This window comes from Streptomyces fungicidicus (assembly GCF_003665435.1).
Taxonomy (GTDB): Bacteria; Actinomycetota; Actinomycetes; order Streptomycetales; family Streptomycetaceae; genus Streptomyces; species Streptomyces fungicidicus.
Window position 1 is genome coordinate 4891349 of record NZ_CP023407.1, and the last position, 230686, is coordinate 5122034.

Annotated in this window: 209 protein-coding genes and 2 pseudogenes (1 of these 211 only partly in view); 125 read left to right on the plus strand and 86 right to left on the minus strand. The window is 71.6% G+C overall.

All coding sequences use genetic code 11. The features are described from left to right. Positions 1-391 precede the first annotated feature (391 nt). Positions 392-958: a Uma2 family endonuclease gene (locus tag CNQ36_RS22495; protein WP_121547312.1), complete on the minus strand. Its 567-nt coding sequence runs from the start codon at positions 956-958 to the stop codon at positions 392-394. 229 nt (positions 959-1187) lie between these two features. Between CNQ36_RS22495 and CNQ36_RS22500 the strand changes: the two genes are divergently transcribed. Then, positions 1188-3218 (plus strand): thioredoxin domain-containing protein, encoded by a 2031-nt coding sequence (locus tag CNQ36_RS22500; RefSeq protein ID WP_121547313.1) that lies wholly within the window; start codon positions 1188-1190, stop codon positions 3216-3218. An 83-nt stretch (positions 3219-3301) separates the two neighbouring features. On the opposite strand, the gene CNQ36_RS22505 is transcribed toward CNQ36_RS22500, so the two are convergent. Next, complete coding sequence (locus CNQ36_RS22505; RefSeq protein WP_121547314.1) at positions 3302-4033, minus strand: Mut7-C RNAse domain-containing protein; 732 nt, start codon at positions 4031-4033, stop codon at positions 3302-3304. Positions 4034-4074: 41 nt separating this feature from the next. Further along, complete coding sequence (trhA, locus tag CNQ36_RS22510; RefSeq protein ID WP_004926469.1) at positions 4075-4788, minus strand: PAQR family membrane homeostasis protein TrhA; 714 nt, start codon at positions 4786-4788, stop codon at positions 4075-4077. A 327-nt stretch (positions 4789-5115) separates the two neighbouring features. On the opposite strand from trhA, the gene CNQ36_RS22515 reads away from it, so the two are divergent. The 6 genes from CNQ36_RS22515 (at position 5116) to CNQ36_RS22540 (ending at position 12691) form a co-directional block, all read left to right on the plus strand. Further along, positions 5116-6936 (plus strand): phosphoenolpyruvate carboxykinase (GTP), encoded by a 1821-nt coding sequence (locus CNQ36_RS22515; protein WP_121547315.1) that lies wholly within the window; start codon positions 5116-5118, stop codon positions 6934-6936. A 474-nt stretch (positions 6937-7410) separates the two neighbouring features. Further along, complete coding sequence (locus CNQ36_RS22520; protein WP_121547316.1) at positions 7411-10104, plus strand: nitrate- and nitrite sensing domain-containing protein; 2694 nt, start codon at positions 7411-7413, stop codon at positions 10102-10104. Next, positions 10101-10538, plus strand: a complete 438-nt coding sequence (locus CNQ36_RS22525; RefSeq protein WP_004926464.1) for a roadblock/LC7 domain-containing protein — start codon at positions 10101-10103, stop codon at positions 10536-10538. Before CNQ36_RS22520 ends, CNQ36_RS22525 begins: the two co-directional genes overlap by 4 nt. Next, positions 10535-10942 carry a DUF742 domain-containing protein gene (locus CNQ36_RS22530; protein ID WP_387913221.1) on the plus strand — a complete coding sequence of 136 codons (408 nt, stop codon included), beginning with the start codon at positions 10535-10537 and terminating at the stop codon, positions 10940-10942. Before CNQ36_RS22525 ends, CNQ36_RS22530 begins: the two co-directional genes overlap by 4 nt. 5 nt (positions 10943-10947) lie before the next feature. Then, complete coding sequence (locus tag CNQ36_RS22535; RefSeq protein WP_004926462.1) at positions 10948-11517, plus strand: GTP-binding protein; 570 nt, start codon at positions 10948-10950, stop codon at positions 11515-11517. 40 nt (positions 11518-11557) lie between these two features. Continuing rightward, on the plus strand, positions 11558-12691 hold the full coding sequence (locus CNQ36_RS22540) for an FAD-dependent monooxygenase (RefSeq protein WP_121547317.1): 1134 nt from the start codon (positions 11558-11560) through the stop codon (positions 12689-12691). 119 nt (positions 12692-12810) lie between these two features. On the opposite strand, the gene CNQ36_RS22545 is transcribed toward CNQ36_RS22540, so the two are convergent. The 4 genes from CNQ36_RS22545 to CNQ36_RS22560 are packed head-to-tail and all read right to left on the minus strand — an operon-like array spanning position 12811 to position 17237. After that, complete coding sequence (locus CNQ36_RS22545; protein WP_176118111.1) at positions 12811-13437, minus strand: hypothetical protein; 627 nt, start codon at positions 13435-13437, stop codon at positions 12811-12813. Next, on the minus strand, positions 13424-14971 hold the full coding sequence (locus CNQ36_RS22550) for a substrate-binding and vWA domain-containing protein (protein ID WP_121547319.1): 1548 nt from the start codon (positions 14969-14971) through the stop codon (positions 13424-13426). The genes CNQ36_RS22545 and CNQ36_RS22550 overlap by 14 nt, the downstream gene beginning before the upstream one ends. Then, positions 14968-16143, minus strand: a complete 1176-nt coding sequence (locus CNQ36_RS22555; RefSeq protein WP_121548552.1) for a toxic anion resistance protein — start codon at positions 16141-16143, stop codon at positions 14968-14970. Before CNQ36_RS22555 ends, CNQ36_RS22550 begins: the two co-directional genes overlap by 4 nt. 17 nt (positions 16144-16160) lie before the next feature. Next, positions 16161-17237 (minus strand): substrate-binding domain-containing protein, encoded by a 1077-nt coding sequence (locus tag CNQ36_RS22560; protein ID WP_121548553.1) that lies wholly within the window; start codon positions 17235-17237, stop codon positions 16161-16163. A gap of 205 nt (positions 17238-17442) precedes the next feature. On the opposite strand from CNQ36_RS22560, the gene CNQ36_RS22565 reads away from it, so the two are divergent. From CNQ36_RS22565 to CNQ36_RS22590, 6 genes are all read left to right on the plus strand, one after another. Continuing rightward, positions 17443-17658: a hypothetical protein gene (locus tag CNQ36_RS22565; RefSeq protein ID WP_004926459.1), complete on the plus strand. Its 216-nt coding sequence runs from the start codon at positions 17443-17445 to the stop codon at positions 17656-17658. A gap of 25 nt (positions 17659-17683) precedes the next feature. After that, complete coding sequence (locus CNQ36_RS22570; RefSeq protein ID WP_121548554.1) at positions 17684-18073, plus strand: effector-associated constant component EACC1; 390 nt, start codon at positions 17684-17686, stop codon at positions 18071-18073. Then, positions 18066-19598, plus strand: a complete 1533-nt coding sequence (locus tag CNQ36_RS22575; RefSeq protein WP_121547320.1) for a caspase, EACC1-associated type — start codon at positions 18066-18068, stop codon at positions 19596-19598. The genes CNQ36_RS22570 and CNQ36_RS22575 overlap by 8 nt, the downstream gene beginning before the upstream one ends. Positions 19599-19632: 34 nt before the next feature. After that, a complete protein-coding gene (locus CNQ36_RS22580; protein WP_121547321.1) occupies positions 19633-19920 on the plus strand; it encodes a hypothetical protein in 288 nt (95 codons plus the stop codon). 11 nt (positions 19921-19931) lie between these two features. Next, positions 19932-20375 carry a hypothetical protein gene (locus CNQ36_RS22585; RefSeq protein WP_121547322.1) on the plus strand — a complete coding sequence of 148 codons (444 nt, stop codon included), beginning with the start codon at positions 19932-19934 and terminating at the stop codon, positions 20373-20375. Between the two features lie 143 nt (positions 20376-20518). Then, on the plus strand, positions 20519-22009 hold the full coding sequence (locus CNQ36_RS22590) for an AAA family ATPase (protein ID WP_228313042.1): 1491 nt from the start codon (positions 20519-20521) through the stop codon (positions 22007-22009). 58 nt (positions 22010-22067) lie between these two features. On the opposite strand, the gene CNQ36_RS22595 is transcribed toward CNQ36_RS22590, so the two are convergent. Together CNQ36_RS22595 and CNQ36_RS22600 are read right to left on the minus strand one after the other, a co-directional pair. Continuing rightward, the gene (locus CNQ36_RS22595) at positions 22068-22985 is read right to left on the minus strand and encodes a hypothetical protein (protein ID WP_228313043.1); all 918 of its coding nucleotides are present in this window, start codon (positions 22983-22985) and stop codon (positions 22068-22070) included. A gap of 58 nt (positions 22986-23043) precedes the next feature. Beyond that, the gene (locus tag CNQ36_RS22600; RefSeq protein ID WP_163013334.1) at positions 23044-23592 is read right to left on the minus strand and encodes a hypothetical protein; all 549 of its coding nucleotides are present in this window, start codon (positions 23590-23592) and stop codon (positions 23044-23046) included. Between the two features lie 181 nt (positions 23593-23773). On the opposite strand from CNQ36_RS22600, the gene CNQ36_RS22605 reads away from it, so the two are divergent. After that, positions 23774-25255: a VCBS repeat-containing protein gene (locus CNQ36_RS22605; protein ID WP_163013335.1), complete on the plus strand. Its 1482-nt coding sequence runs from the start codon at positions 23774-23776 to the stop codon at positions 25253-25255. A 27-nt stretch (positions 25256-25282) separates the two neighbouring features. Here CNQ36_RS22605 and CNQ36_RS22610 read toward each other — a convergent pair whose 3' ends face one another. After that, positions 25283-25723 (minus strand): ATP-binding protein, encoded by a 441-nt coding sequence (locus tag CNQ36_RS22610; RefSeq protein ID WP_121547326.1) that lies wholly within the window; start codon positions 25721-25723, stop codon positions 25283-25285. Next, the gene (locus tag CNQ36_RS22615; protein WP_121547327.1) at positions 25723-25926 is read right to left on the minus strand and encodes a hypothetical protein; all 204 of its coding nucleotides are present in this window, start codon (positions 25924-25926) and stop codon (positions 25723-25725) included. Before CNQ36_RS22615 ends, CNQ36_RS22610 begins: the two co-directional genes overlap by 1 nt. Before the next feature lie 158 nt (positions 25927-26084). Between CNQ36_RS22615 and CNQ36_RS22620 the strand changes: the two genes are divergently transcribed. Next, the gene (locus tag CNQ36_RS22620) at positions 26085-26939 is read left to right on the plus strand and encodes a helix-turn-helix domain-containing protein (RefSeq protein ID WP_121547328.1); all 855 of its coding nucleotides are present in this window, start codon (positions 26085-26087) and stop codon (positions 26937-26939) included. Beyond that, positions 26920-27195 carry a DUF397 domain-containing protein gene (locus CNQ36_RS22625; protein WP_121547329.1) on the plus strand — a complete coding sequence of 92 codons (276 nt, stop codon included), beginning with the start codon at positions 26920-26922 and terminating at the stop codon, positions 27193-27195. The genes CNQ36_RS22620 and CNQ36_RS22625 overlap by 20 nt, the downstream gene beginning before the upstream one ends. 7 nt (positions 27196-27202) lie before the next feature. Here the strand turns inward: CNQ36_RS22625 and CNQ36_RS22630 are convergent, their stop codons facing one another. Both CNQ36_RS22630 and CNQ36_RS22635 read right to left on the minus strand, forming a co-directional pair. Then, positions 27203-27886 (minus strand): hypothetical protein, encoded by a 684-nt coding sequence (locus CNQ36_RS22630; protein ID WP_228313044.1) that lies wholly within the window; start codon positions 27884-27886, stop codon positions 27203-27205. Then, the gene (locus tag CNQ36_RS22635) at positions 27883-29253 is read right to left on the minus strand and encodes an SMI1/KNR4 family protein (RefSeq protein WP_121547330.1); all 1371 of its coding nucleotides are present in this window, start codon (positions 29251-29253) and stop codon (positions 27883-27885) included. Before CNQ36_RS22635 ends, CNQ36_RS22630 begins: the two co-directional genes overlap by 4 nt. A 172-nt stretch (positions 29254-29425) precedes the next feature. Between CNQ36_RS22635 and CNQ36_RS22640 the strand changes: the two genes are divergently transcribed. Then, on the plus strand, positions 29426-30298 hold the full coding sequence (locus CNQ36_RS22640) for an alpha/beta fold hydrolase (protein ID WP_206278488.1): 873 nt from the start codon (positions 29426-29428) through the stop codon (positions 30296-30298). A gap of 2 nt (positions 30299-30300) precedes the next feature. Here the strand turns inward: CNQ36_RS22640 and lepB are convergent, their stop codons facing one another. The 4 genes from lepB to CNQ36_RS22660 form a co-directional block, all read right to left on the minus strand. Continuing rightward, entirely contained in the window at positions 30301-30957 is a 657-nt protein-coding gene (gene lepB / locus CNQ36_RS22645) for a signal peptidase I (protein ID WP_228313045.1), read from the minus strand. A gap of 26 nt (positions 30958-30983) precedes the next feature. After that, the gene (locus CNQ36_RS22650) at positions 30984-31496 is read right to left on the minus strand and encodes an SMI1/KNR4 family protein (RefSeq protein WP_121547332.1); all 513 of its coding nucleotides are present in this window, start codon (positions 31494-31496) and stop codon (positions 30984-30986) included. Positions 31497-31859: 363 nt separating this feature from the next. Beyond that, positions 31860-32462, minus strand: a complete 603-nt coding sequence (locus CNQ36_RS22655; RefSeq protein ID WP_121547333.1) for an Imm21 family immunity protein — start codon at positions 32460-32462, stop codon at positions 31860-31862. 279 nt (positions 32463-32741) lie between these two features. After that, positions 32742-33356, minus strand: a complete 615-nt coding sequence (locus CNQ36_RS22660; protein ID WP_121547334.1) for an SMI1/KNR4 family protein — start codon at positions 33354-33356, stop codon at positions 32742-32744. A 223-nt stretch (positions 33357-33579) separates the two neighbouring features. On the opposite strand from CNQ36_RS22660, the gene CNQ36_RS22665 reads away from it, so the two are divergent. Continuing rightward, positions 33580-33681 carry a helicase associated domain-containing protein gene (locus tag CNQ36_RS22665; protein ID WP_163013337.1) on the plus strand — a complete coding sequence of 34 codons (102 nt, stop codon included), beginning with the start codon at positions 33580-33582 and terminating at the stop codon, positions 33679-33681. A 369-nt stretch (positions 33682-34050) separates the two neighbouring features. Here the strand turns inward: CNQ36_RS22665 and CNQ36_RS22670 are convergent, their stop codons facing one another. The 4 genes and pseudogenes from CNQ36_RS22670 to CNQ36_RS22685 all read right to left on the minus strand — a co-directional run. Next, a complete protein-coding gene (locus CNQ36_RS22670) occupies positions 34051-34905 on the minus strand; it encodes a hypothetical protein (RefSeq protein ID WP_121547336.1) in 855 nt (284 codons plus the stop codon). 166 nt (positions 34906-35071) lie between these two features. Next, a pseudogene (locus tag CNQ36_RS35860) lies at positions 35072-35209 on the minus strand (IS5/IS1182 family transposase); the annotation flags it as partial. Positions 35210-35215: 6 nt separating this feature from the next. Next, on the minus strand, positions 35216-35509 hold the full coding sequence (locus CNQ36_RS22680; protein ID WP_163013338.1) for a hypothetical protein: 294 nt from the start codon (positions 35507-35509) through the stop codon (positions 35216-35218). Between the two features lie 5 nt (positions 35510-35514). Then, a pseudogene (locus tag CNQ36_RS22685) lies at positions 35515-38071 on the minus strand (golvesin C-terminal-like domain-containing protein); the annotation flags it as partial. Between CNQ36_RS22685 and CNQ36_RS34820 the strand changes: the two are divergent. Further along, a complete protein-coding gene (locus CNQ36_RS34820; protein ID WP_163013152.1) occupies positions 38016-38174 on the plus strand; it encodes a hypothetical protein in 159 nt (52 codons plus the stop codon). The pseudogene CNQ36_RS22685 and the gene CNQ36_RS34820 overlap by 56 nt on opposite strands. 162 nt (positions 38175-38336) lie before the next feature. On the opposite strand, the gene CNQ36_RS22690 is transcribed toward CNQ36_RS34820, so the two are convergent. Together CNQ36_RS22690 and CNQ36_RS22695 are read right to left on the minus strand one after the other, a co-directional pair. Continuing rightward, positions 38337-38954 (minus strand): SMI1/KNR4 family protein, encoded by a 618-nt coding sequence (locus CNQ36_RS22690; RefSeq protein WP_121547338.1) that lies wholly within the window; start codon positions 38952-38954, stop codon positions 38337-38339. Between the two features lie 22 nt (positions 38955-38976). Then, a complete protein-coding gene (locus CNQ36_RS22695; RefSeq protein ID WP_206278489.1) occupies positions 38977-47724 on the minus strand; it encodes a golvesin C-terminal-like domain-containing protein in 8748 nt (2915 codons plus the stop codon). A gap of 473 nt (positions 47725-48197) precedes the next feature. Between CNQ36_RS22695 and CNQ36_RS22700 the strand changes: the two genes are divergently transcribed. The 4 genes from CNQ36_RS22700 to CNQ36_RS22715 all read left to right on the plus strand — a co-directional run bounded on the left by CNQ36_RS22700 (position 48198) and on the right by CNQ36_RS22715 (position 52877). Then, on the plus strand, positions 48198-48581 hold the full coding sequence (locus tag CNQ36_RS22700; protein WP_228313046.1) for an MmpS family transport accessory protein: 384 nt from the start codon (positions 48198-48200) through the stop codon (positions 48579-48581). A gap of 150 nt (positions 48582-48731) precedes the next feature. Further along, a complete protein-coding gene (locus CNQ36_RS22705; RefSeq protein WP_121547341.1) occupies positions 48732-50465 on the plus strand; it encodes a TolB-like translocation protein in 1734 nt (577 codons plus the stop codon). Positions 50466-50605: 140 nt separating this feature from the next. After that, complete coding sequence (locus tag CNQ36_RS22710; protein WP_163013340.1) at positions 50606-52645, plus strand: NACHT domain-containing protein; 2040 nt, start codon at positions 50606-50608, stop codon at positions 52643-52645. A gap of 52 nt (positions 52646-52697) precedes the next feature. Further along, a complete protein-coding gene (locus CNQ36_RS22715) occupies positions 52698-52877 on the plus strand; it encodes a hypothetical protein (protein WP_121547343.1) in 180 nt (59 codons plus the stop codon). 104 nt (positions 52878-52981) lie between these two features. Here CNQ36_RS22715 and CNQ36_RS22720 read toward each other — a convergent pair whose 3' ends face one another. Continuing rightward, positions 52982-53404 carry an SCO4983 family protein gene (locus CNQ36_RS22720; protein ID WP_121547344.1) on the minus strand — a complete coding sequence of 141 codons (423 nt, stop codon included), beginning with the start codon at positions 53402-53404 and terminating at the stop codon, positions 52982-52984. Between the two features lie 78 nt (positions 53405-53482). Then, positions 53483-54694 carry a pyridoxal phosphate-dependent aminotransferase gene (locus CNQ36_RS22725; RefSeq protein WP_121547345.1) on the minus strand — a complete coding sequence of 404 codons (1212 nt, stop codon included), beginning with the start codon at positions 54692-54694 and terminating at the stop codon, positions 53483-53485. 124 nt (positions 54695-54818) lie between these two features. Between CNQ36_RS22725 and CNQ36_RS22730 the strand changes: the two genes are divergently transcribed. Together CNQ36_RS22730 and CNQ36_RS22735 are read left to right on the plus strand one after the other, a co-directional pair. Beyond that, entirely contained in the window at positions 54819-55598 is a 780-nt protein-coding gene (locus CNQ36_RS22730; protein WP_163013341.1) for a hypothetical protein, read from the plus strand. A 244-nt stretch (positions 55599-55842) separates the two neighbouring features. Next, complete coding sequence (locus tag CNQ36_RS22735) at positions 55843-56775, plus strand: S1 family peptidase (protein WP_004926408.1); 933 nt, start codon at positions 55843-55845, stop codon at positions 56773-56775. 18 nt (positions 56776-56793) lie between these two features. Here the strand turns inward: CNQ36_RS22735 and CNQ36_RS22740 are convergent, their stop codons facing one another. Both CNQ36_RS22740 and CNQ36_RS22745 read right to left on the minus strand, forming a co-directional pair. Next, complete coding sequence (locus CNQ36_RS22740; RefSeq protein ID WP_121547347.1) at positions 56794-58404, minus strand: N-acyl-D-amino-acid deacylase family protein; 1611 nt, start codon at positions 58402-58404, stop codon at positions 56794-56796. A 9-nt stretch (positions 58405-58413) separates the two neighbouring features. Continuing rightward, on the minus strand, positions 58414-59679 hold the full coding sequence (locus tag CNQ36_RS22745) for an amino acid deaminase (RefSeq protein ID WP_121547348.1): 1266 nt from the start codon (positions 59677-59679) through the stop codon (positions 58414-58416). A 131-nt stretch (positions 59680-59810) separates the two neighbouring features. Between CNQ36_RS22745 and CNQ36_RS22750 the strand changes: the two genes are divergently transcribed. From CNQ36_RS22750 to CNQ36_RS22770, 5 genes are all read left to right on the plus strand, one after another. Further along, positions 59811-60956, plus strand: a complete 1146-nt coding sequence (locus CNQ36_RS22750; protein ID WP_121547349.1) for a sugar kinase — start codon at positions 59811-59813, stop codon at positions 60954-60956. Continuing rightward, positions 60953-61717, plus strand: coding sequence for an IclR family transcriptional regulator (locus tag CNQ36_RS22755; protein WP_004926403.1), 765 nt, complete (start codon positions 60953-60955; stop codon positions 61715-61717). The genes CNQ36_RS22750 and CNQ36_RS22755 overlap by 4 nt, the downstream gene beginning before the upstream one ends. Beyond that, positions 61714-62124: a RidA family protein gene (locus tag CNQ36_RS22760; protein ID WP_121547350.1), complete on the plus strand. Its 411-nt coding sequence runs from the start codon at positions 61714-61716 to the stop codon at positions 62122-62124. Before CNQ36_RS22755 ends, CNQ36_RS22760 begins: the two co-directional genes overlap by 4 nt. 124 nt (positions 62125-62248) lie before the next feature. After that, entirely contained in the window at positions 62249-63736 is a 1488-nt protein-coding gene (locus CNQ36_RS22765) for a GntP family permease (RefSeq protein WP_121547351.1), read from the plus strand. A gap of 84 nt (positions 63737-63820) precedes the next feature. Next, positions 63821-64417 carry a hypothetical protein gene (locus tag CNQ36_RS22770; RefSeq protein WP_163013342.1) on the plus strand — a complete coding sequence of 199 codons (597 nt, stop codon included), beginning with the start codon at positions 63821-63823 and terminating at the stop codon, positions 64415-64417. A gap of 14 nt (positions 64418-64431) precedes the next feature. Here CNQ36_RS22770 and CNQ36_RS22775 read toward each other — a convergent pair whose 3' ends face one another. Beyond that, positions 64432-65772, minus strand: a complete 1341-nt coding sequence (locus CNQ36_RS22775) for a M14 family metallopeptidase (protein WP_004926399.1) — start codon at positions 65770-65772, stop codon at positions 64432-64434. Between the two features lie 186 nt (positions 65773-65958). On the opposite strand from CNQ36_RS22775, the gene CNQ36_RS22780 reads away from it, so the two are divergent. Continuing rightward, positions 65959-67281, plus strand: a complete 1323-nt coding sequence (locus tag CNQ36_RS22780; RefSeq protein WP_040906241.1) for an Nramp family divalent metal transporter — start codon at positions 65959-65961, stop codon at positions 67279-67281. Positions 67282-67348: 67 nt separating this feature from the next. Here CNQ36_RS22780 and CNQ36_RS22785 read toward each other — a convergent pair whose 3' ends face one another. Further along, the gene (locus CNQ36_RS22785; protein WP_121547353.1) at positions 67349-69058 is read right to left on the minus strand and encodes a chitinase; all 1710 of its coding nucleotides are present in this window, start codon (positions 69056-69058) and stop codon (positions 67349-67351) included. Positions 69059-69466: 408 nt separating this feature from the next. Between CNQ36_RS22785 and CNQ36_RS22795 the strand changes: the two genes are divergently transcribed. The 14 genes from CNQ36_RS22795 to CNQ36_RS22860 all read left to right on the plus strand — a co-directional run bounded on the left by CNQ36_RS22795 (position 69467) and on the right by CNQ36_RS22860 (position 81146). Continuing rightward, positions 69467-70300 (plus strand): hypothetical protein, encoded by an 834-nt coding sequence (locus tag CNQ36_RS22795; RefSeq protein WP_121547354.1) that lies wholly within the window; start codon positions 69467-69469, stop codon positions 70298-70300. 83 nt (positions 70301-70383) lie between these two features. Next, positions 70384-71091: a Flp pilus assembly protein CpaB gene (gene cpaB, locus CNQ36_RS22800; protein ID WP_004926393.1), complete on the plus strand. Its 708-nt coding sequence runs from the start codon at positions 70384-70386 to the stop codon at positions 71089-71091. 6 nt (positions 71092-71097) lie between these two features. Beyond that, positions 71098-72357 (plus strand): CpaE/TadZ family protein, encoded by a 1260-nt coding sequence (locus CNQ36_RS22805; protein ID WP_121547355.1) that lies wholly within the window; start codon positions 71098-71100, stop codon positions 72355-72357. Then, positions 72354-72746 carry a pilus assembly protein gene (locus tag CNQ36_RS22810; RefSeq protein ID WP_121547356.1) on the plus strand — a complete coding sequence of 131 codons (393 nt, stop codon included), beginning with the start codon at positions 72354-72356 and terminating at the stop codon, positions 72744-72746. Before CNQ36_RS22805 ends, CNQ36_RS22810 begins: the two co-directional genes overlap by 4 nt. 1 nt (position 72747) lies before the next feature. Beyond that, a complete protein-coding gene (locus tag CNQ36_RS22815; RefSeq protein ID WP_121547357.1) occupies positions 72748-73113 on the plus strand; it encodes a TadE/TadG family type IV pilus assembly protein in 366 nt (121 codons plus the stop codon). 76 nt (positions 73114-73189) lie between these two features. After that, entirely contained in the window at positions 73190-74527 is a 1338-nt protein-coding gene (locus CNQ36_RS22820; protein WP_004926389.1) for a TadA family conjugal transfer-associated ATPase, read from the plus strand. A gap of 11 nt (positions 74528-74538) precedes the next feature. Beyond that, positions 74539-75483 (plus strand): type II secretion system F family protein, encoded by a 945-nt coding sequence (locus tag CNQ36_RS22825; protein ID WP_004926388.1) that lies wholly within the window; start codon positions 74539-74541, stop codon positions 75481-75483. Positions 75484-75505: 22 nt separating this feature from the next. Then, a complete protein-coding gene (locus tag CNQ36_RS22830; RefSeq protein ID WP_121547358.1) occupies positions 75506-76393 on the plus strand; it encodes a DUF5936 domain-containing protein in 888 nt (295 codons plus the stop codon). A gap of 17 nt (positions 76394-76410) precedes the next feature. Next, a complete protein-coding gene (locus tag CNQ36_RS22835; RefSeq protein ID WP_121547359.1) occupies positions 76411-77988 on the plus strand; it encodes a sensor histidine kinase in 1578 nt (525 codons plus the stop codon). After that, entirely contained in the window at positions 77985-78848 is an 864-nt protein-coding gene (locus CNQ36_RS22840) for a response regulator transcription factor (protein WP_121547360.1), read from the plus strand. Before CNQ36_RS22835 ends, CNQ36_RS22840 begins: the two co-directional genes overlap by 4 nt. Positions 78849-79032: 184 nt before the next feature. Then, a complete protein-coding gene (locus tag CNQ36_RS22845) occupies positions 79033-79266 on the plus strand; it encodes a hypothetical protein (RefSeq protein WP_121548558.1) in 234 nt (77 codons plus the stop codon). Then, positions 79263-79877, plus strand: coding sequence for a pilus assembly protein TadG-related protein (locus CNQ36_RS22850; RefSeq protein WP_121547361.1), 615 nt, complete (start codon positions 79263-79265; stop codon positions 79875-79877). The genes CNQ36_RS22845 and CNQ36_RS22850 overlap by 4 nt, the downstream gene beginning before the upstream one ends. A gap of 34 nt (positions 79878-79911) precedes the next feature. Further along, positions 79912-80490, plus strand: a complete 579-nt coding sequence (locus CNQ36_RS22855; RefSeq protein WP_121547362.1) for a hypothetical protein — start codon at positions 79912-79914, stop codon at positions 80488-80490. An 8-nt stretch (positions 80491-80498) separates the two neighbouring features. Beyond that, entirely contained in the window at positions 80499-81146 is a 648-nt protein-coding gene (locus CNQ36_RS22860; RefSeq protein WP_121547363.1) for an OmpA family protein, read from the plus strand. Between the two features lie 22 nt (positions 81147-81168). Here CNQ36_RS22860 and CNQ36_RS22865 read toward each other — a convergent pair whose 3' ends face one another. Continuing rightward, on the minus strand, positions 81169-81549 hold the full coding sequence (locus CNQ36_RS22865) for a DUF192 domain-containing protein (protein WP_121547364.1): 381 nt from the start codon (positions 81547-81549) through the stop codon (positions 81169-81171). Positions 81550-81623: 74 nt separating this feature from the next. Further along, the gene (locus tag CNQ36_RS22870; protein ID WP_121547365.1) at positions 81624-83147 is read right to left on the minus strand and encodes an alpha-1,2-mannosidase; all 1524 of its coding nucleotides are present in this window, start codon (positions 83145-83147) and stop codon (positions 81624-81626) included. 295 nt (positions 83148-83442) lie between these two features. Between CNQ36_RS22870 and CNQ36_RS22875 the strand changes: the two genes are divergently transcribed. From CNQ36_RS22875 to CNQ36_RS22925, 11 genes are all read left to right on the plus strand, one after another. After that, positions 83443-85656, plus strand: a complete 2214-nt coding sequence (locus CNQ36_RS22875; RefSeq protein WP_228313047.1) for a Tox-REase-5 domain-containing protein — start codon at positions 83443-83445, stop codon at positions 85654-85656. Positions 85657-85733: 77 nt separating this feature from the next. Beyond that, positions 85734-86435, plus strand: a complete 702-nt coding sequence (locus CNQ36_RS22880; protein WP_121547367.1) for an Imm52 family immunity protein — start codon at positions 85734-85736, stop codon at positions 86433-86435. Beyond that, positions 86432-86965, plus strand: coding sequence for a hypothetical protein (locus tag CNQ36_RS22885; protein WP_121547368.1), 534 nt, complete (start codon positions 86432-86434; stop codon positions 86963-86965). The genes CNQ36_RS22880 and CNQ36_RS22885 overlap by 4 nt, the downstream gene beginning before the upstream one ends. Before the next feature lie 85 nt (positions 86966-87050). Beyond that, positions 87051-87710 (plus strand): hypothetical protein, encoded by a 660-nt coding sequence (locus tag CNQ36_RS22890; RefSeq protein WP_121547369.1) that lies wholly within the window; start codon positions 87051-87053, stop codon positions 87708-87710. Next, positions 87698-88726 carry a hypothetical protein gene (locus CNQ36_RS22895; protein WP_163013343.1) on the plus strand — a complete coding sequence of 343 codons (1029 nt, stop codon included), beginning with the start codon at positions 87698-87700 and terminating at the stop codon, positions 88724-88726. Before CNQ36_RS22890 ends, CNQ36_RS22895 begins: the two co-directional genes overlap by 13 nt. Positions 88727-88748: 22 nt before the next feature. After that, entirely contained in the window at positions 88749-89624 is an 876-nt protein-coding gene (locus CNQ36_RS22900) for an LLM class flavin-dependent oxidoreductase (protein WP_121547370.1), read from the plus strand. Positions 89625-89667: 43 nt separating this feature from the next. Next, positions 89668-90477 (plus strand): class I SAM-dependent methyltransferase, encoded by an 810-nt coding sequence (locus tag CNQ36_RS22905; protein WP_121547371.1) that lies wholly within the window; start codon positions 89668-89670, stop codon positions 90475-90477. Positions 90478-91125: 648 nt separating this feature from the next. Next, complete coding sequence (locus CNQ36_RS22910; RefSeq protein ID WP_121547372.1) at positions 91126-91899, plus strand: isoprenyl transferase; 774 nt, start codon at positions 91126-91128, stop codon at positions 91897-91899. 305 nt (positions 91900-92204) lie between these two features. Then, a complete protein-coding gene (locus CNQ36_RS22915) occupies positions 92205-93530 on the plus strand; it encodes a PhoH family protein (RefSeq protein WP_004926351.1) in 1326 nt (441 codons plus the stop codon). Positions 93531-93939: 409 nt separating this feature from the next. After that, positions 93940-94647, plus strand: coding sequence for an aggregation-promoting factor C-terminal-like domain-containing protein (locus CNQ36_RS22920; protein ID WP_040906228.1), 708 nt, complete (start codon positions 93940-93942; stop codon positions 94645-94647). A gap of 145 nt (positions 94648-94792) precedes the next feature. After that, entirely contained in the window at positions 94793-96205 is a 1413-nt protein-coding gene (locus CNQ36_RS22925; protein ID WP_121547373.1) for an AI-2E family transporter, read from the plus strand. A 294-nt stretch (positions 96206-96499) separates the two neighbouring features. On the opposite strand, the gene CNQ36_RS22930 is transcribed toward CNQ36_RS22925, so the two are convergent. Both CNQ36_RS22930 and CNQ36_RS22935 read right to left on the minus strand, forming a co-directional pair. After that, complete coding sequence (locus tag CNQ36_RS22930; protein ID WP_004926346.1) at positions 96500-97033, minus strand: alkyl hydroperoxide reductase; 534 nt, start codon at positions 97031-97033, stop codon at positions 96500-96502. Positions 97034-97039: 6 nt separating this feature from the next. Then, the gene (locus CNQ36_RS22935; protein WP_004926345.1) at positions 97040-97594 is read right to left on the minus strand and encodes a peroxiredoxin; all 555 of its coding nucleotides are present in this window, start codon (positions 97592-97594) and stop codon (positions 97040-97042) included. Between the two features lie 133 nt (positions 97595-97727). Between CNQ36_RS22935 and CNQ36_RS22940 the strand changes: the two genes are divergently transcribed. Continuing rightward, positions 97728-98669: a LysR substrate-binding domain-containing protein gene (locus CNQ36_RS22940; protein ID WP_004926344.1), complete on the plus strand. Its 942-nt coding sequence runs from the start codon at positions 97728-97730 to the stop codon at positions 98667-98669. 22 nt (positions 98670-98691) lie between these two features. Here the strand turns inward: CNQ36_RS22940 and CNQ36_RS22945 are convergent, their stop codons facing one another. The 5 genes from CNQ36_RS22945 to CNQ36_RS22965 all read right to left on the minus strand — a co-directional run bounded on the left by CNQ36_RS22945 (position 98692) and on the right by CNQ36_RS22965 (position 103577). Then, positions 98692-101028 carry an ABC transporter permease gene (locus tag CNQ36_RS22945; RefSeq protein ID WP_121547374.1) on the minus strand — a complete coding sequence of 779 codons (2337 nt, stop codon included), beginning with the start codon at positions 101026-101028 and terminating at the stop codon, positions 98692-98694. Further along, complete coding sequence (locus CNQ36_RS22950; RefSeq protein ID WP_121547375.1) at positions 101025-101720, minus strand: ABC transporter ATP-binding protein; 696 nt, start codon at positions 101718-101720, stop codon at positions 101025-101027. The genes CNQ36_RS22945 and CNQ36_RS22950 overlap by 4 nt, the downstream gene beginning before the upstream one ends. Then, positions 101717-102241: a PadR family transcriptional regulator gene (locus CNQ36_RS22955; RefSeq protein ID WP_004926339.1), complete on the minus strand. Its 525-nt coding sequence runs from the start codon at positions 102239-102241 to the stop codon at positions 101717-101719. Before CNQ36_RS22955 ends, CNQ36_RS22950 begins: the two co-directional genes overlap by 4 nt. Positions 102242-102390: 149 nt before the next feature. Continuing rightward, a complete protein-coding gene (locus CNQ36_RS22960; RefSeq protein ID WP_228313048.1) occupies positions 102391-102645 on the minus strand; it encodes a type II toxin-antitoxin system antitoxin in 255 nt (84 codons plus the stop codon). Next, entirely contained in the window at positions 102642-103577 is a 936-nt protein-coding gene (locus tag CNQ36_RS22965; RefSeq protein ID WP_004926336.1) for an SPFH domain-containing protein, read from the minus strand. Before CNQ36_RS22965 ends, CNQ36_RS22960 begins: the two co-directional genes overlap by 4 nt. A gap of 258 nt (positions 103578-103835) precedes the next feature. On the opposite strand from CNQ36_RS22965, the gene CNQ36_RS22970 reads away from it, so the two are divergent. Further along, the gene (locus CNQ36_RS22970) at positions 103836-106124 is read left to right on the plus strand and encodes a transglycosylase domain-containing protein (protein ID WP_121547377.1); all 2289 of its coding nucleotides are present in this window, start codon (positions 103836-103838) and stop codon (positions 106122-106124) included. Between the two features lie 55 nt (positions 106125-106179). Here the strand turns inward: CNQ36_RS22970 and CNQ36_RS22975 are convergent, their stop codons facing one another. The 12 genes from CNQ36_RS22975 to CNQ36_RS23030 form a co-directional block, all read right to left on the minus strand. Next, positions 106180-108279, minus strand: coding sequence for an ATP-binding SpoIIE family protein phosphatase (locus CNQ36_RS22975; RefSeq protein WP_163013344.1), 2100 nt, complete (start codon positions 108277-108279; stop codon positions 106180-106182). A gap of 274 nt (positions 108280-108553) precedes the next feature. Next, the gene (gene fomD, locus CNQ36_RS22980; RefSeq protein WP_121547378.1) at positions 108554-109249 is read right to left on the minus strand and encodes a cytidylyl-2-hydroxypropylphosphonate hydrolase; all 696 of its coding nucleotides are present in this window, start codon (positions 109247-109249) and stop codon (positions 108554-108556) included. Positions 109250-109332: 83 nt separating this feature from the next. Continuing rightward, complete coding sequence (locus CNQ36_RS22985; protein ID WP_004926328.1) at positions 109333-110736, minus strand: class II fumarate hydratase; 1404 nt, start codon at positions 110734-110736, stop codon at positions 109333-109335. Between the two features lie 114 nt (positions 110737-110850). After that, a complete protein-coding gene (locus CNQ36_RS22990) occupies positions 110851-112272 on the minus strand; it encodes a M28 family peptidase (RefSeq protein ID WP_121547379.1) in 1422 nt (473 codons plus the stop codon). A 234-nt stretch (positions 112273-112506) separates the two neighbouring features. Next, entirely contained in the window at positions 112507-113646 is a 1140-nt protein-coding gene (locus CNQ36_RS22995) for a DUF711 family protein (RefSeq protein ID WP_163013345.1), read from the minus strand. Between the two features lie 32 nt (positions 113647-113678). Then, positions 113679-114857, minus strand: coding sequence for a cytochrome P450 (locus CNQ36_RS23000; protein ID WP_121547381.1), 1179 nt, complete (start codon positions 114855-114857; stop codon positions 113679-113681). Further along, positions 114854-115591, minus strand: a complete 738-nt coding sequence (locus CNQ36_RS23005) for a thioesterase II family protein (RefSeq protein ID WP_121547382.1) — start codon at positions 115589-115591, stop codon at positions 114854-114856. The genes CNQ36_RS23000 and CNQ36_RS23005 overlap by 4 nt, the downstream gene beginning before the upstream one ends. Continuing rightward, positions 115588-117348, minus strand: a complete 1761-nt coding sequence (locus CNQ36_RS23010) for a non-ribosomal peptide synthetase (protein ID WP_121547383.1) — start codon at positions 117346-117348, stop codon at positions 115588-115590. Before CNQ36_RS23010 ends, CNQ36_RS23005 begins: the two co-directional genes overlap by 4 nt. 84 nt (positions 117349-117432) lie before the next feature. After that, positions 117433-118140, minus strand: coding sequence for a ubiquinone/menaquinone biosynthesis methyltransferase (locus tag CNQ36_RS23015; RefSeq protein WP_121547384.1), 708 nt, complete (start codon positions 118138-118140; stop codon positions 117433-117435). Beyond that, the gene (locus CNQ36_RS23020; RefSeq protein WP_163013346.1) at positions 118130-119146 is read right to left on the minus strand and encodes a UbiA family prenyltransferase; all 1017 of its coding nucleotides are present in this window, start codon (positions 119144-119146) and stop codon (positions 118130-118132) included. The genes CNQ36_RS23015 and CNQ36_RS23020 overlap by 11 nt, the downstream gene beginning before the upstream one ends. A 66-nt stretch (positions 119147-119212) precedes the next feature. Then, the gene (locus CNQ36_RS23025) at positions 119213-120586 is read right to left on the minus strand and encodes a cytochrome P450 (protein WP_121547386.1); all 1374 of its coding nucleotides are present in this window, start codon (positions 120584-120586) and stop codon (positions 119213-119215) included. Between the two features lie 255 nt (positions 120587-120841). Beyond that, positions 120842-122512, minus strand: coding sequence for a fumarate hydratase (locus CNQ36_RS23030; RefSeq protein WP_163013348.1), 1671 nt, complete (start codon positions 122510-122512; stop codon positions 120842-120844). 155 nt (positions 122513-122667) lie between these two features. Between CNQ36_RS23030 and CNQ36_RS23035 the strand changes: the two genes are divergently transcribed. Together CNQ36_RS23035 and CNQ36_RS23040 are read left to right on the plus strand one after the other, a co-directional pair. Continuing rightward, entirely contained in the window at positions 122668-123363 is a 696-nt protein-coding gene (locus tag CNQ36_RS23035; protein WP_121547388.1) for a DUF1707 SHOCT-like domain-containing protein, read from the plus strand. A 109-nt stretch (positions 123364-123472) separates the two neighbouring features. Then, entirely contained in the window at positions 123473-123841 is a 369-nt protein-coding gene (locus tag CNQ36_RS23040; protein WP_004926306.1) for a WhiB family transcriptional regulator, read from the plus strand. 206 nt (positions 123842-124047) lie between these two features. Here CNQ36_RS23040 and glpX read toward each other — a convergent pair whose 3' ends face one another. Then, a complete protein-coding gene (gene glpX / locus CNQ36_RS23045) occupies positions 124048-125082 on the minus strand; it encodes a class II fructose-bisphosphatase (protein ID WP_004926304.1) in 1035 nt (344 codons plus the stop codon). A 142-nt stretch (positions 125083-125224) separates the two neighbouring features. Between glpX and CNQ36_RS23050 the strand changes: the two genes are divergently transcribed. Then, positions 125225-125731 carry a DUF4245 domain-containing protein gene (locus CNQ36_RS23050; protein ID WP_121547389.1) on the plus strand — a complete coding sequence of 169 codons (507 nt, stop codon included), beginning with the start codon at positions 125225-125227 and terminating at the stop codon, positions 125729-125731. Between the two features lie 82 nt (positions 125732-125813). Here CNQ36_RS23050 and CNQ36_RS23055 read toward each other — a convergent pair whose 3' ends face one another. The 3 genes from CNQ36_RS23055 to xseA all read right to left on the minus strand — a co-directional run bounded on the left by CNQ36_RS23055 (position 125814) and on the right by xseA (position 128025). After that, positions 125814-126404 carry a malonic semialdehyde reductase gene (locus CNQ36_RS23055; RefSeq protein ID WP_004926300.1) on the minus strand — a complete coding sequence of 197 codons (591 nt, stop codon included), beginning with the start codon at positions 126402-126404 and terminating at the stop codon, positions 125814-125816. A 153-nt stretch (positions 126405-126557) separates the two neighbouring features. After that, a complete protein-coding gene (locus tag CNQ36_RS23060) occupies positions 126558-126806 on the minus strand; it encodes an exodeoxyribonuclease VII small subunit (protein ID WP_040906217.1) in 249 nt (82 codons plus the stop codon). A gap of 10 nt (positions 126807-126816) precedes the next feature. Beyond that, positions 126817-128025 carry an exodeoxyribonuclease VII large subunit gene (xseA, locus tag CNQ36_RS23065; protein WP_121547390.1) on the minus strand — a complete coding sequence of 403 codons (1209 nt, stop codon included), beginning with the start codon at positions 128023-128025 and terminating at the stop codon, positions 126817-126819. A 64-nt stretch (positions 128026-128089) separates the two neighbouring features. On the opposite strand from xseA, the gene CNQ36_RS23070 reads away from it, so the two are divergent. Both CNQ36_RS23070 and ppgK read left to right on the plus strand, forming a co-directional pair. Continuing rightward, positions 128090-129109, plus strand: coding sequence for a 4-hydroxy-3-methylbut-2-enyl diphosphate reductase (locus tag CNQ36_RS23070; RefSeq protein WP_004926296.1), 1020 nt, complete (start codon positions 128090-128092; stop codon positions 129107-129109). A gap of 29 nt (positions 129110-129138) precedes the next feature. Beyond that, positions 129139-129885 (plus strand): polyphosphate--glucose phosphotransferase, encoded by a 747-nt coding sequence (gene ppgK / locus CNQ36_RS23075; RefSeq protein WP_121547391.1) that lies wholly within the window; start codon positions 129139-129141, stop codon positions 129883-129885. A 12-nt stretch (positions 129886-129897) separates the two neighbouring features. Here ppgK and CNQ36_RS23080 read toward each other — a convergent pair whose 3' ends face one another. Beyond that, the gene (locus CNQ36_RS23080; RefSeq protein WP_206278490.1) at positions 129898-130491 is read right to left on the minus strand and encodes a DUF6542 domain-containing protein; all 594 of its coding nucleotides are present in this window, start codon (positions 130489-130491) and stop codon (positions 129898-129900) included. A 183-nt stretch (positions 130492-130674) separates the two neighbouring features. Here CNQ36_RS23080 and ychF point away from each other — a divergent pair, with 183 nt between their 5' ends. The 4 genes from ychF to CNQ36_RS23100 all read left to right on the plus strand — a co-directional run bounded on the left by ychF (position 130675) and on the right by CNQ36_RS23100 (position 134625). Further along, complete coding sequence (ychF, locus tag CNQ36_RS23085) at positions 130675-131763, plus strand: redox-regulated ATPase YchF (protein ID WP_004926289.1); 1089 nt, start codon at positions 130675-130677, stop codon at positions 131761-131763. A 137-nt stretch (positions 131764-131900) separates the two neighbouring features. Further along, positions 131901-133319, plus strand: a complete 1419-nt coding sequence (locus tag CNQ36_RS23090) for an ATP-binding protein (RefSeq protein ID WP_121547392.1) — start codon at positions 131901-131903, stop codon at positions 133317-133319. Positions 133320-133392: 73 nt separating this feature from the next. After that, on the plus strand, positions 133393-133635 hold the full coding sequence (locus CNQ36_RS23095; RefSeq protein WP_040906214.1) for a DUF6411 family protein: 243 nt from the start codon (positions 133393-133395) through the stop codon (positions 133633-133635). Positions 133636-133776: 141 nt separating this feature from the next. Continuing rightward, positions 133777-134625, plus strand: coding sequence for an SCO4651 family lipoprotein (locus CNQ36_RS23100; RefSeq protein WP_163013349.1), 849 nt, complete (start codon positions 133777-133779; stop codon positions 134623-134625). 104 nt (positions 134626-134729) lie between these two features. On the opposite strand, the gene CNQ36_RS23105 is transcribed toward CNQ36_RS23100, so the two are convergent. Next, positions 134730-135224: a MarR family winged helix-turn-helix transcriptional regulator gene (locus tag CNQ36_RS23105; protein WP_186363120.1), complete on the minus strand. Its 495-nt coding sequence runs from the start codon at positions 135222-135224 to the stop codon at positions 134730-134732. Between the two features lie 159 nt (positions 135225-135383). Between CNQ36_RS23105 and CNQ36_RS23110 the strand changes: the two genes are divergently transcribed. From CNQ36_RS23110 to CNQ36_RS23135, 6 genes are all read left to right on the plus strand, one after another. Further along, positions 135384-136532, plus strand: a complete 1149-nt coding sequence (locus CNQ36_RS23110) for a PP2C family protein-serine/threonine phosphatase (protein WP_084828338.1) — start codon at positions 135384-135386, stop codon at positions 136530-136532. A gap of 144 nt (positions 136533-136676) precedes the next feature. Further along, on the plus strand, positions 136677-137561 hold the full coding sequence (locus CNQ36_RS23115) for an STAS domain-containing protein (RefSeq protein WP_121547395.1): 885 nt from the start codon (positions 136677-136679) through the stop codon (positions 137559-137561). Beyond that, a complete protein-coding gene (locus tag CNQ36_RS23120; RefSeq protein WP_121547396.1) occupies positions 137558-137968 on the plus strand; it encodes an STAS domain-containing protein in 411 nt (136 codons plus the stop codon). Before CNQ36_RS23115 ends, CNQ36_RS23120 begins: the two co-directional genes overlap by 4 nt. After that, complete coding sequence (locus CNQ36_RS23125) at positions 137968-138414, plus strand: ATP-binding protein (protein WP_121547397.1); 447 nt, start codon at positions 137968-137970, stop codon at positions 138412-138414. Before CNQ36_RS23120 ends, CNQ36_RS23125 begins: the two co-directional genes overlap by 1 nt. 190 nt (positions 138415-138604) lie before the next feature. After that, a complete protein-coding gene (locus CNQ36_RS23130; protein WP_121547398.1) occupies positions 138605-140425 on the plus strand; it encodes a PP2C family protein-serine/threonine phosphatase in 1821 nt (606 codons plus the stop codon). A gap of 32 nt (positions 140426-140457) precedes the next feature. Beyond that, positions 140458-141666 (plus strand): PP2C family protein-serine/threonine phosphatase, encoded by a 1209-nt coding sequence (locus tag CNQ36_RS23135; RefSeq protein ID WP_228313049.1) that lies wholly within the window; start codon positions 140458-140460, stop codon positions 141664-141666. Between the two features lie 10 nt (positions 141667-141676). On the opposite strand, the gene CNQ36_RS23140 is transcribed toward CNQ36_RS23135, so the two are convergent. After that, positions 141677-142174 carry a MarR family winged helix-turn-helix transcriptional regulator gene (locus CNQ36_RS23140; protein WP_121547399.1) on the minus strand — a complete coding sequence of 166 codons (498 nt, stop codon included), beginning with the start codon at positions 142172-142174 and terminating at the stop codon, positions 141677-141679. Between the two features lie 135 nt (positions 142175-142309). Continuing rightward, entirely contained in the window at positions 142310-143596 is a 1287-nt protein-coding gene (locus tag CNQ36_RS23145) for a phosphatase PAP2 family protein (protein WP_121547400.1), read from the minus strand. Between the two features lie 344 nt (positions 143597-143940). Here CNQ36_RS23145 and CNQ36_RS23150 point away from each other — a divergent pair, with 344 nt between their 5' ends. The 10 genes from CNQ36_RS23150 to CNQ36_RS23195 all read left to right on the plus strand — a co-directional run bounded on the left by CNQ36_RS23150 (position 143941) and on the right by CNQ36_RS23195 (position 155175). Continuing rightward, positions 143941-145521: a S8 family peptidase gene (locus tag CNQ36_RS23150; protein ID WP_121547401.1), complete on the plus strand. Its 1581-nt coding sequence runs from the start codon at positions 143941-143943 to the stop codon at positions 145519-145521. Positions 145522-145723: 202 nt separating this feature from the next. Beyond that, complete coding sequence (locus CNQ36_RS23155) at positions 145724-146695, plus strand: peptidoglycan-binding protein (RefSeq protein WP_121547402.1); 972 nt, start codon at positions 145724-145726, stop codon at positions 146693-146695. A gap of 65 nt (positions 146696-146760) precedes the next feature. Then, positions 146761-147975 (plus strand): DUF4190 domain-containing protein, encoded by a 1215-nt coding sequence (locus CNQ36_RS23160; protein ID WP_121548563.1) that lies wholly within the window; start codon positions 146761-146763, stop codon positions 147973-147975. Positions 147976-148121: 146 nt separating this feature from the next. Beyond that, on the plus strand, positions 148122-148874 hold the full coding sequence (locus CNQ36_RS23165) for a GntR family transcriptional regulator (protein ID WP_121547403.1): 753 nt from the start codon (positions 148122-148124) through the stop codon (positions 148872-148874). 420 nt (positions 148875-149294) lie between these two features. Continuing rightward, on the plus strand, positions 149295-149483 hold the full coding sequence (locus CNQ36_RS23170) for an SPOR domain-containing protein (protein ID WP_121547404.1): 189 nt from the start codon (positions 149295-149297) through the stop codon (positions 149481-149483). Positions 149484-149506: 23 nt separating this feature from the next. Further along, on the plus strand, positions 149507-149920 hold the full coding sequence (locus tag CNQ36_RS23175) for a (deoxy)nucleoside triphosphate pyrophosphohydrolase (RefSeq protein WP_040906203.1): 414 nt from the start codon (positions 149507-149509) through the stop codon (positions 149918-149920). A 175-nt stretch (positions 149921-150095) separates the two neighbouring features. Continuing rightward, positions 150096-150491, plus strand: coding sequence for an ATP-binding protein (locus CNQ36_RS23180; RefSeq protein ID WP_206278575.1), 396 nt, complete (start codon positions 150096-150098; stop codon positions 150489-150491). A 265-nt stretch (positions 150492-150756) separates the two neighbouring features. Continuing rightward, on the plus strand, positions 150757-153372 hold the full coding sequence (locus CNQ36_RS23185; protein ID WP_121547406.1) for a SpoIIE family protein phosphatase: 2616 nt from the start codon (positions 150757-150759) through the stop codon (positions 153370-153372). A 32-nt stretch (positions 153373-153404) separates the two neighbouring features. Then, positions 153405-153965 (plus strand): GNAT family N-acetyltransferase, encoded by a 561-nt coding sequence (locus CNQ36_RS23190; RefSeq protein ID WP_121547407.1) that lies wholly within the window; start codon positions 153405-153407, stop codon positions 153963-153965. An 88-nt stretch (positions 153966-154053) separates the two neighbouring features. Next, on the plus strand, positions 154054-155175 hold the full coding sequence (locus CNQ36_RS23195) for a glycoside hydrolase family 18 protein (RefSeq protein ID WP_121547408.1): 1122 nt from the start codon (positions 154054-154056) through the stop codon (positions 155173-155175). Here the strand turns inward: CNQ36_RS23195 and CNQ36_RS23200 are convergent. From CNQ36_RS23200 to CNQ36_RS23215, 4 genes are read right to left on the minus strand one after another with little or no spacing between them, the layout of a single operon-like run. Continuing rightward, the gene (locus tag CNQ36_RS23200) at positions 155172-155936 is read right to left on the minus strand and encodes a succinate dehydrogenase/fumarate reductase iron-sulfur subunit (protein WP_121547409.1); all 765 of its coding nucleotides are present in this window, start codon (positions 155934-155936) and stop codon (positions 155172-155174) included. The genes CNQ36_RS23195 and CNQ36_RS23200 overlap by 4 nt on opposite strands. Further along, positions 155933-157867, minus strand: coding sequence for a fumarate reductase/succinate dehydrogenase flavoprotein subunit (locus tag CNQ36_RS23205; protein WP_121547410.1), 1935 nt, complete (start codon positions 157865-157867; stop codon positions 155933-155935). The genes CNQ36_RS23200 and CNQ36_RS23205 overlap by 4 nt, the downstream gene beginning before the upstream one ends. Before the next feature lie 15 nt (positions 157868-157882). Then, the gene (locus CNQ36_RS23210) at positions 157883-158719 is read right to left on the minus strand and encodes a hypothetical protein (RefSeq protein ID WP_004926205.1); all 837 of its coding nucleotides are present in this window, start codon (positions 158717-158719) and stop codon (positions 157883-157885) included. A 46-nt stretch (positions 158720-158765) separates the two neighbouring features. Next, positions 158766-159059, minus strand: coding sequence for a hypothetical protein (locus tag CNQ36_RS23215; protein ID WP_004926201.1), 294 nt, complete (start codon positions 159057-159059; stop codon positions 158766-158768). Positions 159060-159347: 288 nt separating this feature from the next. Between CNQ36_RS23215 and CNQ36_RS23220 the strand changes: the two genes are divergently transcribed. Then, positions 159348-161555 (plus strand): ABC transporter family substrate-binding protein, encoded by a 2208-nt coding sequence (locus CNQ36_RS23220; RefSeq protein ID WP_121547411.1) that lies wholly within the window; start codon positions 159348-159350, stop codon positions 161553-161555. A gap of 76 nt (positions 161556-161631) precedes the next feature. On the opposite strand, the gene typA is transcribed toward CNQ36_RS23220, so the two are convergent. Beyond that, on the minus strand, positions 161632-163548 hold the full coding sequence (gene typA, locus CNQ36_RS23225) for a translational GTPase TypA (protein WP_121547412.1): 1917 nt from the start codon (positions 163546-163548) through the stop codon (positions 161632-161634). Between the two features lie 442 nt (positions 163549-163990). On the opposite strand from typA, the gene CNQ36_RS23230 reads away from it, so the two are divergent. The 10 genes from CNQ36_RS23230 (at position 163991) to CNQ36_RS23275 (ending at position 175970) form a co-directional block, all read left to right on the plus strand. Beyond that, positions 163991-165037, plus strand: coding sequence for an ABC transporter permease (locus CNQ36_RS23230; RefSeq protein ID WP_004926191.1), 1047 nt, complete (start codon positions 163991-163993; stop codon positions 165035-165037). Between the two features lie 100 nt (positions 165038-165137). After that, positions 165138-166940, plus strand: a complete 1803-nt coding sequence (locus tag CNQ36_RS23235) for an ABC transporter substrate-binding protein (RefSeq protein WP_121547413.1) — start codon at positions 165138-165140, stop codon at positions 166938-166940. A gap of 104 nt (positions 166941-167044) precedes the next feature. Then, positions 167045-168022 carry an ABC transporter permease gene (locus tag CNQ36_RS23240; protein WP_004926182.1) on the plus strand — a complete coding sequence of 326 codons (978 nt, stop codon included), beginning with the start codon at positions 167045-167047 and terminating at the stop codon, positions 168020-168022. A 10-nt stretch (positions 168023-168032) separates the two neighbouring features. Beyond that, a complete protein-coding gene (locus CNQ36_RS23245; protein ID WP_040906198.1) occupies positions 168033-169094 on the plus strand; it encodes an ABC transporter ATP-binding protein in 1062 nt (353 codons plus the stop codon). 15 nt (positions 169095-169109) lie between these two features. Further along, positions 169110-170228 carry an ABC transporter ATP-binding protein gene (locus CNQ36_RS23250; protein ID WP_004926179.1) on the plus strand — a complete coding sequence of 373 codons (1119 nt, stop codon included), beginning with the start codon at positions 169110-169112 and terminating at the stop codon, positions 170226-170228. Positions 170229-170418: 190 nt separating this feature from the next. Beyond that, positions 170419-172047 carry a peptide ABC transporter substrate-binding protein gene (locus CNQ36_RS23255; protein ID WP_121547414.1) on the plus strand — a complete coding sequence of 543 codons (1629 nt, stop codon included), beginning with the start codon at positions 170419-170421 and terminating at the stop codon, positions 172045-172047. A gap of 6 nt (positions 172048-172053) precedes the next feature. Continuing rightward, positions 172054-172977, plus strand: a complete 924-nt coding sequence (locus tag CNQ36_RS23260) for an ABC transporter permease (RefSeq protein ID WP_004926172.1) — start codon at positions 172054-172056, stop codon at positions 172975-172977. Beyond that, entirely contained in the window at positions 172970-173947 is a 978-nt protein-coding gene (locus CNQ36_RS23265) for an ABC transporter permease (RefSeq protein WP_004926170.1), read from the plus strand. The genes CNQ36_RS23260 and CNQ36_RS23265 overlap by 8 nt, the downstream gene beginning before the upstream one ends. Positions 173948-173953: 6 nt before the next feature. After that, the gene (locus CNQ36_RS23270) at positions 173954-174928 is read left to right on the plus strand and encodes an ABC transporter ATP-binding protein (protein ID WP_121547415.1); all 975 of its coding nucleotides are present in this window, start codon (positions 173954-173956) and stop codon (positions 174926-174928) included. Beyond that, a complete protein-coding gene (locus CNQ36_RS23275; protein WP_121547416.1) occupies positions 174921-175970 on the plus strand; it encodes an ABC transporter ATP-binding protein in 1050 nt (349 codons plus the stop codon). Before CNQ36_RS23270 ends, CNQ36_RS23275 begins: the two co-directional genes overlap by 8 nt. A gap of 101 nt (positions 175971-176071) precedes the next feature. Here CNQ36_RS23275 and CNQ36_RS23280 read toward each other — a convergent pair whose 3' ends face one another. Further along, positions 176072-178210 (minus strand): S9 family peptidase, encoded by a 2139-nt coding sequence (locus tag CNQ36_RS23280; protein ID WP_121547417.1) that lies wholly within the window; start codon positions 178208-178210, stop codon positions 176072-176074. A 187-nt stretch (positions 178211-178397) separates the two neighbouring features. Between CNQ36_RS23280 and CNQ36_RS23285 the strand changes: the two genes are divergently transcribed. The 5 genes from CNQ36_RS23285 to CNQ36_RS23305 all read left to right on the plus strand — a co-directional run bounded on the left by CNQ36_RS23285 (position 178398) and on the right by CNQ36_RS23305 (position 183900). Beyond that, positions 178398-178592 carry a hypothetical protein gene (locus tag CNQ36_RS23285; RefSeq protein WP_004926162.1) on the plus strand — a complete coding sequence of 65 codons (195 nt, stop codon included), beginning with the start codon at positions 178398-178400 and terminating at the stop codon, positions 178590-178592. Positions 178593-178815: 223 nt separating this feature from the next. Next, positions 178816-180228 (plus strand): amidase, encoded by a 1413-nt coding sequence (locus tag CNQ36_RS23290; RefSeq protein WP_121547418.1) that lies wholly within the window; start codon positions 178816-178818, stop codon positions 180226-180228. A gap of 59 nt (positions 180229-180287) precedes the next feature. Continuing rightward, positions 180288-181145 carry an N-acetyl-1-D-myo-inositol-2-amino-2-deoxy-alpha-D-glucopyranoside deacetylase gene (gene mshB, locus CNQ36_RS23295; protein ID WP_121547419.1) on the plus strand — a complete coding sequence of 286 codons (858 nt, stop codon included), beginning with the start codon at positions 180288-180290 and terminating at the stop codon, positions 181143-181145. Continuing rightward, positions 181142-181555: a DUF6113 family protein gene (locus CNQ36_RS23300; RefSeq protein ID WP_040906196.1), complete on the plus strand. Its 414-nt coding sequence runs from the start codon at positions 181142-181144 to the stop codon at positions 181553-181555. The genes mshB and CNQ36_RS23300 overlap by 4 nt, the downstream gene beginning before the upstream one ends. Positions 181556-181749: 194 nt before the next feature. Next, a complete protein-coding gene (locus CNQ36_RS23305) occupies positions 181750-183900 on the plus strand; it encodes a hypothetical protein (RefSeq protein WP_121547420.1) in 2151 nt (716 codons plus the stop codon). 88 nt (positions 183901-183988) lie between these two features. On the opposite strand, the gene CNQ36_RS23310 is transcribed toward CNQ36_RS23305, so the two are convergent. The 4 genes from CNQ36_RS23310 to CNQ36_RS23325 all read right to left on the minus strand — a co-directional run bounded on the left by CNQ36_RS23310 (position 183989) and on the right by CNQ36_RS23325 (position 188219). Beyond that, entirely contained in the window at positions 183989-185578 is a 1590-nt protein-coding gene (locus CNQ36_RS23310) for an MFS transporter (protein ID WP_121547421.1), read from the minus strand. Positions 185579-185681: 103 nt separating this feature from the next. After that, a complete protein-coding gene (locus CNQ36_RS23315) occupies positions 185682-186155 on the minus strand; it encodes a MarR family winged helix-turn-helix transcriptional regulator (protein WP_121548564.1) in 474 nt (157 codons plus the stop codon). A 145-nt stretch (positions 186156-186300) separates the two neighbouring features. Further along, positions 186301-187173: a transglutaminase-like and tetratricopeptide repeat-containing protein gene (locus tag CNQ36_RS23320; protein ID WP_121547422.1), complete on the minus strand. Its 873-nt coding sequence runs from the start codon at positions 187171-187173 to the stop codon at positions 186301-186303. A 17-nt stretch (positions 187174-187190) separates the two neighbouring features. Continuing rightward, on the minus strand, positions 187191-188219 hold the full coding sequence (locus CNQ36_RS23325) for a GNAT family N-acetyltransferase (protein ID WP_121547423.1): 1029 nt from the start codon (positions 188217-188219) through the stop codon (positions 187191-187193). Positions 188220-188360: 141 nt separating this feature from the next. Between CNQ36_RS23325 and fdxA the strand changes: the two genes are divergently transcribed. Next, complete coding sequence (gene fdxA / locus CNQ36_RS23330; protein WP_004926152.1) at positions 188361-188678, plus strand: ferredoxin; 318 nt, start codon at positions 188361-188363, stop codon at positions 188676-188678. Positions 188679-188791: 113 nt separating this feature from the next. Then, a complete protein-coding gene (locus CNQ36_RS23335) occupies positions 188792-189889 on the plus strand; it encodes a bifunctional succinyldiaminopimelate transaminase/glutamate-prephenate aminotransferase (protein ID WP_121547424.1) in 1098 nt (365 codons plus the stop codon). Between the two features lie 242 nt (positions 189890-190131). Here the strand turns inward: CNQ36_RS23335 and CNQ36_RS23340 are convergent, their stop codons facing one another. Both CNQ36_RS23340 and CNQ36_RS23345 read right to left on the minus strand, forming a co-directional pair. Further along, positions 190132-190422: a hypothetical protein gene (locus CNQ36_RS23340; RefSeq protein ID WP_050782418.1), complete on the minus strand. Its 291-nt coding sequence runs from the start codon at positions 190420-190422 to the stop codon at positions 190132-190134. Between the two features lie 163 nt (positions 190423-190585). Continuing rightward, positions 190586-191605: a VldE C-terminal domain-containing protein gene (locus tag CNQ36_RS23345; protein ID WP_121547425.1), complete on the minus strand. Its 1020-nt coding sequence runs from the start codon at positions 191603-191605 to the stop codon at positions 190586-190588. A gap of 84 nt (positions 191606-191689) precedes the next feature. Here CNQ36_RS23345 and dapE point away from each other — a divergent pair, with 84 nt between their 5' ends. Then, the gene (gene dapE / locus CNQ36_RS23350; RefSeq protein WP_121547426.1) at positions 191690-192769 is read left to right on the plus strand and encodes a succinyl-diaminopimelate desuccinylase; all 1080 of its coding nucleotides are present in this window, start codon (positions 191690-191692) and stop codon (positions 192767-192769) included. Positions 192770-192879: 110 nt separating this feature from the next. Then, the gene (locus CNQ36_RS23355; RefSeq protein ID WP_004926137.1) at positions 192880-193638 is read left to right on the plus strand and encodes an LOG family protein; all 759 of its coding nucleotides are present in this window, start codon (positions 192880-192882) and stop codon (positions 193636-193638) included. Between the two features lie 76 nt (positions 193639-193714). Here CNQ36_RS23355 and folP read toward each other — a convergent pair whose 3' ends face one another. Next, entirely contained in the window at positions 193715-194575 is an 861-nt protein-coding gene (gene folP, locus CNQ36_RS23360; protein WP_004926135.1) for a dihydropteroate synthase, read from the minus strand. Positions 194576-194709: 134 nt separating this feature from the next. Between folP and CNQ36_RS23365 the strand changes: the two genes are divergently transcribed. Beyond that, entirely contained in the window at positions 194710-195072 is a 363-nt protein-coding gene (locus tag CNQ36_RS23365) for a DivIVA domain protein (RefSeq protein ID WP_121548565.1), read from the plus strand. After that, positions 195069-195671 carry a DNA-3-methyladenine glycosylase I gene (locus CNQ36_RS23370; protein ID WP_121547427.1) on the plus strand — a complete coding sequence of 201 codons (603 nt, stop codon included), beginning with the start codon at positions 195069-195071 and terminating at the stop codon, positions 195669-195671. The genes CNQ36_RS23365 and CNQ36_RS23370 overlap by 4 nt, the downstream gene beginning before the upstream one ends. A gap of 19 nt (positions 195672-195690) precedes the next feature. Here the strand turns inward: CNQ36_RS23370 and chcB are convergent, their stop codons facing one another. Continuing rightward, the gene (gene chcB, locus CNQ36_RS23375) at positions 195691-196494 is read right to left on the minus strand and encodes a 2-cyclohexenylcarbonyl CoA isomerase (protein ID WP_004926129.1); all 804 of its coding nucleotides are present in this window, start codon (positions 196492-196494) and stop codon (positions 195691-195693) included. Positions 196495-196873: 379 nt separating this feature from the next. Between chcB and CNQ36_RS34825 the strand changes: the two genes are divergently transcribed. Next, positions 196874-197041 (plus strand): DUF3117 domain-containing protein, encoded by a 168-nt coding sequence (locus tag CNQ36_RS34825; protein WP_003966491.1) that lies wholly within the window; start codon positions 196874-196876, stop codon positions 197039-197041. A gap of 99 nt (positions 197042-197140) precedes the next feature. On the opposite strand, the gene CNQ36_RS23385 is transcribed toward CNQ36_RS34825, so the two are convergent. Continuing rightward, positions 197141-197839: an O-methyltransferase gene (locus CNQ36_RS23385; protein ID WP_084828337.1), complete on the minus strand. Its 699-nt coding sequence runs from the start codon at positions 197837-197839 to the stop codon at positions 197141-197143. Between the two features lie 276 nt (positions 197840-198115). On the opposite strand from CNQ36_RS23385, the gene sigE reads away from it, so the two are divergent. From sigE to CNQ36_RS23410, 5 genes are all read left to right on the plus strand, one after another. Further along, entirely contained in the window at positions 198116-198775 is a 660-nt protein-coding gene (gene sigE / locus CNQ36_RS23390; protein ID WP_004926122.1) for an RNA polymerase sigma factor SigE, read from the plus strand. Beyond that, a complete protein-coding gene (locus CNQ36_RS23395; protein WP_121547428.1) occupies positions 198772-199725 on the plus strand; it encodes an anti-sigma factor family protein in 954 nt (317 codons plus the stop codon). Before sigE ends, CNQ36_RS23395 begins: the two co-directional genes overlap by 4 nt. Positions 199726-200236: 511 nt before the next feature. Further along, complete coding sequence (locus tag CNQ36_RS35360) at positions 200237-202039, plus strand: trypsin-like peptidase domain-containing protein (RefSeq protein WP_410177136.1); 1803 nt, start codon at positions 200237-200239, stop codon at positions 202037-202039. Between the two features lie 136 nt (positions 202040-202175). Next, positions 202176-202625 carry a sec-independent translocase gene (locus tag CNQ36_RS23405; protein WP_121547429.1) on the plus strand — a complete coding sequence of 150 codons (450 nt, stop codon included), beginning with the start codon at positions 202176-202178 and terminating at the stop codon, positions 202623-202625. Positions 202626-202862: 237 nt separating this feature from the next. Beyond that, positions 202863-203534, plus strand: a complete 672-nt coding sequence (locus CNQ36_RS23410; RefSeq protein ID WP_004926109.1) for a hypothetical protein — start codon at positions 202863-202865, stop codon at positions 203532-203534. A 58-nt stretch (positions 203535-203592) separates the two neighbouring features. On the opposite strand, the gene CNQ36_RS23415 is transcribed toward CNQ36_RS23410, so the two are convergent. The 3 genes from CNQ36_RS23415 to CNQ36_RS23425 are packed head-to-tail and all read right to left on the minus strand — an operon-like array spanning position 203593 to position 206651. Beyond that, on the minus strand, positions 203593-204726 hold the full coding sequence (locus CNQ36_RS23415; protein ID WP_004926107.1) for an Mrp/NBP35 family ATP-binding protein: 1134 nt from the start codon (positions 204724-204726) through the stop codon (positions 203593-203595). A gap of 43 nt (positions 204727-204769) precedes the next feature. Further along, positions 204770-205378 (minus strand): DUF1003 domain-containing protein, encoded by a 609-nt coding sequence (locus CNQ36_RS23420; RefSeq protein WP_004926105.1) that lies wholly within the window; start codon positions 205376-205378, stop codon positions 204770-204772. Further along, a complete protein-coding gene (locus tag CNQ36_RS23425) occupies positions 205368-206651 on the minus strand; it encodes a magnesium transporter MgtE N-terminal domain-containing protein (protein ID WP_040906191.1) in 1284 nt (427 codons plus the stop codon). Before CNQ36_RS23425 ends, CNQ36_RS23420 begins: the two co-directional genes overlap by 11 nt. Positions 206652-206865: 214 nt before the next feature. Between CNQ36_RS23425 and CNQ36_RS23430 the strand changes: the two genes are divergently transcribed. Beyond that, a complete protein-coding gene (locus CNQ36_RS23430) occupies positions 206866-207618 on the plus strand; it encodes a hypothetical protein (RefSeq protein WP_121547430.1) in 753 nt (250 codons plus the stop codon). A 4-nt stretch (positions 207619-207622) separates the two neighbouring features. Here the strand turns inward: CNQ36_RS23430 and CNQ36_RS23435 are convergent, their stop codons facing one another. Together CNQ36_RS23435 and CNQ36_RS23440 are read right to left on the minus strand one after the other, a co-directional pair. After that, the gene (locus tag CNQ36_RS23435) at positions 207623-208141 is read right to left on the minus strand and encodes a hypothetical protein (RefSeq protein WP_121547431.1); all 519 of its coding nucleotides are present in this window, start codon (positions 208139-208141) and stop codon (positions 207623-207625) included. Positions 208142-208164: 23 nt separating this feature from the next. Further along, a complete protein-coding gene (locus CNQ36_RS23440) occupies positions 208165-209286 on the minus strand; it encodes a magnesium and cobalt transport protein CorA (protein WP_121547432.1) in 1122 nt (373 codons plus the stop codon). A gap of 494 nt (positions 209287-209780) precedes the next feature. Here CNQ36_RS23440 and CNQ36_RS23445 point away from each other — a divergent pair, with 494 nt between their 5' ends. Then, a complete protein-coding gene (locus tag CNQ36_RS23445) occupies positions 209781-210365 on the plus strand; it encodes a suppressor of fused domain protein (RefSeq protein ID WP_121547433.1) in 585 nt (194 codons plus the stop codon). 30 nt (positions 210366-210395) lie between these two features. Here CNQ36_RS23445 and CNQ36_RS23450 read toward each other — a convergent pair whose 3' ends face one another. Beyond that, positions 210396-211649, minus strand: coding sequence for an MFS transporter (locus CNQ36_RS23450; RefSeq protein WP_121547434.1), 1254 nt, complete (start codon positions 211647-211649; stop codon positions 210396-210398). Between the two features lie 168 nt (positions 211650-211817). Between CNQ36_RS23450 and CNQ36_RS23455 the strand changes: the two genes are divergently transcribed. The 3 genes from CNQ36_RS23455 (at position 211818) to CNQ36_RS23465 (ending at position 214103) form a co-directional block, all read left to right on the plus strand. Beyond that, positions 211818-212459, plus strand: a complete 642-nt coding sequence (locus CNQ36_RS23455; RefSeq protein ID WP_121547435.1) for a DUF6758 family protein — start codon at positions 211818-211820, stop codon at positions 212457-212459. 119 nt (positions 212460-212578) lie between these two features. Further along, a complete protein-coding gene (locus tag CNQ36_RS23460; RefSeq protein WP_121547436.1) occupies positions 212579-213436 on the plus strand; it encodes a PHP domain-containing protein in 858 nt (285 codons plus the stop codon). A gap of 61 nt (positions 213437-213497) precedes the next feature. Then, positions 213498-214103, plus strand: a complete 606-nt coding sequence (locus tag CNQ36_RS23465; RefSeq protein WP_004926072.1) for a MarC family protein — start codon at positions 213498-213500, stop codon at positions 214101-214103. Between the two features lie 121 nt (positions 214104-214224). On the opposite strand, the gene CNQ36_RS23470 is transcribed toward CNQ36_RS23465, so the two are convergent. Beyond that, a complete protein-coding gene (locus tag CNQ36_RS23470) occupies positions 214225-214377 on the minus strand; it encodes a hypothetical protein (RefSeq protein WP_086014673.1) in 153 nt (50 codons plus the stop codon). A gap of 229 nt (positions 214378-214606) precedes the next feature. Here CNQ36_RS23470 and CNQ36_RS23475 point away from each other — a divergent pair, with 229 nt between their 5' ends. Continuing rightward, the gene (locus CNQ36_RS23475; protein WP_163013351.1) at positions 214607-215500 is read left to right on the plus strand and encodes an NYN domain-containing protein; all 894 of its coding nucleotides are present in this window, start codon (positions 214607-214609) and stop codon (positions 215498-215500) included. On the opposite strand, the gene CNQ36_RS23480 is transcribed toward CNQ36_RS23475, so the two are convergent. Then, positions 215497-216369: an alpha/beta fold hydrolase gene (locus CNQ36_RS23480; protein WP_121548567.1), complete on the minus strand. Its 873-nt coding sequence runs from the start codon at positions 216367-216369 to the stop codon at positions 215497-215499. The two genes, CNQ36_RS23475 and CNQ36_RS23480, sit on opposite strands and share 4 nt — an antisense overlap. Before the next feature lie 75 nt (positions 216370-216444). Further along, positions 216445-218832, minus strand: coding sequence for a DEAD/DEAH box helicase (locus tag CNQ36_RS23485; protein WP_228313051.1), 2388 nt, complete (start codon positions 218830-218832; stop codon positions 216445-216447). A gap of 482 nt (positions 218833-219314) precedes the next feature. On the opposite strand from CNQ36_RS23485, the gene CNQ36_RS23490 reads away from it, so the two are divergent. Next, positions 219315-220070 carry a ferritin-like domain-containing protein gene (locus CNQ36_RS23490; protein ID WP_121548568.1) on the plus strand — a complete coding sequence of 252 codons (756 nt, stop codon included), beginning with the start codon at positions 219315-219317 and terminating at the stop codon, positions 220068-220070. Positions 220071-220117: 47 nt separating this feature from the next. Here the strand turns inward: CNQ36_RS23490 and CNQ36_RS23495 are convergent, their stop codons facing one another. The 4 genes from CNQ36_RS23495 to CNQ36_RS23510 form a co-directional block, all read right to left on the minus strand. Continuing rightward, the gene (locus CNQ36_RS23495; protein ID WP_040906185.1) at positions 220118-220387 is read right to left on the minus strand and encodes a hypothetical protein; all 270 of its coding nucleotides are present in this window, start codon (positions 220385-220387) and stop codon (positions 220118-220120) included. Between the two features lie 186 nt (positions 220388-220573). Beyond that, positions 220574-220801 carry a DUF3107 domain-containing protein gene (locus CNQ36_RS23500; RefSeq protein ID WP_030220063.1) on the minus strand — a complete coding sequence of 76 codons (228 nt, stop codon included), beginning with the start codon at positions 220799-220801 and terminating at the stop codon, positions 220574-220576. A gap of 155 nt (positions 220802-220956) precedes the next feature. Beyond that, positions 220957-221601: a TetR/AcrR family transcriptional regulator gene (locus tag CNQ36_RS23505; protein WP_004926056.1), complete on the minus strand. Its 645-nt coding sequence runs from the start codon at positions 221599-221601 to the stop codon at positions 220957-220959. Between the two features lie 199 nt (positions 221602-221800). Continuing rightward, positions 221801-222028, minus strand: coding sequence for a hypothetical protein (locus CNQ36_RS23510; protein WP_121547439.1), 228 nt, complete (start codon positions 222026-222028; stop codon positions 221801-221803). Between the two features lie 206 nt (positions 222029-222234). Here CNQ36_RS23510 and CNQ36_RS23515 point away from each other — a divergent pair, with 206 nt between their 5' ends. The 7 genes from CNQ36_RS23515 to moeZ all read left to right on the plus strand — a co-directional run. Continuing rightward, positions 222235-223290 (plus strand): alpha/beta fold hydrolase, encoded by a 1056-nt coding sequence (locus CNQ36_RS23515; protein WP_121547440.1) that lies wholly within the window; start codon positions 222235-222237, stop codon positions 223288-223290. A gap of 8 nt (positions 223291-223298) precedes the next feature. Next, on the plus strand, positions 223299-224813 hold the full coding sequence (locus CNQ36_RS23520; protein ID WP_121547441.1) for a DUF3152 domain-containing protein: 1515 nt from the start codon (positions 223299-223301) through the stop codon (positions 224811-224813). 171 nt (positions 224814-224984) lie between these two features. Further along, positions 224985-226628, plus strand: coding sequence for a DUF3492 domain-containing protein (locus tag CNQ36_RS23525; protein WP_121547442.1), 1644 nt, complete (start codon positions 224985-224987; stop codon positions 226626-226628). Then, entirely contained in the window at positions 226625-227743 is a 1119-nt protein-coding gene (locus tag CNQ36_RS23530; RefSeq protein ID WP_121547443.1) for a hypothetical protein, read from the plus strand. Before CNQ36_RS23525 ends, CNQ36_RS23530 begins: the two co-directional genes overlap by 4 nt. A 376-nt stretch (positions 227744-228119) precedes the next feature. Continuing rightward, the gene (locus CNQ36_RS23535) at positions 228120-229196 is read left to right on the plus strand and encodes an SDR family oxidoreductase (protein WP_121547444.1); all 1077 of its coding nucleotides are present in this window, start codon (positions 228120-228122) and stop codon (positions 229194-229196) included. Further along, positions 229184-229969: a spherulation-specific family 4 protein gene (locus tag CNQ36_RS23540; protein ID WP_121547445.1), complete on the plus strand. Its 786-nt coding sequence runs from the start codon at positions 229184-229186 to the stop codon at positions 229967-229969. Before CNQ36_RS23535 ends, CNQ36_RS23540 begins: the two co-directional genes overlap by 13 nt. A 63-nt stretch (positions 229970-230032) precedes the next feature. Continuing rightward, a protein-coding gene (gene moeZ, locus CNQ36_RS23545) for an adenylyltransferase/sulfurtransferase MoeZ (RefSeq protein WP_004926030.1) crosses the window boundary here: on the plus strand, positions 230033-230686 show its 5' portion. Its footprint extends 525 nt past the window's final position; 654 of the gene's 1179 nt are visible here — the first part of the coding sequence; it begins with the start codon at positions 230033-230035; the stop codon falls past the right edge of the window.

Below are 230686 nucleotides of genomic sequence, written 5' to 3' on the forward strand. Positions count from 1 at the left end.
TGTCCGAACCGGCATGGCCGTGCGGGATGCCTCTCCCGCACGGCCATACTCATCACACGAGTTTCTGCACTCGACTCGTGAGGATCGGCCTAGTTTCCCGTGTCCTCTTGTATCGCCGCCGACGGTGACGTCAGCCCGTTAACGTTGATGAACCGCAACTGGATACCAAGACTTGGCTCGCTTCTTGGACGGCTGCCTTGTGGGGCGTACGTCCGCGTGCCCTTGAGTAGTTCTTGACCGGAAATTGCTGAACGATCGCGTACGAGCTGGAGTGGCATCCGCACGTGGTGCAATGTAGTCCACAGTTAAACAATGTCCCGATTGATCCTCGAAGCACCGTGATGTGGGCGCTGACGGTCAAGCGTCGATAGCGGGGCGACTTCTCGGTGCCTTACAAGAGCCCAAGATCGACCGTGATGGAGAAAGGTGTATTGGTCTTCACCGTGCCGGTGAACATCTCGCCGTCCCTGTATGCCTTGGTGGCGGGATCGAGAACGTACGTGTAGATGATTGGGACGCCGGTGGCGGCCTGTTCGACCCGCCAGTAGAAGGGGATGCCGGCCTTGGCGTACTGGTCGACCTTCACGATCCGGTCCGTGGTCTCCGAACCGGGCGACACGACCTCGACGACCAGGAGTACGTGCTCGGGGCGGGTGGGAGTGAGGTCGATGGTCTCTGCCCGGTAGACGATGACGTCCGGACGGCGGTTGGTGAGCGGAACGTCCTGTAGGCGGACGTCGAAGTCCGTGTCTGCGTTCCAGTCCGGTCCCGCAGCGGCGTCCATGGCATTGGCCAGGATGCGGGCCAGCCGGTTGTGCCTTTTCGAGGCGCTCGGGCTCACGACGACCATCCCGTCCACGATCTCGATGCCGGCGCACTGCTCCTCGGACCAGGAGTCGTACTGCTCCGCGCTGATCTGCGTATGCATCCACGCAGGCGCCACCATCTCGGCGGACATGGTGTACCTCCTTCGAGGGGCCTCGGCAGGTCCGGCGCTGTTGCGCCCAGCCTACTGTTCCGAGGTGCCGGGCTGCCCGATTCGAAGGAACGCCGGGAGGAGTTCCACCCGAATCTGAGGTTAAGGAGCCGCCCCCCCACGTGATGGCCCATAAGTGCAATTCGGCCGAGCGGGACGGGCTCGTCAGGGTTTCACGGGCCACGTCAGGCACTGTGAGAGGCTGGGTCGCATGAACCGGTTGGCTGGTATGACCTCGCCTTATCTGCTTCAGCACGCCGACAACCCCGTCGACTGGTGGTCCTGGTCCGAGGAGGCCTTCGCCGAGGCGCGCCGGCGCGATGTGCCGGTGCTGCTGAGCGTCGGCTACTCGAGCTGCCACTGGTGCCACGTCATGGCGCACGAGTCCTTCGAGGACCAGGCCACCGCCGACGACATGAACGCGCACTTCGTCAGCGTCAAGGTGGACCGCGAGGAGCGCCCCGACGTCGACGCCGTCTACATGGAGGCCGTGCAGGCGGCGACCGGGCAGGGCGGCTGGCCGATGACCGTGTTCCTCACGCCGGACGCCGAGCCGTTCTACTTCGGCACGTACTTCCCGCCCGACCCGCGGCACGGCATGCCGTCCTTCCGGCAGGTCCTCCAGGGCGTCCACCAGGCGTGGGCGGAGCGGCGCGGCGAGGTCGACGAGGTCGCCGGGAAGATCACCCGGGACCTGGCCGGCCGGGAGCTGTCCTACGGCGACGACCGGGTGCCGGGCGAGCAGGAACTCGCGCAGGCGCTGCTGGGGCTGACCAGGGAGTACGACCCGCAGCGCGGCGGGTTCGGCGGGGCGCCGAAGTTCCCTCCGTCGATGGTGCTGGAGTTCCTGCTGCGCCACCACGCCCGCACCGGCGCCGAGGGCGCGCTGCAGATGGCGGTGGACACCTGCGAGCGCATGGCGCGCGGCGGGCTCTACGACCAGCTCGGCGGCGGCTTCGCGCGGTACTCGGTGGACCGTGACTGGACCGTGCCGCACTTCGAGAAGATGCTCTACGACAACGCGCTGCTGTGCCGGGTCTACGCGCACCTGTGGCGGGCCACGGGCAGTGAGCTCGCGCGCCGGGTGGCGCTGGAGACCGCCGACTTCATGGTCCGCGAACTGCGCACTCCCGAGGGCGGGTTCGCGTCCGCGCTGGATGCCGACAGCGACGACGGCACGGGCCGCACCGTCGAGGGCGCGTACTACGTGTGGACGCCCGCGCAGCTGCGTGAGGTCCTCGGGGACGACGACGCGGAACTCGCCGCGCGGTACTTCGGGGTGACCGAGGAGGGCACCTTCGAGGAGGGCGCCTCGGTGCTGCAACTGCCGCAGCTGGACGAGGTGTTCGACGCCGGGCGGATCGACGGCGTCCGGGAGCGGCTGCTCGCGGCGCGCTCCGCGCGGCCCGCGCCCGGCCGGGACGACAAGGTGGTCGCCGCCTGGAACGGCCTCGCGATCGCGGCGCTCGCCGAGACCGGGGCCTATTTCGACCGGCCGGACCTGACGGAGGCCGCCGTCGCCGCCGGTGACCTGCTGGTCCGGCTGCACCTGGACGAGCAGGCCCGTATCGCCCGCACCAGCAGGGACGGCCGGGCCGGCGCCAACGCGGGGGTGCTGGAGGACTACGCCGATGTCGCCGAGGGCTTCCTGGCGCTGGCGTCGGTGACGGGCGAGGGCGTGTGGCTGGAGTTCGCCGGGCTGCTGCTCGACCATGTGCGGGCCCGCTTCGCCGATCCGGAGTCGGGCGCCCTGTACGACACGGCGTCCGACGCGGAGCGGCTCATCCGGCGTCCGCAGGACCCGACCGACAACGCGGCCCCGTCCGGCTGGTCGGCCGCCGCGGGCGCCCTGCTGAGCTACTCCGCGCACACCGGCAGCGCGGCGCACCGCACCGCCGCCGAACGGGCGCTGGGTGTGGTGAAGGCGCTCGGCCCGCGTGTCCCGCGGTTCATCGGGTGGGGGCTCGCGGTCGCGGAGGCGCTGATGGACGGGCCGCGGGAGATCGCGGTGGTCGGTCCGGCGCTCGACGACCCGGCCACGGCGGCCCTGCACCGGACGGCGCTGCTCGGCACCGCGCCCGGCGCGGTGGTCGCCGTCGGAACACCGGAGAGCGACGAGTTCCCGCTGCTCGCCGGCCGTCCGCTGGTCCAGGGCGAAGCGGCCGCCTACGTCTGCCGCGACTTCACGTGCGACGCCCCGACCACCGACCCCGCCCACCTCCGGACAACCCTCAGCGACTGACCCCGCGCTCGGGTGGGTACCCCTTGGGGGTACCCGTTCCGGCGGGTGGCCGTGATTCCGTCAGGGGAGTCGAGTCGTTGGTTTCAGTGGGGGGCGGGGCGGGAGGCCACCGCTCGTTCCACGATCGCGACGAGCTGGTCGTGGTGGGCGCCCTTCCAGTAGGCGCGCCCGCACTCCGCGCACTGCGCGAAGACGTCGTACGTGCGGTGCGTGCCGCCCTTCAGCTGGTCGGCGACGTCCTCCTTGCTGGCCTTGCGCAGCAGCCCGTTGCAGGCCGTGCAACGGCTCCACGGCCGCAGCTCGGGCTGGAACCGGTCCAGCACGTACGTGAGTTGCTCCTCCGGCCGTGTGCTGTAGACGAACGCCCCCGCCCACAGCTCCCGCCGCCGCAGCAGCCCCCGGTCCCGGCTGAGCATGACCCGCTGCTCCGCCGCCGACCGCGCGGCCAGCGCCGGATCGCCGATGTCCGTCGACTCGTACGCCGTGTCCACGCCCAGCAGCCTCAGCCGGCGGGCCAGCGTCCCGAGGTGCACGTCGAGCAGGAACCGCAGCGGCGCGCCCGGCACCCGCTGCGGATGCGCGACGGCCCGCACGGTCACCGACTCGCCCGCCTCCGGGACGTGCGCCGCCGGCACCTCGCGCCCGTCCACGAGCAGCGCGCCGACCTCGGTCAGCGGGACGCCGAGGGACTCGACGACATGACCCAGGCTGGAGACTCCGTCGGTGGCGGCCTTCGTGGCGCCGGTGGGGCGTGCCCGCGGGACGAAGAGCAGCAGCTCGGGGGCGAACTCGACGTGGATCTCGGGACCGTTCACCCGGCCAGGATGCCATGCCGGGTGAAGGGCGCTCCGGTCATTTATCCGTGCTGGTAGGCCACCAGGGAGATGCCCACGTAGTGGGCGATGAAGGCGGCCAGCGTGAACAAGTGGAAGACCTCGTGGAAGCCGAACCAGCGCGGTGACGGGTTGGGCTTCTTGATGCCGTAGATCACTCCGCCCGCGCTGTAGAGCAGTCCGCCCACGACCACCAGGACGAGGACGGCGATGCCGCCCGTGCGCATGAAGTCGGGCAGGAAGAAGACGGCCGCCCAGCCCATCGCGATGTAGCAGGGCGTGTACAGCCAGCGAGGGGCGCCGACCCAGAAGACCCGGAACACTATCCCGGCGGCGGCCGCCGCCCAGATGCCCCACAGCAGCCAGCGGCCCTTGGAGTGCGGCAGCAGCAGGATCGTCAGCGGGGTGTAGGTGCCCGCGATGATCAGGAAGATGTTCGCGTGGTCGAGGCGGCGCAGCACCCCGTCCATGCGGGGACTCCAGTCTCCCCGGTGGTAGAGCGCGCTCACGCCGAACAGCAGGCACGCGGTCAGCGCGTAGACCGCGCAGGCGAGGCGTCCCCGGGTGGAGTCGGCGAAGGCGGTCAGTACCAGCCCGGCGACCAGGGCGGCGGGGAACATGCCGAGGTGCAGCCAGCCGCGGAGCTTGGGTTTGACCGGATGGGGCAGGGAGGTCGCCACCGGTCCGGGGCCGTCGGCCGGCGGATTCGCGGAGGCGTCGGGGGCGAACGCAGTCATGCCTCGCATCGTACCTACGGAGCCGTAAGTTACGGATCCCCGGGAGGTATTGGGTCCCCGGAGTGGCCATCCTCTCACGCCACGCCGCCGGAAGGTCACGCAAAGAAATCGTCAGGTCTGCTCAACGTGCGCGTAAAGCCGCACGGAATGCCGTGGTCAGCGTCACGTTGCTCACCTGTGCGGCCCTCTGGACAGATGGGCGCTCACGTCGGATGATCAAATGAGTGCGGTCGACACCGGATGAGCGCCAACGATCACACCGAGAAGCATCCGGGTCGCAGCCCCCACGGGGCCTCCCAACACAAAACCCCTCATTTAGGAGCAAACGTGGCGCGCGACATCGCGGAACCCGGCGTCCTCACCACCCACCAGGGACTGATCTCCTGGGTCAACGAGATCGCAGAGCTGACACAGCCGGACAACGTGGTCTGGTGCGACGGTTCGGAGGCCGAGTACGAGCGCCTGTGCGAGGAGCTCGTCGCCAAGGGCACCTTCCGGAAACTCGACCCGGTCAAGCGCCCGCACTCCTACTACGCGGCCTCCGACCCCACCGACGTCGCCCGCGTCGAGGACCGGACCTTCATCTGCTCCGAGAAGGAGGAGGACGCCGGCCCGACCAACCACTGGAAGGCCCCCGCCGAGATGCGGGAGATCTTCAGCGGCGGCAAGGGCGTCTTCCGCGGCTCGATGAGGGGCCGCACCATGTACGTCGTGCCCTTCTGCATGGGCCCGCTCGGCTCGCCGCTGTCCGCCATCGGCGTCGAGATCACCGACTCCGCGTACGTCGCCGTCTCCATGCGCACCATGACCCGCATGGGCCGCCCGGTCCTGGACGAGCTCGGCTCCGACGGCTTCTTCGTCAAGGCCGTGCACTCGGTCGGCGCCCCGCTGGAGGCCGGTCAGGAGGACGTCCCCTGGCCCTGCAACCAGACCAAGTACATCTCCCACTTCCCCGAGGACCGCGAGATCTGGTCCTTCGGTTCCGGCTACGGCGGCAACGCCCTGCTCGGCAAGAAGTGCTACGCCCTGCGCATCGCCTCCGTCATGGCCCGCGACGAGGGCTGGCTCGCCGAGCACATGCTCATCCTGAAGCTCACCCCGCCCACCGGTGAGTCGAAGTACGTCGCCGCGGCCTTCCCGTCGGCCTGCGGCAAGACCAACCTCGCCATGCTGGAGCCCACCATCTCCGGCTGGACGGTCGAGACGATCGGCGACGACATCGCCTGGATGCGCTTCGGCGAGGACGGCCGCCTCTACGCCATCAACCCCGAGGCCGGCTTCTTCGGCGTCGCCCCCGGCACCGGCGAGCACACCAACGCCAACGCCATGAAGACCCTCTGGGGCAACTCCGTCTTCACCAACGTCGCCCTCACCGACGACGGCGACGTCTGGTGGGAGGGCATGACCGAGGAGACCCCGGCCCACCTCACCGACTGGAAGGGCAACGACTGGACCCCCGAGTCCGGCACGCCCGCCGCCCACCCCAACGCCCGCTTCACCACCCCCGCCGCGCAGTGCCCGATCATCGCGCCGGAGTGGGAGGACCCCAAGGGTGTGCCGATCTCCGCGATCCTCTTCGGCGGCCGCCGCGCCAGCGCCGTACCGCTGGTCACCGAGTCCTTCGACTGGAACCACGGCGTCTTCCTCGGCGCCAACGTGGCCTCCGAGAAGACCGCCGCCGCCGAGGGCAAGGTCGGCGAGCTGCGCCGCGACCCGTTCGCCATGCTGCCGTTCTGCGGCTACAACATGGGCGACTACATGGCCCACTGGATCGACGTCGCCAAGGACAAGGACCAGTCCAAGCTGCCGAAGATCTACTACGTCAACTGGTTCCGCAAGAACGACGAGGGCAAGTTCGTCTGGCCCGGCTTCGGCGAGAACTCCCGCGTCCTGAAGTGGATCGTGGAGCGCCTGGACGGCAAGGCGGAGGGCGTCGAGACCCCGATCGGCGTGCTCCCGGCCAAGGCCGCGCTCGACACCGACGGCCTGGACCTCTCCGACGCCGACCTGGACTTCCTGCTCACCGTCGACAAGGACGTGTGGCGCGAGGAGGCCTCCCTGGTCCCCGGCCACCTCAACACCTTCGGCGACCACACGCCCAAGGAGCTGTGGGACCAGTACGACGCGCTGGTGCAGCGCCTGGGCTGACGCCCGCACAGACCCCGCGGCCGGTCGGGATGGGGATGCCCTGACCAGCGATCGTCACGCCACGACCGGCCGCGGAACACACCGGTGGGACCCCGCACAACGGCGTGCGGGTTGGGGGCCCGTCACCGCCGTCCGTCCGCCCCGACGGACGCCGAGGTGACCGCGCCCCGGCCCGCCTCCCCCTGGCTCGGCCCGCCCCGGCGGGCTTTCACGAACGGGCCGACGGGTGACCGAGCGCTCCAGCAGGCCGACCACGGCCGGCTGGAGCGCTCGGCCGTTGCCGCCCCCTCCGGGAGGGCGGCGGCGAGGTGAAGGAGCGGTGTCCGACGTCATCCCCACGTGGGTGACCGAACGCGCATTGTGATTAATATGCGCGCGGCATCTACATCTGATACCGACAGCCCGGTCGTGCAGCCGGTTCGCCCTGAGGAGTTCGCCCTGCCCTCGCGTGCAAGACAGCCCATCTCGACGAGAGTGTCGCTGCGGACGGCGCTCCTCGTCCTGGCCTTCGTCCCCGGCATCGCGCTGATCGTGCTGTGGGCAGTCACCAGCGGTCAGACCTACCTCGACTTCCAGCGGCAGGCGGACCAGGGCCTGCTGGCCGAGAAGGCCGGAAACCCGTCGAACATCGTCTACTACAACCTCCAGGAGGAACGCCGCCTCAGCGCCGAGGTGCTCGCCGGGCAGGACGGGGCGGCCGAGGAGCTGGCACGGCAACGGGCGTCGACCGACAAGGCGGTGGACGTCTTCAGGACGCTGTCGGACGACCTGTCCTCGGCCGGGGGAGCGCCCCGGCAGATCAGGGAGGCGGTCGGCGAGGCGCGTACGGCGATCGACCGGCTGCCCGCGCAGCGCACCCTGGTCGACAGCGGCGACGAGGACCAGCAGACCGCGGTCTACCGGTACTACACCGACCTGATCGCCGTGGACCTGGAGCTGTTCACCTCCCTCAGCCAGGTCGACAACGGCCGGATCACCGTGCTCGCCCAGCCGCTCGTCGACCTGTTCTGGACCAAGGAGATGATCTCCCGCTCGGACGCGCTGCTGGCCCGCGGCTGGGGCGCGGGCACGCTGACCACAGGAGAGTTCCGGCAGGTCCGGGAGGCGGTCGAGGCGCAGTCGTTCCTGGGCACGGTGAAGGTCGCGCCCAGGCTGTCCGCCGACGAACGCGCCATGTGGCAGCGGATCACCGGCAGCGCGGCGTGGAAGGACAAGACCGCGGTGGAGGAGCGGGTGCTGGGCGCGGGCGAGCCCGGCGCGGGCGGCCGGATCACCCTGGACGACGACCGGGAGACCTGGCGCGGCGCGGTGGATGCGCTCACCCCGGGCCTCGAGGAACTCCTCGAGCACCGCACGGCGCTGGTGGACGAGCAGGGCAAGGACAGCGTGATGGCGCTGCTGTTCAGGATGGTGCTCGTCACCCTCGTCGGCCTCGCCGCCGTCCTCGCCGTCATCTGGATGACATGGCGCTTCACCCGCGGTCTGCGTCTGCGCATCGGCGCTCTGCAGGAGCAGGCCGAGATGCTGGAGGCGGCGCTGCCCGAGGTCGTCGAGCGGCTCGCGCGGGGCGAGCGGATCGACGTGGAGGCCGAGGCGAAGGCCATCCCGCAGCACGGGGCCGACCGCCCCGGCGACGAACTGTCCCGGCTCGGCTCCGCGCTCAACCTCGCCCGCACCAGCGCCCTGCGGGCCGCGGTCCAACAGGCCGACCAGCACCGCGGGTTCGAGCGGCTGCTGCAGCGCATCGCCCGCCGCACCCAGCAGCTGATCGGCCAGCAGCTGAAGAAGCTCGACGAGATGGAGCGCCGCCACGAGGACCCAGAGGTCCTCGACGGCCTCTTCGACCTCGACCACCTCACCGCCCGGCTGCGGCGGTACGAGGAGAACCTGGTCATCCTCGCCGGCGGCACCCCGCACCGGCGGTGGCGCGAGCCGGTCGCCCTGCTGGACGTGATGCGTGCGGCGCAGGGCGAGGTGCAGGACTACCGGCGGGTGGTGCTGGAGGAGGAGGGCGGGCACTGGCTCGCGGCGCGGGCCGTCGGGCCGGTCGCCCATGTGCTGGCCGAACTCGTCGAGAACGCGCTCACGTTCTCCCGCCCGCCGAGCCCGGTCGAGGTCAGGGCGGCCGAGGTGAGCCGTGGATTGGCCGTCGAGATCGAGGACCGGGGCCTGGGCATGGAGGAGGAGGCGCTGGCCGCGGCCAACGCGCTGATGTCCGGCCCGCAGCGGCTCGACGTGCTGGCCCACTCCGACGACATCCGCCTGGGCCTGCACGTGGTCGCGCGTCTGACGCACCAGTACGGGCTGCGGGTGGAGTTCCGCGCCTCCGCGTTCGGCGGTACGCGGGTGGTCGTCCTCGTCCCGGCGGAACTCATCGTCCCCGCCCCGCAGCGCGGCCCGGTCGCGGTGCCCGCCCCCGAGCCCGCGCGGGACGCCGGGGAGCCGCTGCCCGTACGGGTGCAGGGTCGGGCGATGGCCGACGTCACGGCACTGATCCCGGCCGCCTCCCGCGAGCCGCACCCCGCACCTTCGCCGGCACCGGACGCCCGCGACGACTCCCGGCCCACCGGCCCGCACGTCCCCGGCACCGGCGGCGCGTCCGCGCCGGGAGACGACTGGCCGTCGCACGGCGGGGCGTTCGGCGGGTCCGCTCCGGCCCACGGCCGCGACGACGCCCCGACACCCCCGGACGACCGACCGTCGCACACCACCGCACCCCACGGGTCCGCTCCGGCGCACGGCACCGGCGGCGCGTCCGCGCCGGGGGACGACTGGCCGTCGCACGGCGGGTCCGGTGCGGCGCACGGTGCCGGCCTTGGGGCGGAGGTGGTCCGGCCGGGTGGGGCCGACGTTCCCGGCGGGGGCCGGGAGCGGGCCGGTGCGGACGGGGGTGAGTCCGGGCTGACCGAGGACGATGCCCCGCTTCCGCGGCGGGTCCGTCAGGCCAGCCTGGTCGACGAGCTGCGGGTCGACCCCGCGGCCGGGACCCCGCTGCCCCGGCGGCCTCCCCGCTGGCAGGACGATCCGATGCTGCGCCCCGTACCGCGCCGTGCCGGGGCGACGATCGGCGCGTTCCAGCGCCGGTCGCGCGCCGCCCGTGAGGGGCGGACCCCGACACCGCCCGAATCCAGCGCCCCCGGCCACCCGACGAGAGAAGAAGAGTCATGACACGTACCACCGCGACCCACCAGGACCTGGACTGGCTGCTCGACGGCCTCGTGGACTCGGTCGCCGGGACCAGGAGCGCGGTCCTGCTGTCCGACGACGGCCTGGTCGTCAGCCACTCGCAGAGCATCCCGCGCGCGGACGCCGAGCGGCTGGCCGCCATCAGCACCGGCCAGCAGAGCCTCGCCCGCGGCGTGGGGCAGCTCTTCGACGGCGGTGTCGTCCACCAGGTCATCGTCGAACTCGCCGACCTGTGGCTCTTCGTCATCACCGCCGGCCAGGGCACCCACCTCGCCGTGGTGGCCTCCCAGGAGGTCGACGCGGAGGTGATGTCGCTCGCCATGCACAACCTCGTGCAGCAGGTCGGGCAGAAGCTCGGCACGGCGGCCCGCTCCGGGTTCGACGCCTTCGGCACGGGGCAGGGAACCGACGCGTGAACCCGGGATGGGAGCCCGAGGACGCGGGTGAGGACGGCGCGGAGAGCATGGTGCGCCCGTACACCATCACCCGCGGCCGCACGGCTCCCGCACGCGACGACCTCACCCTCATCACCGTGCTCACGACCGTGGAGGACCCACGCGACGAGCACGGGGCGCCCGTGCGGCCGGGCAGGCTCCAGCCGGAACACCGCAGGATCCTGGAACGCTGCCGCCGGCCCGCGGCCGTCGCCGAGGTCGCCGCCGATCTCGACCTCGCCGTGTCGGTGACCAAGATCCTGCTGGCCGACCTCGTCGGCCAGGGCCTGCTCGCCGCGCGGGCGCCGATCACGGTGGCCTGGGCGGCGGGCGGCATCGACCCGAGCCTGCTGGCCGCCGTACGTGACGGACTCCGGAGACTGTAGAAACCATGATCACCAGTCAGGCGGCGCCCGCCGCCCTCAAGATCCTCGTCGCGGGCGGATTCGGCGTCGGCAAGACCACCCTGGTGGGCGCGGTCAGCGAGGTCCCGCCGCTGCACACCGAGGAGTACATGACGAAGGCCGGCATCGGCGTCGACGACCTCGCCGGGGTCGGGGACAAGGAGACCACCACCGTCGCGCTGGACTTCGGACGCATCACGATCAACGACGACCTGGTCGTGTACCTCTTCGGCACTCCGGGCCAGGAACGCTTCTGGTTCATGTGGAACGACCTGGTCCATGGCGCGCTCGGCGGTGTGGTCATCGCCGACACCCGGCGTCTGGACAGCAGTTTCGCCTCCATCGACTTCTTCGAGAGCCGGCGCATCCCGTTCGTGGTGGCCATCAACTGCTTCCACGGCCGCAACACCCGTACGCCCGACGAGATCAGGGCCGCCCTCGACCTCGACCCGCATGTGCCGCTGCTGATCGGCGACGTCAGGGAGCGCGCGTACGGCAAGGAGACGCTGCTCGCCCTGGTCGACCACCTGGCCCGGCTGAACGCCCCGGCCGCCTGACCCGCGCCCCCTTCACCGACCTACTCCCGGAGACCCTGACATGGCCTCACAGCTGCGCGTCCTCGTCCACGGCGGCGGCATCGGCGGGCTGACCCTCGCCATCGCGCTGGCCCGGCGCGGCCACACCGTGGAGATCGCCGAACTCCGCGGCGAGCTGGAGGCGCTCGGCGTGGGCATCATCCAGCCCTCCAACGCGCTGCACGTCATGCGCGAGATAAGCGTGCTCGACGACTGCCTCGCGGCCGGGTTCCCGTGGGAGGTCCTCACCATCGCCGACCCGGCCGGCAACGCCCTGGCCCGCATCCCGCAGCCCCGCATGGGCGACGCTCCCGCCGGCAACGGCATCCCCCGCCCGGCGCTCGCGCGGGTGCTCGGCGCCGCAGCGACGGCGGCCGGCGCGAAGATCCGGTTCTCCGCCACCGTCACCGAACTCACCGACGACGGCGCGGGCGTCGACGTCACCCTCTCGGACGGCTCGTCGGGCCGCTGGGACCTGGTGGTCGGCTTCGACGGCATCGGCTCCCCGCTGCGCACCCGCCTGTACGGCGACCGCTACACCCCGGAGTACACCGGCTTCGCCAACTGGCGGGTCACGGTGCCGCGCCTGCCCCAGGTGCGGGGCGTGGTGATGGCCACCGCCGGAAAGGAGGCGAAGGCGCTGCTCACCCCGATCACGGACGACTCGATGTACCTCGGCGCGGTGTTCGCGGAGGCCGAGGACTTCCGGCCGGACCCGGAGCGTGCGCACGAGCAGCTCGCCGAGCGGCTGACGATGTTCTCCGGGCCCGTCGCCGAGGCGCTGACCACGGCCACCGACCCGGCGGCCGTGGTGTACTCCAGGATCTCCCAGGTGACGGTGGAAGCGCCGTGGCACGTGGGCCGGGTGGCGCTGGCCGGTGACGCGGCCCACGCGAGCGCCCCGCAGCTGGCGCAGGGCGCGGCGATGGCCGTCGAGGACGCGGTCGTCCTCGCCGAGTCGCTGGACGCGCACGACGGCGTACCGGCGGCCCTCGCCGCGTGGGAGGAGCGGCGCCGGCCCCGTGCCCTGTGGGTGCAGGCCCTGTCGCGCGCGGTGCTCAAGCAGGAGACGGGCGGGGAGACCACCCCGGAGGAGGACGACCTCCTGAAGATCGGCGTGCCGGGCGCCGCCCACGTCCTGGTCGAGCCGTACTGAGCGTCGGCGGCCCCGCTCCGCACCGGGCCCCCGGAGGACCGGCCGGTGGGGCCGCGGGGCGGTGACCCGGAGTCGTCCGGGGTCCCGTCCGACGGTGGTCACCGCCCCGGTGGCCGGAGTCAGGTGCCGATGCCGCCGTCCGGGGCCGGGCCCCGGTCCTCCAGGTAGCGGGTGTGGGACTCCTGGCGGCGGGACTCCGTCTCGCGCAGGACCTCCGCGAGACGCTCGGCCTCCGTGCGCAGGAGGCCGAGCTGACGCACGAGATGGCCCTCGGGGGAGGTGCCGCCGGGCGCCATCCGGGTCCACCACCGGGTCCGTACGTAGCTGTCGACGGCCTCCGGCAGGTCCCGGCGGACCGTACGGGACAGCACGTGCACGCCCTCCGGGTCCTGCGCGAGCAGTTCGCCGCTCCAGCCGGGGTCGAGCAGCGCGGCCAGCAGCTCCGTCAGGGAGCCGAGTTCGGCGGCGGCGTCCGGCGGCAGGTCGACGTCGTCCAGATAGGCCCGCAAGGCGGCGAGGTCGGCGCGCACCTCGTCGAGCTGGGCGGACGGGCCGGGGAAGGCGGGCGGCGCGGGACGCTCCGGCGGGGCGATCAGCGCGCCCGCCCCGTACAGCCCGGCCACCACGACCGGCCAGTACGGCCCCGCCACGCCCGTGAACGTCAGCACCAGCCCCGCGACGCCGCCCGCGCTCCCGGCGAGGTTCTTGCGGGACTCCAGGTACGCCATCGCCCTACTGGTAGCCACGGATCTCCTCGAACGCGCCGTCCAGCGAGCCCTGCCCGTCGAAGAGCCGGCCGCCGGTCAGGCCGGCAATGTGCTCCAGTTCCGCCCGGTCGGAGTCGCCGAAGAGGATCGGGAAGACGGGGATCGCCCGCCGGTCCCCGGAAAGCCCCCGGTAGAAGGAGTCGAAGTCGCCGGCGCCGTCGCCCGTGGTGTTCTCGCCGTCCGTCATCAGCACGATCGAGGTGAACGTGGACCGGTCGCCGCCGAGATGGTCGTACGCCTTCCGCAGCGACGTGTAGATCGCGGTCTCGCCCTCGGCCCGCAGCTCCCCGGTGTCCCGGCGGATCGCGGACAGCCCCCGTTCGGGGTCGGCGGGGCTGACGACATGGGTGCGCACCCTCTTCACCGCCGAGCCGAACGGCATCAGGGTGACCTCCTCGCGGTCGCGGAAGTCGCCGGTGAGGTCGGTGAGGGCCTTCTTCAGCCGGTCGAGGCGCTCACCCTCCATCGAGCCGGAGGTGTCGAGGACGTACACCGTCCGGGAGGGGCGGCGCAGCTCGTTCTCGTAGGCGTCGAGCAGGCCGTCGGCGACGGAACGGCTGCCCGGGAAAGGCAGTTCGCGCCGCCGGTCCCTGTCGAGGCCGGCGGCGGGCGGCACCGAGGCGACGACCGGGCGGCGGTGCGTGCGGTCGGTGATCAGCCGCTGGACGGCCTCCGAGCGCAGCGACTCGGTCACCCGGCGCACGTCGTCGCGGGTCGTCCGGTCCGTCGAGGCGAGGGAGGACAGCGGATAGTCGGCGGTGACCACGCCGTCCTTCGGGCGGATCACCGTCAGTCCCTCGATGCCCTCGAGGACGGACTCGTAGTTGAGGAGCGCGTCCACGTCCCCCCGGCGCCGGTAGGCGCCGGCCAGCCAGCCCGAGGAACCCGAGGTCAGCCGCTGCCCCTCGAAGAACTCCTTCAGCCGGGGCGACGCCTTCGCCACGTCCGCGTCGGTGAGCGCGGACTGCGCGCCGGAGAGCGCCGAGGCGACGGAGATCAGCGTGGAGAAACCGGAGTTGGAGCGGGTCGGGTCGGTCATGCCGTAGGTGAGTCGCCCGTCCCGTACGGCCCGCTCGATCGCGGACCAGGTGACGTCAGCCGGCTTCCAGCCCAGCTCCTCGACGACCGTGTCCCGGACGCCCACGGCCACCGGGCTGGACATGACGGGCGTCTCCGAGACCACCTTCCCGGCCGCCCGGGGGCGCAGCCGCAGATAGTCGTTGGAGGACAGCCACACGGCGTCGTACCGGCCGTCCGTCTTCCCTGTGGCCAGCATGTCCACGGCGTCGAGGGTGCCGATCCAGGTCGGCCGGATCGTGACACCGGTGTCCTTCTCGACCCGGTCCAGCACCGGCGTCATGTCGCTCAGCTCGCTGGAGGCCAGCACCCGGAGCGTGCCCGGAGCGGCGGCGTACGGGTCGTCGTCCTTCTCCGGCGGGGCGGTGCAGGCGGTGCACGCGGTCAGCAGGGCCGCGGCGGCGGCGAGCAGCGCGGTCAGGTGCCGTCGCCTCATCCGAGGCCCCCGTCCAGCGCGCCCCGCGACCGGCTGCGCTCCAGACAGGTGCTCGCGTGCCGCAGTTCCGAGGTCAGGCTCTCCACCGTCGCGGCCATCGCCTCGGTCGCCTGCACCTTGTAGGTGTCGATGGTGTCGAGGGTGCGGTAGATCTGCTGGAACGCGGAGCGCAGGGCCTCCGCCCCGACGGCGGGGTCGGCGGCGATCCGCTGGATCTCCCCGCTCTGCGTCGCCAGCATCTCCGCGTTGCCCCGGATCAGGTCCTCCGTGGTGCCGCGCAGGGCGTTGACCTGCTCGACCACCTTCTTCTGGTGGTCGAGGGCGGACGCCAGCATCACGGAGATCCGCAGCGCCGACACGGTCGTGGTGGCCGCCCGGTCCACCCCCTTGATCAGCTCGTCGTTGTTGCGGCGTACGACGTCCATGGCGAGGTAGCCCTGCGCGCACACCGCCAGCTGGGTGAGCAGGTCCTGGTGCTTCTGCCGGACGGCGAAGAGGACGTCGGCGCGCAGCGAGTCCGCCCGGGCGGGATCGGCGGCCTCCGTGTCCGCGATGTGCCGCTCCACCGCCGCGTCCAGGGCCTCGGTCAGCACCACGTACTCCTGGAGCTTGCCCATGGTCTCCCAGAGCCGGACCCGCTCCGTCTGCAACGCGGCGTTGTCGCGCCGCAGTTCGTCCTGCCCGCCGCGCAGCGCGCCGACGACGGCGTTCAGGGTGCCCTGTGCGGAGGCGTACTTGGCGACGTGATCGCGCAGCTTGTTGCCGCCGGGCAGCCGGGAGAGGAACCTGCGGCCCTTGGCCGCGGGCAGGTCCCGCGGGTCCAGGTCCTCGACCACACGCCGCAGTTCGACCAGTGACCCGGCGACCCTGCCCGGTGCGTCCCCGCCCTTGCCGGGCAGGCCCCGGACCGTGCGCTCCAGCATGCGGTTGGACTGCGCGGTCGCGGTGCGCATCTCGCCGGAGCCCAGCGCCGTGATCTCGCCGACCTTCCCGGCGAACTCGGGCGAGCGGGCGTCCAGCGCGGCCAGGCCCCCGACGTACGAGGCGGCCTTGGCGGCCATGTCGGCACGGACCTTCTCGTCGACCGGCACCAGCCCCCCGGCCTTCTCCCGCGGCACGGGAGTCACGGCCTCGGGCGGTGTGAGGACGAAATCACCGTCGGTGCTGCTCATCTGCTGCTGGTCCCCCTTCATCCGCGCGCCCGTCGCGCCAGTTCGTGCAGCACCGCGGAGGTGGGCACGGGCGCCTGGCGGACGCCGGTCAGTCGCTGCTTGAGATAGGCGGTGCGGCCCACCGCGGCGGCCGCGAACTCGGCGACGTCACCCTGCGGACGGAAGCCGTGCCGCACGGCCAGCTTGCGCAACGTTCGTTCCGTGCCGAGGAGTTCGGCCAGCTCCCGGCCGTTCTCGGTGAGCGGCACCACGGTGTGGTCGCTGTTGACCGTGGTGTCCGGGTAGAGGACGACGAGGTCGTCCGCGTTCTGCTGCTCGTCGAGGAGCGCGGCCACCTGGGACTCGTAGACGAGGACGAGCGGGTTGCCGGCCCCGCTGACGAAGTCCCGGAACGCCGCGTCCGTGCTCGACTGCTGGGCGCCCTGGACGCTGACCAGCTTGCGCAGCAGGGGAGCGGTGCGCCCGACGTCGGCGTCGCTCGCCACCACCTTGCCCCCGTTGGCGACGTACGAGGCGGCGGCGAGGTACAGCGCGCCGGAGTTGGAGGTCTCCGGGTCGGTGCTGGAGATGTACAGCGTGCCGGTCAGTTCCCCGTGCCCGCCCGCCCCCTTGAGCTGCTGCCAGGTGCGGTCGCGCCCGGCCGCCTCGAGGTAGGCGTCCATCTTCAGCGTGCCCGGGTCCTTCTCGTCGAGCACGGCCAGCCCGTTCCCGGCCAGCACCTCGGCGGCCGCGCGGCGGGACACGACGACGAGGGGCGAGTAGAACGGGCGCGGCAGCATCCCCCGCACCCCGTACTTCTCGGCCAGTTCGGCGGCGGGCGCCCGGCTGGACGGGAACGCGAGGTCGTACCCCTCAAGGTCCAGCCCCTCCATGGCCCAGGATCCGGAGGTCTCCGCCTCGACGGTGTAGCCCTTGGCGGCGAGGGCCTTCACCACGTCCGGATCGGCGAAGAACTCGGCCTTCTCCGACCCGATCACCATGCGCACGGTCTTCGTTGCCGTGCCCGTCTCCCCGCTGTCCCGGCCCGCGACGACGGCGGCCACCACGCCACCGACCAGCAGCACCGCGAGGACGATGCCCATAATCCTTCTCACGCCGTGGAGCATCCCGCCGGAACCCAACGTTCCTCGGCGGCCCCGGTGAACACCCGGTGTCCGGGTGATACCGGTACGCAACGGGAACCAGCCATTCCACCAGCCCGAGCCGCGGCCGGCGTGTTCTCCCCGGAGGCGTGCCTCTTGTACGTCGAGATCCTGTGAAGGTGCCGCAAGGCGGCATAAGCGCTGATACGACTGCTGCATGACGTCGAGCTATCGCACGAAGGACGGCCACACCGTCGGTCTCGGCAGCACCGTGTGGGCGATCAACGGGCAGGGTCCCTTCACCCTCACACAACCCGATTTCGGTCCGCCCGGGTGGGTCTCGATGGTGAGCCCCGACGGCGAGGACGTGCGCCTGCACGCTCCGGAGGACGTCGGGATCTACTACAACCGCATCCGGCGGGTGGAGATCTGAGCGGACCGTCGACATGGAGACGCCGATGCCCGAACCGATCGCTCCACAGGATCCCGAGACCGTGGCGGAGGCCGCCGTGGCACCGTTCGAAGTGGTCCTGACGGTCTCCGAACCGGACGCCGTCGGCCCGTTGTTCCGCCGGCTGCGTACCGTCCCCGAAACGACCGTCACCCGAAGACGCTCCGGCCCGGACGAGGGCGAGCTCGGAGTCGTCGAGACGCTGCAGTTGCTCGTGCCCTCCGCCGCGGTGCTCACCGTCGCGATCCGGACGCTGCCGGCCTTCATCAGGTCCCGGCGGTCGTCGGTGACCGTGGAGCTCACCCGGGGGGACCGGTCCGTGACCGTCACCGGTGAGAACCTCGACGACCCCCAGAAGGTCATCGAGGCCGCCGACCGCCTGCTCGGCCGTGACTGACCCCGCGGGCCGGGACTACTCCCGGTCGCGTGCGGTCCTCATGGGCACCTGGGACTACACGGACTTCGAGCCGGCCCCCGCGGTCGAGCGGAGCTTCCACCGGATGCGGGACCTGCTGCGGGACCCGGTGTGCGGCCCGTGGCCCGAAGAGTCCATCAGCGAGTTCGCCAACCGCCCCACGCTCGGCACCACCCACGTCGAGCTCGTCGACGCGCTCCTCGCGGCCACGGACGTCGCGCTCTTCTACTACGTCGGACACGGGATCTACGACCACCGCGAGCGGCTGTGCCTCACCGTGGGCGACACCAGGACCGACGCGAACTACACGGCCGCCACCGGCCTGCTGTTCGAGTCCGTGCGGGACGCGTTCCGCGCCAGCCGGGCCACCGTCAAGATCGCTGTCCTCGACTGCTGCTACGCGGGGCTCGCCACGGAGGAGCACGGCCGCCTCTCCGCCGACCGCCTGCCCCCGGTGTCCGGCACGTACGTGCTGATGAGCAGCAGCGCGTACGAGACCTCCTGGTACGAGAAGGACGAGGTCCCCGACGCGCAGACGTACTTCACCAAGACCCTCGTGGACACCGTGCGCGAGGGCATCCGCGGCGCCCCGGCCGGCCTCACCTTCGACCACATCTTCGGCGTGGTCGCCGACCGGCTCGTCGAGGACGGCAGACCCGAGCCGGGCCGTCGCATCGAGGACCACGCCGCCGGCTGGGTCTTCGCCCGCAACAACGCCCCCGACGCCCCGCCCGAGCCCGGCGCCGATCCGGACGCCGTCTACCGCGAGGCGTACCGGCGGGAGACCAAGGAGGGCGTCGAGCGACTGCCCGCGATCACCGCGATGTACCGCGCGGCGGCCGAAGCCGGACACGCGCCCTCGATGAACCGGCTCGGGCAGATCGCCGAAGGCCGGGTCCAGGCGAGGATGCAGGGAATCGAGCCGGGCCCCGTGGACGGTTCGAGGCTCCAGGAAGCGGCGCAGTGGTACACGAGAGCCTCCGAAGCCGGCGACCCGGTCGGCCCGCTCCACCTCGGACAGCTCCACGAGGAGCGGTACGGGGACCAGAACCAGGCGTTGTACTGGTACTCCCTCGCCGCGCGCCGGGGCAACAGTGCGGCACGGGAACGGCTGACCGGGCTGGAGCAGCGCATCCGTCTCGGGATCGACGCGTCCCGGCAGCCCGGGGGCGAGGAGGAGGAACCGGTGCGCCCGGCGCCCGCGCGGGACGCCACCGTCGCGGACCTCGCCACCGAGGCGCTGCGCCGGCAATGGCTGGCCGACTGGGACGGCAGGGAGCCGCTGGCGCTGGCCCAGTGCCTCGACGTCCTCACCCAGGCCTGCGGCGGGCCCCACGGAGAGTGGGCGGCCCTCGACGAGGGGGAACAGGGACTGGTCCTCACCGACTTCGCCGCCTCGCGGCCCCCCAGGGCGAGGCTCGCCGGCGAGGCACGCCGGTACTACGAGGCCGTCGGCCCCGGAAACCTCCGCGCCCACGCGGACGGACTCCGCCGCCGGGGCAAGTGATCCGTCCCGCACCACAGGACCAGGGAGGCACGACATGACGATCCCCGAAGTCGGCACGGCGCTCCGGCAGTCCCTCGAACGCCACAGGTTCTCGCTCCGGCCGGGGCCCGACGCGCGCCCCGGCGAGGAGACCGTCCACGTCGTCCTCGACCACGACGGGGAGACGTTCCACGCCGGCCACGTCGACCACCACCTGGGCCTGTGGTGCGCCTTCGCCGTCGTGCGGGCCCACGGAGTCTTCCGTTCCGACGAGTTCGGTCAGTACGAGTCGTTCGAGGACGCCGTGCTGGCCGTCCTCATGAGTTTCACCCACGTCGAGTAGGAGGCGCCGGCATGCGTGCAGAACCACGGTTCCGCGACCAGATCAGATGCCTCGTCCTCAAGGACCGCAGGGCCAGGGCGCTCGACGAGGCCCTCTCACCGGCCGACAGGATCGCCTTCAACGACTTCCTCGTCTCGGTGGTCGCCGTGCTCCTCGCGCCGCGACTGGGCGACCGGTGCGACGCCGAGGACCTCGCGGCGTTCAGCGACGAGGTCGCGGCCAGGCACCGGGGCGAGCGGCGGCCGGTCAACGAGTTCGTCGTGGAGGAGGTCCTCCGCCACGTCTACGGAGTGCCGCCGCTCTTCCGGACCGTCCCGGTTCCTCCCCCCGCCATGTCGGCGGCGGGCGCGGCGATCGTGCGGTACCTGAACACCACGGACGCGGGCATCGCCACCGACATCGACCGCATCCTCGACACGGCCGAAGACCTCCACCGGCGCCGCACCCGGCGGTAGCCGACCTGACCCGCCTCACCGGTCCGCTGGTGCCCTACCTGAAGCCGGTCCTCCACCGCCACGATCAGGACGTGACCGGAATGACCCTCCGTCGTTCTTAGAGGTATATCTCTAAGAGGTACGTCTCTAAGAACGGAGCTGCCATGGCCCGGTCCGCTGCGCGCAGTCTGCCCAGACCGCCGGACATGTTCGACCGGGAGTGGGAATGGAGCGAGCTGACCGCCTTCGCCACAGCTGAGGGGGCGGGGCCCCGGCTCGGGGTGGTGTCCGGCCGTCGCCGGCAGGGGAAGAGCTTCCTGCTGCAGGCCCTGGCGGATGCCACCGAGGGCTTCTACTACTCCGCCGTCGAAGCGTCGGCGGCGGAGTCCCTGCGGCTGCTGGGCGAGGCGGTCGCGCGCTTCACCGGAGCCGGCGTCGCTCTCCGGCCCGCGAACTGGGACGAGGCGCTGGAGCTGCTTTTCGGGCTGGCGAGGGACCGGCCGCTGCCCGTGGTGATCGACGAGTTCCCCTACCTGGTGCGCAACGCCCCCGCCCTCCCGTCCCAGCTGCAGGCCGCCATCGGTGTGCGTTCCGAGCGGCACCGCAAGGAGCGGCCCCGCATCCTGCTGTGCGGCAGTGCGATGTCGTTCATGGGCGGGCTGCTCTCCGGGGCCTCCCCGCTCTACGGCCGCGCCGGTCTCGACCTCGTGGTCCACTCCCTCAGCTTCCGGGAGGCCGCCGAGTTCTGGGGCATCCGGGATCCGCGGCTGGCGGTCCTCGTCCACGCGATCGTCGGCGGAACCCCCGCCTACCGCCGGGAGTTCGTCGACGACGACGTACCGGACGGCCCCGACGACTTCGACGCCTGGGTCTGCCGGACCGTGCTCAATCCGGCCCGGCCGATCCACGGCGAGGCCCCGTACCTGCTCGCCGCGGAGCCGGACCTGCGCGACCGGTCGCTGTACCACTCGGTCCTGGCCGCGGTGGCGAGCGGCAACCGCACCAGTGGTGGCATCGCGAGTGCGGTGGGCCGCAAGGCCACGGACATCTCCCTGCCGCTGACCGTTCTGAGGAACTGCGGTCTGCTGACCGCCGAGCCCGACGCCTTCCGGGGCAACCGCACCACGTACCACGTCGCCGAGCCGCTGATCAGCTTCCACCACGCCGTCCTGCGGCCCCAGACGGCACTTCTCAGCCGCCGCCGGGGCGCCGCCACGGTCTGGGAGCACAGCCGTCCCACGTTCCTCAGCAAGGTCGTCGGGCCGCACTTCGAGCGGCTGTGCCGGGAGTGGGCCGAGTGGCACGCGGACCCCGCCACGTTTGGGGGCATGCCGATCCAGGTCTCCTCGGGAACGGTCGCCGACCCCGTGAGCCGCACCGGCATCGAGGCGGATGTCGTGGTGCACGGCGCGATCGGCCAGGACCAGGGCATCCTGCTGTCCGTGGGCGAGGCGAAGTGGAACAAGGTGATGAACCTCGGGCACCTGCGACGCCTGCGCCGCATGCTGGAACTGCTCGCCGCAAGAGGTGTGGACACCAGCCACGCCACACCCGCCTGCTACAGCGGCGCGGGCTTCGACCCTGAGCTGCGCGCGGCAGCGGAACGGGGCGAGGCCGTCCTCGTCGACCTGCGGCGGCTCTACGGCGGCTCATGAACCCGCCCGCTGCCCGCCACCCACCGTGGCGGACGAGGGCCGGGGCGGGCGCGCCGTCTCAGGTGCCGTAGCTCTGGAACCAGTGGAGGTCGAACCAGCGGGCGCTCGAGAACGGGTGGTCCGGGTCCGTGAGCAGGCGGTGGACGAACTCCCCGGTGGCGCCGTCGAACCGTTGCCACGAGTCGGGGACGTCCTCCTTCGCCAGCACGGGCCACTTGTCGGGGTCGGGGTCCCCGGTGAGCCAGTAGAAGCCGTCGGCCTGCTCGGTGCCCGCCCATTGCAGCAGCCCGCCGGGAGCCGGGTACACCGGGTACGGCTCCCACAGGTCGCTGCCCCGCGTACGGGCCCACTCGCCCAGCCACTCGGTGTGCCGGACGATGTCCGAGCTGTCGAAGGGCGCGTCGGGGACGTGGAGTTGCAGATAGCCGTCGAAGGCGCCCGCTCCGCCGAAGATCTCCGCCAGCCGCTTGTAGTCGGCCGGCAGTCCGGTCCCGAGGCGGGTCTCGACCGCCGCCCAGTCGACGGTGCGGGCCCGGTCCGTGTCCCACCCGGTGACCGCGACGACCCCGTCCACCCAGGACGCCGGCTCGGGCAGCCCCGCCGCCGGGTCCTCCCGCTCCGCGACGAGCACCACGAGCCGCACGTCGCCGTCCCCGGTCCGTGTCGTGCCGCAGCCGATCCACCGGTCCCCGTACGCCCATGCCCGCATCTCGACGACCCGCTCGCCGAACGGCGCGAGCAGCGGCAGCCCGGTCCGCGCGCTCGCGGCCGGGTCGGCGGTGCCGCCGGTGGCGAGGCGGCGCGGTTCCCCGAACCGCGAGCCGATCGCTTCCTGCAACTCCTCGAGACCGGTCTCCGCGGGCGGTACCAGGCACAGATGCCCCGCCGAATGCCCGCGCCTCCCGCACACCGGCGGGCCGGCGCCCTGGGCGGTCAGTCGGTGCACATCCGCCAGAAACTCCTCCACCGCGTCCATGGCCGCCATTCAAACGGACGCCACTGACACACCGGGAGCGCGGTGCGCGGCGGGAACCTCACGGGTTCTTCTTCGTGGGGTTCATCGCGTCGAACACGAGGGTCTTCCTCTGAAGGTCGAGGTGGAAGTCGCCGGGGTACCGGCCCCCGGTGACCGTGGCGGTGAACCCCTCACTGGTCAGCCAGTCCGCCTCGCCGGGGACGTGCGGACGGATGCCGGGAAGCACGTCCGGGCTCCCCGGCGCGGGCCGCCACTCGTACGCGCCGCGCAGCCGCCGCGCGTCGGACTCGGCGAGCCGGACCACTCCGGAGACCCGGACGTCCGAGGGCCCGGGCACCGAGCCCCTGGAATCGTCCCCCAGGGTCTCACCGGCCCACACGACCTCCTCGAAGTCACCGAACTCGGGGAAGTACTGCCGGATCACCTTCTCGTCCCGCCGGACCTCGGGCTCCGACGCCGCCCCGGCCCCCGCACCGCACCCGGCGACCAGCACACCGGCCAGGGCCAGGCCGCCCGAGGCCACCCCACGGAGCAGACGCGTACGACGACGCCGGGCGCCGGGGACGGACCGCAGGACCATGTACGCACCCTCACTGCTCGTCGCCACAGGGGAATTCTGCCCCGCCGACCGCCACCGCGCTCCACCCGTGAACCGCCGGTGAACGAGCCGTGATTGTTTGCCGGGGGCGGCCGGTTTCCCGCCGCTCCGGGCACAACCCCCACCGCGCCGCGACCGTCATGCATGCGGCCCCCCACGCCTCACTTCTGTCCTTGAGACTGGAGCAATCTTGCGCACACGCACCCTGGCCGCCGCCCTGGCCGTCGCCACGGCGGCCGCGGGCCTCTCGCTGACCCTCGCCCCCACGGCGAGCGCGGCCACCTCCGTGCCCGACGACTTCAACGGCGACGGCGTCGCCGACCTCGTCGTGGCCACACCCCACGCGCCCGTCGACGGTCACGTCAGCGCCGGTTCGGTCACCGTCCTGTACGGCTCCGCGGACGGCGTCTCGCCCGGCCGTTCGACCACCTTCACCCAGAACTCCCCGGGCGTCCCCGGTGACGTCCGCTCCCACCACCTGTTCGGCGCCGCGCACGCGAGCGGCGACCTGGACGCCGACGGTTACGCCGACCTCGTCATCGGCGCGCCGGGCGACTCGGTGCCGTACAGCAGCAGTTACGGCACGCTCACCGTGCTGTGGGGCGGCCCGGACGGCCTGACCGGCGACGGCATCTCGCTCGCGAGCCCGTACGCCACCAGCGAGTGGTCCTCCGAGAAGGACTACGGCAAGAAGGTCGTCGTCGCCGACCTGGACGGCGACGGCGTCCCGCAGATCGCCACGCTCAGCCGCACCAACCTGTGGGCGTACGACGACCTGGCGGGCCGCACGGCGCCCACCGACGTGGCGCGCTTCCACAACTACAACGCCTACATACAGCCGCGCACCCTCACCGCCGCCGACTTCACCGGCGCCGGACGCGCCCAACTCGTCGTCACCGGGGGCGAGAACTGCGAGGGGACGACGGGCGGCTGCCAGCACACCGCCGTCCACACGTGGAGCGACAGCGGGTTGCAGGAGGTCTGGCTGCCGGACCCCGGCGGCGACGTCTCCGGTACGAATGAGGCGCCCACCGTCTCGACGGCCGCCGGCGACGTCGACGGCGACGGTTACGCCGACCTCGTCACCGGCCATGTCCCCGCGTCGGCGACCACCACGGGCGAGTACTCGGACGCCGCGGGCTTCGTCCACGTCCGCTACGGCAGCGCGGACGGCCTCGGCGCCCACCGCACCGCCACGCTCGACGCCCCGGGCGGCGGCCGGGCCGGTGACAACGCCGGCGCGTCCGTCGCGATCGGCGACGTCACGGGCGACGGCTACGCCGACGTGGTGGCCGGGGCGCCGGGCGCGACGGTCCGCGGCGTGCCAGGGACCGGCGCGGCGGTCCTGCTGCGGGGCTCGGCCACCGGCCTGACCGAAACCGACGCCCAGGTGGTCCACCAGGCCACCGACGGCGTGCCCGGCACGGCGGAGGCGGACGACTGGTTCGGCTCCGCCGTGGACCTCACCGACCTCGACGGCGACGGCATGGCGGACGTCACGATCGCGGCGAAGGGCGAGGACGTCCTCGCCGGATCGGTGCGCGACGGCGCCGACTGGGTGCTGCGCGGGTCGGCCACCGGCCTGACCACGACCGGCGCGACATTGTTCAGCGCGCAGGACGTCGGCCTCACCCACCCGGACGCCGAGTTCGGCTCGGTCCTGGGCGGCTGACGCCCCGCAGCACGGCATGACGTACGGCTACCGCGGGTCCCGGCCCGCGGTAGCCGTACGTCCGGGCCCTCCGGCGGACACCACGGGCACCGCGCCGCCGCCCGGACCCGCCTCCAGCTCGCACCACACGGTCTTGCCGCGGCCGGGCCCGTGTGTCACGCCCCACCTGGCCGCCAGCGCGTCCAGCAGCGCCAGCCCCCGCCCCGACTCCTCGTCGGCGCCCACCGACGCCCGCGGGACGGGCAGCGCACGCGGGTCGGGATCGGTCACCTCCAGGCGGGTGCGCCCGCCGTCGTCGCACCACACCCGGACGGTGACGGGGACGCCCTCACCGAGGTGCTGGACCACGTTCGTGACGAGCTCGCTCGCGCAGAGCTGGACGTCGGCGCCGTACGCGCGCAGGGCACGCCGTACGCCGGACACCTCGGCGGGTGTCGCGAGCAGTTCCAGCGTCGTGGCCGGTCGCATCACGCGGCCCCCTTGCGGAGGGCGGCGGTGAGGGCCTGGGCGGTCAGGAGGTTGCAGTTGCCGAGCGCGATCAGCGGCCGGACGGGGCAACGGGAGGCGAACGCGGGGAGGTCGACGCCGAGGGACGGCAGCGTGATGCCGTGCGCGGCGAGCGCCGCCCGCAACTCCTCGGCGCAGGCGTCGGCTTCGGTGGGGCTGTGCATGGGGGTTCACACCTTCCAGTGCGCTGTGTGACGAACCGCTCACACTGTGCCGCCGGTCGGCGTAGCGTGACAGCCCTTCGGCATCCCGGCCCTGAACTGCACGTATGCGGTGCGGGAAGGGGGAGCGGGCGGTAACGGCAACCCATGGACGGTGAACGATGGGGCAGCGCAAGGACATCGACGGTTCGACGGGCGTCCCGACCTTCTACGGCAGCGAACTGCGCTGGAAGCGGGAGGAAGCGGGGCTCACGCTCCAGCAGTTGGTGGAGGGCAGCTTCTACGGCCCGAGCCACCTCAGCGAGATCGAGCGGGGGACGCGCCGGATGCCGGCGGAACTGGCCGAGCACGTGGACAAGGTGCTCGGCACGGACGGCTTCTTCCGACGCCGGTGCGAGGACGTGCGGCGGGCTAAGCGGCGGGGGCACGCGAGCTACTTCGAGCGGGTGCTGGAGGCGGAGAAGCACGCGGAGACCATCGAGGAGTGGTGTCCGACGCTCATTCCGGGGTTGTTGCAGACGGATGCGTATGCGCGGGCGGTGGTGAGGGCGACCCACCCGCTGGCACCAGACGAGGAGGTGGAGGAGAAGGCCACCGCCCGACTGGCACGAGCCCGCCTCTTCGAGGAGAACCACAAGACCCCGGTGTACTGGGCCATCCTGTCCGAGTCCCTGCTCCGCCAGTCGATCGTTCCGCCGGACCAGGCAGCCGAACAGTGGGAGCACATTGCAGGTTTGGCACGGCGGCATCGCATCGTTCCCCAGATCCTTCCGTGGAACTGCGGCGCGCACCCCTTCATGCTGGGCACTGCCAAGATCATGACGTTTCCCGACGCTCCACCGCTGGTCTACACAGAGGCACTCCACAGCGGGGACACCATCGACGATCCGGGCCTCGTGAAGGAGTACCGCAGGTCGTACGATCTGCTCAGGGCCGCCGCGCTACCTCCGGAGGCGTCCCTCGCCCTGATTGAGCAAGCGGCTGAGGATGGCAGAAATGGCGAGCAACGGGTTTGATTTGAGCACAGCCGTCTGGCGCAAGAGCACTTACAGCAATGGCAGCGGCGGCGACTGCGTGGAGGTAGCCGAAGCCTTCCCCGGCGCCGCCCGCTGGCGCAAGAGCACCTACAGCAACGGCGACGGCGGCAACTGCCTCGAAGTCTGCGACGCCCACACCGCCGTCGTCCCCGTCCGTGACTCCAAGGTCCCCCACGGCCCGGTCCTCACCGTCACGGCCCCGGCCTGGACGTCGTTCGTCGCCTCCCTCAAGTGATTCAAAGTCAGTTCTGGTTCACCGGGAAGACGGCCGCCGGGTCGCAACGCTGCGGGCAGGCCAGCAGGTAGACCTCGTTCCCGAGGAAGAGGAGGTAGGCGTCGTCCCGGATGCTGTAGGGCTGCACCGGGGCCCCGGGGCGGACGCCGAACTCCCAGTTCTCCGGTACCTGGCAGACGAAGGCCAACTCCGAGCCGCACGCGCACCGGTAGTACTCGGGATACTGCACCCAGGACGCCGTACCACCCACCTTGAAATACGTGTCCCTGGCGGGCCGCAAGGTCAGGGGCAGGGCCCGTACGGCCGGCTCGGGCTCCGCCTCCGGTATCCCCGGGTCACGCTGGAGCAGCACCCGCCAGAACGAGCCCGGGAACGGCGGCTGCGGAGCCTCCCAGAACCGGGGCACGAGGCGGCCGTCGGCCGTGACCGGGTCGGACGCCTCGTTGTGGTGCGCGCAGTGGAAGACCGACAGGTGTTCTCCGCCGAAGAACTCGATGTCCTCGGGCACATCCAGTTGGAAGAACAGCGCCATCCGCTCGCCGCAGAAGCACCGCGGCCACTCCTGGCCGTCGTCGAAGTAGGGCCACCCGCCGACCGAGTTCCGGGCTGGCCGGTCCAGCGGCTCGGTACCGATCTCGATCTTGTACTCGGAGGGCGGCGCCCATTCCACCTCCAGCCCGTCCTGGCTCACCGGCCGGCGTCCAGTACGGTCCGGCCGATGAGGGGGCGGTCCCACAGGGCGAGGAGTTCGTTGGCGAGGTCGAGGATCGGCAGCGGGGGCTGTTCGCCCTGCACCTCGATACCGGCCGCCGACAGGCTCCGGGGGACGGTACCGGCGTCGAGCAGGACGCGCCAGTCCGCGGGGCCGAGGCTCAGGTACTCCAGACCCTTGAGCCCGGCGATCTCCAGGGGATCGGCGAGCGCACCCGGAATGGCGGTGAGGGTCCGCAGGCGGGGAAGCCCGGCGACCGGGGCGAGGCTGACCGGCTCGCCGTTTCGCCAGCCGATGCCGAGCACCTCCAGCTCGGGATGGGCGGCGGCCTCCACACTGGCCAGGTAGTGCGTGTTCACCCGGGCCACCGCCGGCGGGCCGTCCGCTTCACGGTCCCGGCGCCAGCCGTTGGGGCGGTCGAGCACCATGGCGGTGAGGGAGTCGGCGCGCAGCCCGGCGCCGATGGTCTGCTCGTGGTCGATGACGATGACCTGGCCGACGTGTCCGCCGGGGCCAGGTGTCAGGTCGAGGGCCAGCCGGTCGCCGCCGCCGTTGTCGCCGAAGACGATCCAGCCGGGCGAGCCGACGAGGCCTTGCACGGCGGCGTCCGGCGAGGTGACGACCGCGTCGTCGGCGGCGAACTGCCAAGGACAGGGACGGGAGGCCGCGTCCGCGACGTAGAGCCCGTCCAGGGAGAAGAGCTCACAGCCGACCGCTTCGCTGACGCGTTCCTGCGCCGCGTAGTCGCCGCTCCAGTCCTGCCACCGCGCCCGGCAGACGCGGTAGAGCGCCTTGAGCTCGTCGGGCAGCGCGACACCGAGACGCGCTTCCGCTTCCGCGATCTCCGCCTCGCTGGCACCGATGGCGTCGGGCAGCCGCTCGCGAAGGGTCCGCTCCAGCAGCGCCGGGTCCGCAGACGGCGCAGGTGTGACCCCCGGCACCTCCTCGGGCAGACGCCGCCAGGGCTCGGGGACGGCACTCTCGACCAGGAGCAGGGCACCCACGAAGGGGCTGACGACGCCGTGCTCCACGGCGGGGCCCAAGTCGACGACGTGAAGCAGCGTCCTCCCGTCCGGCGCAGTCTCGACCATGTACGAAACGCTGCTCGCCCCGTCGGCCCTGAGGGCGTCCTGCACCCGTTCCACGGCGGTGAACTGGTCCTGCATGTCCGCCACCTGAAGGCCTCGCCCCGGCATCGGGTGCGGCTGTGGCGCGGGCAGGGTCCAACTGCCGAGACCGATCTGGCCCGAGAAGTAGCCACCCAGCGCGGCGAGTTGCTCCGCGTGGGAATCCCGCACCAGCCGCAGCAACGGCTCCCAGGTCGCGAAGTCATGTATCGAGGACACGGTGCTCTCCGGTCGGTCGGTTGTCGAGGACGGTGGGCGGTCGCCCCCTCCGTCCGGATCCGCCGTGATCCTAAGGTCGCCCACTGACAGGGGCGGCGCAGCCTCCGGGCGGTGCTCCAATCGTCCGGCGCGTGAGCGATGAGTTCGGGCGGCGGAGGGAGTCTGCCGTGGCATGACTCGAATCATCACCACTGTCGACGCCAATGAGGTCACCTTGGGCGTCGAGACGTTCGGCGACGACGACGCGCCGCTCGTCCTGCTCGTGGGCGGGACGACGATGCTCTCCTGGCCCGACGCGCTGTGCGAGCGCCTCGCCGCCGGCGGGCGCCGCGTCGTGCGCTACGACCTGCGCGACAGCGGGGAGTCGACGACCACGGATCCGGAGGCGCCCGCCTACACCCTGCGCGACCTCGCCGCCGACGCGGCGGCCCTCGCCGACGCGCTCGGCGGCCGGCCCGCGCACCTCGCCGGGATCGGCGTCGGCGGGATGGTCGCCCAGGTCGCCGCGCTCGACCACCCGGACGCGTTCTCGGCGCTCACGCTGGTCGGCACCCGCGCGGTCGCGCCCGGCCCGTCCGACGACGACCTCCCCGACCACGACCGGGAGACGATGGGCCGGCTGTTCGCGCACCCGATGCCCGACTGGAGCGACCGCGAGGCGGTCGCGGACTTCGCCGCTGCCGGTGGGGAGATCCTCGGCGACGACCCGGTCGCCGCACGTGCGGTCGCCGCGCGCATCTGGGACCGCACGCCGAGCACGGCACCGGCGGTCCAGATGGCCAACCAGCTGGGGATGGTGTTCTCCAGGCTGGACTGCGCACCCCGCTGGCGCGAGCGCCTGCCCGAGATCAAGCTCCCCACGCTCGTCGTCCACGGCCGCCGTGACCCGTTCTTCCCCGTCGGCAACGCCGAGGCGCTCGCGCGCGAGATCCCCGGGGCACGGCTGCTCGTCCTCGAGGAGGCCGCCACCGCGATCCCCGATGCGGCGGCCGGCGAGATCGCCGAGGCGATGCTCACGCCAGGACAGCGGACGGCCCAGCAGTAGTACTACCGCAGCCACGCCCCGGGGCGCCGCCCGGCCACGAACCCCCCGATCCCCAGCCCGGCCCCGACCAGCGTCAGCAGGGCGCCGAAGGCCCCCAGGACCAGCGGCGCCACGGGGGCGGCCCGCTCCTCCTGTACGCGGCCGCGTACCCCGGAGACCGCGACGCTGCCCGACTGCTCGTCGAGGAAGTAGCGCGAGTCATTCGCATTGGGCCGGTTGTCGCCCAGCAGGAACAAGCGCCCCTCCGGCACGGTCACGTCGTACGGTGAGCCTGTCGAACCGAGCGGGTCACGCATCACGTACGGCTCGTCGATCCGCTTGCCGTTCACCGCGACCCGCACACCGTCACGGGACTCCACGTGGTCCCCGCCCAGTCCGATCACCCGCTGCAGGACCGGTGCGTTCCCGTACCGACCGGGCACACCGACGAGGACGACGTCGCCCCGGCGTATCTCACCTTCGCCGACCTGCATGACGGTCAGCCGCTCGCCAGGACTGTACGTGGGCCGCATCGCTTCGCCCCTGACGGTGACCCGCTCGCCGTCCAGACCACCGCCGAGCGCGATTCCTCCCACGGCGCCCAGCACCAGGACCAGCCCCAGCGGCACCGATACCCATGCGGCGATTCTCAGTCCGCGGCCCGCACGTTGCGATTGCACGAACGCCCCTCCCTCCCTGTCCCTGCTCAACCGCGGTGGACCGAGCGGCCCGGCTGGAACGTCGGATCGAGGTTGTACTCCGCGATACCGAAAGGCTTGAATTCCTTTTCCGCAAGGACCCGGTACAGGAATTCGGAGGTCGACATTTCATACCTGCACCACTCGTCCGAATCGCCTCGCGCAAGAATACAGTACTCATCCGGACGCTCTGCGTCGAAAAGCCAGCAGTACTGATCCGCCCATTCCGTCGAAGCCCAGGTAATAAAGCCATTGCCGCCCGGCGTATAAGCTGGGTACGGCTCACTGTCTCTGTTTACCGAAATGCTTGCTTGCCACCGCACGAGAAGATTGAACATGGGGCCCTCTAGGTTGCCGAGAAAGGAGACGGAATCACAGAAGGTACCTCCGCCAAAAGCTTCGCACAGCTCTTTGTAGTCCGCCGGCAGCGGAATCTGCAGCTCCCTCTCGACTGCGTCCCAGTCGACAGAGTGCGCCGACGGCTCCCAGCCAGTGAAGTCGATTACACGTTGCACCCACATGGGGAATCCTTTCGCAGCTGGTGAAGAAGCGCCGACGGCATCTGGGAGGACTGAACGGGATGGTCCATGGTCGGTCAGGTGGGAAACAAGGACAGTGTCCCTCAGTTCATCGGCTCCCAGGCTGGGCCGTCAGGTGCCGAGTTGCGGGAACATACCTTCACGTCCTGTGCCTTGAGACAACTGGGCAGCCATTCGCTGAACGTCGTCTCGTGGAGGGCCCAGGCCGGGCCCACCTGGTCCTCCCGCTTCCCGATTCCGTTTCCGTGCTGGCCGAATGCCCGTGGACCCTACGACGCGAGGAAGGTTCAACGCTCAGGCGCGTCCCACCACATGCACAAACCTAGATTGCGGCGGAAATTTCGGTTACGGGATCCAGCCTATGGACTCGCGCGCAGGTGCCGGTGTGTCAGACTCGATCTCCACGAGCAAAAGCTCGTCGGCACCAGCCTCGGTCCCAGGAAGAGCCGCATCGAAAATCGCGAGCGGGCCGTTCACGCGCACGATTGGCCCCTCGTCCCACATGCTGACGGAAGCGATGCCTTCGCGGACCATCTCGACGAAGCGAGCGTCACTGGAGGAAGAGATCCACTGAACAATGGATCGGTATTCCTCCATGAATGCGGTCGGAGCGGGGATTTCGTTGATCACCAGTCCCGTTACCGTAGCGGTTGGCTCTCCGAATGTAACCAGCCCGGCGTAGCCGTCGACCTCACACGCGTTCTCGTAGTCGGAGTTGACGTATCCACCCCAGAGGTTTCTGAGGGACTCCTCCTTGACAATCACTGGGGCACCTGCTGACTCGACCCATGTGAGGTCCACGGCATCCCCATTTTCCAGTATCTGAGTTCCTTGGCTACTCGCCCATGGACCGGTCGCATGGCGGGCGCGGGCGCCACACCGATCAAATGGGGGCACGCATCCGGCGAGTGGGTTGAGGGCGCCCGGTAAGACTACCGCAACGGGCATCGGACCAAAACGGTGATAACCGAGTCTGGTCCGGCCGAGATCTCGGTGCCGCGTAATGGGGTCGGGCGTTTGATTTGCAGCTGGTGAAGAAGCGTCAGCGGGATCTTGGCGGACAGGGCGAGATGGTCCATAGTCGGTTCGGTCGGAGACTTCGATGAGGCAGCAGGCGGGCCCGCCGATGGATTCGGCGGGCCCACGAAAGAGACCGGGGACAGATTGTTCACCAGGAGGCAGACACCTGCCGTTTCACTTGCGTGGTGAGCAGGTGTCATTCATGGGTCAGTCTCCGAACATTCCGGCGTACGGATCCGGCTCGCCTGTCCAGGGGTCCAGTCCGGCTTTCCACATGCGGTCTTCCTCGTGCCGGTTCAGGAAAACCGCTGGCTCCCGTCCCCAGAGTGAGAGATCACCGAGAGGGCACTCGTCGAAGTCTCCCCGCAGAACGCGCACGAGGAACTGCACCATCCCGCAGTCGTAACGACGCCACTGACCGTCGTCCCTGTTGTACACCAGGACGGGCCACTTGCCCGGGTCCTCGTCCGAGGCATCCCAGCAGAGAAGGTCGGCGCTCGCGTCTCCACCCCAGGCGATCAGCTCAGGGCGGGCCTCCGCGAGCTCGGGGGCCTTCCGCACCCACGACCAAGCCTCTCGGGCCACCTCGGTCTCGTTGGCCATGTCGGAGTTCTCCGTCACCGTCCCTTTGGGCTCCGGTTTCAGGACCGCCAGGTACCTCTCGATCCCGCCGTACCCGTAGACGTCGATGAACTGACGGTAGTCGGAGGGGAACTCCTTGCCCCAGGACCGGGCGAGCTGATCCCAGTCGACCGATGCGTTGCTCGAGGCCGTGGGCGGCATCGCCTGCCGCAGCGTCACCAGTTCGTCTTCCCTGCTCACCTATTTCTCCTCCTCGGAGTGGGCATCATGGCATCTCTCCCCGGCTGGTACCTGACGGCCTGTGTTGTGGTTCACGAACGAACCACAGGCTCGAAGAGCGGATGGGGCATGTGTTGTGTCACGGAATAGGGGTGAAATTCTGGCTCTGTAAGAATCCGATACAGGAATTCAGTGGCAGTCATCTCATACGATCGCGCTCGACGGCGACACCGAGCCGGTGGCCGTGAAACTGGGCGTATGGATCTCCAACACCAAAACCCGACGCGACAAACTCACCGGGGAGCAGCGCACCGCACTCGCCGAGCTGGGCATGCAGTGGGCGTAGCTCCGCGGGCCCCGCTGGGACGCGGTCGAACTCGTGTAGCCGTCGGGGCCGGACAGGAACGAGGTCGCGCGAATACTCGGGGTCAGCTCGGAGTCGCTGCGGGGCTGGGTGAAGGAAGCCCCGCGCCGCCCAGGACACCGGAGCGGAACCCGATGCCTGGCGGCGGGGCAGACCGCCGATCGATTCCCCTAGCGAATCCGAAGCGGTTAGCCCAGGCCCATGGCACCGTCGACGGCGAGCGCGGCTGCTGGCGCCCCCCGGTCAGAACAGTGAGTTGTCGCCCCGTAGCCGACGTCGCAGGAACGAGGCGAAGGTCTGATCCTCCAGGTGGGTGAGCGAGGTGCCCCCTGGCTCGATGTAGGCGACGCGTCACTCTTGCGGGTCGCTCGTCAGGGCGAGCCAGCCGAAAGCCTTGCCCTCCAGTTCGCCCCACTGCAGGAACACCGGGTCCTCGGTCAGCCAGGCGGCCTCGGTGACGGGGAACACGCGCATTCCGGCGATCACCCCGCCGGGGAACTCCCGCATGACTGTCAGGTAGTCCTCCGGGAACACGAGGTCCGGCTTCTTCGTGTTCTCCGCGGCCTTGTCGACGAGCTCCCGCGCGTACTGCCGGATGCCCGGAACACCGATGTTCCGAATCCGGGCGACGAGCTCCTCCACTGCGCCGATGTCCGGGTTCGACAGCACCGTGGCCGTCGCCCGCATGTCGTCGGCGACCTTCCAGAAGGAACCCGCTTCGTATTCCTCGATGGTCTCGAACGCGGGAAGCCCCTCGGGACGTTCGAGCAGCGCCCGCCCCACGAACTCCGGGGTAGAGAAGGGAAGGTCGAGCCACAGCTGGAAATCATCGTCCGTGACGACGGTCGTCCAGTCTGCGGTGTCGTCAGCGGTGGTGTCCCACAGCAGCACGCCGTCGGTTGCGCTGCGGCCCCACGGCACCATGCCGCCGGGCTCCGGGTGGAGCGGCAGCCACAGCCGCTGGTCACGGCTGCGAAGCGACAGCTCCATATCTCCGATGCGCATGGAGGTGGGCCGGGTGAACTCCTCGAGGGAGCGCACGGGGAGAGCGCCGGGTCGTTCGAGCAGCACGGAGCCTGCGAAGACCCCGGCTGGTGTGGCCTGGACCAGGAGTTCGAAGTCCGCAGGAACGACCCGGCCGTACTCGTCCTCCGGTCGTGCTGGGGCGTCGAAGCCGAGTAGTCGGACGACGTCGAGATGATTCATGTGTTCCTCTCTGCTACTCGCTCCCATACCGCCGAACATACCGAGGACCTGCGATCACCGCGCTTGCCCAGTTCATAAAGCCCCGTGGAAGTGCCGGTCCACCCCGAGCACCGGGTCCCGTCGGTCCAGCAGGTCACGACGCCGGTCAACTGCACCAGCGACAGGCACGGGCAGCCCGAACGTCGCGGACGGCACGCGGCAGAGCCGGCGAGGCACACAGCAGCCGGCCGGACGGATCGGCAGGGATCTGCCACGCACGAGCGGTCGTGCCGAGAAACCCGGCACGACCGCTCTCAGTTGGGCGCGGGTGTCAGAGCTGTCCGGCGACGCCGACCACTCGATAGACGCACACGAGGATGATCGCCGCGCAGACGACCTTGGACAGCAGGCGTCGCGAGAGCGATGTCACGGCCACCGCCGCCGAAAGGGCGGCAATACCGACGCACAGCAGTGCTCCGAAAGCCCCGTCGTTGTCCCGCCGTCCCGGGAACGCAGCCGGGTTGTCCGCTTCGACCGTCATGGCGAAGCTGAACAGCACCAGGGCCGCCGCCACCGCGTACAGCACGACGGCACCGCAGGACTTGGCGATGGAAGACGCTCGCATCGTAGTCATCCGATCAGCCCCTCTAGCATTCCCTGTCTATCGACGATGAGCTGCCCGTACTCCTGCGGAGCGGGATCCGTCAGATAGTAGTCCGGGCCGCCGTTGTAGTACGCGCCGATGTTCTTCACATCGGTACTGGTCAGTTCGTTCCCGCTTCTCATGCCCGCGATCTTGTCCCGCGCCACGGAGAGATAGCGGGCGGCGATGAAGATGTTCTGCGCCGGGTCCTTGAGCGACTCGATGACCTTGCTCTTCTGGAACTGGGTCATGTTGCCCGAGTCGTAGCCCAGCAGATCCCCTGCGGTGTCCACCTGCATGCTCACCTCGCCGAACGACGTGTTGGGGTCGCCGGTGAGGATGTTCTTGGCGTCGTCCGCGCTCGGCGGATCACCCCCTACCTCGTTGTATACGACGCCCGCAAGCAGGTAGGCGGGCAGGTCATACCTCTTCGCGGCGGCGTTGATCACGTCACCGTACTGGCCCACGAAGTTCGCCTTGTAGGCGAAGACGTCGGTCTGCTTGATCAGGTAGAGGAACGCGTCCCAGTCCGACCAGGAGGCCCGTCCCGCCGTGTCGAACCCCGCGGCACCCTTGATGAGGTTGAGGTGCTCCTGGGACATCTGCATCACACCGGCCGCCGTGCAGGCGTCCTTGACGTGGTAGCCGTAGCTCGAGCAGTCCGGTGTCTTGTCCACCATCGTGCTGTCGGGTCCCGTGGAGGTCGGGGACGAACTCACGTCCCAGCCGCCCGCGTCGTTCATCCTGCAGGTGTAGCCGGACTCGTTGCATTCCGCGGGCCGGTGACCGTCGTACTCGACGAAACTGGTCGGGTTGCCGCCGGTGAACGCGTACCGGTTGCCGGTGAACGGGTCGGTTCCCAGACCCATGTCCGCGAGGGCGCCGTTGTACATGTCCCGGGTGGTGAAGCGGTTGAGGCCCGGGTTGTAGTCGCGGAAGCCCATGTCGTAGGTGCCGGACTGGGCGTCCCAGCGCTTGGAGTTGTAGCGGTAGGGGTTGTAGTCCTCCTTGGTGGGGTCGGTGGTGTCGGGCTTGTCGATGCCGGTGAACTCGGACTCGTCGTTGGAGCCGTAGGCGGTGTAGCCGTAGGTGGCCTTGGTGTCGCCGTTGTCGTCCGTCAGGGTTTCGACGTCGGTGTGGCTGTTGTAGCCGTAGTAGCCGTCCTCGGTCGTCCCGTCGGTGTTGTGCTTGATCTGCGACAGGCGCTGGCCCCACGGGCTGTACTGGTAGGACTTGGTCAGCTCGCCGGCGACCTTCTCGTCGAGGACCTCGCTGGACAGGCCGAGGTACTCGAAGTCGGTGGTCTTGCCGTCCGCCGTCTCCGAGGCGGTGCGGTCCAGCGGGTCGAAGGTGTACGTGGTGGACTTCATTGCGCCGGTGTCGTCCATCTTCTGGGACTCCACGACGTGGTCGAAGCCGTCGTACACGCTCCGGGAGATGATCTGCCCCTGCGACGTCACCGACTGCTGGCGGCCGAAGGGGTCGTAAGTGTAGTCGGCCGCGACGCCGGAGGTCGTCGCGGTCAGGAGGCGGTTGCGGTCGTAGTGGTAGGCGGTCGTCGTGCCCTTGACCGTCTGGCTGACGACGTTGTCGTCGTGGACGTAGGTTTCCGTACCCGCGCCGTTGCCCGTCTTGACGGACTTGGTGAGCCGGCCCGCCGGGTCGTAGGTGTAGTCGGTAGTGGAGTCGAGTACGCCGTGTGGTTGTCGGCGTTCATCTTCTTGGCGACGTCCTGCGCCTTGTTGCCGTTGGGGTCGTATGCGTAGGTGTGGGAGGCGACCAGCGTGGTGCCGTCCGCCTTCTTCTCCGTGGTCGACTTCAGGGCGCCGTCGAGGTAGTAGGTGTAGTCGACGGTGTTGTCGTTGGCCTTGGTCTCCTTCAGCTTCTGGCCGCGGTCGGTGTACGTGTACGACGTCACCTTCGGGTCGGTGTCCGTCGCCGTCTTGCCGACCGAGACGGTCTTGACCAGTTCGCGCAGGTCGTAGGTGTACTGGGAGAACTGGCTGGGGTGGGTGACCGTCTCCGGCTGCCCGTTTGCGTCGTACGTGTACGACGTCGCCTTCTTCTCCGTGCCGGACAGGGACTCCGTGACCTTTTGGACCTGGTTGAGGCCGGTGTAGGCGACGGTGTAGGCGTCGGTCCGCGCCCCGGACGACGTGTCGTCGATCGAGGTCAGGTTGCCGTTGACGTCGTAGCCGTAGGTGAACGTCTTCTGTTCGGTGTCCGTGTCGGCGGAGTTGTCACGGACCAGCTTGACCGCGTCGGCCACCGCGATGCCGGTGCTGCTCTGCTCCAGCTTCAGCTCGGTGTCCTCGCCCTGCTTGAGGGCGTACTCGCCGAGGCTGACCCAAGTCCCGGGGCCGGCCGTCTGGTCCTTGGTGACCGCCGGTTCGGTGGCCGTGCCGTGGGCGAGCGTGTACTTGCCGTTGTGGCCGCGCCGGTCACCTCCGGGTACTTCACGTACGCGGTGTACGTGCCGTCCTCGGGGATGTTCAGCGTCCACGTGAAGGCGTCCGTGCCCGTGCCGGCGGCGTGGTTGCGGTGGCTCGCCGTCCGCTGGGAGCGCCCCATCGAACTCCACGACGCCTTTGTCTCCCTCGCCTGCAGCCTCATCTGCTGGAGACGCCTCAAGAAGGCCAACTCGTGATCGCGTCCCGAGCTTATAGTCGGTCTGATCGGAAGGTTCGAAGACGTAGCAAGCGGGCCCGCCGATGGATTCGGCGGGCCCGCGAGAGAGACTGGGACTGGCTGTTCACCAGGAGACAGACACCTGCCATGTTCCGTGTGGTGCGCAGGCGTCATTCATGAGTCAGTCCCCGAACATTCCGGCGTACGGATCCGGTTCTCCCGTCCAGGGGTCCAGTCCGGCTTTCCACATGCGGTCTTCCTCGTGCCGGTTCAGGAAGACCGCTGGCTCCCTTCCCCAGAGTGAGAGATCGCCGAGGGGGCACTCGTCGAATTCTTGCCCACGCAGGACACGCACCAGAAATTGCACCATCCCGCAGTCGTAACGACGCCACAGACCGTCGTCCCTGTTGTACACCAGGACGGGCCACTTGCCCGGGTTCTCGTCCGAGGCATCCCAGCAGAGGAGGTCGGCGCTCGCGTCTCCACCCCAGGCGATCAGCTCAGGGCGGGCCTCCGCGAGCTCGGGCGCCTTCCGCACCCACGACCAAGCCTCCCGGGCCACCTCGGTCTCGTTGACCATGTCGGAGTTCTCCGACACCGTTCCTTCGGGCTCCGGTTTCAGGACCTCCAGGTAGTTCCCGATCGAGCCGTACCCGTAGACGTCGATGAACTGACAGTAGTCGGAGGGGAACTCCTTGCCCCATGACCGGCCGAACTGATTCCAGTCGAGCGACGCGTTGCTCGGGGCCGTGGGCGGCATCGCCTGCCGCAGCGCCTCCAGCTCGTCTTCCCCGGTCACGTCTTCCTCCTCAGGGTGCGCATCACGGCATCCCCCCGACAGGTACCTGACGACCTGTGTTGTGGTCCACGAACGAACCGAGGTTTCGTCCCCTGAGATCGTTGGACACGAATGTGGGCGCGACCACGGTCTGCAGAGCCCCGGTTTCGGGGTCGATGCCGTAAGCACTCATGTGGAACCCGGTGGGTACCGTCCTGCGGCCACTGTAGCTCGGCCGCACCGTGTAGTAGACGTCCAGGTTCGCGTTGACGGCGTTCATGACCTTCTCCTCGTAATAGGCCATGTTCTTGTCACCCTGCCGGGACCCAATCTGCTTGGCATTGGCCCCACGTGCACATGTGGCGAGGTTGTGCGGGTCGGTACCGGACCCGCCCAACTGATTGGCGAGGAGGTGGCACGCGTTGATGTTCTCTCGCACCGGTTTGGCCCCCAGGTGGGCGGCGGTCCTCTGCGCCCACCGGTATCCCGGCGGCGCGAAGACGCTGGGGTCCGTCTTCGTGCCCTTCTTCAGCGTCGCCTTGTTGAGGCAGGACGTCATGTAGGTGGCACGGTTGCCGTTCTTCTTGTCCAGGGCCCCGTGTTCGACCCAGCCGCAGCTGCTGGAGCTGTTGTCCGTCGACCGCGGCTTGGGATTGGGCTTGGGATTGGGCTTGGGTGCCGGCTCCGGCTCGTCGGACCCGGACGAGTCGTCGTCGGCCCTGTCTGCCACTTCCGAGGCCACCGTCACCACACCTGCCGTGACGACGGTTGCGCCCACCAGGGCAACGGTCGCCTCGGCCACCGGTATCGCGGCGAGCAGGAAGAAGAAGTGGCCGTCGACCTCCACGCTGCTGGTGGGGTTACCACCGGTGAAGGCGTAACGGTTGCCGGTGAAGGGGTCGGTGCCGAGCCCCATGTCGGCGAGGGCGCCGTTGTACATGTCCCGGGTGGTGAAGCGGTTGAGGCCCGGGTCGTAGTCGCGGAATCCCATGTCGTAGGTTCCCGATTGGGCGTCCCAGCGCTTGGAGTTGTAGCGGTAGGGGTTGTACTCCTCCTTGGTGGGATCGGCGGCGTCGGGCTTGTCGATGCCGGTGAACTCGGATGTGTCGTCCGAACCGTAGGCGGTGTAGCCGTAGGTGGCCTTCGTGTCGCCGTTCTTGTCCGTCAGGGTCTCGACGTCGGTGTGGCTGTTGTAGCCGTAGTAGCCGTCCTCCGTCGTACCGTCCGTGTTGTGCTTGACCTGCGACAGGCGCACGCCCCACGGGCTGTACTGGTACGACTTCGTCAGCTGACCGGCGACCTCCTCGGTCAGCACCTCATCGGACAGGCCCAGGTAGTTGAACTGGGACGTCTTGCCGTCGGCGGTCTTGGATACGGTGCGGTCGAGCGGGTCGAAGGTGTAGGTGGTGGACTTCATCGCGCCGTCGCCGTCCCTCGTCTGGGACTCGATGACGTGGTCGAAGCCGTCGTAGATGCTCCGCGAGACGATGCGACCGCCGCTGGTGACGGATTCCTGGCGGCCGAACGGGTCGTAGTTGAAGGTGGACGTGGCCCCCGAAGTGGTGGAGGTCAGCAGCCGGTTACGGTCGTAGGTGAAGGTCGTGGACGTGTCCTTCACCGTCTGGTTGATGACGTTGGCGTTGTCGTCGTGAACGTACGTCTCGGTGGCGGCGCCGTTGCCGGTCTTGACCGACTCGGACAGCCGATCGACCGGGTCATAGGTGTAGTTGGTGGTGGAGTCGAGATAGGCCGCGTGGTTGTCGGCGTTCATCTTCTTCGCCACGTCCTGCGCCTTGTTGCCGTTGGCGTCGTAGGCGTAGGTGTGCGACGAGACGAGAGTGCCGTTCGGCTTCTTCTCCTCCTGGGTCCGCAGCACGCCGTCGAGGTAATAGGTGTAGTCGACGGTGTTGTTGTTGGCCTTCGTCTCCTGCCGCACCTGGCCGCGGTCCGTGTAGGTGTACGACGTCACCTTCGGCGAGGTGTCGCTCGCGCTCTTGCCGACAGAGACCGTCTTGACCAGCTCACGCAGGTCGTAGGTGTACGCGGAGTACTGGTCGGGGTGGGTGACCGTCTCGGGCTGACTGTTGGCGTCGTAGGTGTAGGTGGTGGAGGTCTTCTCCTCACCCGCCAGCGCCTCGGTGATCTTCTGGACCTGGTTCAAGCCCGTGTAGGCGACTGTGTACGCGTCGACCTGCGTCCCGGACGAGGTGTCGTCGATCGACGTCAGGTTGCCGTTGACGTCGTAGGCGTAGGTGAAGGTGTGCTTCTCCGTGTCCGCGTCGCCGGAGTTGTCGCGCACCAGCTTGACTCCGTCGGCCACGACGGCGCCGCCGCTGCTCTGGAACAACTGGAGCTTGGACGCGTTGCCCTGCGTGAAGGTGTACGTGCCGAGCGGGACCCAGGTGCCGGCCCCGGTGGCCTGGCTGACGGTCTTGTCCGTGCTCCCGCCTGCGTGCGTGACCGTGTACTTCGCCGTCGTCGTAGCGCCGGTGACCTGCGGGAATTTGACGTAGGCGGTGTAGGTGCCGTCCCTGGGGATGTTCAGCGTCCAGGTGAACGCGTCCGACCCGGTTCCTGAGGCGTGCACCTGGTGGTCGTAGCCCTGCTGTCCGGCGACGCTGCCCTTGGTCCAGGTGCCGATGGAACTGGTGTTCTGGGTGTCGGAGTTGTCGACGAGCGGGACGGCGCTGCCCACCGGCACACCGTCGTCGGTCTTGGACTTCAGTTTGCCGTTCGGGTAGTACGTCCAGCCCATCGTGCGCTTGAGGGAGCCGCCCGCCGAGCTCAGGGTCCTGGCTGTCTGCTGTCCCAGCTCGTTGTAGCCGTAGGTGGTGGTGATGTCCCACGGGTCGGTCGACGACTTGATCCACCCGTTGTCGAAGTAGTCGACGGTGGAGTCGTTGCGAACCGTCTGGCCCTCCGACGGTGGCAGCGAGGTCTTGGTGACCCGGCCCACCTTGTCGTAAGTAGTCTGGGTGTAGACGTTCGGGCTGTTGTAACGGGTGTCCGCCGGGTCGTACGGCTGGAACTGCTTGACCGGGCGGTTCAGCGCGTCGTACTCGGTACGCGCGGTGAACGCCGTGGTCGTCCCGGCCTCGACGGCCCGCGGGGTGATCACCTTGGTGGTGTTGCCGACCTGGTCGTACTCGTACCGGGTCGTGCGGTACGTGATCGGGCCGGTACCGTCGTGCGGAACCTTGACCTCGGTCTGCTTGCCCCGCTCGTCGTAGCTGACCGTGGTGGTGTTGTTCTCGGCGTCCGTCGTGGAGACGACCAGCGAGTCCTTGTCGTAGGACTGCTTCGTGGTCTGGCCGGCCGCGTCCGTGGTGACCGTGGCCCGGTGGTTGAGGTCGTAGGCCGTTTTGACTGTGAAGTCGGCCGGGTCGGCGGTCGCGTTCTTCTTCGGGTCGATGACGGTGGTGACGTTGCCGACGTTGTCGTATTCGTAGGACAGCTTGTCCTTTGCGGCATTGACCACGGAGGACAACTGGTAGATCTCGTTGTAGGTGTTGGTGGTGACGTAGTCGTCGGGAACTGCGGTGGTAGCAGTGCCCTTGGGCTCCGTGGTCGTCTTCAGGTGACCGGTCTTGTCGTAGGTGTAGGTCGTCCTCTTCTCAGGACCGGTCGGGGTGTCCTTCGGCGCGGTGGCCGAGGTGATCTGGTCCGCAGCGTCGTACACCGCTGTAGACACCGCGCCGTTGGGCGCCATGGACGTGGTGACATTGTCGTTGGCGTCGTACACGGGCGCCGGAGTGGTGATCAGCTCACCTGCCGCCTGGTCCTTCGGCACCGTGCTGACCAGCGGTCGGCCGAACGTGTCGTACGTCTGCGTGGTCTTCTTGCCCAGGGCGTCGGTGACCTCGCGGACCTGGCCGCGTTCGTCGTAGACGAACGTCGCCGACGCGCCCAATGCGTCCGTGATCGTCGCCGGGTAGCCGGTGGGGCCGAACTCGCTGTTGGTCGTCGGGTTGCCGTTGGCGTCGACTGCCTTGGTGAGCTGTCCGTGGGAGTTGTACTCGTACGACGTCGTGTAGTCGCCCGCCGTCGCCGTCGCGACGCCCTTGGGGTCGGTGACCGTCTTCAGGTTGCCGAAGTCGTCGTAGCCGAACTGCCAGGCGCGGCCCTCGGGTGAGGTCTTGCGCCACAGGTCGGCGGCGTAGCCGTCGGCGCGGGTCTGGTACTCGTACGTCGCCGCGTCGGCCGGCCACTTGGAGGTGTCCGTCACACACGCGGTCGCCTGGTCGGGCACGCCCGCCTTGTTGTTCTCCGCGTCACGCGACCAGAGCGGGTTGCCGGTCTTCTGGTCGTAGCAGTACGCGGTCTTCGCTCCGTTGGCCTCCTCCAGGTAGGTGACGTTGTTGTCCGCGTCCCAGCTCATCTTGGCGGTCTGGGACTTGGCGTTGGTGGTCTGGACGGGGCGGCCGTAGTCGTCGGTGACGTACTTCGTCGCGTGGGACTCGGCGTCCGTCACGGTGGTGTCCGTGAACTTGGGGTTCGCGGTGTTCGCCGCGTAGGTGAAGCCCGTGTTCCCGCCGAGGCGGTCGGTGACGGTCTTCGTCCACCAGTGGTACTTCGGGTCGTCACCGCTCTGCGGGGCGTAGTACGCCAGGTCGGTGTCGTTGCCGCGCGGGTCGGTGGCGGTGACCAGCTTGACGTTCTTGTTGCCCTGGGTGGCGTCGTAGGTGAACTTGAAGGTCTTCGGCTGGTCGGAGCCGGCACCGTCGACCATGCGGCCGAGCAGGCCCTTCTCGGTGTAGTAGAAGGAGATCTTGCGGCCCGAGATGTCCGTCATGGACGCCACGTGGTCGTAGATCTTGGAGTTGGTGAGGTTGGTGTCCGAGACCAGGGCGCCGCTGTCGTCGACGTATGAGTACGTCGCGTCACCCTTGAGGTAGTAGCCGACGCTCAGCGACTTCCGGCCCGCGGGGTCGGTGATGTACTTGAGGAACTTGGTCGGCTTGTTGTTGGACTTGCGTTCCTCGTACGTGTACGTCTGCGTGTTGCCGTTCTTGTCGACCACCGAGGTCAGATAGCCGTCGCAGCCGAACAGGAAGCGGGTGCCGTCCGGGCGCAGCATGGTCCAGGCGTCCGGGACCGGGTCCTTGTTGGGCTTGCAGTCCAGGCCGTCCTTCATCGACAGCCGGTAGTGGACGCCCGCCGGGGCCTTGAAGGTGCCGTCGGCCTGCTTGTGGAAGACGTGTGTGGTGCCGTCGCCGTCCGGCAGGCGGACCTCGGTCGGGTTGGGGTTGGGGTGGAAGTCCAGCGGTGCGCCCAGGCGGATGGGGCCCGCCAGCTGCGCCGACCAGCCCGCGCCCGAGACCGTGTCACTGGTGTCGAGTGAGTTGTAGGAGAAGCGCGCGAACGTCGTCAGGCCGCGTCCCGGGTTGGTGAACGCGTTGTAGGACCAGACGCTGTTGCCGGAGGACAGGTTGTTCATCACCGTCGCGCCGGCGCCGGTGTTCTTGCCGGTGTAGGAGTAGAACTTCTCCAGGCCGAGCTGGTTGGAGGTGGGGTCCTCGACCGCCACGCTCTGCTTCAGCGACGGGATGCCGTTCGTGCCGGCCGACAGCCAGCTGCCGTCGGCGGTCTTGCGGACGTCCCAGCCGAGCACGTACTCGCCGCGCTTGTTGCCGGAGTCCGAGTTGACCGGTGTGGCGACCTTCGCCTGGATGGTGGCCGACTTGCCGGGCAGCAGTTCCGGGATCGGGGTGGCGAGCTGGTTGCCCCCGGTGGTGACGTCCGTGCCGTCGGGGAGCTTCCACGTGTAGGACAGCTCCCGCTCGCCCGCCGCCCACTTGGCGGAGGTGGTGTTGGTGACCGTGAAGTCCACCGTGTAGGTGGTGTTCGGGGTCATCCGGGAGGGAGTCTGCGGGGCGTAGTACGTGTCCTCCGTGGTGGAGTCGACGTAGATGACCTGCATGTACGGGCGCAGCTGCGGGTCGGCGGCCTCGGCGGACAGGAACAGGGTGCGCTCCTGCGGGCCGGTGGACGACTCGTCCTTCAGCTTGACGGCGACGCCCTTGTTGCCGGCGGGGGCGTCGATCCAGCCCTGCATCAGGCTGGTGGCGTCCCACTCGCGGCGGCCGACGTCCGCCACCTGGCCGACCGTGCTGGAGACGGCGGCGGACATGTCACCGCCCGCGCTGCTCCAGGCGGTGGTGGATGAGGCGTTGTTCCACGTGGCCTGGGTCTCGGTGAAGTCCCGCGTCAGCGCGTGGAGTTCGTAGAGCGCCCCGTCGGTGTCGGTGGTGGTCTCCGCACCCCACAGGAACATCCGGTTGTTGATCACCGTGGCGGTCGACGGGATACCGGTGGTGGGGAACTTCAGCACCGCGCGGGTCTTGCCGTAGGTGCCGGAGTTGTTGCCGACGCTCAGCCACTTCTGGCCCACGTCCCAGGACTGGATGGTGTCCTGGTTGGTGGACGGCTGCGCGGAGGAGAGGGTGGTGTCGGTGACGCCGCCCTGGCTGCCCTGGATGATCTTCATCGTCCGGCCGGCCTTCGGGATGCCGACGACGCGCGTCGGCGACCCGAGCAGTTCCCCGCTCTGCGTCTTCACCGCGATCTGGTAGTAGTACGACTTCCCGATCTCGCTCGAACTCGAGTCCGGCGTCGGTACCGCGGTGGTGTCCGTGTACGTGGTGGCCGACGAGCTGATCGGCGCGATCAGGGTCGCCTCGGACGGCGTGAAGGCCTGCTGCGTGGAGCGGTGCAGCTGGTACTCCGCGATGTCCTGGCCGGTGTCACCGGTGGTGTTGGTGTACGCCTTCCAGGACAGCTCCGGGCCCGTGGAGTGCACCACGGTCGGGGAGTTCAGTGCCGTGCCCACCTTGCCGTAGGTCACTGTCAGGCGGGGGATGCCGGAGGTCTCGCCGCCGTAGTTGCCGTCACCGGCCTCGTAGCGGGGGCCGCCGAGCGGACCGGTGGACGACTCGTCCTTCGCCGCCAGCACGAAGCCGTGGTTGACGGCGGTGCCGCTCACCCACTTCTGCACCGTGTCGGCGACCGGGAACTCGTGCCACTGGTTGTACTCGCCCGTGTTCTTCACGATCTGGGCCGGGTTCACCAGGCGCACGGCGTCCGCGAGCACCGCGGTCGAGGTCGACGCCGGACCGTCGCCGAGGACGATCCTGCCGACCGTGCCCTTGGTGAACGGCAGCTGTCCGCCGTCGTTCAGCGACGTCCACACACCGTTGGTGCCGGCGGACTGGTCGACGGTGAACGTCTGCGAGCCGTCCCGGTGCGTCACCGTGTACGGGGCGTTCGTCGCCCGGTCGGTGGCCGCGACGTAGTGCACGTCCACGCGGTAGGTCGCGGTGTCGGTGACCTTCGGCTGCCAGGTGTACTTGTCGCCGGCGACCGCGTCCTTGTTGTAGCGGTAGTCCTGTCCGATCGCGTACTGCGTCAGCGTCGAGCCGGACGTGGGCCAGGAGCCGGTCGCGGCCGTGGTGCCCGCGTCCCCGTCGTCGACCTGCACGCTCGTGCCGGACAGCTCGCCGACCAAGTCGGACGTGTTCGACCAGTTGGCTTCCGCCTCGGTCCACGGACCGGTCGCGCGGTGCACCTCGATCGTGACGTTGTTGCCGTTGGTGGTGTGCGACTGGTCGAAGTAGACGCCCAGCCGGGCGCCGTCGACCTTCACCCCGGCCGGGATCTCGTCCAGCGGGAACTTCAGCAGCGAACGCGCCTGGGCAGTGGCGGAGGTCTTGCCCACCGCCAGCTTCCAGGACGAGTTGAAGTTCACGCCCGGCTGGTCCGACAGGACCATGGTGTCCTGCGAACCCGCCGGCGACGGAGCGATCGTGATCGTCGGGTCGATCACGACCGGATACTGCCGGTCCTTCGCCGCCAGCCACTTCGCGTCCGGCGTGACCGTCAGCTTCCAGCCGTCACCGTCACGGACGAGCTTCTGCGTGACATCGGCGCTGTACTCGTACCCGTACGGCGACGACGCCGACTTCTTCGCGTCCGTCATGTACGGGGCCGGTATCACCAGCACCGGCGTGTTCGGCAGCTCACCGAAGAACGCGATCGAGCCGTCCTTTCGCGCCTTCGGCGTCAGACCCTCGGTGTCCAGGGTGAACGTGTACGTCACCGGCCCGGCCGGCCGCTCGGCCAGGGTGATGTCCTCCTTCACCCGGCCCGGACCTACCTCGTAGGACAGGTCCGCGCCGCCGACCGCGTCCTTGTAGGTGACCGTGTCGCCCTCGGCCTCCGGCTTCAGCGAGCCGCGCGCCCCCTCCAGGCCGAGGGTGACCGACCGACCCCCCTCGGCCGTCTCGAAGCGCAACAGCCGGTCCGGATCCGAACCGAACCAACTGCGCCCGGTGTTGGTCTTGTTGGCGAAGACGAAGCCCTTGGCCTTCGTGCCTGCCACCCGGGTGTCGATCGCCTCCCACTTCTTCGACGCCGGGTCCCTGTAGGAGGTCGGGGCGGCCGTCAGCTCCGCCTCGACCCGGCCGTCGGACAGCTGCCAGAAGCGGGCCGACGGCGTGCGGCGAGAGGTCAGCTCCTTGACCCGCTTCGCCTTCGGCTCGGCTTTCCCCTTGGCCAGTTTCTGCCGGTCGGCCACTGGCCGGTCGCCGTACGACGGCGGCTTCGGGTCTTCTCCCTCGTCATCCCCGAGCCAATCGGAGACCGTATCGAAAAACCCCTTGTCCTCGCCCTTTCCGGGCTCCGACGGTGGGGCCGCGTAAGCGACCTGCGGCAAGAGCGTTCCCGCAATCGCCGCGACCACCAGACAGGAGAGATATCTCCTGTACGGCACCTTCACCTGCATACCTTTCGACATCGGCGGCCCTCCCGCCGAACGCGAAACGGGCGCGCCGAACGAGCCGTCGCGGAGAGTTCCGGACGGCTTGGTGCATAGCTGTGCGGCACCCTCGCGAACAGGTGAAACACCGGTCGCGGGGCGCAGCGGCGGGATTATTGACCAGGCGGCTGACGTGCTGTCAAGCGAACGGACATATAGGGACGTTGAAGCGCGGAAACGCAGTCGGTACGCCCTCTTTTGTCTTATCGCTCGCGCGGCCCGCTCCGCATGGTGTATAACCGCCCGGTTCACGCGCAGGTCTGTCCCGCAAGGACCGGAAACGAAGCAAAGAAAGTCGAGAACATTTCATGTCACCCAAGGAATTCGCGGAAGAATCCGCGGCGCCGGAGAACGCGAATGCGCCGGAGAACACGAATGCGGCGGAAGTCGAGAATGACGGCGGCGCAGTCGGCGCAGTCGGCGGAGACGGCGGAGGCGGTCGGGCCGGGTTGGTGATCGCCGCCGTCCTGCTGCTCGCCTGCGGCGGTCTCGTCGGCTATGGACTGCTGGACACGGAGGACGAGCCGGAACCGCCGGCGACGCGGACCGCCGCCGTGACCTACGAGGTCACCGGCGACGGACCGGCCGAGATCTCCTACCTCGGCCGGGACACGGACGGCGCGGCCACCGTCATCCGGGACGCCGAACTGCCATGGAAGCGGACCGTCCAGGTGCCGTTGGGCCAGGCTCCCACCGTGGCCGTCGTCCTCGGCGAGAAGGGCGGACAGGCCGCCTGCACCCTCGCGGTCCGCGGCAAGCACCTGCAAAGCGCTACGGCGGCGGGTGAGTTCGGGCGCGCCACCTGCGCGGCCGGGCAACTCTCCGACGGCGGCTGAGCGGCGTCGCCACGCCGCCGGAAACATGCCGTGTCGCGGAAGGGGCCGGAGTACGCTCTCGATCTTGCACGACCGAACGGCTGTTCCCCCGTTTCGTAGGCGGGGTGCGGCCGTCCAGACGGTCGCCGACACAGCCTGTGGGGGGCACAGTTGAATACAGCACGACGATCGAGACGTCTCGCGGCCACACTGCTGGCCTCCGCCCTGGCCGGCGGCGGTCTGACCGTCGCCGCGGCGCCCGCCGCGCACGCGGCGGCCGGCGACGTCGTGGCCAAGCTGCCGATCTCCTCGTTCTCGGCGCTCGCGGTCGACTCCGCGCACCAGCGCGTGTACGTCGCCGACAGCAACCTGGGCTCCTACGACAACAAGGGGCTCGTCGCCGTCTACGACTTCTCCGGCGAGCGGGTCACCACCATCAGCACCCAGCGCCACGTCTCCGGCCTCGCGCTCGACGCCGACGCGACCACGCTCTACGTCGGCGGACGCGAGGGCATGCTGAAGTACGACACCGCCACCCACCAGCCGCAGGGCGGTCTGTCCCTGTCCGCGGACACCTGTGGGCGCAGCCTGGCCATGGCGGGCGGCACGGTGTACTACACCTCGTCGTACACGAACTACGTGTCCGAGTGCGAGTCCTCGCTCACCCACCTGAACTCGTACCACACCGACAACACCGCCCAGGTCACCGGCTGGCAGGACTACGGCAGGCTCCAGCTGGAGGCCGGTCCGGGGGACCGGCTGCTGATGGGCCAGCCGCCCAACACCCGGGCCGCCGACCCGTTCGTCGCGGTGTACGACGCGAGCGGCCAGACCCTGGTGCGCACCGCCGGCCGCCGTTTCGCCGACGCCGACGGCAAGGGCGCCCTCAACCTCAAGGACCTGGCGTTCTCCCCGGACGGCAGCAGGGTCGCCGTCGCCGACGCGGCCGCCGGCACCCGGCTGCTCGACGGCGCCGACCTGTCCGACGCCCCGACCGGCTACCCGGCGCTGCCGTCCGGCGCCTCCGCGTCCGCCGTCGCCTACAGCGGTGACGGCAAGTACCTCGCACGCGGCGCCTCGGCCACCGGCGCGACGCCCGACCTGCTGCTCTCGCCCGCCGACCCGGGCGACGCGACCGCCCCGCTGGAGTTCGCCTTCGAGGGCAGCCTCGACGGCGACCGGGTGGCGCCGCGCGGTCTCGAGTGGTCCGCCGACGGCTCCCGGCTGTTCGCGGTCACCACGAACACCGCCGGCAACCAGTACTGGCTGCACGTCGTCCAGCCGCCCGCCGTCCAGTACGACACCCGCTTCACCGACGGCCTCACCCAGAGCCCCGCCCAGGCGGTCGCCGGCGAGGCGCTGGCGGTGCGCGGCAGGCTGGAGCTCGACGGCCCGGCGCCTGCCGCACCGCTGAAGGTGACGGCGACCCGCACCGACGCGAACGGCACGCACGAGATCGGCACGGCGACCGTCAAGGCGGACGGCACCTTCACCGTGCTCGACGAGCCGGACCAGGTCGGCGAGGCCACGTACACCGTGTCGTTCCTCGGCGACCTCACCCACCGTCCGGCCACCGACGTCACCCGCACGGTGAACGTCGGCAAGGCGGCCTCCGCGATCGCGCTGACCGCCCCGGCCGAGGCGTCGATGAGCACCGGTGTGCAGCTCACCGGCACGTTCACCGCGCAGGGCAGGGCGCTGCCCGAGCGGGCCACGCTGAAGGTGCAGCGCACCGACCGGCTCGGTACCGGCACCCTGTCGTCGGTGACCGTCGCCGCGGACGGCACGTTCACGATCGACGACCTGCCGCGCACCCGCCGGGACACGACCTACACGGTCAGCTGGCCCGGCGACGACCTGCACGAGGGCGCCACGGCGTCGGCGACGGTGCACGTCACCCGCTGACCCTGAGAGGACCCGCGCCGGCCCGGGACACCGGGCCGGCGCACCGCGGCGCTCCGCCTACCTCCCGCGTTGCCAAGTCCCCCATGCATCAGCACACTTCATGAAGCATGAGGACAATACGGGGGGCGTACCGCGGTTCCATGTGGGGTGTTCTGGCCCTGCTCTTCCTGGCGGGTGCGGCCGGACTCTTCGTCTTCCGGGACACCGCGCCGCTGCGCGACAGCCCGCTGGCCGACATCCTCGCGACCGCGCTCGGCGCGTCGGCCGTCGGGCTCGCGCTGTACCAGACAGGCATCACGGTCAGGGCCGAGCGGTCGGACACCGCACGGCATTTGACCGACTTCAAGAACCAGGTGGACCGGCGTCTCATGGCCGCCCCGCGCGGCTACTTCCCGGGCTCCGACAACGTGATCCCCGTCGGCTTCAAGGACTCCGCCGATCCCGGGACGACGGTGTCGGATCCGCTGGGCGACTACTTCACCTCGGCACGGTGCGAGGACCGCCTGGTCGTCCTCGGCGGCCCGGGCTCCGGGAAGACGGTCGCCGCGACCCAGCTGATGGCCCACCTGATGGACGTCTGGAAGGACGGCGACCCGGTGCCCGTGCGCATCCCGCTGTCCACCTGGAACACCGAACTCACGCTTGTCGACTGGCTGTCCGGTTATCTGAAGGAGAGCGGCCTGGTCCGTTCCAAGGCCGTGGCGCGCCGGCTCCTCGAAGACCGTCACGTCCTGCCCATCCTCGACGGCCTCGACGAGATGGACCCGCCCGGCGTGCCGCCCTCGAAGACCCGGGCGCTGAAGGCCCTGCGACGGCTCAACCGCGAGTACGACGGCCGGACGGGCCGGGCGCCGCTCGTGGTGGTCTGCCGGAGGGACCGCTACAACGCCCTGAAGTCGAAGGAGAGGCTCGAACACGCCACCGTCGTCACCCTCCAGCGGCTCTCCAGCGACCAGCAGCTCGCGTTCCTGGGCAGGAGCTGCCGGGACGAGACGGGGCAGTGGCTGCCTGAATGGCGACGGCTCGCCGAGGCCCTCACCTGGACCGGCACCCCGCGGGGGCTGGCCCGGGTCCTCGACACCCCGTGGCGGATGGCGCTGCTGACCACGGCGTACACCGAGCGCGACGAAGACGACTACCGCCCGCTGCGCCAACCCGACGCGCTGCTGGCGATGCCGCTGGACGCGGTACCGGACCACCTGCTCGGCCTCTACACCCACGCCGCCGCGTCGACGTACAACCGGCAGCCGGGGGCCGGACGCCGGCGGGACCCCGCCAAGGTCGAGGAGTGGCTGACCACCCTGGCCGGGCATCTGCGGGACGACCACCGCCCGGACGGGTCGGACGACGGCGCCCCGCGCGCCCGTGACGAGGTGGTCTCCGACACGGATCTGGTGCTGCACCGGCTGTGGCGGATGGAGCGCGACTCCGGGATGCGGTACACCGAACTCGCGCTGCTGATCCTGCCGTTCGTTCTCTCGATCACCCTGGCCGAGTGGCTCGGCGTCACGCCCTGGGAGAGCCTCCCGTACGCGCAGCTCCTCGCCGTCGTCGGCCTGCTGTTCGTGCTGCAGGCGGTGCTGCCCGTGGCCCTGGAGAGCACCGGGCGGCAGCCCGTCCCGCGCCACCTCGACTGGCGGCTGCTGGGTCAGCCGAAGCTGATCGGCCTGAACGTGATGTACGTGATCGGCTGGGTGCTGTTCCTGACGGACCGGGGCCTCAGTCCCTCGCTTTTCGCGTTGGTCCTGGTCGGTAACGTCCTGTCGTTCGTGACCTCGCAGGCGGTCTGGAGCACGGGCGACCACCCGCAGGCCACCCTGACCGATCCGCGCGACCCGCTGCGCGCGGAGCTGCGGTACGCCTTCTTCTGGGCCGCCGTCACCTCGCTGTGGGTCGGCTCGCTGATCGCCCAGTGGACGGAGAGCGTCCTCGGCTTCGCCTACGGCGCGGTCCTCACCGTCCTGCCCGCGTTCACCGTCGCGGCGCGGGCCTGGCGCCGCTACGTCCTCTTCAAGTACGCCGCGGGCCGCCGGCTGCCCGCGGGGCTCGGCGGCTTCCTCGACTGGTGCGTCGAAGCGGGCATCATGCGCGTCGAGGGCTTCGCCTACCAGTTCCGCCACCGTGAACTGCAGGAGTGGCTGGCCGCCCGGGCCCGGCCGGCGCCGGGGCACTCCGGGTAAACGGCTCCGGACACGGGTACTCGGAGGCCCCGGCGTAGGAGGGAGGCGCGCCATGGCCGACGGTGATGACGACTTCTACTCGCGTGACCGGCCGGAGAACCCGTATCTGGAGGAGGACCGTCCGCGCGGTGGCGGCCCGGACGATCCGGGAGGCCGCGGGAACTGGCCCGTGTGGGCGATCATCCTCGCGGTGATCCTGCTCTTCGTGATCATCACCGTGCTCCTCGGCTGAGCACGGACCGCGGAGAGACGAGCACGGGAGGGCCGTGGCTCCCGGTCCGCGCGTCGCTGCGGGTGCACGCGGACCGGGGCCGTTCGAGGGGAGCCCGGGGGGGCTCAGCGGGACGCGAGCGGGCGCGGCGCGGTGGCCGCGGAGTGGGCGTCCATCCGCTCGGCGGCGAGGATCGCCACCGTTGTGTCGGCGCGGGAGGCGGCGACGACCAGGGCGCGGCCGGCGAGCGCGTGCGCCCGCCGGTGCAGGGCCGTCGCGCTGGGCGCGCGGCCGGTCGTGGTCGCCGACGCGCGGGCCGGCGTACGTCCTCCCCGCAGGCGGGCTATCTCGCAGGCGAGCCGCTCGGCCGCGGTGTCCAGATCGGCCGAGGGGGCCGCCACGCGCAGCTCGTCGGTGACGGTGAGCAGCGCGGCGAGGTGACCCGCGAGCTGGATGTCCAGCTCTTCCTCACGGGAACGGTGGGGGAAGTCGTGGGGGGTGCCGGCCATCGTGCTGTGGACCGACTTGCCACGGATCGGTTCGTACATGGATGGCCTCCTGGGAACTAACAGGAAACCATCCTAGCTTGGATTCCGTCTAAAGTTGACCCGGGTTCCAGGGAGACCTCAGGGCTGGCCGTAACCGTCGAGGAAGCGCGCGATCCGCCCGACCGCGTCCCGCAGATCGGTGACCGACGGCAGTGTCACCACCCGGAAGTGATCCTGTTCCGGCCAGTTGAAGCCGGTGCCCTGGACGACCATGATCTTCTCGCGGCGCAGTAGGTCCAGCACCATCCGCCGGTCGTCCCTGATCTTGAAGACCTCGGGGTCGAGGCGCGGGAAGAGGTACAGCGCCCCCTTCGGCTTCACGCAGCTCACACCCGGGATCTGCGTCAGCAGCTCGTACGCCGTGTCCCGCTGCTCACGCAGCCGTCCGCCCGGCAGCACCAGGTCGTTGATCGTCTGGCGCCCGCTGAGCGCCGCGACCACCCCGTGCTGCCCCGGCATGTTCGCGCACAGGCGCATGTTCGCCAGGACCGTCAGGCCCTCGATGTAGGAGTCGGCGTGGGCGCGCGGGCCCGAGATCGACATCCAGCCCACCCGGTAGCCGGCCACCCGGTACGCCTTCGACATGCCGTTGAAGGTGAGGGTGAGCAGGTCGGGGGCGACGGAGGCGGTGGGGACGTGCACCGCGTCGTCGTAGAGGATCTTGTCGTAGATCTCGTCGGAGCAGACCAGCAGGTTGTGGCGGCGGGCGATGTCGGTCAGGCCCTTGAGGACCGCCTCGTCGTAGACCGCGCCGGTCGGGTTGTTCGGGTTGATGATGACGATCGCCTTGGTGCGGTCGGTGACCTTGCGCTCGATGTCGGCGAGGTCCGGCATCCAGTCGGACTGCTCGTCGCAGCGGTAGTGCACCGCCGTGCCGCCGGAGAGCGAGACGGCCGCCGTCCACAGCGGGTAGTCGGGCGCGGGGACGAGCACCTCGTCGCCGTCGTCCAGCAGGCCCTGCATCGCCATCACGATCAGCTCGGAGACGCCGTTGCCGATGAAGACGTGCTCGACGTCGGTCTCGATGCCGAGGGTCTGGTTGTGCATGACCACCGCCCGGCGCGCGGCCAGCAGGCCCTTCGCGTCGCCGTAGCCGTGGGCCGTCGACACGTTGCGGAGGATGTCCTCCAGGATCTCGGGCGGGCACTCGAAGCCGAACGCCGCCGGGTTGCCGGTGTTCAGCTTGAGGATGCGGTGACCGGCCGCTTCCAGCCGCATCGCCTCCTCGAGCACCGGGCCCCGGATCTCGTAACAGACGTTGGCGAGCTTGGTCGACTGGATCACCTGCATGCTGGGAGCTTACGGCCCGTTATGGCCGTTCGGGCCGTGTCTTCCGCCACGTGAGACGCTCCGGTTCGGGTGTTTTGTCCGCTCACTGTCCCTGGAGTGCCTCGTTTCCCTACAATGCGCCGCCATGTCCACGTCTCCTCGGTACGCCGATGGGGGGAACGGCACGCCGGAGCCTCAGGGTCCGCCGACCGTGTACCTCCCCCAGAACACCCCGCCCCCGGCGTACGACGCGTACGTCGACCCGGCGAGCGCCCACGGCTGGCAGAACGCGTACGACGAGACGCGCGAACTGCAGCCGGTGGGGGAGTGGGACGCGCCCGCCACGCCGGAGGATGGCGGGCCGCACCCCGGCGTGCCCGGTCCCGCGGAGGGTGACGGGGCGGCGGCGGGCGGCGCGGGGCGTGCGGGCGGCCGGTCCGGCGCGCGCCACGGTTCGGGCCGCCGCGGCCGCCGCCGCGCCGTCACCCCGCGTTCGCGCCGCGCCGTGGCGGTCGCCGGAGCGGTGGGCGCGGCGTCGGTGGCGGCGCTGATCGCGGGATTCGCCTTCTCGGGCTCGCCCTCCGGCGCCCCCGACGGCAAGGGCGGCCGTACGCTCCCGTCGGCCGGGGAGTCCGGAGCGCGGACGGAGCCGGAGCCGGACGGGTCCTCGCCCGCCGGGGAGCCGGCCGCCGACGACGGCGCCCCGACCGGTCCGGGCTCTCCGCGCGCGAGCGCCGCGGGCGAGGACCGGAAGGGCGAAGGGGCTCCGGCCGGCGGGGCGTCGACCGGGCCGTCGGCCGGCACCACGTCCGCACCCGACGCCTCGCCGGTGGCGCCCTCGGCCACCACGGGACCGGGCGATTCCTGGCCGGGTGACTCCGGCGACCGGCCGGGGAGGGGGCAGGGGCCGAAGCGGCCCAAGTAGCCGCCCGCCCCCTCCGCTCCGCCCGTCCCCTCCCTGGTCCGCCCCCTTCATAACCTCCACACCGACTCTCCTCACGCCCGCCGCCCCCGCGCCCGCCGCCTCGGGGGAACCTGATCGCGCGACGAAGCTACCGGCCGGAAACAAGTCCTTGTCCCCTCGCCGTTCACGTGTCGAGAATGCACATGACAAATCTATGGGTGACCGGACGACGTCCGGTCACCCGACGTCGCAAGAGGGGACCCCCATGAGAAAACCTCTCGTCGTCGCGCTCTGCGCCCTGGCCTTCGCCGGGGCGGGCGCGACTCCCGCGGTCGCCTCCGCGCCTTCCCCCACGGGCGCGGATACGGCTGCGGGCGCGGTCCCGACCACGTTGACGGATGTCGTCAACAGCACGGTCGGGACCGCGGCGGACACCCTGTCCGGGCTCACCGCGCCCCGGGAGGGCGCGGTGAACTTCGCCGGCGCCGTCTCGCTCAGCAACTGCTCCGGTTCCGTCGTCCGCATGCCCGGCTCGGCGGACGACGACCCGGCGCTCGTGCTCACCAACGGCCACTGCCTGGAGAGCGGCTTCCCCGCGCCCGGCCAGGTCCTCGTCGACCGGGCGTCCAGCCGCACCTTCGGACTGCTGAACTCCTCCGGCTCCAAGGTCGCCACCCTGCGCGCCGACCGGCTCGTCTACGCGACCATGACCGACACGGACGCGGCGATCTACCGGCTGGGCACGACGTACGCGCAGATCAAGAGCGCGTACGGCATCGACGCGCTGAAGCTGAGCGGCACCCGTCCGGCGGCCGGCACCTCCATCAGCGTGGTGTCCGGCTACTGGAAGCGGATCTACAACTGCTCCATCGACGGATTCGCGTACCGCATGAAGGAGGGCGACTGGACCTGGAAGGACTCGGTCCGTTACACCTCCGCCTGCAACACCATCGGCGGCACCTCCGGTTCACCGGTCGTCGACGCCGCCACCGGCCAGGTGGTCGCCGTCAACAACACCGGCAACACGGACGGCGAGCGCTGCACGGTCAACAACCCGTGCGAGGTCGACGCGAACGGGCAGGTCACGGTCCGCAAGGGCATCAACTACGCCCAGCAGACGTATCTGTTCCCCGCCTGCTTCGGCGCGGACAACAGGCTCGACCTGAGTGCGAGCGGCTGCGCCGTCCCCAAGCCGTAGCCGGCCGGCGGCGGGCGGTCAGCGGGGAGACCTGCGGACCGCCCGTCCCGCCAGTACGTCCGTGCGCCGCCCGTCCTCGATGACGAACCGCCCGTCGACCAGCACGTGCGGTATGCCCGTCGGAAGCGTCCGGGGCTCCTCGAAGGTGGAGCCGGCGGCGACGGTCTCCGGGTCGAAGAGCACCAGGTCCGCCTTGTAGCCCTCACGGATCAGCCCCCGGTCCGGCAGCCGCAGCCGCGCGGCCGGCCGCGAGGTCAGGTGCGCGACGCACTCCTCCAGCGACAGCACCCCCAGCTCCCGCACGTACCGGCCCAGATACTGCGGGAACGTGCCGTACGCGCGCGGGTGCGGCTTGGCGCCCTGGAGGATGCCGTCCGAGCCGCCGGTGTGCACCCGGTGCCGCATGATCGCCCGGACGTTCTCCTCGTGCCCCACGTGCTGGAGGATCGTCGGGGCGAGCCTGTCCTTCAGGAGCAGCTCCCGCGCGACCGCCCAGGGGGTCTCACCGCGCGCCCGCGCCGACTCCAGCACCGTACGGCCCACGTACCCGTCCAGCGCCGGATCGCCGACGCCCGAGATCTCGATGGTCTCCCACTCCACGGGCACGCCGTGGCAGCCGTCCGAACCGGTGACCTCCAGATGGTGCCGGATCCGCTCGGCCGTCCCCTCGTCCGAGAGCCGCCGCAGGGTCTCCTCGGGTCCGCCCTCGCTCGCCCAGCTCGGCAGCAGCGCCACGAGGGTGGTGCAGCCGGGGGTGTAGGGGTAGGTGTCGAGGCTGATGTCGGCGCCCGCGTCCAGGGCCTCGTCCAGGAGGGTCAACAGCTCTGGCGCGCGGCCCTTGTTGACGCCGAAGTTCATCGTGGCGTGCGCCAGGTGCAGCGGGCAGCCCGCCTCCCGCGTCAGCGCCACCATCTCCTCGTACGCCTCCAGCGCGCCCGCGCCGTAGGAGCGGTGGTGCGGGCAGTAGTAGCCGCCGTAGGACGCCACCACCCGGCACAGTTCGGTCAGTTCGGCGTCCTTGGCGTACATCCCGGGCGTGTAGGTCAGCCCCGACGACATGCCGACGGCGCCCTGCTCCATGCCCTCGGCGACCAACCGCCGCATCCGGTCCAGCTCTTCGGGCGTGGCCTCCCGGTCCTCCCAGCCCACGGCGAGCGCGCGGACCGTGCCCTGCGGGATCAGATAGGCGGCGTTGACCGCGATGCCCCGGTCGAGCCGGTCCAGGTACTCGCCCACCGACCGCCAGTCGAAGTCGATGTCGTCACCCGGGCCGTTCCAGCCGGCGATCGCCCGCCGCACCTCACCCAGCGTGCGGTCGTCGACCGGGGCGTACGACAGCCCGTCCTGGCCGAGGACTTCGAGGGTGACGCCCTGCGCGGCCTTGGCGCCGTGGTCGGGGTCGCGCAGCAGCGCCAGATCGCTGTGGGCGTGCATGTCGATGAAGCCGGGGGCCAGCACCAGCCCCTCGGCGTCCAGTTCGCGGCGGGCCCTCGGGCGCTGACAGCCCGCGTCCGCCGCCTCCTTCACGATGCCGGTGATGCGGCCGCCGTCCACCACGACGTCCGCGCGGTACGCGTGGTCGCCGGAGCCGTCCACGACGTCCGCGTCCCGGATGACCAGCTCTTCCATCCCGGCCTCCTAGAAGAACGTACGGATGTAGTCGACCACCGTGCCGTCGGCCTCCGCCACGGGGATGAGCACCCATTTGTCGAACGAGGTGCAGGGGTGGGACAGACCCAGCCCCACCCAGTCGCCGACCTCCAGACGGGCCTCGGCGTCGGTGCGCAGCCACGCGTGCTGGTCGGACAGTCCTGTCACCGAGATCCCGTCGGCCGGGCGCTCGCCGCCGTCCCGGCGCACCACCTGGGCGACCGGCAGATCCAGGTCGTAGGCCGCGTCCCGCTTGCCCGCGTTGGTGAACGCCTGCTCGGGGGAGGGCCGGGACACCACCTGCGTCCAGAGCCGGAACGCCGGCTCCAGCGCGCCCTCCTCGGGGACCCGGTTGAAGGGGGTCAGCTCGCGGTAGTGGCCGTCGTCGTGCGAGACGTACGCCCCCGAGCGCAGCAGCTTCAGCACGGGGGAGGAGAGCTCCGGGATCCCGGCGAACACGTCCGCCACCGCGTCGAACCAGGCGCTGCCGCCCGCGCTCACCACGATCTCGTCGAGCCCCGCGAACCGCCCCGCCCTGTCGAAGTCCACGGCGAGCGCCACCAGCCGGCGCAGCCAGGACCGCACCCGCTCCGGGTCGGCCCGCGGCACCTCGCCCTCGTACCCGGCGACCCCGGCCAGCCGCAGCGTCCGCGCACCCGCCACGGCGTCGGCGACGGCGGCGCACTCCGCCTCCGTCCGCACCCCGGTACGGGCGCCCTCGCCGGCGGCGAGCTCGACGACTACGTCGACCGGGCGCGAGGCGCCGCTCAGCGCCTCGTCCATCAGCTCGACCCCGCGCACGGAGTCGACGTAGCAGAGGAAACGGAAGCCGGGGTCGGCGTCCAGCCGGCCCGCGACCCACTTCAGGGCCGCCGTGTCCACCAGCTCGTTGGCGAGGAACACCCGCTGGATCCCGTACGCCCGCGCCACCCGCACCTGGTGCGGAACCGCGAGCGTGATGCCCCAGGCGCCGTGCTCGATCTGGCGCCGGAAGAGCTGCGGGGCCATGGAGGTCTTGCCGTGCGGCGCGAAGGCGAGCCCGTGCCGGGCCGCGTACGTCTCCATCAGCCTCAGGTTGTGCGCCAGCCGCTCTGCGGAGAGCGCGAGCACGGGAGTGGTGAAGCCGTCGGTGAAGAGGTTGCGGCGCTGGGCGGCGAGCTCGCCGACGGTCAGCCCCTCGGCGTCCGGCGGGAGGCCCTTGAAGCGGTGGTCGACCCGTTCCTCGGCGAGGCGGGTGAGAGCGTCGAGGGCCATCGGAACCTCCTGATCAGCTGTGTTGCATTTCTTGCAACACTCATTGCGTATATCGCTTACCGCTGTCTAACATCTCGGCCACGTGCGGTCAACGGACCGTGCCCCGCCACCGGACGAGGAGCCCCGTCATCGTGACCGCCACCGGAGCCCGCAACGCCCCCGACGTCGTGGACGTCGTCGCGCTCGGCGAGTCCATGGTGACGTTCCTGCCCTCCCGGCCGGGCCGCCTCGCCGACGTCCCCTCCTTCGACCGGGGCATCGGCGGCGCCGAGTCCAACGTGGCCTGCGTGCTCGCGGCGGCGGGGCACACCGCCCGGTGGGTCGGCAGGGTCGGCGCCGACGGCTTCGGCGACCACCTGGTCGAGGCGATCGGCGGATACGGCGTCGACGTGTCCCACGTCCGCCGCGACCCGCGCCGCCCGACCGGCATCTACTTCCGCACCGCCGGGGACCGCTCCACCGACGCCCACGAGGTCGCGTACTACCGCGCGGGCTCGGCGGCCTCCGCGATGTCGCCGGCCGGCGTCGACCTGGACGCCCTGCGGGCCGGACGCGTCCTGCACCTGTCCGGCATCACGGCGGCGCTCTCCTCCGACTGCCTGGACCTGCTGCGCGAGCTGACCGCCCCCCGCCCCGGCCGCCCCCTGATCTCCTTCGACGTGAACCACCGCCCGGGCCTGTGGCGGGACACCCACGGCCCCGAGGTCCTGCTGGACCTGGCACGCGGCGCGGACCTCGTCTTCGTGGGCGAGGACGAGGCGGAGGAAGCCTGGGGCATCACAGGCGGCCCCGCCCGAATCCGCCAAGCCCTCCCCGAACCACAAACACTGGTGGTCAAACAAGGAGCACGGGGCGCAGTCGCCTTCCGCCACTCCGCGGGCAGTCGTGCCGCTGGGGCGGCACGGGTGGGCGCGGACGGCACCCCGCAAGCGCCGGGCCGCGCGACCAACCCCCGCCCAGCACCAGCACCGGCCACCTTCGAACCCGCCCTGCACGTGGACGTCGTCGCGACAACCGGCGCCGGCGACGCCTTCGCCGCCGGCTTCCTCTCCGCCACCCTGCGCGACCTGCCGGTCCGGGACCGGCTGAGGCACGGCCACCTCACCGCCGCAGCCGCCCTCACCGCCCCCGGCGACCTCGCCGCACCCCCCGCCCGCGCCCACGCCGACCGCCTGGCCGCCCTCGACGACACCGCGTGGGGGACACTGCGACTCGGCCCCGGCTGGACACGAGCCGATGAACACGAGGGGCCCGAGAAGGAGGCACGCACCCCATGAGCCAGACCGTAGACCGCGCCCTGAGCATCCTCCCGCTCCTCGCGGAGGGCCCCGCCGACCTCGGCCAGGTCGCCGACCGCCTCGGCGTGCACAAGTCCACCGCCCTGCGCCTCCTCCGCACCCTCCACGAGCACGGCATGGTCTACCGCCAGTCCGACCAGCGCTACCGCCTGGGCGCCCGCCTCTTCGCCCTCGCCCAGGAGGCGATGGAGAACCTCGACGTCCGCGAGATCGCCCACGCCCACCTCCTGCGCCTCAACGAGAAGTGCGGACACACCGTCCACCTAGCCGTGTACGAGGAGAACGAGGTCCTCTACATCGACAAGGTCGAGAGCCGCTACCCGGTCCGCATGTACTCGCGGATCGGCAAGCCGGTGGCGATCACCGTCGCCGCCGTCGCCAAGCTCCTGCTCGCCGACCTCCCCGAGTACGAGCGCCGCGCCCTCGCGGAGAAGCTCGACTACCCCATGTACACGTCCCGTTCGACACCCCACGCCACCGCGTTCCTCCAGGAACTGGCCAAGGTGCGCGAACAGGGCTGGGCCACCGACCTCGGCGGCCACGAGGAGTCCATCAACTGCGTCGCCGCGCCGATCCGCGGCGCCGACGGCCGGGTGGTCGCCGCGATGTCGGTGTCCGCGCCGAACGTCGTCGTCACCGCCGACGAACTCCTCACCCTGCTCCCGCTGGTGCGCCGTACGGCGGACGCGATCAGCGGCGAGTACTCCGGCAGAACCCCAGTGAAGGACACCCCCGCATGACCGAGAAGATCGCGCTCACCCCCTCCACCCACACCACCCCGCCCGCGAAGTTCTCCCACGGCGTCCGCAAGGGCAACATCCTCCAGGTCGCCGGCCAGGTCGGCTTCCTGCCCGCCGAGGAGGGCAAGCCGCCCACGCCCGCCGGCCCGGCCCTGCGCGAGCAGACCCTCCAGACCCTCGCCAACGTCAAGGCGATCCTCGAGGAGGGCGGCGCGAGCTGGGACGACGTGATGATGATCCGCGTCTACCTGACCGACGTGGACCACTTCGCGGAGATGAACGGCATCTACAACGCCTACTTCGAGGAGCAGGGCCTCACCCAGCCGCCCGCCGCCCGCACGACCGTCTACGTCGGTCTGCCCGCCGGCCTCCTCATCGAGATCGACGCGCTCGCCGTCCTCGGCTGACCCGCGCCTCCTCCCCCCACGCACCGCCGTACGACCTCACGGCACGGCATCCCCCACCCCCGGGACGCCGTGCCGCGATCCCCCCTGCCCGAAAGCACCATGCCCTTACCCAGAGGACCCCCGAATGTCCCATCCGTCCCTCCTTCTCGCCGCCTCCGCGCCGGCGGAGACACCACCGCACACCGGAGGACTGCTCCTCTTCCTCGACGGCACCGCGGGCCTGCTGACCGTCGCCGCCATCGGCATCGCCCTGTTGCTCTTCCTGATCATCAAGGTCAGGCTCCAGCCCTTCGTCGCGCTGCTCGGCGTCTCCATAGCCGTCGGCCTGCTGGCGGGTCTGTCGGTCACCGAACTCTTCGGCACCGTCCAGAGATCGGACGCGGTGTCCACCATCGAGTCCGGGATGGGCGGCATCCTCGGCCATGTCGCGATCATCATCGGCCTGGGCACGATGCTCGGCGCGATCCTCGAGGTCAGCGGCGGCGCGGAGGTGCTCGCGAGCCGGCTGCTCGGCCTGTTCGGCGAGAAGCGCGCCCCGCTCGCGATGGGCCTGACCGGCCTGATCTTCGGTATCCCGGTCTTCTTCGACGTCGGCATCTTCGTCCTCGCACCGATCGTCTACGCCGCCGCCAAGCGCTCCGGCAAGTCGATCCTGCTCTACTGCCTTCCGCTGCTCGCCGGTCTGTCCGTCACCCACGCGTTCCTGCCCCCGCACCCGGGCCCGGTGGCCGCCGCGGGGCTCCTCAAGGTCGACCTCGGCTGGGTCATCCTGATGGGCGTCGTCTGCGGTCTGCCGGCCGTCGCCGCCGCCTGGGTCTACTCCGCCTGGATCGGCAAGCGGATCTTCGTCGCCGTGCCGCAGGACATGGTCGAGGCCGCCCAGGAGGCCAAGGACGCCGTCGTCGCCGAGCAGCGCGCCTCCGGCGTCACGCCGAAGGAGGCGCCGGTGCCGCTCGGCACGGTCCTCGGCATCATCGGCACACCGCTGGTCCTGATCCTCGCGGCGACCTTCTCCTCGATCGCGCTGGACCCCTCCACCCTCCGCTCGGTCGTCGAGTTCTTCGGCCACCCCTTCGTGGCGCTCACCCTCGCCCTGTTCCTCGCGTACTACCTGCTGGGCATCCGGCGCGGCTGGTCCCGCAAGTCCCTGGAGACCGTCTCCACCTCCTCGCTGAAGCCGGTCGGCAACATCCTGCTGGTGGTGGGCGCGGGCGGGGTCTTCGGCGCCGTCCTCAAGGCCAGCGGCGTCGCCCAGGCACTCTCGGACACCTTCAACGACGTCGGCCTCCCGGTGATCGTCCTCTCCTACCTGATCTCCGTGGTGCTGCGGGTCGCGCAGGGCTCGGCGACCGTGGCCATCGTGACGACGGCGGGCATCGTGGCCCCGCTGCTGTCCGAGGGGGACCACTCGCAGGCCTTCGTCGCGCTGGTCATCATGGCCATCTCGGCGGGCTCGATCTTCGCCTCGCACGTCAACGACGGCGGCTTCTGGATGGTCGCCAAGTACTTCGGCATCAGCGAGCGGGACACCCTGAAGACGTGGACGGTGCTGGAGAGCGTGCTGTCCGTGGCCGGATTCGTGGTCGCCGCCGTGCTCAGCCTCGTGGTGTGAGCCGTGGTGCGGTTGTAGGCGTCCGATAACGAAGTTGGGGGCTGGCTGTGTCCGGCACAGGTTTGTCGGCCATACTCCTGCGGTGTGGAGCAGCGCATAGGTTCGAGCAGCCAGCCCCTGGAAGGCGCCGGATTCGACCCGGCATTCATCCCCGGGCTCACCTCACCCGCGTCCGGCCGTGAGGAGGACGCGAAGGCGGAGCAAGAGGACGCCGAGGACACCGGGGACACGGTCCCGGAGGAGGACGCCACGCCGGAGCCGGCGGCCGGCACGGACGCGGAGTCCGGCGAGGACTCCGCGCCCGCGGAGGCGGACCCCGACGGCCCCGTCTTCGAGGCGTCCGACCGCCGCGCCCGGGTCGTCGCCGACCACAGCGGTGTACGACTGCGCCTGGACGACCAGGAGTGCGAGTTCCGCTGGGACGAGATCGGCGCGGTGGAGACGGAGACCGCCCGCTTCGGCAAGCGCTGGACGGTCACCGTCCACACCCCCGACCGCCGGTGGTACCCGCTCGAGGTCGAGGCCGACTCCCGGAGCCGGTTCGCCGAGTGGGACACCGCCCTGGACGCGGTCCTCGACACGTACTTCGACGAGGACGCCGGCAGGTCCGCGGACGAGGACGCCCCCGGGACCTCCGAGGCCGCGGACGACTCCGGGGAGGCTTCCACCGACGGCAAGTAGCGCGCACCCGGCGGCTAGCCGCAGTACTGCCCCGCCTTCCCGATGGAGCGGTACATGCAGTCCGCGTTCTCCAGGAGTTGCAGGACGGCGTCCCGGTTGCGGGACGTCTCCCGCTCGATGACCTCGTCGGGCGGGTAGAAGCCGCCGCCGGAGCTGGAACCCGGGTACATCTCGAAGGTGTACCCGAAGATCTTGTGCGTGCCCCACAGGTAGTCGTCGATGGACCCGTCGGTGATGTACAGGTCGCTGGACTGCTGGGGGGTGTAGCCGTTGCTGGCCGCCATCTTCTGGCCGACCGTCCGGAACGCGGCGTAGTCGTCGGCGGTCATGCCGGTCGTGGTGTCGGAGTAGGTGTAGCCGAACGGCCACAGCACCAGTTCGCTGTAGGTGTGGAAGTCGATGCCGGCCTTGATCTGCTGGACGCCGCCGACGACCCGGCTGCGCACGAAGTTCGCCACCACCTTCACCTCGGTCGCGGACTCCGCGGCGGAGCCCCGGTACGTCTCGGAGGACGTGGAGCCCGAGGAGCCGCCGCAGCAGCCCCAGCGGTAGCCCCAGTTGCGGTTCAGGTCGGTCCCGACGTACGAGGAACCGGAGTTGGGCTGGCGGTTCTTGCGCCAGGAGCGGTAGGAGCCGGAGGCGATGTCGTACTCGCCGCCGTCGGGGTTGAGGTCGGGGACGATCCAGATCTCGCGGCCGTTGACCATGCTGGTGATCCGGGAGTCGCTGCCGTACCCCGCGCCGAGTTCGCGCAGCAGATACAGGGCCATCTCCACGGTGAGGTGCTCGCGGGCGTGCTGGTGGTGGGTGAACAGCACCTCCGGCTCGTTCTCGTCGCTCGCCACGTTGTCGCTGACCTTGATGGCGACGATGTCCCGGCCCTGGTAGGACTTGCCGATCACCCGCTTGCTCATGATGTTCGGATACGCCGCCAGCCGCTGGTCGATCTCCGCGTTCATCTCGGCGTAGTTGTGGTAGCGGGAGTCGGCCGAGGGGAAGTCGAAGAGGCGGAGGCCGTCGGCGGCGGAGGAGCGGTCGGGGGCGGCGCCCAGGGGCGTGACCTCGTAGCCCTGCTGCCGCAGTGCGCGGATCTGGTCGGCCCGTCCGGAGACCACCACGGTCTCCTCGTCCGCCTCGTCCACGGTGACGCCGGAACGCTGGATCGCCGTGCGGGTCACGGGAGTCGTGCGCTGGTGGATCTCGTACTGGCCGATGTCGCCGGCCGAGGGCGCGGCGCGGCCGGCGCTGTCCGCGCCGGCCTGTGTCGCCGTCAGCGACAGCGGCGCCGCGAGGGCGAGGGCGAGCAGGGTGGCGAGGGCGGCGGAGCGCCGTCTGCCGCGAATGCGGAGTCGCATGAAGTCTCCTTGTGGGAGGTGGGGTTGGTTCATGGCGACGTGCGTGGTGCGGTGCCGACATGGTTGTGGTGGTGGCATGAACGGGTCAAGGTGCGATTTTCGGTCGGTCGCCCGGCCAGGTACATCCCGTGAAGATCCCCGCACGCCCCCTTGTCCGACCGGCGGTCATGGGCTTTCTTGACCCCCATGGCGGACACCACGGGCAACATCCCAGACACCGGCGCACCACTCGCGGGCGATCCGGCGCCCCGTAAGTCCAGTTGGCGTCACATCGGTCCCGGCATCGTCGTCGCCGCGACCGGCGTCGGCGCCGGCGACCTCGTGGCCACTCTCATCGCCGGCAGCAACTTCGGCTACACCCTGCTGTGGGCGGCGGTCGTCGGCTGCCTGGTGAAGATCTCCCTCGCGGAGGCGTGCGGCCGATGGCATCTGTCCACCGGACGCACCCTCTTCGACGGCTGGGCGAGCCTCGGCCGCTGGACGACGTGGTTCTTCGCGGTCTACGCCGTCATCTGGGGCTTCGTCTACGGCGCGGCGGCGATGTCGTCGAGCGCGCTGCCGCTCCAGGCGCTCTTCCCGGACGTGATGGACCTCGAATGGTGGGGCATCGCGTGCGGCCTGGTGGGCCTGGTCTTCGTGTGGTTCAACAAGTACAGCGTCTTCGAGAAGGTCATGACGGTCCTGGTGGGCGTCATGTTCGTGGTGACCGTCTATCTGGCGGTCCGCGTCACGCCCAACCTCGGCGACGCCTTCGCCGGCCTCCTTCCGGTCCTCCCGGACGAGGAGGACTCGGTGCTCAACACACTCGGCCTGATCGGCGGCGTCGGCGGCACCATCACGCTCGCCGCGTACGGCTACTGGGTCAACGCCAAGGGCTGGACCAGCAGCGGCTGGATGAAGGTCATGCGCCTGGACAACCGGGTCGCCTACCTCACCACCGGCGTCTTCGTCGTCGCGATGCTCTTCGTCGGCGCCGAGCTGCTGCACTCGGCGAACGTCGCGATCGCCGGCGGCGACAAGGGCCTGATGCAGCTCGGCGACATCCTGGAGGAGGAGTACGGCACGGCCACCGGCAAGCTCTTCCTGATCGGCTTCTTCGCCACCTCCTTCACCTCGCTGATCGGCGTCTGGCACGGCGTGAGCCTGATGTTCGCCGACTTCCTGGCCCGGCAGCGCGGCGAGCGCGAGGCGCGCGGTGACGAGCTGGCCTCCGGCCGCCGCGAACGCTCCTGGGCGTTCCGCGCGTACCTGCTCTGGCTGACCTTCCCGCCCATGGTCCTGCTCTTCCAGGGCCAGCCCTTCCGGCTGATCATCATCTACGGCGTGCTGGGCGCCGCCTTCATGCCGTTCCTCGCCCTCACCCTGATGTGGCTCCTCAACTCCTCGCGCACCCCGCGCGAATGGCGCAACGGCCCGCTCAGCAACACCATGCTGGCCCTCGCCGGCCTGCTGTTCCTCGTCCTGTGCGTGAAGCAGGTCTGGGACCAGCCCTGGGCGGACTTCTTCTAGCCCCCACGACGCCGCCCCCGCTCACGGCCGGGTGAGCGGGGGCGGCGTCATGCTGTGAGGGGGGCGGTTACGGCAGGGCGTGGACGTGCGGGCCCACCGCACCGGACCAGGCGTTCCCGGCCGTGGCGTCCCAGTTGGTGGACCAGGTCATCGCGCCCCGGAGGGACGGGTAGGTCCTCGACGGCTTGAACGTGCCGCAGTTGGTGCCCTTGGTCAGGCAGTCCAGGGCGTTGTTCACCACCGCCGGGGAGACGTAGCCGCTGCCCGCGCCCCGGGTCGAGGCCGGCAGGCCCAGGCCCACCTGGGACGGGTCGAGGCCGCCCTCCAGCTGGATGCAGGCGAGCGCGGTCAGGAAGTCCACCGTGCCCTGGCTGTAGACCTTGCCGTCGCAGCCCAGCATGGAACCGCTGTTGTAGTACTGCATGTTGACGACCGTGAGGATGTCCTTCACGTTCAGCGCGGTACGGAAGTACGAGCCGGACGTCGACTGCATGTCGATGGTCTGCGGGGCCATCGTCAGGATCATCGACGGGCCCGCCTTCGCGGACAGCGACCGCAGCGCCTGGGTCATGTAGGTCGGGTTGAGGCCGTTCTCCAGGTCGATGTCGACGCCGTCGAAGCCGTACTCCCGCATCACCGCGTACACCGAGTCGGCGAAGTTCGCAGCGGAGGCGGAGTCGTTCACCGAGACGGTGCCCTTCTCGCCGCCCACCGAGATGATGACCTTCTTGCCGGCCGCCTGCTTGGCCCGGACGTCCGCCTTGAACTGGTCGACGGTGTAGCCTTTCAGGCCCGCCGAGTCGAGGTTGAAGGTGACCGCGCCCGGGGTCGTGGTGGCGTCGGCGAAGGCGACCGCGATGATGTCGTAGGCGGCGGGGACGTCCGAGATCCTCTGGACCGCCGCGCCGTTGTTGAAGTTCTGCCAGTACCCGGTCACCGCGTGCTTGGGCAGATCGCCGCCCCCGCTCCCGCCGCTCTCCTTGGTCCTGGCCGTGACCGCCGCCGACTTCGGCGACTCGCCGGCCGTGTTGGTGGCGGCGACCTGGAAGGAGTACGACGTGGAGGCCGCGAGCCCGGTCACCGTCGCCGAGGTGCCCGACACCGCCGTCACCTTCGTGCCGTCCCGGTAGAGGGTGTATCCGGTCGCCCCGGACACCGCGTTCCACGCCAGGGACACCGAGGACGCGGTGGTGCCGGAGACGGAGAGGCCGCCCGGGGTGCCCGGAACCGTCGGCGCCGGGTCACCGCCGCCGCCCCCGTCGGGACCGAACACGGACAGGTCGTCCACGTAGTAGGGGGCCTGGCCGTACCAGCCGTGGGTGTAGACCGTCACCGAGGTGGTGGAGGAGCCGGTGGTGAAGTTCGTCGACAGCTGCTTCCAGCTGCCTGAGTCCGGGGTCCAGGTGGAGACGTCCGTGGTGCCGGTGCCGGTCACGCCCAGGTAGGCGTAGCCGCCCTGCACCCAGCCGCTCAGCTTGTAGGCGGAGCCGGGCTTCACCGCGACGGTCTGGGAGCAGCGGGCGTTGTCCTGCCCGGCGGGGGTGGCCTTGAGGGCGGAGGCGCCGCCGTGCACCGGGGAGGAGACGGTCGCGCCGCTGCCGGCCGTACAGGTCCAGTTGTTCAGGCCCGCCTCGAAACCGGCGTTCCTGGCGTTGTTCACGTCCGCCGCCGACGCCTGGCCCGCGCCGGCGAGGGGAAGGGCGAGGGCGAGGGCGGAGACGAGGGCTCCGGCCCAGACGCGTCTGCTGCGGCCGGGCTTTTCCGGTGCGCGGTTCACTGGGGCCTCCGGTGGGGGAGAAGGGTGGGGGAGAGGGGGAGGAGGGAGCGACGGTGGCCACCGTTCGCAGCACAAGGTGGTCCAGACCAATACGGTTGTCAATAGGTCCAGACCAAAATCGACCAGTGAACCGGCCCGAGGCGCCGGCCGGCGTCAAGGCGGCGCACGATATGTACGCCCGCGGGGCCCGAAGGGGGCCGGCGAGATGCTCAACGTGCCCCGTTTTGGAGCATCTTGTGCCTCAGTCGTTGCTGTTCGGCTACTCAATCGCTGTTCTCCGCCCAACGGCCCGCGGATACAGTGCTGACGTAGTCACGCAGTGAAGTCACCAGGGTGCACCGGAGTGACGTCCGGTGGGCCGAGGGGCCTGGGGAGAACGGGGAGCCGCGCGTGCCAACTGCCATCGCCGTGACCGGCGCCGACATGGCGCTGCCGGCTCAGGACGAACGAACCCTGCCCGCCGCCGTGCTGCGGGACGTCGACACCCGCCCGCTCGAACAGGTCCTGGCCGAGCTGCAGACGCTCATCGAGCAGCACGGGCACGTCATCGTGATCTGCTCGCAGGCCGCCCCCACCGCCGTGCTTCGCCGTCTGCACACCCTGCGCTCGCTGCTGGAGAGCGACCGGATAGCCCTCTTCCGCCCCGATCTGCCGCCCCTCGGACTCGCCGTCCTGGCCCGCCAGTTGCGCCAGCTCGCCTCCTGCGACCTCAGCCCCGGCGTGCTCGCCTCGGCCGGCCGGCTGCTGATCCACTACATCCACGCCGGGGCGCTGCTGGGTTCCGTCGCCCGCCTCGACCGGGTCCCCGTCGACCTGAAGCAGCACGCCAAGTCCTGGATGCCCGGCAGCCAGTTCGCGGTACTCGCCCACCCGCAGCCCCAGCTCGTCCGGCTCGGCCCCGAAGCCACGCTTTCCGGCCCCGAGTTCGGCACCTGGATGCTCGTCGCCAAGGGCCAGCTCCAGTCCGACTGGGTCACCGGCACGCTCGCCCCGTCCTGGAACGTGCAGGGCCTGCGCGAGGCACCGCTGCCCGCCGAGTCCCCGGGCTGGTGGGGAACCGGCAAGGTCGTCGAGTTCTGCACCTACCTGCCCGACCTGTCCGTGCTGTACCAGCTGGTCACCTCCGTACGGCGCGGCACCTGCCACTGGTGCGGCATCGACGTCATCGGCGACCGGTGCGTGTTCTGCTCCGCCGTACCCCCCGCACCCGAGGGCGCCCCGGCCCTCACCCGGCGCACCTGAGCCCCTCCGTCCACCGGCCGCACGACCCGCCCCACACCGCCCGATTCCGCTCGACCGATATCCCCGATGAGGTTGCACGGTTCATGAACTCCCGTCAGCGCCGCGGCGTGATACTCCTGCTTCTGTCGGTCCTGTGCGCCCTCGGCGCGTTCGCCGGCGTGCTCTCCGTCATCAGCGACGTGGAGTCCAAGGTCGGCCCCGAGGTCACCGCGTACCGGCTGAAGACGGACGTGGCGCCCTACACCCCGCTCAGCACGGGCCAGTTCGAGAAGATCAAGATGCCCGAACGGTGGCTGTCGAAGAACGCCGTCACCGACCTGGCCGGGATCCGGGACAAGATCGCCGTGACCGGACTGCGCGAGGGCTCCCTGCTGCAGAGCGACATGATCGTGGACCGGCCCGCCCTGCGGCCGGGACAGCAGGAGGTCGCCATCATGATCGACGCGGCGACCGGCGTCGCCGGCAAGATCACCCCGGGCTCCACGGTCAACGTCTACGCCACCTTCGAGGGCGAACGCGAGGGCGACCCCGACCAGTCCCGGGTCATCGTGACCAACGCCAGGGTCCTCGACGTGGGCCGGCTCACCGCGCTCCGGCCCGACGAGAACGACCGCGGCCGGGAACCCACCGACGCCGTCCCGATCACCTTCGCGCTGTCCGCCATCGACGCCCAGCGCATCACCTACGCCGAGTCGTTCGCCCAGCGGGTCCGCCTCGCGCTGGTGGCACCCGGAACCGACACCACCGTCCCGGACTCGCAGCGGACGTACGAACTCGCGAAGGACAAGTGAGACCGCATGCCCACGAGGATCCTGCCGGCAGTCGGGGACGCGGACGCGGTCCGGTCCGTCACCACCCTGCTCAGCCAGCTCCCGGACGCCGAGCCGGTGGCCCCGGTGGCCGACTCCACCCAGCTCGTCGACACGCTCGCGCGCCTGGCCGCCGAGTCCGTCGACGAGCTGCCCGAGGTCGTGGTCGTGCACGAACGCATCGGCCCCGTCCCCGCGCTGGAGCTGATCCGGGAAGTCGCCCTGCGCTTCCCCTCCGTCGGCGTCATCCTCGTCACCTCGGACGCGAGCCCCGGCCTCTTCCAGGCCGCCATGGACTACGGCGCCCGCGGCCTGGTCGCGCTCCCGCTCAGCTACGAGGAACTCGCCAGCCGCGTCCAGGCCGTCGCCCAGTGGTCCGTCGGCGTACGACGCCACCTCGGCTCCGGCGGCGACGTGTTCACCGGCGCCGGCGGCACCGTCGTCACCGTCAGCGGCGCCAAGGGCGGCGTCGGCGCGACCCTGACCGCCATCCAGCTGGCCCTCGCCGCACAGGCCTCCGGCCGCGCCACCGCCCTCGTCGACATGGACCTCCAGACCGGCGACATCGCCTCCTACCTGGACGTCCAGTTCCGCCGCTCGGTCGTCGACCTCGCCGCCATCACCGACATCTCCCCGCGCGTCCTCGCCGACGCCGTCTTCCGCCACGACACCGGCCTCGCCCTGCTGCTCGCCCCCGGGGAGGGCGAACGCGGCGAGGACGTCACCGACCGGGCCGCCCGCCAGATCGTCAGCGCCCTGCGCTCCCGCTACGAGGTCGTCGTCATCGACTGCGGCGCCCAGCTCGGCGGGGCCGGCGCGGCCGCCGTGGAGATGGCCGACACGGCCCTGCTGGTCACCACCCCCGACGTCGTCGCCGTACGCGGCGCCAAGCGGGCGGTGCGGATGTGGGACCGGCTGCAGATCCGCAAGGCCGAGGAGACCACCGTCGTCGTCAACCGGCACACCCGGTCCACGGAGATCCAGCCCCCGCTCATCCGGAAGATCACCGGCACCGTCGTCGCGGCCACCGCGATCCCCGCCCACTTCAAGGAACTGCAGGCCGTCGTGGACGCCGGACGCGTCCACGAACTCGAGAACAAGAGCACCGTGAAGCAGGCCCTGTGGGGCCTGGCCGGCGAACTCGGCCTGGTCAAGGCGGCCCAGGGCGACCGGAAGGCGGGCCGGCTGCGCGGCGACCGGGGGTCGGTGAGCTTCCGGCGGCGCAGGGACGGAGGGGGAGGAACATGAGGCCGGCAGTGCCCGCGCGGGCCCGTGACCGGGGCCAGGTGACCATCGAGTTCCTCGGCATGACCCCGACGATCCTGGTGACGCTGGTGGTGCTGTGGCAGCTCGTCCTGGTGGGGTACACGTTCGTCCTCGCGGGGAATGCTGCCGACGAGGCCGTACGGGCGGGCACGGCGGTGGCACCCGGCGCACGCCCCGGCGCCTGCCGGACGGCGGGACTGGACAAGCTGTCGCAGGCGTGGGCGGGGGGAGCGACCGTGAACTGCACCACCTCGGGCGGCCTCGTCACCGCCGACGTCAAGCTGCGCGTCCCCCTCCTCTTCCCCGGCACCCTCTCCTTCCCCTTCCAGGTGAAGGGGCACGCGGGCGCGGTCGAGGAGGAGACGGACTGACATGCCGTACACGCCGGACGCACGCCGCCGCAGCGACCGCGGCCAGGTCGCCCTCGAATACCTCGGCTTCCTCCCGGTGCTGCTGATCGTCGCCATGGCCGCCATCCAGCTCGGCCTCATCGCCTACACCGCCCAGCAGGCCGGCACCGCCGCCCGCGCGGCGGCGCGCGCCGCGTCGCTGGGCGAGGCGTACGGCTACACCTGCAGGGCCGCCATCAGCGACTGGCTCGCCGACGGCACCTCCTGCGAGGGCTACCCGGGAGGCGAGGAGGTCACCGTCACCGCCACCGTCGACATCCCGTCGATCGTGCCGGGCTGGAACTTCGACCCGGTCCGCAAGAGCGCCACGATGCCACGCGACCACTGACCGGGGACCGGAACCGGCAAGCAGCGACCAGGAACAGCACAGGGACCAGGAACCAGGAACGAGGAGCAAGCGACTCATGAGCCTGCGGGCACGCATCAACTCCCCCGAGGAGACGGCCGGGCGCGGCGAGGACGGCCACCTGGTCGCCTCCTACCGCGCCAAGCTCCTCGAGGAGATCGACCTCGCGGAGATGAGTTCGCTGGCGGCGGCCGAGCGCCGGGCCCGGCTGGAACGCGTACTCGGCCACATCATCAGCCGCGAGGGCCCGGTCCTGTCGACCGTCGAACGCTCCCAGCTGGTCCGCAGGGTCGTCGACGAGGCGCTGGGCCTCGGCATCCTCGAACCCCTGCTGGAGGACGCGTCCATCACCGAGATCATGGTGAACGGCCCCGACGCGATCTTCGTCGAGCGCGGCGGCCGGGTGGAACAGCTCCCCCTCCGCTTCGCCTCCAACGACCAGCTGATGCAGACGATCGAACGCATCGTCTCCACCGTCAACCGCCGCGTCGACGAGTCGAACCCCATGGTCGACGCCCGCCTGCCCTCCGGCGAGCGCGTCAACGTCATCATCCCGCCGCTCTCCCTGACCGGCGCCACCCTCACCATCCGCCGCTTCCCCCGCTCCTTCACGCTCCAGGAGCTGATCGGGCTGGGCTCGCTGGACGAGCACACGCTCTACCTGCTGGCCGGACTGGTGCAGGCCCGCTTCAACGTCATCGTCTCGGGCGCGACGGGCACCGGCAAGACGACCCTCCTCAACGCCCTGTCCGGCCTGATCCCCGAGGGCGAACGCATCATCACCATCGAGGACTCCGCCGAACTCCAGCTCCAGCAGCCGCACGTCATCCGCCTGGAGTCCCGCCCGCCGAACGTCGAGGGCAAGGGCCGGGTCACCATCCGCGACCTGGTCCGCAACTCCCTCCGGATGCGCCCCGACCGCATCGTCGTCGGCGAGGTCCGCGGCGGCGAGTCCCTCGACATGCTCCAGGCGATGTCGACGGGCCACGACGGCTCCCTCGCCACCGTCCACGCCAACAGCGCCGAGGACGCGCTGATGCGCCTGCAGACCCTCGCCTCCATGTCCGACGTGGAGATCCCCTTCGTGGCGCTGCACGACCAGATCAACAGCGCCGTCGACGTCATCGTCCAGCTCACCCGCTTCGCCGACGGCGCCCGCCGCATCACCGAGGTCGCCCTCCTCGAGAGCCACGGCGGGGAGCCGTACCGGCTGGCCACCGTCGCCCGCTTCCACGCCCGGCCGATGACCGCCGACGGGCGCGTGTACGGCGCCTACGAGCACTACCCCCTGCCGCGCCGCACCGCAGACCGCCTCTACATGGCGAGCCAGCCCGTCCCCCAGGCGTTCGGCGTCGCCCAGTCCTACGACCAGCTCACCACCCGAGAAGCCAGGTAGGAACCGTCCCCATGGATCTGCGGAACCTGATCACGCTGACCACCGGCATCACGCTGCTGACCGGCGTCCTCGCGGTCGTCGGCGTGCACTCCTACGCCACCGGCAGGGCACAGCGGCAGGCGCTGGTGGACCGGCTGTCGGCCACCGGCCAGATCCCCGTCGCCGGCCGTCGGCGTCACTTCCCCACCCTGGACCGCCGGCTGCGCCGCACCAGGCTCGGCAGGAAGCTCGAACTGCGCCTGACGGCTACCGGCCTGGACATCACGCCCGGCGAGTTCTTCGCCTGCATGACGGCGACCGTCGCCGGCCTGTGGCTCGTCGGCCAGGCGACGCTCGCCCCCTTCTTCGGCCCGATCGCCGGGCTCCTGGGCATCGGGGCGGCACTGCAGTTCCTCAACTGGCAGCGCCAGAAACGCATCGAGAGGTTCATCAACCAGCTCCCGGAGCTCGCCCGCATCCTCGCCAACGCCACCCAGGCCGGCCTGGCGCTGCGTACCGCCGTCGGCATGGCGGCCGAGGAGATGGAGGCCCCGGCGGGCGAGGAACTGGCCAAGGTCGCCAACCAGCTGGCGGTGGGCGCGTCGATGGACGACGCGCTCGGGGAGCTCGCCGACCGGCTGCCGTCCCGCGAGCTGGTCGTCCTGGTCACCACCCTGGTGCTGTCCAACCGGGCGGGCGGCCAGGTGGTGAGCGCGCTGCGGAACCTGACGGAGACGCTGGAGGAACGCAAGGAGACCCGGCGGGAGGTCCGCACCCAGCTCTCCCAGGTCAGCATGACGTCGTACGCCGTCCCCGTGCTCGGCGTCGGCTCGCTGTTCCTGATGAACGGCGTGAAGGACGGAGCCCTGGACCGCATGACCGGCTCCCCGGCCGGCCAGGCCGCGGTGATCATCGCGTTCGGCCTGTACGCCGTCGGTTTCGTCCTCATCCGCCGACTGTCCCGCATCGACGTCTGAGCGGCGGGGAGGACCGACCGACATGGCACTTCTCCTGGCCCTCCTGATGGGCCTCGCCGTCTACGGAGTCTTCGCCGGCGTCCGCATGTACCGCGCGGAGGCGAAACTCCCCAGCGACCTGGCCCTCGCCCTGGAGGTCGGCGCCACCCGCACGGGCGCGGTCGACTCCCTCGTCGACCGCATGGGCATGCGCTACGCCCCCGCCGTGCTGCGCCTCATGGGCCCCAAGCAGGTGGCGAAGTACCGCCGCAAGATCGACCTGGCGGGCAACCCCGGCGGCCTCACCATCGACCGCTACGCCGCCCGCCGCGCGGTCTACGGCTTCCTGGGCGCCCTGGGCTTCCTGGTCTTCCTGATGCGCGGCCAGCTCTTCATGGCCCTGCTGCTCCTGGCCTTCGGCGCGTTCTGGACGGAGGTCGGGATCTGGTCCGCGATCCGCGTCCGCAGGGACGTCATCGAGCGGACGCTGCCGGACTTCCTGGACGTGCTGGCGGTGGTGGTGAGCGCGGGCCTGGGCTTCCGGCAGGCCCTGGACCGGGTGTCGTCGAGGTACGAGGGCCCCTGGGCCGACGAACTGCGCATCACGCTCCGCCAGATGGACCTGGGCATGAGCCGCCGCCAGGCGTTCGCGGAACTGCGCCGCCGCAACGACTCGGAGCAGGTGGCGATGTTCGTCACGGCGCTCCAGCAGGGCGAGGAGCTGGGCGCGCCGATCGTGGACACACTGGTGTCCCTGGCCAAGGACATGCGCCGCACGGACGCGCAGAACGCCCGCCGCAAGGCGGCCCGGGCGGTCCCCAAGGCCACCATGATGATCACCACGTTCATGGTCCCGGCCACGATGATCCTCCTCGGCGCCGGACTGATCCTCGGCTCCGGCATCGACTTCGGCGCGGTCACGGGCGAGTAGGGGACGGGGAGGGTGCGATGACGACGACCAGGGACCGTGCGGGGCTGTTCCGCCGCGCGGCCGGACCGCCGGAGATCACCACCCCGCCGGCGGGCACGGTCCTCCCGCCCCACGCCAGGACGGGAGCCCCGGACATCCCGGTCACCTCGGCGACCCCGGCACTGCCACCGGGCTGGGAACCGGCGGGTCCTGAAGCGGGGGGCTCGGACAGCCCGCCGCACGGCGGGAATGCCGCCGATGGCGCTCAGCCCCCACAGGGGCCACCCGCACCCGACAACGAAACCCGCACGGGTGGTGCGGGTGGGAACCCACATCCGGCCGAAGGCCGGACGCACCCCCCACAACCCGCACCGGGCCCGGACGTCCAGATCCAGGTCAACGCCCTCCAGGCCCTCTGCCGGCAGGCATTCGGCTTCCGCCTCGCGATGATCGCCCTGGCGACACCCTCCGCCCTCCTCAACGCCGCCCCCGGCTGGAGCACCCGCCTCGTCGCCCTCGCCGTGGTGGCCACGTTCATGGCCTCCTACGTCCTGTTCAGGGACTGGGAACGCTTCGGCCCCCTCCTCCTCCGCCACCCCACCCTCCTCGCCGCGGACACCCTCTTCGGAGCCCTGCTGCTGATCTCCGCGGGCCCCGGCACGACCCTCGCCTACGTCAGCGTCTGCACCCCGCTCCTCGCGGGCCTGATCTACGGCTGGCGCGGCGCCGCGGTCTTCGCCTCCCTCCAGGGCCTGATCCTGCTCCTGGTCCACGCGGCGCTGGACAGCCCGCGCGCGGACCCGGCGGACGCCCTCCTCCTTCCCGGCCTCTGCGTGATCGCGGGCGCGGTCGGCTCCAGCCTCCGCAACCTCATGCTCCGCCTGGGCACGGCGACCCGGGCCCTCACCACGGTCCAGGCCCGACTGGCCGTCACGGAGGCGGTCAGCGCCGAACGCGCCCGCCTGGCCCGCGAGATGCACGACTCGGTGGCGAAGACCCTGCACGGAGTGGCCCTGGCGGCGGACGGCCTGACCGGCACGGCGAGCGCACCGCACCCCGACCCGGCGCGGGTGAGACAACAGGCGGAGCTGGTGGCCCGCTCGGCCCGCAGGGCCGCCACCGAGTCCCGCGAACTCCTGGCCGACCTGCGCAGGGAGTCGGACCCGGACCAGGGCACGGACGTACTCGTGGAACTGGCGGCCCGCACCCGCGACTTCACCAGCCGCACCGGCGTACCGGCGACATACCGCCCGACCGGCGGGCACGCGGTCCCGCCGGTCCCGCCCGCCGTGGCCCGCCAACTCCTCACCATCGCCTCGGAGGCCATGGAGAACGCCCACCGTCACGCACGGCCGGCCCATGTCGACGTCCACGCCGGAGTCCACGGCGATCTGCTGGTGATCAGCGTGTACGACGACGGCACCGGCCTCCCGCCCGGCACCGACCTGGAACAACTGCGCCGCGCCGGGCACTTCGGCCTGGTCGGCATGGTCGAGCGGGCGGCCTCGGTGGGCGCCCGCATCCGGATAGGCCGGGGCGCGCACACGAGAGGCACCGAAGTCCGCCTGGAACTCCCGCTGGCGGCCGTGACCACACCCACGGAGGCCACCCCATGACGACCCCGCCGAACCCCTTCGCGAACGTCCCGCCCCCGGCCCCGCTGCGGGTGGTGGTGGCCGACGACAACCCGGTGGTCCGCGCCGGCCTGACCGCCCTCCTCACCGGCCGCGAGGACATCACGGTGGTGGCGGAGGCGGCCGACGGCAGGGAGGCCTACGAGGCGACCCGCACACACCGCCCCGACGTGGTCCTCCTGGACGTCCGCATGCCGGGCGTGGACGGCATCTCCGCCCTTCCCCACCTGGTCGGCATCGCCCCGGTCGTGATGCTGACGTACAGCGGAGAGTCGGAGATCGTCCAGGAGGCCCTGCGCAGGGGAGCGGGCGGCTATCTGGTCCACGGCGAGTTCACCGCGGACCAGCTGGTCTCGGCGATCCGAGACATCGAGCAAGGCAGGCCCCACTTGACTCCGACAGCGGCGGGAGCGTTGCTGTCGCAACTGCGCCGGGACATGCGACCGGCGGCGACGCTGCCGGAGGGGCTGGGGAGTGCGTCAACAACTCCCCGCAACCCAACTGGAATCAACGCACCCCATATCTCGACGTCACCTACTTCTGCGGAAAACCTTTCGCAACTGCAACCGGATATGGCACCATCGTCGTCTGGGTGGACAGGCGGCCGTCCGGCCGCTCCTGACAGGTCGGGATACCAACTGAGCACGAGGGAGGCGGAGATCATGGACCTCATCGCGTCCGGCATGACGAACCAGCAGATCGCCGCCACCTGCTTCATCAGCGAGAAGACGGTCAAGAACCACATCAACCGCATCTTCGCGAAGCTCCACAGCACGAGCCGTTCCGAGGCCGCGGCGAAGTGGCTGGGCACGGCGCCGGGTTCGGGCCGAGGGATGAGGTGACCTCTGGTGACGGCAGGGGGGACGAGGAACTGGGCCCGCGATTGGGCCCGCGATTGGGCCCGCGATTGGGCCCGGGATTGGGCCCAGGGGCCCTCTGACGGACAGGGCGCCCGCCCCTACGGTGCAGATGCCGAAAGCGGCCCCACGAAGCGGGCCGCCCATGCGTCAGCCGGAGGGGAACACCATGAGCGACCTGATGATGAAGACCGCCGTCGCGACCAAGGTCCGCGTGAGCGGCTGGACGAACACGACCGTCGAGGCCATGCGGCGCCGCAACGCCGACAAGGGACAGACCGCGGTCGAGTACCTGGGCATCATCGCGGTGGTCGTGCTGATCGTGCTCGCGATCACCGGCACCAGCATCGGCCAGACCATCCTCGGAAAGATCAACGCACAGATCGCCAAGGTCGCTCCTTGAGCCGATTCCGTCGGTACGGCGACGCAGGGCAGGCCTTCCCCATCTACATCACGGTGGTGGGGGGCCTGCTCTTTCTCGCGTTCGCGTACTTCGCGGTCGGCCAGGCCGCGGCGAATCGCAACGGGGCGCAGACGGCTGCCGACGCGGCGGCACTCGCGGCGGCGCAGGACACCCGGGACGCGCTCGCGAAACGGTGGATCCAGGACCTGCTCGACCCGGAGAAGTGGCAGGCCATCTTCGACGGGAACGTCGACGGCATCGGTCTCACCTGTGGACGCGCGCACGAGCTTGCCGCGCGGAACGACGCACGTGTGGTCGGATGCGATCCGGCGGGACTTCTCGGCTACACGGTCGAGGTCGAGACGAACAAGACCGTCGGGGACTCGGTCGTCCCCGGCACGGAGACCCGTCGCTCGAACGCGACGGCCACCGCCGTGATCGAGCCCCGCTGCACGTTCCCCCTCCCGTCCGGGGAAGCCGGAGAAGCCGAGGAGGACGAACTGCCGCCGCTCACCTGCAAGGACGGCGAGCAGTGGGAGCTGGACCCGGAGGGGCCCGACGACCTCCTGCCGAAGCCCGAGGACCTGTTCGACGTCCACCTGGCCGACTGACAAGCGAACGACGAGTGATGAAGGAAGCGGAGAGATGAGCATTCGGATCACTGCCAAGGCCCGCAGGGGGATGGTCGCGCTGACCGCCGTGGCCGGTCTGGCTCTGGGCATGGCGGCCTGTGGCGGCGGTGGTGACGACGACAAGCCAAAGCCTTCGTCATCCGCTTCCAAGGACAGTGGATCGAACCCGAGTGCTCAGGAGGGACAGGCGGAGACGCCGCTTGCCGAACTGCGGGGCACGAACGGGCTGCTCCTTCAGATCACCTCGGCCGAGCGTGACTCGGGCGGGTTCATCACGGTGAACGGGACGGTCAAGAACGACGGTGACAAGTCGGTGGTGATCCCACCGCAGACGAGCGGTGACGAGACCGAGGTCATCAAGCACGGTCCGTCGCTCGGCGGAGCCACCCTCGTGGACTCCAAGGGCAAGAAGCGCTACTACGTGCTGCGGGACACCGATGGCCGGCCGCTGACCACGACGGGTCTGGGCAACCTGGAGGCGGGGCAGACCCTGCCCGTCTTCATGCAGTTCCCCGCGCCGCCGACGGACACGGCCGAGGTCGACCTCCAGGTACCGACGTTCGCCAGCGGCACGATCAAGATCTCCGGATGAGGCCGGCCATGACTCGTACCCCGACCCGCCCGGCGCCGCCCCGCCTCGCCCTGGTCCTCTCGGCCGCCACGGTCATGGTCGTCGCCAACCTGTACGGCGCCGTGGTGGCGCACGCGGACGACGGCCCCAGCGTCCCCCCGGGAACCGAGGCGTCCGCGTCCGCACCCGTCGAGGTCGACCCGAACGACCCCGACCTCAAGCTCCCGGAGGGCGCCACCCTCACCGAGCCCAAGGTCCTGGACATCAAGCAGATCGTCGAGGACAAGAGCGGTGACGAACGCCGCGAGGACACGAACTCCGACGTGACCTTCGCGCTCCAGGCGGAGGTGCTGTTCGGCAAGGACAGCGCGAAGCTCGGCGCGGAGGCGAAGGCCCGCATCGCCACGATCGCCGGCGAGATCAAGACGCAGAACGCGACGAAGGTCCGCGTCTTCGGCTTCACGGACAATCTCGGCTCGTCCGCCCACGGCGACGTGCTGTCCCGTCAGCGCGCCAACGCCGTACAGGCCGTCCTGGGCAGGGAGCTGAGCGACGCGAACATCACCTACGAGGTGCGCGGATACGGCGAGCAGTACCCGATCGCCGACAACTCCACGGAGGCCGGCCGCAAGAAGAACCGCAGGGTCGAGATCACCTTCCCGCGCACGGGGAGCTGAGCCGGACGCTCCGGAGCCCCGGTCACGCCCCCTCCCGCTCCACCTCGACCTCCACCCGCGCCCCCACCCGCAGCCCCCACCCCTCCATCGCCCCCGCCTCGGCCTCGAGCACATGCCGTGCCCGGAGCCGGGGCAGGCCGAGCCGCCCCGGCGGCATGGTGCGGACGGCGATGACGCGGAGCCGCCGGTCGAGGTAGGCGACGTCGATCGGCATGCGCATGCGGAAGGTGTGCACGCTGTTGGCGGGGGAGAGCAGCAGGGCCCCGTCGAGGGAGTCCCGCCCCAGCAGCCCCTTCGTGCGGGCCCGGTAGGAGGTGGCGACCTCCAGCGGCACACGTGTCCGCGGCTCCCCGTCCGCCCCCTTCACGGTCAGCCCGCCGTACCCGTCCCGCCAGCGCCCCATCCCCGACCGCTCCCCTCGACCCGCTCACCGACGAACCCGTCCGCACCGAACGTATCCCCGCCGGCCGCCGCGCATCAGTGGGTGCGCAGTTGCGCGGCCAGCGCGGCGAGGGCCTGGGCCGTCTCGGACAGGCTGGTGACGGCGGCCTGGAGCTCCGAGGCGATGTGCGGGGCCGTGGGCAGGCCGGGGGCCGTGGTGGCGGCCGGTGTGCCGCGGTAGCCGATGGGGCCCTCGTCGTGGCGCTGGTAGTAGCCGGTGAACGCCTGCCCGGCGGGCGCCTCGGCGAACCGGACCCGGGCGAGCTGGACCTCGCCCGCCCCTGCGTTGCGGGTGATGTCGAGCCGGTAGTGGCGGTAGGCGCGGGCCGGGGAACGCAGGGGGAACACCCGGGTCTCGAAGCGCTCGGAGAACTTCTCGCCGCTGCGCGTGTCCAGCGGAGTCCAGGTGCTGCCGTCCTGGGAGCCGAGGAGGGTCCAGTCACGGGGGTCGCGGTCGGCGAAGTCGTTCGCCGACATCAGGGAGTACGAGGCGACGGCGGCCGGGCGGGCGGGAGTGAAGTCGAGCCAGGCGGTGTCGTCGAACGTCAGCCACTTGCTGCGCTCGTCCTCGAGGAGGTTGTCGGCGCCCTCGCCCCCGTCGTCGAACTCGTCGCTCGCCTCGACGCCGGCCACCTCGACCTCGGAGGCGGCGGCGTGCAGCACGGCCACGCCGGAGTTGCCCCGCTGGTCGCGCCAGGTCACCCGCTCGACGGGCGCCCCGCCGTCGTCGACCAGCAGCCGCAGCTCGTGGGAGGCGTGCCAGCCGCCGCCCCACCCCTCCTCCGTGCGGAAACGGTGCAGGGGCGACGCCGAGAGGTTCTGGGTGTCCTCCGAGAACGGCCGGCGGTCGGAGAGGTGCCCCCGGTACTCGTACGCCGTGCCGTCCGCCGCGCGGTGGCAGCCGTGGAAGTCGGACATGTTCGACTGGAAGCTGATCGCGGACTCGGTCCCGTCCTCGCCGCGCCAGCCGAGCTGCGCGGGCAGGGAGTTCTCGTCCCGGTCGACGTGGAACAGCAGCCGCGGGGCCGCCTGCCACGGGGCGGTGGCGGAGTGGGCCGGGCGGAGCTCCGTACGGTAGGCGAAGACCGAGTCGCGCGCGGCCTCCGCCAGCCGCGCACGCTCCGAGCGGCCACGTTCCCCCACGGGATCCAGCGTGATCCGGTAGAGCCAGAGCATGCTGCCGGACTTGGCCGAGGAGCGTATCTCCAGGGTGTTGGTGCCGGGCTTCAGCAGACGTCCGGGCACGGCGAAGACGTTGTCGTGCGGCAGATCGCCGCCGCCGGGCACGGTCAGGTCCTCGGCCAGCACCTCGCCCTGCACCAGGACGTCCATCGGGGCGTACCCGAGGTCGGAGCCGAGCCTGGAGACGAGCGCGGTGACGGTGAGCGTCGCCTGGGGCACGTCTTGCGGGTCCGCCACCTCGAAGTCCAGCGTCACACTCCCGCCGGCGCTCAACGCCACGTGCGACCCGGCGAACCGGGCTCCGTGATACCTGATGCCGGCGTTGGCCAGCCGGGTCGGATCGACGGAGAAATCGGCGTAGGTGGCCTCAAAGCCCATGACAGCTCCAGCTTATGACGGATCATCAGTACTCGGTCGCCGGGCGGCGGCGACGGTGATCCAGGACCCTAGTGGGCCGGACTGACAACACCGCCGCCCCGCGTGCTTGGGCGCCGGTTTGGGCCCACGGGCCCATCCCCGGACAGCCGCCGCTCCCTACCCTCGGGCCGTGCCGTGAACCAGACACGGTTGCGAACCGGGGGACTTGAGGAGGGCGTCCATGGCCTCGTACGGGGGAGGAGCGGGGACGGGGGTGGCCCGGGGCGCACCCGGGTACGGGGGAGGACGGCAGGGCATGCCCCGGCCGCTGGCCGGGGCACTGCTGCTGGTGCACGCGCTGTTCGCGTTCACGGTGCTCGGGGGAGCGGGGCTGCTCCTCACGGCGGCGTCGGCCGACGCGGTGGACGGCGCGCTGCTCGCCCAGGTGGGGTACGCCGCCGCTCCGGGGGTGCTCGGCTGGTGGCTGGCCCGCCGCACCTGGCGGGGCGGAGCCAGGACCTGGACCGGGCTCGTCGCCGTACAGGCGTGGCTGGTCCTCGGCTCGCTGTCCAACCTCGCCGACGGATCGGCCCGGGGCCTCAGCCAGCTCCTCCTGCCCGTCCTGGTCCTGCTCCTCCTCACCCGCCCGGCCTGCCGCGACTGGTACCGCCTCGCCGCACCGGACCGGCGCGAGCGCCGCCCCTTCTCCCTGGCCCGGATGATCCGCCTGCGCCGCGACGACGGCCAGACGGCGGTCGAGTACGCCGGGCTGGTCGCGGTGGTCGCGGCGATCATCGCCGCGCTGGTCGTCAGCGGTCTGGGCACCCGGATCCTCACCGACATCCAGGCCCAGGTGTGCCGGGTCACCGGTACGGCGTGCCCGTCGCCCGGCGCGCCCGGCGACGGCCCGGTCACGGCGGAGGGCGGCGACGAGGGCGACACCACGGGCGGGACCACCGGCGGCGCGGGCGACCCCGGCGGCGACGCGGACCGCCCCGGCCCCGCCGACCCCGCGCCGGAGGGGGACCCCTCCCGTGTGGACCCGGTGGCCGCCGAGGACGAGATCGACGAGCCGCCGTACGAGGACCCCGCCGCCGCGTCCGGAGAGGGCGAGGACGGCGACGACGAGGGCTGCTTCTCCGGCTTCGGCGCCTTCTTCGGCTGCGCCGGCGATCAGCTGGGACAGGTGGGCGGGGGCCTGTTCGTCGACGGCGTCTGGGGTGACGTCACCGGCATCTGGGACGTCGTCACCAGCCCCGTCGACACCTGGAACGGCCTGATGGAGTACGGCGGTTCCCTGGGCGGCGCCTGGTGGGACGACACCGCCGACGCCCGCGACATGTGGGACGACGGCGACTACCTCGGCGCCATCCTGGACTGGGGCGGCGCCTCCCTCGGCACCGGCGGCACGGTCCTCTTCGACTCGTTCGTCGGCGACGACGTCGTCGACCAGTGGAACGGCGGCAACGAGACCCGGGCCGTCACCACCGTCATCTGGAACGTCGGCTCGCTCTTCATCCCCGGCTACGGCGAGGCGAAGATCGCCGAGAAGGTCGGCTCGCTCGGCCGGCTGAGCCGGGTCGTCGACGACGCCACCGAGGCCGCCCGGGACGCCCGGCGCGCGGCCGAGGCCGGCGACCTCGACGCGCTGGAGGACGCCGCCCGGCGCGCCGACGACGCGGCGGACGAGGCCGAGGACGCGGCACGCCGCACCGGCTGCACGATCTCCGCGCCGCCCCGCCGAACCCCGTACGACGGAGGCCCGCACCCCGGCCCGCACGGCGGACCCGGCACCGGCACCACCGTGCTCGCCGCCGCGCCCGCCGCGGACGGACCGTACGTCGTCCTGGCGGAGGGCGGCTGCGACGAGGAGGCCCGGCAGCAGGCCGAGGAGGCCCGCGCCGCCGAACGCCAGGCCTACCTGGAACGCAAACGCGCCGAGGAACCCGAACGCGCCCGGCAGGCACTGGAGAAGAAGAAGGAGTGGCCGGAGCCCGAACGCAACGACACCCGCGACCCGCGCAACTACAACCCGCCGGACTGGGCCGACGACCTCGCCGGCCGCACGTTCGGCGACGCCGACAACGGCGACGGCTTCTGGGCGAGCCGCGACCGCAACCCGAGCCCCACCTGGCGCAACGAGTCCTGGCTGCGCTACCAGGAACAGGTCACCGGCACACGGCGCGGACACGAGTACGTCGTCCCGCACACCGACCCCGACGTCCCGGACGTCGAGTTCGACGGCTGGGACTCCTCCCGCCAGACCTATCTGGAGGCCAAGAACGGCTACGACAGCTTCCTGAGCTCCGACCGCACGGAACTCACCCCTTCCGGCACGGAGCGGCTGCTGGCCGAGGCGCGCAGGCAGGTCGCGGCGGCGCGCGGCAAGGACATCGAGTGGCACTTCTCCAACGAGGAGGTCGCCGACGCGGCCCGCGACGCCTTCGAGGACGCCGGCCTGGACATCGAGGTCGTCCACACGGTGCCCGAGCCCATCGCGGGCGAACGCCGCCCCGAGGCCTTCGACTGACGGGGCGGCGGGCGGCGTACGACCTAGGGTGTGAAGCCGGACTCGGGCGGGCGACGGGACACGAGAGGGAACGGAACATGCGACGCGTGGTGCGGGGCTTCTGGGGCCCCCGACAGGAGTCGGCGGAACAGCTCGCCGCACGGTGGAGCACGATGCTGGACCGGTTCACCCGGCTGCTCCCGGAGACGACGGGGACGTGGCGCACCGTGCCCGCCTCCGGGACCGGGGAGACCCTCCGGCCCGACGAGGAGTCCCTGCTCGGCGCCTTGCGCGCCACCCAGGCGGCCGACGACTGGTCGGCGGCGGACGGCACCTCGCTGCGCCTGCTCGCCGACGGCGCCGAGCCCGGCTGGAAGGTGGAGGTCTCCGGGCTGGCGGGCGGGACCCCGGAGTACCTGCTCCAGTCCCTGGTCGCCACGATCGTGTCCCCCGACGCGGCTGAGCTCCCCGACGCCGGCCTCCTCGCCGCCGTGGCGGAGTCCTGGCAGCCGGACTACGGGGACGTGAGCGACCGGGCCGTGACGGCCGCGCTGAAGAAGGAAGCGGGCTTCCGGATCGGCACGCCGTCGGTGGGCTGGTTGGGGTACCTGTCCGCCGGCCGGGTGGCCCGCACGCCCGCGGACTCCTTCCCCGAGCGCGAGGAACTCCGCACCGGCGGCGTGCTGCTGACCCTCGCGTCGCCCGGCGACACGGTGGCCGTGGTCGACGCGTACCGGACCCTCAAGGGCTCCGGCGCGCTGGACCCGCTGCCCCAGCCGATGACCGGGCCCGCGCTGTGACGGCCCGCGCGGGCGAACCCTTCGACGCGGCCCGGGCGTTGTCCGCCGTGGACGCCGCCCTGTCCGCCGACCTCCCGGCCACCGGCCCGCCGGCCGACGAGGGCGATCCGGTGACCGGCGAGTGGGCGGCGACCCGGGGCGAGGGCTTCCTGCTCCTCCCCCTCTGGGAGAGCGCCGGCCTCACGGGCGTGTACGGCCGCGAATGGAACGAGGCGGAGGCCTCGGCCGAGGCGTATCTGGCCGCACTCGTCTCCGGCCTGGACGCCCGCTGGGGCTCCCACCGCACGGTGAGCATGCGCGTCCCCGTGCTGCGGCGCGGGACCGGCGAACCCCTCCCCGAACCCTTCCGCACCCTGGCCGCCAAGGACTGCTACGGAGACCTGAAGACCTGGGGCCCGCTGCCCGCGTCGCCTTCCCCGCGCTGGGTCGCCCTCTCCCTCAACCAGTCCGACGGCGACGCCCCGTTCGTCCTCACGGCCCTGCTCGCCGACCGCCCGCTCACCGAACCGACGGAACAGCACGGAAGTTGACCCCCATCACACTGGTGCCCCGACTCACGCACTGGATAGTTTTGGGTTCGCTGAAGAGAAGCCTCGCCCCACTGGGAGCCCGACTGTGAACCGCCGCCCCACCCTGCTCGCAGCGCTCGCGCTGACCGCCACCGCGGCCCTGACGCTGTCCGCATGCGGAAGCGACGACGACAGCACCGCGAAGGACAACGACAAGATCGCCGGCGCCGACACCGACAAGGAGAAGTCGCCCTCGCCGACTCAGAGCGCGTCCGAATCGGGCGGACGCCCGAAGATCACGTTCCCTTCCGACGCGAAGAACGTCTTCGAGTACCAGAAGACGGGTGACGCGGCGAAGGACGCGGCGCTCGCGGACAGCACGCTCGCCGTCAACGCCGTGGACGAGGCGATTTTCCAGAGTGACACGGGAACCAGGGCTCTGGGCTTCTACATCACGGACAAAGCCCTGAGCTCCTACATCACTTATGTGCAGAAGTACGTCGACGATGGTGAGACGTGGGTGGGTGAGACCCGCTACTTCAACTACAAGGTGACGCTCCCGGATGCCAAGAAGGCATACGTGACCTACTGCTCGGACGAGAGCAAGTCGTACATCAAGAACAAGAAGTCCGGGAAGGTCGACCGGTCGCCGGCAACGGAGAACGCCTACGTCCTTTACAACACGAGTCTGACCAAGAACTCAGACGGTATTTGGCAGACCACCGACGTGGTCTCGAACAGGGGGAACAAGGCGTGTCAGCCGTAAGGAGATCGGCGAGGGCTGCCACAGTCCTGACACTCACGTGCGCTTCACTCTTCGCCTCGAACGCGGCTTTTGCCGAGCGTGGCTCGAACGGGAACGCCAACGAGGCGGAACAGAGCGCCAACGCCGACGACAAGGGCAACCTCTCCGTCACCGTCGGCGGCATCGTCTTCGATCGTTCGAAGAACGGGAGTGGCGGGTCCGCCGGGGCGCTGACGTCGTCCACGTCATGGAGCCCCCCGGCCTGCTGGTACGCCCCCAAGTACACCCCCGAGCAGTTGCAGAAGTATCTGGAGCCGATCTGGGAGGCCGGCTCGACGGGGTACGAGTGGGACGCCGAGCAGCGGGAGAAGTACAACGCCGACGACGAGAAGAAGGCCTTCAACAAGGACAAGTCCGGCGAGGGCTTCTGGTGGGGCTCGTACGTCAACAAGAGCTACCCGCCGGGCTGGGACGCCTGCACAGAGGACTACTTCTGGGTGGACACCGGCGACGCACCGCCCGCCGACATCGAGAACGCCATCACCCCGGAGATCCTCGCCGGACTCGCCTACGCGGAGATCCGCGTCCCGGGCACCGAGGTGACGCTGGCCCCCACGGAGACGACCAAGGTCAACCTGCCCACCTGGGCATGGCTCGACGGCGCCGAGTTCAAGCCGGTCTCCGTCACCGCGTCCGTGCCGGACATCGCCATCTCGGCGACGGCCACGGCGGAACCGGTCTCGCTGGAGATCAAGCCGGGCACTCCGGACGCCCAGACCTACCCGGCCTCCGGCGTCTGCGGGATCGACGGCCGGCGGATCGGCGAGCCGTACCAAAAGGGCGACGCGGACCGGACACCGCCGTGCGGCGTGAAGTACCTGCGCTCCTCCGGCGACGGCGCGTTCCCGCTGCAGGCGACGGTCACCTGGAAGATCCACTGGACCGGCACCGGCGGCGCGGAAGGCAATCTTCCCGACGGCGAGTTCGGCGCCACGCAGGACGTCGTCGTCCAGGAGATCCAGGCCATCAACCGCTGACCCGGCGGGTAGGAAGATCCGCATGACCTCACTTGGCGCAGTCTTCCGTCCGCAGCTCGCCCCCGAGCGGCTTTGTGCCGTCGCCGAGACCGCCGACCGTGCCGGGCTCGAGGAGCTCTGGCTGTGGGAGGACTGCTTCCGGGAGGGCGGGATCTCCACCGCCGCCGCCGCGCTCGCCTGGACCGGGCGCGTGCGGGTCGGCGTCGGACTGCTGCCCGTGCCGCTGCGGAACGTCGCGATCACGGCCATGGAGGCCGCCGGTCTGCACCGGATGTTCCCCGGGCGCCCGGTCCTCGGCGTCGGGCACGGGGTGCAGGACTGGATGGGGCAGGTGGGGGCGCGGGCCGAGTCGCCCCTCACCCTGCTGCGGGAGCATCTCGTCGCGCTGCGCGCCCTGTTGCGCGGGGAGCGGGTCACCACCGAGGGGCGGTACGTCAGGCTCGACGACGTCGCCCTCGACTGGCCGCCGCGGGAGCCGGTCGAGGTGCTCGCGGGCGCCACCGGGCCCCGTACCGTGCGGCTCACCGGTGAGTCCGCCGACGGGACCGTCCTCACCGCCCTCACCTCGCCCGAGGGGGTGCGCCGGGCGCGCCTGCTCATCGACGAGGGGCGGGCCGCGGCGGGGCGTACCGGCGAACCCCACAGGGTCGTCGTCTATCTGCTCGCCGCCACCGGCGCCGGCGCCGCGGAGCGGGTGCGGGCCGAGCTGATCGCCGAGGGCGCCGGCGCGGATCCGGACCTCGGGGTGGCCGGGGACGCCGCGGAGGTCGCCGGGGCCGTGCGGCGGCTGGCCGAAGCCGGGGCGGACTCGGTCGTCCTCCAGCCGACCGGCGACGAACCCGACCCGGAGGGCTTCGTGCGGTTCGTGGCGGAGGACGTGCGGCCGCTGGTGCCGTGAAAACCGGAGGAGCGGACAGCATCGCCGCGTGCATGATCGGGGCATGACGGACGACGAGCGGGCCCGCCGGTTCGAGGAACTCATCGCCGAGGGCGCCGCCGTGCCCACGGACGGCTGGGACTTCTCCTGGTTCGAGGGGCGGGCCCACGAGGCCCGGCCCTCGTGGGGGTACGCCGGGGCGATGGCCCGGCGGTTGGGCGGGGCCGCCGCCGTGCTGGACGTCCAGACCGGGGGCGGCGAGGTGTTCGACTTCGCCCTCGGCCGTGCCTCCCGGCCTCCCCGGCTCGCCGTCGCCACCGAGGGCTGGCCGCCGAACGTCGCCCGGGCCACCGCCCTGCTCCGGCCGCGCGGTGTCGCCGTGGTCGCCTCGCCCGAGGACGCGCCGCTGCCCTTCGCCGACGAGGCCTTCGACCTCGTCGTCAGCCGGCATCCGGTCGAGGCCCGGTGGAGCGAGATCGCCCGGGTCCTGGAGCCCGGCGGCCGCTACTTCGCCCAGCACGTCGGGCCGGCCAGCGTCCACGAGCTCGTCGAGTACTTCCTCGGGCCGCAGCCGCGGGAGCGGCGCGACGCCCGCCACCCGGACCGCGAGCGGCGCGACGCCGAGGCAGCCGGTCTGGAGATCGTCGAGGTGAGGGCCGAGCGGCTGCGCGTCGAGTTCCACGACATCGCCGCCGTCGTCCACTTCCTGCGGAAGGTGATCTGGATGGTGCCCGGATTCACCGTCGAGGCGTATCTGCCGCGGCTGCGCGCCCTGCACGGGCGCATCGAGGCGGAGGGCGCCTTCGTGGCCCACAGCACCCGGCACCTCTTCCACGCCCGCAAAGGCGGCGCCGGCCGCACCTCGCACCCCTGAGCTCGCACTCCGAGCCCCTGGGTTTCCGCATCGTTATGGGACGGGTCTGGTCCCCGGAGCCCGGCCTCCCATAGGTTCGGACCAACGGGGATTCGCGTCGGCAAAGCTGCGCGGGGCGGTGGTACCGCGCAGTGGAGGGGGCTGCGCGGTGCACGATCCCACCCCTCCTCGGGTCAAGCCGGTGTCGGCCTCCCGTTCAGCCGTCGGAGGGATGGCGGGAAGTACGGCCACCCGGTCGGCCGACGGCGCCACATCCGCCCCGGAGCCCCCTCGCCGCCCGGTTCTCTCGGAATTCCGCCCGGTTCCGGTCACCGAGGAGCCCCGCACGGCCCTCTCCATGGCCATCGGGGCGTCGCCGGACGGTTTCGGAGAGTAGTTGTTTCGCGCCGATGCGCGCGGCATCCCTTACGAAGGGTTATGGTGGAAACCCCCCCTCGGGCCGGTCCGTATCCCCCCCCCACGGACCGGCCCGTTTTCTCTTGTCACGGGCGGCGGCTTGGGGACCCCCGTCCCCGCGGGGGTAGTCTTCGCCTGCGGGGACCGCCATACGGACAGGGGCCGCCCGCTGTCTGGAACCGGGCCGCCCGCCGCGCGACGCGGTGGGGAGCGCCGCGCCTGTCCGATCCGTACGGAGGGGCTGACGATCACGTGAACCTGCGCGACAAGGTGCGCGGCCTGCTGGTCAGGCTGTACGCGCGCCGGGTGGAAGGCCACCTGGACACCGCTCAGGTGCCGAAGCACATCGGCGTCATCATGGACGGCAACCGCCGCTGGGCGAAGGCCGCGGGGTCCAGCACCGTCCACGGCCACCGGGTCGGCGCCGACAAGATCGGCGAGTTCCTCGGCTGGTGCAGCGAGACGGACGTCGAGGTCGTCACCCTCTGGCTGCTGTCGACGGACAACTTCGACCGGCCGAAGGAGGAACTCGTCCCGCTGCTCGGCATCATCGAGGACGTGGTGCGCTCCCTCGCCGCCGACGGCCGCTGGCGGGTCCACCACGTCGGCACGCGGGACCTGTTGCCCGCCGGGATGCAGACCACCCTCAAGGAGGCCGAGCAGTCCACCGCGGACGTCGGCGGGATAGTGGTCAACGTCGCCATCGGGTACGGCGGCCGCCAGGAGATCGCCGACGCCGTACGGTCCATGCTGCTGGACGCCCACGAGCGGGGCACCCCGATGGACGAGCTCGCCGAGGCCGTCGACATCGACATGATCGGGCGTCACCTCTACACCCGCGCCCAGCCCGACCCGGACCTCGTCATCCGCACCAGCGGAGAGCAGCGGCTGTCCGGATTCATGCTCTGGCAGACCGCTCATTCGGAGTACTACTTCTGCGACGTGTTCTGGCCGGCCTTCCGCAAGGTCGACTTCCTGCGCGCGCTGCGCGACTACGCCGCCCGCCACCGGCGCTTCGGCGGCTGAACAGCCCCCGCAGCCACCGCACGTCACACGGAGTTCACCGGCGCGCCGTCATATGCCGTTGCATGGCGGCGCTCGTTCTCGGGCATAAGCCAGACAGGTCGACACCCGAACCACGGGTGTCGGATCTCAGCGGGCGGCACAGAAGCCGTCCGCCCGGGAGGCCCTTTGCACCAGCCCGACCGTGCGGTCACGGCACGGAAGAAGCGGCGGAGGGCCGGTTCTCGGCCCGCTGTGCATGAGGGCCGTCGACCGGTCCAGTTCCGCCTCGTCGCTCCCCGACCTCATCCGAGGGGGTACGTCCTTCCGTGGTGACCAGCGCAAAGCGCCACAAGCCCGACCGGCGCACCTATGTTCTCGACACCAGCGTCCTGCTGGCCGATCCCAATGCCCTGAGCCGCTTCGACGAGCACGAGGTCGTGCTCCCCGTCGTCGTGGTGACGGAGCTGGAGGCCAAGCGGAACCATCCCGAACTCGGCTACTTCGCCAGGCAGGCGCTGCGCCTGCTCGACGACTACCGGGTGCGGTACGGCCGCCTCGACGCCCCCATCCCGACCGGGGACCTCGGCGGGACCGTCCGGGTCGAGCTGAACCACTCGGACCCCAGCGTGCTGCCCAGCGGCTACCGCCTGGGGGACAACGACTCCCGCATCCTCGCGGTCGCCCGCAATCTGCAGGCCGAGGGGTTCGACGTCACCGTCGTGTCGAAGGACCTCCCGCTGCGGATCAAGGCGTCCTCCGTGGGGCTCCTCGCCGAGGAGTACCGCGCGGAACTCGCCATCACGGACTCCTCCGGCTGGACCGGGATGTCCGAACTGACCCTCCCCGGCGAGCAGGTGGACGTCCTCTTCGAGGAGGGGCACGTGTACGTGCCCGAAGCGTCCCGGCTGCCCGTGCACACCGGACTCACCATCCAGTCCGAGCGCGGCAAGGCGCTGGGCCGGGTCACGGCGGACGGCAACGTCCGTCTGGTGCGCGGCGACCGGGAGGCGTTCGGCATCAAGGGCCGCAGCGCCGAGCAGCGGATCGCGCTCGACCTGCTGCTCGACCCGGACGTCGGCATCGTGTCCATGGGCGGCAGGGCCGGCACCGGCAAGTCGGCGCTGGCGCTGTGCGCGGGGCTCGAGGCGGTCCTGGAACGCCGGCAGCACCAGAAGGTGATGGTCTTCCGTCCGCTGTACGCGGTCGGCGGGCAGGAGCTCGGCTATCTGCCCGGCAGCGAGGCGGAGAAGATGAGCCCCTGGGCCCAGGCCGTCTTCGACACGCTGTCGGCGGTCACCAGCCGGGAGGTCATCGAGGAGGTCACCGCGCGCGGCATGCTGGAGGTCCTGCCGCTCACCCACATCCGGGGCCGTTCGCTGCACGACGCGTTCGTGATCGTGGACGAGGCGCAGTCGCTGGAGCGGAACGTCCTGCTGACCGTTCTGTCCCGTATCGGGGCCAATTCGCGGGTCGTTCTGACCCATGATGTCGCCCAGCGCGACAATCTGAGGGTCGGCAGGTACGACGGTGTGGTCGCCGTCGTCGAGAAGCTGAAGGGGCACCCGCTCTTCGCGCACGTCACCCTGACGCGGTCCGAGAGGTCCCAGATCGCTGCCCTTGTGACCGAAATGCTCGAAGACGGGCAGATCTGATCCGGGAAATCCAACAACAGCCGGTTACCCCGTAGTTGACGCCGTCCGGAAAGGCGAAGAGCCTAGCCGGGCGGCGTCGGCGCGTGTGTGCTTTTCCGGGATTCCCCGGGGCCAAACGGGATGTGAGCTTTCACACGCAACGGAGAATTGCCTTGCACCGTCGGGTTACGGCAGAGTCTCCATCCTGTCAGGCCCCGCATACGACACACCTGTACCGCCAGCGGTGCGGAACCACAGTCTTAACTCCATAGCGTCGTCGTATGCCGCCCGAGCACCACGCGGCGCTCCTCCCGTAGGAGTTGCCCACCGGGTCCGTGCCTCCCGTGACCAGTAGTTGGGGAGGCCAGTGCCAGGGGCACGATTGCGTCCGCGAGGGTCACCGAAGCGGGCGATGCTGGAAGGAAACCGTGTGAGCCGGATCTCGGTCCGGGGATTCGCAGTGGCCTCGGCCACGGCGGTCACCGCTGTCGGAAGCGTCGTCGGTGTTGCCTCGGGCAGCGTCGCCCAGAACAACGACGCCGAAGCGACGGCAAGCGGCACCACGCTGCTCGCGGACATCCCCGCGGGCCAGCAGGCCCAGGTGCAGACCGCGTCCCTGACGCAGCAGGCCGAAACGATGGCCATCGCCGCGGATGCGAGCGCCAAGAAGGACGCCGAGGAGGCCGCCCGCAAGGCAGCCGCCGAAACCGCGGTCGCGAAGAAGCAGGAAGCGGCCGAGAAGGCGGCGAAGGCCGAGAAGGAGGCCAAGGAGCGCGCGGAGGCCAAGGCCGCCGCCAGCCGCTCCGCGGTCCGCGACGCCTCCGACATCGCCGTCCAGAGCTCGTACTCGGTGGCCGACGTCCAGGCGATCGCGCGTCAGCTGGTGCCCGCCGACCAGTTCCAGTGCTTCAGCAACATCGTGGACCACGAGTCCAGCTGGAACTACCGGGCCGACAACCCGACCTCCGACGCCTACGGTCTCGTGCAGGCGCTCCCGGGCTCCAAGATGGCCTCCGCCGGAGCCGACTGGATGACGAACCCCGCCACCCAGATCAAGTGGGGTCTCGGCTACATGAACGACCGCTACGGCAGCCCCTGCGGCGCCTGGAACTTCTGGCAGGCCAACAACTGGTACTAGAGGCACCGGGAGCCTTTCGTTCCCGGCCCGGCTCAACCTCGGCACAGCCCCGCACCGTCCTACGGTGCGGGGCTTTCGCCATGTACGGTCTGACCGACGGCTCCAGGGGGGAGTGGTGGGGAGATACGGGGGAAGAGGACGGATCATGTCGCGAGTGCCAGGATGGCTCGGCCGGGTCGGAGCCGGACTGACCGAAGTCAGCAAGCGGTTGGAGGAACGCCGCGCCGAGGTCGAGGGGGGCCGCCGGCCTGACCCGGCCGCCGACCCCGATCCCCGTCCCGCCCCGGCTCCGAGCCCCGGTTCAGGTACTGATCCCGTACGGGAGAGCACTTCGCGCTCCGACGACCCGCCGCCGGCCGGGCCGGCCGGGTACACCACCGCGGTCCTGCCGACCCGCCCGGACCCGGCGCACGCCGTGCCCTGGGGCGTACGGGTCGCCGCCGAGGCCGGGTGGCGGCTGCTGGTGCTGGCCGGCACGGTCTGGGTGCTGATGCGGATCATCAGCGCCGTACAGCTGGTGGTGCTGGCGTTCGTGGCCTCGCTGCTGATCACCGCGCTGCTCCAGCCGACGGTGGCGCGGCTGCGGCGCTACGGAGTGCCGCGCGGGCCGGCCACCGCGCTGACGGCGTTGTTCGGGTTCGTCGTGATCGGCCTCATAGGCTGGTTCGTCACCTGGCAGGTCATGGAGAACATCGACCACCTCGCCGGCCAGATCCAGGACGGCATCGACGAGCTGCGCAACTGGCTCCTCAACAGCCCCTTCCACGTCACCGACAAGCAGATCAACGAGATCGCCAAGAACCTGCGGGAGGCGGTCGGCGCCAACACCGAGCAGATCACGTCGGCGGGCCTCGAAGGCGTGACCGTGGTGGTCGAGGCGCTCACCGGCATACTGCTCGCGGTGTTCTCGACGCTGTTCCTGCTCTACGACGGCAAGCGGATCTGGGAGTGGTCGCTGAAGCTCGTCCCGGCCGCGGCCCGTCCGGGTGTCGCCGGGGCCGGTCCGGCCGCCTGGCGGACGCTGACCGCGTATGTGCGCGGCACGGTGATAGTGGCGCTGATCGACGCGATCTTCATCGGCCTCGGCATCTACTTCCTCGACGTGCCGATGGCGGTGCCGCTGGCCGTGTTCATCTTCCTGTTCTCGTTCATCCCGCTGGTCGGCGCGGTGGTGTCCGGAGCGCTCGCGGTGGTCGTCGGGCTCGTCACACAGGGCGTGTTCACCGGCGTCATGGTGCTGGTGGTGGTGCTGGCGGTGCAGCAGATCGAGGGCCACATCCTGCAGCCGTTCATCCTCGGCCGCGCCGTGCGGGTGCATCCGCTGGCGGTGGTGCTGGCGGTCGCGTCGGGCGGCATGGTGGCGGGAATCGGGGGTGCGGTGGTCGCCGTGCCGCTGGTCGCGGTCACCAACACGGTGGTCGGGTATCTGCGGGCTTACGCGCACGAGGCGGCCGCGGTGCTCGCCCCCCGGCCGCGTGGCGCGACGGCGATGTCCGCCCCGGACGCCCCCGCCCCGGCACCACCCCCACAAAACCCCCGGGACACCCCGGACACTTAGTCCCCGCGCCCCCGCCGCACCCGACGTAGCTGCGGGCAGTCGTGCCGCTGGGGCGGCACGGGTGGGCGCAGCGGCACCGGTGAGCGCCGGAAGCGGTGTTGGTGCCTGGGCGGGGGGCGTCGCGCAGCCCGGCGCTTGCGGGGTGCCGTCGCGCCCACCCGTTCCGCCCTGCGGCACGACTGCCCGCGGAGAGTGGAGAGCGGAGAGCACGGTGGCTGCCTGCGGGGGGGAGTGGGTATGGGGCGGGCCCGGCCACCAGGTTGAGGTGGGCCGGGCCCGTGAGGGAGGGGCGGGTCAGGCCGTGAGGGCTGCTTCCGCGTCGAGGGTGGCGGCGACCGCCTGCACCACCGCCGCGATCTTGAACGCCTCCTGGATGACCTCACGCTCCAGACCGGCCTTGCGCAGCACCTGCTCGTGCGAGTCGAGGCACTGCCCGCAGCCGTTGACCGCGGAGACCGCGAAGGACCAGAACTCGAAGTCGACCTTGTCGACACCGGGGTTGCCGATGACGTTCATCCGCAGACCGGCGCGCAGGTTGCCGTACTCGTGGTCCGACAGCAGGTGACGGGTGCGGTAGAAGACGTTGTTCATCGCCATCACCGCGGCAGCGGCCTTCGCGGCGGTGTACGCCTCCGGCGACAGGTTCGCCTTCGCCTCCGGCTCCAGCTCGCGCAGCACGATCGCCGAACGCGAGGCGATCGCCGTCGACAGCACCGTGCCCCACAGCTGCTGGGCCGGCAGGTCCGAATTGCCGATGACCGAACCCAGGTTGAGCTTCAGGTCCTTGGCGTAGTCCGGTATACGGGACTTCAGGGAGTCGAGGGACATGTCAGTTCACTCCCCGGCCAGCAGCGCGACCGGGTCCAGGGTCTCGTCGCCCTTGCTCCAGTTGCACGGGCAGAGCTCGTCGGTCTGCAGGGCGTCCAGGACCCGCAGGACCTCCTTGGGGTTACGGCCGACGGAGCCGGCGGTCACCATGGTGAACTGGATCTCGTTGTTCTGGTCCACGATGAACACGGCGCGCTTGGCGAAGCCGTCCTCGCCCTCGATGCCGAGGTCGCGCATCAGCTCGTGCTTGGAGTCCGCCATCATCGGGAACGGCAGGTCGGTCAGGTCCGGGTGGTCCTTGCGCCAGGCGTGGTGGACGAACTCCGAGTCACCGGAGAAGCCGAGGATCTGGGCGTCACGGTCGGCGAACTCGTCGTTCAGCTTGCCGAAGGCGGCGATCTCGGTCGGGCACACGAAGGTGAAGTCCTTGGGCCACGCGAACACGATCTTCCACTTGCCCTCGTAGGTCTTGTGGTCGATCGTCTCGAACTCCTTGCCCTTCTCCAGCGAGACACAGGCCGTCAGTTCGAACTCGGGGAACTTGTCACCGACAGTGAGCACAGGCTCTCCTTGCAGCGAGGAAACACCCGGATTACGGGCATTTCCCATGGGTTGGACCATGGTGATGTTGGCACACGGTGCATTGATTAGTGAAATAGCTAGACTCGGTCGTGTTGATCGGAGGTGGCTATCAGTGACCGTGGGTAAGAGACGCAGGCAGCCGAGCCTGGCGCAGCTGCGGGCGTTCGCCGCGGTGGCCGAGCATCTGCACTTCCGGGACGCCGCCGCGGCCACCGGGGTGAGCCAGCCGGCCCTGTCGGGCGCCGTGTCGGCGCTGGAGGAGACACTCGGTGTCACCCTCCTGGAGCGTACGACGCGCAGGGTGCTGCTCTCGCCGGCCGGTGAGCGGCTGGCCGTCCGGGCCAAGGCCGTGCTGGAGGAGATCGGGGCGCTGATGGAGGAGGCGGACGCGCTGCGGGCGCCGTTCACCGGGGCGCTGCGGCTCGGTGTCATCCCGACCGTCGCCCCCTACCTGCTGCCGACGGTCCTGCGGCTGGTCCACGACCGCTATCCGCACCTCGACCTCCAGGTGCACGAGGAGCAGACCGCGAACCTGCTGGACGGCCTGGCCGGCGGCCGGCTCGACCTGCTGCTGCTCGCGGTGCCGCTCGGCGTCCCCGGCGTGACCGAACTGCCGCTGTTCGACGAGGACTTCGTCCTGGTCACCCCGCTCGGCCACCCGCTCGGCGGCCGGGAGGGCATACCCCGGGCGGCGCTGCGCGAGCTGAACCTGCTGCTGCTCGACGAGGGGCACTGCCTGCGCGACCAGGCCCTGGACATCTGCCGGGAGGCGGGACGCGCGGGCGTCCCGGCCACCACGACGGCGGCCGGGCTGTCCACGCTCGTGCAGCTGGTCGCGGGCGGCCTCGGCACGACCCTGCTGCCGCGGACCGCGGTCCGGGTGGAGACCGCCCGCTCCGCCCAGCTCCTCACCGGCTCGTTCGCCGACCCGGCGCCCACCCGGCGCATCGCGCTGGCGATGCGGACGGGTGCGGCCCGGGCCGACGAGTACGAGGAGCTCGCGTCGGCCCTGCGGGGGTCGATGCGCGATCTGCCGGTGCGCACCGTGGCATGACCCGCCCGCGTGGTCTTCGGCCCTACTCCGTGCGGAGGCCGTCCGGGCGCATCATGCGCAGCAGCGGCGGAAGGCTCAGCAGGGTGACCACCAGGACCACTCCCGCCCCGGTGCCGGTCATCCTGAGGACGCTGGGCCAGTCCACGCCGACCGGCGTGGAGGTCATCTTCAGCAGCACCGCGCCCAGGGTCACGCCCACCACGGAGGCCAGCAGCAGCCCCAGACCGATCGGGATCGCCGTCTGCCACAGCACCGACAGGCTCAGCGTGCGGCGCCGGGTGCCGAAGGCGACCAGGGCCGACAGCAGCTTGCGGCGCTCCCGCAGCTGTTCCAGCTGGGAGACCAGCAGACTCGCCCCGATCAGCGCGAGCACGGCCACCGCGCCGACGAACAGACCGGTGCGGATGGACTCGTAGCGGTCGGTCCGCTCGGTGGCGTACCAGGTCATCGGGTCGCTCAGCGGGTCGACCGCGTAGGCCGTGTTGCGCACGTACTCGCGGGCGTGCGGCACCGAGTCGTCCACCGCGATGTACAGCTGACCGGTGACCGCCTCGCCGGCGTCCGCGGGCATCGCGCCCGGGGTCATCAGGAAGCCGCCGCGCAGGGTGCCCGTCGGATCGGCGATGGAGTCGGCCTGCTTCAGCTTCTCCGGGACGGTGTAGACGACGTCGCGGCTCTCGCCCTCGTCGGAGGACGCCTCCAGGTACAGCTTCTGGCCCGGCTTGCCCAGGGAGGGGGTGTCCGTGTCGTACTCGCCGCCGCGGACCGCGAACACGTCGCCGTCCTCGCAGGAGGGCAGCTTCGCCATCTCGCGCAGGGTCGCGCAGTCGCCGACGGTCAGCTCCGCGGAGCGTTCGGGGTTCTCCTTCCAGGGCCGGTCCGAGAAGTATCCCTCGGACATCGCGTACACCTGGCGCACGCCCTTGGTCTCCTCGAACTCCGCGGCGACCACGCCGGCCGCCATGCCGTCCGGCACGCGCACCTGCATCTGCGCCCGCGACACGTCGTACCCGGTGCCCTTGGTGTAGGTGTCCTCGACGCCCGCGAAGAGCATCTGCAGCGCGATCGCGCCGGCCACCGCCACGGCGATGCCGTTGACCAGGCGTGCCGCCGCACCGCTGCTCAACTGCAGCCGCCGAACCGCGAGTTGCCAGGAGAGGCTGCCCGCGCCGAGCCGGGCGACGACGGTCTCCACGATCCACGGCAGCAGCGCGGTGACCCCGACGAGCAGACAGACGACACCGCCGGTGACCAGGTACTGGTTGAACTCGCCGTTCTCCCGGCCCTGGCCGATCATGGGCAGCAGCATGCCGATGCCGGCCAGCGGCAGCAGCAGCCGCCACCACAGCCGGCGGCGGGCGGGCCGCGCCGTGCGCACCACGCCCAGCGGCTCGATGACCACCCCGCGCAGCGCCAGCAGGGTCACCAGCACCGCGGCGGCGGGGACCGCCACCGCGACCAGCAGCGCCAGCAGCGGTGAGGGGTTCAGATAGCTGGGGAAGACGCTGATGCCGTACGCCTCGAAGGACGCCGCGAGTTCACGGCCCGCCAGGAAGAACCCGGTGCCGAAGACCAGGCCGAGCAGCGCTCCGGCGAGTGCCTCGCCCGCGGCGATCCGCCGGGTCATGCCGCCGTCGGAGCCGACCAGCCGCAGCGCCGCCAGCCTGCGGTCGCGCCGCTCGCCGCCGAACCGCACGGCCGCGGCGATGAACACGGCGACCGGCATCAGCAGCACCACGAAGACGACCAGGACCAGCAGCACCAGGACCGGGTCCGTCTCCTCCTCCGTGGGGTCGGGGTTGCCGAAGGATGTCAGGCGCACCGCGGGCGAGTCGCCGACCCGCTGCGCGAGGTTCTCGCCGCCCGCGTAGTAGGCGAATTCCTGCGAGCCGATCAGTCCCTGCTCGCCGATCGTCCCGACGATGTTGTAGGGCAGCCGCTCGCGCAGCAGCGCGCCGCTGTCGGAGTCGAGCAGTTCCCTGAGCGCGGGGGAGACCACCATGTCACCCGGCGCGGGGAACTCCCGGAGGCCCGGCGGCAGCGGGGCCTTGGGGCCCTCCTGCTCCACCACCCGTCCGCGGATGTCCCGGTCTTCGAACTCGGTGTCGGTCCGCGCGATGAGCAGGGTGTTGTCGGCCCTGCTCGTGATCTCCTTGCCGAAGGTGTAGTCGAGGCGCGCCTCCTCCCGCCGGTGCCGCTCCGCCAGCGCGCCCGGCAGCGCGGTGGTGAGCAGCAGCAGCGCCACCCCCAGTCCGACGCCGACGGCGGTGAGCAGCGCCCGGACCCAGCCCTCGCGCCCGCCGGCGAAGGCGTACCGGGAGCCCATGGCGAGGTCGCGCGCCCACTGACGGGCGCTCATACGACGCGCTCCATGTCCCGGGACTTCCCGTCCCGCACGACGATCTCGCGGTCGGAGTACGCCGCCACCCGCGCCTCGTGCGTGACCAGGACGACGGCGGCGTTGGAGGACCGGGCGGCCTCGGTGAGCAGCTCCATCACCCGCTCGCCGTTGAGGGAGTCCAGCGCGCCGGTCGGCTCGTCGGCGAACAGCACCCGCGGGCCGGTGACCAGCGCACGGGCCACGGCGACCCGCTGCCCCTGACCGCCGGAGACCTCGCCGGGCCGCTTCTTGCGGACGTCGCCGACCTCGAGGCGCTCCATCCAGGTGAGCGCGGCCCGCTCGGCCTCCTTGCGGGGCGTGCCGTTCAGCCGCATCGGCAGGGCGACGTTCTCCACGCAGGTGAGTTCCGGCACGAGCTGTCCGAACTGGAAGACGAAGCCGAACTCCGAGCGCCTGAGCGCGCTGCGCTCGGCGTCGCTCATGGCGGTCAGCTCGCGCCCGTTGTACGTGATCGAACCGGAGTCGGGGGTGACGATCCCGGCGAGGCAGTGCAGCAGGGTCGACTTGCCCGAGCCGGAGGGTCCCATGACCGCGACGACCTCGCCGGGGTGGATGGAGAAGCCGGCGCCGTCGAGCGCGGTGGTCGGGCCGTAGACCTTGCGCAGGTCCCGGGCGGTGAGCAGGGAGCCGGGGGGAGGGGTCGTGGTCATCGGGCCACCGCCTCACGGAGCTTGTCGAGACGCGCCGCGGTCAGCTCCAGCCAGCGCAGGTCGGCCTCGAGGTGGAAGAGGGCGTGGTCGCAGATGAGCTGGTCGGCGAGATCGCCCTTGCGCTTGCGGTCGGTGAGGATCCGCATGCCGCGCAGATGCTCCGAGCGCTGCGTGTCGAGGATGTCGGCGGCGTCGCGGCTGGTGAGCAGCGCCAGGACGACCTTGGTGTAGAGCGTCGACTGGAGGTACGGCTCGGGCTTCTCCGGTGTGGCGAGCCAGCGCTCGACATCGGTGATGCCGGCCTCGGTGATCGCGTACCGCTTCCGCTCGGGGCCGCCGCCGGCCTCGATGCCGTCGACTTCGACGAGCCCGTTCTTCAGCAGCCGGGACATCGTCGAGTAGACCTGGCCGTAGTGCAGCGGCCGGTCGTGACCGAACTTCTCGTCGAAGGCCCGCTTCAGGTCGTAACCGTGACGCGGGCCGGACTCCAGGAGTCCCAGGAGGGTGTGACCGATGGACATGCGGAGCACTCTACACACCGTGTATACGCACTATGTATACGCGGGGTGTGTAGAGGGTGGCGGCGGGTGCGGACGCCCTGGTGGGAGCCCGATGTCACGTTTCTGTCACCGGGGTTGGGGGCAGCCTGGGCCTCTTCCGGGGCGGGCCGTCAGGCCGGCGGCGGACCGGAGGCCGAGCCGCCGGGGGGCCGTCCCCGGCGGGGGAGGGGCCCGGTGTCGCCCGGCAGCCGCCCCGCCTCCGCGAGGGCCCGCCGCAACAGGAACTCGATCTGGGCGTTGGCGGAGCGCAGCTCGTCGTTCGCCCAGCGCGCCAGCGCCTCGTACACCGACGGGTCGAGCCGCAGCAGCACCTGCTTGCGCTGCGGCCGACCCTGAGGGGCCGGGCCCCCGGACGGAGTCGTCACTGGTAGAGCGTCCCGGTGTTGAGGACCGGCTGCGCCGAGCGGTCCCCGCACAGCACCACCATCAGGTTGGACACCATCGCCGCCTTGCGCTCGGGGTCCAGCTCCACGATGCCCTGCTCCGCGATCCGGGTGAGCGCCGACTCGACCATGCCCACGGCGCCCTCGACGATCTGCTGCCGCGCCGCCACCACCGCGCCGGCCTGCTGCCGCTGGAGCATCGCCGAGGCGATCTCGGGGGCGTAGGCGAGGTGCGTGAAGCGGGACTCGATGATCTGCACGCCGGCCGCCTCCACGCGCGCGTGCAGCTCGACGGCGAGCTTCTCGGTGATCTCCTCGGCGTTGCCGCGCAGCGAGAGGCCGTCCTCGTCGTGCGCGTCGTAGGGGTACTCGATGGCGATGTGCCGCACGGCCGCCTCGGTCTGGGTGGAGACGAACTCGATGTAGTCGTCCACCTCGAAGGTGGCCTGGGCGGTGTCCTCCACCCGCCACACCACGACGGCGGCCAGCTCGATCGGGTTGCCGTAGGCGTCGTTGACCTTGAGGACGGCCGTCTCGTGGTTGCGCACCCGCGTCGAGATCTTGGTGCGCGAGGTGAAGGGGTTCACCCAGCGCAGGCCGTCCTGCCGGATCGTGCCCCGGTAGCGGCCGAAGAGCTGCACCACCCGCGCCTCGCCCGGCGCCACCATGTTCAGCCCGCACATCGCGAGGAAGGCGGCGAGGCCGACCAGGACGCCGACGACGATCAGTACGGCCTTGGCGCCGGTCCCCGTCACCGCCGTGGCGGTGACGATCAGCGCCGTGCCGATGAGCAGTCCGGTCAGTCCGAGCAGCAGGGCCAGCCCGCCGCCGATGCTGTGCGCCGCGACTTCCCGCACCCGCGGTGCCGGCATCTCGGGCACATCGGCCTTGACCTGCGCGTCTTGTGTGGACATGAGTGATCCCCCGTTCCTCGGGCGCCGCCTACGAGCTAGCGCCTGCCTAGCTAAGTGATATCAGATTACCTCACCCCGGCAACCATGCACCGCGTTCGAACGTCGGTTCCGGTGGAACGGGTGCTGATTGTCACGCCCGTAAAGGCCGGATCGGCGGACCTTTGTCATAGCCCACGGTGTTAGCTTGCTGAGCTGACCCGAACGGCGAACCGGTGGGGCTGCCGAGCACACACGAACGAAGCGGAGCGGAACGGACGCATGGGACGAGCGGAAGAAAGACGCGCACGACAGCGCGGTGGGCGCCGTGCGGCACCCAAGGGTCGCCGCTCGTCGGGCGCGGACGGCCGCAGCGGCATACGCCGCCTCTTCACCTGGAAGAAGATCCTCGGCACGTTCTTCGGCCTCTGCCTGCTCGGCATGGGCGCCTTCATCGTGCTGTACATGGTGATCGACATCCCCGAGGGGAACGCCGACGCCGAGCTGCAGAGCAACGTGTACAAGTACAGCGACGGCAGCATCATGGCCCGCACCGGCGACCGCAACCGTGAGATCGTCGACCTGGCCAAGGTGCCCAAGGACGTCCAGCGCACCTTCGTCGCCGCCGAGAACAAGTCGTTCTACAAGGACTCCGGCGTCGACATCAAGGGCACCGCGCGCGGTGTGCTCAACACGCTCTCCGGCAAGGGCGCGCAGGGCGGTTCCACGATCACCCAGCAGTACGTCAAGAACTACTACCTGACCCAGGACCAGACCGTCAGCCGCAAGCTGAAGGAACTGGTCATCTCCCTGAAGCTGGACCGGGAGAAGTCCAAGGACTACATCCTCGCCGGCTACATCAACACGAGCTACTACGGCCGCGGCGCCTACGGCATCCAGGCCGCCGCGCAGGCCTACTACCGAGTCGACGCCGAGGACCTGGACGTCGAGCAGGGCGCGTACCTCGCGGCGCTGCTCCAGGCGCCGAACCAGTACGACTGGGCGATCGCCAGCGACACCGGCAAGCGGCTCGTCCAGCAGCGCTGGAACTACGTCCTGGACAACATGGTCGAGCAGAAGTGGCTGGACCGCTCCGACCGGCAGGACATGACGTTCCCCGAGCCCGAGGAGCCCAAGGCCGCTCCCGGGATGGAGGGCCAGACCGGGTACCTGGTCGAGGCGGCCAACACCGCCCTCGAGCGGCAGCTCGTCGCCCAGGGGATCGCCGAGGACATGAAGCAGGCGGACGCCCTGCTCGACCTCGGCGGCTACACCGTCACCCTCAACATCGACAAGAAGAAGCAGAAGGCGCTGGAGGCGGCGGTCAAGGCCGAACTCACCAGCAAGCTCGACCCCGACAAGCGCAAGGTCGACGCCGACGTCCAGGCGGGCGCCGTCTCCGTGAACCCCAAGAACGGCGCGGTCGTCGCGATGTACGGCGGCGTGAACTACGTGGAGCACTTCACCAACAACGCCACCCGTGACGACTACCAGCCCGCCTCCACCTTCAAGCCGCTGATCCTGGCCGCCGCGGTGGACCAGGACGCCGAGACCCAGGACGGCGTGCCGATCACGGCGAACACGCTGTACGACGGCACGAGCAGGCGCCCCGTGATGGACGGCGACCGCAAGGTCGGCTTCGCGCCCCCCAACGAGGACGACGTCGACTACGGCGACATCGACGTCCAGGAGGCGATGAACAAGTCCGTCAACTCGGTCTTCGCGCAGATGGGCATCGACGTCGGCATGCCCGAGGTGGTGAAGGCCGCGGGCGCGCTCGGCATGGAGACCGAGGGCATGGAGCCGGTGCCCGCGCAGACCCTGGGCAGTATGGGCGCCAGCCCGCTGGAGATGGCGGGCGTCTACGCCACCCTCGACAACCACGGCAAGAAGGTCACCCCGGCCGTGGTGAAGTCGGTCGAGCACAAGGACCGCGTGATCGAGTTCCCCGAGGCCGTCGGCGAGCAGGTCATCAGCCGCGAGGCCGCCGACACGGTGACCTCCGTGCTCACCGGCGTGGTCGACGACGGTACGGCCAGGCAGTCCGTGCGGGAGAACCCGCTGCGGGGCGGCCAGCAGGTGGCCGGCAAGACCGGTACCTCCGACAACAACAAGTCGGCCTGGTTCACCGGCTTCACCCCCGAACTGGTCACCTCCGTCGGCCTGTTCGGAGAGGACCCGAAGAACCACAACCAGGTCCCGATGTACCGGGCCGGCGGCGTCGACTACCGCGTCAACGGCGGTGGCTTCCCCGCCGAGATCTGGGCCGCGTACACCTTCGGCGTCATGGACGAGGTCACCGAGTTCGACCTCGACACCAAGCAGGGCGCCGCGGTGAAGCCGAGCGAGACGCCGTCGGCCTCGCAGTCGCCGTCCGAGACGCCGAGCGAGGAGCCGACCACCGAGGCTCCGACCACCGAGGAACCGTCCGAGACCCCGTCCCAGACGCCGACGTCCGAGCCGCCCAGCCAGACGCCGACGTCGGAGCCGCCGACGAAGACGCCCTCCCTGCCGTCGACGCCCGGTCTCCCGGGCGACCCGGACGACCCGGTGAACGACGAGGAGCAGTAGCCGCGGGAACACCCGAGGGGCGCCCGGTGACCACACCGGGCGCCCCTCGTCGTCGTCAGCCGCGGTTCAGCTCGAACCACACCACCTTGCCCGTGCTCAGCCGGGTCGCGCCCCAGCGCCGGGCCAGCCGGTTCACCAGGTACAGCCCGCGCCCGCCCTCGTCCGTGGCCCGCGCCTGCCGCAGCCGCGGCAGCTGCGGCACGTCGTCACCGACCTCGCAGCGCAGCACGTCGGTGCGCAGCAGCCGCAGCGTGACCGGCCGCGTGGCGTACCGCACGGCGTTCGTCACCACCTCGCTGACCAGCAGCTCCACCGAGTCGCTCAGCTCCTCCAGACCCCAGCGGGACAGCGCCCGCCGGGCCAGCCGGCGGGCCCGGCCGGGGGCCGCGTCCTCCGGCTCCAGGAACCAGTACGCCACGTCGCTCGGCGCGATCCCGTCGAAGCGGGCGGCGAGCAGCGCGATGTCGTCGTCCCGGTCGCCCGGACCGAGCATGTCCAGCACCTCGTCGCAGAGCGCCTCGAGGGGCGGCGGATGATCGGGCCCGGTCAGCTGCGCGGTCGCGGCGAGCTTCTCCCGCAGCTGCTCGATGCCGGTCCACACGTCCCGCAGCCGGGACTCCACCAGGCCGTCGGTGTACAGCAGCAGGGTCGCCCCGGCGGGCGCGTCCAGCTCCACGGCCTCGAAGTCCACCCCGCCCACGCCGATCGGCGCGCCCGCGGGCACCCGCAGCACCTCGGCCCGCCCGCCCAGCTCCAGCAGGATGGGCGGCGGATGACCGGCGTTGGCGATGGTGATCCGGTGCGATACCGGGTCGTACACCGCGTAGAGGCAGGTCGCCATGCGGTCCACGCCGAGCCGCTGCGCCTGCTCGTCGAGGTGGTGCAGCACCTCCTGCGGCGGCAGGTCCAGCCCGGCCAGGGTCTGCGCGGTGGTGCGCAGCTGGCCCATGATCGCCGCGGAGGTCATGGAGTGCCCCATGACGTCGCCGACGACCAGCGCGACCCGGCTGCCGGGCAGCGGGATGGCGTCGTACCAGTCGCCGCCCACCCGCGCGGTCTCCGCGGCCGGCAGATAGCGGGACGCCAGCCGTACGCCGGTGCAGCGCGGCAGGTTCTCCGGCAGCATGGTCCGCTGCAGCTCGTCCGCGATGTACGCCTCCCGCCCGTACAGCACCGCCTTGTCGATGCCGAGGGCGCTGTGCGTGGCGAGCTGCGCGGCGACGAGCAGGTCGTCGGCCTCGAACGGGATGCGCTCCGGGCGGCGCAGGAACAGCGCCGCGCCGATCACCCGGCGCCGGCCGCGCAGCGGCGCGAGAATCGCCCGCTGACCGTCCGGCACGACCGACGCGCCCTCCTCGCCGAGGAGTTCGGGCAGCGCGGCGCGGGCCGCGGGCGCGTCCGTGAACACCGGGCGCACCCCGCGCAGCACCTCGGCCAGCGCGCTGCCGGGCCGTACGGTGCACAGCTCCGCGCCGACCGAGTCCAGCTCGTTCGGCTCCGGCGGGGCGACCGGCAGGAAGCCGCCCTCGGTGTCCCGCTCGGCCGGGATCCGGTCGGTGCGGCGCAGCCGCAGCACCAGCGGGCCGGTGGGCCGCTCGTCGCCCACCGGCAGCGGGTCGCGCAGATACACCAGGATCGCGTCGGAGAAGGTGGGCACGGTGGCCCGGCACAGCCCCATCACGATCTCGTCCAGGTCGATGCCGCGGGCGATCCGCCGGGTCGCGGCGCCGACGAACCGCAGCCGGTCCCCGTCCCGCCGCATCGGCGTGGGCCGCCCGGGCGTGGTGACCTGCCCGGTGCGCCGCTCCGCGCCGTCGGGACCCACGGCGGGCTGCACCGGGATGCCCTCGGGCGCGGGCCGCGGCCGGTGCGCGTCCGGCTCCGCGGCCGGCCCGGCACCCGGCTGGGAGTGCTCGGAGACGGGTCCTGCCGCCGGGTCCTGGCCGGCGCCGCCGGGCGTCACCGTGTCCGGCGGGGCGGACCCGGGCGCGGGCGGCTCACCGGAGCGGCTCTGTACGGGTAAAGCGGCTCCGGTGCCCGGCACCCGCGCCGGTGGCGGGGCACCCAGGAGCGCCCCGCGGGGATCCGCGGGGTCCACGCCCGGCTGGGGGCGTTCGAAGGAGGTCGGCTGCTCCGTCACGCGTGTCGAGTCCATCCGTCCGGCGCACGCCGTGCGCGCGGTTCGTCCCGCCGGAACTCCGATACCCGGAATACGTGCCCCCGGAACGGATTTCCCGCGTGGTCAGAGGTTGTTCCTGTGCCGCCGGCCCGCCGTCGACGGCCGGTACCGGTGTTTCCGTACCCCTCGCTCACGTCCTGCCGCCCCTCGCTGACGATCGGTCAAGCCCTGTGCGCGCTCCGGCTGGTTGTTTCCCGCGCCCTTGCGGAGGACGATCCTACGTTTCCCGCCCCGGGGCGCAGCAAGAGTCTCACGTGGACACATGCGCGGGAGTGCGGTCCCAGTCCCGTGGAAGTGACGGTACCGTCCACGAGGGATCCGGGCGCCAGTTCTCCCACCCGTCCGCGAACGGCGGCCCCCAGGCCTCGATCGCGGCCACCGCGGCCCGGCCCGCCTCCCGCACCCTCCCGGCCAGCGCGGGGCCCATCAGGCCGTCCCGCTGGGCCTGGGCGAACTCGTCCTCGTCCCGCCAGTGCCAGCCGCGGTCGGGGTGCACGGAGATGTCCAGGAAGTGGTCCTCGGAGTCCACCCCGCCCGCCCAGCGGGCCATCGGCTCCTCCAGGTTCACGTACCAGTTCTTGAACCGCCAGCCCGGGTCCCAGAACAGCCACACCGACCAGGGCTCGCCCGGCCGGACCAGCTTCAGCACACCGGTGCCGAACCAGCGGTCGCGCTGCACCGTGCGCGGCCTGGTGTACCGGGTGCCGAGCGGCTCCTGGTGCACGGGCGTGCCGTCGGCGAGGACCGGCTTCACGCACTCGGTGCCGGGCGCCATCCACACGGCCAGCAGTTCGGCGTCGTCGCGCACGACCGTGACGGGGCGCGCGATGTGGATGCGCGCGCCGCCGTTCTCCCGGTACCGCCAGAGGATCTGTGTGCCGGGCGCCCAGAATTCCGCCGCCGTGCCGCCCGCTTCCGTTCGTGTCACCGCTCCGTCCTCCGCCATGCGCAGATTTTAGGTGCCTCGGGCATACGACGCTGCGGCGGCCGTCACGGTTCACGCTTCCGGCGACGTCGTCGCGGAAGGTTTTACGGGCGCGTCATCCGCAGGACGTCCAGGGCCTCGTCGAGCTGTCCGACGGTGAGGTCGCCGCGCTCGACGTAGCCGCTCTCCAGCACCACCTGACGGATCGTCTTCCGCTCCGCCAGGGACCTCTTGGCGACCTTGGCGGCCTCCTCGTAGCCGATGTACTTGTTGAGCGGGGTGACCACGGACGGCGAGGACTCGGCGTACTCCCGGGCCCGTTCGCGGTGCGCGGTGATGCCGTCCACCGTGCGGTCGGCGAAGAGCCGGGAGACGTTGGCGAGCAGCCGGACCGACTCCAGGACGTTCTTCGCCAGGACCGGCAGCATGACGTTGAGCTCGAAGTTGCCGGCGGCGCCTGCCGCGGCGACGGTCGCGTCGTTCCCCGTGACCTGTGCGCAGACCATCAGCACGGCCTCCGGGATCACCGGGTTGACCTTGCCGGGCATGATCGAGGAGCCGGGCTGGAGGTCGGGGAGGCTGATCTCGGCGAGCCCGGTGCGCGGTCCGGACGCCATCCACCGCACATCGTTGGCGATCTTCGTCAGCCCGACGGCGACGGTGCGCAGCTGTCCGCTGGTCTCCACGACGCCGTCCCGGGCGCCCTGCGCCTCGAAGTGGTTCCGTGCCTCGGTCAGCGGCAGCCCGGTGGCGCGGGCGACCTCCTCGATGACGGCGGCGGAGAAGCCCGGCGGGGTGTTGATGCCGGTGCCGACGGCGGTCCCGCCCAGCGGCAGCTCGGCGAGGCGCGGCAGGGAGGCGTTCAGCCGCTCGATGCCGTACCGCACCTGGGCCGCGTATCCGCCGAACTCCTGGCCCAGGGTGACCGGTGTGGCGTCCATGAGGTGGGTGCGCCCGGACTTCACCACGTCGGCGAACTCCTCCGCCTTGCGCTCCAGGGCGGCGGCGAGGTGGTCGAGGGCCGGGATCAGGTCGCGGGTGACCGCGGCCGTGGCGGCGATGTGCAGTGACGACGGGAAGACGTCGTTGGACGACTGCGAGGCGTTGACGTGGTCGTTGGGGTGCACGTCCCGTCCCAGCCGCTCGGTGGCGAGCGTGGCGAGGACCTCGTTGGTGTTCATGTTGGACGAGGTGCCGGAACCGGTCTGGAACACGTCGACCGGGAAGTGCTCGTCCCACCGGCCCTCGGCGACCTCGGCGGCCGCCTCCTGGATGGCCTCGGCGATGTCCTCGTCCAGCACGCCCAGCCGGGCGTTCACCTTGGCGGCGGCGCCCTTGATGCGGGCGAGCGCCTCGATGTGGGCGCGTTCCAGGCGCTGTCCGGAGACCGGGAAGTTCTCCACGGCGCGCTGGGTCTGGGCGCGCCACTTGGCGTCGGCGGGGACCTTCACCTCCCCCATGGAGTCGTGCTCGATGCGGTGGCGCCGGTCGTCGTCCGTGGTCGTCATCGTCGTACCTCCCAGGAGTCACAGCAGCGGTCCCCGGCGAGCCTATTCCCCGGACGGGCTCCGCCCCGCCGCATGATGTGCGCGGCGGGGCGGAGTACCCGTGGGGGGGAAGGATCACCCGTTCTGCAGGGTCACGTCGTCCAGGAGGAAGCCGGTCTGCAGGCTGTAGTCCTCGGTGGCGGTGAAGGTCAGGGTCACCGTCTGTCCGGCGTACGCCGACAGGCTCACCGAGCGCTGCACGTAGCCGCTGCCGGCGTTGGCGTTGGACAGGGTGGCCAGCGTGGTGGAGCCGGCCTTGACGGTGAACCGGTCGTACGCGGTCGAGCCGGTCTCCGAGGTGTCGATGTACAGCCAGTAGTTCAGCGAGGCCTGGGTGCACCCGGCGGGGACGGTCACCGTCTGGCTGAGCGACTCGGTGCCGGTGGTCCCGTTGCCCCCGAGCCAGGCGAACCGGGTCCCGCTGTGCGCCGGGCGGCCCGAGTGGGCGCCGATGGCCGCGGTGGTCCCGGTCCACGGCGAGGTGCCGCTCTCGAACCCGCCGTTGGCCACCGCTCCGGTGAGGTCGCAGGAGGTCCCGGTGCCGCTGTCCACGGCACGCTGCCAGAGGGTGTACGCGATGCCGTCGGACGCGCGGTCGAGCCCGGTGGTGTTGATGTTGGTGAGGGTGTCGCAGGAGCGGTGGTAGCAGGGGTCGTAGGCGGACCCGGAGGTCCCGCCCCACTTGGCGGCCTGCGCGGAGGTCTTGCGGGCGCTGGCGCCCATCGCGTAGCCGGAGGTGGGGATGCCGTACTGCTCGAAGGGGTAGTCGTCGCTGCGCCCCGCGCCCTCGGTGTTCTCCTCGGGCTGGAGTCCGAGCGAGTCCCAGTACGCCTTCATCGGCGCGGCGGCCGAGGAGGTGATGTGGTTGATGAAGTAGCCGCCGTTGGTGGAGGCGATCATGTCGAAGTTGTAGTACGACTTGATCCTGCCGCGCTCGGTCGAGGACAGCGAACGCACGTAGAAGTCGGACCCGTTGAGGCCCTGCTCCTCGTCGGTCCACCAGGCGAACCGGACCCGGTTGCGCAGGGTGGGGTTCTGCTGGGCGAGCGTCAGGGCGTTCTCGAGCAGGGCGGCCGAGCCGGAGCCGTTGTCGTTCATGCCGGGGCCCGCCGAGACGCTGTCCAGGTGGGCGCCGAACATGTACACGTTGTTGGCGTCGCCCTGCGGCCACTCGGCGATCAGGTTGGGGCCGGCGCCGCTGGTGCAGCCGGAGGTGCAGGGCTGCTCGGTGACGGTGTAGCCGGCGGCCTGCAGCTTCCCCTTCACATAGGCGACGGAGTCGCGGTAACCCTGGCCGGTGGAGCGGCGGTTGCCGCCGTTCCGGCCGGCGATGGCGCTGAACTCGTTGAGGTGCGCCTTCACCTTGTTCACGTCGACGTCGGGCGCGGCGGCGGCGGTGACCGCTGCGGGTGCGGAGTCGGTGGCGGCGGCGGGGAGTGTGCCGCAGCCGAGCACGACAGCGAGCGAGACGCCCGCGACGGCGAGTCTTCGTTTCACCTTGTCTCCTCCGGGAGGTGGCCGTGGGGTGGGCCACGCAGGGTTGACATGGCATGGGCATGTCGGAGTGGCGAGAAGACTCACAGCGGAGCACGGCGCGAGTCAACGGAAACGGCGTCCGCACGAACAGGTTGTCCAAAAATGGAACACCCGGTTCGCTATGCGGACGCCGGAGGGCGTGCGGCGCCGCGGCCCGGGCGGCGTCGCCCGGACCACGGCACGGCGGGGGCGCCGTCAGACGGAGGGATAGTCGATGTTGACCACCTGTTCCGCCCGGAACCCGGTGCGCCGCGGATCGGAGCCGGGCGGCGCGAGCATCAGCCGGGCGGACAGCGGCTTCGCCCACCGGGCCGACAGCGCCGCCATGTCCCGGATGATGGCGGCCACCTCGTGCTCCGGGGTCGAGCCGGGCAGCGGCACGGTGTCCAGTCCGGCGCCGCACACCGAGGAGTACGCGAGGACCGAGTCGGCGTGCAGACGCCCCTCCTGCCAGGCACGGGCAAGTACCCGGTCCTCCAGCACCGGCAGCATCAGCCCCGCGTAGCCGACCACGGGCCGCACGGCCGACCGGATGCCGGCGGTGACCGCGGCACAGGTGGCGACCGTGCCGGGGGAGCCGAAGCGGATGCCGCCCGCCAGCTCCAGGAACTCCGCGATGCCGGCGTCGGGCGCGCAGGCCGGCGACGGGTCGAAACCGTGGAACAGCAGCCCGCGCTCCCCGCAGGCGGACTCCAGCACCTTCCCGACCGGCGCCAGCTCGTCGCGCAGGCACTCCCGGGTCAGCCGCGTCGCCGCCGCGAGCCCCTCCGGACGCGCCTCCCGCACGCGGGCCAGCAGCGGGCCCGCCGACTGCAGCGCGGCGCTCACGCCCGCGGGGCCGCCGTCGCCGTACGAGCCGGGGAACAGCGGGGCGTTCGGACCGAGGTTCGCGACCGCCGCGAAGCGGAAGTTGGCGTCGACGTCACGGCGGGCCAGCTCGCCCACCACGGACGCGGCGAAGCCGACGGCGTGATCGTCCACCTCGGCGCCCTCGGCGACGACCACGGACAGGAACAGCGACGGGTGCCCGGCCAGCACGTCCGCCACGTCGGACGGCTCGAGCCCGGCCGGCGCCGGGGGCCGCAGCGCGGCCAGGGAGGCGCTGCCCACGCCCGACCGGTCGCAGCCCGCGACGAGGCCCGCGGCCCGCTCCCGCAGCAGATCGGCGTGGACCGGCGCGTCGAGCGCCGGAGCGGAGAGCCGGACCGTCTGCACCTCGCGTCCGGCGCGGACCAGTTCCCCGGCGGCCTCCACCACCCGGTCGCCGTACCCGGCGACGGCACCCGCGTCGACGGTCCCCCGCGCGAACACGGCGTCGGGCAGGCAAAGCGTCACGGCACGGACGGGAGCGGCGGGCGGCGCGGCGGTCATGACAGCACCGCCGGCAGCTCGTTCAGGCCCCAGGTGAAGTTCGAGCCGTTGTAGCGGGGCGGCCCCGTCAGCTCGATGGACCCGACCATGCCGCGCAACGCCCGCAGATACGCCGTGATCTCCAGCCGCGCCAGCCGGCTCCCCAGGCACACATGGCGTCCCGCACCGAAGCTCACGTGCCGGTTGCCGGTCCGCCCGACGTCGAACACGTCCGGGTCGTCGAACACCTCCGGGTCGCGGTTGGCCGAGCCGATCCAGGTCACCACGCGCTCGCCGGGCGCGATCTCGGCGTCGCCGACCCGCAGCGCCTCGGTCGCGGTCCGCATCACGTGCATGCCCGGCACCGACCAGCGCAGTGCCTCCTCGGTGGCGTCGGCCGGGTCGACCTCGCCCCGGGCGATCCGCAGCCACTGGTCCGGGTGCTCGGCGAGCTGGTGGGTGAGCGACGCCAGCGTGTACCGGGTCGTCTCGTTGCCGCCGGCCAGGATCCCGGCGAAGTTGAAGACCAGTTCCTCGTCGGTCGGCCCGGCGCCCTCGCCGGCCCTGCGGGTGAGCCCGCCGACGAACCCGTTCGCGCCGGTGTCACGGTTCTCCCGCACCAGGTCGTAGAAGTACTTGAAGATCTCGCTGTTCGCGGTGATCCGGGTGACCTCCGACGGCGACTCGAACGCCTCGGTCGTCTTCTTCCCGATCCACTCCCAGTCCCCGCGGGGCAGCTCCATGATCGCGCAGATGACATCGGTCGGGATGCGGGCGAGGTGACCGATCAGATCGGGCACCGGTTCCCGTACGGCCGCGGCGACCACGTCACCGACGACCTTCTCCACATGCGTCTCGGCCGCGGCCAGCACCTCGTGGGAGAACGGCCGGCTGAGCACCCGCTTCATCCGGGTGTGGTCGGGCGGGTCCGCGACGATCAGCATCTTGTTGGCGACGGCCCGGACGGCGCGTTCCGTGGAGCCGAGCCGCATGCCCTTCGTCGAGCTCATCCGCGTGCTGTCCCGGTGCACGGACACCGTGTCGCGGTACCGGGTGACGCTCCAGAAGCCGTCCGGCTCGCCGGCGGGGTGCTGCCAGGACACCGGGTCGTGCTCCCGGTACCAGGCGAAGACGTCGTAGAAGCCGGTCCCCTCGAACAGGCCGGGCGCGAACAGGTCCGGCGGCTGCCGCGTCATCCGCGCACCTCCGCGAGGGCCCCGGCCGTCTCCGCGACGCCGGACAGCGCCGCGGCCAGGACGTCCGGGTCCAGGAACGCGTGGTGGTCGGCGTCCAGTTCGCGATGCCCCCGGTACCGCCGCGACCTGTCGCGCCAGCCGGACATCTGCGCGGCGGTGACGACGGTGTCCCGGCTACCCGAGACCGACAGCAGCGCGGTGTCCGCCAGCGGCTCGGCCGGGACGGCGTACCCGGCCATCAGGCGCAGGTCGGCGCGGAGCGCCGTGACGGCGTAGGAGGCCGGGCCGGACTCCCGGACGGCCGGGTGCAGCAGGGCCGTCAGCTCCTCGGGGGGCGGATCCGCCGCGGGGAACGCGGCCCAGTGCTCGGGCGACCGGGCGGCCGCCACCACCAGCGCGCGCGGCGCCGCTCCCACTGCTTCGAGCGCCCTGGCCACCTCGTAGGCGACCACGGCGCCGAGGCTGACGCCGAGCAGCACCAGCGGCCGGCCGGGCGCCGGGTCGCGCAGTGCGGCGGCGACGCACGCGACCACCTCGGAGAGGCCGCGGGCCGGCGGGTCGGCCAGCCGGTCCTCGCGCCCCGGCAGCTGCACCCCCCTCAGCTCGAGGCCGGGCGGCAGCGCCGCGGCGCCCGCCCGCAGCCGCAGGCACCCGGCGCCCGCCGGAGGGAAGACGACGACGGTGGCGGCGGCGCTCCCGGCGTCCGCCACGGTGAAGGAACGCAGCCAGCTCATGCCGCCCTCGTCTCCTCGATCCGGTCGGCCAGCGCCCGTGGGGTCCGGGCGATCAGCACGTCGGGGATCGAGACGGCGGTGCCGAGCCGCTCCTCCAGCCGGGCGGCCAGCTGGGCCGCGAGCAGGGAGTGCCCGCCGGCGTCGAAGAAGTCGGCGTCCTCGGTGACGCGGACTCCGAACACGCCGCTCCAGGCGTCGAGGACATGGTCGAGGACGTGGTCCCCGCCGGTCGCCGGGGCGTCGTCCGCGGCGGCGGACAGCGCCGCCTCGCCGAGCGCGGCCACCTCGTGGCGCGCCACCTTCCCGGTGTGCTCGAGCGGCACATGGGTGACGCGGTGGATCAGCGCGGGGCACACCTGGCGGGGCAGCCGGGCCGCGAACGCCGCGGTGAGCCGCTCCCTCAGGGCGTCGTCCAGCGGGGTGCCGGGCGCGGTGCGGACACCGACCGCCAGGGTGGGTGGATCGCCCCGCAGATAGGCCACCGCCTGGGCGACGCCGGGCACCTCACCGGCGATGCTCTCGACCTCCTCGAGCTCCACCCGGAACCCGCCGGTCTTCACCTGGGTGTCGGCCCGGCCGAGATAGCCGAGCTGTCCGTCCTCGCGCCGGGTGACGAGGTCTCCGGTGCGGAAGTGCCGGACGCCGTCCCGCTCGACGAACCGGTCCGCGCCCGGGGCGGTGTCGCCGACGTATCCGAGCGCGACGCCCGCGCCGCCGATCAGCAGCTCGCCGGCGACCCCGGGGGGCACCTCGTTCAGTTCGGCGTCGACGACCGCCACCGTGCAGCCGGACAGCGGGCGGCCTATCGTGCGGGGGTCCTCCCCCCGGGCGGTGTCGGCCAGGGTCGCGGCGATGGTGGCCTCGGTCGGCCCGTACACGTTCACGACCCGCTCGGCGGACTCCCGCAGCCGGGCGGCGAGGGAGTCGGGGCAGCGCTCTCCCGCCACCACGGCGACCTCGGCCCGTGGCAGGTGGCCGAGCGTGGCGTACAGCGAGGGGGTCATGCAGAGGTTGTCGATCTCCTGCACCGCCAGGGCGGCGCCGAGGTCGCCGAGCGAGGCGTCGAGCGCGACACAGGTGACGCCGTTGACGAAGGGCGTGAGGACCGACCACAGCCAGCCGTCGAAGCCGGGGGAGACCACCGAGGCGGCCCGGCTGCCCGGCCGGTACTCCAGGGACTCGGCGTTGGCCAGGAAGTTGTCCAGGGAGGCGAAGCCGACGCGCACGCCCTTCGGGCGGCCCGTGGTGCCCGAGGTGTAGACGACGTACGCCTCCGTCGCCCGCTCGTCCGGCGCCCAGGGGCCGGTGCCCGCGGGCCGGTCGGCCGCCGCCTCCGAGCCGGCGGTCGCGATCACCGGCAGACCGAGGCGCCCGGCGTCCGGCTCCGACGACACGAGCGCCACGCATCCCGCGTCCCGTGTCGTCCAGCGCAGCCGGTCCACCGGATGCCGCTCGTCGAGCAGCACCGCCGACGCGCCGCGGGCCCAGACCGCCAGCAGGCCGCTGAGCGCGTAGCACGACCGGCCCGCCATGACGGCGACCCGGTCACCCGCTCCCACGCCGGCCCTTTCGAGCCGGCCGGCCAGACCCGCCGTCGAGGCGGCGATCTCCCGCCAGGTCAGCCCGCGGCCGTCGACACCGACCGAGCCGGTCCGGTCGGGTCGCTCCCCGGCCCACCGTTCCAGCGCCCTCCGGGCGCGCGGAACATGTGCGAGGGCGGGAATCGCCGGGTCCCTGGACACAGCGGTACTGCTCACTCGATCTCCCCCTTTGTCCGCCGGGGAGCCCCTGGGCCGTTCGCCGAGGAGCCCCCTGGCCTCACGATTGCGCGGGCCGCCCCGTCAGTCCGGTTTGACGGCCCACAGGATGACGTTCGTGCCGAAGAACTTCTTGCGCCAGCCGATGTCCTGGAAGCCGATCTCGCGCAGTACGCCGGCGACGCGCTCCGGCGAGGCGAAGGCGAGGGTGCTGGACTCGAGATAGCTGTAGGAACTCCGGTCGCGGGCCACGATCTGCCCGAGCAGCGGCACGATGACGCGGACGCCCCACGTCACGACCGGCTTCACCAGCCCGCTGGGCGGGCAGGTCTCGAGGACCACCAGGCGGCCGCCCGGCTTGAGCACCCGGTGCTGTTCGCGCAGCACCCCCTCCAGGTCCTGGACGTTCCTGAGCAGGTAGCCCTCGGTGACCGCGTCGAAGGAGCCGTCCCCGAAGGGCAGCCGGGTCGCGTCCGCCTGCAGCCAGCGCACCGCGCCGGCCCCGGGCTTGGTCCGCGCGCGGCGCAGCATCTCGCCGGAGAAGTCCGCACCCGTGACGGCGGTCGCGGGGTACTTCCGGGCGGCCTGCAGGGCGATCGCGCCCGTGCCCGTGGCCAGGTCGAGAAGGTGTCCGCCCCGGCCCGGCGCGGCGCGCGCGGCCACCTCGCGGCACCAGCTCCCGTGACGGCCCAGCGTCATGACGGAGTTCATCCGGTCGTAGTAACCGGCGATCTTCTCGAAGATGCCGTGGACTTCGGAGCGTTTTTCCTGGGGTTGGCGGTCAAGCGTCACTTCGCTGAATCCCTTCGCCGGCGGCGGGCACGGTCGCATCGGTCCGGTCGAGATGGCGACTCGCTCTGGAGTCCATTCCGAACACGTCCGACCCGGCCATGACCACGACGGCGAGCAGCCCGATCAGCGCCGAGCCCGGCGTCGGCCGCAATCCGAGGAGCAGAAGGCCGAGGAAGACGACGGACACATACATGTCCCGCTGCCCGACCAGGTTGTACTGGAGGGGTGTACGGGCCCGGACCATTGCGGCCATGTTAGCCACGGCCGGAACGCCCACGAGGGCGGCCACGAGCAGGCGGTCGGGCAGGTCGCCGACGAGGACCAGCACCGGGAACGCGACGTAGACCAGGGTGGTCGCCGTCGCGGCCGCCCAGGCGGCCGAGTGCTGCGAGGACATGAGCGCCGGGATCGTCCGCAGCCCGGCCGCCTTGTCGCCCGCGTAGTCGGGGACGTTCTTCATGATGCCCTTGGCGAAGTACCAGCAGAACAGGAAGAGCCCGATGAGGAGCGGCTGGTAGGAGTCGTACCGGGGTATCTCCCCCCACGAGTCGCCGAGCAGCGCGCCCGCGATGTACGGCTCCGTGACCGCCATCGAGAAGACCGCCATGCCGACGACCGGGCGGCCCTTCAGCCGCCACCGGGGCGAGGAGTACCCGAGCACCAGGAAGACGCTGAACACCCAGAGCAGGCTCTGGGCGAGGGAGATCACGAGCGACAGCACCAGCATCAGGGCCAGGCCCGCGTACACGGTCCTCCGCAGCAGCCCGACGCCGGCGGTCTCCACCAGCGTCAGACGGCCCGGCACGTTCTTCCCGTCCTCCACCAGGTCGGTCACGGCGTTGTGGGCGTTGGCGGCCAGCGGGGCGGCGATGTGGATGAGGACGCCGAGCAGCACCACGGCGTCGAAGGGATGCCCGGCCACGGCCGCTCCCACGCAGTAGGAGAGCGGGCTGACGAGCAGCGTCCGGGGTCGCACCAGTTCGACGGTCGCGTGGAAACGTGCCATGCGGCGCATGGGTCGGCCTCTTTCGTGAAGTCGCGCGCTTGCAGAAGACATCCGCCCCGGTGGCGGTCAGAGCCGGGTGAGGGTCAGCCCGAATCCGTCGCGGGGCCGCAGGGTGATGAGCGCCTTCGGCTCCGGACCCGCGGAGTCCCGCGGGGAGATCTCGAACCTGTCGACGACGTCCGCCAGCAGCAGGCCCATCTCCATCAGGGCGAACCCCTTCCCGATGCACATGTGGCCACCGGCGCCGAAGGGGAGGTAGGAGCCCTTCTCGGGGGTGCCGTGCGCGAACCGTTCCGGAAGGAACGAGTCGGGCCGTTCCCAGACCGCCGGATCCCGGTGGACGGCGGCGACGTTGAGCATCACCAGCGCCCCCTCGGGGACCTCGGCGGAGCCGAGGGAGGTGTCCCGCTTGGCCTGGCGCGGAATGGTCGGGGACGGCGGGAAGAGGCGCATGCTCTCGTACATCACGCTCTCGAGGAGCGTGCCGCGCAGCGCCTCCCCGTCGCCGGACGCGCGCACTTCCCGGCGGACGGCGTCCTGCACCTCGGGGTAGCACGCCAGCAGATAGAGGGTCCAGGTCAGCGCGCTCGCCGTGGTCTCGAACCCGGCCAGGATCGTGGTCAGCACCTCGTCCCGGACGGCGGCGTCGGTCAGCGGTTCCCCGGCTTCGCCGACCCGGGCTTCCAGCAGGAGGTCCAGCAGGTCGCCGTGGTGCCGGCCGGACGCGCGCCGTTCCCCGACGATGCCGTGCACCAGGGTGTCGAGGCTGCGCAGGGTGGCGGCGAAGCGGCGGTTGCGCCGGGTGGGGACGCCGACGGGCAGGGCGACCGGCTTGCGGATGCGGCGTTCGACGAAGTCGAGCAGGAACGCGGCCGTCTCCGGGTTGACCGTGCCGGACACGCTGTCGCCGGACCGGCTGAACATGCACCGCGACACGGTGTCCAGGGTGAAGGCCAGCATCTCCTCGTAGACGCTCAGCCGCGTGCGGTCCCGGCCGGCCCACCGCGCCGTGTGCTCGGCGACGACCTCGGCCGTCGTCCTGCGCATGGCGGCCACACCGGCGCGGCTGTACACGGGCTGCAGGGCGCGCCGCCGGCGCAGCCAGTCGTCGTGGTCGGGATTGCTCACCAGTCCGTCCCCGAGCACCAGCCGCAGCGGGTTCTTGTGGTCCGGCTTGCCGAAGGTGCGGATGTCGGAGAGCACGGCGTCCGCCTGGGCGCTGCGGTGCACGAACACCATGTGCCGGGAGCCGGCGTCGACGTGCGAGACCTCGGCGCCGGAGGACGCCGCGTACTGGATGGCGTTCAGCAGGTCCGCCCGCAGCCGGAGGAGGTCCCCCACGACCGGGACGCGCACACGGGGCGCCCTCGGCGCCGCGAGGACGCCGCTGTCGTGCCGTAACTCCCTGGTCGGCAACGTGCCGCCGGCGCATCCCGCCATTCCCCGTCGTCCCCTCGTCGGCCGGCCCGTCGAGCGACGTGCCGGTGGCGTACGTGTGCCGGGTGCGACGGACGGACCGCTTCCACCGTGGAGTCCACCGTGAAGCAGGCATGCCAAAAAGCCCCGACAGCGGACAGTCTTACGCCGATCGGGCCCCGGAGCGGGAAAAATGACAGGAAGTGGCCACGCAGGCCGTCGGGCGGTACGCGGGAAACCCCCGGCGCCGGGGGCTTCCCGCGTACCGCCCGCGCGGGGTCAGGCCAGGCCGGGGCCGCGCACCGGGATGCTGGTGAACGTCGGCTGCTGCGGCGAGGGGTCCTGGAAGAAGTCGTTCCCCTTGTCGTCCACCACGACGAACGCCGGGAAGTCCTCCACCTCGATCTTCCAGACCGCCTCCATGCCGAGCTCCTCGTACTCGACGACCTCGACCTTCTTGATGCAGTCCTGGGCGAGCCGCGCCGCGGGCCCGCCGATCGAGCCGAGGTAGAACCCGCCGTGCGCGTCACAGGCGGCCGTGACCTGCTTGCTGCGGTTGCCCTTGGCGAGCATCACCCGCGACCCGCCGGCCGCCTGGAACTGCTCCACGTAGGAGTCCATCCGCCCGGCCGTCGTCGGCCCGAACGACCCCGACGCGTACCCCTCGGGCGTCTTCGCCGGACCGGCGTAGTACACCGGGTGGTCCTTCAGGTACTGCGGCATCTCCTCGCCCGCGTCCAGCCGCTCCTTGATCTTGGCGTGCGCGATGTCGCGCGCCACGACCAGCGGACCGGTCAGGGACAGCCGGGTCTTGACCGGGTACTTGGTCAGCTCGGCCAGGATGTCGTCCATCGGCTGGTTGAGGTCGATCCGGACGACGTCGCCCTCCGACTCCAGCTGCTCGTCGGTCGTCTCCGGCAGGAACCGCGCCGGGTCGGTCTCCAGCTGCTCCAGGAACACGCCCTCGGCGGTGATCTTCGCGACCGCCTGCCGGTCCGCCGAGCACGACACGGCGATCGCGACCGGGCACGACGCCCCGTGCCGCGGCAGCCGCACCACGCGCACGTCGTGGCAGAAGTACTTGCCCCCGAACTGCGCGCCGATCCCGATCTTCTGCGTCAGCTCGAAGACCTTCTCCTCCAGGTCCTTGTCCCGGAAGCCGTGCCCGAGCGGGGACCCCTCGGAGGGGATCTCGTCCAGGTAGTGCGCGGAGGCGTACTTCGCGGTCTTCAGCGCGTACTCGGCGGACGTGCCGCCGACCACGATCGCCAGGTGGTACGGCGGACAGGCGGCCGTGCCCAGCGAGCGGATCTTCTCCTCCAGGAACTTCATCATGGAGGACTCGTTCAGGACGGCCTTGGTCTCCTGGTACAGGAAGCTCTTGTTGGCGGAGCCGCCGCCCTTGGCCATGAACAGGAACTTGTACGCGCCGCCGTCCGTCGCGTACAGCTCGATCTGCGCCGGGAGGTTGGAGCCGGTGTTCTTCTCCTCCCACATGGTGAGCGGAGCCATCTGCGAGTAGCGCAGGTTCAGGTTCTGGTAGGCGTCGTAGATGCCCCGGCTCAGGGCCTCCTCGTCGCCGCCCGCCGTCAGCACGTTCTGGCCGCGCTTGCCCATGACGATCGCCGTGCCGGTGTCCTGGCACATCGGCAGCACGCCGGCCGCCGCGATGTTCGCGTTCTTCAGCAGGTCGAGCGCCACGAACTTGTCGTTGCCCGAGGCCTCGGGGTCGTCGATGATCCGGCGCAGCTGCGCCAGGTGCGCGGGACGCAGGTAGTGCTGGATGTCGTGGACGGCCTCCTCGGCGAGCTTGCGCAGCGCCTCCGGCTCCACCTTGAGGAACGTCCGGCCGTCGGCCTCGAAGGTGGAGACACCCTCGGAGGTCACCAGCCGGTAGGGGGTGGTGTCCTCTCCCATGGGGAGCAGATCGGCGTACTCGAACTCAGGCATCTCGCCCATTCCTCACTCGACGGAAGACCGCCCGCCTCCGTTGGCGGGCGCTCACCAGCCTAGGACCTGCCGTCGGCGGCGAACCTGTGAGGTTGTCCTCAGTTGTCACCGCCGGGGGGTAGTCGCGATCTATCGCGTTTGGGTACGCTGCTGCCGTGGACCTTCAGAAGCACGCCCAGCAGCCGGACACGGCGCCGCGCGCCGCCGAGCTGCGCGCCTCCGACGCCGACCGGGACCGCGTCGCCGACCTCCTGCGCGAGGCCCTCGCGGAGGGCCGCCTCACGGCGGACGAGCACGCCGAGCGCGTCGAGGGAGTGCTGGCCGCCAAGACGGTCGGCGAGCTGGAGGTGTTCATCCAGGACCTGCCGATAGCCCACCAGCGGCGCGCGGCGCACGCCTCCGCGCCCAACCGCCCCACGGCCGGCGCGATCCCGGTGGACCCGGACGACAACGTGGTCGCGGTGTTCAGCGCCGCCGTCCGCAAGGGCCGCTGGCGGACCGGCCGCCGCATCCACGCGTACGCGGTCTTCGGCAGCGTCGAGATCGACCTCAGCGAGGCGCTGTTCGACCACCAGCAGGTGGTGATCAAGGCGTTCTCCGTCTTCGGCAGCGTCGACATCCGCGTCCCGGAGAACGTGTCGCTGCGCGGCATGGGAGGCGGCGTCCTCGGCACCTTCGAGGTGGACACCCTCGACGCGGCGGACGACGAGGCCCCGGTGGTCTACGTCGACGGCTGGGCGGTGCTGGGCTCGGTCGAGGCGCGGCCCAGGCGGGGGAGGCTCGTGGCGGACATCCTCGACAGGGTGCAGCGCAAGATGGACAAGAGCATGCGCAGACATCTGGGCCACTGACGGGCCGTCGGCCGCCCGGCTGTCCGGGACTCAGTGCATAGGCGCGCGTACATCGGGTAAGCCTTGCTGCATCGTGTCTCGCTTGCGAAGCCGTCGTCAGGAGTAGACCGTGCTGCAACCGCCGCATTCGTCCCTGCAGATAGCCGCCGTGCCGGCCCAGCGAGCGTCGGCGCGGGACAGGGACCAGGACGCCCCCTGGCACACCGAGGCGGTGTGCCGGCGCGACGAGGCGGGGCTGTTCTTCGCACCCTCGAAGGAACCCACCGCCGCCCGGCTCTCCCGCGAGGAGGCGGCCAAGCGCGTCTGCGCCCGCTGCCCGGTGATGGTCGAGTGCCGCGAGCACGCCCTGCTCCAGCCCGAGCCCTACGGCGTCTGGGGCGGCCTCACCGCCGCCGAGCGCCGCGTGGTCCTGGCCCGCCGCAGGCGCCGCGACATGGAACTGAAAAAACGCCCCAACCGCATAGCCGCAGCCGGCTGACCCACGCCCAGGGGTAACGCCGGGCAGAACAGCCCACCTGAGGGGCGCGGGGAACTGCGCACCCAGCCCCCACCCACCCGCACCCTCAGGCACCCCTCCGCACAGGGGTTACCTGGCAACACCGGGCCGGGCAGCCCACCTCAGGGGCGCGGGGAACTGCGCACCCAGCCCCCACCCACCCGCCCCCGAGCACCGCGCCGCAGGCCCTACTTGGCCCGATCGAAGTCGATCGCGCTGTACGCCCGCAGCTTCGAAAGCCGATGCTCGGAATCGATCCGCCGCACCGTCCCCGACTTGGACCGCATCACGATGGAGTCGGTCGTCGCCGTCTCCGACCGATACCGCACCCCCCGCAGCAGCTCACCATCGGTGATACCCGTCGCCACGAAGAACACGTTGTCCCCGGTGACCAGGTCCTCCGTGGTCAGCACCCGGCCCAGATCGTGCCCCGCGTCGACCGCCCGCTGCCGCTCCTCCTCGTCCTTGGGCCACAGCTTGCCCTGGATCGTGCCGCCCAGGCACTTCACCGCACAGGCCGAGATGATGCCCTCGGGAGTGCCGCCGACGCCGAGCAGCAGGTCGATGCCGGTGCCCTCGCGCAGCGCCAGGATCGAGCCGGCCACGTCACCGTCGGAGATCAGCTTGATGCGCGCCCCGGTCTCCCGGATCTCCTTGATGATGCCGTCGTGCCGCGGACGGTCGAGGATCACCACGGTGACGTCCTCCGGGGTGACCCGCTTGGCCTTGGCGACCCGCCGGATGTTCACGTTCACCGGCGCGTTGATGTCGACGAAGTCGGCGGCCTCGGGGCCGGTGACCAGCTTGTCCATGTAGAACACGGCCGACGGGTCGAACATCGAGCCGCGCTCGGCCGCGGCCAGCACCGCGATGGCGTTCGTCATGCCCTTGGCGGTCAGGGTGGTCCCGTCGATCGGGTCGACGGCGATGTCGCACTCGGCGCCGGTCCCGTCGCCCACGCGCTCCCCGTTGAAGAGCATCGGGGCCTCGTCCTTCTCGCCCTCCCCGATGACGACGACGCCGTTCATCGAGACGGTGGAGACGAGGGTGCGCATGGCGCGCACCGCCGCGCCGTCCGCGCCGTTCTTGTCGCCGCGTCCCACCCAGCGGCCGGCGGCCATCGCCGCGGCCTCGGTGACCCGTACGAGTTCCAGGGCCAGGTTGCGGTCGGGGGCCTCGGAGGGAACATCGAGCTCGGACGGCAGGTGATGGTGTTCGGTCATCGGAGCGCACCTTTCTGTACGACGACGGCCGGATGAGGGTGTGGGCACGACTCTATCGCCAGTACGACAGTATGAGCAGGGGACCCCACGGATGAGCGCACCGGGCACCTGCGACGATGGGGGCGTGGCAGGAACGAGCAGCATGCAGAAAACGGCCCGGGACATGATCCTGTCCCTGGCCCTCATCGTGCTCGCGGCGGGAGTGGTCTGGCTGTTCATCCCGCACGAGGACGGCGAACCCGACATCAAGCGGGTCGACTACCGGGTCGACCTGCTCACGGCCCGCCGGGCCGCCTCCTACCCCGTGGCCGCGCCCGAGGGGCTGTCCGAGGCGTGGAAGCCCACCTCCGTCCGCTACCGGGGGGCCGAGTCCGAGGCCTGGCACCTCGGCTTCCGCGCCCCCGACGGGGAGTACGTGGCGGTGGAGCAGTCCACGGGCAAGCGGACGGCGTTCATCGAGGACGCCACGCAGGGGGCCGCGAAGACGGAGAGCACCCAGCGGATCGACGGCGAGACCTGGACGCGCTACGAGGGCGACCACTACGACGCGCTGGTGCTGGAGGGCACCGAGGGCTCGACCACCGTGGTCACCGGCACCGCGTCGTTCGACCGGCTGACGAAGATGGCGGAGGCGCTGCGCACCGAGTGAGCGCGCACGACGAAGGGGCGGGGCCCCGGCGGATCACCGATCCGCCGGGGCCCCGCCCCTTGTGCCGTGCGCCGAATCCGGCTCAGACCGTGGTGACGACCTGCTCGAACTCCAGGCGCGGCCCGCGCGGGAACCAGGCGTCGGGGCCGGGGCGGCCGATGTTGACGACCATCAGCGGGGTGTGGTCGTCGTCCAGGAACTCCTTGCGGACGCCCTCGAAGTCGAGGCCGGTCATCGGTCCGGCGGCCAGGCCGGCGGCGCGGACGCCGATGATGAAGTACGCGGCCTGGAGCGCGGCGTTCAGCGCGGCGGAGCCCTCACGGACCGGGCGCTCGCCGAAGAAGGCGTCCTTGGCCTGCGGGAAGTGCGGGAAGAGCTGCGGCAGCTCCTCGTGGAACTCGTTGTCCGCGGACAGGATCGCGACCAGCGGGGCCGACGCCGTCTTGGGCTGGTTGCCCTCGGCCATCAGCGCGACGAGACGCTCACGGGCCTCGGGGGAGCGGACCAGCGTGACGCGCAGCGGCGACTGGTTCATGGACGTGGGGCCGTACTTGACCAGGTCGTAGATCGCCCGCACCTGCTCGTCGGTCACCGGTTCGTCGGTGAACGCGTTCGCGGTGCGCGCCTCGCGGAACAGCAGGTCCTGGGCGGCGGGGTCGAGGACGAGAGACATGCGTGAACCTTCTCGGGGTACGTCGGTCCGGCATCCGTGTACGGACCACGGATTGCTTGGCGGAGTCGACCGTACGCCGATAAAGTTCAACGCTCAACTAAATGTGGACCGTGGTGATCCATTTCACGGATCGCCGCACCCCGGCCGGACCGGTCAGCCCTCCTCCGCGGCCTCCGCCCCCGCCTCCCGCGCGAGCGCCGCGTCCAGCCGGGCCCGCGCACCCTCCAGCCAGCGCCGGCACACCCCGGCCAGCTCCTCGCCGCGCTCCCACAGCGCGAGGGACTCCTCCAGCGTCGTACCGCCCGCCTCCAGCCGCCGTACGACCTCGATCAGCTCGTCCCGCGCCTGCTCGTACCCGAGCGCCTCGGCCGTGGCCGCCGTCTGCTCCGTCTTGCCGGTCATTCCGCCCACCCTACGTATCGACTCGAACGTTGAACTCGCCCTCGGACACCCGCGCCCGCAGCGCCTGGCCCGCCTCCACCTCGCCCGGGGCGCGCACCGCGTGCCCGTCCGCGCGCTGCAGCACCGCGTACCCCCGCTTCAGCGTCGCGGCGGGGGAGAGGGCCACCACGCGCGCATGCGTGTGCGTCAGCTCGGAGTCCGCCCGGTCCAGCTGGTGGCGCAGGGTGCGCCGGGCCCGCTCCAGCAGCGCCGTGACCTCCTCGGCCCGGGCGTCGATCATCCGGTGCGGATCCTGGATCGAGGGCCGGGCCAGCGCCTGGGCCAGGCCCCGCTCCTCCCGGTCCAGCAGCGCCCGGACACAGCGCCGTGCCCGGTCGCGCAGCATTCGCACCCGCTCCGCCTCCTCACCCACGTCCGGCACCACCTTCTTGGCGGCGTCGGTCGGCGTGGAGGCGCGCAGATCGGCGACATGGTCGAGGAGCGGATTGTCCGGCTCGTGCCCGATCGCGGAGACGACCGGAGTACGGCACGCCGCCACCGCCCGCACCAGCTGCTCGTCGGAGAACGGCAGCAGGTCCTCCACGCTGCCGCCGCCCCGCGCGACGATGATCACGTCCACCTCGTCGGCCGCGTCCAGCTCCTTCACGGCCTGGACCACCTGCGGCACCGCGTGCACCCCCTGGACCGGCACGTTGCGCACCTCGAAGCGCACGGCCGGCCAGCGGTGCCGGGCGTTCTCCAGCACGTCCCGCTCGGCCGCCGAGGCCCGCCCGCACACCAGCCCGATCAGCTGCGGCAGGAACGGCAGCGGCTTCTTCCGCTCCGCCGCGAACAGCCCCTCCCGCGCGAGGGACTTCTTCAGCTGCTCCAGGCGCGCCAGCAGCTCCCCGACCCCGACCGGCTTGATCTCGGTGGCACGCAGCGACAGCTGCCCGCGCGGCGCGTACCACTCCGGCTTGCAGTGCACCACCACCCGCGCGCCCTCGCTCACCACGTCCGCGACGGCGTCGAACACCTGCCGGTAGCAGGTCACGCCCACGGAGATGTCGTGCGAGGGGTCCCGCAGCGTCAGGAACACCACCCCGGCGCCCGGCCGCCGCGACAGCTGGGTGATCTGCCCCTCCACCCACACCGCGCCCAGCCGGTCGATCCATCCCCCGATGAGCCGTGACACCTCCCCGACCGGGATGGGAGCTTCCGCAGACGTGTTGACAGCCATGCCGCGAGGGTAGTGCGCCCCACCGACAACGCACCGTGACCGCGCCCCCCTGTGCGGCCTTACGATGGGACGCATGACCGCTTCGCCTGGCCGCCGTGTCCTGCTCGCCGCCCCCCGTGGCTACTGCGCGGGTGTGGACCGCGCCGTGATCGCCGTCGAGAAGGCCCTGGAGCAGTACGGGGCCCCCGTCTACGTCCGGCACGAGATCGTGCACAACAAATACGTCGTGCAGACCCTGGAGAAGAAGGGTGCGATCTTCGTCGAGCAGACGGACGAGGTCCCCCCGGGCAACATCGTCATGTTCTCCGCGCACGGCGTCGCCCCCGTGGTCCACGAGGAGGCCGAGCGCGGCCGGCTCGCCACCATCGACGCCACCTGCCCGCTGGTCACCAAGGTCCACAAGGAAGCCGTCCGCTTCGCGAACGACGACTACGACATCCTCCTGATCGGCCACGAGGGCCACGAGGAGGTCATCGGCACCTCCGGCGAGGCCCCCGACCACATCCAGCTCGTCGACGGGCCGGCCGACGTCGCGAAGGTCGAGGTCCGCGACCCGTCCAGGGTCGTCTGGCTCTCCCAGACCACGCTGAGCGTGGACGAGACCATGGAGACCGTCGACGCCCTCAAGGAGAAGTTCCCCCAGCTGATCTCCCCGCCCAGCGACGACATCTGCTACGCCACGCAGAACCGCCAGCTCGCGGTCAAGCAGATGGGCGCCGAGGCGGATCTGGTGATCGTGGTCGGCTCCCGCAACTCCTCCAACTCCAAGCGGCTGGTGGAGGTCGCCAAGCTGGCCGGTGCCCGCGCGGCGTATCTGGTGGACTTCGCCGACGAGATCGACGAGGCCTGGCTGGAGGGCGTGACCACGGTCGGCGTCACCTCGGGCGCCTCGGTGCCGGAGATCCTCGTCGAGCAGGTCCTGGAGTGGCTGTCGGGGCGCGGCTTCGAGGACGTCGAGATCGTCAAGGCGGCCGAGGAGTCGATCATCTTCTCGCTGCCCAAGGAGCTCCGCCGCGACCTGCGCGAGGAGGCCGCGGCCCTGGCGGCCGAGCGCGGCGGCTCGGGTGCGGACTCGGCTCCGTGACCGTCGGTCGTACGTCGTAACGTAGGGCCATGCAGATCTTCGGCGTGGACATCGGCGGTTCCGGGATCAAGGGTGCCCCGGTCGACCTGGACAAGGGGGACCTGGCGCAGGAGCGCTGCAAGGTCCTCACCCCGCACCCGTCGACTCCGGACGCGGTGGCCGACGGCGTCAAGGAGGTCGTCGACCACTTCGGCTGGACCGGGCCGGTCGGGGTCACCTTCCCGGGCGTCGTCACCGGCGGCACCATGATCCGCACGGCGGCCAACGTCGACAAGGGCTGGATCGACACCGACGCGCGGGTGCTGCTCGGCGACCGTCTGGGCGGTCTGCCGGTGACGGTGGTCAACGACGCGGACGCGGCCGGCGTCGCCGAGATGCACTTCGGCGCCGGCCGCCACCACCGGGGCACGGTGATCCTGCTGACCTTCGGCACCGGCATCGGCAGCGCCCTGTTCGTGGACGGCGTCCTCGTCCCCAACACCGAGCTGGGCCATCTCGAGCTGCACGGGCACGAGGCGGAGAAGCGGGCCTCCAGCAAGGCCAAGGAGGACCACGCCCTGTCCTGGGAGGACTGGGCGCACCGGGTGCAGAAGTACCTGGCCCACCTGGAGATGCTGTTCTCCCCGGAGCTGTTCGTCATCGGCGGCGGCGTCAGCCGCAAGTCCCACAAGTTCCTGGACCGCATCGAGGGCATCAAGGCGGAGATCGTCCCCGCCCAGCTGCAGAACAACGCGGGCATCGTGGGCGCGGCCATGCGGGCGGCGACGGGCTCCTAGGGCCTGAGAGCGTCAGGCGCCGGGGCGGTTCCGTGCGACGCGGCGGTTGACCGCGCGCACCCGGCGCACCCTGCGGGCGATCACCAGCACACCCGCGACCAGCGTCCCGCCGTAGAGCCACCCGGCCTGGGTGGCGAGGCCCGTCACCATCCCCATCAGCCGGTCGAGGGTGCCCCCGCCGCCCTCGTCGGCGACCGGGACCAGTCCCACGGCGAAGGCGATCGGCACGACGACGGGCGCGATGAGCAGGTCGCCCTCGCGCACCCACAGCGCGGTCAGCACGCACACCGGCAGGAAGAGCACGCCGTACACGGTCGGGGACGCCCCGAACAGCGCCTCGGTCACCAGTCCGAGCAGCAGCATCACCAGTCCGCAGAACAGGCCGGACCCCAGTCCGGTCAGCCGCGGGTTGGGCAGCCGCCGGGCCGCGGGCGGGGGAGCGGGCCCCCGCTGCGGCAGCCGGGCGGGCCGGGAGGCCCGCACGACCCCGCCCCCCGCCGCCCGTGCCGCCTGCGGCGGCAGCGGCGGACGGGCGGGCTTGGCCGGCCTGTCGCGTCGCGTTCCGTACCGTCCGTACTGCGTGGGTCGCGTCCTGGGTTGCTCCACCGGACCAACTTAGGTCGTTTTATGTGTCGAACAGCCCGTCAGACACGCCGGGGGGCCGAAGCCCGTCCGGACGTTCGATACGTCGCCGGGGCGCGGGCGGGCACGCCGTAGACTGGTGGATCGGCCCACGGAGCCCAGTCGGCCGGTCCTCGTCCCCCATCCTCACGTACGGGAAGTCGCAACGTGTCGCTCACGATCGGAATCGTCGGTCTGCCGAATGTCGGCAAGTCGACCCTGTTCAACGCCCTGACCAAGAACGACGTGCTGGCGGCCAACTACCCGTTCGCCACGATCGAGCCGAACGTCGGCGTGGTCGGCGTCCCCGACCCCCGCCTCACCAAGCTGGCGGAGATCTTCACCTCCCAGCGGGTCCTCCCGGCCACGGTCGACTTCGTCGACATCGCGGGCATCGTCCGGGGCGCCTCGGAGGGCGAGGGCCTGGGCAACAAGTTCCTCGCCAACATCCGCGAGTCCGACGCGATCTGCCAGGTCATCCGCGCCTTCAAGGACGAGAACGTCGTGCACGTCGACGGCAAGGTCTCGCCGAAGGACGACATCGAGACGATCAACACCGAGCTGATCCTCGCCGACCTCCAGACCATCGAGAAGGTCCTGCCGCGCCTGCAGAAGGAGTCGCGGATCAAGAAGGACATCGCGCCGAAGGTCAAGGCCGTCGAGGAGGCCAAGGAGATCCTGGAGAAGGGCGACACGCTCTTCGCCCACGGCATCGTCCAGGGCACCGAGCGCAACGAGCTCCTGCACGACCTGCACCTCCTCACGACGAAGCCCTTCCTCTACGTCTTCAACGTCGACGAGGACGAGCTGACCGACGAGGACTTCAAGAACGAGCAGCGCGCCCTGGTCGCCCCCGCCGAGGCGATCTTCCTCAACGCCAAGCTGGAGGCGGACCTCGCCGAGCTGGACGAGGACGAGGCCCTCGAGCTCCTCCAGTCCGTCGGCCAGGACGAGCCCGGCCTCGCCACCCTCGCCCACGTCGGCTTCCGCACCCTCGGCCTGCAGACCTACCTGACGGCAGGCCCGAAGGAATCCCGCGCCTGGACCATCAAGAAGGGCGCCACCGCCCCCGAGGCCGCCGGTGTCATCCACACCGACTTCCAGAAGGGCTTCATCAAGGCGGAGGTCATCTCCTTCGCCGACCTGGTCGAAACCGGCTCGGTCGCCGAGGCCCGCGCCAAGGGCAAGGCCCGCATGGAGGGCAAGGACTACGTCATGCAGGACGGCGACGTGGTGGAGTTCCGCTTCAACGTCTGAGCGCACGCCGCCCCCAGAGGCCCGACTCCCCGGAGTCGGGCCTCTGACTCTTTCTCGGGCGACAGCCACCGGAGGTAGTGCACTAACGTGCATGTTACTAACATTGACGTTAGTAACATGCGTGGAGGTCGACAGGCGTGGTGGATTTCGTGGGCCGCCGGCAGGAGCTGGCGACGTTGCGGCGAGAGCTGCAGAAGGTGGCGGCGGGGGTCGGCGGGGAGCGGCCCGGCCGGTGCGTGATGCTGCGTGGGCGACGCCGGGTGGGCAAGTCCCGGCTGGTCGAGCGGTTCGCCGAGAGCTCCGGAGCCCCGTTCCTGTTCTACGCGGCCACCGGCGCGTCCCCTGGGGACGATCTGGCACGGCTGGCCCGGGACGCCCAGGCCTCGACGCTGCCGCTGGCGGGCCTCGTGGCCGCCGCGCGGCCGGAGAACTGGGACGCCGCGTTCGACGTACTGGCTGCGGCACTGCCTGCCGACCGGGCGAGCGTGCTGGTCATCGACGAGGTGCCGTATCTGATGGATGCCGGTGGCGCCTTCGAGGGGATGCTGCAGCGGGCCTGGGACCGGGCCCTGGAGACCAAGCCGGTGCTGCTCGTCCTCATCGGCTCCGATCTGCCGATGATGGAGGCTCTGAACAGCTACGGCCGGCCCTTCCACCAGCGCGGCCGGGAGATGGTGCTGGGGCCGCTGAACCCCGCCGAGGTGGGCCGGATGCTCGGGCTGGAGCCCGCGGAGGCCTTCGACGCCGCGCTGGTCACCGGCGGGCTGCCGCTGATCTGCGCGGAGTGGCCGAGAGGCGCCGGGCTGTGGGACTTCCTCGGCGAGGCGCTGAGCGACCCGGTGTCGGCCCTGCTGGTGTCGGCCGAGCGCTCGCTGGCCGCGGAGTTCCCGCCGCAGGCACAGGCGCGTACGGTGCTGGCGGCCATCGGCAGTGGTGAGCGGACCTTCACCAACATCGCCCGTGCGGCGGGCGGGATCGGGGCCACACCGCTGCAGCGAGCGCTGGAGCTGCTCACGGACAAGCGGATCGTCGCCGCGGAGCTGCCCGTGTCGCTCCGTCCGTCGAAGGACCGCCGCTACCGGGTGACAGACCCCTACCTGCGGTTCTGGCTGCACCTGCTCGGTCCGTCCATGGACGAGATCGAGCGGGGGCGGGGCGATCTGACCCTGGCGCGGATCCGGGAGAACTGGACCAGCTGGCGCGGCCGGGCGATCGAAGCGATCGTCCGCGAGGCGCTCGCCCGGATACTGCCCGACGACCGGCTCCCCGCGGCCCCCGCGGTGGGCGGCTACTGGACCCGCACCAACGACGTCGAGATCGACATCGTCGGGGCGGACCGTGCTCCCGTCGCCAAGGAGCTGATCTTCGTCGGCTCCGTCAAGTGGCTGGAGCGGTCCCCCTTCGACCGGCACGACCTGGCGGCCCTGCACCGGCATCGAGCGGCCCTCACCGACGCCCCCGTTCCCGTCGTGGCGGTCTCCCGCGCCGGAGTCGACTGTCCGGGGCTCGACGCCGCCTACGGTCCCGGCGATCTGCTGACCGCCTGGCCGCTGTGAGGTGAGCGGGGTGTCGCATGGTCGGGCGTCCTCAGGGCAATCGATTGACACGTCTCACGTCAGGAGTCTTGTCATGATGGTCGTCGGAATCGTCGTCGTGTGTGTCGTGCTCGCCGTGCTCGCGTTTCTCGCGCCGCGCCTGTCCCACCACCCGCAGCGCGGGACCCAGCGCACGCTCGGGGCCGGGTCACGGGCCGGCGGGAAGGCCCCCGGCATCCTCGGCCGGCTGTTCAGCAAGCCGTTCCGCAGCAGCTCCAAGGCCGTCGGCCGCAGCGGGTCGGCCGGTCGGCGGGCCCGCGGCCGGCTGCCTTTCTGACCGGTGCGGTGACGCCTCCCCGGCTGGCGCCCCCGAATCGGACGTAAGCCTTCCGGATGCGCAAATCGCCCTGCGAAGAGGTGTGTTGACACTCCTCTGGGGCATTCGGGTCGGCAGTCGTCGAGGAGAGTGGGGGTTCACATGGGTTCCAGGGGGACGAAGGCCGGCGCGATCGTGGTTTCCGCGGTGATGGGGAGCCTGGCCCTGTCCGGTTGCGGCGGGGACGACACGTCGAAGGACACAGGCGGCGGCGACGGTGCCCGGGAGAAGGGAACGGCGCAGGTGCGGGCGGCCTACGACAGGACCGCCGAGGCCGAGTCGGCGCGGATGACGGTCAGGACCGAGGTCTCCGCGAAGGGTGAGGCGATCACCTCCGACGGCAAGGGCGTCGTCGACCTGGCCGGCGGCGACAGCGTCATGACCGTCACCGCGCAGGACCAGCGCATCGAGCAGCGCGTGGTCGACCAGGTGCTGTACCAGAAGGCCCCCGGCCAGGAGGGTCCGGGCGGCAAGCCCTGGATCGGGATCGACCTGAAGAAGGCCGCCGAGCAGCAGGGCATGGGCGACCAGCAGTTCGGCGACCCGGCCCGGACCGCCGCCTACGCCAAGGCGATCACCGACAAGGACGTCACCGAGGTCGGGTCCGAGAAGATCGACGGCGTCGGTACGACCCACTACCGCGTCTCGGTGGACGTCGCCGAGCTGCCGGGCGGCGACCGGATGCGCGAGCAGATCGGCCCGACGCTTCCGATGGAGATCTGGCTGGACGGCGAGGGGCGGCTGCGCCGTCAGCAGTTCGAGATGACGGTCAAGGCGCCTGCCTCCGCCTCCGCGAAGCCCGACGAGGGCGCGGCGCCGCAGCAACTGAAGATGAGCACCGTGCTGGAGTTCTCGGACTTCGGCGCCGAGGTGAACGCCGAGGCCCCGCCGGCCGGCCAGGTGGCCGACATGACCGACACGGCCCTGCGGAGCGGCGGACAGCGGGGCTGAGCCCCCGCGATCCCTTGTCAATTGACAATAATGACCTCAGGGCAACAAAGTAGCGATGTCGTACCGGACGGGAAGGAAGGGAGCCCGGTGGCGCGGCCTCGCGTTCAGGCGGTGCGGTCGGTTCGGTCGCCTGACCGCACGCCTTTGTCGTGCATCTGGAGCGCCGCCGCGTCGCAGAACGCCTCCAGCCCTTCCAGGAGCGCCGCCCGTTTCGCGGCGGGCATGTGCGTCAGCACCGCCTGCAGCTCCAGCTCCCGGCGGGCCCGCAGGTCGTCGAGGAACGCGCGGCCCCGCTTGCTCAGGTGCAGCCGGACCTCCCGGCGGTCGGTCTGGCTGACCACGCGCTCGACGAGGCCGACGGCGACGAGGCGGTCGCAGAGCCGGCTGGTGGACGGAGGCGTGGACGCGAGGGCGGTGCTGAGTGTCCGCAGGTTGATACCGTCCTGGTGCTCCAGGGTGAGCAGCACCCGCATCTGTGACGCTGACGCAGGGGCGGTCGAGGCGCGGCCCCACAGGACTTCCAGCAACTCTCCCGCCGTCGCGGTCACACGGGCGACCTCGACGGGCTCAGGGCGGGGGCGGAAAGCAGCCACTGTCACACTCTCGCAGGCACTGGGACAGCGGCCAGCGTACTAGTCATTCGCAGCGGCTACACATGATTCGGACGGCCTGGCGCGGCCGGTGGGTGGCGTCAGCGCCCGGACGACGCCGCGAACATCCTCCGAAGGATCGGTGTTATTGCCATCGTGAACAGATTCGTGATCGCTGAACGGGCTCTGCGCACCGCGGCGCCCCATGAGCTGCTCGACGCCACCAGACGGGTGCTGGCCGAGCTGTATGCGGCGGAACGCGCGGACCTGTACCTGGCCGACTACGGCCTGACGGTGCTCCAGCCCGTGTCGGTGCTCCCGCACACCATGGAGCCGGTGTCCGTGCACAACAGCGTGGTGGGCCGTGCCTTCGGCGCCCAGGAGCCGGTGGTCGAGCCCGCCGGCGACCGGGTGGTGCGCGTGCACCTCCCGGTCAGTGTGCGCGGGGACCGGATGGGAGTGCTGTCGGTGACCCTGCCCGACGACGACGGCGCCGAGGGCGTCCTGGCCGAGCTCGCGGAGATCGCGCAGGTGCTCGGCCACGAGGTGATCGTCGCCGAGCGCGACACCGACGTCTATCTGCAGGCGCGCCGCAAGGACCGCCTCACCCTGGCCGCCGAGATGCAGTGGCAGCTGCTGCCCGCGCGCGCCTGCGCCCGCCCCGAGTACGAGCTGGGCGCCCAGCTGGAACCGGCGTACGCGATCTTCGGCGACAACTTCGACTGGTCCGTCACGGCGGACCGTCTGATGCTGTACGTCACCAATGGCATGGGGGAGGGCATCGAGGCCTCCCTGCTGACGAACCTCGCCATCAACGCCCTGCGCAACGCACGGCGGGCCGGCATCGCCCTCGCCGACCAGGCCGCCCTCGCCGACCAGGCCGTCTACGCCCACTACCGGGGCCGCTGCTACCTGTCGGTGCTGATGTTCGACTTCGACCTGGAGACGGGGCGGGTCGCGGTCGTGGACGCCGGTTCCCCGCAGATGCTGCGGCTGCGCGACGGCTCGGTCGAGCGCGTCACGTTCGAGGCGCAGCTTCCGCTGGGCATGTTCGAGGAGACCGACTACGTCACACAGGAGTTCCACGTCGAGCCCGGCGACCGGCTCGTCTTCGTCAGCGACGGGGTGCACGCGGTCGCCGACCCCAAGGGGGAGGCGTACGGCGACACCGCTCTCGCCCGGGCCATCCAGTCCACCCGGCTGCTGCCGGCCGCCGAGGTCCCGCGGGCCATCCTCCGTGAGCTGACCGGACACCGCGGCGGCTCGGTCGCCGCGGACGACGCCCTCGTCGTCTGCCTCGACTGGCACGGGCGCTGACCCGTCGCAGGGCGCCGGTCACCGGTCCCTCGGTGATGTGCCGATCCCGTGTTATTCGCTCCCCGTTGTCGACGTTAATGTTTGTCATGAGGCAATAATTGCTTCATGGGTGTGGCCGGTCGGCGGTCCCGCGGGAAGGAGACGATGAGGGTGTCGGAGCAAGAGGCGGTCGAGTCGACGGCGCGCGGGCTGGGTGTCTTCCTGGAGCGCCGCCGCGAGCAGATCGCTCAGCGCTGGGCCGACGCCCCGCTCTTCCGCTCGGTGTTCACCGTGTCCCGTGACGAGGCGGTGGAGGCGTGCAAGGCCGTCGTGGACGCGCTGTGCGAGGTGGCCTCGACCGGGAGGCTGGAGGACATAGCGGCGCCCGGCTTCGACCGGGTGCGCGAGCAGCTCGGGCGCATGTCCGGTTCCCGTACCCGCACCGGAGCCGGCCCCGCGCAGATCGCGGACGAGTTCGCGGCCCTGCGGACGCCCGTCGCCGAGCTGCTGCGGGCGGAGTCCGCCGGCACGTCCGTCGCCGAGGAGACCGAGAGCCTGCTGGCGCTGACGGCCCTGATGGGGACGCTGCGCCTGGTGGTGATGCAGACGGCCCTCAGCTCCGGGGAGGAGCTCATCGCGCGGCAGCGACAGCAGCTGCTGGAGGTGGCCACCCCGGTCATCAGCCTGTGGGACGGCGTCGTCGCCGTACCGCTGATCGGCACGCTGGACAGCGCCCGCAGCCAGATCGTCATGGAGTCGCTGCTGGAGAGCATCGTCGCCCGGCGCGCCCGCTACGCCATCCTGGACATCACCGGTGTCCCCACGGTCGACTCCCTCGTCGCCCAGCACCTGATGAAGACGGTCGCCGCCGCGCGGCTGATGGGGGCCGAGTGCGTCATCTCCGGCATCCGACCGGCCATCGCCCAGACCATCGTGCACCTCGGCATCGACCTGGGCACGGTCCTCACCCGCGCCTCGCTGGCGGACGCCCTCGCCTACGCCCTCTCCCAGCAGGGCATCGAGGTCTCCCCGCACGCGGAAGTCCGGTGACCCCGCCCTCCCCGGGCCCGGCGGCCGCGGTGCCGGTCCTGGCACTGGGGGACACCCTGCTGGTCACCCTGCACGGGGAGTTGCACGACGGGACGGCCGAGCTGCTCCAGCAGGACCTCGCCGAGCGCATCGCCCGCAGCGGGGCGGTCGGCGTGGTCATCGACATCTCCGGAGTGGACATGGTCGACTCCTTCCTGGGGCGGGTCCTCGCGGAGACCGCCGCGAACGCCCGGGTGCTGGCGGCCCGCACCGTCGTGGTCGGCATGCGGCCCGCCGTGGCGATCACCCTGGTCGAGCTGGGCCTCACCCTGCCGGGGCTGACCACCGCACTCGACGTGGAGCTCGGGCTGGAGCTGCTCACCCGGGCCCGCCCGGCCGCTCCGGGCAGACGTGAGAGGGGGACGTGATGCCGGATCCCGCTCCCTCGCGGGCGACAAGCCTGCCGGTCGGCTCGGACGCGGACCTGGCGCGGGTGCGCCGGCAGATCCGCCAGGCCGCCGCCGGGCTCGGCTTCGGCCTGGTGCAGCAGACCAAGCTGGTCACCGCGGCCAGCGAACTGGCCCGTAACACGCTGGTGCACGGTGGCGGCGGCCATGTGGAGATCACTCCGCTCACCCTGGGGGAGCCTCGCGGGCTGCGGCTGTCCTTCGTCGACCACGGTCCCGGAATCAGCGACATCGAGCTGGCCATGACCGACGGCTACACCAGCGGCGGCGGCCTGGGTCTCGGGCTCAGCGGCTCCCGGCGCCTCGTGGACGAGTTCGCGCTCGACACGGAGCCCGGCACCGGTACGACCGTCACCGTCACCTCCTGGACCACCGCCATACCCGCGGCCCGGCCGGGCGCCCGATGACGCGCGTCCGAAACACCCCGGCGAACGTCTCCCCCCACACCCGAAACCCCTTCCCGACGGCCCCCGCCCACCCCAACCCGCACCGCACGCCGGTCGCCGCCGCCGAGCCGGTGACCGGGCGGTCCAGCGGTGACGGAGCCACCGGCGGCCGTCCCGGTGGGAGCCGTGCCGTCCCTGCCGGAGCGGTGTCGTGAGGGGGCCCGAGGTCCGGGTGATCTCCACGGTCCGCGACGCCGCGCGGGCCCGCGGCTTCGCCGCGCGGCTCACGGCGGCCCTGGGTGTGCCCGAGGTCGAGCGGGCACGCTTCCTCACCGCACTCACCGAGCGGCTGCGCCGGTGCCTCGGCCCGGCCGGCGGCCACGGCGCGGAACTCACGCTCACCCTCGGAGAGTCCGGCCCGGACACGGCGGGGTGGATACAGGCGGCCGTGCGGCCCCTCCCGCCGGATCCGGACGCGCAGACGTCGCCGTGGCGGCTCGCCGTCTCCTGCCCCGGCCCCGTGCCGCGGAGCCTGGACCTCCCGGAGGACCGGACCGACGCCGCGTCCGCCGAGGCCGTCCTCGCCGCCGACGAGGGGACGGCCGCCGTCCTGCGGAGGCTGGACGAGGTGGAGGAACTGCTGCGGCTCCACCGCGAGGAACTGCACCAGACCAACCAGGGCGTGCTGGCCCTGCACGCCGAACTGGACGCCGCCGCCCTCCTCCAGCGGAATCTGCTCGACGCCGAACGGGCCGCCCGCGGTGAGGCGGAGAAGGCCCGCCGTCTGCTGACCTTCCTCGCCGACGCCAGCGCGGTCGTGACGGCGTCCCTCGACCACGAGGACATCCTGCGCCGCGTCTCCGAACTGCTGGTTCCGCACTACGCCGCCGAGGTCGACGTGTGGCTCTTCGACGAGGCGGGGGCGGCCCGCGGCGGGGCCCGCTCCGCCGCGGCGGTCAGGGCCGCCCGCACCGGCCGTCCCCAGCACGCCGGACACCACCCCGGCGGCCTGCCCGGAACGGGAGACCTCCCGCCCTCCGCGCTCTTCCCCGACCGGTCCCTGCTGTGCATCCCCCTCACGGTGCGCCGGACCCTGGGCGTGCTCACCCTCACGGCGCCCGACGGCGCCTTCGACGCGGACACCGGCGTCATGCTGGTCGAACTGGCCCGCCGCGTGGCCATCGCCCTGGAACACGCCCTCCGCTACGAGCAGCACCGGGACACCGCCGAGACGCTCCAGCGCGCCCAGCTCACCGACCTCCCCGCCGCCGCCGGCCTGCGCCTGGCCGCCCGCTACCTCCCCGCCACCCGCGGGCTCAACATCGGCGGCGACTGGTACGACGCCTTCGTCCAGCCCGACGGCAGTCTGCTGGCGGTCATCGGGGACGTCACCGGACACGGGCTGCCCGCCGCCGTGCTCATGGGCCAGTTGCGCACCGCGCTCCGCGCCTACGCCGTCGGCGGGGCAGGACCCGCGGAGATCCTCACCCGCCTGCACCGCATGCTGCGCCACCAGCAGCCCCACCTGTACGCCACCGCGATGATCGCTCGCTTCCGGCCCGGTGAACCCCGTGCGGTGTGGTCCTCCGCGGGCCACCCGCCGGCCGTCGTCCGCGCCCCTGGAGGAGCCGTACGCGTCCTGGACGGCAGACCGGGGGTCATGCTGGGCGTCCCGGTGCCGTTCACGTACCGGGAGCACACGGCCGCCGTGGAGGCGGGCTCGACCCTGGTTCTCTACACCGACGGCCTGGTGGAGCGGCGCACCCGGGGAATCGACGCGGGCATCGAGCTGCTGGGCCGGGCCCTGGCCGCCCTGGACGAGTCCGCGCTGGACGATCTGGACCTGTGCGCCGAGTCGCTGGTCGGGCCGCTGGTGCCCGCGTCCGAGCGGGACGACGACGTCTGTCTCCTGCTGTGCCGCACCACCCCGTCGGCGGTGCCACCCCCGCTCGTGCGCGGCCGGGACGGCGTCCCGCGCCCGGCGGGGCCCCTTTCCCCCCGCGCCTTCGGCGGACGGTCCGCCCCGCGATAACGTGGAGGTCGTATGGGGAGAGGGCGGATGCCGTGAATGTTTCCGAACAGCTGTCATCCGTGGAGAGCCGGCTGCGGGCGGTGCCACCCCATGCCCTGCCCGCCACCGCAGGGGCGCTGCTGTCCGAGGGGTTCGGCGCCCGGGAGGTCACCCTCCTCCTGGCCGACTACGGTCTCACGGTACTGCAGCCGGTCACCCTCCTGCCGCACACCGGGGAACCGGTCTCCGCGCACGACGGTCCGGCCGGCACCGCCTTCACCTCCCAGAAGCCGGTGGTCGAGATCATCGCGGACCCGGCCACCGAGCTGGTCCACCTGCCCATCACGGTCCGGGGCGACCGGCTGGGCGTCCTCTCCGTCCGCCTCCCCGCCGGGTCCTCCGACACCGCCACCGTGCTCAGGCTCGGTGAGTTCGCCACGGCGCTCGGGCACGAGGTGGCCACCGCGGGCCGCGACACCGACCTCTACCTGCAGGCCCGCCGCACCCGCCGCCTGACCCTCGCGGCGGAGATGCAGTGGCAGCTCCTGCCGGGACGCGGCTGCGCTCGCGACGAGTACACCATCGGCGCCCATCTGGAACCCGCCTACGCGATCGGCGGCGACAACTTCGACTGGTCGACCGAGGCGGACCACCTCACCGTCACCGTCACCGACGGCATGGGCCAGGGCATCGACGCCTCCCTGCTCACCGGCCTCACCGTCAGCGCCCTGCGCAACGCCCGCCGCGCCGGCATCGGGCTCGCCGACCAGGCCGCGCTGGCGGACCAGGCGGTCTACGCCCAGCACGGCGGCAAGGTCTACGCCTCGACGCTGCTGCTCCGCTTCGACCTGGACACCGGCGCCGTGCGGGCCGTCGACGCGGGCTCCCCCCAGCTCTACCGGCTGCGCGGCACCGCGATCGAACGGATCGAGCTGACGGCGCAGTTCCCGCTGGGGATGTTCGAGGAGACCCCGTACGAGGAGCAGACCTTCCGGGTGGAGCCCGGGGACCGTCTGGTCGCCATCAGCTCGGGCGTGCACGGCACCAGCTCGGCGGCCGGCGACCTCTTCGGGGAACACGGGCTGCGCCAGATCCTGGGCGCGACCCGCCGGACCCCGCCGCACGAGACGGCCCGCGCGGTGGTCGCCGGGCTGATCGAGCACACCGGCAGCAAGGACCTGGCCACCGACGCCGCGGTCCTCTGCCTGGACTGGGCCGGCCGGGGCGCCGGGACGGCGGAGGGCACAGCCGGGGCCGTGTGATTCCCCCCGGTCACCGGGCGTCCGGGGAGCGCGGCGCACCGCCCCGGGCGGCGAGGAACGCCCGCATGCCGCGGCGGAGCGCCGACCGTTCCGCCGGCTCCATCCCCCTGAGCACGTCCGCGAGGGCCTGCGCCCGCCGGGCCGCCACGTCGTCCAGCACGCGGTGTCCCTGCGCGGTCAGGCCCAGCCGCACCTCCCGGCGCTTCTCCGGGTGCAGCGAACGCTCCAGCATCCCCGCCGCCTCCAGGCGGTCGCAGAGGCGGCTGGCGGTGGGGAGGCCTATGCCCAGCCGTTCGGCCAGCGACGTGAGATTGAGTTCCGAGGCCGTCTTCAGCACCAGCAGCGCCCGCAGCTGGTGCACGGACATGCGCAGGGCCGCCTGTTGCGCGGCCACCGACCACAGGTTCGTGAGACTCTCCACAGCATCGGCGATCTCCAGAGCGATACCGTGCGGGTCATCGCCCGATCCCTCACTGCGGTCATCACCGGGGCCGTCGAGACGGGTCACCAGAACATCGCTTTCAGTGCGTTTCGGACACTGCGGGGATAATCCTCATTCAATCGCTCTACCCGAAGACCTGCGGAGCAAGCAGGCTCCTGGGCCGGACGGGGCGATCGGGACGTCGCGGGGGTGCCGCGACGCTCAGACGAGTTCGGGGCGCGGTTCCGGGGCCTGCGGTTCCGGGTGCGGCGCCGGTGCGGTCGTCGCCTCCCACAGCGCGGTGGTCCGGACGTAGGCGTACACCACCGACGCCGTCACCAGGACGAGCAGCGGGCCGGACAGCCACGGGCGCGCGGCCAGCTCGGCCGGCAGCAGGCGGTACGACGTCAGGAGCGCGGCGAAGACCGTCGTGCCGTAGGCGATCAGCAGGGTGCCCGACCGGTTCCGGCCGCGGGTGAGGGAGCGCATCGCCGCCTCGACGGTGAGCGCGAACACCACGCCGGCCAGCAGGTCCACGCCGTAGTGGTAGCCGAAGCCCAGCGTCGCCGAGAGGGTGGCGACCAGCCAGAACGTGCCGGCGTACCGCATCGCCCGTGAGCCCTTGCGGGTGTGGACGAAGAGGGTGGTGGCCCAGGCCGTGTGCAGGCTGGGCATGCAGTTGCGCGGGGTGATCTCGTCGAACGGCATCGGGTGCGGGACGCCGATGGACGGCAGCGTGTCCGGCCACAGGTGGCCGGCCGCCCACTGCCCGCCGTCGGCGCCGTAGGCGTAGACCGGTCCGACGACCGGGAAGATCATGTAGAAGGCGGGTCCCAGCAGGCCGATGACCAGGAACGTGCGCACCAGGTGATGGGACGGGAACCGGCGCTCCACCCCGACCCGGCGCAGCTGGTACAGCCCGACGAGCGCCGCCGCCAGCGGGAGCTGGCCGTAGACCACGTGGAGCACGAAGGGGCCGATCGGCTCGGTGGCCGCGAGGAGCCGTCCGGCCAGCCACGAGGGGTCGCCCAGCGCCTGGTCGGCGAGCGCCACGTACGGGTCGAGCACCGACGGGCGGGTCTTCGACGTGATGAGCAGCCAGGTGTCGCCGGTCTTGTGCCCGGCCACCAGCAGCAGGCCCAGCCCGGTGCCCTTGAGCAGCAGCAGGCGTTCCGCCCCGGTGCGGCGCAGGACCGCGACGACCGCGATGCCCAGGACCACCCACAGCGCGCCGTTGCCGAAGTTCATCTCGGCGCCGACGGCCCACCGCACCAGCCAGAAGACGACGTCGAGGCCGATCGCGGCGCCCGCCGCGACGAGCCGCTGCCGCCAGGTCAGCACCACCGTCGACAGCGCGAGACCGGCGTACAGCAGCGGTCCCGAGTCGGGGGCGAAGATCACCTCGCGCGCCTGGTTGGTGAGGGGTCCCGGAAGGCCGTAACCGCGTGCGGCGCATTCCAGCGCGACGAGGAATCCGAGGGTCGCGACGGCGGCCGCGGTCCACAGCATCGCCCGGGGCCTGTGGGTGCGCGCCGGTATTCGGCTTGGTGTGGTCGTCAATGGTCTGGTCTATGCGCTCGATTGCGGACGAACGGGTCTTGTGCCGGGTCGACTCGTATGGATTTACGGTGAAGAACAGGTGATCGAGTAGATCACCACAAGTTCGCACATGCTAGCGGTTCCCCGAGGGTTTCCCGAGGGGCCCCGGCGCGTTCGCGCGAGGGCCCTCTTGTGTAAATCCTGTGGAGCGCTCAATCTTTCGACTGACGCCCGGATTTGACCGTTCAGGGATTGACATGATCCTGACAGCGGTCGACTCCCACACGCACCACCGACCCAGGAGGAACCCTCACATGGCAGTGATGCGTCACCCCCGTCGAAGACTGGCCGCACTCGGCGCCGCCACCACCGCGGCCCTCGTGACGAGCCTCGTCTCCGCCCTCCCCGCCGGCGCGGCTCCGCCGGCCCCCGAAGGCCACGTGCAGTACGCGGGCGCCGCGAACGCCGTCGCCGGCAGCTACATCGTGACCCTGAAGGCGGACGGGGCCCGTTCCGGCTCCGCCGAGGGCCGTGCGCTGGCGAAGAAGTACGGCGCCGACATCGAGCGCACCTACACCAAGGCCCTCAACGGCTACGAGGTCGACGCCTCCGAGGCCGAGGCGAAACGTCTCGCCGCCGACCCGGCCGTCGCCTCCGTGGTGCAGAACCGCACCCTCCACATCACCGGCACCCAGCCGAACCCGCCCTCCTGGGGCCTGGACCGGATCGACCAGAAGAACCTCCCGCTGAACAGCTCCTACACGTACCCGGATTCGGCGGGCCAGGGCGTTACCGCGTACGTCATCGACACCGGCGTCCGCATCACCCACAGCGACTTCGGTGGCCGTGCCTCCTACGGCTACGACGCCATCGACAACGACAACACCGCCCAGGACGGCCACGGCCACGGCACGCACGTCGCCGGCACGGTCGCGGGCGGCTCCTACGGCGTCGCCAAGAAGGCGAAGATCGTCGGCGTCCGGGTGCTGAACAACTCCGGCTCCGGCACCACCGCCCAGGTGGTCGCCGGCATCGACTGGGTCGCGCGGAACGCGGTCAAGCCGGCCGTCGCCAACATGTCCCTCGGCGGGGGCGCGGACAGCGCCCTCGACACGGCCGTCCGCAACGCCGTCGCCTCGGGCGTCACCTTCGTCGTCGCGGCCGGCAACGAGTCCACCGACGCCTCCACCAAGTCCCCGGCCCGGGTGACCGAGGCGATCACCGTCGGCGCCACCACGTCCGGCGACGCCCGGGCGAGCTACTCCAACTACGGCTCCGTGCTGGACCTCTTCGCGCCGGGCTCCTCCATCACCTCCTCGTGGAACACCGGCGACACGGCCACCAACACCATCTCCGGCACGTCCATGGCGAGCCCGCACGTCGCCGGCGCGGCCGCCCTGCACCTGGCCGACAACCCCTCGGCCACCCCCGCCCAGGTCTCCTCCGCGCTGACGTCCGCCGCCACCACCGGCGTCGTCGGCAGCCCGGGCAGCGGATCGCCCAACCGCCTGCTGTACGTCGGCGACGGAGGCACCACCCCGCCTCCGACCGGTGACCGCTTCGAGAACACCGCCGACTACACCATCGCCGACAACAGCACCGTCGAGTCCCCGGTGACCGTCTCCGGCGTCTCCGGCAACGCGCCCTCGAACCTGGCCGTCGAGGTCGACATCACCCACACCTACATCGGTGACCTGCGGGTCCAGCTGGTCGCCCCCGACGGCACGGTGTACACGCTGAAGGCGTACGGCACCGGCGGCAGCGCGGACGACATCCGCACCACCTACACCGTGGACGCCTCCTCCGAGACGGCCAACGGCACCTGGAAGCTGCGCGTCAGCGACAACGCGTGGTGGGACAGCGGGCGGCTGAACGGCTGGGCGCTGCAGTTCTAGCCCCCGCGCCGCCCGGAGCGGAGCCCCCGCCCCGGACAGTGCCAACCGGGACCACTGTCCGGCGGGGGCTCCGTCGGTGTCACCTGATGAGACAGCGCCCGAACCCCGGTGCCGTCCCGTCATGCTGGCAGGGAGCCCGGGGACGCCCGTCACCCGGGATTGCCATGCCCACGACAGTGACCCGCAACGGGGAGAAGAAGTCATGTGCGACTCCTGCGCCTCGGCCGCCGCGGCCGAGGAAGCCCGTCCGCCCGCCCGCCTCTCCCGCCGCGGCCTGCTGGCCGGCGTGGGCCTGGGACTCGCTGTCCCGCTGGGGTGGGTGCCGGGGCTGACGGCGACGGCCTCGGCCGCGTCGCTGAAGAACGGCGGCTGGTGCAACCCCGCCCTCGGCCGCTTCCCCGCCGGCGGTCACTACGGAGCGCCGCGGGGCGGGGGCCCGCACGCGGGCCAGGACATCACCAACACGACCGGCACCGCCGTCTACGCGGCGGCGGCCGGGACGGTGATCCGCCGTCAGTGGGGCGGCGGACTCGGCGGCCGGACCGGCAACGGCCTCGTCCTCTCGCACGGCGGCGGGCAGTACACGTACTACGGCCACCTCAGCGTGTACCGGGTCGGCCTCAACGCCACGGTCGCCGCCGGCCGGCGCATCGGTGACATGGGCGCGACCGGCAATGTGACCGGCCCCCACCTGCACTTCGAGGTGCACTCGGGCGGGCTCGGCCGCACCGTCGACCCGGTCTCCTTCATGGCCGGCCGGGGCGTGGACCTGGGCGGCGGCTGGTCCAGGATCGACCCCGGAGCGCGGGGCAGGAGGGTCGCCGCCATTCAGTACCTGATGACGCAGCGGGGCTACGGCCTGACCGCCGACGGGTACTACGGGCCGGTCTCCGCCGGCGCGGTGAAGCGGTTCCAGGCGGCCCGCGGGCTGGTCGCCGACGGCCAGGTCGGCCCCGCGACCTGGCCGCACCTGGTGTACACCCTCCGGCAGGGCCACGACGGACACCATGTCCGCGCCCTGCAGACGGTCCTCGACAAGCACGGCGCCGGACTCGTCGCCGACGGCGGCTTCGGCTCCGTGACGGCCTCCGCCGTCCGCGCGTACCAGAGCGTCAACCGGCTCGTCGTGGACGGCGTGGCCGGCGCCGTGACCTGGCGGGCGCTCGTCGGCTGACCGGCCCGTCGCCGGGAACACGCCCCGGGGACGGGGCGTGTCGCCCCGCGCTTACGATGCGCCTCGTGTCCATACCTCCGCCCTACGGGCCCCCGCACACCCCGGACCCGCAGGAACCCCAGGGCCCCCCGGGCCAGTACCCCGCCCACCAGGCCCAAGGCCCCTACCCGCCACCGCAGTTCCCCTACGGGGGACAGCCGGGCTTCGCGCCGTACGGGCTCTACGGGCCGTACGGGCCCCGTCCCCCGGCCGCCGTCAACGGTGTCGCCGTCGCCGCCCTCGTGCTGGGCGTGCTGTGCTTCCTGCCGGCCGTCGGGCTGGTCCTGGGGCTGGTGGCGCTGCGCCAGATCAAGCGGCGCGGTGAGCGAGGGCGGGGGATGGCGGTCGCCGGGGCGGTGCTGTCCTCGGCCGGACTCGCGCTGTGGGTGGCGGCGCTGTCCACCGGCGTCGCCTCCGACGTCTGGGAGGGGCTGAAGGACGGCGCGCGCGGCGGCAGCGTCCTCGAGCTGGACAAGGGCGACTGCTTCAACTCGCCCGGCGGGCTGGGCGGCTGGACCACCGACGCCGACCTGGTGCCCTGCGCGCGGGAGCACGACGGTGAGGTCTTCGCCGTGATCGACCTGCCCGACGGGGGCTACCCGGGCGACGACTCCCTCACCGACACCGCCGACGAGCGGTGCTACGACCTCCAGGACGCCTACGTCATGGACGCCTGGGCGCTGCCCGGCCACGTGGACGTCTACTACCTCGTCCCGTCCCGCGTGAGCTGGCGTTACGGCGACCGCGAGATCACCTGCCTCCTGGGCAACCGGGACCCGGGGGGCACCCTCACCGGGTCGCTGCGCCGGGACGCGACGACGCTCGACGCCCACCAGCTGGCGTATCTGGAGGCTGTGGCGGTGCTCAACTCCGCCATGGAGCAGGCCCCCGAGGCCGAGTCCGTCGAGGAGGACCTGCCGGGGCACCGGGAATGGGCGGAGAAGATCGCGGCGGCGCTCGGCGAGCAGACCGGGATGCTGCGCGAGCACGAGTGGCCGGCCGGGGCCCGGCAGCCGGTGCGGGAGCTGGCCGCCGGACTGGACGAGGCCCGGGAGGAGTGGACGAAGGCCGCCGGGGCCGACGACGTGGACACCTACTACGAGCACTACGACAGGGGCTGGGAGCTCACCGACCCCGAGGACTCGGTCACCGCGCGCGAGGCCCTGGGCCTGGCCACCACGCCGCCCGCGTACGACGAGGAGGCGGAGAACGACACCGGAGGCGGCGAAATGAAGGTGTGACGGCCGCCATAGCGGGGAGAAAGTGCCTGCGTAACCCCTCGCGCGGCAGATGTCATCACATCGAGTGATTCTCTGGCCTTTGCTTGCCCAGTACAACCTACGGTTGCCACGCTGTTGCTGTCTGTACAACCTGATGGGAGTGGCCCGTGACATTCGGTGAGCAGCCGGCGTACCTGCGTGTCGCGGGTGATCTCCGCAAGAAGATCGTCGACGGCCGGCTGCCGCCGCACACCCGGCTCCCCTCCCAGGCGAGGATCCGCGAGGAGTACGGCGTCTCGGACACCGTCGCGCTGGAGGCGCGCAAGGTGCTGATGGCGGAGGGGCTCGTCGAGGGCCGCTCCGGCTCGGGCACCTATGTGCGGGAGCGGCCGGTGCCCCGGCGGGTCGCCCGCTCCGGGTTCCGGCCCGAGCGGGGGGCCACGCCCTTCCGGCAGGAGCAGGCCGACGCGGGCGTGCGGGGCACCTGGGAGTCCCGCAGCGAGCGGGCGGAAGCCTCCGCCGCCGTCGCTGAGCGGCTCGGCATCGAGTCCGGGGACCCGGTGATGCGCACCAAGTACCTCTTCCGGGAGGCCGGGGAGCCGATGATGCTCTCCACCTCCTGGGAGCCGCTCGCCCTCACCGGCCGGACCCCGGTGATGCTGCCCGAGGAGGGCCCGCTCGGCGGCATGGGCGTCGTCGAGCGCATGCGCGCCATCGACGTGGTGGTGGACAACGTCACCGAGGAGGTCGGCGCCCGTCCCGGCCTCGCCGAGGAGCTGCTGCTGCTCGGCGGCGTCCCCGGACACGTCGTCCTGGTCATCCAGCGCACCTACTTCGCCTCCGGCCGCCCGGTCGAGACCGCCGACATCGTCGTCCCCGCCGACCGCTACCGGGCCGCCTACCACCTCCCGGTGAAGTAGTCCGGGCCGCCCGCCCCGGCCGTACCGGGGCGGGATCCGCCCGCCCCGCCGCCCGCCGGCTCCCTGCTCACGCGCCCATCCCCGGTGCCGTCGCGCGCCCTCGCACGCCCCCGCTCCGTGTCCGCCCCGGCGCGACGTGCCTCCCGCGACCGCCCCGGCGCCGTGGCAATCTGGCCGTTCTTCCAGGTCGACCCAGGAGTGCGGCGTACCGGGCGCCATGCCGCTGACCGGACCCGTCGGTGCTCCCGCACGGCGCGTCCACCACCGTGCGCCCCCCGCGTTCTGGCTGGTTGCGTACCTCTTTGTGAAAAGGCGTATTCGCTCAGTGAAGGTAAGGCGTAGGCTCGGGCATATGCGGACTGGGGTTTCCTTATCGGGCGGGGTGCGGCACCGGCCGCGGACGGGACGGAGAGGGGCGCGATGAACGACGGCACGGTGACTCTTCCCTGGCTCGTCGTGCGTCAGGACGACAACGGCAATCGCTACCGGGTGGGCAGGTACGCGACCCGCGCCGAGGCCGAGCGGATCGCGGACAGCCTCGACGGGCGCGGACACCAGCAGCTCTACTGGGTCGAACGGGTGGGGCAGCACGGGACGACCGCCGGCTGACCGCCTCCCGTAGGCTCCGGCGCATGAGCGAGCGGATCGTGGTGGTCGGAGCGGCCCTCTGGCACGAGGGGCGGCTGCTCGCCGCCCGCCGGAGCGCCCCCGCGGAACTGGCGGGGCGCTGGGAGCTGCCCGGCGGCAAGGTCGAGCCGGGGGAGGCCCCGGACGCGGCCCTGGTGCGGGAGTTGCGCGAGGAACTCGGTGTCGACGCCGAGGCCGGAGAGCGCGTACCGGGGGAGTGGCCGCTGCGGACGCCGTACGTCATGCGGGTGTGGACCGCGCGCCTGCGCCCCGGATCCCCCGAACCCCGGCCCCTGGAGGACCACGACGCGCTGCGCTGGCTCGCCCCCGACCGCGTCTGGGACGTCGACTGGCTCGACCACGACGTGCCCGCCGTCCGCGGCACCCTCGCCCACCTGGGCCTGCCCGACGGCGTGTGAAGCGCGACTGCGGCGCGCGGAGGCGGAGGTGACGGTGCGTGGGCGCCTTCCCGCGCCGCACGTGCCGCGATGCGCCGCCGGGTGCGGTACTGCGTCCGGGATATCGGGTATGGGCCCTTTAGCCCCATCAAACCTGACATGGGGGGACACTCTCGGCCGGGAAGTGATCCGCGTGATGGACGCCGGCGGCGAGCGCGCCGCGTGGACCTTCCCCGCTGATCCGGGAGCCGTGCGCGCCGCCCGTGCCGCCGTCCGCGGCCAACTGGGCCTCTGGGACCTCGACAGCCTGGGCGACCTCACGGCCCTGCTGGTCAGCGAACTGGTCACCAACGCCCTGCGACACGCCACCGGCCCCATCGGCGTACGCCTCACCCGCCCCGCGCACGCCGGGGACGTCCTCCTGGTGGAGGTCTCCGACCCGCTGCCCGAACCTCCGCGCCGGCGTGCCGCCCGGCCCGAGGACGAGAGCGGACGCGGACTGCAGCTGCTGGCCTCGGCCTCCCACCGCTGGGGCACCCGGCCGGGCGCCGGCGGGAAGACCGTGTGGTTCGAACTCGCGGTGCCGAGATGAGCCCTCGCACGCCCGTTCACGGTGTACGCGGCCGCCTGTTCCGTCCAGTGACCGGTACCGCGCGGCGGTGGTTGCCGAAGAGGGGGTTCGACGACGTGTCCGCTGGTTAGAAGACTGGGAGTGTTCTCACGGCGTGGACCGAAAAGCATCGGGATCGTGCTGTGATCGTGAACACCGTGTTGTGCGGCGCCGTAGTGCTGGATACTGCGGGCAGCCGCCCCCGGTGACCGGTGCCGGACGCGGTGAGCTGGAGGGGACGGTTCGCGTGAGCGAGATACCAGCGAAGGCCACGGGGTCCGAGGACTCGTCGGGCGGCGCGAGGCGAGAGGCCGTGGACGGCCTCGTCTCAGGCGATGCCTCGTCCGCCGACGCGATGTGGCAGAGCAGTCCGCCCGGCTCCCTCTACGACTACGTCAAGGTCGCCTCGTTCTCCATCGGCCCGGACGGGCTGGTCGACCAGTGGAGTCTGCGCGCCGAGCAGATCTTCGGCATCCCCGCCGGCCGCGCCCTCGGCATGGACCCGATCGAGGCGTTCGTCGACCCCGACCGGCGCGAGCGCGGCCAGCGGAAGATGGCCGAGATCCTCGACGGCCGGGAGTGGACCGGAGTGGTGCCCTTCCGGCTGCCGGCCGGGGCGGCGGACGACCGGCGCGACCGGGAGGGCTTCGCCGAGGTCTATGTGATGCCGACGCGCACCGAGGAGGGCGAGAAGGCCGCCGTCTGCATCGTCGTCGACGTCCGCACCCTGCGCACCATCGAGACCGATCTCGCCGCCTCGCAGGCCATATTCGGCCAATCCCCGTTCGGCTTCCTGCTGATCGACCCCGACCTGCGGGTCCGCCGCGCCAACCAGCGGTTCGCGTCCATCTTCGGCGGCACTCCCGACGACCACCGCGGCATGGGCGTGCACGACTATCTGCCGCGCGGCGAGGCGGAGCGGGTCGCCGCCACCCTGCGCCGGGTGCTGGAGACCGGCGACTCCATCACGGACATGCACGTCACGGGCTTCGTGCCGGGCGCCGACGAGCGCCGCCACTGGTCCGTCAACCTCTACCGCGTGCACAGCGGAAGCGGCCGCCCCATCGGCGTCGCCTGGCTGGGAACCGACATCACCGCCCGCCGCGAGGCCGCCCGCGAGGCCGCCGCCGCACGGCGTAATCTCGCCCTCCTCAACGAGGCGGGCGCCCGGATCGGCAACTCCCTCGATCTGGAGACCACCGCCCGGGAACTCCTCGACGTGGTCGTGCCCGGCTTCTGCGACCTGGCCACCGTCGACCTCTACCAGGGGCTGCTGGCCGGCGACGAGACCCCGCCGGGCCTCGCCGACGGCAGCGCGGAGGTGCGCAGGGTCGCGTTCGCCAGCGCCGTGTCCGACGCCCCGTTCAGCGGCACCGGTGAGCCGGTGAAGCTGGGCGCCGTCCACCACTACGCCTTCAACTCGCCCTGCGCGGACGCCCTGCGCACCGGCCGCCCGCAGAAGGTGCAGGGCGAGGACGGCGGTCTGGTGCAGTCCACGCTCGCCGTGCCGATGGTCGCCCACGACACGGTGGTCGGCCTCGCGCAGTTCGCCCGCACCAAGGGCAGCGAGCCGTTCGGCGACCGCGACCACGAACTCGCCGTGGAGCTGGCCGCGCGGGCCGCCGTCTGCATCGACAACGCCCGTCTGTACCGGCGCGAGCACGAACGGGCGCTGATACTGCAGCGGTCCCTGCTGCCGCCCGGCGACCCGGAGGCCTCCGGCCTCGACATCGCCTGCCGCTACCTGCCCGGCAACGTGGCCACCGGCCGGCCCAGCGAGGTCGGCGGCGACTGGTTCGACGTCATCGAACTGCCCGGCCACCGCACCGCGCTGGTCGTCGGCGACGTCATGGGGCGCGGGCTGCGCGCCGCCGTCGCCATGGGCGAACTGCGCACCGCCGTACGGACCCTGGCCCAGCTCGACCTGGAACCGGCCGAGGTCCTCTCGCAGCTCGACGAGATCGCCCGCGGTCTGGGCGCCCCCGGCGGCGTCCAGCAGGCCACCCGGGCGGCCCGCCGCCCCCGAGAGGCCGACCTCTCCGAGGTCTACCTGGCGACCTGCGTCTACGCCGTCTACGACTCGGTGACCCGGCGCTGCACCTTCGCCAACGCGGGCCATCTGCCGCCCGTCCTGGTCGAACCCGGCGAGCCCGCGCTGATGCTGGACGTGCCGCCCGGCATGCCGCTCGGCGTCGGCGGCGAGCCCTTCGAGGAGGTGGAGGTCGAACTGCCCGAGGGCGCGCTCCTCGCGCTCTACACGGACGGCCTGGTCGAAAGCCGCGACCACCCGCTCGACGAGGGACTCCAGGCGTTCGTGAACGCCCTGAGGGACCCGTCCGCGCCCCTGGAGGACGTCTGCGACCACGTCCTCAACACCCTCGACACCCACCACGGCGAGGACGACATCGCCCTGCTGATGGCCCGCGTCCAGGGACTGCCCGCCGAGTCCGTCGGCGACTGGGCCCTGCCCCGCGAGCCCCGCAGCGTGGGCCGCGCCCGCGAGTACGCCCGCGCGCAGCTGCTCGACTGGGACCTGGAGCCCCTGGTCGACACCACGGAACTCCTGGTCAGCGAGCTGGTCACCAACGCCCTGCGGTACGGCGAGGGCGAGATCAGACTCCGTCTCCTCCTCGACCGCACCCTGGTCTGCGAGGTCTGGGACTCCGGACTGGTCCAGCCGCGCCGCCGCCGCGCCCGCGACACCGACGAGGGCGGCCGGGGCCTCCAGCTGGTCGGCCTGCTCAGCGCGGCCTGGGGGTCCCGCCGTACGCCCCGCGGCAAGACGGTCTGGTTCGAACTCCCCCTGCCCGGCGCCGACACCACCCTCACCGACCCGGCGGAGGCGCTGCTGAGCCTGTTCTGACGGCCCGTCGGGGCGGCGCGTACGCTCGCGTCATGCACACCGTTCCGCCCGCCCCGGTGCGCCTGACGGCGGGCACCCTCACCCTGCGCCCCTGGGAGCCGGAGGACGCGGCCGGCCTCGCCGGGCTGTACGCGGACGAGGCGATGCGCCGCTGGGCGAGCGCGCCCGTGCACGACGGGCCGAGCGCCGCCCGCTGGGTGGCCGAGCAGCGGCGCGGCTGGGAGACCGGCGAGCGCCTCGCCTTCGCCGTGCGGGAGACGGACGCGTCCGACGCCCGGCCGTCGGGCCATGTCGTGCTCAGACGCGGGTCCGCGGGCTCCGCCTCGGCCGAGGTCGGCTACTGGACGGCGGCCCACGCCCGGGGCAGGGGAGTGGCCCCTCGTGCCCTCACCGCCGTGGCCGACTGGGCCTTCGCCGTCTTCGCCGCCGACGGCCTGACCCGCCTCGACCTGCTGCACCAGGTCGACAACACGGCCTCCTGCCGGGTCGCCGAGAAGAGCGGCTTCGCACTGTCCGGCCTGCTCCCCGCCGCCCCGCCCGCCTTCCCGCTCGACGGCCACCGGCACGTACGGCGGGTCCCCGCCCCCGCGTGACCGCAACCGGAACACCTGTTCCACTCGTCCTCCCCCTCGACATCGACCACGCGGCTGCCGGGGGAGGCGGCGGAGAAGGGGAGCCGGCATGGAACGCACAGGGCCACGGGATCCGGAGACCACGGCGGACGAGGCCGCACCGGAACCGGCCGGCGGTGACGCGCCCACGGCGCCCGAGGGGCGGGACGGCACGCGCCGCAGACCCTGGGTCCGCCCCCTCCGGCGCACCGCCCTCGTGCTCGCCCTGCTGCTGCTCGTGCCCCTCCTCGCCGCCGGAACCGCCCTGCGCGTCAACTACATGGGCGATCCGGCCGACGGCACGTACACCCGCGACCGGGACGCCATGTGGCTCGGGCACGCCTGGGTCGACGGGCGGAAGAAGGACGCCGACGTCACCGCGCTCGCCCGCCGCCTCGAGGACACCGGCATCCGCGACCTCTACGTCCACTCCGGCCCGCTGGAGCACGACGGGACCCTGCCGGAGTCGGCCTACCCGCGCGCCCGCTGGCTGATCGACGCCGTGCACCGGGAGCTGCCCGGGGTCCGCGTCCAGGCCTTCCTCGGCGACGTCCTCGCCACCGAGGGCCCCGACGGCATGCGCCTGGCGCGCGCCGCCACCCGCGCCGCCGTCGTCCGCAGCGCGGAGCAGGTCCTGGACGCGGGCTACGACGGCGTCCACCTCGACCTGGAGCCGCTGCACTCCGGCGACCGGGACTACCTCTCCCTCCTGGACGACCTGCGCGCCGTCACCCGCGCCGAGGACGCGCGACTGTCCGTGGCCGCCCACCAGATCGACCCGCTCCCGGCGCTCCACTCCGTCGCCGGCCTCTTCGCCGACCACCCCAAGTGGTGGTCGCAGGAGTTCTTCGGCCAGGTCGCCCGGCGCGTCGACCAGATCGCCCTGATGTCGTACGACACGGCGCAGCCGCTGGAGGGCACCTACGGCGGCTACGTGGCCCAGCAGACCTCGCTCGCCCTGGAGGTCACCCCGCCCACCACCCACCTGCTGATGGGCCTGCCCTTCTACTACGAGAGCAACCCCAGCCACTGGGGCCACGCCGAGACCGTAGCCGCCGCCGTCCGCGGCGTCCGCCTCGGCCTCTCCCGGACGGACGCCGACCGCGAACTCTTCGGCGTCGCCCCGTACATCGACTTCGCGGCGACGGAGACGAACTGGGAGGAGTACCGGGAAGGCTGGGTGAACCCCTAACGCCGGCGGATCCTGTTCCCCAGCCACACCAGCGGGTCGTACTTCCGGTCTGCCGCCCGCTCCTTCAGCGGGATCAGCGCGTTGTCCGTGATCCTGATCCCCTCGGGGCAGACCTCCGTGCAGCACTTGGTGATGTTGCAGTAGCCGAGGCCGTGTTCGTCCTGGGCCGTGCGCTTGCGGTCCAGGCCGGCCTCCTCGGCCGCGTCCAGCGGATGCATGTCGAGCTCCGCGACCCGCATCAGGAAACGGGGTCCCGCGAAGGCCGTCTTGTTCTCCTCGTGGTCGCGGACCACATGGCAGACGTCCTGGCACAGGAAGCACTCGATGCACTTGCGGAACTCCTGCGAGCGGTCCACGTCCTCCTGCGTCATCCGGTACTCGCCCGCGGCCACCCCCTCCGGCGGGACGAAGGCCGGAACCTGCCTGGCCTTGGTGTAGTTGAAGCCGACGTCCGTCACCAGGTCCCGGATCACCGGGAACGCCCGCAGCGGCGTCACGGTGATCGTCTCGTCCCGCCGGAACACCGACATGCGGGTCATGCACAGCAGTCGGGGACGCCCGTTGACCTCCGCCGAGCAGGAACCGCACTTGCCCGCCTTGCAGTTCCAGCGCACGGCGAGATCGGGCGCCTGGGTGGCCTGGAGGCGGTGGACGATGTCGAGGACCACCTCGCCGTCGTTCACCTCGACCGCGAAGTCCTCCAGGCCGCCACCCTCGGCGTCCCCCCGCCACACCTTGAAGCGGGCCTCGTAGCTGCTCACTCGTAGAGCTCCTCTTCGGCGAGGTACTTGACCAGCTCCTCCTTCTCGAAGAGGGCGAGCAGGTCGGGGCGGATGGGTTCGGTGGTCTCACGGGTGAGGGTGATCCGGCCGCGCACCGTGTCGGTGCCCGCGAGCCCGCCCGACGGGTCGGTCAGCGCGCACAGCAGATTGACGTTGCGCCAGGTCCGCTCCATCGCCGCGTGGTCCTCACGGGTGTGGCCGCCGCGCGACTCGGTGCGCTCCAGCGCCGCCCGGGCCACGCACTCGCTGACCAGCAGCATGTTCCTGAGGTCCAGCGCGAGGTGCCAGCCGGGGTTGAACTGCCGGTGCCCCTCGACCCCGGCGCGGCGGGCCCGCACCCGCAGCTCGGCGAGCTTCCGCAGCGCCTGCTCCATCTCGTGCTCGCGCCGGATGATGCCGACCAGGTCGTTCATCGTCTGCTGGAGCTCCTGGTGCAGCGTGTACGGGTTCTCCGGCGGCCCGTCCGCCGGTTCCCCGCCCTCCGCGGAGAACGGGCGCAGGGCCTCCGCGGCGGCCGCGTCGACCTGCGCGTCGTCCACCCGGGGCCGCGGGGCCCTCGCCCGGCTCGCGTACTCGGCCGCGTGCAGGCCGGCCCGGCGGCCGAACACCAGCAGGTCGGAGAGCGAGTTCCCGCCGAGCCGGTTGGAGCCGTGCATCCCGCCGGCCACCTCACCGGCGGCGAACAGTCCGGGCACCCCGCGCGCCGCCGCCGAGTCGGAGTCGACGGCGATGCCGCCCATCACGTAGTGACAGGTCGGCCCGACCTCCATCGCCTCCGCCGTGATGTCGACGTCCGCCAGCTCCTTGAACTGGTGGTACATCGACGGCAGCCGCCGTCTGATCACCTCGGCCGGCATCCGGGTGGAGACGTCCAGGAAGACCCCGCCGTGCGGGGAGCCCCGGCCCGCCTTCACCTCGGCGTTGATCGCGCGGGCCACCTCGTCGCGGGGGAGCAGCTCGGGCGGGCGGCGGTTGTGGTCCGGGTCGTCGTACCAGCGGTCGCCCTCCTCCTCGGACTCCGCGTACTTCTCCTTGAAGACGTCCGGGATGTAGTCGAACATGAACCGCTTGCCCTCGGAGTTGCGCAGCACCCCGCCGTCCCCACGCACCGACTCGGTGACGAGGATGCCCTTCACCGACGGCGGCCAGACCATCCCGGTCGGGTGGAACTGCACGAACTCCATATTCAGCAGCGGGGCCCCGGCCAGCAGCGCCAGCGCGTGACCGTCGCCGGTGTACTCCCAGGAGTTCGACGTCACCTTGAAGGACTTGCCGATCCCGCCGGTGGCGATCACCACGGCGGGCGCCTCCAGCACGAAGAAGCGGCCGGACTCCCGCTCGTACCCGAAGACCCCCGAGACCTGGCCCTCCTCCTTGAGCACGCGGGTGACCGTGCACTCCTGGAAGACCTTCAGCCGGGACTCGTGGTCCCCGGTCTCGCGGAAGTCCTCCTGCTGGAGCGCGACGATCTTCTGCTGGAGGGTGCGGATCAGCTCCAGGCCGGTGCGGTCGCCGACATGGGCCAGGCGCGGGTACTCGTGGCCGCCGAAGTTGCGCTGCGAGATCCGCCCGTCCTTCGTGCGGTCGAACAGCGCGCCCCAGGTCTCCAGCTCCCACACCCGCCGCGGGGCCTCCTGGGCGTGCAGTTCCGCCATCCGCCACTGGTTGAGGAACTTGCCGCCGCGCATGGTGTCGCGGAAGTGGACCTGCCAGTTGTCGCCGGAGTTGACGTTGCCCATCGCGGCCGCGATGCCGCCCTCGGCCATCACGGTGTGCGCCTTGCCGAACAGCGACTTGCAGATCACGGCCGTACGGGCGCCCCGCTCGCGGGCCTCGACGGCGGCGCGCAGACCCGCGCCGCCCGCCCCGACCACGACGACGTCCCACTCCTGTCGGTCGACCACGGACATAGGTAAGGCCCCCAGCTAGAAGAAGCGCGGATCGTCGAAGACGCCGGACGCGACGAGGTACACGTAGAAGTCGGCGAGCGCCACGCTCAGCAGTGACGCCCAGGCGAGCTGCATGTGCCTGGCGTTCAGCCGGCCCACCCACTGCCACATCCGGTAGCGCACCGGGTGCCGGGAGAAGTGCTTCAGCTTCCCGCCGACGATGTGCCGGCAGGAGTGGCACGAGACGGTGTACGCCCAGATCAGCGCGATGTTGACCAGGAACACCAGGGTGCCGAGACCCATGTGGCCCCACGCGTAGTGCTCGTCGCGGAAGGCGAGCACGGTGTCGTAGGTCAGCACGCAGGCGACCAGGAGCGCCGCGTAGAAGAAGTACCGGTGGACGTTCTGCAGGATCAGCGGGAAGCGGGTCTCCCCGGTGTACTTCGCGTGCGGTTCGGCGACCGCGCAGGCCGGCGGGGACGCCCAGAAGCCCCGGTAGTAGGCCTTGCGGTAGTAGTAGCAGGTCAGGCGGAAGCCGAGCGGGAAGATCAGGATGATGATCGCCGGCGAGATGCCCCACCAGGATCCGAACAGCTCCCAGTTCGGCCCGGCGCGCATCGGTTCGCAGTTCTCCGCGAGGCACGGCGAGTAGAACGGCGAGACGTACGGCGCCGCGTAGTAGTCGGCGTTGGCGAAGGCCCGCCAGGTCGAGTACACGACGAAGGCGAGCAGCCCGGCCGCGGTGGCGGCCGGGGCCAGCCACCAGCGGTCGGTCCGCAGGTGCGGGGCGGCGATCGCGGCGCGCGTGCCGGTCCGCACGCCGCCGCTTCGGTGATGGGGGTCTGTGGCAGGAGGTTCCGTGCCAGTGGCCACTTGTCCACTCCGGTAGGGGTCGGGGGGCGCCGCGATCGGCGGGGGGTCAGGGGGCGCGACGGTCGCGGGCGCCGAGCCCCTCGTCGTCGGTGTCCACCCACAGCGAGGGGTCGTACGGCGCGTCGGAGATGGTCACCAGGTCGGGCCGCTTCTGCGGGGCCGCGGTGGCGGCGGCCGTCTCCCGCAGCAGCGCGACGCTCTCCCGCAGGTGGTTGGTGTCGGAGCGGACGCGGCGCATCTCCAGGCCGCCGCTGCCCAGCTGCTTCTCCAGGCGCCCCACCGACCGAATCAGATCGTCGAGACAGCGCTGGACGGATGTCAGTTCGTCGTGCACGGACATGACTTGCCCTCACTTCCACGGGTCCTTCGGGCCCAAGGCGGCAACGTTCATGCGCCTGAGAGTGTCGCGCGTCACACCTTGCGCTGTGAAGGGATGTGCATCGATTGGCCGAGGCGTACGGGTGACGGTGCGGTGAGTTGCGCCGTACGGGTGAGCTTGCCGACCGTGGCCGCCGTGTCGCCCTGAGTTGCCGAACCCTTTCCTCTTCAGTGGGCCGCATACATCGGATGAACTCCAAATACCACCAAAAGTGAGCGTAACGCCCGCTGCCCCCGGAGGTAACCAGAGATGTCCCACGACGGCGTCGGCCCGCGCGCGGCTCTGCGCTCGGTCGCCCTCCTCACCGCGGGCCTCCTCGCGGTGCCCGCGCTGGCCGGCTGCGGTTCCGGCGACGACCCCGCGGGCGAGCCGCTCGCCGGGGCGGACATCGCGCACGCCGACCGGGCGAGGATCGCCGAGGGGGGCACCCTGCGCTGGGCGGTGGACACCGTCCCGGACACCCTGAACACCTTCCAGTCGGACGCCGACGCCACCACCACCCGGATCGCCCAGGCGGTCCTGCCGTCGATGTTCCGGATGGACACCCGGGGCCGCCCGGTGCGCAACCCCGACTACCTGGAGTCCGCCGAGGTCGTCGACACCGAGCCGAAACAGGTCGTCCTCTACAAGCTCAACCAGCAGGCCGTCTGGAGCGACGGCCGCGAGATCGGCGCCGCCGACTTCGCCGCCCAGTGGCGCGCCCTGTCCGGGAAGGACACCGCCTACTGGACCGCCCGCAACGCCGGCTACGACCGCATCGGGAAGATCGAGCGGGGCAGCAGCGACCTCGAGGTCAAGGTCACCTTCAGCCGCCCCTACGCCGACTGGAAGTCCCTGTTCACCCCGCTGTACCCCAAGGAGGTCATGGGCACCCCGGACGCCTTCAACGACGGGGCGCGCAAGAAGCTCAAGGTCACCGCGGGACCCTTCACGCTGAAGAAGGTCGACACCGGGGAGGAGGAGGTCACCCTCACCCGCAGCGCACGCTGGTGGGGCGCCCCGGCGAAGCTCTCGAAGATCGTGCTGCGCGCGGTGCCCCGGGACAAACGGATCTCCGCGCTCAGCGCCGGCACCCTGGACCTGGCCGAGATCGACCCGGCCGCCGCGCGCCGGGTCACCGCCGCGGCGCTCCCGCGGGGCGAGAGCAGCCCGCTCGCGGGCCCCGGCGCGGACCGGTCCGCCGCGGACGCGCTGCGCTCCTGGGCGGTCGCCAACGGCTCCGACGAGGAGGCCGCCGACGAGGAGTCGTCCGCCCGCAGGAAGCTGGCGAAGAAGGCCGCCAAGTACGCCCGGCAGCAGAAGGCCCTCGGCGGCTTCGAGGTGCGCAGGTCGTTCGAGCCGGCCTTCACCCAGCTGGCCCTCAACGGGGCCGACGGCCCCCTCGCCGACGAGCGGGTCCGCCGCGCCGTGGCCCGCGCCCTGGACCGGCGGGCCATCGCGGAGGCGGTGCTGAAGCCGCTGGGGCTGCCCGCCGAGTCCGTGGGCAGCCACCTCGCGCTGTCCGGCCAGGCCGGCTACGGCGACAGCAGCGGCGCCCTCGGCGAACAGGACGCCAAGGAGGCGCAGGCGCTGCTCGCGGACGCGGGCTGGGTGCCGGGCGGGCCGGTCAGGAAGGAGAAGAAGGACGACGGCGAGAAGGCGGCGGGCTCGGAGGGGGAGAAGGGCGGGGACTCCGGCGACGGGGACGAGTCCGAGGGCGGCGACGACGGCACGTACATCGTCGGCGAGGACGACGACGCCAACGACGACGGCAAGGCCCCGCGGGACTCCGGCACCGGCACCGGGCACCTGAGGCAGGGCGGCGCCCCCGGCGCCTACGCGCCCCGGGGCACCGCCGCCCCGGCCCGGGCCGCGAGCGCCCCCGTCGCCAAGGACGGCAAGGCGCTCACCCTCCGCTTCGTGCTGCCCTCGGGACCGGGCTCGGACACGCTGCGCACCGTGGCCGGCCGCATCTCGGCGATGCTGGAGCGGATCGGCATCCGCACGGACGTCACCAAGGTCGACGACGCGAGCTACTTCAAGGACCACATCGCCTCCGGGAAGTACGACCTCGCCCTGTACTCCTGGCCCGCGACCGCCTACCCCGCCACCGACGCCCGCCCCGTCTACGCCAAGCCGGTCGCGGCCGCCGACGGCTCCCTGAACGTGGAGCAGAACTACACCCGCGTCGGCACCGACCAGGTGGACCAGCTCTTCGACCAGGCCGTCACCACGCTGGACGACTCCGAGCGGGGCGCCCTGATCCGCAAGGCCGACTCCCGCATCTGGGCGGCGGCCGGCTCCATCCCCCTCTACCAGCGCCCCCAGCTCACCGCCGCCCGCAAGAACCTGGCCAACGCCGGGGCCTTCGGCTTCCGCACCCCGGTGTACGAGGACATGGGCTTCCTGAAGAAGTCCGCGCAGGGCCCGACGGGCACCCCGGGCGCGAAGAGCGCCGGCGCGTCGGCCGGGGACTGACGCGCCCGGCGGGAACGGCGCAATACGAGAGCGGCACACCCCCGCCGGGGGTGTGCCGCTCTCGTACGCGTGTGCGTCAGCCGTGCTTGGCGCGGCTCGCGGCGCGGGCGCGCTCGCGGGCGTCCAGGTTCACCTTGCGGATGCGGACCGCCTCCGGGGTGACCTCCACGCACTCGTCGTCGCGGCAGAACTCCAGGGACTGCTCCAGCGACAGCTTGCGCGGCGGGACGATCGCCTCGAACGAGTCGGCCGAGGACGACCGCATGTTGGTGAGCTTCTTCTCCTTGGTGATGTTCACGTCCATGTCGTCGGAGCGCGAGTTCTCACCGACGATCATGCCCTCGTACACCTCGGTGCCGGGGTCGGTGAACAGCACACCCCGCTCCTGGAGGTTGGTCATCGCGAACGCGGTGACCGCGCCGGCCCGGTCGGCGACCAGGGAGCCGTTGTTACGGGTGGTCAGCGTGCCGAACCAGGGCTCGTGGCCCTCGTGGATGGAGTGGGCGATGCCCGTGCCGCGGGTCTGGGTCAGGAACTCCGTGCGGAAGCCGATCAGACCGCGGGAGGGCACCACGAACTCCATGCGCACCCAGCCCGAGCCGTGGTTGGACATGTTGTCCATGCGGCCCTTGCGGACGCCCATGAGCTGCGTGACCGCGCCCATGTGCTCCTCGGGGACGTCGATCGTCATGCGCTCGACCGGCTCGTGGACCTTGCCGTCGATCTCCTTGGTGACGACCTGCGGCTTGCCGATGGTGAGCTCGAAGCCCTCGCGGCGCATCTGCTCGACCAGGATGGCCAGGGCCAGCTCGCCGCGGCCCTGCACCTCCCAGGCGTCGGGGCGCTCGGTGTCCAGGACGCGGAGCGAGACGTTGCCGATCAGCTCGCGGTCCAGGCGGTCCTTGACCTGGCGGGCGGTGACCTTGCGGTCCTTGACGGCCGCCTTGTTGTCGGCGCCCTTGCCGCTGCCGCCGCGGCCGACCAGCGGGGAGGTGTTGGTGCCGATGGTCATCGAGATGGCCGGCTCGTCCACCGTGATCAGCGGCAGCGGAACGGGGTTCTCCGGGTCGGCCAGGGTCTCGCCGATCATGATGTCCGTGATACCGGCCACGGCGCAGATGTCACCGGGGCCCGCCTTCTCGGCGGGCTTGCGGGTGAGCGCCTCGGTCATCATCAGCTCGGAGATGCGGACGTTGGTCACGGACCCGTCGCGCTTCATCCAGGCGACCGTCTGCCCCTTCTTCAGCTCGCCCTGGTGGACGCGGAGCAGCGCGATGCGGCCGAGGAAGTTGTCGGCGTCCAGGTTGGTCACGTGCGCCTGGAGGGGGGCGCCCTCCTCGTAGGTCGGCGCCGGGATGTGGTCCAGGATCGTCGAGAAGAACGGCTCCAGGCTGGTGGAGTCGGACGGGACGGTGCCGTCGTCGGGCTTGGTGAGGGACGCCACACCGTCCCGGCCGCAGGCGTAGACGATCGGGAACTCGATCTGCTCCTCGTCGGCGTCCAGGTCGAGGAAGAGGTCGTAGGTCTCGTTGACCACCTCGTCGATGCGGGCGTCCGGACGGTCCGTCTTGTTGATGCACAGGATGATCGGCAGCCGCTGCTGGAGCGCCTTGCGCAGCACGAAGCGGGTCTGCGGGAGCGGGCCCTCCGAGGCGTCCACCAGCAGCACCACGCCGTCGACCATCGACAGACCGCGCTCGACCTCGCCGCCGAAGTCGGCGTGGCCGGGGGTGTCGATGATGTTGATCGTGATCGGGTCCCCGCCGGCCTTGGGGTGGTACTTCACCGCCGTGTTCTTGGCGAGGATCGTGATGCCCTTCTCACGCTCCAGGTCGTTCGAGTCCATCATGCGGTCGTCGACCTGGTCGAGCTGGTGCGCGGCGAAGGCGCCAGCCTGCTTGAGCATGCCGTCGACGATGGTCGTCTTGCCGTGGTCGACGTGGGCGACGATGGCGACGTTGCGGATGTCGTGACGCGTAGTTGTCACAGCCATGAAAGGCGTATCTCCCGGAGTGCTGAGGAATGCCCCGCACGAGCGTCTGTGGTGTGCGGGCCCTGCCGGGCTGAACATGCCTCGGCCTCACCCCATGGTACGGGGCCGCCGCGAGGACCGCCGTCGCGAGCTCACCGGCACCAGGAGGCTCCCGAAACCCGCGAAGATCTGTTCGGATATCGGTGTGCTCGCGAACACGTTTCGGACATGTAAAGGAAAAGCTGTCCATAAATGTCCGGATTGCCGTTTTGTGTGGCGAGGTGTCAAGCGCGACCAGGTGTCAATCTTTGCAATTTTCGCTCAAAATATGAACGGTAGGGAGATCCCTATGCCTTCCGCCCTTGACGCGCGTTGACTGTCTTGGCGAAAGTTCCCCCAAACCACAGAACCTGCCGGTATCTGTGCTGCGCTCAACTCTCCAACCCCCCGGGGGACGAACACGATGACCAGTCCAATCAAGGCCGAGGACTCCGGGTCCGCGGCTGTCTTGGACCCTGAGCTCGCGCCGGCCGCTGAAAACACGGCCGCCAAGGGCGTCAAGCAGCCCGAGGGTCGTTCCCCCGGCCAGTTGATGTGGCAGCGCTTCAAGCGCGACCGTACCGGAGTCATCTCCGCGTGCGTGGTGATTTTCTTCTTCGCTGTCTCCGCGCTCGCGCCGCTCATCGCGAAGGTGTACGGCAAGAACCCGTACACGCTGTACGCCCAGGAGCCGGACTTCCCGTTCCTCCTGGACGACTTCGCCATGCCCACCGGTTCCTTCGGCGGCATGTCGGGCGACTTCTGGTTCGGTGTCGAGCCCAAGCTCGGCCGTGACGTCTTCACCATGCTGCTGTACGGCATCCGTACCTCGCTGTACATGGCTGTGGTCGTCACGACACTCTGTGTGCTTACCGGTGTGATCATCGGTATGGTTATGGGCTACTTCGGCGGTCGGGTCGACTACTGGCTGGGCCGGGTCACGGACTTCTTCCTGGCCTTCCCGCAGCAGCTGTTCTTCATCGCCTTCATGCCCGTCGTCACCGCGATGTTCGTCTCCCCGCAGGACGAGACCCCCACCTACCTGCGGGCCGTGGCGATCACCCTGGTGATGTGGTTCCTCGGCTGGATGGGCCTCGCCCGCCTGGTGCGCAGCTCCGTGCTGTCACTGGCGGAGCGGGAGTTCGTCGAGGCGGCCAAGGTGTCCGGAGCCTCTCCGTGGCGCATCGTGCGCAAGGAGATCCTCCCGAACATCGTCACACCGATCCTGGTGCAGGCCACCTACATCCTGCCGAGCACCATCCTCTCCATCGCCTTCCTCTCGTTCATCGGTGTCGGCTTCGTCGAGCCGACCCCGGACTGGGGCCGGATGTTCGCCATCGGCGCCGACGTGTACGAGCAGGATCCGATGTTCATGTTCTTCCCCGGCGTCGCACTGGTGGTCTTCGTGCTCGCCTTCAACCTTCTCGGAGACTCCGTCCGGGACGCATTCGACCCCAAGACCGGACGGTAATCGTCCATTGGTGGTGGGGGAGCTGCCGCCCCCGTGCCGGGCGACCGGACCGCTAGGCAGCACTCGTGGACAACTAATGACAGGTAGGTGCATCGGCATCATGAAGCCCACCAGAACGCGTACCGCGCGTGCCATCGCCGTCGCCATCGTGGCCGGCTCGCTGGCGCTGACCGGCTGCTCCAGCGACAACGGCGGCGGCAGCAAGGGCAAGGACGACTCGAAGAACCAGAAGGACGCCGCCGAGCAGCAGGACCCTGTCGCCTACGGGGACGCCGCCGCCTCCAACGGCCCGGCGGAAGAGGTCGCCGGCGCCAAGTCCGGTGGCTTCATCAACGTCTACATGCAGTCGGACCTGAGCCACCAGGACCCGGGGCAGATCTACGTCAGCGACGCCGGCCAGTTCGCCAACCTGATCCACCGCGGGCTGACGAACTACCAGGAGGACGACGAGGGCAACCTGACCGTCGTCGGTGACATCGCCACCGACTCCGGCCAGTCCTCCGACGGCGGCAAGACCTGGACGTACAAGCTCAAGGACAACATCAAGGACGAGGACGGCAACGCCATCACCTCGGCCGACATCCGTCACACCATCGAGCGCCAGTACTCGAAGGTCATTTTCGACGGCCCGACCTACATCCAGACCTGGCTCTCGGGCGCCGACTACCGCAAGGCGCTGCCGGACGGCCCGTACAAGGGCAAGCACCTGCCGGACTCCGTGCTGGAGACCCCGGACGACAAGACGGTCGTCTTCCACTTCGACCAGCCGCGCCCGGACCTCCCGCAGGCCCTCGCCATGGCCGGCTACGCCATCGTGCCCGAGAAGGCGGACACGAAGGAGAAGTACGACGACGCCCCGAAGTCGCTCGGCCCCTACAAGATCGCCGAGTACAAGCCGGGCAAGTCCATGAAGCTGGTCAAGAACGACCAGTGGGACGCCAAGACGGACTCGGTGCGCCACCAGTACGTCGACGGCTACAACTTCTCCTCGACCATCGACCAGGCCAGCCAGACCAAGCGTCTGATCGCCGACCAGGGCGAGGCCAAGAACGCCATCCAGTTCACCGACTCGGTGGACCCGGCGCAGATGTCCACGGTCATCGGTGACGCCAACGCCAAGAAGCGCACGATCCAGGGTTACCAGCCCTACGTGTGGCAGCTGACCTTCAACCTGGACCGGGTGAAGGACAAGAAGATCCGCGACGCCATCACCTACGCCATCCCGAACCAGTCCATGGTTCAGGCGGACGGTGGCCGTTACGGCGGTGAGGTCGCCGGCGGTCTGCTCGCCCCGACCCTGCCGAACTTCGACCCCGAGTACGACCCGTTCGGCAAGCTGAAGAAGCCCAACGGTGACATCGAGAAGGCCAAGCAGCTGCTGAAGGAGGCGGGTGTCAAGGAGGGCACGAAGCTCACCTACGCCTACTCCAACACCCCGCGCGGCCAGGCCCAGCAGGTCATCATCAAGGACGCCCTGGCCAAGATCGGCCTCGACGTCCAGGCCAAGGAGATCGACCGGGCCAGCTTCTACGAGCAGGTCGGCAAGCTGGACAACCCGTACGACATCTACATGACCGGCTGGGGCCAGGACTGGTCGTCGCCGTCCACGGTCATCACCCCCGTCTACGACGGCACGCAGGTCCAGGACGGTGCGTCGAACTACTCGCACATCGACGACAAGCAGGTCAACGAGCTGATCGAGAAGGCTCTGACGCAGCAGCCCGAGGAGGCCGCCAAGACCTGGGAGCAGGCTCACCACCGCATCGTGGAGGAGATCAACCCGGCTGCCCCGGTCTACTTCTCGAAGCAGATCCAGCTCTACGGCTCGAACATCGGTGGCGCCAAGTACAGCAACGAGTCGAGCTACATCGACATCAACGACCTGTACCTGAAGAAGCCGTAACCCGTCAGCTCGGCTGACCGCGGGGGTGTGCGCCAGGCGGAGCACACCCCCGCGGACGGTACCCCCTCCCTGCCGCCGCGTTTCGAAGAGAGCATCCACCCGCCATGCTTCAGTTCCTCATCCGCAGGCTGATCGGCGCCGTCGTCATCATGTTCCTGATCGGCGCCTTCACGTTCTTCCTGTTCTATACGATCCCTCAGGACTTCGCTGCGCTGTCCTGCGGCAAGAACTGCTCGCCCGAGAACCTCGCCGTGATCCGCGAGAACCTCGGCCTGGACAAGCCCATCACCACCCAGTTCTGGGAGTTCATGACGGGCATCGTCGCGGGGCGGGACTTCGCGACGGGACACTGCTCCGCGCCCTGCCTGGGGCAGTCCTTCGACACCGGTCAGTTCGTCTGGGACTCGATCATCGACCGCTTCCCGCTGACGCTCTCGCTGACCGTCGGCGGCCTGGTGATCTTCCTGATCGTGGGTCTCGGCTCCGGTCTGATGGCCGCCTGGAAGCGCGGCACGTTCACCGACAAGCTGGTCTCCGGCGCCTCGATCGTGCTCAGCTCGTTCCAGATCTACTTCCTCGGCCCGATCGTCCTCGGCATCTTCGTCTACCAGACCGGCTGGGCGGACAACCCGAAGTACGTCTCGCCCTTCGACAACCCGGCCGGCTGGATCGCGGGAATGATCATCCCGTGGGCCGTCATGGCCACCATCTTCACCGCGCAGTACACCCGTATGTCCCGCTCGACCATGATCGAGCAGCTGCAGGAGGAGCACGTCCGCACCGCTCGCGCCAAGGGCATGAAGCAGCGGTACGTCTTCTTCCGCTACGCCTGGCGCGGTTCGCTCATCCCGATCGTCACGATCCTCGGCATCGACCTCAGCGCACTGCTCTCCGGAGCGGTGGTCACCGAGTTCACGTTCGACCTGGCCGGAATCGGCCGTCTCGCGGTGGACTCCTCGCTGACGAAGGACCTGCCGGTGACGATGGGCGTCATGCTGTTCGGGGCGTTCTTCATCCTGCTCCTGAACATCCTCGTGGACCTCGTCTACGCGTACATCGACCCGCGCGTGCGGCTCAGCTAGGAGAAACACCGTGACCACACTGACCAAGACCGAAGGCGAGAAGGCCCCGACCGGGCCGGATTCCTTCCTCTCGGTCCGCGACCTGCGGGTGCGGTTCTCCACCGAGGACGGCATCGTCAAGGCGGTCGACGGGCTGTCCTTCGACGTCGAACGCGGCAAGACCCTGGGCATCGTCGGTGAGTCGGGCTCCGGCAAGTCCGTCACCAACCTGACCGTGCTCGGGCTGCACAACCCCAAGAGCTCCACCGTCGAGGGCGAGATCCTCCTCGAGGGGCAGGACCTCGTCACCGCCTCCGAGAAGGAGATGGAGAAGCTCCGCGGCAACAAGGTCGCGATGATCTTCCAGGACCCGCTGACGGCGCTCTCGCCGTACTACACGGTGGGCCGGCAGATCGCCGAGCCGTACATGAAGCACACCGGCGCCTCCAAGAAGGAGGCCCGGCAGCGGGCGATCGAGATGCTGACCAAGGTCGGCATCCCGCAGCCCAAGACGCGCGTGGACGACTACCCGCACCAGTTCTCCGGCGGCATGCGCCAGCGCGCCATGATCGCCATGGCGCTGGTCTGCGACCCCGACCTGCTGATCGCCGACGAGCCGACCACCGCCCTGGACGTGACCGTCCAGGCGCAGATCCTCGACCTGCTCAAGGACCTCCAGCAGGAGTTCGGCTCCGCGATCATCTTCATCACCCACGACCTCGGCGTCATCTCCGACATGGCCGACGACCTGCTGGTGATGTACTCGGGGCGGGCCGTGGAGCGCGGCACCGTCCGCGAGGTGCTGCGCCGGCCTCAGCACCCCTACACCTGGGGCCTGCTGAGCTCGATGCCGCGTCTCGGGGGCGACACCTCCCAGGCGCTGAACCCGATCCCCGGGTCCCCGCCCAGCCTGCTGAACCCGCCCTCCGGCTGCCCCTTCCACCCGCGCTGCGCCTTCACCGGCGAGGTGCAGGGGGACAGGTGCAGCACCGAGCGCCCGGCGCTCGGCGAGGGCCGCGCCGCCGCCTGCCACCTGACGGCGGAGCAGCAGCAGTCCATATTCATCGACACGATCCAGCCCCGGCTGCGCTAGGGAGAGATCCGAGACATGAGCGACAACCTCACCCTCCCCGCACAGCAGAGCTCCACCGGGGCGTCCACCGAGACGCTGCTGAAGGTGGAGGGACTGACCAAACACTTCCCGATCTACGGCGGCTTCCCGATCAAGCGGAAGGTCGGCGCCGTCCAGGCCGTCGACAACGTCGACCTGACCGTCGGCGTCGGCGAGAGCGTCGGCCTGGTGGGTGAGTCGGGCTGCGGCAAGTCGACCACGGGCCGGCTCATCACCCGGCTCCTGGAGCCGACCGGCGGAAAGATCGAGTACGCGGGCCAGGACATCACGCACGCCAAGCGCAGGCAGCTGGCGCCCGTGCGGTCCGAGATCCAGATGATCTTCCAGGACCCGTACTCCTCGCTGAACCCGCGGCAGACCGTCGGCACGATCATCAAGTCGCCGATGGAGGTCAACGGGATCGACCCGGCGGGCGGCCGGGAGAAGAGGGTCCGCGAGCTGCTCGAGCTCGTCGGCCTCAACCCCGAGCACTACAACCGCTTCCCGCACGAGTTCTCCGGCGGTCAGCGCCAGCGCATCGGCGTCGCCCGCGCGCTCGCGCTCAACCCGAAGCTGATCGTGGCGGACGAGCCGGTCTCGGCGCTGGACGTGTCGATCCAGGCGCAGGTCGTCAACCTGCTCCAGAAGGTCCAGGACGAGCTGGGGATCGCCTTCCTCTTCATCGCCCACGACCTCGCGGTGGTCCGGCACTTCTCGCAGCGCGTGGCCGTGATGTACCTCGGCAAGGTGGTCGAGGTCGGCGACCGGGACTCCATCTACAACCGGCCCCGGCACCCGTACACCCACGCCCTGCTCTCGGCCGTGCCCGAGGTCGCCATGGACGACGAGACGGAGGACCGCGAGCGCATCCGGCTCGCCGGTGACGTGCCCTCGCCGATCATGCCGCCGTCCGGCTGCCGCTTCCGCACCCGGTGCTGGAAGGCGCAGGACAAGTGCGCCACGGAGGAGCCGCCGCTGGTGCAGATCTCCGGCAACCGCGACGGTCACCTGACGGCCTGCCACTTCCCCGAGGACCCCACCACGGAGGCCCGTGACGAGGACGTCGTCCTCGACCCGGCGCTGAAGGCCCTGGAGGACTCGGTCGAGAAGGACTGACGCCCCGTCGTACGCACGAACGGCTGCCGCCCGCCTCCCCGAGAGGCGGGCGGCAGCCGTTTGCCCGTACGGGCGTCTCATACGTGCATACGGCTGGAGTCACCCCCGTACAGGTGCCGTACATGTGCGTGACGCACCCTTTGCCCCGATATTGGCGTAAAGGATCAGCGCACGTACGAGGAGGCACCCGATGCGCGGAGCCACGCACGCCCGACGGGCCGCTTGCGCGATGGCGGTCGCCCTCGCGGCGACGGCCTGCGGCGGAGACGGCGGAGGCGGCGGCAGCGACGCCGGCGCCGTACTGAGCGCCTCCTGGGGCGATCCGCAGAACCCGCTGGAGCCGGCCAACACCAACGAGGTCCAGGGCGGCAAGGTCCTCGACATGATCTTCCGGGGTCTGAAGCGGTACGACCCCAAGACCGGCGAGGCCAAGGACATGCTCGCCGAGAAGATCGACACCTCCGACTCGCAGAACTTCACCGTCACCGTCAAGGACGGCTGGACCTTCAGCAACGGCGAGAAGGTCACCGCCAAGTCCTTCGTCGACGCCTGGAACTACGGCGCGAGCCTGCGGAACAACCAGCGCAACGCCTACTTCTTCGGCTACATCGAGGGGTACGACCAGGTCCACCCCGAGCAGGGCGAGCAGACGTCCGACACCATGTCCGGCCTGAAGGTCACCGGCGACCGGACCTTCACCGTCAAGCTCACCCAGAAGTTCTCGACCTTCCCCGACACCCTCGGCTACAACGCCTTCGCCCCGCTGCCCCAGGCCTTCTTCGACGACCACGCCGCCTGGATCAAGAAGCCCGTCGGCAACGGCCCGTACCTGGTCGACTCGTACACCCGCGGCTCACAGATGGCCCTGCGCAAGTGGAACGACTACCCCGGCTCCGACAAGGCGCAGAACGGCGGCGTCGACCTCAAGGTCTACACCGACGCCAACACCGCCTACACCGACCTGATCGCCGGCAACCTCGACCTCGTCGACGACGTCCCCGCCGCCCAGCTGAAGAACGTCAAGAGCGACCTCGGCGACCGGTACCTCAACACCCCCGCCGGCATCATCCAGACCCTCGCCTTCCCCTTCTACGACGAGGCATGGAACAAGTCCGGCTCGGACAAGGTCCGCAAGGGCCTGTCCATGGCGATCGACCGGGCGCAGATCACCGACACCATCTTCCAGAAGACCCGCACCCCCGCCACCGACTGGACCTCGCCCGTCCTCGGCAAGGACGGCGGCTTCCAGGAGGGTCTGTGCGGCGAGTCCTGCGACTACAAGCCGGACGAAGCCAAGAAGCTCATCCAGGAGGGCGGCGGACTGCCCGGCGGCAAGGTGACCATCACCTACAACGCCGACACCGGCTCCCACCGCGAGTGGGTCGACGCCGTCTGCAACTCCATCAACAAGGCCCTGGACAACGAACGCGCCTGCACCGGAAACCCGGTCGGCACCTTCGCCGACTTCCGCAACCAGATCACCCAGCAGAAGATGAGCGGCCCGTTCCGCGCCGGCTGGCAGATGGACTACCCGCTCATCCAGAACTTCCTCCAGCCGCTCTACTACACCGACGCCTCCTCCAACGACGGCAAGTGGTCGAACAAGCAGTTCGACGACCTGGTGAACCAGGCCAACCGGGAGACCGACAACGCCAAGGCCGTCGGTCTGTTCCAGCAGGCCGAGGGGGTCGTCCGCGACAACATGGCGGCCATCCCGCTCTGGTACCAGAACGGCAGCGCCGGCTGGTCCGACCGGCTCTCCGAGGTCAAGCTCAACCCCTTCAGCGTCCCCGTGTACGACCAGATCAAGGTGAGCTGATCCGCCATGGGACGCTATGTCGTCCGGCGGCTGCTCCAGATGATCCCGGTGTTCATCGGGGCCACGCTGCTGATCTTCCTCATGGTCAACGTGATGGGCGACCCGATCGCCGGGCTGTGCGGCGAGCGGCGCTGCGACCCGGCGACCGCCGCCCAGCTGGAACGGGAGTTCGGGCTCGACAAGCCGGTCTGGCAGCAATACCTGACGTACATGGGGAACGTCTTCACCGGCGACTTCGGCACGGCCTTCAACGGCCAGGAGGTCACCGAGCTGATGGCGACCTCGTTCCCCGTCACCATCCGGCTCACCCTGATCGCGATCCTCTTCGAGATCGTCGTCGGCGTCACCCTCGGCGTGGTCACCGGGCTGCGCAGGGGCCGCCCCGTCGACACCGGCGTGCTGCTCCTCACCCTCGTCGTCATCTCCGTGCCCACCTTCGTCACCGGCCTGCTGCTCCAGCTGCTGCTCGGCGTGAAGTGGGGCTGGATCCGGCCCTCGGTCTCCTCCGAGGCGCCCTTCGACGAGCTGATCCTGCCCGGTCTGGTGCTGGCCTCGGTCTCCCTGGCCTACGTCACCCGGCTGACCCGCACCTCCATCGCGGAGAACCGCCGCTCCGACTACGTGCGCACCGCCATCGCCAAGGGCCTGCCCCGGCACCGGGTGGTCGTCCGGCACCTGCTGCGCAACTCCCTCATCCCCGTGGTCACCTTCATCGGGGCCGACATCGGCTTCCTCATGGGCGGCGCCATCGTCACCGAGCGGATCTTCAACATCCACGGCGTCGGCTACCAGCTCTACCAGGGCATCCTGCGGCAGAACACGCAGACCGTCGTCGGCTTCGTCACCGTGCTGGTGCTGGTGTTCCTGGTCGCCAACCTCGTCGTCGACCTCCTCTACGCCGTACTCGACCCGAGGATCCGCTATGACTGACCAGCACCACGAGCCCGAGCGCGCCATCGCGGGCACCGGAATGGGCGGCACCATGGACCTGGGTGTCGACGAGGCCGAGACCCTGGAGCGGCGGCCGGGCCCGGACGGTCACGGCCCGGAGGGCAAGCCCCGCTCCCTGTGGTCCGACGCCTGGCGCGACCTGCGCCGCAACCCCGTCTTCATCCTCTCCGGCCTGGTCATCCTCTTCCTGGTCTTCATCTCCCTGTGGCCCTCGGCGATCACCTCCGGCAGCCCGCTCCAGTGCGATCTGGCCAAGGCCCAGGAGGGCTCCCAGTCCGGCCATCCCTTCGGCTTCGACGGCCAGGGCTGCGACGTCTACACCCGCACCGTCTACGGCGCCCGCACGTCCGTCGCGGTCGGCGTCCTGGCCACCCTGGGCGTCGCCGTCCTCGGCAGCGTCCTGGGCGCCCTCGCGGGGTTCTTCGGGGGCGTCCCGGACTCCTTCCTGTCCCGGATCACCGACGTCTTCTTCGCCATCCCCGTGGTCCTCGGCGGACTGGTGCTGCTGTCCGTCATCACCAGCAACACCGTCTGGCCCGTCATCGGGTTCATCGTGCTGCTGGGCTGGCCGCAGATCTCCCGCATCGCCCGCGGCGCCGTCATCACCGCCAAGCAGAACGACTACGTCCAGGCCGCGCGGGCGCTCGGCGCCTCCAACTCCCGGCTGGTGCTGCGGCACATCGCGCCCAACGCCGTCGCCCCGGTCATCGTCGTCGCGACCATCGCGCTGGGGACGTACATCGCCCTGGAGGCCACGCTGTCCTACCTCGGCGTCGGTCTGAAGCCGCCCAGCGTCTCCTGGGGCATCGACATCTCCGCGGCCTCCCCGTACATCCGCAACGCCCCGCACGCGCTGCTGTGGCCCTCCGGGGCCCTCGCGATCACCGTGCTGGCGTTCATCATGCTCGGCGACGCGGTGCGCGACGCCCTCGACCCGAAGCTGAGGTGAGCCGCCGTGCTGCTCGAAGTGCGCGACCTGCACGTGGAGTTCCGCACCCGCGACGGGGTCGCCAAGGCCGTCAACGGCGTCAGCTACGGCGTGGACGCCGGCGAGACGCTGGCCGTGCTCGGCGAGTCCGGCTCCGGCAAGTCGGTGACCGCGCAGGCGGTCATGGGCATCCTCGACATCCCGCCCGGCCGGATCACCGGCGGCGAGGTGCTGTTCAACGGCCGGGACCTGCTGAAGCTCAAGGAGGACGAACGCCGCAAGGTCCGGGGCGCCGAGATGGCGATGATCTTCCAGGACGCGCTGTCCTCGCTCAACCCGGTGATCTCCGTCGGCGACCAGCTCGCCGAGATGTTCACCGTGCACCGGGGCATGTCACGCAAGGACGGGCGGGCCAGGGCCGTCGAGCTGATGGACCGGGTGCGCATCCCCGCCGCCCGGGAGCGGGTCAGGCAGTACCCGCACCAGTTCTCCGGCGGCATGCGCCAGCGCATCATGATCGCGATGGCGCTGGCCCTGGAGCCCGCGCTGATCATCGCCGACGAGCCCACCACCGCCCTGGACGTCACCGTCCAGGCCCAGGTCATGGAGCTGCTCGCGGAACTCCAGCGCGAGCTGCACATGGGCCTGATCCTCATCACCCACGACCTGGGCGTGGTCGCCGACGTCGCCGACCGCATCGCCGTGATGTACGCGGGCCGGATCGTCGAGTCCGCCCCCGTGCACGACATCTACAAGGCCCCGGCCCACCCCTACACCCGCGGCCTGCTGGACTCCATCCCGCGCCTGGACCTCAAGGGCCAGGAGCTCTACGCCATCAAGGGGCTGCCGCCCAGCCTCCTGAACATCCCGCCGGGCTGCGCCTTCCACCCCCGCTGCCCGCTCGCCCGCGACGTCTGCCGCACCGACGAACCCCCGCTGTACGAGGTCTCTCGGACGCGGGGGAGCGCCTGCCACTTCTGGAGGGAGTGCCTGCATGGCTGAGCCGATCCTGGAGGTCCGCGACCTGGTCAAGCACTACCCGCTGACCCGGGGCATCCTGATCCGCAAGCAGGTCGGCGCCGTACGGGCGGTCGACGGCGTGGACTTCGCGCTCGGCCGGGGCGAGACGCTCGGCATCGTCGGGGAGTCCGGCTGCGGCAAGTCGACGGTCGCGAAGATGCTGGTCAACCTGGAACGCCCGACGTCCGGTTCGATCCGCTACAAGGGCGAGGACATCACCCGGCTGTCAGGCCGCGCGCTGAAGGCCGTGCGCCGCAACATCCAGATGGTCTTCCAGGACCCGTACACCTCGCTCAACCCCCGGATGACGGTGGGCGACATCATCGGGGAGCCGTACGACATCCACCCCGAGGCGGCGCCCAAGGGCGACCGGCGCCGCAGGGTGCGGGAGCTGCTGGACGTCGTCGGCCTCAACCCGGAGTACATCAACCGCTACCCGCACCAGTTCTCCGGCGGCCAGCGCCAGCGCATCGGCATCGCGCGGGGCCTGGCGCTGCGCCCCGAGGTGATCGTCGCCGACGAACCGGTCTCCGCGCTGGACGTCTCGGTGCAGGCCCAGGTCGTCAACCTGATGGACCGGCTGCAGTCCGAGTTCGGCCTGGCGTACGTGTTCATCGCGCACGACCTGTCGATCGTCCGTCACATCTCCGACCGGGTCGGGGTGATGTACCTCGGCCGGATCGTGGAGACCGGGACGGACACCGAGATCTACGAACACCCCACGCACCCCTACACCCAGGCCCTGCTCTCCGCCGTGCCCGTGCCGGACCCGGCGGCCCGGGAGCACCGGGAGCGGATCATCCTCACCGGCGACGTCCCGTCGCCCACCAGCATCCCCTCGGGCTGCCGCTTCCGCACCCGCTGCTGGAAGGCGCAGGAGCGCTGCGCCGTGGAGGTGCCGGCGCTCGCGGTGCCCGAGTGGTTCCGCACGGCCGGCGGTCCGGCGGCCCACGACTCGGCCTGCCACTTCGCCGCCGAGAAGCAGGTGGTGCCCGTCGACGAGGACGGCGGCGGGCCGGGGTGACATGGCGGCACCCCGGCCCGTTTACGGCACCCGCACGGCCGTACGCAGTCCAGCGTCGCGTGTCCGTATATCGGAACCGCTTCCGCCGGGTTGCGTGTCCGTTAACGCGGTTCTTCCCCGTTCGGGAGGTTCAACGACCGCTTCAGGAAGTCCAGTTGCAGACGGAGAAGATTCTCGGCGACCTCCTCCTGCGGGGTCATGTGGGTGACGCCGGACAGCGGCAGCACCTCGTGGGGGCGGCCGGCGGCCAGCAGGGCGGAGGAGAGCCGCAGCGAGTGGGCGACCACCACGTTGTCGTCCGCCAGCCCGTGAATGATCATCATCGGGCGGTGCGGCCGGGCGGCGTCGACCAGGCCCGCGTCGTCGATCACCGAGTTGCGGCGGTAGACCTCCGGCTGCTCGTCCGGGTGGCCGACGTAGCGTTCCTGGTAGTGGGTGTCGTAGAGCCGGAGGTCGGTGACCGGGGCGCCCACCACCGCCGCGTGGAAGACGTCGGGGCGGCGCAGGGCGGCGAGTGCCGCCAGGTATCCGCCGAAGGACCAGCCCCGGACGGCGACCCGGCCGAGGTCGAGCGGGAAGTCGGCGGCGAGCGCCCGGAGCGCGTCCACCTGGTCCTCGACCACGACGGCGGCGATGTCGTCCTTGACGGACTTCTCCCACGCCGGCGAGCGGCCCGGCGTGCCGCGTCCGTCCGCGACGATCACGGCGAACCCCTGGTCGGCGAACCACTGCGAGGTCAGATGCGGGTTGTGGGCGGCGAGCACCCGCTGTCCGTGCGGGCCACCGTAGGGGTCCATGAGCACCGGCAGAAGGGTGTCCCCGGCGTAGTCCCGAGGCATAAGCACGGCGCACGGAATACGGCGTGCGCCCCCCTGGGTCAGCGTCACGCGGGGGGACAAACCGGGGTCTTCGGCGTACGAGGGGACGGTGGCCGTCGCTTTCCCGTCACGCAGGACCTGGACCCGGGAACCTGGCCGGTCCGGTGTCGCGGAGACCAGCACGGTCACGCCCCCGGCGCGTACCGCCGAGTGCACGCCGGGCTCCTGGGAGACGCGTTCCACGCCGAGTTCGTTCACCCGGTACACGTGCACCTCGCCGGTCTCCGGACCTGCCGCCTCCTCGCCCGCTGACGCCGAGACCAGCACGTCGCCGTCCGAGACGTCGACTACCGCACGGATGTGCAACTGCGGTCCGGTGAGCGGGCGTTCACCGACGGCGAGGCGCCGCGCGCCCCCCTCGTCCGCGATCCGCACCAACTGCCCGGAGGGGCTCCAGCAGGGCACCCCGGGGAAAAGTTCCAGCCAACTTGGATCTTCGTCGGCGTGCACCATCCGGGTCGCCCCGGAGTCCGGGTCCACGGCCAGGATCAGCTGGGCGCGCTGATCGCGCGCCTGGACGAGCAGCAGCGGGGCGCCCGCCGCTGACCAGTGCACATGTGCCAGATACGGGTAGCGCGCACGGTCCCAGGAGACCTCGGTGCGGGTGCCGTCGAGGGTGACCACGAACAGCCGCACGTCCGCGTTCGGGGTGCCCGCCGCCGGGTACGCCACCCGCTGCGGCTCCCGGTCCGGCCGCGCCGGATCGGAGATCCACCAGCGCCGTACCGGCGTGTCGTCCACCCGCGCCACCAGCAGCCGGTCCGACTCCGGAGCCCACCAGAAGCCCCGTGAGCGGCCCATCTCCTCGGCCGCGATGAACTCCGCCAGACCGTAGGTGACGCCCTCCGACTCCGGCGCCGCGAGCGCCCTGTCGTCCGCGCCCTCGGCCCCCACCACCCGCAACGCGCCCCGGGCGACGTACGCGACCTGCCGACCGTCGGGCGACGGACGGGGATCGATCACCTGGCCGGGCGTGGGCAGTTCGCGTGCCGTCCCGGCCCGCAGCTCGGCCGCGAAGAGCCGCCCCGACAAGGCGAAAGACGCCAGCTCGACGGCGGCGTCGGTGGCGTAGCCGACGATGCCGGCACCGCCCTCACGGCTCCGCTCGCGGCGCGCCCGCTCCTCGGCGGAGAGGTTCTCCAGGGCCCCGCCGAGGAGGGCGCGCGGGTCGGCCGCCACGCGCTCCCCGCCCCCTTCGGTGTCGAGGACCCACAGGGAATGAGCCCGGTCCGTACCCGAACCGGAGCGCAGGAACACGACCCGTGAACCGTCGGGAGCCACGCTGAACGAACGCGGCGCGCCGAGGGTGAAGCGCAGGGTGCGGGCGTGCCGCCGGGGGAAGGAGTCAGCATCGGTCGTCATGCCCTGACCATATTGGCCATGCGCCCCCTTGTGCGGCCGTGCGCCGACCGATGCGCACGTACACATAGTTATGATCGTTAGCGCATAGTGGGTATGAACCTGCTGGCTGCTGTGTGGCTATATGACTGCCCCCATGTTCCTACGTCTTCCTACCCCCGCGCCCTGGGACCTTTGGAGGTGAACCGCCGTGGCACTCTCGATTTCGGCGGTGGTGCTGCTGGCGATCATCGTCTTCTTGCTGGTCAAGAAGTCGGGCCTGAAGGCAGGGCACGCCGTCGTGTGCATGCTGCTCGGCTTCTACCTCGCCTCGTCGACGATGGCGCCCACGATCAGTGAGCTGACGAACAACCTCGCGGGGATGATCGGCAGTCTCAACTTCTGAGTCCTGTCTTCCGGCCGGGCCCGTGGCACGTCCCGGGACCCAGCCGGAGTCCACGTCCCGTCCGTCCTCCCCCTTCTCGTGCCCCGCACCGTGCGCCGTAAGCGCCGGGCCGGCGACACGGGAGGGGAGGACGGAGGGTCGTTCCGTGCCGAGCCCTCGCGTGTTACCGGTGGGTACGCGATGATGGCGGCGACCATCCACGTGTGCACGGGCGGAGCCGACGGTGACGACTTTCGAGGAACAGACCAGGGTGCACGCCTTCCGGGACGACGCCCTCGGCGACCATGACGCCGTCGGCCTCGCCGGGGCGATCCGCCGCGGCGAGGTCGGCGCCGCCGAGGCCGCCCGCGACGCGGCGGCCCGGGTCGCGGCCGTCGAGGGCCGGCTCCACGCCGTCCAGGTCCACCTCGACGTTCCGGCCCACGGCTCCGGGAGCGGCGCCCTCGCCGGGGTGCCGACCTTCGTCAAGGACAACACCGACTACCAGGGGCTCCCCACCGGGCACGGCAGCGCCGCGTTCGCGCCGAGGGCCGCGCGGCGGCACGCCCCGTTCACCCGTCAGTTCCTGAGCACCGGGGTCACGGTGCTCGGCAAGACCCGGCTGCCCGAGTTCGGGTTCAGCCCCACCACGGAGTACGAGGACGCCGAGCCGGTCCGCAACCCGTGGCACACCGGTCACTCGGCCGGCGGGTCCTCCGGCGGCAGCGCGGCACTCGTCGCCGCCGGGGCGGTGCCGCTCGCGCACGCCAACGACGGCGGAGGCTCGATCCGGATCCCCGCCGCCTGCTGCGGACTCGTCGGCCTGAAGCCCACCCGCGGCCGGGTGGTCGCGAACGCGCAGGGCCGCCGGCTTCCGATCGACCTGGTCACCGACGGCGTGCTGAGCCGCTCGGTACGGGACAGCGCGGCCTTCCTCGCGGCGGCCGAACAGCACTGGCGGAACCCGAAGCTGCCGCCCGTGGGCCTCGTGGAGGGCCCTTCGGGCCGCCGGCTGCGCGTCGGGCTCCTCGTGGACTCCCCGAACGGCGTCCACTCCGACGCCGGCACCCGGGCGGCCGTCACGGAGACGGCCGAGCGCCTGGAGCGGCTCGGGCACACCGTGCAGCCGGTGGAGCTCTCCCTCGACCCGCACTTCACCGAGGACTTCCTCACGTACTGGGGCCTGCTGTCGTTCCTGCTCGGCGCCACCGGCGGAACCCTCGGCGCGGACTTCGACCGGCGCCGCATGGACGGGCTGAGCCGGGGCCTGCGCGAGATGTACGTGGGGAGGTGGAGGCGGACGCCGGGCGTGCTGCGCAGGCTTAGGTGTACGCGGGAGGCGTACGCGGCGGGCTTCCGGGGCCTCGACGTGATCCTCTCCCCGGTGCTCGCCACGACCACGCCACCGCTCGGCCACCTCAGCCCGGCCGTCCCCTACGTCACGCTGATCGAACGCATCCTCGCGTACGTGGCGTTCACCCCGGTGAACAACGTCGTCGGAACCCCGTCGATCTCCGTACCGGCCGCGACCACGACGTCGGACGGGCTCCCGATCGGCGTCATGTTCTCCGGCCGCCCGGGCGCGGAGCGCACGCTCCTGGAGCTGGCGTTCGAGCTGGAGGCCGACCAGCCGTTCCGCCGCCTCCAGGACGCCTGACGGGGCTGAAGGGGGCGGGCAGCGGCGGGCAGGGTCCCGCACCTCATAGGGTGGACTCCATGACGGAACTGCCCTCCCGGCGTCTGCTGCTGGTGCACGCCCACCCGGACGACGAGTCGATCAACAACGGCGCGACCATGGCCCGGTACGCCGCCGAGGGCGCCCATGTGACGCTGGTCACCTGCACGCTCGGTGAGCGGGGCGAGGTCATCCCGCGGGAGTTGCGGCATCTGAGCGGCGCCGCCCTCGGCGGACACCGGCTCGGGGAGCTGAAGGACGCGATGCGGGCGCTCGGGGTCACCGACTTCCGGCTGCTCGGCGGGGCCGGGCGGTACTGCGACTCCGGAATGATGGGACTGCCGGACAACGACGACGCCGGCTGCTTCTGGCAGGCCGACGTCGACCAGGCCGCCGGGCTGCTCGCCGAGGTGATCCTCGAGACCCGCCCCCAGGTGCTCGTCACCTACGACGACGACGGCGGCTACGGCCACCCCGACCACATCCAGGCCCACCGCGTCGCCATGCGCGCCGTCGAGCTCGCCGCGGCCGCGGGCTGGGACATCCCCAAGGTCTACTGGAACCGCGTGCCCCGGTCCGTCGCCGAGGAGGCCTTCGCCCGGCTCGACACCGACCTCGCCGGACTGCCCTTCGACAAGGCGGGCGCCCTCGACGACGTACCCGGCGTCGTCGACGACGCGCAGGTCACCACCGCGGTCGACGGCACCGCGCACGCCGCCGCCAAGGCCGCCGCGATGCGCGCCCACGCCACGCAGATCACCGTCGCCGAACCGTACTTCGCGCTCTCCAACGAGCTCGCCCAGCCCCTCTTCACCACCGAGTACTACGAACTGGTGCGCGGGGAGCGTCCCGCGGGGCGGGAGAGCGACCTGTTCGCCGGGACCGGGGAGGCGTCGTGAGCGGCAGGTCGCCCTCCGCGCTCGCCCAGCCGCTGCGGCCGCCCTCCGCCGGGCGGGTCGTCGCCTGCCTCGGACTGCTGCTGCTCGGGGCCGTGGTCGGGGTGGCCGGGGCCCTGCTGCAGCCGGCCTGGTTCCCCGGCGGGCTGCTGCTCGCCCTCGCCGGTGAGGCCGGGCTGGTCCTGGGCGCCACCCGCGCCCTCCGCAGCCGTGCCGGAGGCGCCTGGGCCGCGGCAGGCTGGATGCTCGTCGTCGTCCTGCTCACCGCCAGCCGGCCGGAGGGGGACTTCCTGTTCGCCGCGGGCGGCGGCTCGTACCTCTTCCTCCTCGGCGGCATCGCCGTGGCTGTGATCTGCGCCACCCTTGCCCCGGGAAGGCAACCGGGCGGCGGCCCCGCCCGACTTGGCAAGTGACGTACTACTTCGCCGTGTCATGGGCGTGCGGGTCCGGTGTGGGTTTCCCCGGCGGTACTGGGATACGGGCCGGATATGGCCAGTAAGGTGGTGCGCGCCGCCGAGCCTCCCTCGAACCCTCGGCTTCGCCCGAGCAGGGGGGACCCCCACCGTGAGGTCGTGACGGGCGGCGGAGCCAACCGGGAGAACCTGCCTTGAGTCGTGAAACTGACACTCCGTCCTCCGGGCCCAACGGGCGCGGTGGAGCCGCCTACCCGTCGGGCACCCCGCCCTACGGGATCCCGGCGATTCCGGACGAGGGTACGGACGCGGGCCGTTCGGCCGCGCGGCCGGAGGAACGCAAGACCGAGACCACGCTGACGACGCGCATCCGCATCAACATCCCCGGATCGCGCCCCATCCCGCCGGTCGTCGTGCGCAAGCCCGTCACGGACGCGGACAGCAAGGGCACCACCGACGCCGAGACGCCGTCCCCGGCGCCGGCACCCGAACCGGCCGAGCCCCCCGCTCCGTCCGCGCCCGCCGGCCAGCAGCAGGCCCCCGGCGACAAGCCGGCCAGTGACTGGTTCGCGCCGCGCAAGTCGGGCGGGGGCAAGGGCGGTCCGGGCGGCGCCCCCGCCAACGGCGCGGCCGCGCCGGGCGGTTCGGCGGCTGCCGCGGGCGGTGCCGCGCCGCCCCCCGGCGGCGCACGGCCGGGTGCCGGACGCCCCGGTGGCGCGAGCACGCCGGGCGGCCCCGTCCTCGGCGGCGCGAAGGCCTCCGGGCCCACCGGCGCGACCGGTGCGACCGGCGGCCCGGTGGCCCCCGGCCACGGCGGCGGCACGGGCTCCTTCGACGTGACCGAGGCCCTGGGCGGCGGCCCGTCGGGCGCGGCACGCGGCGGTGAGCCGCGCCGCGACGACCTGCCCTTCTTCGCGGACGAGGCGCCTCAGCCCGGCCAGTCCGGTCCGCGCGGCCCGCAGGGCCCCTCGGGCCCCACCGGCGGACCGGTGACCGGCACCACCTCCGTCCCGCCCCCGGTGGGCAAGCTGCCCGGCGCTTCCCGCGGTACGGGCGCTCCCGCCCTCCCGGTGCGCTCCGGCGCCCAGCCGGCCCCGGGCAGCCCCGCGATCTTCGCCGACCAGGGCGGCTCTTCCGGCAACCCGGGCCCCGGCGGCGGTCTGAGCGACGACACGGCGATCCTCACCCCGCAGCGGCCCGCCGAGCCCGGCACCCCGGGCTACGGACCCCGCCACGACAACGTCTCCGGGCACACCGTCACCAGCGGCATCCCGGTCGTCCCGCCGGGCGAGTCCTTCAACGCCCCCGGCGGCCCGGCCGGCGGTCCGCCGACGCACACGCCCCCGAAGCTGCCCGAGCCGGTCTCCCCGCCTCCGGCGGGCTCCTCGAAGCCGGCGAAGAAGAAGGGGCGCAACAAGCTCGTCCTGCTCTGCGGCTGCGTGGTCTTCCTCGCCGGTGTCGCCTACGGCGCCGGCCTGCTGATGAACAGCTCCGACGTGCCGAAGGGCACCACCGTGCTCGGCGTCGACATCGGCGGCGGCACCCGCGACGATGCCGTGAAGAAGCTCGACGCGGCGCTCGACGAGCGGGTGAACAAGCCGCTGAAGCTGTCGGTCGACGGCAAGACGGTGGAACTGCAGCCGGACAACGCCGGCCTGCAGGTCGACACCGCCGCCACCGTCGGCGCGGCCGCCACCAGCGACTACAACCCGGTCAACGTCATCGGCTCCCTCATCGGGCAGCAGCGCGTCGTCGACCCGGTCATGCCCGTCGACGAGGAGAAGCTCCAGGCGGCCCTGGAGAACGCGGCCGGCGGCGCCGGCTCGGTGACCGAGGGCTCGATCAAGTTCGAGTCCGGCAAGGCCGTCCCCGTCTATCCCAAGGCGGGCCAGGGAGTCGACGTCGCCAAGGCGACCGACGTGGTGTCGCAGGCGTACCGCACGCAGGTCGAGACCGGCGCCGCGGGCTCGGTGAACGTCCCGACGGCCGTCCAGCAGCCGAAGGTCACCAAGGCCGAGGTGGACCGGATGGTGAAGGAGTTCGCCGAACCGGCCATGTCGGCCAACGTGGTCGTGCGGACCGACGCGGCGCACACGATCGAGATGAGCCCCGAGAAGTCGCTCTGGAAGTTCCTCGCGGTCCAGAACGTCAACGGCAAGCTGGTCGACAAGCCCGACCTGAAGGCCCTGGAGGAGCTGTACGGCCAGACGTTCGACGGTGTGCTCATCACCCGGGGCAACGGCAAGAAGACGGCCGTCACCCCGCAGGACGTCTACGTCGCCCTCCGCCAGGCGCTGCTCAGCAAGACCGAGCGGGTCGCCGTCATCGAGACGGACCCCAGCTGACGCGGTCACCACGCGCACGGGAGCGGCGCCGCACGGGTCCGGAAGGGACCCGCGCGGCGCCGCTCCGCAGTCCGGGGCGCGCCGTCGCTCAGTGCGCCGCGACGGCCACCGGCGCCTCCGCGCCCTCGGACACCTCCCGGTCGCGGCGCTTGATGCCCGCCACCGCCGCCACGGCGCCGATCAGGCACAGGACGCCGGTGACGGTGACCGCGGAGTGCAGACCGTTCACGAACGCCTGGCCGCTGCCCTCGATCACCGCGGCCCTGAGCTGCCCCGGCATGTCGGGGGAGACCGGGGCGACGCCCATCGCCACGGCGTCCCCGGCCTTCTCCAGGCCATGCGCCACGGAGGCCGGCACGCCCGCGCCGGTGAGCTCGCCGAACAGCGAGGATCCGACCCTGCCGGCGATCACGGTGACCAGCACCGAGGTGCCCAGCGCGCCGCCGATCTGCAGCATCGTGGACTGCAGGCCCGAGGCCACACCGCCGTCCCCGACCGGAGCGTTGCCGATGATCGCGGCGGCCGTGGCGGGCAGCACGACGCCCACGCCGAGACCCATCGCGACGTACGACGGCCACATGGTGGCGTAGGAGGAGTCGGTGGTCCAGGTGAGCATGCCGAACATGGCGGCGGCCGACAGGACCAGGCCCAGCGGGATGGTGACGCGCGGGCCGAAGCGGGTGGTCAGCTGGGAGCCCAGCGGTGAGGCGACCAGCGAGGCCAGGGACATCGGCAGGGTGCTGATGCCGGCCTCGACGGGCGTGTAGCCGCGCACGTTCTGCAGGTACAGCATGATGAAGAAGATGCCGCCGAGCATGACGAAGAAGTTCAGCCCGGTCATCACCACACCGGTGGTCAGCGAGCGGTTGCGGAACAGGCGCATCGGCAGCAGCGGGTGCGTCCGCCGGGTCTCGTACCAGCCGAAGAGGACCAGCAGCACCAGGCCCAGGGCGATGGAGCCGAGGGTTCCGGCGGAGGTCCAGCCCCAGGTCTCGCCCTTCACGATGCCGAAGACAAGCGCGAGCAGACCCGCGGCGAGCACGACGACGCCGACGAAGTCGAAGCGCTGCTCACCGCCGGAGTTCCTGGACTCGGCGAGGACCGCCGTGCTGAACAGCAGCGCGACGACGCCGATCGGCGCGTTCAGGTAGAAGACCCAGGTCCAGTCGACGTGCTCGACGAGCAGACCGCCGATGATCGGGCCGAGCGAGGTCGAGACGGCCGAGACCATGCCCCAGATGCCGACCGCGAGCCCGAACTTCCTCGGCGGGAACACCGCGCGCAGGATGCCCAGGGTGTTGGGCATCAGGATGCCGCCGCACAACCCCTGCAGGGCGCGGAAGAGGATGACGCCCTCGATGCTGCCGGCCAGTCCGATGGCGACCGAGGTGACGACGAATCCGCCGACGCCGACGAGGTAGTAGAAGCGCCGGCCGAACCGGTCGCCCAGCTTGCCGCCGAGGATCATCGAGGCGGCGAGCGCGAGCAGGTAGGAGTTGGTGACCCACTGCAGTTCCGCGGTGCTGGCACCGAGGTCCTTGCCGATCGCGGGGTTGGCGATGGCGACGACGGAACCGTCGAGCTGCACCATCAGCAGCCCGAAGGACACGGCGATCAGTGCGAGCCAGGGGTTGCCCCGGCGCACGGCGGAGTGAACCACGGAAGTGGACGACGACATGGAGAAGCCGTTTCTTTCTCAAAGGGAGTACTGGGGGAGGGGCCGCGAAAGCATGCGGGAACGCGGGCAGAGCCCGGAAACGCCTCGGGGGCGGGTCAGCGGGTCAGCTGGTCGCGGCGTGGAGGTGGTGCGTCAGCGCCTTCAGCGCGCCGAGTGCCGAACCGAGTGCGTCCATCTCGCCGTCGGTGACGGACCGCAGGGCCTGGCCGATCAGGCGCTCCTCGAGGGCGCGCACCTCGGCGATCCGCCGGCGGGACGTCGCGGTGAGGTGGAGATGGGCGATCCGCTTGTCGGCGCCGTCCTGGCGACGCTCCAGCTCGCCCCGCTCCGTGAGCTGGGAGACGAGCGCGCTGACGTTGTTGGGCTTCATCAGCAGCGCCGTGGCCGCCTCGCCCACCGTGGCACCCTCGTGCCCCGCGACGAACCGCAGCAGCGCCAGCTGTCCCTCGGACGGCTTCGGGTGCGGATACTCACTGGCGACCCGCCGGTCCAGCGCCCGGTGCAGCGCGGGCAGACACGCCGTGAGCTCAGAAGCCACGTACGCGACGCGCTCCTCGAGACCACCGCCACCGGACATGTACGCCACCATAGGTATTTGCACGTACCTATGTCAAAAGCGTCTCCGCGGGCAGTCGTGCCGCAGGGGCGATGGGGGAGGGTGGGCGCGACGGCACCCCGCAAGCCCCGGGCTGCGCAACCCCCCGCCCCGCACCCCCAACCGCTCAGTTCAACCGTGCCCGAGCCGCCAGCGCCTCCCCCCGCACCTGCTCAGCCGCCCCCTCGTCCACCGCCCCCACAACCTCCGCGTACGCCTCCAGCGCCACGGCCCCCGCCGAGAACTCCCCCCGCTGCACCAGCAACCGCGCCCGCTCGTACCGCAGCCGCGCCGAGTGCGAGGGGAGCAGCAGCGACAGATCCACCGCCCACAGCGCCACATCCGACCGCTCCGGCCGCGCTGCCGCCCACGCCCGCACGTTGTTCAGGATGCGCAGCACCACGTCCAGCGTCCCCGCCGGCGTCAGCATCGACGCGTCCAGCGCCGCCCCCGTCGCCCCCGCCACCAGCAGCTCCGCGTCCTCCCCGCTCAGCAGCCGCCCTCCGTCGAACGGGTCGACCAGCACCTGCCCCGCGCCCTCGCCGAGGCCCGCCCCCGGCTCCCCGAACCCGACGACGAAGTGCCCGGGCAGCGCCACGCCGTACACCGGCGCCCCCGCCCGCCGGGCCACCTCGATCCACACCACCGACAGCAGGATCGGCAGCCCGCGCCGCCGCCGCAGCACCTCGTGCAGCAGCGACGACTCCAGCCGCTGGTAGTCGTCCGCCACGCCGTGGAAGCCGTACCGCCCGCCCAGCAGGTCCCGCAGCGCGAGCGCCCAGGCACGCGGCGCGCCCGGCCGGTAGGGCAGCTCGCCGGCCAGCCGGTCCAGCTCCACCTGCGCGGCGTCCATGCCCGCCTCGTCCAGCGTGCCGTCCCCCTCCGCGCCCGCCAGCAGGCACAGCGTGGACAGGTCCGGCAGCTCGCAGCGGGCCTCCTCGGCGAACCGCCGGCGCAGTTCGGCGGAGCGCCCGGGCGGCGGGGGATGAGGTGCGCGCATACCCGGTTCGTGCCCGTTCACAGCGCCCCGTCACCTGCCGGAGCCGACGATTCCGGCGCGCGGTGGTGGTGGTACGCGTGGTGCGCGGCGAACCCCAGGCGCCGGTACATCGCACGCGCCCCCGCGTTGTCCTCCTCGACCTGGAGCCAGGCCGCCGACGCGCCCTCGTCCAGCGCCTGCCGGGACAGCGCCGCCATCACGGCCGTCGCGAGCCCCCGGCGCCGCTGCGCCGGATCCACCTCGACCGCCGCGAACCCGGCCCACCGCCCGTCCACGACACACCGCCCGATGGCGGCCGGCGCGTCGTCCGTGCCGCCGGGCACCGAGGCGAACCACACCGACGGCCCGCTCCCGAGCACCCGCAGGGCCACCTCGCCGACACCCTTGCGCCGGTACCGGGCGAGCCACGCCTCGTCCGCCTCCCGCGACAGCACCACCCGGGACGACTCCCCGCCCCGGTCGGCGACCGGGGCCAGCGGGCCCGTCCACAGCTCGGCGGTCACCTCGCGTACCCAGCCCCGCCGCTCCAGCTCCGCGCACAGCAGCTCCTGCGCGCCCTCCGCGCCCGTCGCGGTCTGGACGTAGGCGGGCAGCCCGCGAGCCGCGTACCAGCCGCGTACGGCCGTCAGCGCGTCGTCGAGCGGCATGCCCGGGTCGCCGAGCGGCAGCACCGAGTTGGCCCGCCGGGTGAATCCGCCCGCCGCCCGCAGCTCCCACTCGCCGAGCCGCTCGCTCTCCACGGGCGGCCACGCCCGGGCGGACACCCGCGCCAGTTCCTCGTAGCCGGCGGCGGGGCCCCGGCGACGCGCCGGGGCGGACGGCACGACCTTGCCCGCGACCAGCGTGGACTCCGCGACGCGGACACTTTCGCCGCTCTTCCTTGTGATCCGCAGCACACCATTGTCCCATGATGTGAGAACACCGACCGTGTCGGTGAACTTCTCACCCGAGGGACCATGTTCGATCAAGCTCCTGACGGAGACCCGTTTTCCCACGTCAGCGGTGGTGATACGGACCTCGAGGCGCCCGGCGGCAGAGATTTCCACAGGTCAGTTCACCCCTCCTGTTCGGATCATGCCCAAGAACGGAGATACTAGGGGCGGGCATCGACGACGCCGCGCTCCCGCGCGCCCAGGCGGCGGAGCCTGAGGAGGCCCGCCGGCGCCCTATCGAGGAGGAACGACAGCGTGACCTACGTCATCGCGCAGCCTTGTGTCGACGTGAAGGACAAGGCGTGCATCGAGGAGTGCCCGGTCGACTGCATCTACGAGGGCCAGCGGTCCTTGTACATCCACCCGGACGAATGCGTCGACTGTGGTGCCTGTGAGCCGGTCTGCCCGGTCGAGGCGATCTTCTACGAGGACGACACTCCGGAGGAGTGGAAGGACTACTACAAGGCGAACGTCGAGTTCTTCGACGAGCTCGGCTCGCCCGGCGGCGCCAGCAAGCTCGGTCTGATCGAGCGGGACCACCCGTTCATCGCCGCGCTGCCGCCGCAGGCGTAACCGTCCCGCAGGCGGCCCCGCCGCATCGCACGACGTGCCGCCTTGGTCCCGTACGGCTCTCGAAGCCGCACGGGGCCGAGGCGTTTGCCGTACCAGAAAGTGAGCCCGCGCCCGTGTCCGCAGTCTCCGACCGGCTGCCCACCTTCCCCTGGGACAAGCTGGAGCCGTACAAGAAGACGGCCGCCGCGCACCCCGACGGCATCGTCGACCTCTCGGTCGGCACGCCCGTCGACCCGGTGCCCGAGTTGATCCAGAAGGCACTGATCGCCGCGGCGGACTCGCCGGGCTATCCCACGGTCTGGGGCACCCCGGAACTGCGTGACGCGATCACCCGCTGGGTGGAACACCGCCTGGGCGCCCGCGGGGTCACCCACCGGCACGTCCTGCCCGTCGTCGGCTCCAAGGAACTGGTCGCCTGGCTCCCCACCCAGCTCGGACTCGGCCCCGGCGACAAGGTCGCCTTCCCGCGCCTGGCCTACCCGACGTACGAGGTCGGCGCCCGCCTCGCCCGCGCCGAGCACGTCGCCTACGACGACCCGACGGAGCTGGACCCGGCCGGCCTGAAGCTGCTCTGGCTGAACTCCCCGTCCAACCCGACCGGCCGGGTGCTCTCCCGGGAGGAGCTGACCCGGATCGTCGCCTGGGCCCGCGAGCACGGCGTCCTCGTCCTCTCCGACGAGTGCTACATCGAGCTCGGCTGGGAGGCCGACCCGGTCTCGGTGCTCCACCCCGACGTCAACGGCGGGTCCTACGACGGCATCGTCGCGGTCCACTCCCTGTCCAAGCGGTCCAACCTGGCCGGATACCGCGCCGCGTTCCTGGCGGGCGACCCGGCGGTGCTCGGCCCGCTGCTGCAGATCCGCAAGCACGGCGGGATGATGACGTCCGCGCCGACCCAGGCGGCGGTGGTCGCGGCCCTGGGCGACGACGAGCACGTCCGCGTCCAGCGCGAACGCTACGCGGCTCGCCGCGCCGTCCTGCGCGAGGCGCTCCTCGCCCACGGCTTCCGCATCGAGCACAGCGAGGCCAGCCTCTACCTGTGGGCCACGCGGGACGAGTCCTGCTGGGACACGGTCGCCCACCTGGCCGACCGGGGCATTCTGGTCGCCCCCGGCGACTTCTACGGCCCCGCGGGCGCCACCTTCGTCCGCGTGGCCCTGACGGCCACGGACGACCGAATCCGCACAGCCGCCCACCGCCTCACCCCCTAACCCACCCCACCCACCCCACGCCCCGCCCGGCCCACCCGCCCGGCCCACCCGCCCGGCCGCCCGCCCGCCCGGCCGGCTGTGGGCAGTCGTTCCGCAGGGCGGAACGGGTGGGCACAGCCCACCAACGCCGGGCCACCGGTCGGCAAGGGCACCTGCACCCCCGGCGGCACGCACAGCAACGGGGCCCGAGGGGAAACCCCCGGACCCCGTCACCGTGACAAAAGCCGGCCGCAGGCCAGGACTCAGCCGACCGGCAGCCCCTTCACCGGCGCGTTCTGCGCCAGCGCCCCGGCCGCCTCCTTCACGGTCTCGCCGGCCGCAGGCGCCACCTTGCCGGGCGTGACCGGGGTCTTCGCGACGTCGTCCACGGTGTTGCCCGCCGCACCGTCCAGGGCGGACACCCCACCGAGGTTCGGGGTGGCCGGCAGCTCCGGAGCCGCGCTGGCGGAGCCGGCCGCACCGACCCCGGCAGCCGCTCCCGCAGCGACGAGCAGCGCGGCACGGGCGATCCGACGGGTCAGGGGGAGGGACATGGTGCTCCTTCGACGGGAGAGAACGCTGACGCCGTGACTACCGCTCGACCGCCGCGAAAGTTGCGGCACGACAACGCAAAGACTTGGCAAGGCGCCCCCTGGGGGCCGCACTTCCCGCCCTGCGGGCGACACCCCGCACACCCGAGCGATCCCCGCGAGCGCCCTACGGCATGGTCGTGAGCGTCACGACACCCGCGCCGTCCCCCGAGCCCCCGGAGTTCTTGCCGTCCGCCGTCCGCCACTGGCTGTCGGTGTGCCCGGCCGTCCACTCCCGCCCCGCGTACGACACCCGCTGTATGCGCAGCTGGGAGGCGTTGGCCACGGCCCAGTGGGCCAGCTGCCAGCCCCGCGTCCCGGCCCCGGCCGCCGCCCCGGCACCCTCGCCGTCGGACACCGGCAGCCGCACCGTCCGCCCGTCGGAGCCACCGGAGTCACTGGTGGCACCGGACTCCGCCGGCGCACTCGCGGACGGCGAGGCCGTCGCGCTCGCGCCCACCTCGGCGGCGGCCGGCTCCAGCACGTCCCGCCCGAAGTCCCGCGCCAGCGCCGCACGCACCGTGTCCGCGTTCGCCGCGCCCGCCGCCCGCGTCGCCGCCGGCCGGCCGTCGCAGGTCAGCGTCGCCGCCGAGCGCCCGGTGAGGGCGGCGGCCAGCAGCGCGGCGTCCGGCTCGTGCTTGGCGTACGCCTGCGGGAAGCCACTGCGCTGCACCCGCTGCGCGGCGACGGTGAGCGGCAGCCGGGTGTAGCCCGGCACCTCCTCCAGGTGCTCGTAGAACTTCCCCGCCGAGTACGTCGGGTCCATGATCTCCTTCGGCGTGCCCCAGCCCTGCGAGGGACGCTGCTGGAACAGACCCAGCGAGTCACGGTCGCCGTGGTCGATGTTGCGCAGCGTCGACTCCTGCAGGGCGGTCGCCAGCGCGATCGTCACCGCCCGCTCGGGCAGTTCGCGCGCCGTGCCCACCGCGGTGATCGTCGCCGCGTTCACCGCCTGCTCGGGCGTGAACTCGTAGGTCGCGCCGTCGCCCTTGGCGGACACGACCTTGCAGCCCGGTCCGCGGGTGTCGCCGGTGACGTACTGCACCGCGAGATACCCGGCGACCGCGGACAGCACCACGAAGGCCGCTCCGCAACGGAGGAGACGGCCGCGACGCTTGCGCTTGGAGGGAAGGGACGGCTCAGGCACGCGTACAAGGTACTGGAGAGTACGGTTCGTTGTGAGCCGGGTGCGGACAGTGGGCCGCGGCCCCGGCGCGCTAGGGTCGACGGCATGGCCGACACCCCGCTTGACCTCACGCTGGACGCCGCCCGCCTGACCGCGCAGCTCGTCGACTTCCCCTCCGTCAGCGGCACCGAGAAGCCGCTCGCGGACGCGATCGAGTCCGCGCTGCGCGCCCTCCCCCACCTCACGGTCGAGCGGTACGGCAACAACGTCCTCGCCCGCACCCGGCTGGGGCGCCCCGAGCGGGTGATCCTCGCCGGTCACATCGACACGGTCCCCATCGCGGACAACGTCCCCTCGCGGCTCGACGACGACGGCGTGCTCTGGGGCTGCGGCACCTGCGACATGAAGTCCGGGGTCGCCGTACAGCTGCGCATCGCGGCCACGGTCCCCGCCCCCAACCGCGACCTGACCTTCGTCTTCTACGACAACGAGGAGGTCGCCGCCGACCTCAACGGCCTCAAGCACGTCGCCGAGGCCCACCCCGACTGGCTCGAGGGCGACTTCGCGGTGCTGCTCGAGCCCTCCGACGGACAGGTCGAGGGCGGCTGCCAGGGCACGCTGCGGGTGCTGCTGAAGACCACGGGTGAGCGCGCCCACTCCGCGCGCGGCTGGATGGGCTCCAACGCGATCCACGCGGCCGCCCCGATCCTCGCCCGCCTGGCCGCCTACGAACCCCGCTACCCGGTGATCGACGGACTGGAGTACCGCGAGGGCATGAACGCGGTCGGCGTCTCCGGGGGAGTGGCGGGGAACGTCATCCCGGACGAGTGCGTGGTCTCCGTCAACTTCCGCTACGCCCCCGACCGCAGCGAGGAGGAGGCCCTGGCGCACGTCCGGGAGGTCTTCGCGGACTGCGGGGTGAGCGAGTTCGTCGTCGACGACCACAGCGGCGGTGCGCTGCCCGGCCTGTCCCACCCGGCCGCCGCGGCCTTCATCGAGGCGGTGGGCGGCACCCCGCAGCCCAAGTACGGCTGGACGGACGTCTCCCGCTTCTCGTCGCTGGGCATCCCGGCGGTCAACTACGGTCCCGGCAACCCCCACTTGGCGCACAAGCGGGACGAGCGCGTGGAGACCGCGAAGATCCTCGCGGGGGAGGAACGGCTGCGGTCCTGGCTGACGGCGTGACACGTCCGGGGTTTGGGGCGCTGTGTGCCGGACATGCTGAGGTCCCTCGTACGTAACCCGCGTAGATCTACGCTGAGGTGGAACAACCTGCGAACACGGAGGGAGCGCGCATGGCTACTGGCAACCCCGAGGGCAAGAAGCGGCCACCGGAGGAGCAGCGCCTGGGCCCGGTCCTCCGGAGGCGCGGCCAGGTGCAGAAGAGCACCACTGACCAGCGCCTGCTCGACGAGCGCGCGCCGACGGACTGGGTCCACACCGACCCCTGGCGGGTCCTGCGGATCCAGTCGGAGTTCATCGAGGGCTTCGGCACGCTCGCCGAACTGCCCCCCGCGATCAGCGTCTTCGGCTCCGCCCGCACCGCGGTGGACTCACCGGAGTACGAGGCGGGCGTCCGGCTGGGGCGCGGCCTGGTGGAGGCGGGCTTCGCGGTCATCACCGGCGGTGGGCCCGGCGCCATGGAGGCGGCCAACAAGGGCGCCCTGGAGGCCCAGGGCATGTCGGTGGGGCTCGGTATCGAACTGCCCTTCGAGCAGGGGCTGAACCCGTACGTCGACATCGGCCTGAACTTCCGGTACTTCTTCGTCCGCAAGATGATGTTCGTCAAGTACGCCCAGGGCTTCGTGGTCCTGCCCGGCGGCCTGGGCACCCTGGACGAACTCTTCGAGGCCCTGACCCTCGTCCAGACCCAGAAGGTCACCCGCTTCCCCATCGTCCTGTTCGGCACGGACTACTGGGGCGGCCTGGTCGACTGGCTCCGCCACACGGTCATCGCCGAGGGCAAGGCGGCCGACAAGGACCTCCTCCTGTTCCACGTCACGGACGACGTGGACGAGGCGGTCGCCCTGGTCTCCAAGGAGGCGGGCCGCTAGCGGCCTCCCGAGCCCCGTATCCCCGGGGCGCGGCCCCGGGGACGGCAGGGAAAGGGATCGGCGGGGGCGGGAGACCCTACGCCAGTCCCCTCCGGGCGACAGCCGGCACCCGCTCGCCCGCGATGGACGACACCATGTCCAGCACCTGCCGCGTCTCGGCGACCTCGTGCACCCGGTACACCCGCGCCCCCAGCCACGAGGAGACCGCGGTCGTCGCCAGCGTCCCCACCACCCGCTCCTTGACCGGCCGGTCCAGCGTCTCCCCCACGAAGTCCTTGTTGGACAGGGACACCAGCACCGGCCACCCCGTGGCGACCATCTCCCCCAGCCGCCGGGTCGCCTCGAGACTGTGCCGCGTGTTCTTCCCGAAGTCGTGCCCGGGATCGATCATCACCGACTCCCGGGGCACGCCCAGCGCCACCGCACGCTCCGCCAGTCCCACGGTCACGTCGAGGATGTCGGCCATGACGTCGTCGTACGCCACCCGGTGCGGCCGCGTCCGCGGCCGGGCACCGCCCGCGTGGGTGCACACCAGCCCGGCGCCGTGGCGCGCGGCGACCTCCGCGAGCCGCGGGTCGACCCCGCCCCACGCGTCGTTCAGCACGTCCGCGCCCGCCTCGCACACCGCCTCGCCGACGTCGTGCCGCCAGGTGTCCACGCTGATCACGACGTCCGGGAAGCGCCGCCGCACCTCCGCGACGAAGCCGACGGTCCGCCGCGCCTCCTCCTCGGCGGTGACCTCCTCGCCGGGCCCGGCCTTCACCCCGCCGATGTCGATGATCGCGGCGCCCTCCGCCACCGCCTGCTCCACCCGCGTGAGCGCCGGCTCGTCGTGGAACGTCGCGCCCCGGTCGTAGAAGGAGTCCGGGGTCCGGTTCACGATCGCCATGATCACCCGCTCGTGCGGTGCGAATTCCCGCCTGCCCAGCCTGAGCATCCCCTGTGACCTCTCCTCATGCGTTCCGTTGACGACCGCCTCCGACCGCCCGGCGGCCCCGGCTGTCAGACTCGCATGGCACGATCGGAGCCACACATCCGACTCCGACTCATCCCACCGTGGGGGCCCCGGCGATGGTTATGTTCCTGTTCCTGGTCGTCGCGCTCGCCGTCGTGGTCGCCGCGGTGACGCTCGCCGTGGTGGGCGGCGGCGACAACGGCCCGCTGCCCGAGGCCGCCCCGGAGCGCCTGCGGGACTCCCTGCCGCCGGACCGCCCCGTCGGCCGCGCGGACGTGGACGCCCTGCGCCTCCCGGTCGCCGCCCGCGGCTACCGGATGGCCGACGTGGACGACGCCCTCGGCCGCCTCGGCGCGGAACTGGGCGAGCGGGACGCCCGGATCGCCGACCTGGAGTCCGCGCTGGCCGGCGCCCGCGCCGCCGCGGCCCACCTCTCCATGGACAAGCCGGCCGCGCACCACGAGGACGAGCAGCCGTGAGCGGGGAACCGGCCGCCGCCGTCGGCCCGGACGGCGCCCCGCGCTGCCCCTGGGCCCTGTCCACGGCGGACTACGTGACGTACCACGACGAGGAGTGGGGCCGCCCGGTCCACGGGGACGACGCCCTGTTCGAGCGGCTCAGCCTGGAGGCGTTCCAGTCCGGGCTGTCCTGGATCACCATCCTGCGGCGCCGCCCCGGCTTCCGCGCCGCCTTCGCCGACTTCAAGATCGCCACGGTCGCGGAGTTCACCGGCACCGACCGCGAGCGCCTGCTGGCCGACACCGGCATCATCCGCAATCGCGCCAAGATCGACGCGACCCTCGCCAACGCGCGCGTGCTGGCCGGGTGGGAACCCGGTGACCTGGACACCCTGATCTGGTCCCACGCCCCCGACCCGGCCACCCGCCCGGCGCCGAAGACCCTCGCCGAGGTGCCCGCGGTGACCCCCGAGTCGACCGCCCTGTCCAAGGCGCTGAAGAAACAGGGCCTGCGCTTCGTCGGCCCGACCACGGCGTACGCCCTGATGCAGGCCTGCGGACTGGTCAACGACCACCTGGAGACCTGCGTGGCACGCCGGGGCCCGGCCGGGGGCGGGTGAGAGGGAGCCCCTGAGAGGGTCAGCGGCCCAGGTACTTCGGCTTCTCCTTGTTCACGAACGCCTGCACCGCGATCGCGTGGTCCTGCGAGGAGCCGGCCCGGGTCTGCAGCTCGTCCTCCTTCTCCAGGGCCTCCTCCAGCGAGTGGCTCAGCCCGTACGCCACGGACTCCTTCAGCGCCGCGTACGCCACCGTCGGGCCCTCGGCCAGCGCCCGCGCCACCTTCTCCGCCTCCGCGCGCAGCTCCGCGGCCGGCACCAGGCGGTTGGCGATGCCCAGCTCGAACGCCTCCTGGGCGGAGACGCCGCGCGGGAAGAGCAGCAGGTCCGTGGCGCGCCCGGGGCCGATCACCCGCGGCAGCGTCCAGGAGATCCCGGAGTCCGCGGTCAGCGCCACTCCGGCGAACGAGGTGTTGAAGGCCGCGGTGTCCGCGACGATCCGGTAGTCGGCGGCCAGCGCGAAGCCGAAGCCGGCGCCCGCCGCCACCCCGTTCACCGCGGCGACCACCGGCTTCGGGGCGCCGGCGATCGCCTTCACGATCGGGTTGTAGTGCTCGCGCACCGTGCTCATGGTCTGCCCCGAACCGGTCTCCCGGTCCTCGATCAGCAGCCCGATGTGCTCCTTGAGGTCCTGCCCGACACAGAACGCCCGCTCACCGGCGGCGGTCAGCAGCACGGCCCGTACGGCGTCGTCGTCGGCGGCGGACCGTACCGCGTCCCGGAGGGCGACCTTGGCCGCGACGTTCAGCGCGTTCATCGCCTCCGGGCGGTTCAGCGTGATCGTCGCGAGCCCGTCGCTCACCTCGTAGAGCACGGTGTCGGCCATGGCGTATCCCTCCGTGTGCGGCTCGGGACGTACTGGCGAGTACGTCCCCGTCTGCAGGACAGCATGACGGAGAACACCGGCCGCGGCGGACGGCCGCCGTGTGACCTGCGTCAAACAATTCCGGTGCGATTCCGGTCCGTGGAACTGTGTGCGGCGGCGCAGTATCGCAGTCACATCGCCGAATTGAGTGGTTTTGCTCGCGCGCGTTGCCCAAGCGATGCCTACTGATGTTGGTCATCGGGTCCCGCGATGCGGGATAATGGCCTGGAAGCAATGTGTTCGATGCCGGTGGCGTGTGTCCTGCTTCGGGGACCGCAGGTGCCCTTCAGTGGGCCGTCGGCTCAGACGGTTTAGCTGGGTTTCAGGAAGGGGAACGAGCATGGCGGCCATGAAGCCGCGGACGGGTGACGGCCCGCTCGAGGTGACCAAGGAGGGGCGGGGCATCGTCATGCGCGTTCCGCTCGAAGGCGGCGGTCGGCTCGTCGTCGAGCTGACCCCGGACGAGGCCGACGCGCTCGGCGACGCCCTCAAGAAGGTCGTCGGCTGACGCGCAAGCGACCATACCCCTTCAGTCGCCCCGGTGCCGCACGCGGTGCCGGGGCGGCTGTTTGCGTACGGGCGCGAGGCGTGGAACCGGGTCCGCCGGTCAGCGCTTCACGACGCAGAGGAGCCCGTCCCCGACCGGCAGCAGCGACGACACCAGTTCCGTGCTCTCGCGCACGGCCCGGACCAGCTCCCGCAGCCGCAGCACCTCGGTGGGCTGCGGTCCCGAATCCACCGTGCGGCCGTTCGCGAACATCCCTTCGAAGGCGACCAGGCCTCCCGGGCGCAGCAGACGCAACGATTCGGCGAGATAGTCCTGGTACTCCTGCCGGTCGCCGTCGCAGAAGACCAGGTCGTAGCCGGCGTCGGCGAGGCGGGGCAGGACGTCCAGCGCGCGGCCGGGGATGAAGCGGGCCCGGTTGCCGGCGAAACCGGCGTCACGGAAGGCCTGGCGGGCCGACTGCTGGTGCTCCGGCTCCTGGTCGACCGTGGTCAGCACCCCGTCGGGGCGCATCCCGTGCAGCAGGTGGATCCCGGAGACTCCGCAGCCGGTGCCGATCTCCGCGACCGCCTTGGCGTCCACGCTGGCCGCGAGCAACCGCAGCGCCGCGCCCGTGCCGGGCGACACCGAGCGCAGTCCCGCGTCGCGGGCCCGGTCACGGGCCCAGTGCAGCGCGTCGTCCTCGGCGACATAGGCGTCGGCGAACGCCCAGCTCGTCTGCCGGTTGGCGGTAATGACCCTCTCCTGTCCCCGTGGGTGCCTCGGCGTGACTGTATCCGTTGGCGTCGGGAACCCGCAGATGGGACCGGTCGTTTGTAGGGGTGTGCAAGTGGCGCGTGCCGTGACGGGGGGAAGACGGTGGACGAGGACGCCGAGCAAGTGCTGACGCAGCCGTACGAGCCGTGGCAGCCCAGATCAAATTCTTGTAAAACCGCTTATCCGGAGCTAACGGGCGAGGTGGCTATGGTAGGGGCTCCACTGGACACCACCAGAGCTGATAGGGGAGGTGCGGCTGCGCCTGTGGATCGCGGAGGAGTGCTGCGGCGCATCCTCGGATCGGCGGGCAGGCCGAAATCCGTGAACAACACCGCTGCTGACCAAGACCACGCCGGCGACCCGGCCCAGACCGCGACCTTCTCCAGCGACGCGGACGGGCAGGCGTGGACTCCGCCCACCTGGGAGGAGATCGTCAGCATGCACAGCGGCCGGGTGTACCGGCTCGCCTATCGCCTCACCGGCAACCAGCACGACGCCGAGGACCTCACCCAGGAGGTCTTCGTCCGCGTCTTCCGCTCCCTGTCGACGTACACGCCGGGCACCTTCGAGGGCTGGCTGCACCGCATCACCACCAACCTATTCCTGGACATGGTCCGCCGCAAGCAGCGGATCCGCTTCGACGCGCTCGGCGACGACGCGGCCGAGCGGCTCGCCAGCAAGGAGCCCTCGCCCCAGCAGGTCTTCAACGACGCGCACTTCGACGCGGACGTCCAGCAGGCCCTCGACACCCTCGCCCCCGAGTTCCGCGCCGCCGTCGTCCTGTGCGACATCGAGGGCCTCTCGTACGAGGAGATCGCGGCCACCCTGGGCGTCAAGCTCGGCACCGTCCGGTCCCGCATCCACCGCGGCCGTTCCCAGCTGCGCAAGGCACTCGCGCACCGCTCGCCCCAGGCACGTGCGGAGCGCCGCTCCTTCGTGCCGCGTGTTCCCGCACTGGGAGGAGGGGGCGCGAGCGCGTGAGCGGTTCACAGCCGAAGTCCGCCGAGGGACACCTCGCGGAGCAGCATCTGGGAGACCGACTCTCCGCCCTGGTGGACGGGGAGCTCGGTCATGACGCGCGCGAGCGCGTACTGGCGCACGTCGCCACCTGTGCCAAGTGCAAGGCCGAGGTGGACGCGCAGCGCCGTCTGAAGAACGTCTTCGCGGCGGCGGCGCCCCCGCCGCCCTCCGAGAGCTTCCTGGCCCGCCTCCAGGGGCTGCCGGCCGGGGGAGACCTGGGCGACGGCGGTTCGCCGCTGGGCGGCGCGGGCCTGCCGGGCGGCACGCCCGGGCGGTTCGGCGGCGGCTCCGGAGTCTTCGGGACCAGGCGGAACGAGCGCTTCGAGTTCGCGTACACGCCCGTCCGCGGACACGAGCCCGGGCCTGCGGCGGTGGACGGCCGGGGCTTCGGCATCCACGACGTCAGCCGTCACGACCACGACCGCACGTCCTCGCGGGGGCTGCGGTTCGCGTTCGTGGCCGCCGGGGCGGTGTCGCTGGCCGCGATCGCGCTGGGCGGGGTCACCACGAGCGCGCCCACCGACGCGGAGGCGCGCGGCTCGGGCAAGGGCAGCAACGTGACGCCGATGCGCACCCAGGGCACGGGCGCGGCGATTCCCGACTCCCAGCGGCGCCGCGGCGTCGGGCCCCTGCTGGGCCAGCTGGCGGGCGGCAGCGCGCCGGCCGAGACCCCCGCGGCGCCGACCGCGGCCTCCGCGCCGCTGCTGCCCGGGGTTCCGCCCCCGCCGCAGCGCCACCCCAGCCTGGGCACGCCGACGACGGGCGGTGCGACGGTCATGTCTCCCCTGATACAGCCGCTCACCTCCACCCCGCCGCTCACGCTGACCGCATGGGTCTCCTCCGCCACGCTCCGGGACCCCGGCCTGGTCACCGCGGCCCCCACGGCGGCTCCGCCGCCCACGGCCCGCTGAACCGTTCCGTGCGCGTGGGCGCGCGAACCTGATTGAATCCAGGAGGCGCGCGCCCAGGCCCACCCGGCCGGGCGCCGAGCCACGGAGCAAGTAGTCCAGCTGTGGGGAGAGCATGAACGAGGGGAAGCCGGGCCCATCGGGGGAGGAGCCGGCCGCGAGTCCCGGGGGACCCGACGGCGACTTCGAACTGGCCCGCCCGGACCGCGAGCGGGCCGTCGTCGGCGACGACCACGAGGGCGACTACGAACTGGACCGGCCCCTGAGGCCCGAGAGCGACCCGGGCGAGCCCCTCGCCCCCGACGCCTCCGCGGCCGCTGCCGGCGGGGACGACGCCCGCACCGAGTCCGCCCCGGACGAGCCGCCGACGGCGGCGGCCTTCGCGCCCCCCGCACACGGGCAGCAGAGGCCCCTGCACGACCCGGACCCCTACAGCACCCCGCCGTACGGCGAACCGGGCCCCTGGGCCCCCGCCCCACCCGTCCAGCACCCGGCTGCCACCCCCGCCCACGGAATCCACACCCACCAGGCGCCCCAGGACACGACACCTTTCGGCGCCGGCACGCCACAGACCACCGCCGCGGCCCCCCACGACACCGCCACACACCCCGGTGCAGCCCCGGCCCCCCAGGACCCCCCGCCCTTCGGCGCTCCCGCACAACACGGCACGCACCCGTCGGCCCCCGCCGCCCAGGACGCCGCGCCTTTCGGTGTTCCCGCGCCGCAGGGCGCCGCGACGGCACCGCATGAGGCTGCCCCGCAGCACGGCGCGCCTCCGGTGGCCCCCGTCGCCCAGGACGCCGCGCCCTTTGGCGCCCCCGCGCCAACGTCACCGCACGAGGCTGCCGCACAGCACGGTGTGCCCTCAGCGACCCCCGCCGCCCTGGACACGGCGCCCCTTGGCGCTCCAGCGCCGCAAGGCAACCCGACAGCACCGGGCGAGACTGCCGCGCTGCACGGCGCGCCGGCGGCACCGCACGAAGCTGCCGCGCGGCAGGACGCCGGGGCGTTCGGTGGTTCTGGGGGGTCGGGCGGCGTGCCGGGTGACGGCGTGGCTGTCGCGGCCATTCCCGCGCAGGCGCACCCGGGCGCCCAGGACGCGTCGGCCGCCGATCCCTGGGGGCGTTACGACCCCTGGGCCGCGGCGGCCGCCGCGGCGCCGTTGCAGCACGCCGGGCCCGCCGTGGTCAGCGAGAAGCAGAAGCGCCGCCGTGCCCGGCGGGTGCTCGTCGGGGCCGCCCTGACGCTCGCGCTGGTGTCCGGCGTCATCGGCGGCGCGGTAGGCGTCTACCTGGAGCGCAACGGGGGCGTGGGGACCGTGGAGCTCCCCCAGGCCGGCAAGGAGGCGTCCGAACGCGACCCCGGCAGTGTCGCCGGCATCGCCGCGCAGGCGCTCCCCAGCGTCGTCACCCTGCACGTCAGCGGCTCCGGCGAGGCCGGCACCGGCACCGGCTTCGTGCTCGACGGCCGCGGCCACATCCTCACCAACAACCACGTCGTCGAGCCCGCCGGCGACAACGGCGACATCACCGTCACCTTCAACAGCGGCGACACCGCCGAAGCCACCGTCGTCGGCCGCGACAGCGGCTACGACCTGGCCGTCGTGAAGGTGAAGGGCGTCAGCGGACTCACCCCCCTGCCGCTCGGCAACTCCGACAACGTGCGGGTCGGCGACCCCGTCGTCGCCATCGGCGCCCCCTTCGACCTGGCCGGCACCGTCACCTCCGGCATCATCAGCGCCAGGGAGCGGCCGATCACCGCCGGCGGCGAGAAGGGCGACGGCAGCGACGTGTCGTACGTCGACGCCCTGCAGACCGACGCCCCGATCAACCCCGGCAACTCCGGCGGCCCCCTGCTGGACGCCCGGGCCCGGGTGGTCGGCATCAACTCGGCCATCCGCTCCGCCGACGGCGCCGCCACCCCGGACGGCGGCCAGTCCGGCTCCATAGGGCTCGGCTTCGCCATCCCCATCAACCAGGGCAAGCGCGTCGCCGAGGAGCTGATCAACACCGGGAAGGCGGTCCACCCGGTGATCGGCATCACCCTCGACATGGACTACAGCGGCGACGGCGCCCGCGTCGCCGCCAAGGGCGGTGACGGCGGCCCTCCGGTCAGCACCGGAGGCCCCGGCGCCAGGGCCGGGATCAAGGCCGGCGACGTCATCACCGAGGTCGACGGACGGCGCGTCCACTCCGGCGAGGAGCTCATCGTCAAGACCCGCGCCCACCGCCCCGGGGACCGACTGGAACTCACCCTGGAACGGGACGGCGAGGAGCGCACGGTCACCCTGACGCTCGGTTCGTCGGGTGGCGGCTGACGGATGCGTGGCACGCGGGCCGCAGGGACAGTACCGGTCGCCAGGGGTGGCCGGGTACCGTGGACCCGGCCCGGACCACGGATGACCGCAGGCCGCCCCGAGGGCCGGGGACCGAAGGCATCGCGAGGAGCTTCAGGTGTTCAATGACATAGGTGCGCTCGAGCTGGTGACGCTCATCGTCCTCGCCGTGCTCGTCTTCGGTCCGGAGAAGCTCCCCAAGGTCATCCAGGACGTGACGCGCACGATAAGGAAGATCCGGGACTTCTCGGAGAGCGCCAAGCAGGACATCCGGCAGGAACTCGGCCCGGAGTTCAAAGACTTCGAGTTCGAGGACCTCAACCCCAAGACGTTCATCCGCAAGCAGCTGGACAACGACGACCTGGGGCTCAAGGAGATCCGCAGCGGCTTCGACCTGAAGAAGGAGATGGCCGAGGTCACGGACGCCGTCCACGGCCGCGACAGCGACCCCTCCTCCTCGTCGTCCCCGGCCTCCCCCGGATCGACCGGTGGACGCGTGGACATGACCAAGAAGCCCGAGCCCCCGGCGGCCGGCGAGCGCCCGCCGTTCGACATGGACGCCACCTGAGCCGGTAAGCGCGGGACCCCGTGCCCCCGCGCAAGGCGTCCCCCACGTGACGCGTTTCATACTCCACCCGGGCTGCGCAAAGGCCTGATCAGCGCCTCCGTGCGGCCCATGCACGGGCCGATTTCCCGGCCGGTGGCGGCAAGGTGGCTATGCTGCCGAGTTGTTGTGCGGAACGGACGAGTACGCCCGAAGGGGGGCGGGCCGCCCGGTCCGACGAGAACGAGGAGGCGTCCGGGCATGGAGACGACTAGTTCGGCAGTCGCGCAGGCGCCGGCCGCGGAGGACGGACCACACGTCCCCGCCCGGCGTACGGTCGACGGCTACCTGCGTGCGCCCTTCCCCTGGTACGGCCTGGACGAGGCCTTCACGGGCCCGCGCTGGCTGATGCAGGTCGGACTGGCGGCCGAGGGCACCGTCGAGCACGGATCGGTCGGGCACGGCGACGAGCCCTCGGTGCGCAGCGAGTACACGGCAGGGGCCGACCAGGAGGCCAAGGAGAAGTTCGCGGTCGTGGTGACCGTGGCCGCCAACCCGGTGCGCCGCAGCGCCGACGGCACCGGTCTGCTGGAGGCCACCTCGGTCTCCTCCGCCGCCTGGCTGGCCGGCGTGGGGCTGCTGTCCTTCACCTGGCCCGGCCAGATGGACCACTCCCTGCGCGACGACTGGCTGGACCAGCAGACCGAGACCGCCTGGGTGCTCGCCGACGACCTGGAGGGCGAGGACTGGTCGACGCTGTCGCTGCCCGTGGACGGGGTGCCGACGCCGTTCCACTACCGGGAGTCCGAGTTCGGCTGGGTGCTCGCCGGTTCCACGCAGGCGGGGGTGCACGTGGGCGCGTACGGCAGGGGTATGAGCGCGTACGGCCTCGGCTTCGCCGTGGTCAAGGACATCACGGCCTACGAGGCCTGAGCGGGGTACGCGGAAGGGCGCCGTCCGGGGTGGACGGCGCCCTTCCGCGTGAGTGCCCTCAGAACTTGTTGCGCGGGGTGATCCCCAGGGACATGCCCGACAGGCCCCGCTGCCGCCCGCCCAGCTTGCCGGCGATCGAGCGGAGCGCCGAGCCCGCGGGGGAGTCGGGGTCGGACAGCACCACGGGCTTGCCCTCGTCGCCGCCCTCGCGCAGCCGGACGTCGATCGGGATGGCGCCGAGCACCGGGACGCTCGCACCGGTGGTCCGGGTCAGGCCGTCGGCGACCGACTGGCCCCCGCCGGTGCCGAAGACGTCGACCATCTCGCCGCAGTGCGGGCACGGCAGGCCCGACATGTTCTCCACCACGCCGACGATCTTCTGGTGCGTCTGCACGGCGATGGACCCCGCGCGCTCGGCGACCTCGGCCGCCGCCTGCTGGGGCGTGGTGACGACCAGGATCTCGGCGTTCGGCACCAGCTGGGCCACGGAGATCGCGATGTCGCCGGTGCCGGGCGGCAGGTCGAGCAGCAGCACGTCGAGGTCGCCCCAGTACACGTCCGCGAGGAACTGCTGGAGCGCGCGGTGCAGCATCGGGCCGCGCCACACCACGGGGGCGTTGCCCGGGGTGAACATGCCGATGGAGATGACCTTCACGCCGTTCGCGGACGGCGGCATGATCATGTTCTCGACCTGGGTGGGGCGGCCCTCGGCGCCCAGCATGCGCGGCACCGAGTGGCCGTAGATGTCGGCGTCCACGACGCCGACCTTCAGTCCGTCGGCCGCCATCGCCGCCGCCAGGTTCACGGTCACGGAGGACTTGCCGACGCCGCCCTTGCCGGACGCGACCGCGTAGACCCGGGTCAGGCTGCCCGGCTTGGCGAAGGGCACCTCGCGCTCGGTCTGGCCGCCGCGCAGGGCGCTCGCCAGCTCCTTGCGCTGCTCGTCGCTCATGACGTCCAGCGTCACGTCGACCCGGGTGACACCCTCGACCCCGGAGACCGCGTCCGTCACACGCTGCGTGATGGTGTCCCGCATGGGGCAGCCGGAGACCGTCAGGTACACGGTGACCGCGACCGCCCCGTCCGCCCCGATCTCCACCGATTTGACCATCCCGAGCTCGGTGATGGGCCGGTTGATCTCGGGGTCGTTCACCGTCGCCAGTGCCTCGCGCACCGCGTCTTCCGTAGCCATAAGGACGATGGTACGGCTCCGGGTACACCCGCGGGTAAGTACGTCAGCGGTCGTCTGCGTCACGTCCCGGCGGGTGTTCCGCCCGCATCGCCGGGAAGGAACCCTGATGGTCCTTGTGCCCGTTCTGCCGTCCCTCCAGCTCCTTGACCATGTCCTGCAGCTCCGAGCGGATCCAGTCCCGGGTGGCCACCTCCCCGAGCCCGATCCGCAGGGCCGCGATCTCCCGGGTCAGGTACTCGGTGTCCGCGATCGACCGCTCGTTCTGCTTGCGGTCCTGCTCGAGGTTGACCCGGTCCCGGTCGTCCTGCCTGTTCTGCGCGAGGAGGATCAGCGGGGCCGCGTAGGACGCCTGCAGGGACAGCATCAGGGTCAGGAAGATGAACGGGTACTGGTCGAAGCGCAGGCTCTGCGGCGCTGACACGTTCCACACCACCCACAGGATGATGACGACCGTCATCCAGACGATGAACCGCCCGGTGCCCAGGAACCGCGCGATGCGCTCCGAGAGCCGCCCGAAGGCCTCCGGGTCCCACTCGGGCAGGAACCGGCGCCGGGGGGCGCGCGGCTGGTCCAGACGGGGCGCCCGGGGCCGTCCCGCGGCGGTGGCGCCCACCGGTACGCGCTCGCGTACGCCCTCGCGCTCAGGAGCCATCGGTCACCGCCCCCTCGTCGAGCTGGAACTCGTTCTCCCGCCAGTCCTCGGGCAGCATGTGGTCCAGTACGTCGTCCACCGTCACCGCGCCCAGCAGCGACCCCGACTCGTCGACCACGGGCGCCGCCACCATGTCGTAGGTGGCGAAGAAGCCTGCCACCACGGGCAGCGCCGCGTCCGGCTCCAGCGGCTGCAGGTCGTCGTCCAGGATCGAGCCGACCAGCGTGTACGGGGGATCGCGCAGCAGACGCTGGAAATGGACCGTGCCCAGGTACTTGCCGGTGGGCGTCTCCTCCGGCGGACGGCAGACGTAGACCTGCGCGGCGTGCGCGGGGGACAGGTCCGGCTCGCGGATCCGGGCGAGGGCGTCCGCGACGGTCGCGTCGGGCCGCAGCACGATCGGCTCGGTCGTCATCAGACCGCCCGCCGTGTGCTCCTCGTACGACATCAGACGGCGCATGTCAGCGGCGTCCGCGGGCTGCATCAGGCTCAGCAGCCGCTCCTTGTCCTCCTCCGGCAGCTCGCCGAGCAGGTCGGCGGCGTCGTCGGGGTCCATGGCCTCCAGGACGTCGGCGGCGCGCTCCTCCTTCAGCTTGCCGAGGATTTCGATCTGGTCGTCCTCAGGCAGTTCCTCCAGGACGTCGGCGAGCCGGTCGTCGTCGAGGGCGGCGGCCACCTCCGCGCGCCGTTTGGGGGAGAGGTGGTGCAGGACGTTGGCGAGGTCCGCGGGGCGCAGCTGCTCGAAGGTGGCGAGCAGGTTCTCGGCGCCCTGGCCCTGCTCCTCCAGGGAGAACCCGGTGACCGCGGACCACTCCACGGTCAGCGCCTCGCCCTTGCCGCGCCGGAACGCGCCGCCCTTCTTCCCCTTGCGCACGAACACGCGGTCGATCTCCCACTCGCGGCGGGCCGGCAGCTGATGCACCGACAGGTCGAGGACGGTGACCTCCTCGCCGCTCTCCACGAGCGTCACCCGCCGGTCCAGCAGCTCGCCGAAGACGAGCCGCTCGGTGGGCCGCTGCTCGAAGCGGCGCACATTGAGCACCCCGGTCGTGATGACCTGGCCGGACTGCACGGCGGTGACCCGGTTCATGGGCAGGAAGATACGGCGGCGGGTGGAGAGTTCGACCACCATGCCGAGCAGCCGCGGCGGACGCCGGCCGGGCCGCAGGATGACGACCAGATCGCGCACGCGCCCCACCTGGTCGCCGGCCGGATCGAAGACGGCGACGCCGGAGACGTGGGAGACGAAGAACCGGGGGGCGCCCCCTGCCATGGTCGCCACTCCTTTCCGTGCGGGTGTTTTCGTCGCGGGTACTGCCTGCTGCGTCTGATCTCCGAATTGCCCGCTCGGGTGGGCTTCAGGCTAGCCCGTACCGATCGGCCGTGCGCTTGCGGCCGGTCCGGACGGACTGGCTCCGTCCGGCCCACTGTCCCCCGGTACCCTGCGGTACGCCGTTCAGGTCCCCCGTCAGAGAGGTAGCCCACCTGTGATTCCGATCTCCCCGGGCCGTTCCCGCAGGGTCGCGCTGGCGGGCGCCGTGTGCGCGCTGCTCGTGACCGGGACGGCGCTCACGGGATGCTCCGAGGATCCGAACGAGGGCACCAACGGTGTCGGCAGACTCTCCGCCGACCAGATCCAGGACAGAGCACAGAAGGCCGCCGGGTCGGTCGGGGCGGTGCGGCTGCACGGCACCGTGGTCACCAGCGGACGCACGTACACCCTCGACATGCGGCTGAAGGAGGACGGGGGCATCGGCTCCGTCACCACCAAGGGGGAGACGTTCCGGCTGGTGCGCGTCGACGACCAGCTGTACCTGAAGGCCGGTGCCTCGTTCTGGGGGCACGAGGACGGCAAGGACGACGGCAAGGCGGACGCGGCGGCGGCCGACAAGCTCGCCGAGAAGTATGTGAAGGTGCCGCAGGGCGACCCGTCGTACAAGAAGTTCATCGGGTTCACGGACAAGGATGTCCTCCTCGGCGGTCTGCTGACGCTGCACGGCAAGTTGGCCACGGACGGCCACCACGAGCAGTCGGGGGTGCGCACCATCCGGGTCACCGGGGACGAGGGCTCGGGCGGCACCCTGGACGTCTCACTCGAGGGCAAGCCGTACCCGGTGCGCCTGGTGCGCGCCGGAAAGGCGGGCACCCTCACGTTCTCGTCCTGGGGCACCGACTTCCCCGTGGAGAAGCCGGCCAAGGACGACACCCTCGACTACGGCCAACAGCTCCCGGCGTCCTGAGGACCTAGCGCCGGCCCCGCCGCTTCCTCCCGAACAGCAGCCGGGGCAGGGCGGCCGGGGCGGGGCGGCGGGTGGTCACCGGGGTCGGCAGCGGGGGCTCGGCCAGGGAGCCGTCGGGGAGCGGGGCCGTCGCCCCGGTCGGCTCCAGGCGCAGGACGCGGCACTCGCGGGCCCAGCGCTCCGTCATCGCCTCGCCGTCGGGCGCGTTGAGCCGCTTGCCCTTGAGCTCGGCGACCGCCGCCGTCCACTCCTCGGAGCCGGACGGCAGCTCCACGACCGTCGCCGCCCAGGAGACCAGCCGGCCGCCCTTGTCCTTGCTGCGGACCGTCACCTCGGCCGGCCCGCCGTCGGCCAGTCCCGGCAGCGGCTGCTCGCCGGGCCCGTCGCCGACCACGCAGGCCGCGCCCTCGTGCCACACGTGCCACAGCGCGCGGGCCGCGGCGCCGGGCCCCTTGACCCAGACGAGGCCGGACTTCTTCGTGGCCTCCTCGACGAGGGCACGGTCGAGCAGCTCGCTTGTCATGGGCCCAGCCTATCCAGGGGCCCTCAGAGCCAGCCGTTGCGCTTCAGCGTCCGGTGGATGCCGAGGCAGAGGGCCACGGTGACGCCGACGATCACCGGGTAGCCGTACTTCCAGTGGGTCTCCGGCATGTAGTCGAAGTTCATCCCGTACACCCCGCACACCATCGTGGGCACGGCGATGATCGCGGCCCACGAGGTGATCTTCCGCATGTCCTCGTTCTGCGCCACGGAGGCCTGGGCGAGGTTGGCCTGGAGGATGGAGTTCAGCAGTTCGTCGAAGCCGATGACCTGCTCCTGGACGCGAGCCACATGGTCGGCGACGTCCCGGAAGTACTTCTGGATCTCCGGGTCGACCAGCCGCATCGGACGCTCGCTCAGCAGCTGCATCGGCCGCAGCAGCGGCGCCACGGCCCGCTTGAACTCCAGCACCTCGCGCTTGAGTTGGTAGATCTCCCCGGCGTCCGTACCGCGTGGGGTGCCCTTGCGGCCCGGCGAGAACACCTTCGTCTCGACCTCGTCGATGTCGTCCTGCATCGCGTCGGCGACCGCGATGTAGCCGTCGACCACGTGGTCAGCGATGGCGTGCAGCACGGCCGAGGGGCCCTTGGCCAGCAGCTCGGGGTCGTCCTGGAGACGGTGCCTGAGGGCCCGCAGGGAGCCCTGCCCGCCGTGCCGGACGGTGATGAAGAAGTCCCGGCCGGTGAAGCACATCACCTCACCGGTCTCGACGACCTCGCTGGTGGCGGAGAGCCGCTCGTGGTCGAGGTAGTGGACCGTCTTGAAGACGGTGAAGAGCGAGTCGTCGTAGCGCTCCAGCTTGGGCCGCTGATGGGCCTGGACGGCGTCCTCCACGGCCAGCGGGTGCAGCCCGAACTCCCGCGCGATCCCCGCGAACTCGGCCTCGGTCGGCTCGTGCATGCCGATCCACACGAAGCCCCCGTCGCGACGCACCAGACGCATCGCGTCCTGGGGGGTGAGCTGACCGCCCTCGGGCTCCAGGCGGCGGCCGTCGCGGTAGACGGCGCAGTCGACGACGGCGGTGGCCGTCGCGGGGTCACGGGTGGGGTCGTACGAGCCGCTCTCCTTGCGCAGCGAGATGCGGGAGGAGGGACGGACCACGGCGCGCAGGTCGCGGATCATCGACATGGCGGGCTCCTTCGCGGGCAGGCAACGAAAGGCGCCGGAACGACGGGTGGAACAACCCGGAATGAGGACGTCCTGGACTGCGCGTGTTTGGCACGTCCACAAAGCGGGGAGCACCGCACCGTCGCGGTGGCGAGCTTCGTCGCTGAGCTACTGGGGCAGATCAGGCAGAACGAAACGAAGTGCTCTTCCGATGGAGACGCGCGGGCGAAAGGCGGGAGCCAGACAGGAAGCAGCTGCCTCAGAGGGCGGAAGAGCGGGTGCTACTGCACGGTCGACTTCGGTCCATGCCAGCCCCACCTCCTCCGGCCGGTCCCTCGTAAGGGACGATCCACGATCCCCTTCAGGGGATTCCCCGAGAGACGGGGAGTGTCACAGCGTCGGGACTTGACCGCGACGCTTCTGCGTGCTGTCCCGAACCACCGGGCAAGCGTATCAGCCGACTGCCATGTCAAGGCTCTGCTTTGCCCGGTGCGGACGAGTTCTATGCTCGCCGCATGGCTGATGTTCTTCCTCTGGTCGAGGCCCGGTTGCGTACGTCACTGGGCGAACCGGACGCCCGCGCGGCGGTCACCTTCCTGGGCACGGACCGCATCGAGGTGCTGCGCTTCCACGAGGGCGACATCGTGCGCTACGCGACCCTCGGCATGTCCGCGCAGCCCATGGCCGACCCCACGGCCGTGCTGGCGGACCCGGTCAGGGGCCCGCGTGCCGAGCTGGTGCTGTCCGTCCGGGCCGGCGCCGCCGACACCGGCAAGGTGCTCCGCCCACTCGCCGTGCTGGCCGCGTCCCCGCAGGTCGAGGGCGTGATCGTGGCCCCCGGCGCGTCGCTCGACGTGGGTGAACCGCTGTGGCCCGGAGCCCCGTTCACCTCGGTGCTGGTCGCCGAGCCGGGCGGCCTGGTGGAGGACCTGGAGCTCGACGAGCCCCTGGACCCCGTACGGTTCCTGCCGCTGCTGCCGATGACCCCGAACGAGGCCGCCTGGAAGCGGGTGCACGGCGCCCAGGCCCTCCAGGAACGCTGGCTGAACCAGGGCACGGACCTCAGGGATCCGTCCCGGAAGTCCGTGCCGCTGGAGTGAGCGAGGTCACCAAAGGCGTACTGGCGCACGTCAGTTGGCGAAAACGGTGACGCCGTCCTCGGTGGCGTGCCGCGGCTGCGACTCCTCCGCCTCGTGGGCCAGGGCCCGCCGCCGTACGACGACCACCAGCGCGCCGAGCAGGGCCGTGACCGCCGCGACCACGAACGGGATGCGGACGTCGGTCCACTCCTCGATCTTCGGGGCGAAGTAGGGCGCGGCGGCCGCCGCGAACCACCGCACGAAGTTGTAGCCGGCGCTCGCCACCGGCCGCGGCGCGTCCGACACCCCGAGGGCCAGCTCGGTGTAGACCGTGTTGTTCACTCCGATGAGGGCGCCGGACAGCACGGTGCAGACGACGGCCGTGGTGTGGTCGCCGTAGCCGAGGACGAGGACGTCCGCCGCGAGCAGCACCAGCGAGCCGCCCAGCACCTTCAGCGAGCCGAACCGCCGCTGCAGCCGCGGGGCGACGAGCACCGAGAAGACGGCGAGCAGCAGTCCCCAGGCGAAGAACACCGCGCCCGACCGGTACGGGGACATGTCCAGCACGAACGGCGTGAAGGCCAGCACGGTGAAGAACGTGTAGTTGTAGAAGAACGCCGAGGCCGCGACGGAGGCCAGTCCGCCGTGCCCGAGCGCCCTGACCGGGTCGAGCAGCGAGGTCCTGCGGGCCGGCTTCGGCTGCTCCCTCAGGAACGCCGCGATGCACAGGAAGCCCACCGCCATCAGGGCGGCCGTGCCGAAGAACGGGTAGCGCCAGCTCGCGTCGCCGAGCAGCGCGCCCAGCAGGGGCCCGCAGGCCATGCCGAGGCCCAGGGCGGACTCGTACAGCAGGATGGCCGCCGCGCTGCCCCCGGCGGCCGCGCCGACGATGACCGCGAGGGCCGTCGAGACGAACAGCGCGTTGCCGAGGCCCCAGCCCGCCCGGAAGCCGACCAGCTCGCCGACCGATCCCGAGGTGCCGGACAGGCCGGCGAAGACCACGACGAGCGCGAGTCCGAGCAGCAGGGTCTTCCGTCCGCCGATGCGGCTGGAGACGAAGCCCGTCACCAGCATCGCCAGCGCGGTGATGAGGAAGTAGGAGGTGAAGAGCAGGGAGACCTGCCCGGCGGTGGCGTCGAGGCCCTTGGCGATGGAGGGCAGGATCGGGTCGACGAGCCCGATCCCCATGAAGGCGACGACGGAGGCGCCGGCCGTCGCCCACACGGACTTCGGCTGCCGCAGGATGCTTCCCGCTCCCGTGTCGAAGGGGTCGCGGGGGCCGGTGGGGTCGGTGGGGTCGTCCATGGGTGCTCCAATCCCGGGACACGGGCCGTGAAGATGGTTGGGTTTTACACACAATAGATTAGCCAAGCTAATTAATGCAAATTACACCTAATGCTTCGGCTGGCCGGTTCCGGCCGGACGGGTGATCGTCCTTGACGGGAGGCGGCGCGGGTAGGACCGTGGGGCCCTATGAGGGGCGAACCCAGTTGCCCGAAGTGTGGTGGCCGGGTCAGGGCTCCCGGCCTCTTCTCGGATGCCTGGCAGTGCGACATCCACGGCACCGTCCACCCGCTGCAGCCCGTGATACCGCCGAGCGTCGAGGCGCTGGAAGTGGTCGTGCACCGCACGAAGGTGCCGGTGTGGATGCCGTGGCCGCTGCCCGTGGGCTGGCTGTTCACGGGCGTGGCCTGCGCGGGCGACGACCGCAGCGGAGGCCGGGCGACCGCCGTCGCGTGCACCGGACCCGGACCGCTCGGCGGGATGGGCGAGCTCATCCTGGTCGCCGAGGAACTCGGAGTGGGCCTCGGCGCGCGGTACGCGGGCGTCGACGGCCCGGATCCGGGGCCGTACATGGACGTCGAGAAGCCGCCGCAGGCCAAGGTGCTGGCCGCGGGTCGGCCCACGTCGCTCTGGCACGTCTCCAAGACGCCGGACGACCGCGCCGTGTTCGCGGGCGAGGCGCTCGGGATGTGGTTGTGGGCGGTGGTCTGGCCGGAGCAGTCCGGGCTGCTGATGTACGACGAGCTGGTCCTCGCCGACCTGCGGGACGCGGGCGCCGAGGTGGAGCTGGTGCCCTGCGGCGCGCTGTCACCGCGCCTGCTGGAGGCGTAGCCGGCTCACGGCGGGCCGGTAGGGGGCGCACAGCCGTTTCGGGTGTGACAGGAGGCGGGTGAAAATCCGGTTATCCTGGAGCGTCCCCGTCCGTTCGTCACCGCTTGGAGTAACGCGTCGTGCGCATCGATCTGCACACCCACTCCACCGCGTCCGACGGCACGGACACGCCGGCCGAACTGGTCCGCAAGGCCGCCGCAGCCGGTCTCGACGTCATCGCGCTGACCGACCACGACACCACCCGCGGGCACGCCGAGGCGCTCGCCGCGCTCCCCGAGGGGCTCACGCTGGTTCCCGGAGCCGAGCTCTCCTGCCGCCTCGACGGCATCAGCATGCACCTGCTGGCCTACCTCTTCGACTCCGAGGAGCCCGCGCTGCTCGCCGAGCGCGAGCTGGTCAGGGACGACCGGGTGCCGCGGGCCCAGGGCATGATCGTCAAACTGAACGCGCTGGGCGTGCCGGTCACCTGGGAGCAGGTCGCCCGGATCGCCGGCGACGGCTCGGTGGGGCGCCCGCACGTGGCCAGCGCGCTGGTCGAACTGGGCGTCGTGCCGACGGTGAACGACGCGTTCACCCAGGAGTGGCTGGCCGACGGCGGCCGGGCGTACATGGAGAAGCACGAGACGGACCCCTTCGAGGCCCTGCGGCTGGTGAAGGGCGCGGGCGGTGTCGCCGTCTTCGCGCACCCCGCCGCGAGCAAGCGGGGCAGGACGGTGCCGGAGTCCGCGATCGCCGAGCTGGCCGAGGCCGGTCTCGACGGCATCGAGGTCGACCACATGGACCACGAACCCGGGACCAGGGCGCGCCTGCGCGGCCTCGCGAAGGACCTGGGGCTCCTGGTGACCGGCTCCAGCGACTACCACGGCAGCCGGAAGACCTGCGTCCTCGGCGAGTTCATGACGGACCCCGAGGTGTACGGCGAGATCACGCGCCGTGCGACCGGGGCGTTCCCGGTGCCGGGGGCCGGCGGAGTCTGAGGGCCGCCGCCCTCCCCGCACCCCTTCTCCCTCGTTCCCGTCCTTCTTCAGCAAGGCAGTCATGCTCGACGTCGCCGTCTTCGGCTCTCTCTTCCTCACCCTTTTTGTCATCATGGATCCCCCGGGGATCACCCCGATCTTCCTCGCGCTGACCGCGGGCCGGCCCGCCAAGATGCAGAAGCGGATGGCCTTCCAGGCGGTCTGCGTGGCCGGTGGCGTGATCACCGTGTTCGGCCTGCTCGGCCACCAGATCCTCGCCTATCTGCATGTGTCGGTGCCGGCGCTGATGATCGCGGGCGGGCTGCTGCTCCTGCTGATCGCGCTCGACCTGCTCACCGGCAAGACCGACGAGCCCAAGCAGACCAAGGACGTCAATGTGGCGCTGGTCCCGCTGGGCATGCCGCTGCTGGCCGGGCCCGGTGCGATCGTGTCGGTCATCCTCGCCGTGCAGAAGGCCGACGGCGTCGCCGGACAGGTCTCGGTGTGGTCGGCGATCCTCGCCATCCATGTCGTGCTGTGGCTGGTGATGCGGTACTCGCTGCTGATCATCCGGGTCATCAAGGACGGCGGCGTGGTCCTGGTGACGCGGCTGGCCGGCATGATGCTCTCCGCGATCGCCGTGCAGCAGATCATCAACGGCGTCACCCAGGTGGTCCGGGGCGGCTGACCACCCCGTCAGCTGCGCCTGACGCGCGCGGAGCCCCCGTACCGATGGGGGTACGGGGGCTCCGGGGCGTACGTACTCCGGGAAATCCGGCCCGTGCGGCCGGCGTCCGGTGTCCCGCGCGTTATGAGGCCGGTGTGTCGGCCGGGCGGATCCACAGGCGCTGTCCGATGGCGGCGGCCTGCTGAACGATGCTGTTGACGGAGGCGGCGTCCACGACGGTGGTGTCGACGGGTGTGCCGTCGACGTCGTCGAGTCGCATGATTTCGAAGCGCAAGGGGCTTCTCCCTTCGTCTGGTCATCCTCCTGGAGGAGAACTACTCGGTGGGCGGCCCACGGGCCACTCGGGCCCGGGGTCCATGTCGATTCCAACGCCCTGTGCGATGCAGACATTCCCTACGCTAAGGAAATTTTTCGATCGACTAAATACTGACCAGTAAGGGTTTCGAACGAGACCGACCGGTACCGGTTGTGTTCGTAGCGTGACCACCGGGACAATGGAGGTGATGAACGAAGACCTCGCGGCCCTGCACGCCCGTATCGACCGCACGAACGAGCTGCTCCAGCGCATGCTCGCCGAGGTGGCGAAGACGCCCTCGACGCACGCCATCTTCGTCGACGCGGGCTACCTGTACGCCGCCGCGGGACGGCTGGTCACCGGCACGGAGGACCGCCGGGCCTTCGACCTCGACGCCGAGGGACTCATCGACGCGCTCATCGACCGCGCCCGCACCGTCTTCGCGGACAGCAGGCTGCTGCGGGTCTACTGGTACGACGGCGCCAGGCGCCGCATCCACACCGCCGAACAGCAGACCATCGCCGAACTCCCGGACGTCAAGGTCCGCCTCGGCAACCTCAACGCCAACAACCAGCAGAAGGGCGTCGACTCCCTGATCCGCACCGATCTGGAGTCACTGGCCCGGTACCGGGCCATCAGCGACGCCGCCCTGCTCGGCGGCGACGAGGACCTGGTCTCCGCCGTCGAGGCGGCCCAGGGGTACGGCGCCCGCGTCCACCTCTGGGGCATCGAGGCCCCCGAGGGCCGCAACCAGGCCGAGCCGCTGCTCTGGGAGGTCGACAGCCAGCGCACCCTCGACCTGGACTTCTTCAAGCCGTACGTCTCCCGGCGCACGGCACCGGCGTACGAGGCCGCGGCGGGCCGGCCCACCCGGGAGGACGTCCGGTTCGTCGGCGCGCAGATCGCCGCGAAGTGGCTGGCCGCGCGGGGCCGGGACACGCTGGTGGAACTGCTCCCCGGCCACCCCTATCTGCCCGGCTCCGTCGACCAGGACCTGCTGGTGGAGGCGGAGGGCATGCTGCAGTACTCCCTGCGGGGCCAGGCCGACCTGCGCCGCGCCCTGCGCGACGGCTTCTGGGACCACCTGCAGGCGCAGTACTAGGACCCCGCGGGGTGCGGGGCGTCCCAGAAGTCGGCGAGGGCCCGCGCGGTGGGCCCCGGCCGGTCGGCGGCCGGTGAGTGCTCGGCGCCGCCGACGACCGTGCGGTGCGCCCTCAGCCGCCGCGCCATCATGTCGAGGTCCGGCACCGGCCAGGTGTCGTCGCGCTCGCCGGACAGGACGTGGAACGGCAGCGGTACGGCGGCCAGTTCGGCGACCCGGTCCGGTTCCGTGCACAACTGCCGTCCGGTGGTGAGCAGTTGCGCCGGCCTGGTGCCCAGCCAGCGGCCCCGCAGAAACTCCTGACCGCCGGGTCCGCGTGCCGGGCCGCCCACTTCCTCGGGCGGGCCCATGGCCAGGATGGCCTCCCAGCACTCCGCCATCGACATCACCGCGAGCGCGTCCCGCAGCAGCTTCACCCGCTGCTCCTGGGAGACGGAGATCCGCGCGGGCCCTGAGGAGACGAGCGTGAGCGAACGGAAGGGGGAGTGGTCGAGGAGGACGGCCGCGCGTGCGATCTGGCCGCCGAGGGAGTGCCCGACGAGGTGCACGGGCGCCCCGAGCGCGTCCGCCTGCGCGAGCACGTCCCGCGCCAACTCGTCCTGGGCGTATGCGGCTTCGTCGTCGGCGGGCCCGTCCGACTCGTGCTGCCCCCGCCCGTCCACGGCGACGGTGCGGTAGCCGCGCGCGGCGAGCGGCCCGTGCACCGAGGTGAAGTCCTCCTTGCTGCCGGTGTACCCGGGCACCAGCAGCGCGACCCCGCGCACCGCGACCCCGGCGGCCGGTGACACGTCCACGACGGCGAACTCCCCGCGCGAGGTGCGGAGTCGGCGGGTGCGGGGGGACGCGGTGGCGGGGGAGTGGCTGGTCACGGGGTGAGGGTAGCGGGTGCGGAAACGCCGGTGGCCCGGCCCCCCACAGGGGGACCGGGCCACCGGCGCGCTCCGTCAGCCTTCCGCGGACTCCGCGGCGGCAGCCGTCTTGCGGGCCCGGCGCGGCTTCGCCTCCACGGCCTCCGGCTCCTGCGCGGCCTGCGCGGGGATCTCGGCGGCCTTGCGGGTGCGGCGGCGCGGCGTGGCCTCGGCCTCCTCGGCCGGCGCTGTGGCCGCCGTCGCCTTGCGGGTCCGCCGGGGCTTCGCCTCGACGGCCTCGGCGGTGTCCACGGCAGCCTCGGCCTTCTTCACCGCGGTCTTGCGGGTCCGCCGGGGCTTGGCCGCCACGGGCTCGGACTCCTCGACCGTCTGCACCGGGATCTCGACGACCTCGGCCGTCGGGTCCGCCTCGGCGGCCTTGCGGGTACGGCGACGCGGCTTGGCCTCGGCGGCCTCAGCCGTGTCCACGGCAGCCTCGGCCTTCTTCGCCGCGGTCTTGCGGGTGCGACGCGGCTTGACCTCGGCGGCCTCGACCGGCTCGGCAGTGTCGACCGCCGCCGTCGCAGCGGTCTTCACCGCGGTCTTGCGGGTGCGGCGCGGCTTGGTCTCAGCCACCTCGGCCGACTCGGCCACCGGCTCGACAGCGGCCTCGGTCTTCGCCGCCGTCTTGCGGGTGCGGCGCGGTTTGGTCTCCGTCGCCTCGGTCGGCTCGGTGGTGCCCTCGGCCGTCTCCACCGCCGTGGTCGCCGCGGTCTTGCGGGTGCGGCGGCGGCGCGGTTCGGCGGCCGGTGCCTCGGGCTCCGCGACGACCGCGGTCTCCGTCACCACCGGAGCCGCCACGGCCACCGTGGTCTCCTGCGCGACCGGGGTTTCAGCCGCCCCCTGGCCGACGACGGCCGCAACCTCGTCCGCCGCGCCCCTGCGGGTCCGGCGGCGGCGCGGCTTCTCGGGAGCCTCGACGGCGTCCACGACCGTGCCCTCCGCCGTGGCGACGGCGGTCTCCGCCGACTCCACCGCGGCCGGCGCGGCCCCGGCCGGGGCTCCGCCGCGGGTACGGCGACGGCGGCGCGGGCTGCGGTCGGCAGTGTCGGCCGCCGCCTCGCCGGCGCCTTCGGCGACCGGGCCCGCGGGCTGCCGCGAGGTCTCGTCCAGGGACGCACCGCCACGCGTGCGGCGACGGCGCCGCGGCGTACGGGGCGAGGTCTCGCGCTCGGCGGTACGGGAGCCGTCGCGCCCGCCCCGGCCACCGCGTCCGCGCGGACCGCGTCCGCCCGGCTCGCCCAGGTCCTCCAGCTCCTCCGCGTCCAGCCCGGCGCGGGTGCGCTCCGAGCGCGGCAGGACGCCCTTGGTGCCCTCGGGGATGCCGAGGTCGGAGAACAGGTGCGGGGAGGTGGAGTACGTCTCCGGCGGGTTGCCGAAGCCGAGGTCCAGCGCCTTGTTGATCAGCTGCCAGCGAGGGATGTCGTCCCAGTCGACCAGCGTGATCGCCGTACCCTTCGCTCCCGCGCGGCCGGTGCGGCCGATGCGGTGCAGATACGTCTTCTCGTCCTCGGGGGACTGGTAGTTGATGACGTGGGTCACGCCCTCGACGTCGATGCCGCGGGCGGCGACGTCGGTGCAGACGAGCACGTCCACCTTGCCGTTGCGGAACGCGCGCAGCGCCTGCTCACGGGCGCCCTGGCCGAGGTCGCCGTGGACCGCGCCGGAGGCGAAGCCGCGCTGCTTGAGCTGGTCGGCGAGGTCGGCGGCCGTGCGCTTGGTGCGGCAGAAGACCATGACCAGGCCCCGGCCGTCGGCCTGCAGTATCCGCGAGACCATCTCGGGCTTGTCCATGTTGTGCGCCCGGTACACGAACTGCGTGGTGTTCGCAACCGTCGCGCCCTCGTCGTCCGGCGCGGTGGCGCGGATGTGCGTGGGCTGCGACATGTAGCGCCGGGCGAGACCGATCACCGCGCCCGGCATGGTGGCCGAGAACAGCATGGTCTGGCGCTTCACCGGAAGGAAGTTGATGATCTTCTCGACGTCGGGCAGGAAGCCCAGGTCGAGCATCTCGTCGGCCTCGTCCAGGACGAGCGCCTTCACGTGCTTCAGGTTCAGCTTCTTCTGCCCGGCCAGGTCGAGCAGCCGGCCCGGGGTGCCGACGACCACGTCGACGCCCTTCTTCAGCGCCTCGACCTGCGGCTCGTAGGCCCGGCCGCCGTAGATGGCGGTGACGCGCACATTGCGCACCTTGCCGGCGGTGAGCAGGTCGTTGGTGACCTGCGTGCACAGCTCGCGGGTGGGGACGACGACCAGTGCCTGCGGCGCGTCGGTGAGGTCCTCGGGCCTGGCGCGGCCCGCCTCGACGTCCGCGGGGACGGTGACCCGCTCGAGGAGCGGAAGGCCGAAGCCGAGCGTCTTGCCGGTGCCGGTCTTGGCCTGGCCGATGACGTCCGTGCCCGACAGGGCCACGGGGAGCGTCATCTCCTGGATGGGGAACGGAGTGATGATGCCGACGGCCTCAAGGGCCTCGGCGGTCTCGGGGAGGATTCCGAGCTCTCGGAACGTCGTAGTCAGGGTGCTGCCTCTTCTGTGTACGCGGTGCGAGGCGAGCGCGGGGGGTCGTGTAGGGGACCGTGCCGGGGACGTCGGCTGCCTTACGGGCGATGCCGTAGGGCACGGGACCACTGCCGACGCTCGAGCGCTCGTACCGCTGAGGGTTCCCTCCGATCGTCGTACGCGATGTGCCGTACGGTCAGGGAGGGCTGTCGGGTCGGAGCCGATCGGGCCAACGACCGGGCATCCTCATACATGCGGCCCGTCGAGTACGTCAGAGTGCTCAGCAGGCGCATTACCACCATACCCCGGATTCGCGCACATGCCATGGCCGATTTGGTCACGTAGTCGTCGTCACACTGATCGGCCACGGCCTTACGGGGCGGGACGAGCGGGCTATTGTGCGCTTCATGACGAGCTCTGACAAGCCTGACAACGCCGCGGACACCTCCGACACCACCGCCGGGCACACCGGCGTCGCCGCCATGGACTGGGCGGCCGCCTCCGCCGACCCCCAGTACCGTGCGGCTGTCGTGGACCTGCTCGGCGCGCTCGCCTACGGCGAGTTGGCGGCGTTCGAGCGGCTCGCGGAGGACGCCAAGCTGGCGCCCACCCTGGCGGACAAGGCGGAGCTGGCGAAGATGGCGTCGGCCGAGTTCCACCACTTCGAGCGGCTGCGCGACCGGCTCGCCGGCATCGGCGAGGAGCCGACGCAGGCGATGGAGCCGTTCGTCGCCGCCTACGACGGCTTCCACAAGCAGACGGCGCCCTCCGACTGGCTGGAAGGGCTGGTCAAGGCGTACGTCGGCGACTCCATCGCCAGTGACTTCTACCGCGAGGTCGCGGCCCGTCTGGACTCCGACACCCGCGCGCTGGTGCTGGCGGTGCTGGACGACACCGGGCACGGCGGCTTCGCCGTGGAGAAGGTGCGCGCGGCGATCGACGCGGACCCGCGGGTGGGCGGTCGGCTCGCGCTGTGGGCGCGGCGCCTGATGGGCGAGGCGCTGTCGCAGTCCCAGCGGGTGGTCGCCGACCGGGACGCCCTTTCGACCATGCTCGTCGGCGGCGTCGCGGACGGGTTCGACCTCGCCGAGGTCGGCAGGATGTTCTCCAGGATCACCGAGGCGCACACCAAGCGCATGGCGGCACTGGGCCTGGCGGCCTGAGGACCGCCCCGGGCCGGCTCAGTCCCGGCGCCACCATCGGCGGCCGGTCACGCGGTCGCCGAGCGGCGGCGCAGTCTTCCCGCCGGGCGCAGCAGCAGCGACAGGGACGCCACGGACACGATCACCGCGCCGAGCAGCACCGTCAGCAGGCTGCCGGCGTCCAGCGCGGAGTTCACGAGGAACGCCCCGAGGAGCGCTCCGGCCACCCCGGTCGGCAGCACCAGGGCGCGGGCGGGAAGACGATGCGGCAGACGGCGGTGCGCCGCCAGTGCCAGAGCCAGGCCGAGGATCGCGGAGCTGAGCGCTTCCAAGAGCATGTCGGGGTCCCTCCCACATGGCCGGCCTGCTCGCATCGGTCGTAGCCCGTCTTACCCCTGACCTGCGGAATCCAATCCTCCCCTGTGGAGGACCCGTGTGCCGTCCGTGAACGCGCGCGGGAACGCGAAGGGCCCGGCGGGATGAACCGCCGGGCCCTCGTGCGACTGTTCGACAGCCGGTCGCGCCTACAGTGCGCCGAAGCCCACCTTGCGCGGGGCCGGCTCGCCGATCTCGATGTAGGCGAGCCGGTCGGCCGGGACCAGGATCTTGCGGCCGTGCTCGTCCACGAGGCTCAGCAGCTGCGACTTCCCGGCCAGCGCCTCGGCCACCACGCGCTCGACCTCCTCGGCGCTCTGACCGCTCTCCAGAACGATCTCGCGGGGCGCGTGCTGCACGCCGATCTTGACCTCCACGGCTATGTCCCTCCGACGGTCAGTGAAGTGCGCGACCTTTACGCGCCGTACCAGCACACATTAGCCCGGTGAGGGGATGTACACGCTGTGCCCGGCCACGCCAGGAGCGAACACCCGACGGGAACAAGCGGCCGCCGTCGTCGCCCGCCCGCAGCTCAGTGCTGCTGTTCGTTGCCGTGCAGCGGGAATCCGGCGATGCCCCGCCAGGCCAGCGAGGTCAGCAGCTGCACCGCCTGGTCGCGCGGCACGCTCCGGTCGCTGTGCAGCCAGGACCGCGCCACCACCTGGGCGAGTCCGCCGAGCCCGGAGGCGAGCAGCGTCGACTCCGCCCGCGAAAGCCCGGTGTCCTCGGCGATCACGTCGCAGATCGCCTCCGCGCACTCGTTGGTGACCTTGTCGACACGCTCGCGCACGGCGGGCTCGTTCGTCAGGTCCGACTCGAAGACCAGGCGGAAGGCGCCGCCGTCGTCCTCGACGTACGCGAAGTAGGCGTCCATCGTCGCCCGGACGCGCTGCTTGTTGTCCGTCGTCGACGCCAGCGCGTGGCGCACCGACTGGATGAGCGCCTCGCAGTGCTGGTCCAGCAGCGCGAGATAGAGATCGAGCTTGCCCGGGAAGTGCTGGTAGAGCACCGGCTTGCTGACGCCCGCGCGCTCGGCGATGTCGTCCATCGCGGCCGAGTGGTAGCCCTGCGCGACGAAGACCTCCTGGGCGGCGCCCAGCAACTGGTTCCGCCGGGCACGGCGCGGCAGGCGTGTACCCCTCGGGCGTACCGCGTCTGTCTGCTCGATGGCTGTCACGCCGCCTCCCATTGTCGTCCACATGCGGTGTGAGCCGCGCCGCCATCGTACTTTTCGGTAACCGTGCCGCGCGCGGTGCGGGTGCAGAATTTCACGGACCGGACGGTGGGGAAAGCTGTACGGACGGTTTCAAAAGATGTCAGAGCGGGCAAGGGGCGTCCTCCTCACTGCCCGGCGACGGTCCCGGTCGGCGCTCCCGTCACCGGTAGTCGTCCTCGTCGAGGGAGACGATCCGGGCCTGCTCCACGAGATCCGCCTCGTTGGCGCGGTCGGGATCGACACCGGTCATCGGGTCGTCGCGGTCCGGCGCCACCTCCGCCTGCTGCTCGGCCGCGTCCACCCGGGGCGCCTCGACGTCGTACTCCTTCTCCTCGGGCGCGTTCTCGTCTTCCTCGAACGTCTCGGGGTCGGTCGGATCCACGGCCATGCTGGGCTCCCTTCCTACGAACGTCCCTGACGCATACAGGGGTCACATGCGGGTGCCCTGTATGCGAGCCTAGGAGACACCCGATCCGGACGCCATGCGATTCGCGACCGGGGCGTGACGGGGAGCGCACGCCGGAGAAGGGTCTCGCGGCGGCCTGTGACGGCGAACACATGAGCCGCCACGTGATCGTCTCGTAACATTGCCGCATGTCTTCGACCGAGCTGCCGTTCGTGCCGCCCGCCACCGTGCTTCCCAAGGTGGCGCCGGTCAGGGTGGCGGAGGGCGAGCGGCTCAGGTCGGTGGAGCTGCCCGGCGTCACGCTGTCGCTGCGGTCGCGGCCCCCCGCCCGGGAGGGCCTGCCCCCCGCCCTCTACGTCCATGGACTCGGCGGCTCCTCGCTGAACTGGTCGGCGCTGATGCCGCTGCTGGACGACTGCGTCGAGAGCGAGGCCGTCGACCTGCCGGGCTTCGGCGACTCCCCGCCCCCGGACGACGGCGACTACTCCGTCACCGCGCACGCGCGCGCGGTCATCCGCCATCTCGACGCGGCCGGCCGCGGCCCGGTGCACCTCTTCGGCAACTCCCTCGGCGGCGCGGTCACCACCCGCGTCGCCGCCGTGCGCCCCGACCTCGTGCGCACCCTCACGCTGGTGTCACCGGCCCTGCCGGAACTGCGGGTGCAGCGCACCGCCGTCCCGACGGGACTGCTGGCGATCCCCGGCATCGCACCGCTGTTCACCCGGATCACCCGGGAGTGGACGGCGGAACAGCGGGTCCAGGGCGTCCTGCGGCTCTGCTACGGGGACCCCGCGCGGGTGACGCCGGAAGGGTTCCGGCACGCCGTGCAGGAGATGGAGCGGCGGCTGCGGCTGCCGTACTTCTGGGACGCGATGGCGCGCTCCGCGCGGGGGATCGTCAGCGCCTACACCCTGGGTGGCCAGCACGGACTGTGGCGCCAGGCCGAAAGGGTGCTGGCGCCGACCCTGCTCGTCTACGGCGGCCGGGACCAGCTCGTCGGCTTCCGGATGGCCCAGCGGTCGGCGCGCGCGTTCCGGAACTCCCGGCTGGTGACACTCCCGGACGCGGGGCACGTGGCGATGATGGAGTACCCCGAGACGGTGGCCCTCGCCTTCCGTGAACTGCTCGCGGATGCAACGGAATCGGCGCGCGAGGGGGATACTGGTGAGCCGGGCGCGCTGGGCGCCCCGGGTCCGACCGCCGGCACCGGCGGGGAGACCACCACCGAGAACACGAGGGGCTGAGGCGCGACGTGGGACGCCACAGCCGCCGCGGACCCGCCCGGAAGGGCGGCGCCGCGGACACCGGAGCAGTACGGGACGGCGCTCCCGCCCCGGCCGCCCGTCCCCGGCAGGTGCCGGGCCAGGGATACGGCACCCCGCCCTACGGCACCCCGGCAGCCGGAACCCCACGCCACCCCGACGGCACCCCGGCGCACGGCGTGCCGCGCCTGCCGGACGGCACTCCCGCGCACGGCGTGCCGCGCATGCCGGACGGCACCCCGGCGCACGGCGTGCCGCGCATGCCGGACGGCACCCCCGCGCACGGCCTGCCGCGCATGCCCGACGGGACCCCGGCGCACGGGTTTCCCCGGCTTCCCGACGGAACCCCGGCCCACGGCTTTCCCCCGGCGCGGGGCGGACACCCCGAGCAGCGGGAACCCGGCGGCGGCTGGGGGGCGTCGAACGGCCGGACGGCCGCCGGAACCGGATACGGCACACGGCCCGGACAGGGCGCCCCCCTCCCGCGCCAGCGGCAGGCACCGCCCGGAGGGCCGCGCCAGGACTACGTCGACGCCTTCGACGACGAAACCGACCTCTTCACCCCGCTCGACACCCCCGCCGCGCACCGCGCGGATCCCTACGCCGCCGTCACCGACTGGGACACCGCGCCGGCTCCCGGCGGCCCCTCCGGCCCCGAGGACGGCGGCCCGCCGCCGGCCGCGGAACCCGAGCAGCCCAAGGGCGGCAAGAGCCGCACCTTCACCGGGATCGCGGCCGCCGCCGTCACCACGGTGCTGGCCGTCGTGGTGGCCGGACAGGTCGCCGACGATCCCGGCGGCTCAGCCGGGCGGCCGCAGTCCGTCGGCGACCAGGCCCGCGACGCAGGGGACTCCGCCTCGCGCGGCGACGACCGGGAGACGCCCTCCGCGCCCGACGCCGAACCGCTGACGTACGGGCAGATGATGAGCCAGAAGAACCCGGTCAGCGCCGCACGCGGCGGAACGGGGAAGTTCCGGGCGATCCCCGGAATCGACAAGGCGCCGGGCAAGGGGCAGAAGAGCACCTACCGTGTGGACGTCGAACAGGGGCTGGACCTCGACGGCGAACTCTTCGCCGAGGCCGTGCAGAAGACCCTCAACGACAACCGCAGCTGGGCCCACAACGGCGCGCGCACCTTCGAGCGCGTCCACTCCGGCCAGGTCGACTTCGTGATCACCCTGGCCAGTCCGGAGACGACCGCCGACTGGTGCGCCAAGTCCGGCCTGGACACCACCGAGGACAACGTCTCCTGCGACTCGGCGGCCACCGAACGCGTGATGATCAACGCGGACCGGTGGGCGCGGGGAGCGGACACGTACGGCGACGAGATCCACGCCTACCGCCAGATGCTGATCAACCACGAGGTCGGCCACCGCCTGGGCTTCAACCACGTCACCTGTGACAAGGACGGCGACCTGGCCCCGGTCATGCAGCAGCAGACCAAGTTCCTCGACCACGACGGGATCAGCTGCCGCCCCAACGCGTGGGCGTACCCCAAGGACTGACCGCCCGGCGCGGCGAACGCGCTCCGCGCGGGAAAGTTACGCCCGTTCACCCCTTTTGATGGCGTGATGGACAACCGTCCGTCACGCCACCTCCTTGTCCGCATACGTTCGTCCCGCTGCGAGCCGCCGGACCAACGGCGGCTCCCCACACGGGAGATCGGGGGTGCACACGTGCGCATCGGACTGCTTACGGAGGGTGGCTATCCGTATGTGGGCGGTGAGGGCGGGCTCTGGTGCGACCGCCTGGTACGCGGACTGGACCGGCACGAGTTCGACGTCTACGCGTTCAGCAGCGGCGAAGCACAGGAGGACGCGGGCTGGGTCCCGCTGCCGCCCCAGGTCGGCAGGGTCCGCACCGCCCCCCTGTGGACGGCCGAGGCCGACGGCGTGGTGCACGGCCGCCGCGCACGCCGGCGCTTCTCGGAGCACTACGGCGAACTGGCCGCCGTCCTCTGCGCCGCTACGCCCGAGGCGGACCGTTTCGCCACCGCTCTCCTGGGCCTCGCCGAACTCGCCCGCGACGAAGGCGGTCTGGTGGCGGCACTCCGCTCCGAGACCGCCGTACGCGCCCTGGAACGCGCCTGTCGCGCGCCCGGCGCCCGGCGGACCGCGCGTGAGGCCCGCGTCCCCGATCTGCTGACCGTGGCCGCGCACCTGGAGCGCGCCCTGCGCCCCCTCTCGCTCGACTGGTACGAGGAGGACGGGCTGGGCGCGGTCGACCTGTGCCACGCGGCGGCCGGGGGAGTGACGGCTCTTCCGGGCCTGCTCGCCCACCACTTCTTCGGAATCCCCTTCCTGGTCACCGAGTACGGCGTACGCCTGCGGACGCACTACCTGACCCGCCCGGACTCCTCACCCGCGGTCCGCTCCCTGCTCGCCGCCTTCCACGGCGCGCTCGCCTCCGAGACCTACCGCCGGGCCGCGTTCGTGACGCCGGGCAACACGCACGCACGCCGCTGGCAGGAGCGCTGCGGCGCCGACCGGTCCAAGGTCCGCACGGTGTACCCGGGCATGGACGCCGCACCCTTCGCGGAGGCGGGGGAGTCGCCGGAGACGGCGGATCCGCACACCCTGGTCTGGGTCGGCCGGGTGGAGCCCGCCAAGGACCTGGTCTCCCTGCTGCACGCCTTCGCGGCGATCCGCAAGGAGGAACCGAGGACCCGTCTGCGGATCGTCGGCGGTCCGGCGGACCCGGAGGGCGCCGCCTACCTCGGCCACTGCCGGGCCCTGGCCGCGCAGCTCTTCCCCGACGAGGCCGAGGGCCCGCACTCCGTGGGCGCCAACCCGGTGTCCTTCGAGGAGACCGGCGGCCCCGACCTGCCCACCCGCACCGCCGCGTACGCCTCGGCCGCGGTGACCGTGCTCTCCAGCGTCGTCGAGGGGTTCCCGGCCGGCCTGGTCGAGGCGATGTTCTGCGGGCGCGCGACGGTCTCCACGGACGTCGGCGCGGTCGTGGAGGCCATCGGCGGCACCGGTCTCGTCGTACCGCCGCGCAACCCGCGGGCCCTCGCCGACGCCTGCGTCTCCCTGCTGCGCGACCCCGAGCGCCGCGCACGCCTCGGCGCGGCCGCCCGCGCCCGCGCGCTCGAACTGTTCACCGTCGACCAGAACATCGCGGCCTTCCACGGGATCTACCTGGAGATCGTCGCGCGGACCCCGGCCCGCCGCCTCCCCCTCGACGGCACCGGCGCCCCCCTCCCCTTCGCGGCTCCCGCCGAGGCCCACGTCCCCGGCCACTGGACCGAACCCACTCCCCGTGCCGTCCCCACGTGGGCGACGCAGACACCGGTACCCGCGACGGAGACAGTCCGATGACCGACCTCGGCGAACTGAACCGCAGCACCCCGCCCGGCGCGGCCGACCCGGTCAAGGCGCTGCTGCACCGCCACCGCGACCTGTGCGAACGGGCGGTGGACCCCCTGGAGATCGCGGCCGGCCTGGAGGCGCACGGCATCACCGACCGCACCGCCGCCCGCTTCCGCCACCGCGACGTCTTCTCCCTCGCGGAGGAGCTCTACGCCCGCGTCCCCCGCGACGAGACACCCCCGGAGCCCACCCCCACCACCACCGCCCCCAAGAGGAGCACGGGCTGGACGGTCCTCACCCTCCTCCCCGGCGCCCTGTGCGTGGCAACGGTGATCGCCCTGCGCCTCACCCACGGCCAGACCCGCCTCTACGCGGTGGCCGCCGGCGCCCTCGCCATCACCCTCGCCCTGCGCGCGGCGCTGCGCCGGGGCCCACTCAGCGCCCGCACCGCCATCCCGCCCCGCTCCGCGACCGCGACCTGCTGGCTCCTCACCTACGCCGTCCTCGGCGACGGCCTCCTCGACGCCGCCGTCACCGGCGGCCCCGACGGCCTGCCCGACGGCACGGCCGAGGGGGACTGGCCGATCGCCCTCGCCCCCGTGACGGCCCTCGCCCTCTCCTGCGCGCCCGCTGCCTGGGCCGCGCACCTCTTCACCGCCCGCGTCCGCCGCAGGCTGGCGTCGAGCCGGGGCCTGGAGGACTTCTCGGCTTCCGTACGCCCGGTGCTCATCGGCGTCTTCACCCTGTTCCTCGCGGCGCTGACCGCCCTCCTCACAGCCACGACGGCACTCCTCGACGAGCCCCTCGCCCTCCCCGCGACGCTCGCCCTGGGCGGCCTCCTCTTCCTGGCCCGCCTCCTCACCATCCACGGCTTCACCCACGCGCCGAGGGTGATCCTCACGGTCACGGCGGTGGCCCAGACGGCGGGACCGGCCACGATCCTCATGGCACGCCTGCCCGGCTGGGACGTGCTGGCGACACCGGTGCAGACGCTGACCTCCGCGTGGGGGGTTGCCGCGCTGCCCACCCTCACCTGCGGTGCGGCGGCGCTGGTCCTCCTCCTCCACGCCTCCCGCAAACTCCCCCGGGCCTCCGCCCACATCCCCCCGGAGCCACCCCAGTGAGCCCCCGTCGACACCACGGTTGCCCGGCGCGGGTGCGGGCCGGGGGTGGGTCGCGCAGCCCGGCGTCCACGGGGTGCCGTCGCGCCCACCCGTGCCGCCCTGCGGCACGACTGCCCGCGGGGAGCGGCGGGTGCGGCAGCCCGCGGAGAGCGGCGGGTGTGGCGGATGGCCGCCGACGGCGCGGAGGGGGTGGGGCGGGGGTGGTCGCCCGCAGTGGCTGGCGCGTCCGCACCCTGCGCCCCTTCCAGCTGGGACAGTCGCGCCAGTCCGAGGACGTCCACCCCCGCCCCGCCCCCGACCCACCCACCACCCGTAGGCACCCACCGCACGACGGAGAACCCCGCATGACCACCCCGGACGTCAAAGGAGCCGCCCGATGAGAGTCCTGTTGATCGGAGCCAACGGCTACATCGGCCGCTTCGTGGCCGACCGCCTCCTGGCCGACCCCGCAGTCCAGCTCACCGCCCTAGGCCGCGGCGACGACGCCGACGTCCGCTTCGACCTCGCCACCGGCAGCCCCGGCGCACTCACCCGCTTCCTCGACGCCGTCCACCCCGGCGTGGTCGTCAACTGCGCCGGCACCACCAGAGGCGGCGCCCGCGACCTCACCCGGCACAACACCGTCGCCGTCGCCACGGTGTGCGAGGCCCTCCGCCGCAGCGGCTGCGGCGCACGGCTCGTGCAGATCGGCTGCGGCTCGGAGTACGGCCCCAGCCAGCCCGGCTCGTCCACTGCGGAGGACGCCGTCCCCCGCCCCGGCGGCCCCTACGGCGTCAGCAAGCTCGCCGCCACCGAGCTGGTCCTCGGCTCCGGCCTGGACGCCGTCGTCCTCCGCGTCTTCTCACCCGTCGGCCCCGGCACCCCCGCAGGCTCCCCCCTGGGCCGCCTCGCCGAGGCGATGCGCCGCGCCATGCAGTCCGGCGACGGCGAGCTGAAGCTCGGCGGCCTCGGCACCCAGCGGGACTTCATCGACGTCCGCGACGTGGCCCGCGCCGTCCACGCCGCCTCACTCTCCGCCGCCCAGGGCGTCATCAACATCGGCTCGGGCCGCGCCGTCCGCCTGCGGGACGCCGCCGGAATCCTCGCCCGCGTGGCCGGCTACGGCGGCACCCTCAACGAACTGGACGCCCACCCACCCCACGCACCCCACACACACGCACCCCACACACACGCACCCCACCCCACCACCCCCCTCCGCACCACCATCGGCCACCCCCGCCCGGACCCGGACCGCGACCGCGACCGCGACAGCGACCGCGACCGGGAGCGCGACCGAGACCGCCACCGCGACCACCCCCCCACCACCCAGGTCGCCTTCCCGTACCCCGACGGCTGCGGCAGCTGGCAACAGGCCGACGTCCGCACCGCACGCGACCGCCTCGGCTGGCGCCCCCGCATCAACCTCGAGGAGTCCCTCGCCGACATCTGGATGGAGGCGGCATGCCGTATCTGACCAGCGTCAAACCCCCCACCGCGAGCACCGGCGTCCGCACCGGCTTCGGCGTCCCCGGCCTCGCCCACCCCCTCGTCGCCCCCACCGAGTGGGCCGGACTCACCCGCCCCGGCACCCCTCTGCACTGGGTCGTCCTCAACGTGGCCGACGGCCCCGGCGTCCAGCCCGACCCGCACTGCCTGGAGGCGGCCGGGCGCCTCCGCAACGCCGGTGTCCGCGTCCTCGGCCACCTCGACCTCGCGTACGGTCTGCGCGCGTTCGGCGAGCTGGCCCCGGACGCCCGCCGCTTCATCGACTGGTACCAGGTCGACGGCTTCCTCCTGGACCGCTGCCCCGCGGACCGGGCCGCCCTCCCGGAGGTGCGGCGCACGGTCGCCACCCTCCGCGCGCTCCACGACGACCCCCGCGACGCGCACCTCGTCCTCGGCCACGGCACCCACCCGCACGCCGGGTACGTCGAACTCGCCGACCAGCTCGTCACCTTCTCCGGCCCGTGGAGCGACTACCGCTGGTCCCAGGTGGCGGAGTGGACCGCCGACCATCCGCCCGAGCGCTTCTGCCACTTCGTCCACGGAGTGCCCGCCCCGCATCTGGACGAGGCCCTGCGCATCGCCCGCTGGCAGGGAGCAGCAACGATCTACTTCACGAACCACACTCACCGAGCCCACCACCCGGGCCCCTCGGCCCACCGGACCCGCACCGCCCCCTGGGAGCCCCTGCCCGGCTACTGGGACGACATCGTCTCGCGCCTCGGGACGGGTGTCTCGGAATGAAAAAGGCCATGGCAGTGTTAAGCGGAGAACAACCGTAGTGATTGACCGATCAACGGAGTCCCCGTGTCGCTGCCACCCCTGGTCGAGCCGGCCCCCGAGCTCACCGTAGACGAGGTCCGCAGGTACTCCCGCCACCTGATCATCCCCGATGTGGGCATGGACGGGCAGAAGCGGCTGAAGAACGCCAAGGTGCTCTTTGTGGGCGCCGGTGGCCTGGGTTCGCCGGGTCTGATGTACATGGCCGCGGCGGGCGTGGGCACGCTCGGCATCGTGGAGTTCGACGAGGTCGACGAGTCGAACCTGCAGCGTCAGGTCATCCACAGCCAGTCCGACATCGGCCGTCCCAAGGCCGAGTCCGCCCGTGACACCGTCAAGGGCATCAACCCGTACGTGAACGTGATCCTTCACGAGGAGCGGCTCGAGGCCGACAACGTGATGGACATCTTCAGCCAGTACGACCTGATCGTCGACGGCACGGACAACTTCGCGACCCGCTACCTGGTCAACGACGCCTGCGTGCTGCTGAACAAGCCGTACGTCTGGGGTTCGATCTACCGCTTCGACGGGCAGGCCTCGGTCTTCTGGTCCGAGCACGGCCCCTGCTACCGCTGCCTCTACCCGGAGCCGCCGCCGCCCGGCATGGTCCCCTCCTGCGCCGAGGGCGGCGTCCTGGGCGTGCTCTGCGCGTCCATCGGCTCCATCCAGGTCAACGAGGCC

Bases quoted from the DNA above. Each gene is read 5' to 3' on its own strand.
- CNQ36_RS22495 (WP_121547312.1), bottom strand. From the start codon at position 958: ATGTCCGCCGAGATGGTGGCGCCTGCGTGGATGCATACGCAGATCAGC.
- CNQ36_RS22500 (WP_121547313.1), top strand. From the start codon at position 1,188: ATGAACCGGTTGGCTGGTATGACCTCGCCTTATCTGCTTCAGCACGCC.
- trhA (WP_004926469.1), bottom strand. From the start codon at position 4,788: ATGACTGCGTTCGCCCCCGACGCCTCCGCGAATCCGCCGGCCGACGGC.
- CNQ36_RS22525 (WP_004926464.1), top strand. From the start codon at position 10,101: ATGACACGTACCACCGCGACCCACCAGGACCTGGACTGGCTGCTCGAC.
- CNQ36_RS22535 (WP_004926462.1), top strand. From the start codon at position 10,948: ATGATCACCAGTCAGGCGGCGCCCGCCGCCCTCAAGATCCTCGTCGCG.
- CNQ36_RS22540 (WP_121547317.1), top strand. From the start codon at position 11,558: ATGGCCTCACAGCTGCGCGTCCTCGTCCACGGCGGCGGCATCGGCGGG.
- CNQ36_RS22550 (WP_121547319.1), bottom strand. From the start codon at position 14,971: ATGAGGCGACGGCACCTGACCGCGCTGCTCGCCGCCGCCGCGGCCCTG.
- CNQ36_RS22555 (WP_121548552.1), bottom strand. From the start codon at position 16,143: ATGAGCAGCACCGACGGTGATTTCGTCCTCACACCGCCCGAGGCCGTG.
- CNQ36_RS22565 (WP_004926459.1), top strand. From the start codon at position 17,443: ATGACGTCGAGCTATCGCACGAAGGACGGCCACACCGTCGGTCTCGGC.
- CNQ36_RS22570 (WP_121548554.1), top strand. From the start codon at position 17,684: ATGCCCGAACCGATCGCTCCACAGGATCCCGAGACCGTGGCGGAGGCC.
- CNQ36_RS22580 (WP_121547321.1), top strand. From the start codon at position 19,633: ATGACGATCCCCGAAGTCGGCACGGCGCTCCGGCAGTCCCTCGAACGC.
- CNQ36_RS22585 (WP_121547322.1), top strand. From the start codon at position 19,932: ATGCGTGCAGAACCACGGTTCCGCGACCAGATCAGATGCCTCGTCCTC.
- CNQ36_RS22590 (WP_228313042.1), top strand. From the start codon at position 20,519: ATGGCCCGGTCCGCTGCGCGCAGTCTGCCCAGACCGCCGGACATGTTC.
- CNQ36_RS22595 (WP_228313043.1), bottom strand. From the start codon at position 22,985: ATGGACGCGGTGGAGGAGTTTCTGGCGGATGTGCACCGACTGACCGCC.
- CNQ36_RS22610 (WP_121547326.1), bottom strand. From the start codon at position 25,723: ATGCGACCGGCCACGACGCTGGAACTGCTCGCGACACCCGCCGAGGTG.
- CNQ36_RS22615 (WP_121547327.1), bottom strand. From the start codon at position 25,926: ATGCACAGCCCCACCGAAGCCGACGCCTGCGCCGAGGAGTTGCGGGCG.
- CNQ36_RS22620 (WP_121547328.1), top strand. From the start codon at position 26,085: ATGGGGCAGCGCAAGGACATCGACGGTTCGACGGGCGTCCCGACCTTC.
- CNQ36_RS22625 (WP_121547329.1), top strand. From the start codon at position 26,920: ATGGCGAGCAACGGGTTTGATTTGAGCACAGCCGTCTGGCGCAAGAGC.
- CNQ36_RS22640 (WP_206278488.1), top strand. From the start codon at position 29,426: ATGACTCGAATCATCACCACTGTCGACGCCAATGAGGTCACCTTGGGC.
- CNQ36_RS22650 (WP_121547332.1), bottom strand. From the start codon at position 31,496: ATGTGGGTGCAACGTGTAATCGACTTCACTGGCTGGGAGCCGTCGGCG.
- CNQ36_RS22655 (WP_121547333.1), bottom strand. From the start codon at position 32,462: ATGCCCGTTGCGGTAGTCTTACCGGGCGCCCTCAACCCACTCGCCGGA.
- CNQ36_RS22670 (WP_121547336.1), bottom strand. From the start codon at position 34,905: ATGAATCATCTCGACGTCGTCCGACTACTCGGCTTCGACGCCCCAGCA.
- CNQ36_RS22680 (WP_163013338.1), bottom strand. From the start codon at position 35,509: ATGCGAGCGTCTTCCATCGCCAAGTCCTGCGGTGCCGTCGTGCTGTAC.
- CNQ36_RS34820 (WP_163013152.1), top strand. From the start codon at position 38,016: ATGTTCAGCGTCCACGTGAAGGCGTCCGTGCCCGTGCCGGCGGCGTGG.
- CNQ36_RS22695 (WP_206278489.1), bottom strand. From the start codon at position 47,724: ATGTCGAAAGGTATGCAGGTGAAGGTGCCGTACAGGAGATATCTCTCC.
- CNQ36_RS22710 (WP_163013340.1), top strand. From the start codon at position 50,606: ATGTGGGGTGTTCTGGCCCTGCTCTTCCTGGCGGGTGCGGCCGGACTC.
- CNQ36_RS22715 (WP_121547343.1), top strand. From the start codon at position 52,698: ATGGCCGACGGTGATGACGACTTCTACTCGCGTGACCGGCCGGAGAAC.
- CNQ36_RS22720 (WP_121547344.1), bottom strand. From the start codon at position 53,404: ATGTACGAACCGATCCGTGGCAAGTCGGTCCACAGCACGATGGCCGGC.
- CNQ36_RS22725 (WP_121547345.1), bottom strand. From the start codon at position 54,694: ATGCAGGTGATCCAGTCGACCAAGCTCGCCAACGTCTGTTACGAGATC.
- CNQ36_RS22730 (WP_163013341.1), top strand. From the start codon at position 54,819: ATGTCCACGTCTCCTCGGTACGCCGATGGGGGGAACGGCACGCCGGAG.
- CNQ36_RS22735 (WP_004926408.1), top strand. From the start codon at position 55,843: ATGAGAAAACCTCTCGTCGTCGCGCTCTGCGCCCTGGCCTTCGCCGGG.
- CNQ36_RS22740 (WP_121547347.1), bottom strand. From the start codon at position 58,404: ATGGAAGAGCTGGTCATCCGGGACGCGGACGTCGTGGACGGCTCCGGC.
- CNQ36_RS22745 (WP_121547348.1), bottom strand. From the start codon at position 59,679: ATGGCCCTCGACGCTCTCACCCGCCTCGCCGAGGAACGGGTCGACCAC.
- CNQ36_RS22755 (WP_004926403.1), top strand. From the start codon at position 60,953: ATGAGCCAGACCGTAGACCGCGCCCTGAGCATCCTCCCGCTCCTCGCG.
- CNQ36_RS22760 (WP_121547350.1), top strand. From the start codon at position 61,714: ATGACCGAGAAGATCGCGCTCACCCCCTCCACCCACACCACCCCGCCC.
- CNQ36_RS22765 (WP_121547351.1), top strand. From the start codon at position 62,249: ATGTCCCATCCGTCCCTCCTTCTCGCCGCCTCCGCGCCGGCGGAGACA.
- CNQ36_RS22775 (WP_004926399.1), bottom strand. From the start codon at position 65,772: ATGCGACTCCGCATTCGCGGCAGACGGCGCTCCGCCGCCCTCGCCACC.
- CNQ36_RS22780 (WP_040906241.1), top strand. From the start codon at position 65,959: ATGGCGGACACCACGGGCAACATCCCAGACACCGGCGCACCACTCGCG.
- cpaB (WP_004926393.1), top strand. From the start codon at position 70,384: ATGAACTCCCGTCAGCGCCGCGGCGTGATACTCCTGCTTCTGTCGGTC.
- CNQ36_RS22805 (WP_121547355.1), top strand. From the start codon at position 71,098: ATGCCCACGAGGATCCTGCCGGCAGTCGGGGACGCGGACGCGGTCCGG.
- CNQ36_RS22810 (WP_121547356.1), top strand. From the start codon at position 72,354: ATGAGGCCGGCAGTGCCCGCGCGGGCCCGTGACCGGGGCCAGGTGACC.
- CNQ36_RS22815 (WP_121547357.1), top strand. From the start codon at position 72,748: ATGCCGTACACGCCGGACGCACGCCGCCGCAGCGACCGCGGCCAGGTC.
- CNQ36_RS22820 (WP_004926389.1), top strand. From the start codon at position 73,190: ATGAGCCTGCGGGCACGCATCAACTCCCCCGAGGAGACGGCCGGGCGC.
- CNQ36_RS22825 (WP_004926388.1), top strand. From the start codon at position 74,539: ATGGATCTGCGGAACCTGATCACGCTGACCACCGGCATCACGCTGCTG.
- CNQ36_RS22830 (WP_121547358.1), top strand. From the start codon at position 75,506: ATGGCACTTCTCCTGGCCCTCCTGATGGGCCTCGCCGTCTACGGAGTC.
- CNQ36_RS22835 (WP_121547359.1), top strand. From the start codon at position 76,411: ATGACGACGACCAGGGACCGTGCGGGGCTGTTCCGCCGCGCGGCCGGA.
- CNQ36_RS22840 (WP_121547360.1), top strand. From the start codon at position 77,985: ATGACGACCCCGCCGAACCCCTTCGCGAACGTCCCGCCCCCGGCCCCG.
- CNQ36_RS22845 (WP_121548558.1), top strand. From the start codon at position 79,033: ATGAGCGACCTGATGATGAAGACCGCCGTCGCGACCAAGGTCCGCGTG.
- CNQ36_RS22855 (WP_121547362.1), top strand. From the start codon at position 79,912: ATGAGCATTCGGATCACTGCCAAGGCCCGCAGGGGGATGGTCGCGCTG.
- CNQ36_RS22860 (WP_121547363.1), top strand. From the start codon at position 80,499: ATGACTCGTACCCCGACCCGCCCGGCGCCGCCCCGCCTCGCCCTGGTC.
- CNQ36_RS22865 (WP_121547364.1), bottom strand. From the start codon at position 81,549: ATGGGGCGCTGGCGGGACGGGTACGGCGGGCTGACCGTGAAGGGGGCG.
- CNQ36_RS22870 (WP_121547365.1), bottom strand. From the start codon at position 83,147: ATGGGCTTTGAGGCCACCTACGCCGATTTCTCCGTCGATCCGACCCGG.
- CNQ36_RS22875 (WP_228313047.1), top strand. From the start codon at position 83,443: ATGCCCCGGCCGCTGGCCGGGGCACTGCTGCTGGTGCACGCGCTGTTC.
- CNQ36_RS22880 (WP_121547367.1), top strand. From the start codon at position 85,734: ATGCGACGCGTGGTGCGGGGCTTCTGGGGCCCCCGACAGGAGTCGGCG.
- CNQ36_RS22900 (WP_121547370.1), top strand. From the start codon at position 88,749: ATGACCTCACTTGGCGCAGTCTTCCGTCCGCAGCTCGCCCCCGAGCGG.
- CNQ36_RS22905 (WP_121547371.1), top strand. From the start codon at position 89,668: ATGACGGACGACGAGCGGGCCCGCCGGTTCGAGGAACTCATCGCCGAG.
- CNQ36_RS22925 (WP_121547373.1), top strand. From the start codon at position 94,793: ATGTCGCGAGTGCCAGGATGGCTCGGCCGGGTCGGAGCCGGACTGACC.
- CNQ36_RS22930 (WP_004926346.1), bottom strand. From the start codon at position 97,033: ATGTCCCTCGACTCCCTGAAGTCCCGTATACCGGACTACGCCAAGGAC.
- CNQ36_RS22945 (WP_121547374.1), bottom strand. From the start codon at position 101,028: ATGAGCGCCCGTCAGTGGGCGCGCGACCTCGCCATGGGCTCCCGGTAC.
- CNQ36_RS22950 (WP_121547375.1), bottom strand. From the start codon at position 101,720: ATGACCACGACCCCTCCCCCCGGCTCCCTGCTCACCGCCCGGGACCTG.
- CNQ36_RS22955 (WP_004926339.1), bottom strand. From the start codon at position 102,241: ATGTCCATCGGTCACACCCTCCTGGGACTCCTGGAGTCCGGCCCGCGT.
- CNQ36_RS22965 (WP_004926336.1), bottom strand. From the start codon at position 103,577: ATGTCCACACAAGACGCGCAGGTCAAGGCCGATGTGCCCGAGATGCCG.
- CNQ36_RS22970 (WP_121547377.1), top strand. From the start codon at position 103,836: ATGGGACGAGCGGAAGAAAGACGCGCACGACAGCGCGGTGGGCGCCGT.
- CNQ36_RS22975 (WP_163013344.1), bottom strand. From the start codon at position 108,279: ATGGACTCGACACGCGTGACGGAGCAGCCGACCTCCTTCGAACGCCCC.
- fomD (WP_121547378.1), bottom strand. From the start codon at position 109,249: ATGGCGGAGGACGGAGCGGTGACACGAACGGAAGCGGGCGGCACGGCG.
- CNQ36_RS22985 (WP_004926328.1), bottom strand. From the start codon at position 110,736: ATGACGACCACGGACGACGACCGGCGCCACCGCATCGAGCACGACTCC.
- CNQ36_RS23000 (WP_121547381.1), bottom strand. From the start codon at position 114,857: ATGACGCGGCAGCCGCCGGACCTGTTCGCGCCCGGCCTGTTCGAGGGG.
- CNQ36_RS23005 (WP_121547382.1), bottom strand. From the start codon at position 115,591: ATGAGCTGGCTGCGTTCCTTCACCGTGGCGGACGCCGGGAGCGCCGCC.
- CNQ36_RS23020 (WP_163013346.1), bottom strand. From the start codon at position 119,146: ATGGCACGTTTCCACGCGACCGTCGAACTGGTGCGACCCCGGACGCTG.
- CNQ36_RS23025 (WP_121547386.1), bottom strand. From the start codon at position 120,586: ATGGCGGGATGCGCCGGCGGCACGTTGCCGACCAGGGAGTTACGGCAC.
- CNQ36_RS23030 (WP_163013348.1), bottom strand. From the start codon at position 122,512: ATGCCTGAGTTCGAGTACGCCGATCTGCTCCCCATGGGAGAGGACACC.
- glpX (WP_004926304.1), bottom strand. From the start codon at position 125,082: ATGACCGAACACCATCACCTGCCGTCCGAGCTCGATGTTCCCTCCGAG.
- CNQ36_RS23050 (WP_121547389.1), top strand. From the start codon at position 125,225: ATGCAGAAAACGGCCCGGGACATGATCCTGTCCCTGGCCCTCATCGTG.
- CNQ36_RS23055 (WP_004926300.1), bottom strand. From the start codon at position 126,404: ATGTCTCTCGTCCTCGACCCCGCCGCCCAGGACCTGCTGTTCCGCGAG.
- CNQ36_RS23060 (WP_040906217.1), bottom strand. From the start codon at position 126,806: ATGACCGGCAAGACGGAGCAGACGGCGGCCACGGCCGAGGCGCTCGGG.
- xseA (WP_121547390.1), bottom strand. From the start codon at position 128,025: ATGGCTGTCAACACGTCTGCGGAAGCTCCCATCCCGGTCGGGGAGGTG.
- CNQ36_RS23070 (WP_004926296.1), top strand. From the start codon at position 128,090: ATGGGACGCATGACCGCTTCGCCTGGCCGCCGTGTCCTGCTCGCCGCC.
- ppgK (WP_121547391.1), top strand. From the start codon at position 129,139: ATGCAGATCTTCGGCGTGGACATCGGCGGTTCCGGGATCAAGGGTGCC.
- CNQ36_RS23095 (WP_040906214.1), top strand. From the start codon at position 133,393: ATGATGGTCGTCGGAATCGTCGTCGTGTGTGTCGTGCTCGCCGTGCTC.
- CNQ36_RS23100 (WP_163013349.1), top strand. From the start codon at position 133,777: ATGGGTTCCAGGGGGACGAAGGCCGGCGCGATCGTGGTTTCCGCGGTG.
- CNQ36_RS23115 (WP_121547395.1), top strand. From the start codon at position 136,677: ATGAGGGTGTCGGAGCAAGAGGCGGTCGAGTCGACGGCGCGCGGGCTG.
- CNQ36_RS23125 (WP_121547397.1), top strand. From the start codon at position 137,968: ATGCCGGATCCCGCTCCCTCGCGGGCGACAAGCCTGCCGGTCGGCTCG.
- CNQ36_RS23145 (WP_121547400.1), bottom strand. From the start codon at position 143,596: ATGCTGTGGACCGCGGCCGCCGTCGCGACCCTCGGATTCCTCGTCGCG.
- CNQ36_RS23150 (WP_121547401.1), top strand. From the start codon at position 143,941: ATGGCAGTGATGCGTCACCCCCGTCGAAGACTGGCCGCACTCGGCGCC.
- CNQ36_RS23155 (WP_121547402.1), top strand. From the start codon at position 145,724: ATGTGCGACTCCTGCGCCTCGGCCGCCGCGGCCGAGGAAGCCCGTCCG.
- CNQ36_RS23170 (WP_121547404.1), top strand. From the start codon at position 149,295: ATGAACGACGGCACGGTGACTCTTCCCTGGCTCGTCGTGCGTCAGGAC.
- CNQ36_RS23175 (WP_040906203.1), top strand. From the start codon at position 149,507: ATGAGCGAGCGGATCGTGGTGGTCGGAGCGGCCCTCTGGCACGAGGGG.
- CNQ36_RS23180 (WP_206278575.1), top strand. From the start codon at position 150,096: ATGGACGCCGGCGGCGAGCGCGCCGCGTGGACCTTCCCCGCTGATCCG.
- CNQ36_RS23190 (WP_121547407.1), top strand. From the start codon at position 153,405: ATGCACACCGTTCCGCCCGCCCCGGTGCGCCTGACGGCGGGCACCCTC.
- CNQ36_RS23195 (WP_121547408.1), top strand. From the start codon at position 154,054: ATGGAACGCACAGGGCCACGGGATCCGGAGACCACGGCGGACGAGGCC.
- CNQ36_RS23205 (WP_121547410.1), bottom strand. From the start codon at position 157,867: ATGTCCGTGGTCGACCGACAGGAGTGGGACGTCGTCGTGGTCGGGGCG.
- CNQ36_RS23215 (WP_004926201.1), bottom strand. From the start codon at position 159,059: ATGTCCGTGCACGACGAACTGACATCCGTCCAGCGCTGTCTCGACGAT.
- CNQ36_RS23220 (WP_121547411.1), top strand. From the start codon at position 159,348: ATGTCCCACGACGGCGTCGGCCCGCGCGCGGCTCTGCGCTCGGTCGCC.
- typA (WP_121547412.1), bottom strand. From the start codon at position 163,548: ATGGCTGTGACAACTACGCGTCACGACATCCGCAACGTCGCCATCGTC.
- CNQ36_RS23230 (WP_004926191.1), top strand. From the start codon at position 163,991: ATGACCAGTCCAATCAAGGCCGAGGACTCCGGGTCCGCGGCTGTCTTG.
- CNQ36_RS23235 (WP_121547413.1), top strand. From the start codon at position 165,138: ATGAAGCCCACCAGAACGCGTACCGCGCGTGCCATCGCCGTCGCCATC.
- CNQ36_RS23240 (WP_004926182.1), top strand. From the start codon at position 167,045: ATGCTTCAGTTCCTCATCCGCAGGCTGATCGGCGCCGTCGTCATCATG.
- CNQ36_RS23250 (WP_004926179.1), top strand. From the start codon at position 169,110: ATGAGCGACAACCTCACCCTCCCCGCACAGCAGAGCTCCACCGGGGCG.
- CNQ36_RS23255 (WP_121547414.1), top strand. From the start codon at position 170,419: ATGCGCGGAGCCACGCACGCCCGACGGGCCGCTTGCGCGATGGCGGTC.
- CNQ36_RS23260 (WP_004926172.1), top strand. From the start codon at position 172,054: ATGGGACGCTATGTCGTCCGGCGGCTGCTCCAGATGATCCCGGTGTTC.
- CNQ36_RS23265 (WP_004926170.1), top strand. From the start codon at position 172,970: ATGACTGACCAGCACCACGAGCCCGAGCGCGCCATCGCGGGCACCGGA.
- CNQ36_RS23275 (WP_121547416.1), top strand. From the start codon at position 174,921: ATGGCTGAGCCGATCCTGGAGGTCCGCGACCTGGTCAAGCACTACCCG.
- CNQ36_RS23280 (WP_121547417.1), bottom strand. From the start codon at position 178,210: ATGACGACCGATGCTGACTCCTTCCCCCGGCGGCACGCCCGCACCCTG.
- mshB (WP_121547419.1), top strand. From the start codon at position 180,288: ATGACGGAACTGCCCTCCCGGCGTCTGCTGCTGGTGCACGCCCACCCG.
- CNQ36_RS23310 (WP_121547421.1), bottom strand. From the start codon at position 185,578: ATGTCGTCGTCCACTTCCGTGGTTCACTCCGCCGTGCGCCGGGGCAAC.
- CNQ36_RS23315 (WP_121548564.1), bottom strand. From the start codon at position 186,155: ATGTCCGGTGGCGGTGGTCTCGAGGAGCGCGTCGCGTACGTGGCTTCT.
- CNQ36_RS23320 (WP_121547422.1), bottom strand. From the start codon at position 187,173: ATGCGCGCACCTCATCCCCCGCCGCCCGGGCGCTCCGCCGAACTGCGC.
- CNQ36_RS23340 (WP_050782418.1), bottom strand. From the start codon at position 190,422: ATGTCCCTCCCCCTGACCCGTCGGATCGCCCGTGCCGCGCTGCTCGTC.
- dapE (WP_121547426.1), top strand. From the start codon at position 191,690: ATGGCCGACACCCCGCTTGACCTCACGCTGGACGCCGCCCGCCTGACC.
- CNQ36_RS23355 (WP_004926137.1), top strand. From the start codon at position 192,880: ATGGCTACTGGCAACCCCGAGGGCAAGAAGCGGCCACCGGAGGAGCAG.
- folP (WP_004926135.1), bottom strand. From the start codon at position 194,575: ATGCTCAGGCTGGGCAGGCGGGAATTCGCACCGCACGAGCGGGTGATC.
- CNQ36_RS23365 (WP_121548565.1), top strand. From the start codon at position 194,710: ATGGTTATGTTCCTGTTCCTGGTCGTCGCGCTCGCCGTCGTGGTCGCC.
- chcB (WP_004926129.1), bottom strand. From the start codon at position 196,494: ATGGCCGACACCGTGCTCTACGAGGTGAGCGACGGGCTCGCGACGATC.
- CNQ36_RS34825 (WP_003966491.1), top strand. From the start codon at position 196,874: ATGGCGGCCATGAAGCCGCGGACGGGTGACGGCCCGCTCGAGGTGACC.
- CNQ36_RS23410 (WP_004926109.1), top strand. From the start codon at position 202,863: ATGGAGACGACTAGTTCGGCAGTCGCGCAGGCGCCGGCCGCGGAGGAC.
- CNQ36_RS23415 (WP_004926107.1), bottom strand. From the start codon at position 204,726: ATGGCTACGGAAGACGCGGTGCGCGAGGCACTGGCGACGGTGAACGAC.
- CNQ36_RS23420 (WP_004926105.1), bottom strand. From the start codon at position 205,378: ATGGCTCCTGAGCGCGAGGGCGTACGCGAGCGCGTACCGGTGGGCGCC.
- CNQ36_RS23425 (WP_040906191.1), bottom strand. From the start codon at position 206,651: ATGGCAGGGGGCGCCCCCCGGTTCTTCGTCTCCCACGTCTCCGGCGTC.
- CNQ36_RS23435 (WP_121547431.1), bottom strand. From the start codon at position 208,141: ATGACAAGCGAGCTGCTCGACCGTGCCCTCGTCGAGGAGGCCACGAAG.
- CNQ36_RS23440 (WP_121547432.1), bottom strand. From the start codon at position 209,286: ATGTCGATGATCCGCGACCTGCGCGCCGTGGTCCGTCCCTCCTCCCGC.
- CNQ36_RS23445 (WP_121547433.1), top strand. From the start codon at position 209,781: ATGGCTGATGTTCTTCCTCTGGTCGAGGCCCGGTTGCGTACGTCACTG.
- CNQ36_RS23450 (WP_121547434.1), bottom strand. From the start codon at position 211,649: ATGGACGACCCCACCGACCCCACCGGCCCCCGCGACCCCTTCGACACG.
- CNQ36_RS23455 (WP_121547435.1), top strand. From the start codon at position 211,818: ATGAGGGGCGAACCCAGTTGCCCGAAGTGTGGTGGCCGGGTCAGGGCT.
- CNQ36_RS23465 (WP_004926072.1), top strand. From the start codon at position 213,498: ATGCTCGACGTCGCCGTCTTCGGCTCTCTCTTCCTCACCCTTTTTGTC.
- CNQ36_RS23475 (WP_163013351.1), top strand. From the start codon at position 214,607: ATGAACGAAGACCTCGCGGCCCTGCACGCCCGTATCGACCGCACGAAC.
- CNQ36_RS23485 (WP_228313051.1), bottom strand. From the start codon at position 218,832: ATGACGCTCCCCGTGGCCCTGTCGGGCACGGACGTCATCGGCCAGGCC.
- CNQ36_RS23490 (WP_121548568.1), top strand. From the start codon at position 219,315: ATGACGAGCTCTGACAAGCCTGACAACGCCGCGGACACCTCCGACACC.
- CNQ36_RS23495 (WP_040906185.1), bottom strand. From the start codon at position 220,387: ATGCTCTTGGAAGCGCTCAGCTCCGCGATCCTCGGCCTGGCTCTGGCA.
- CNQ36_RS23510 (WP_121547439.1), bottom strand. From the start codon at position 222,028: ATGGCCGTGGATCCGACCGACCCCGAGACGTTCGAGGAAGACGAGAAC.
- CNQ36_RS23515 (WP_121547440.1), top strand. From the start codon at position 222,235: ATGTCTTCGACCGAGCTGCCGTTCGTGCCGCCCGCCACCGTGCTTCCC.
- CNQ36_RS23530 (WP_121547443.1), top strand. From the start codon at position 226,625: ATGACCGACCTCGGCGAACTGAACCGCAGCACCCCGCCCGGCGCGGCC.
- CNQ36_RS23535 (WP_121547444.1), top strand. From the start codon at position 228,120: ATGAGAGTCCTGTTGATCGGAGCCAACGGCTACATCGGCCGCTTCGTG.
- CNQ36_RS23540 (WP_121547445.1), top strand. From the start codon at position 229,184: ATGCCGTATCTGACCAGCGTCAAACCCCCCACCGCGAGCACCGGCGTC.